At 68.7% G+C, this 230,686-nt stretch carries 186 protein-coding genes, 4 tRNA genes, 1 other RNA gene, 1 pseudogene and 7 riboswitches (2 of these 199 only partly in view); of the genes and pseudogenes, 100 read left to right on the top strand and 92 right to left on the bottom strand.

Annotation, left to right across the window (positions count from 1 at the left end):
• Positions 1-269 carry the start of a phenylacetic acid degradation bifunctional protein PaaZ gene (gene paaZ, locus ACEXHE_RS08300; protein WP_374785441.1) on the bottom strand. It extends 1,870 nt beyond the left edge of the window, so the window shows 269 of its 2,139 coding nt (coding positions 1-269); it begins with the start codon at positions 267-269; the stop codon falls past the left edge of the window.
• A gap of 139 nt (positions 270-408) precedes the next feature.
• On the opposite strand from paaZ, the gene panD reads away from it, so the two are divergent.
• Positions 409-846, top strand: a complete 438-nt coding sequence (gene panD / locus ACEXHE_RS08295; RefSeq protein ID WP_374785440.1) for an aspartate 1-decarboxylase — start codon at positions 409-411, stop codon at positions 844-846.
• 125 nt (positions 847-971) lie between these two features.
• Here panD and ACEXHE_RS08290 read toward each other — a convergent pair whose 3' ends face one another.
• The 4 genes from ACEXHE_RS08290 to ACEXHE_RS08275 all read right to left on the bottom strand — a co-directional run bounded on the left by ACEXHE_RS08290 (position 972) and on the right by ACEXHE_RS08275 (position 6,025).
• Positions 972-1,877 carry a 3-hydroxyacyl-CoA dehydrogenase family protein gene (locus tag ACEXHE_RS08290; RefSeq protein ID WP_374785439.1) on the bottom strand — a complete coding sequence of 302 codons (906 nt, stop codon included), beginning with the start codon at positions 1,875-1,877 and terminating at the stop codon, positions 972-974.
• 29 nt (positions 1,878-1,906) lie between these two features.
• Entirely contained in the window at positions 1,907-2,749 is an 843-nt protein-coding gene (locus ACEXHE_RS08285) for an enoyl-CoA hydratase/isomerase family protein (protein ID WP_374785438.1), read from the bottom strand.
• A gap of 2 nt (positions 2,750-2,751) precedes the next feature.
• The gene (locus ACEXHE_RS08280) at positions 2,752-3,969 is read right to left on the bottom strand and encodes a thiolase family protein (protein WP_374785437.1); all 1,218 of its coding nucleotides are present in this window, start codon (positions 3,967-3,969) and stop codon (positions 2,752-2,754) included.
• Between the two features lie 271 nt (positions 3,970-4,240).
• Positions 4,241-6,025: a thiamine pyrophosphate-binding protein gene (locus ACEXHE_RS08275; RefSeq protein ID WP_374785436.1), complete on the bottom strand. Its 1,785-nt coding sequence runs from the start codon at positions 6,023-6,025 to the stop codon at positions 4,241-4,243.
• A gap of 100 nt (positions 6,026-6,125) precedes the next feature.
• Between ACEXHE_RS08275 and ACEXHE_RS08270 the strand changes: the two genes are divergently transcribed.
• Positions 6,126-6,611: an Lrp/AsnC family transcriptional regulator gene (locus ACEXHE_RS08270; protein WP_374785435.1), complete on the top strand. Its 486-nt coding sequence runs from the start codon at positions 6,126-6,128 to the stop codon at positions 6,609-6,611.
• 169 nt (positions 6,612-6,780) lie between these two features.
• On the opposite strand, the gene ACEXHE_RS08265 is transcribed toward ACEXHE_RS08270, so the two are convergent.
• The 7 genes from ACEXHE_RS08265 to ACEXHE_RS08235 all read right to left on the bottom strand — a co-directional run bounded on the left by ACEXHE_RS08265 (position 6,781) and on the right by ACEXHE_RS08235 (position 16,008).
• The gene (locus ACEXHE_RS08265) at positions 6,781-8,139 is read right to left on the bottom strand and encodes an MFS transporter (RefSeq protein ID WP_374785434.1); all 1,359 of its coding nucleotides are present in this window, start codon (positions 8,137-8,139) and stop codon (positions 6,781-6,783) included.
• A gap of 245 nt (positions 8,140-8,384) precedes the next feature.
• On the bottom strand, positions 8,385-10,565 hold the full coding sequence (gene acs, locus ACEXHE_RS08260; RefSeq protein WP_374785433.1) for an acetate--CoA ligase: 2,181 nt from the start codon (positions 10,563-10,565) through the stop codon (positions 8,385-8,387).
• 3 nt (positions 10,566-10,568) lie between these two features.
• Positions 10,569-12,278, bottom strand: a complete 1,710-nt coding sequence (locus tag ACEXHE_RS08255) for a sodium:solute symporter (RefSeq protein WP_374785432.1) — start codon at positions 12,276-12,278, stop codon at positions 10,569-10,571.
• Positions 12,275-12,928 carry an OsmC family protein gene (locus ACEXHE_RS08250; protein ID WP_374785431.1) on the bottom strand — a complete coding sequence of 218 codons (654 nt, stop codon included), beginning with the start codon at positions 12,926-12,928 and terminating at the stop codon, positions 12,275-12,277. The genes ACEXHE_RS08255 and ACEXHE_RS08250 overlap by 4 nt, the downstream gene beginning before the upstream one ends.
• Positions 12,929-12,980: 52 nt before the next feature.
• Positions 12,981-13,748 (bottom strand): ABC transporter permease, encoded by a 768-nt coding sequence (locus ACEXHE_RS08245; RefSeq protein WP_374785453.1) that lies wholly within the window; start codon positions 13,746-13,748, stop codon positions 12,981-12,983.
• 113 nt (positions 13,749-13,861) lie between these two features.
• Positions 13,862-14,932: an aliphatic sulfonate ABC transporter substrate-binding protein gene (locus ACEXHE_RS08240; RefSeq protein WP_356969469.1), complete on the bottom strand. Its 1,071-nt coding sequence runs from the start codon at positions 14,930-14,932 to the stop codon at positions 13,862-13,864.
• A 188-nt stretch (positions 14,933-15,120) separates the two neighbouring features.
• Positions 15,121-16,008: an ABC transporter ATP-binding protein gene (locus ACEXHE_RS08235; RefSeq protein ID WP_374785430.1), complete on the bottom strand. Its 888-nt coding sequence runs from the start codon at positions 16,006-16,008 to the stop codon at positions 15,121-15,123.
• A 10-nt stretch (positions 16,009-16,018) separates the two neighbouring features.
• Positions 16,019-16,116, bottom strand: a riboswitch (SAM riboswitch).
• Between the two features lie 243 nt (positions 16,117-16,359).
• A riboswitch (SAM riboswitch) is annotated at positions 16,360-16,452 on the top strand.
• A gap of 104 nt (positions 16,453-16,556) precedes the next feature.
• Here ACEXHE_RS08235 and ACEXHE_RS08230 point away from each other — a divergent pair.
• The 6 genes from ACEXHE_RS08230 (at position 16,557) to ACEXHE_RS08205 (ending at position 24,877) form a co-directional block, all read left to right on the top strand.
• Positions 16,557-18,215 carry an ABC transporter substrate-binding protein gene (locus ACEXHE_RS08230; protein WP_374785429.1) on the top strand — a complete coding sequence of 553 codons (1,659 nt, stop codon included), beginning with the start codon at positions 16,557-16,559 and terminating at the stop codon, positions 18,213-18,215.
• Between the two features lie 4 nt (positions 18,216-18,219).
• Positions 18,220-19,173: an ABC transporter permease gene (locus ACEXHE_RS08225; RefSeq protein ID WP_374785428.1), complete on the top strand. Its 954-nt coding sequence runs from the start codon at positions 18,220-18,222 to the stop codon at positions 19,171-19,173.
• 119 nt (positions 19,174-19,292) lie between these two features.
• On the top strand, positions 19,293-20,084 hold the full coding sequence (locus ACEXHE_RS08220) for an ABC transporter permease (RefSeq protein ID WP_374785427.1): 792 nt from the start codon (positions 19,293-19,295) through the stop codon (positions 20,082-20,084).
• Positions 20,085-20,093: 9 nt separating this feature from the next.
• Positions 20,094-21,791 carry a dipeptide ABC transporter ATP-binding protein gene (locus ACEXHE_RS08215; protein WP_374785426.1) on the top strand — a complete coding sequence of 566 codons (1,698 nt, stop codon included), beginning with the start codon at positions 20,094-20,096 and terminating at the stop codon, positions 21,789-21,791.
• Positions 21,792-21,879: 88 nt separating this feature from the next.
• On the top strand, positions 21,880-23,274 hold the full coding sequence (locus tag ACEXHE_RS08210; RefSeq protein ID WP_245760719.1) for an LLM class flavin-dependent oxidoreductase: 1,395 nt from the start codon (positions 21,880-21,882) through the stop codon (positions 23,272-23,274).
• A 79-nt stretch (positions 23,275-23,353) separates the two neighbouring features.
• Positions 23,354-23,445, top strand: a riboswitch (SAM riboswitch).
• Positions 23,446-23,455: 10 nt separating this feature from the next.
• A complete protein-coding gene (locus ACEXHE_RS08205; RefSeq protein ID WP_374785425.1) occupies positions 23,456-24,877 on the top strand; it encodes an LLM class flavin-dependent oxidoreductase in 1,422 nt (473 codons plus the stop codon).
• A gap of 147 nt (positions 24,878-25,024) precedes the next feature.
• Here the strand turns inward: ACEXHE_RS08205 and ACEXHE_RS08200 are convergent, their stop codons facing one another.
• From ACEXHE_RS08200 to ACEXHE_RS08190, 3 genes are all read right to left on the bottom strand, one after another.
• Complete coding sequence (locus tag ACEXHE_RS08200; RefSeq protein ID WP_374785424.1) at positions 25,025-25,417, bottom strand: YtxH domain-containing protein; 393 nt, start codon at positions 25,415-25,417, stop codon at positions 25,025-25,027.
• A 125-nt stretch (positions 25,418-25,542) separates the two neighbouring features.
• On the bottom strand, positions 25,543-25,602 hold the full coding sequence (locus ACEXHE_RS08195; protein ID WP_374785452.1) for a hypothetical protein: 60 nt from the start codon (positions 25,600-25,602) through the stop codon (positions 25,543-25,545).
• Positions 25,593-25,994, bottom strand: a complete 402-nt coding sequence (locus ACEXHE_RS08190; protein ID WP_374785454.1) for a hypothetical protein — start codon at positions 25,992-25,994, stop codon at positions 25,593-25,595. Before ACEXHE_RS08190 ends, ACEXHE_RS08195 begins: the two co-directional genes overlap by 10 nt.
• Before the next feature lie 242 nt (positions 25,995-26,236).
• Here ACEXHE_RS08190 and ACEXHE_RS08185 point away from each other — a divergent pair, with 242 nt between their 5' ends.
• On the top strand, positions 26,237-26,527 hold the full coding sequence (locus ACEXHE_RS08185; protein ID WP_374785423.1) for an MmcQ/YjbR family DNA-binding protein: 291 nt from the start codon (positions 26,237-26,239) through the stop codon (positions 26,525-26,527).
• Between the two features lie 47 nt (positions 26,528-26,574).
• On the opposite strand, the gene ACEXHE_RS08180 is transcribed toward ACEXHE_RS08185, so the two are convergent.
• Positions 26,575-29,376: an HAD-IC family P-type ATPase gene (locus ACEXHE_RS08180; protein WP_374785422.1), complete on the bottom strand. Its 2,802-nt coding sequence runs from the start codon at positions 29,374-29,376 to the stop codon at positions 26,575-26,577.
• Between the two features lie 286 nt (positions 29,377-29,662).
• Here ACEXHE_RS08180 and ACEXHE_RS08175 point away from each other — a divergent pair, with 286 nt between their 5' ends.
• The 8 genes from ACEXHE_RS08175 (at position 29,663) to ACEXHE_RS08140 (ending at position 36,301) form a co-directional block, all read left to right on the top strand.
• The gene (locus ACEXHE_RS08175) at positions 29,663-30,343 is read left to right on the top strand and encodes an OsmC family protein (RefSeq protein ID WP_277246307.1); all 681 of its coding nucleotides are present in this window, start codon (positions 29,663-29,665) and stop codon (positions 30,341-30,343) included.
• Positions 30,340-31,272 (top strand): methionine ABC transporter ATP-binding protein, encoded by a 933-nt coding sequence (locus tag ACEXHE_RS08170; protein WP_374785421.1) that lies wholly within the window; start codon positions 30,340-30,342, stop codon positions 31,270-31,272. The genes ACEXHE_RS08175 and ACEXHE_RS08170 overlap by 4 nt, the downstream gene beginning before the upstream one ends.
• Positions 31,272-31,961: a methionine ABC transporter permease gene (locus tag ACEXHE_RS08165; RefSeq protein ID WP_091697779.1), complete on the top strand. Its 690-nt coding sequence runs from the start codon at positions 31,272-31,274 to the stop codon at positions 31,959-31,961. The genes ACEXHE_RS08170 and ACEXHE_RS08165 overlap by 1 nt, the downstream gene beginning before the upstream one ends.
• A 57-nt stretch (positions 31,962-32,018) precedes the next feature.
• Positions 32,019-32,930, top strand: a complete 912-nt coding sequence (locus ACEXHE_RS08160; protein WP_374785420.1) for a MetQ/NlpA family ABC transporter substrate-binding protein — start codon at positions 32,019-32,021, stop codon at positions 32,928-32,930.
• Positions 32,931-32,953: 23 nt separating this feature from the next.
• A complete protein-coding gene (locus ACEXHE_RS08155) occupies positions 32,954-33,865 on the top strand; it encodes a DUF1963 domain-containing protein (protein WP_374785419.1) in 912 nt (303 codons plus the stop codon).
• Positions 33,866-33,911: 46 nt separating this feature from the next.
• Positions 33,912-34,868 carry an oxygenase MpaB family protein gene (locus ACEXHE_RS08150; protein ID WP_374785418.1) on the top strand — a complete coding sequence of 319 codons (957 nt, stop codon included), beginning with the start codon at positions 33,912-33,914 and terminating at the stop codon, positions 34,866-34,868.
• A gap of 93 nt (positions 34,869-34,961) precedes the next feature.
• Positions 34,962-35,825, top strand: a complete 864-nt coding sequence (locus tag ACEXHE_RS08145; RefSeq protein ID WP_374785417.1) for a hypothetical protein — start codon at positions 34,962-34,964, stop codon at positions 35,823-35,825.
• A 38-nt stretch (positions 35,826-35,863) separates the two neighbouring features.
• Positions 35,864-36,301: a CoA-binding protein gene (locus ACEXHE_RS08140; RefSeq protein ID WP_374785416.1), complete on the top strand. Its 438-nt coding sequence runs from the start codon at positions 35,864-35,866 to the stop codon at positions 36,299-36,301.
• A 6-nt stretch (positions 36,302-36,307) separates the two neighbouring features.
• On the opposite strand, the gene ACEXHE_RS08135 is transcribed toward ACEXHE_RS08140, so the two are convergent.
• The 4 genes from ACEXHE_RS08135 to purS all read right to left on the bottom strand — a co-directional run bounded on the left by ACEXHE_RS08135 (position 36,308) and on the right by purS (position 40,569).
• Positions 36,308-37,021 (bottom strand): hypothetical protein, encoded by a 714-nt coding sequence (locus ACEXHE_RS08135; protein ID WP_374785415.1) that lies wholly within the window; start codon positions 37,019-37,021, stop codon positions 36,308-36,310.
• 178 nt (positions 37,022-37,199) lie between these two features.
• The gene (purL, locus tag ACEXHE_RS08130) at positions 37,200-39,503 is read right to left on the bottom strand and encodes a phosphoribosylformylglycinamidine synthase subunit PurL (RefSeq protein WP_374785414.1); all 2,304 of its coding nucleotides are present in this window, start codon (positions 39,501-39,503) and stop codon (positions 37,200-37,202) included.
• A complete protein-coding gene (purQ, locus tag ACEXHE_RS08125) occupies positions 39,500-40,321 on the bottom strand; it encodes a phosphoribosylformylglycinamidine synthase subunit PurQ (RefSeq protein WP_374785413.1) in 822 nt (273 codons plus the stop codon). The genes purL and purQ overlap by 4 nt, the downstream gene beginning before the upstream one ends.
• Positions 40,321-40,569, bottom strand: coding sequence for a phosphoribosylformylglycinamidine synthase subunit PurS (gene purS, locus ACEXHE_RS08120; protein ID WP_091697748.1), 249 nt, complete (start codon positions 40,567-40,569; stop codon positions 40,321-40,323). Before purS ends, purQ begins: the two co-directional genes overlap by 1 nt.
• A 221-nt stretch (positions 40,570-40,790) precedes the next feature.
• On the opposite strand from purS, the gene ACEXHE_RS08115 reads away from it, so the two are divergent.
• The 8 genes from ACEXHE_RS08115 (at position 40,791) to ACEXHE_RS08080 (ending at position 48,487) form a co-directional block, all read left to right on the top strand.
• The gene (locus tag ACEXHE_RS08115) at positions 40,791-41,045 is read left to right on the top strand and encodes a hypothetical protein (RefSeq protein ID WP_374785412.1); all 255 of its coding nucleotides are present in this window, start codon (positions 40,791-40,793) and stop codon (positions 41,043-41,045) included.
• Positions 41,042-41,491 carry a YchJ family protein gene (locus tag ACEXHE_RS08110; protein ID WP_374785411.1) on the top strand — a complete coding sequence of 150 codons (450 nt, stop codon included), beginning with the start codon at positions 41,042-41,044 and terminating at the stop codon, positions 41,489-41,491. Before ACEXHE_RS08115 ends, ACEXHE_RS08110 begins: the two co-directional genes overlap by 4 nt.
• A gap of 122 nt (positions 41,492-41,613) precedes the next feature.
• On the top strand, positions 41,614-43,203 hold the full coding sequence (locus tag ACEXHE_RS08105) for a fumarylacetoacetate hydrolase family protein (protein WP_374785410.1): 1,590 nt from the start codon (positions 41,614-41,616) through the stop codon (positions 43,201-43,203).
• A gap of 10 nt (positions 43,204-43,213) precedes the next feature.
• Positions 43,214-43,924, top strand: coding sequence for a GntR family transcriptional regulator (locus ACEXHE_RS08100; protein ID WP_374785451.1), 711 nt, complete (start codon positions 43,214-43,216; stop codon positions 43,922-43,924).
• 57 nt (positions 43,925-43,981) lie between these two features.
• The gene (gene hpaE, locus ACEXHE_RS08095; RefSeq protein ID WP_277245319.1) at positions 43,982-45,523 is read left to right on the top strand and encodes a 5-carboxymethyl-2-hydroxymuconate semialdehyde dehydrogenase; all 1,542 of its coding nucleotides are present in this window, start codon (positions 43,982-43,984) and stop codon (positions 45,521-45,523) included.
• A gap of 62 nt (positions 45,524-45,585) precedes the next feature.
• Positions 45,586-46,752, top strand: a complete 1,167-nt coding sequence (hpaD, locus tag ACEXHE_RS08090; RefSeq protein ID WP_374785409.1) for a 3,4-dihydroxyphenylacetate 2,3-dioxygenase — start codon at positions 45,586-45,588, stop codon at positions 46,750-46,752.
• 119 nt (positions 46,753-46,871) lie between these two features.
• On the top strand, positions 46,872-47,657 hold the full coding sequence (locus tag ACEXHE_RS08085; protein ID WP_374785408.1) for a 2-keto-4-pentenoate hydratase: 786 nt from the start codon (positions 46,872-46,874) through the stop codon (positions 47,655-47,657).
• On the top strand, positions 47,642-48,487 hold the full coding sequence (locus ACEXHE_RS08080) for an HpcH/HpaI aldolase/citrate lyase family protein (RefSeq protein ID WP_374785407.1): 846 nt from the start codon (positions 47,642-47,644) through the stop codon (positions 48,485-48,487). The genes ACEXHE_RS08085 and ACEXHE_RS08080 overlap by 16 nt, the downstream gene beginning before the upstream one ends.
• Here ACEXHE_RS08080 and ACEXHE_RS08075 read toward each other — a convergent pair.
• Positions 48,481-49,236 (bottom strand): IclR family transcriptional regulator, encoded by a 756-nt coding sequence (locus ACEXHE_RS08075; RefSeq protein ID WP_374785406.1) that lies wholly within the window; start codon positions 49,234-49,236, stop codon positions 48,481-48,483. The genes ACEXHE_RS08080 and ACEXHE_RS08075 overlap by 7 nt on opposite strands.
• A gap of 216 nt (positions 49,237-49,452) precedes the next feature.
• On the opposite strand from ACEXHE_RS08075, the gene ACEXHE_RS08070 reads away from it, so the two are divergent.
• From ACEXHE_RS08070 to ACEXHE_RS08055, 4 genes are all read left to right on the top strand, one after another.
• Positions 49,453-51,348, top strand: a complete 1,896-nt coding sequence (locus tag ACEXHE_RS08070) for an FAD-dependent monooxygenase (protein ID WP_374785405.1) — start codon at positions 49,453-49,455, stop codon at positions 51,346-51,348.
• A gap of 246 nt (positions 51,349-51,594) precedes the next feature.
• Complete coding sequence (locus tag ACEXHE_RS08065) at positions 51,595-52,569, top strand: Bug family tripartite tricarboxylate transporter substrate binding protein (protein WP_374785404.1); 975 nt, start codon at positions 51,595-51,597, stop codon at positions 52,567-52,569.
• A gap of 19 nt (positions 52,570-52,588) precedes the next feature.
• Positions 52,589-53,110, top strand: coding sequence for a tripartite tricarboxylate transporter TctB family protein (locus ACEXHE_RS08060; protein ID WP_374785403.1), 522 nt, complete (start codon positions 52,589-52,591; stop codon positions 53,108-53,110).
• A gap of 26 nt (positions 53,111-53,136) precedes the next feature.
• Positions 53,137-54,768: a tripartite tricarboxylate transporter permease gene (locus ACEXHE_RS08055; RefSeq protein WP_374785402.1), complete on the top strand. Its 1,632-nt coding sequence runs from the start codon at positions 53,137-53,139 to the stop codon at positions 54,766-54,768.
• A 46-nt stretch (positions 54,769-54,814) separates the two neighbouring features.
• Here the strand turns inward: ACEXHE_RS08055 and ACEXHE_RS08050 are convergent, their stop codons facing one another.
• Entirely contained in the window at positions 54,815-55,723 is a 909-nt protein-coding gene (locus ACEXHE_RS08050; protein WP_374785401.1) for a LysR family transcriptional regulator, read from the bottom strand.
• A gap of 135 nt (positions 55,724-55,858) precedes the next feature.
• On the opposite strand from ACEXHE_RS08050, the gene ACEXHE_RS08045 reads away from it, so the two are divergent.
• The gene (locus ACEXHE_RS08045) at positions 55,859-56,872 is read left to right on the top strand and encodes an MBL fold metallo-hydrolase (protein ID WP_374785400.1); all 1,014 of its coding nucleotides are present in this window, start codon (positions 55,859-55,861) and stop codon (positions 56,870-56,872) included.
• A 49-nt stretch (positions 56,873-56,921) separates the two neighbouring features.
• Here the strand turns inward: ACEXHE_RS08045 and ACEXHE_RS08040 are convergent, their stop codons facing one another.
• The 3 genes from ACEXHE_RS08040 to ACEXHE_RS08030 all read right to left on the bottom strand — a co-directional run bounded on the left by ACEXHE_RS08040 (position 56,922) and on the right by ACEXHE_RS08030 (position 58,719).
• Positions 56,922-57,125: a helix-turn-helix transcriptional regulator gene (locus ACEXHE_RS08040; protein ID WP_374785399.1), complete on the bottom strand. Its 204-nt coding sequence runs from the start codon at positions 57,123-57,125 to the stop codon at positions 56,922-56,924.
• Positions 57,125-57,646 (bottom strand): hypothetical protein, encoded by a 522-nt coding sequence (locus ACEXHE_RS08035; protein ID WP_260062019.1) that lies wholly within the window; start codon positions 57,644-57,646, stop codon positions 57,125-57,127. Before ACEXHE_RS08035 ends, ACEXHE_RS08040 begins: the two co-directional genes overlap by 1 nt.
• Before the next feature lie 83 nt (positions 57,647-57,729).
• Entirely contained in the window at positions 57,730-58,719 is a 990-nt protein-coding gene (locus ACEXHE_RS08030) for a 3-methyladenine DNA glycosylase (protein ID WP_374785398.1), read from the bottom strand.
• Positions 58,720-58,991: 272 nt separating this feature from the next.
• On the opposite strand from ACEXHE_RS08030, the gene ACEXHE_RS08025 reads away from it, so the two are divergent.
• Positions 58,992-62,087, top strand: a complete 3,096-nt coding sequence (locus ACEXHE_RS08025; RefSeq protein ID WP_374785397.1) for a S8 family serine peptidase — start codon at positions 58,992-58,994, stop codon at positions 62,085-62,087.
• A gap of 84 nt (positions 62,088-62,171) precedes the next feature.
• Here ACEXHE_RS08025 and ACEXHE_RS08020 read toward each other — a convergent pair whose 3' ends face one another.
• The 4 genes from ACEXHE_RS08020 to ACEXHE_RS08005 form a co-directional block, all read right to left on the bottom strand.
• Positions 62,172-63,458, bottom strand: a complete 1,287-nt coding sequence (locus ACEXHE_RS08020; protein WP_277245310.1) for an aspartate kinase — start codon at positions 63,456-63,458, stop codon at positions 62,172-62,174.
• Positions 63,459-63,586: 128 nt separating this feature from the next.
• Positions 63,587-64,804 (bottom strand): MFS transporter, encoded by a 1,218-nt coding sequence (locus ACEXHE_RS08015; protein ID WP_374785396.1) that lies wholly within the window; start codon positions 64,802-64,804, stop codon positions 63,587-63,589.
• Positions 64,791-65,390, bottom strand: a complete 600-nt coding sequence (gene recR, locus ACEXHE_RS08010; RefSeq protein WP_374785395.1) for a recombination mediator RecR — start codon at positions 65,388-65,390, stop codon at positions 64,791-64,793. The genes ACEXHE_RS08015 and recR overlap by 14 nt, the downstream gene beginning before the upstream one ends.
• A gap of 34 nt (positions 65,391-65,424) precedes the next feature.
• Positions 65,425-68,769, bottom strand: coding sequence for a DNA polymerase III subunit gamma and tau (locus ACEXHE_RS08005; protein ID WP_374785394.1), 3,345 nt, complete (start codon positions 68,767-68,769; stop codon positions 65,425-65,427).
• Between the two features lie 146 nt (positions 68,770-68,915).
• On the opposite strand from ACEXHE_RS08005, the gene ACEXHE_RS08000 reads away from it, so the two are divergent.
• Positions 68,916-69,548, top strand: a complete 633-nt coding sequence (locus tag ACEXHE_RS08000; RefSeq protein WP_374785393.1) for a malonic semialdehyde reductase — start codon at positions 68,916-68,918, stop codon at positions 69,546-69,548.
• A 13-nt stretch (positions 69,549-69,561) separates the two neighbouring features.
• On the opposite strand, the gene gluQRS is transcribed toward ACEXHE_RS08000, so the two are convergent.
• The gene (gene gluQRS, locus ACEXHE_RS07995) at positions 69,562-70,611 is read right to left on the bottom strand and encodes a tRNA glutamyl-Q(34) synthetase GluQRS (RefSeq protein WP_374785392.1); all 1,050 of its coding nucleotides are present in this window, start codon (positions 70,609-70,611) and stop codon (positions 69,562-69,564) included.
• 23 nt (positions 70,612-70,634) lie between these two features.
• Positions 70,635-70,731, bottom strand: an RNA gene (ffs, locus tag ACEXHE_RS07990) — signal recognition particle sRNA small type.
• A gap of 127 nt (positions 70,732-70,858) precedes the next feature.
• Between ffs and ACEXHE_RS07985 the strand changes: the two genes are divergently transcribed.
• Together ACEXHE_RS07985 and mmsB are read left to right on the top strand one after the other, a co-directional pair.
• Positions 70,859-70,943, top strand: a tRNA-Ser gene (locus ACEXHE_RS07985).
• A 178-nt stretch (positions 70,944-71,121) separates the two neighbouring features.
• A complete protein-coding gene (gene mmsB, locus ACEXHE_RS07980) occupies positions 71,122-72,042 on the top strand; it encodes a 3-hydroxyisobutyrate dehydrogenase (protein ID WP_374785391.1) in 921 nt (306 codons plus the stop codon).
• Between the two features lie 110 nt (positions 72,043-72,152).
• On the opposite strand, the gene ACEXHE_RS07975 is transcribed toward mmsB, so the two are convergent.
• From ACEXHE_RS07975 to ACEXHE_RS07965, 3 genes are all read right to left on the bottom strand, one after another.
• Positions 72,153-73,307, bottom strand: a complete 1,155-nt coding sequence (locus tag ACEXHE_RS07975) for a hypothetical protein (RefSeq protein WP_374785390.1) — start codon at positions 73,305-73,307, stop codon at positions 72,153-72,155.
• Positions 73,308-73,501: 194 nt separating this feature from the next.
• The gene (locus tag ACEXHE_RS07970; RefSeq protein ID WP_374785389.1) at positions 73,502-74,563 is read right to left on the bottom strand and encodes an isopenicillin N synthase family dioxygenase; all 1,062 of its coding nucleotides are present in this window, start codon (positions 74,561-74,563) and stop codon (positions 73,502-73,504) included.
• A 74-nt stretch (positions 74,564-74,637) separates the two neighbouring features.
• Positions 74,638-75,546 (bottom strand): haloacid dehalogenase, encoded by a 909-nt coding sequence (locus ACEXHE_RS07965; protein WP_374785388.1) that lies wholly within the window; start codon positions 75,544-75,546, stop codon positions 74,638-74,640.
• A gap of 126 nt (positions 75,547-75,672) precedes the next feature.
• Here ACEXHE_RS07965 and ACEXHE_RS07960 point away from each other — a divergent pair, with 126 nt between their 5' ends.
• Complete coding sequence (locus tag ACEXHE_RS07960; RefSeq protein ID WP_374785387.1) at positions 75,673-76,365, top strand: LytR C-terminal domain-containing protein; 693 nt, start codon at positions 75,673-75,675, stop codon at positions 76,363-76,365.
• A gap of 72 nt (positions 76,366-76,437) precedes the next feature.
• Here the strand turns inward: ACEXHE_RS07960 and ACEXHE_RS07955 are convergent, their stop codons facing one another.
• Complete coding sequence (locus ACEXHE_RS07955) at positions 76,438-78,054, bottom strand: SLC13 family permease (protein WP_374785386.1); 1,617 nt, start codon at positions 78,052-78,054, stop codon at positions 76,438-76,440.
• A 233-nt stretch (positions 78,055-78,287) separates the two neighbouring features.
• Here ACEXHE_RS07955 and ACEXHE_RS07950 point away from each other — a divergent pair, with 233 nt between their 5' ends.
• The 3 genes from ACEXHE_RS07950 (at position 78,288) to catA (ending at position 81,471) form a co-directional block, all read left to right on the top strand.
• Complete coding sequence (locus ACEXHE_RS07950) at positions 78,288-79,280, top strand: LysR substrate-binding domain-containing protein (protein WP_374785385.1); 993 nt, start codon at positions 78,288-78,290, stop codon at positions 79,278-79,280.
• A 42-nt stretch (positions 79,281-79,322) separates the two neighbouring features.
• Positions 79,323-80,426 carry an enolase C-terminal domain-like protein gene (locus ACEXHE_RS07945; RefSeq protein ID WP_374785384.1) on the top strand — a complete coding sequence of 368 codons (1,104 nt, stop codon included), beginning with the start codon at positions 79,323-79,325 and terminating at the stop codon, positions 80,424-80,426.
• 160 nt (positions 80,427-80,586) lie between these two features.
• Positions 80,587-81,471, top strand: coding sequence for a catechol 1,2-dioxygenase (gene catA / locus ACEXHE_RS07940; protein ID WP_336704589.1), 885 nt, complete (start codon positions 80,587-80,589; stop codon positions 81,469-81,471).
• 71 nt (positions 81,472-81,542) lie between these two features.
• On the opposite strand, the gene ACEXHE_RS07935 is transcribed toward catA, so the two are convergent.
• The 4 genes from ACEXHE_RS07935 to ACEXHE_RS07920 form a co-directional block, all read right to left on the bottom strand.
• A complete protein-coding gene (locus tag ACEXHE_RS07935; protein ID WP_374785383.1) occupies positions 81,543-82,067 on the bottom strand; it encodes a hypothetical protein in 525 nt (174 codons plus the stop codon).
• Positions 82,068-82,185: 118 nt separating this feature from the next.
• Positions 82,186-84,144: an alpha/beta hydrolase gene (locus ACEXHE_RS07930; RefSeq protein WP_374785382.1), complete on the bottom strand. Its 1,959-nt coding sequence runs from the start codon at positions 84,142-84,144 to the stop codon at positions 82,186-82,188.
• The gene (locus ACEXHE_RS07925; RefSeq protein WP_374785381.1) at positions 84,141-84,467 is read right to left on the bottom strand and encodes a hypothetical protein; all 327 of its coding nucleotides are present in this window, start codon (positions 84,465-84,467) and stop codon (positions 84,141-84,143) included. Before ACEXHE_RS07925 ends, ACEXHE_RS07930 begins: the two co-directional genes overlap by 4 nt.
• Before the next feature lie 75 nt (positions 84,468-84,542).
• Positions 84,543-84,914, bottom strand: coding sequence for a hypothetical protein (locus tag ACEXHE_RS07920; RefSeq protein ID WP_091697672.1), 372 nt, complete (start codon positions 84,912-84,914; stop codon positions 84,543-84,545).
• A gap of 82 nt (positions 84,915-84,996) precedes the next feature.
• Between ACEXHE_RS07920 and ACEXHE_RS07915 the strand changes: the two genes are divergently transcribed.
• Together ACEXHE_RS07915 and ACEXHE_RS07910 are read left to right on the top strand one after the other, a co-directional pair.
• Complete coding sequence (locus ACEXHE_RS07915) at positions 84,997-85,707, top strand: YoaK family protein (protein WP_277245071.1); 711 nt, start codon at positions 84,997-84,999, stop codon at positions 85,705-85,707.
• A 125-nt stretch (positions 85,708-85,832) separates the two neighbouring features.
• Entirely contained in the window at positions 85,833-87,254 is a 1,422-nt protein-coding gene (locus ACEXHE_RS07910) for a thermonuclease family protein (protein WP_374785380.1), read from the top strand.
• Between the two features lie 100 nt (positions 87,255-87,354).
• Here the strand turns inward: ACEXHE_RS07910 and ACEXHE_RS07905 are convergent, their stop codons facing one another.
• Positions 87,355-88,563 carry a YihY/virulence factor BrkB family protein gene (locus tag ACEXHE_RS07905; protein WP_374785379.1) on the bottom strand — a complete coding sequence of 403 codons (1,209 nt, stop codon included), beginning with the start codon at positions 88,561-88,563 and terminating at the stop codon, positions 87,355-87,357.
• 102 nt (positions 88,564-88,665) lie between these two features.
• Between ACEXHE_RS07905 and ACEXHE_RS07900 the strand changes: the two genes are divergently transcribed.
• Together ACEXHE_RS07900 and ACEXHE_RS07895 are read left to right on the top strand one after the other, a co-directional pair.
• Positions 88,666-89,139 (top strand): acyl-CoA thioesterase, encoded by a 474-nt coding sequence (locus tag ACEXHE_RS07900; protein WP_374785378.1) that lies wholly within the window; start codon positions 88,666-88,668, stop codon positions 89,137-89,139.
• A 79-nt stretch (positions 89,140-89,218) separates the two neighbouring features.
• A complete protein-coding gene (locus ACEXHE_RS07895) occupies positions 89,219-90,136 on the top strand; it encodes a TspO/MBR family protein (RefSeq protein WP_374785377.1) in 918 nt (305 codons plus the stop codon).
• Positions 90,137-90,152: 16 nt separating this feature from the next.
• Here the strand turns inward: ACEXHE_RS07895 and ACEXHE_RS07890 are convergent, their stop codons facing one another.
• The 4 genes from ACEXHE_RS07890 to ACEXHE_RS07875 all read right to left on the bottom strand — a co-directional run bounded on the left by ACEXHE_RS07890 (position 90,153) and on the right by ACEXHE_RS07875 (position 94,848).
• The gene (locus ACEXHE_RS07890; RefSeq protein ID WP_091697660.1) at positions 90,153-90,389 is read right to left on the bottom strand and encodes a hypothetical protein; all 237 of its coding nucleotides are present in this window, start codon (positions 90,387-90,389) and stop codon (positions 90,153-90,155) included.
• Between the two features lie 109 nt (positions 90,390-90,498).
• Positions 90,499-92,175, bottom strand: a complete 1,677-nt coding sequence (aceB, locus tag ACEXHE_RS07885) for a malate synthase A (RefSeq protein WP_374785376.1) — start codon at positions 92,173-92,175, stop codon at positions 90,499-90,501.
• Between the two features lie 274 nt (positions 92,176-92,449).
• The gene (gene aceA / locus ACEXHE_RS07880) at positions 92,450-93,754 is read right to left on the bottom strand and encodes an isocitrate lyase (RefSeq protein ID WP_091697652.1); all 1,305 of its coding nucleotides are present in this window, start codon (positions 93,752-93,754) and stop codon (positions 92,450-92,452) included.
• Between the two features lie 317 nt (positions 93,755-94,071).
• On the bottom strand, positions 94,072-94,848 hold the full coding sequence (locus tag ACEXHE_RS07875) for an NUDIX domain-containing protein (RefSeq protein WP_374785375.1): 777 nt from the start codon (positions 94,846-94,848) through the stop codon (positions 94,072-94,074).
• A gap of 159 nt (positions 94,849-95,007) precedes the next feature.
• Here ACEXHE_RS07875 and ACEXHE_RS07870 point away from each other — a divergent pair, with 159 nt between their 5' ends.
• The 5 genes from ACEXHE_RS07870 to ACEXHE_RS07850 all read left to right on the top strand — a co-directional run bounded on the left by ACEXHE_RS07870 (position 95,008) and on the right by ACEXHE_RS07850 (position 100,723).
• Positions 95,008-95,787 carry an electron transfer flavoprotein subunit beta/FixA family protein gene (locus ACEXHE_RS07870; protein WP_091697650.1) on the top strand — a complete coding sequence of 260 codons (780 nt, stop codon included), beginning with the start codon at positions 95,008-95,010 and terminating at the stop codon, positions 95,785-95,787.
• 53 nt (positions 95,788-95,840) lie between these two features.
• Positions 95,841-96,863, top strand: coding sequence for an electron transfer flavoprotein subunit alpha/FixB family protein (locus ACEXHE_RS07865; protein ID WP_374785374.1), 1,023 nt, complete (start codon positions 95,841-95,843; stop codon positions 96,861-96,863).
• Between the two features lie 53 nt (positions 96,864-96,916).
• On the top strand, positions 96,917-98,737 hold the full coding sequence (locus tag ACEXHE_RS07860) for a cytochrome b/b6 domain-containing protein (RefSeq protein WP_374785373.1): 1,821 nt from the start codon (positions 96,917-96,919) through the stop codon (positions 98,735-98,737).
• 59 nt (positions 98,738-98,796) lie between these two features.
• Complete coding sequence (locus tag ACEXHE_RS07855; RefSeq protein WP_285179005.1) at positions 98,797-99,837, top strand: enoyl-CoA hydratase/isomerase family protein; 1,041 nt, start codon at positions 98,797-98,799, stop codon at positions 99,835-99,837.
• Positions 99,838-99,910: 73 nt separating this feature from the next.
• On the top strand, positions 99,911-100,723 hold the full coding sequence (locus ACEXHE_RS07850) for an enoyl-CoA hydratase (protein WP_374785372.1): 813 nt from the start codon (positions 99,911-99,913) through the stop codon (positions 100,721-100,723).
• An 18-nt stretch (positions 100,724-100,741) separates the two neighbouring features.
• Here the strand turns inward: ACEXHE_RS07850 and ACEXHE_RS07845 are convergent, their stop codons facing one another.
• The gene (locus tag ACEXHE_RS07845) at positions 100,742-101,641 is read right to left on the bottom strand and encodes an acyl-CoA thioesterase domain-containing protein (protein WP_374785371.1); all 900 of its coding nucleotides are present in this window, start codon (positions 101,639-101,641) and stop codon (positions 100,742-100,744) included.
• A gap of 88 nt (positions 101,642-101,729) precedes the next feature.
• On the opposite strand from ACEXHE_RS07845, the gene ACEXHE_RS07840 reads away from it, so the two are divergent.
• Entirely contained in the window at positions 101,730-103,220 is a 1,491-nt protein-coding gene (locus ACEXHE_RS07840; RefSeq protein WP_374785370.1) for a helix-turn-helix domain-containing protein, read from the top strand.
• Between the two features lie 301 nt (positions 103,221-103,521).
• Positions 103,522-104,058: a CarD family transcriptional regulator gene (locus ACEXHE_RS07835; protein WP_374785369.1), complete on the top strand. Its 537-nt coding sequence runs from the start codon at positions 103,522-103,524 to the stop codon at positions 104,056-104,058.
• Between the two features lie 97 nt (positions 104,059-104,155).
• Here ACEXHE_RS07835 and ACEXHE_RS07830 read toward each other — a convergent pair whose 3' ends face one another.
• Both ACEXHE_RS07830 and ACEXHE_RS07825 read right to left on the bottom strand, forming a co-directional pair.
• Positions 104,156-104,653: a pyrimidine dimer DNA glycosylase/endonuclease V gene (locus ACEXHE_RS07830; RefSeq protein ID WP_374785368.1), complete on the bottom strand. Its 498-nt coding sequence runs from the start codon at positions 104,651-104,653 to the stop codon at positions 104,156-104,158.
• A 54-nt stretch (positions 104,654-104,707) separates the two neighbouring features.
• A complete protein-coding gene (locus ACEXHE_RS07825) occupies positions 104,708-105,781 on the bottom strand; it encodes a YeiH family protein (RefSeq protein ID WP_374785367.1) in 1,074 nt (357 codons plus the stop codon).
• Between the two features lie 70 nt (positions 105,782-105,851).
• Between ACEXHE_RS07825 and ACEXHE_RS07820 the strand changes: the two genes are divergently transcribed.
• A complete protein-coding gene (locus ACEXHE_RS07820) occupies positions 105,852-106,817 on the top strand; it encodes a LysR family transcriptional regulator (RefSeq protein WP_374785366.1) in 966 nt (321 codons plus the stop codon).
• A 127-nt stretch (positions 106,818-106,944) separates the two neighbouring features.
• Positions 106,945-107,850, top strand: coding sequence for an SDR family oxidoreductase (locus tag ACEXHE_RS07815; RefSeq protein ID WP_285178998.1), 906 nt, complete (start codon positions 106,945-106,947; stop codon positions 107,848-107,850).
• A 157-nt stretch (positions 107,851-108,007) separates the two neighbouring features.
• Here ACEXHE_RS07815 and ACEXHE_RS07810 read toward each other — a convergent pair whose 3' ends face one another.
• Positions 108,008-108,382, bottom strand: coding sequence for an ectoine synthase (locus tag ACEXHE_RS07810; protein WP_091697624.1), 375 nt, complete (start codon positions 108,380-108,382; stop codon positions 108,008-108,010).
• Between the two features lie 150 nt (positions 108,383-108,532).
• Positions 108,533-110,503, bottom strand: coding sequence for a metallophosphoesterase (locus ACEXHE_RS07805; RefSeq protein WP_374785365.1), 1,971 nt, complete (start codon positions 110,501-110,503; stop codon positions 108,533-108,535).
• Positions 110,504-110,670: 167 nt separating this feature from the next.
• Positions 110,671-110,778, top strand: a riboswitch (glycine riboswitch).
• 3 nt (positions 110,779-110,781) lie between these two features.
• Positions 110,782-110,896: riboswitch (glycine riboswitch) on the top strand.
• Positions 110,897-110,948: 52 nt separating this feature from the next.
• Between ACEXHE_RS07805 and gcvP the strand changes: the two genes are divergently transcribed.
• The 5 genes from gcvP to ACEXHE_RS07780 all read left to right on the top strand — a co-directional run bounded on the left by gcvP (position 110,949) and on the right by ACEXHE_RS07780 (position 118,190).
• The gene (gene gcvP, locus ACEXHE_RS07800) at positions 110,949-113,897 is read left to right on the top strand and encodes an aminomethyl-transferring glycine dehydrogenase (RefSeq protein ID WP_374785364.1); all 2,949 of its coding nucleotides are present in this window, start codon (positions 110,949-110,951) and stop codon (positions 113,895-113,897) included.
• 37 nt (positions 113,898-113,934) lie between these two features.
• Entirely contained in the window at positions 113,935-115,164 is a 1,230-nt protein-coding gene (gene gcvT, locus ACEXHE_RS07795) for a glycine cleavage system aminomethyltransferase GcvT (RefSeq protein WP_374785363.1), read from the top strand.
• 92 nt (positions 115,165-115,256) lie between these two features.
• Positions 115,257-116,465: a thermonuclease family protein gene (locus ACEXHE_RS07790; RefSeq protein ID WP_374785362.1), complete on the top strand. Its 1,209-nt coding sequence runs from the start codon at positions 115,257-115,259 to the stop codon at positions 116,463-116,465.
• 7 nt (positions 116,466-116,472) lie between these two features.
• Positions 116,473-116,874, top strand: coding sequence for a LexA family transcriptional regulator (locus ACEXHE_RS07785; protein WP_245760709.1), 402 nt, complete (start codon positions 116,473-116,475; stop codon positions 116,872-116,874).
• Between the two features lie 5 nt (positions 116,875-116,879).
• Entirely contained in the window at positions 116,880-118,190 is a 1,311-nt protein-coding gene (locus ACEXHE_RS07780; RefSeq protein ID WP_091697865.1) for a Y-family DNA polymerase, read from the top strand.
• Between the two features lie 10 nt (positions 118,191-118,200).
• On the opposite strand, the gene ACEXHE_RS07775 is transcribed toward ACEXHE_RS07780, so the two are convergent.
• Positions 118,201-118,923 carry a response regulator transcription factor gene (locus tag ACEXHE_RS07775; protein WP_245760708.1) on the bottom strand — a complete coding sequence of 241 codons (723 nt, stop codon included), beginning with the start codon at positions 118,921-118,923 and terminating at the stop codon, positions 118,201-118,203.
• Positions 118,924-119,020: 97 nt separating this feature from the next.
• On the opposite strand from ACEXHE_RS07775, the gene ACEXHE_RS07770 reads away from it, so the two are divergent.
• The 3 genes from ACEXHE_RS07770 (at position 119,021) to ACEXHE_RS07760 (ending at position 121,964) form a co-directional block, all read left to right on the top strand.
• Entirely contained in the window at positions 119,021-119,233 is a 213-nt protein-coding gene (locus tag ACEXHE_RS07770) for a hypothetical protein (protein WP_260061693.1), read from the top strand.
• A gap of 93 nt (positions 119,234-119,326) precedes the next feature.
• Complete coding sequence (locus tag ACEXHE_RS07765; RefSeq protein WP_374785361.1) at positions 119,327-120,475, top strand: sensor histidine kinase; 1,149 nt, start codon at positions 119,327-119,329, stop codon at positions 120,473-120,475.
• Positions 120,476-120,722: 247 nt separating this feature from the next.
• Positions 120,723-121,964 carry a CynX/NimT family MFS transporter gene (locus ACEXHE_RS07760; protein WP_374785360.1) on the top strand — a complete coding sequence of 414 codons (1,242 nt, stop codon included), beginning with the start codon at positions 120,723-120,725 and terminating at the stop codon, positions 121,962-121,964.
• A gap of 42 nt (positions 121,965-122,006) precedes the next feature.
• Here ACEXHE_RS07760 and ACEXHE_RS07755 read toward each other — a convergent pair whose 3' ends face one another.
• Genes ACEXHE_RS07755 through ACEXHE_RS07745 form a run of 3 tightly spaced genes read right to left on the bottom strand, consistent with a single transcriptional unit; the run spans position 122,007 to position 124,184 of the window.
• Positions 122,007-122,753 carry a DsbA family protein gene (locus ACEXHE_RS07755; protein WP_277244955.1) on the bottom strand — a complete coding sequence of 249 codons (747 nt, stop codon included), beginning with the start codon at positions 122,751-122,753 and terminating at the stop codon, positions 122,007-122,009.
• Positions 122,750-123,607 carry a bifunctional hydroxymethylpyrimidine kinase/phosphomethylpyrimidine kinase gene (thiD, locus tag ACEXHE_RS07750; protein WP_374785359.1) on the bottom strand — a complete coding sequence of 286 codons (858 nt, stop codon included), beginning with the start codon at positions 123,605-123,607 and terminating at the stop codon, positions 122,750-122,752. The genes ACEXHE_RS07755 and thiD overlap by 4 nt, the downstream gene beginning before the upstream one ends.
• Before the next feature lie 58 nt (positions 123,608-123,665).
• Positions 123,666-124,184 (bottom strand): hypothetical protein, encoded by a 519-nt coding sequence (locus tag ACEXHE_RS07745; RefSeq protein WP_374785358.1) that lies wholly within the window; start codon positions 124,182-124,184, stop codon positions 123,666-123,668.
• Between the two features lie 182 nt (positions 124,185-124,366).
• Here ACEXHE_RS07745 and ACEXHE_RS07740 point away from each other — a divergent pair, with 182 nt between their 5' ends.
• Entirely contained in the window at positions 124,367-124,990 is a 624-nt protein-coding gene (locus ACEXHE_RS07740) for a DUF4126 domain-containing protein (protein ID WP_374785357.1), read from the top strand.
• A 74-nt stretch (positions 124,991-125,064) separates the two neighbouring features.
• Here the strand turns inward: ACEXHE_RS07740 and ACEXHE_RS07735 are convergent, their stop codons facing one another.
• Complete coding sequence (locus ACEXHE_RS07735) at positions 125,065-126,009, bottom strand: hypothetical protein (protein WP_374785356.1); 945 nt, start codon at positions 126,007-126,009, stop codon at positions 125,065-125,067.
• A gap of 257 nt (positions 126,010-126,266) precedes the next feature.
• Between ACEXHE_RS07735 and ACEXHE_RS07730 the strand changes: the two genes are divergently transcribed.
• Complete coding sequence (locus ACEXHE_RS07730) at positions 126,267-126,959, top strand: queuosine precursor transporter (protein ID WP_374785355.1); 693 nt, start codon at positions 126,267-126,269, stop codon at positions 126,957-126,959.
• Between the two features lie 107 nt (positions 126,960-127,066).
• On the opposite strand, the gene ACEXHE_RS07725 is transcribed toward ACEXHE_RS07730, so the two are convergent.
• The 3 genes and pseudogenes from ACEXHE_RS07725 to arsB form a co-directional block, all read right to left on the bottom strand.
• Complete coding sequence (locus tag ACEXHE_RS07725) at positions 127,067-127,531, bottom strand: arsenate reductase ArsC (RefSeq protein ID WP_374785450.1); 465 nt, start codon at positions 127,529-127,531, stop codon at positions 127,067-127,069.
• 84 nt (positions 127,532-127,615) lie between these two features.
• Positions 127,616-127,906: pseudogene (locus tag ACEXHE_RS07720) on the bottom strand (low molecular weight phosphatase family protein); the annotation flags it as partial.
• Complete coding sequence (arsB, locus tag ACEXHE_RS07715; RefSeq protein WP_374785354.1) at positions 127,903-129,054, bottom strand: ACR3 family arsenite efflux transporter; 1,152 nt, start codon at positions 129,052-129,054, stop codon at positions 127,903-127,905. The gene arsB and the pseudogene ACEXHE_RS07720, both read right to left, overlap by 4 nt.
• Positions 129,055-129,134: 80 nt before the next feature.
• Between arsB and ACEXHE_RS07710 the strand changes: the two genes are divergently transcribed.
• The 11 genes from ACEXHE_RS07710 to ACEXHE_RS07660 all read left to right on the top strand — a co-directional run bounded on the left by ACEXHE_RS07710 (position 129,135) and on the right by ACEXHE_RS07660 (position 143,003).
• A complete protein-coding gene (locus ACEXHE_RS07710; RefSeq protein WP_260061703.1) occupies positions 129,135-129,536 on the top strand; it encodes a helix-turn-helix transcriptional regulator in 402 nt (133 codons plus the stop codon).
• Positions 129,537-129,627: 91 nt separating this feature from the next.
• Positions 129,628-129,740, top strand: a riboswitch (SAM riboswitch).
• A 92-nt stretch (positions 129,741-129,832) separates the two neighbouring features.
• Entirely contained in the window at positions 129,833-131,221 is a 1,389-nt protein-coding gene (locus ACEXHE_RS07705; RefSeq protein ID WP_374785353.1) for an acyl-CoA dehydrogenase, read from the top strand.
• A complete protein-coding gene (locus ACEXHE_RS07700; protein ID WP_374785352.1) occupies positions 131,221-132,486 on the top strand; it encodes an acyl-CoA dehydrogenase family protein in 1,266 nt (421 codons plus the stop codon). The genes ACEXHE_RS07705 and ACEXHE_RS07700 overlap by 1 nt, the downstream gene beginning before the upstream one ends.
• Before the next feature lie 103 nt (positions 132,487-132,589).
• Positions 132,590-133,012 carry a hypothetical protein gene (locus ACEXHE_RS07695; protein WP_374785351.1) on the top strand — a complete coding sequence of 141 codons (423 nt, stop codon included), beginning with the start codon at positions 132,590-132,592 and terminating at the stop codon, positions 133,010-133,012.
• Positions 133,013-133,071: 59 nt separating this feature from the next.
• Positions 133,072-133,184: riboswitch (SAM riboswitch) on the top strand.
• 89 nt (positions 133,185-133,273) lie between these two features.
• Positions 133,274-134,728, top strand: coding sequence for an LLM class flavin-dependent oxidoreductase (locus ACEXHE_RS07690; RefSeq protein ID WP_374785350.1), 1,455 nt, complete (start codon positions 133,274-133,276; stop codon positions 134,726-134,728).
• 143 nt (positions 134,729-134,871) lie between these two features.
• Complete coding sequence (locus ACEXHE_RS07685) at positions 134,872-136,590, top strand: ABC transporter substrate-binding protein (RefSeq protein WP_374785349.1); 1,719 nt, start codon at positions 134,872-134,874, stop codon at positions 136,588-136,590.
• On the top strand, positions 136,587-137,618 hold the full coding sequence (locus ACEXHE_RS07680; RefSeq protein ID WP_374785348.1) for an ABC transporter permease: 1,032 nt from the start codon (positions 136,587-136,589) through the stop codon (positions 137,616-137,618). Before ACEXHE_RS07685 ends, ACEXHE_RS07680 begins: the two co-directional genes overlap by 4 nt.
• Positions 137,615-138,499 (top strand): ABC transporter permease, encoded by an 885-nt coding sequence (locus ACEXHE_RS07675; RefSeq protein ID WP_356968927.1) that lies wholly within the window; start codon positions 137,615-137,617, stop codon positions 138,497-138,499. The genes ACEXHE_RS07680 and ACEXHE_RS07675 overlap by 4 nt, the downstream gene beginning before the upstream one ends.
• Positions 138,496-140,358, top strand: a complete 1,863-nt coding sequence (locus tag ACEXHE_RS07670; RefSeq protein ID WP_374785347.1) for a dipeptide ABC transporter ATP-binding protein — start codon at positions 138,496-138,498, stop codon at positions 140,356-140,358. Before ACEXHE_RS07675 ends, ACEXHE_RS07670 begins: the two co-directional genes overlap by 4 nt.
• Before the next feature lie 12 nt (positions 140,359-140,370).
• Entirely contained in the window at positions 140,371-141,744 is a 1,374-nt protein-coding gene (locus tag ACEXHE_RS07665; RefSeq protein WP_374785346.1) for an acyl-CoA dehydrogenase, read from the top strand.
• Positions 141,741-143,003, top strand: coding sequence for an acyl-CoA dehydrogenase family protein (locus tag ACEXHE_RS07660; RefSeq protein ID WP_374785345.1), 1,263 nt, complete (start codon positions 141,741-141,743; stop codon positions 143,001-143,003). Before ACEXHE_RS07665 ends, ACEXHE_RS07660 begins: the two co-directional genes overlap by 4 nt.
• Positions 143,004-143,101: 98 nt before the next feature.
• Here the strand turns inward: ACEXHE_RS07660 and ACEXHE_RS07655 are convergent, their stop codons facing one another.
• Complete coding sequence (locus ACEXHE_RS07655) at positions 143,102-144,313, bottom strand: acyl-CoA dehydrogenase family protein (RefSeq protein ID WP_374785344.1); 1,212 nt, start codon at positions 144,311-144,313, stop codon at positions 143,102-143,104.
• Between the two features lie 133 nt (positions 144,314-144,446).
• Here ACEXHE_RS07655 and ACEXHE_RS07650 point away from each other — a divergent pair, with 133 nt between their 5' ends.
• Together ACEXHE_RS07650 and ACEXHE_RS07645 are read left to right on the top strand one after the other, a co-directional pair.
• Positions 144,447-145,196: a TetR family transcriptional regulator gene (locus ACEXHE_RS07650; protein ID WP_374785343.1), complete on the top strand. Its 750-nt coding sequence runs from the start codon at positions 144,447-144,449 to the stop codon at positions 145,194-145,196.
• A 68-nt stretch (positions 145,197-145,264) separates the two neighbouring features.
• On the top strand, positions 145,265-145,588 hold the full coding sequence (locus tag ACEXHE_RS07645; protein ID WP_374785342.1) for a putative quinol monooxygenase: 324 nt from the start codon (positions 145,265-145,267) through the stop codon (positions 145,586-145,588).
• 1 nt (position 145,589) lies between these two features.
• Here the strand turns inward: ACEXHE_RS07645 and tgt are convergent, their stop codons facing one another.
• Positions 145,590-146,927 (bottom strand): tRNA guanosine(34) transglycosylase Tgt, encoded by a 1,338-nt coding sequence (tgt, locus tag ACEXHE_RS07640; RefSeq protein ID WP_374785341.1) that lies wholly within the window; start codon positions 146,925-146,927, stop codon positions 145,590-145,592.
• 254 nt (positions 146,928-147,181) lie between these two features.
• Here tgt and ACEXHE_RS07635 point away from each other — a divergent pair, with 254 nt between their 5' ends.
• Positions 147,182-148,021, top strand: coding sequence for an FUSC family protein (locus ACEXHE_RS07635; protein WP_374785340.1), 840 nt, complete (start codon positions 147,182-147,184; stop codon positions 148,019-148,021).
• An 86-nt stretch (positions 148,022-148,107) separates the two neighbouring features.
• Entirely contained in the window at positions 148,108-148,644 is a 537-nt protein-coding gene (locus ACEXHE_RS07630; RefSeq protein WP_374785339.1) for a lipopolysaccharide assembly LapA domain-containing protein, read from the top strand.
• A gap of 136 nt (positions 148,645-148,780) precedes the next feature.
• Here ACEXHE_RS07630 and ACEXHE_RS07625 read toward each other — a convergent pair whose 3' ends face one another.
• The 5 genes from ACEXHE_RS07625 to ACEXHE_RS07605 form a co-directional block, all read right to left on the bottom strand.
• The gene (locus ACEXHE_RS07625; RefSeq protein ID WP_374785338.1) at positions 148,781-149,704 is read right to left on the bottom strand and encodes a DUF6707 family protein; all 924 of its coding nucleotides are present in this window, start codon (positions 149,702-149,704) and stop codon (positions 148,781-148,783) included.
• Between the two features lie 3 nt (positions 149,705-149,707).
• Positions 149,708-150,247, bottom strand: a complete 540-nt coding sequence (locus tag ACEXHE_RS07620) for an NUDIX hydrolase family protein (RefSeq protein WP_091697571.1) — start codon at positions 150,245-150,247, stop codon at positions 149,708-149,710.
• A gap of 79 nt (positions 150,248-150,326) precedes the next feature.
• Positions 150,327-151,103, bottom strand: a complete 777-nt coding sequence (locus tag ACEXHE_RS07615) for a glutamine amidotransferase (RefSeq protein WP_374785337.1) — start codon at positions 151,101-151,103, stop codon at positions 150,327-150,329.
• 88 nt (positions 151,104-151,191) lie between these two features.
• Entirely contained in the window at positions 151,192-152,343 is a 1,152-nt protein-coding gene (locus ACEXHE_RS07610) for an NADH:flavin oxidoreductase/NADH oxidase (protein WP_374785336.1), read from the bottom strand.
• A gap of 120 nt (positions 152,344-152,463) precedes the next feature.
• On the bottom strand, positions 152,464-153,327 hold the full coding sequence (locus ACEXHE_RS07605) for a DUF1684 domain-containing protein (protein ID WP_374785335.1): 864 nt from the start codon (positions 153,325-153,327) through the stop codon (positions 152,464-152,466).
• Positions 153,328-153,361: 34 nt separating this feature from the next.
• On the opposite strand from ACEXHE_RS07605, the gene ACEXHE_RS07600 reads away from it, so the two are divergent.
• Positions 153,362-153,670 carry a hypothetical protein gene (locus ACEXHE_RS07600; protein WP_091697561.1) on the top strand — a complete coding sequence of 103 codons (309 nt, stop codon included), beginning with the start codon at positions 153,362-153,364 and terminating at the stop codon, positions 153,668-153,670.
• Positions 153,671-153,729: 59 nt separating this feature from the next.
• Here the strand turns inward: ACEXHE_RS07600 and ACEXHE_RS07595 are convergent, their stop codons facing one another.
• Genes ACEXHE_RS07595 through ACEXHE_RS07585 form a run of 3 tightly spaced genes read right to left on the bottom strand, consistent with a single transcriptional unit; the run spans position 153,730 to position 157,178 of the window.
• Positions 153,730-155,526 carry a hypothetical protein gene (locus tag ACEXHE_RS07595; protein WP_374785334.1) on the bottom strand — a complete coding sequence of 599 codons (1,797 nt, stop codon included), beginning with the start codon at positions 155,524-155,526 and terminating at the stop codon, positions 153,730-153,732.
• Positions 155,527-156,135 carry a DedA family protein gene (locus tag ACEXHE_RS07590; protein WP_374785333.1) on the bottom strand — a complete coding sequence of 203 codons (609 nt, stop codon included), beginning with the start codon at positions 156,133-156,135 and terminating at the stop codon, positions 155,527-155,529. It lies immediately after the preceding gene.
• Positions 156,132-157,178, bottom strand: a complete 1,047-nt coding sequence (locus ACEXHE_RS07585; protein WP_374785449.1) for a pseudouridine synthase — start codon at positions 157,176-157,178, stop codon at positions 156,132-156,134. Before ACEXHE_RS07585 ends, ACEXHE_RS07590 begins: the two co-directional genes overlap by 4 nt.
• Positions 157,179-157,451: 273 nt before the next feature.
• On the opposite strand from ACEXHE_RS07585, the gene ACEXHE_RS07580 reads away from it, so the two are divergent.
• From ACEXHE_RS07580 to ACEXHE_RS07550, 7 genes are read left to right on the top strand one after another with little or no spacing between them, the layout of a single operon-like run.
• Complete coding sequence (locus ACEXHE_RS07580; protein ID WP_374785332.1) at positions 157,452-159,413, top strand: N-6 DNA methylase; 1,962 nt, start codon at positions 157,452-157,454, stop codon at positions 159,411-159,413.
• Complete coding sequence (locus ACEXHE_RS07575; RefSeq protein WP_374785448.1) at positions 159,413-160,591, top strand: restriction endonuclease subunit S; 1,179 nt, start codon at positions 159,413-159,415, stop codon at positions 160,589-160,591. Before ACEXHE_RS07580 ends, ACEXHE_RS07575 begins: the two co-directional genes overlap by 1 nt.
• A 14-nt stretch (positions 160,592-160,605) precedes the next feature.
• Positions 160,606-163,872, top strand: a complete 3,267-nt coding sequence (locus ACEXHE_RS07570) for a type I restriction endonuclease subunit R (RefSeq protein WP_374785331.1) — start codon at positions 160,606-160,608, stop codon at positions 163,870-163,872.
• Between the two features lies 1 nt (position 163,873).
• On the top strand, positions 163,874-164,800 hold the full coding sequence (locus tag ACEXHE_RS07565; protein WP_374785330.1) for a GIY-YIG nuclease family protein: 927 nt from the start codon (positions 163,874-163,876) through the stop codon (positions 164,798-164,800).
• Positions 164,800-166,341 carry a DUF262 domain-containing protein gene (locus ACEXHE_RS07560; RefSeq protein WP_374785329.1) on the top strand — a complete coding sequence of 514 codons (1,542 nt, stop codon included), beginning with the start codon at positions 164,800-164,802 and terminating at the stop codon, positions 166,339-166,341. The genes ACEXHE_RS07565 and ACEXHE_RS07560 overlap by 1 nt, the downstream gene beginning before the upstream one ends.
• On the top strand, positions 166,331-168,388 hold the full coding sequence (locus tag ACEXHE_RS07555) for a DUF262 domain-containing protein (protein ID WP_374785328.1): 2,058 nt from the start codon (positions 166,331-166,333) through the stop codon (positions 168,386-168,388). Before ACEXHE_RS07560 ends, ACEXHE_RS07555 begins: the two co-directional genes overlap by 11 nt.
• A 47-nt stretch (positions 168,389-168,435) precedes the next feature.
• Positions 168,436-170,562: a DUF262 domain-containing protein gene (locus tag ACEXHE_RS07550; protein ID WP_374785327.1), complete on the top strand. Its 2,127-nt coding sequence runs from the start codon at positions 168,436-168,438 to the stop codon at positions 170,560-170,562.
• Positions 170,563-171,037: 475 nt separating this feature from the next.
• Here ACEXHE_RS07550 and ACEXHE_RS07545 read toward each other — a convergent pair whose 3' ends face one another.
• From ACEXHE_RS07545 to ACEXHE_RS07525, 5 genes are all read right to left on the bottom strand, one after another.
• Complete coding sequence (locus tag ACEXHE_RS07545; RefSeq protein ID WP_374785326.1) at positions 171,038-172,258, bottom strand: glucose-1-phosphate adenylyltransferase family protein; 1,221 nt, start codon at positions 172,256-172,258, stop codon at positions 171,038-171,040.
• Between the two features lie 126 nt (positions 172,259-172,384).
• Entirely contained in the window at positions 172,385-173,314 is a 930-nt protein-coding gene (locus tag ACEXHE_RS07540) for a DNA-formamidopyrimidine glycosylase family protein (protein WP_374785325.1), read from the bottom strand.
• 24 nt (positions 173,315-173,338) lie between these two features.
• On the bottom strand, positions 173,339-173,812 hold the full coding sequence (locus ACEXHE_RS07535) for a VOC family protein (RefSeq protein ID WP_374785324.1): 474 nt from the start codon (positions 173,810-173,812) through the stop codon (positions 173,339-173,341).
• A gap of 58 nt (positions 173,813-173,870) precedes the next feature.
• A complete protein-coding gene (locus tag ACEXHE_RS07530; protein ID WP_374785323.1) occupies positions 173,871-179,108 on the bottom strand; it encodes a DEAD/DEAH box helicase in 5,238 nt (1,745 codons plus the stop codon).
• 82 nt (positions 179,109-179,190) lie between these two features.
• The gene (locus ACEXHE_RS07525; RefSeq protein ID WP_277246419.1) at positions 179,191-179,649 is read right to left on the bottom strand and encodes a 23S rRNA (pseudouridine(1915)-N(3))-methyltransferase RlmH; all 459 of its coding nucleotides are present in this window, start codon (positions 179,647-179,649) and stop codon (positions 179,191-179,193) included.
• Between the two features lie 274 nt (positions 179,650-179,923).
• On the opposite strand from ACEXHE_RS07525, the gene ACEXHE_RS07520 reads away from it, so the two are divergent.
• The gene (locus ACEXHE_RS07520; RefSeq protein ID WP_374785322.1) at positions 179,924-181,069 is read left to right on the top strand and encodes an alpha/beta hydrolase fold domain-containing protein; all 1,146 of its coding nucleotides are present in this window, start codon (positions 179,924-179,926) and stop codon (positions 181,067-181,069) included.
• A 35-nt stretch (positions 181,070-181,104) separates the two neighbouring features.
• Here ACEXHE_RS07520 and ACEXHE_RS07515 read toward each other — a convergent pair whose 3' ends face one another.
• From ACEXHE_RS07515 to tadA, 4 genes are all read right to left on the bottom strand, one after another.
• Positions 181,105-181,491, bottom strand: coding sequence for a hypothetical protein (locus ACEXHE_RS07515; protein ID WP_374785321.1), 387 nt, complete (start codon positions 181,489-181,491; stop codon positions 181,105-181,107).
• On the bottom strand, positions 181,484-181,900 hold the full coding sequence (locus ACEXHE_RS07510) for a TetR/AcrR family transcriptional regulator (protein ID WP_374785320.1): 417 nt from the start codon (positions 181,898-181,900) through the stop codon (positions 181,484-181,486). The genes ACEXHE_RS07515 and ACEXHE_RS07510 overlap by 8 nt, the downstream gene beginning before the upstream one ends.
• Positions 181,901-182,036: 136 nt before the next feature.
• Positions 182,037-182,127, bottom strand: a tRNA-Ser gene (locus ACEXHE_RS07505).
• Between the two features lie 43 nt (positions 182,128-182,170).
• Complete coding sequence (tadA, locus tag ACEXHE_RS07500; protein ID WP_374785447.1) at positions 182,171-182,662, bottom strand: tRNA adenosine(34) deaminase TadA; 492 nt, start codon at positions 182,660-182,662, stop codon at positions 182,171-182,173.
• A 189-nt stretch (positions 182,663-182,851) separates the two neighbouring features.
• Between tadA and upp the strand changes: the two genes are divergently transcribed.
• The gene (gene upp / locus ACEXHE_RS07495) at positions 182,852-183,487 is read left to right on the top strand and encodes a uracil phosphoribosyltransferase (RefSeq protein WP_091699171.1); all 636 of its coding nucleotides are present in this window, start codon (positions 182,852-182,854) and stop codon (positions 183,485-183,487) included.
• Between the two features lie 508 nt (positions 183,488-183,995).
• On the top strand, positions 183,996-184,838 hold the full coding sequence (locus tag ACEXHE_RS07490; RefSeq protein WP_374785319.1) for a winged helix-turn-helix domain-containing protein: 843 nt from the start codon (positions 183,996-183,998) through the stop codon (positions 184,836-184,838).
• A gap of 94 nt (positions 184,839-184,932) precedes the next feature.
• On the opposite strand, the gene ACEXHE_RS07485 is transcribed toward ACEXHE_RS07490, so the two are convergent.
• The 10 genes from ACEXHE_RS07485 to ACEXHE_RS07440 are packed head-to-tail and all read right to left on the bottom strand — an operon-like array spanning position 184,933 to position 195,318.
• Positions 184,933-186,462 (bottom strand): long-chain fatty acid--CoA ligase, encoded by a 1,530-nt coding sequence (locus ACEXHE_RS07485; RefSeq protein ID WP_374785318.1) that lies wholly within the window; start codon positions 186,460-186,462, stop codon positions 184,933-184,935.
• Positions 186,462-186,944, bottom strand: a complete 483-nt coding sequence (locus tag ACEXHE_RS07480) for a MaoC family dehydratase (RefSeq protein WP_374785317.1) — start codon at positions 186,942-186,944, stop codon at positions 186,462-186,464. The genes ACEXHE_RS07485 and ACEXHE_RS07480 overlap by 1 nt, the downstream gene beginning before the upstream one ends.
• A 56-nt stretch (positions 186,945-187,000) precedes the next feature.
• Entirely contained in the window at positions 187,001-187,774 is a 774-nt protein-coding gene (gene fabG / locus ACEXHE_RS07475; RefSeq protein ID WP_374785316.1) for a 3-oxoacyl-ACP reductase FabG, read from the bottom strand.
• A gap of 44 nt (positions 187,775-187,818) precedes the next feature.
• Positions 187,819-189,033 (bottom strand): acetyl-CoA C-acetyltransferase, encoded by a 1,215-nt coding sequence (locus ACEXHE_RS07470; RefSeq protein WP_374785315.1) that lies wholly within the window; start codon positions 189,031-189,033, stop codon positions 187,819-187,821.
• Positions 189,034-189,082: 49 nt separating this feature from the next.
• Positions 189,083-190,288 (bottom strand): acyl-CoA dehydrogenase family protein, encoded by a 1,206-nt coding sequence (locus tag ACEXHE_RS07465; RefSeq protein ID WP_374785314.1) that lies wholly within the window; start codon positions 190,286-190,288, stop codon positions 189,083-189,085.
• Positions 190,289-190,336: 48 nt separating this feature from the next.
• Positions 190,337-191,671, bottom strand: coding sequence for an ABC transporter substrate-binding protein (locus tag ACEXHE_RS07460; RefSeq protein ID WP_374785313.1), 1,335 nt, complete (start codon positions 191,669-191,671; stop codon positions 190,337-190,339).
• A gap of 56 nt (positions 191,672-191,727) precedes the next feature.
• Complete coding sequence (locus ACEXHE_RS07455; RefSeq protein WP_374785312.1) at positions 191,728-192,867, bottom strand: branched-chain amino acid ABC transporter permease; 1,140 nt, start codon at positions 192,865-192,867, stop codon at positions 191,728-191,730.
• A gap of 1 nt (position 192,868) precedes the next feature.
• Complete coding sequence (locus ACEXHE_RS07450) at positions 192,869-193,744, bottom strand: branched-chain amino acid ABC transporter permease (protein ID WP_374785311.1); 876 nt, start codon at positions 193,742-193,744, stop codon at positions 192,869-192,871.
• A gap of 37 nt (positions 193,745-193,781) precedes the next feature.
• Entirely contained in the window at positions 193,782-194,486 is a 705-nt protein-coding gene (locus ACEXHE_RS07445) for an ABC transporter ATP-binding protein (protein ID WP_374785310.1), read from the bottom strand.
• Positions 194,473-195,318, bottom strand: coding sequence for an ABC transporter ATP-binding protein (locus ACEXHE_RS07440; RefSeq protein WP_374785309.1), 846 nt, complete (start codon positions 195,316-195,318; stop codon positions 194,473-194,475). The genes ACEXHE_RS07445 and ACEXHE_RS07440 overlap by 14 nt, the downstream gene beginning before the upstream one ends.
• Positions 195,319-195,476: 158 nt before the next feature.
• On the opposite strand from ACEXHE_RS07440, the gene ACEXHE_RS07435 reads away from it, so the two are divergent.
• Together ACEXHE_RS07435 and ACEXHE_RS07430 are read left to right on the top strand one after the other, a co-directional pair.
• Positions 195,477-196,712, top strand: a complete 1,236-nt coding sequence (locus tag ACEXHE_RS07435; RefSeq protein WP_374785308.1) for a PucR family transcriptional regulator — start codon at positions 195,477-195,479, stop codon at positions 196,710-196,712.
• Positions 196,713-196,743: 31 nt separating this feature from the next.
• Positions 196,744-197,307 (top strand): histidine phosphatase family protein, encoded by a 564-nt coding sequence (locus ACEXHE_RS07430; RefSeq protein WP_374785307.1) that lies wholly within the window; start codon positions 196,744-196,746, stop codon positions 197,305-197,307.
• Positions 197,308-197,383: 76 nt separating this feature from the next.
• Here the strand turns inward: ACEXHE_RS07430 and ACEXHE_RS07425 are convergent.
• Positions 197,384-197,460 (bottom strand) — tRNA-Arg (locus ACEXHE_RS07425).
• Positions 197,461-197,708: 248 nt separating this feature from the next.
• Between ACEXHE_RS07425 and ACEXHE_RS07420 the strand changes: the two genes are divergently transcribed.
• The 3 genes from ACEXHE_RS07420 (at position 197,709) to ACEXHE_RS07410 (ending at position 203,019) form a co-directional block, all read left to right on the top strand.
• Positions 197,709-199,556, top strand: a complete 1,848-nt coding sequence (locus ACEXHE_RS07420) for a phosphoenolpyruvate carboxykinase (GTP) (RefSeq protein WP_356968983.1) — start codon at positions 197,709-197,711, stop codon at positions 199,554-199,556.
• A 161-nt stretch (positions 199,557-199,717) separates the two neighbouring features.
• Positions 199,718-200,725: a phosphotransferase gene (locus ACEXHE_RS07415; RefSeq protein WP_374785306.1), complete on the top strand. Its 1,008-nt coding sequence runs from the start codon at positions 199,718-199,720 to the stop codon at positions 200,723-200,725.
• A 104-nt stretch (positions 200,726-200,829) separates the two neighbouring features.
• Positions 200,830-203,019 (top strand): RecQ family ATP-dependent DNA helicase, encoded by a 2,190-nt coding sequence (locus ACEXHE_RS07410; RefSeq protein ID WP_374785305.1) that lies wholly within the window; start codon positions 200,830-200,832, stop codon positions 203,017-203,019.
• 7 nt (positions 203,020-203,026) lie between these two features.
• Here the strand turns inward: ACEXHE_RS07410 and ACEXHE_RS07405 are convergent, their stop codons facing one another.
• Entirely contained in the window at positions 203,027-204,451 is a 1,425-nt protein-coding gene (locus ACEXHE_RS07405; RefSeq protein WP_374785304.1) for a phosphomannomutase/phosphoglucomutase, read from the bottom strand.
• Positions 204,452-204,549: 98 nt separating this feature from the next.
• Here ACEXHE_RS07405 and ACEXHE_RS07400 point away from each other — a divergent pair, with 98 nt between their 5' ends.
• The 5 genes from ACEXHE_RS07400 to ACEXHE_RS07380 all read left to right on the top strand — a co-directional run bounded on the left by ACEXHE_RS07400 (position 204,550) and on the right by ACEXHE_RS07380 (position 212,392).
• Positions 204,550-205,788, top strand: coding sequence for an MFS transporter (locus ACEXHE_RS07400; RefSeq protein ID WP_374785303.1), 1,239 nt, complete (start codon positions 204,550-204,552; stop codon positions 205,786-205,788).
• A gap of 244 nt (positions 205,789-206,032) precedes the next feature.
• Positions 206,033-207,178, top strand: coding sequence for a DUF1611 domain-containing protein (locus tag ACEXHE_RS07395; RefSeq protein WP_285179851.1), 1,146 nt, complete (start codon positions 206,033-206,035; stop codon positions 207,176-207,178).
• Positions 207,179-207,198: 20 nt separating this feature from the next.
• On the top strand, positions 207,199-209,151 hold the full coding sequence (locus tag ACEXHE_RS07390; RefSeq protein ID WP_374785302.1) for an ABC transporter ATP-binding protein: 1,953 nt from the start codon (positions 207,199-207,201) through the stop codon (positions 209,149-209,151).
• A 23-nt stretch (positions 209,152-209,174) separates the two neighbouring features.
• Positions 209,175-209,936, top strand: coding sequence for a hypothetical protein (locus tag ACEXHE_RS07385; RefSeq protein ID WP_374785301.1), 762 nt, complete (start codon positions 209,175-209,177; stop codon positions 209,934-209,936).
• Between the two features lie 74 nt (positions 209,937-210,010).
• The gene (locus tag ACEXHE_RS07380; protein WP_374785300.1) at positions 210,011-212,392 is read left to right on the top strand and encodes an ATP-binding cassette domain-containing protein; all 2,382 of its coding nucleotides are present in this window, start codon (positions 210,011-210,013) and stop codon (positions 212,390-212,392) included.
• Between the two features lie 98 nt (positions 212,393-212,490).
• Here the strand turns inward: ACEXHE_RS07380 and ACEXHE_RS07375 are convergent, their stop codons facing one another.
• From ACEXHE_RS07375 to ACEXHE_RS07365, 3 genes are all read right to left on the bottom strand, one after another.
• Positions 212,491-213,444, bottom strand: coding sequence for a DUF2382 domain-containing protein (locus ACEXHE_RS07375; protein WP_374785299.1), 954 nt, complete (start codon positions 213,442-213,444; stop codon positions 212,491-212,493).
• Between the two features lie 331 nt (positions 213,445-213,775).
• Positions 213,776-213,864: transfer RNA gene (locus ACEXHE_RS07370), tRNA-Ser, on the bottom strand.
• Positions 213,865-213,899: 35 nt separating this feature from the next.
• Positions 213,900-216,185, bottom strand: a complete 2,286-nt coding sequence (locus ACEXHE_RS07365) for a prolyl oligopeptidase family protein (RefSeq protein WP_374785298.1) — start codon at positions 216,183-216,185, stop codon at positions 213,900-213,902.
• Between the two features lie 74 nt (positions 216,186-216,259).
• Between ACEXHE_RS07365 and ACEXHE_RS07360 the strand changes: the two genes are divergently transcribed.
• Positions 216,260-218,227, top strand: coding sequence for an FAD/NAD(P)-binding protein (locus ACEXHE_RS07360; RefSeq protein WP_374785297.1), 1,968 nt, complete (start codon positions 216,260-216,262; stop codon positions 218,225-218,227).
• 127 nt (positions 218,228-218,354) lie between these two features.
• Here ACEXHE_RS07360 and ACEXHE_RS07355 read toward each other — a convergent pair whose 3' ends face one another.
• Positions 218,355-222,329 (bottom strand): ExeM/NucH family extracellular endonuclease, encoded by a 3,975-nt coding sequence (locus ACEXHE_RS07355; RefSeq protein WP_374785296.1) that lies wholly within the window; start codon positions 222,327-222,329, stop codon positions 218,355-218,357.
• Between the two features lie 1,015 nt (positions 222,330-223,344).
• Here ACEXHE_RS07355 and ACEXHE_RS07350 point away from each other — a divergent pair.
• Positions 223,345-226,236, top strand: coding sequence for a helicase-related protein (locus ACEXHE_RS07350; protein WP_374785295.1), 2,892 nt, complete (start codon positions 223,345-223,347; stop codon positions 226,234-226,236).
• On the top strand, positions 226,233-230,686 hold the 5' portion of the coding sequence (locus ACEXHE_RS07345) for a DNA methyltransferase (protein ID WP_374785294.1). Its footprint extends 262 nt past the window's final position; 4,454 of the gene's 4,716 nt are visible here — the first part of the coding sequence; its start codon is at positions 226,233-226,235; the stop codon falls past the right edge of the window. The genes ACEXHE_RS07350 and ACEXHE_RS07345 overlap by 4 nt, the downstream gene beginning before the upstream one ends.

Genomic DNA, 230,686 nt, shown 5'->3' with positions numbered 1-230,686 from the left:
AGGTAGGTGGCCAGCTCCTTGAGCTTGAGCGCGCGCTGATGGATGGTCAGCTCGCCCAGCGCCTTCTGGCCGACGGTGCGGGCGTGCTCCACGGCGGCGGCGATGTCGATCCCGTCCGTGCTGACCCGGGCCACGACCTCGCCCGTGGAGGCGTCGGTGACCTCGGTGACCTTCTGGGGGTCCTGGGGCGTCCACCACTGCCCGGCGATGAAGCTGGGCAGAATCTGGACTGAGGCGGTCTGCGCCGGGGCGGATGCGCTGGTGGTCACGGGTGCTCCTTCGATCCACAGCTGCGTGGAGAGACGACGTGTCTGAGATGCCTGACCGATCGGTCAGTATTTGTGGTCCACCATAACGCAGATCACAGCCCCCTGTCAGTGCTCCGGGCACAGTGACTACCCGGGGGGCATGCTCCGGACCATGTTCCACGCCATGATCCACCGCGCTACCGTCACCCAGGCCGATCTGCACTACGTGGGGTCGGTGACGGTGGACCAGGACCTGCTCGACGCCGCCGGGATCCTGCCGGGCGAACTGGTGAGCATCGTGGACGTCACCAACGGGGCACGACTGGAGACCTACACGATCGCGGGGGAGCGCGGCACCGGGGTGCTCGGCATCAACGGGGCCGCCGCCCGGCTGATCCAGCCCGGGGACATCGTCATCCTGATCGCCTACGCCCAGATGGAGGACGCCGAGGCGCGCACCTTTCAGCCCTCCGTGGTGCACGTGGACGCCCAGAACCGGATCGTGGAGCTGGGCTCTGATCCGGCCGAGGGGCTGCTGGACGGCGTGGCCCGCCCGCCGCAGTCCCGCCGACTGGACGAGGCCCAGGCCGACCTCTGAGTCCGGACCCCGGACCCCGAACCCCGGATGCAACTGGCGGTCGGTCATCACTCTCATTCCCTCAGATTCGAGGGGATGCCGGTGATAACTGACCGCCAGATCTAGGGGAGGTTCAGGGGAGTGGTTCAGCCCTGGTCGCTGTAGTCGTAGAAGCCCTTGCCGGTCTTGCGGCCCAGCTCCCCGCGCGCCACCATGTCACGCATCAGCTGCGGCGGGTCGAAGCGCTCGCCCAGCTCGGAGGCCAGGTACTCGGCGATCCCCAGGCGCACGTCCAGGCCCACGATGTCGTTCAACGCCAGCGGACCCACCGGGTGCTTGTAGCCCAGGACCATGGCGTTGTCGATGTCCTCCGGCGCGGCCACGCCCTCCTCGACCATGCGGATGGCCTCCAGTCCCAGGGCCACCCCCAGGCGCGATGAGGCGAAGCCCGGGGCGTCGTTGACCGAGACGGGGGTCTTGGAGATGCCCGCCACCCACTGCACGGCCAGGTCCCGCAGCTCCTGCCCGGTCTTCTCGCCGTTGACGATCTCCACCAGCTTGGAGGCCGGCACCGGGTTGAAGAAGTGCAGACCGCAGAACCGCTCCGGGCGGGAGAGCTTCTCGGCGATCCGGTCGATCGACAGGGACGAGGTGTTCGAGGCCAGCCAGGCGTCCTCGCGCAGGTGCGACTCCACCGAGGTCAGCGAGGAGACCTTCAGGTCGAAGTCCTCCGGCACCGCCTCGATCACCAGGTCGCACTGGGCGAAGTCGGCCTGGTCCAGCGAGAGCGTGAGGTTCTGCGCCCACACGTCCAGGCTGCCGTCGATCGCCCCGCGCTCCAGGGACTTGGCCAGGTCGCGCTCGATCCGCTCCTTGGCGGACTCGGCGGCCTGCGGATCGCGCTCCACCACGGTGACGCGCGAGCCGGAGATCAGGAAGGCGTGGGCGATGCCCGCCCCCATGCGGCCGCCTCCCAGGACCCCGACGACGGCCGGGACGGTCCCTGGCTTCGGTGCAGGTGAGGCGGTGGTCGAGGTCGAATCGGTGCTCATCGGTTCTCCTGGGGTCACGGGGTCGGGGGTCACTTCTTGGCGCTGCGGTCGAGGAAGGCCTGCATGCGATCGAACTTGGCCTCGGACTCGAACAGGATCGCCTGGGCCAGCTCATCCACGTGGGGGTGGGCCTCGCGGGGCATGTGGAACACCCGCTTGGTGATCCGCACGGCCAGCGGGTCCTGCGCGCCGATCCGGTCAGCCAGGGCGTGCGCGCCGTCCAGCAGCTCGGCGGACTCGTGCAGCTCGGTGACCAGGTGCAGGTCCAGGGCCTCTTGGGCGGAGAGGATCCGTCCGGTCATCAGCAGCTCCAGGGCCACCGGCTCGCCGATCAGCTCCTTCAGCCGCCACATGGCACCGGCGGCCGCGGTGATGCCCAGTCCGGCCTCGGGCTGTCCCATCTTCAGGGTGGGGGTGGCCAGGCGGAAGTCCGCGGCGTAGGCCAGCTCGGCACCGCCGCCCAGGGCGTAGCCGTCGATCGCTGCGATCACCGGCAGCGGCAGGCGGTGGATGCGGTCGAAGATCTGGGAGTTCACGCCGCGCAGCGCATCGTCCCGGCGGCGCTCGCGCAGCTGGCCGATGTCCGCGCCGGAGGCGAAGATGCCCTGCATCGTCCCGCTCTTCCTGTTCTCCACCTCGGTGCCGGTGATGACCAGCACGCGCGGGTTGCGCTCCAGCCATCCGCACAGGGCATGGAACTCATCGACCATGGTCTGGTCGATCGCATTGCGCACGCCCGGGCGGTCCATGAACGCGACCACACGGTCCGGGCGGTCGGCCGTGGCCTCGATCCGCAGGGCGGTGAAGCCCTGGGTCAGTTCGGCCAGGCCGGGGAAGTGCTGGTCAGGGGTCTGCTCTGGCTGGTCGGACATGCTCAGACCTTCTCCACCAGCATCGCGGCACCCTGGCCCACGCCGATGCACATGGTCGCCAGGCCCTTGTCCGCGCCCTCGGCCTCCATGCGGCGCAGCAGGGTGACCAGGAGGCGAGAACCGGAGGAGCCGAGCGGATGGCCCAAGGCGATGGCGCCGCCGTCGTTGTTCACGATGCTCGGGTCCAGGCCGAGGCGACGCATGCTGCCCAGCGACTGGGTGGCGAAGGCCTCGTTGAGCTCCACCGCACCGAGCTGGTCTGCGGTCCATCCACTGCGGGCGAAGGCCTTCTCCGTGGCCGGGACCGGGCCCAGGCCCATGATCTCCGGGGCCAGGCCGGCGCTGGTGGCCTCGACCACGCGGGCGCGGGCCTTCAGGCCGTACTTCTCCGCGGCGCGCTCGGAGACCACCAGGATCGCGGAGGCACCGTCGTTCAGGGAGGAGGAGTTGCCGGCGGTGACCACGGAGCCGCCCTTGACCACGGGGCGCAGCTTGGCCAGCACCTCGGGGGTGGTGCCCTCGCGCGGGCCCTCATCGGTGTCCACCACGGAGGTGGCGCCCTTCTTGCCGGTCACGGTCACCGGGGTGATCTCCTGCGCCAGACGGCCTTCGGCGATCGCGGCCAGGGCCTTGGCATGCGAGCCCACGGCGAACTCGTCGGCATCCTCGCGGGAGATGCTGTCCACACGGGCCACCTCCTCGGCGGTCTCCGGCATGGAGAAGGTGAACTTGTCCCCGAACTCCTCGCTGGTGAAGCGCGGGTTCACGAAGCGCCAGCCGATGGAGGTGTCGAAGGTCTCCCCGGGCTTGGCGAAGGCGGTGGTGGGCTTGGCCGTCACCCAGGGGGCGCGGGACATGGACTCCACGCCGCCGGCGACCACGATGTCCGCCGCGCCAGCCTTGATCATGAAGGTGGCCATGGCGATGGCGCTCATGCCCGAGGCGCACAGTCGGTTCACGGTGATGCCCGGGACGGTGTCCGGGAAGCCGGCCAGCAGCCAGGCCATGCGCGCCACGTTGCGGTTCTCCTCACCGGCACCGTTCGCGTTGCCCAGGATCACCTCGTCGACGTCGGCCGGATCGATCCCGGCATCGGTCACCACCTGCTTCACCACCAGGGCGGCCAGATCATCCGGGCGGACGGAGGACAGGGCACCGCCGTAGCGTCCGACGGGGGTGCGAGTTCCTCCGACGAGGAAGGCTTGGGGCTGAGAGGACATGAGGTGACTCCTTAAGTGCGGCAGCAGGGGAGACCGCACGATTTACTGACCGAGTGTTCAGGAATCAGTATTCCGCGCGGATGTGATCTGGGTCAATCCATGGCAGGGCCGCGTCATCATCTGACCGGACCGCAGGCAGGGCCCGGTGCGCTTCTGGAGTCCATCCTCCGTCGAGACCCTCGCCGAGTCCAGTACCAATGAGTCATCACTGATGACTGGTTCGGTATGAATCAGGGGTGGTCCGAGCTGGTCGACTGGTGCGGTGCGCCCCTCAGAGGCTCTTGCCCTGATTCACCATCCCCTGCATGAACTCGGCCACGACCTTCTGGGAGATCGCCACGTCCAGCACGAACACGCCGTCCTGGTCGGTGGCCAGCCAGTCGGTCAGGTGCTGCAGCTCCGCCAGGGTGGTGGCCTTCACTCCCTCGGCGCCGAGGGCCCGGCCGAGTGCGGAGAAGTCGACCTCGTCGATCAGCATGGCCGCATCATGCAGGCCCTTGGAGGCGTACTGGTGCAGCTCGGCGCCGTAGGCGGAGTCGTTCAGGGCCACCATCACGCCCCGGCGGGTGGTGCGGATGAAGGTCTCCAGGTCCGCCAGGCCCATCAGTCCGCCGCCGTCTCCGGTGATGTGCACGGTCAGCCGGTCCGGGCGAGCCACGGAGACCCCGGCCGCCGAGCCCAGCCCCAGGCCGATGGACTGGAACGCGGTGCCCACCATGACCAGGGCGTGCGGATCCGGGACGGAGAGGTACATCGGCGCCCAGCCCAGGAAGTGACCCCCGTCCATCACCACGGACCGGTCCTGAGGCAGGATCTGCTCCAGGGCGGCCACCACGGCGCGGGGGTTGAGCCGTCCGTCTGGACCGAACTCGGTGGGATCCTCCACCGGCTCCGCCCCGCGGAAGTCCGCCGAGGCGACCTCCGGGACCTGCTCACGCCAGGTGAGGGAGCCGGCGTCGGGACGGTCTGTCTTCTCCTGCACTGTCTGCACAGACTGCTCCACTGCCTCCAGCAGCGCCTCCAGGAAGGTGCCCAGGTCAGCGTTGACGTGCTCATCCACGCGCTCGTGGTGCAGGCCGGGCTCGTTGTCCACGCGGATCACGTGGGCGTCCGGGCCGAACAGGGTGCCGTGGCGCATCTGGAACGGGTTCAGCGAGGCGCCGGCCACCAGGACCACGTCCGCCGTGTGCGCCACCTCCCAGCGGTGGGTGCGCATGAAGCCGCCGGCGATCCCCAGGTTCCAGGGGGAGTCCACGGTGTTCGAGGCCATCACGGTGGTGACGAACAGTCCGCCCAGCAGGTCGCCGATGCGCTGGACGGTCTCTCCCGTACCGGACATGGGCACGCCGCGGCCGACCATCAGCAGCGGGCGTTCGGCGGCGAGGAGTCGCTCCGCCACAGCTTGCACCTGCGGCGGGACCGGCGGGTGCTGCGGCTTGGGGGCGAGCGGCTCGAGGGGGACGGGGTCGGTCAGGGGTGCGGTGGAGTGGTCATAGGGGAGGGAGAGCACCACCGGCTGGACGGTCTGCGCAGCGAGGTCGAAGGCGCGGTGGGCCATCGCCTCGGCGTTCTGCGGGGTGGCGGTCAGCGTGGTGACGCCCACGGCCGAGACTGCCTGGACCTGGTCGATGTCGAAGAACCGGGGCCCGGTGGACGGGGCGTCGCCGACCACCAGGACCAGCGGGATGCGCGCCAGCCGGGCCTCGGCCAGGGCGGTGTAGGTGTTGGTGAATCCGGCGCCGTACGTGGTGGTGGCCACGCCCACGCCGCCACCGGCACGGTGGAACGCGTCCGCCATGGTCACGGTGGCCGACTCGTGCCGGGCCGAGGTGAAGGGGAAGCCCCGCTCGGTCAGGGAGCTCACCAGGTGGGCGTTGCCGTTGCCCATCAGCCCGAACAGGTGGTCGGCGCGCTCGGCGATCACATCCGCCACGGCCGTGGAGACGGTGCGCGGCGCGTGGTCCGGGGTGGGAGTGGGGGCCATGCCGTCCACGGGGGCGGTGGCGGTGACGGCGGTGTCCGGAGTGGTCTCGGGCGCTGCGGGGGATTCAAGCATGCTCCGATGGTGGTGGTCAGTGGTGCAGGAGGGCAAGTGAACTCGTGGTGGGTGCGCAGAATGCTGTGCGATGAGCCATGAGGGTGTCAAGATGTCACCTATGAGCACTCCTGACGCCCGGATCGATGCCCTCGACGCGCGCCTGCTGCTCGCCCTGGACGCCGACCCCTTCGCCACGGTGGTGGCCCTGGCTCAACGGCTGGGCGTGGCCCGCAACACCGTGCAGACCCGGCTGCGCCGCCTCGAGGCCAGTGGGGCGCTTGCCGAGGTCACCCGCCGCGTCACCCCGGAGGCGCTGGGCTTCAGTCTGACCGCCTTCCTCACCGTCTCCATCCGGCAGGGCCAGCACGACGACGCTCTGGCCGGCTTGCGTGCGATCCCGCAGATCATCGAGATCCACGCCACCACCGGCGACGCCGATCTGCGCGTGCGGGTGGTCGCCCGGGACACCACGGACCTCTACCAGGTGACCAATCGGATCGTGGACGCACCGGGCGTGCTGCGCACCAGCACCAGCATCTCGCTGCAGGAGATCATGCCGCTGCGCCTGGCCGGCCTGCTGGAGGAGGCTGCGGCCCGCGGATGAGGCACTTCCCCGCCCCGGGCCCGCAGCAGCACAGCACAGAGTGACACGTCCCGGTCACTGTGGCGGGGGTCTGGTCACTCCGTGCCGGGAGGGGAGGGGCGGGACGACGACGGCCAGGTGGCCTTCCGGGGGAAGGCGACCTGGCCGTCGTCGTGGAGTGACCGGACGATCAGTGGGCGTGCTCCTCGAGGGGGGCGTCGTCGTGCTCGCGGTCATGGGTGTGCAGGTCGCGGTCCTGGATGGACTTGGGGACCATGGACACGGCGATCAGGGAGATCAGGGCCAGCACGGCGATGTAGATGCCGATGCTCCAGGACACGCCTGTGTTGTCCAGCAGCAGCTGGGCGATCATCGGGGCGAAGGCGCCGCCGATGATGGAGCCCAGGGCGTAGCCGATGGAGACGCCGGAGAAGCGGACCTTGGCGGGGAACATCTCGGCGTAGAGGGCCGACTGCGGTCCGTAGGACGGGCCCAGACCGATGGTCAGGACCACGATCGCCAGGGTGAACAGGATCAGGTTCGCGGTGTCCAGCAGGAACCACATGGGGATGGCCCACAGGACGATGATGCCGTAGCCGATCTGGAAGGTCAGCACGCGGCCGATCTTGTCCGAGATCCATCCGCCGAACATGGTGAAGATCAGCCAGCCCAGTCCACCGACCAGAGCGGCGATCAGGGTCTCGGTGCGCTCCATGTCCAGGTTCTTGGTGCCGTAGGAGCTGAAGAATGCGATCACCAGGTAACCGGCGGCGTTGTTGGCGGCGAAGATCAGGGCGGCGAGGATGACCTCCTTGGTGTGGCCGCGGAACAGCTCGCCCAGCGGAGCGGAGGCCTCAGCCTTGAGGTTCTGCATCTCCTTGAAGACCGGGGACTCCTCCACCGAGCGGCGGATCAGGTAGCCCACCAGGATCAGCACCACGGAGAACAGGAACGGGATGCGCCAGCCCCAGTCCTGGAACTGCTGGTCCGTCATGAAGGTGGACAGGCCGAACATGAACAGGGTGGCCATGATCATGCCCAGGGGGACGCCGATCTGCGGGTAGGCGCCGAACAGGCCGCGCTTGCCACGGGGAGCGTGCTCCACGGACATCAGGGCGGCGCCGCCCCACTCGCCACCGGCGGAGAAGCCCTGCATCAGGCGCAGGAGGATCAGCAGGATGGGGGCCCAGACGCCGATCTGAGCGTAGGTGGGCAGCAGGCCGATCAGTGCGGTGGCCGCGCCCATGCCGACCAGGGTCATCACCAGCACGACCTTGCGACCGAACCTGTCGCCGATGTGTCCGGCGATGATGGCGCCCAGCGGACGGACCAGGAAGGAGATGCCCAGGGAGGCCCAGGAGGCGATCTGTGCGCCGGTCTCACCCATGGGGGCGAAGAACAGCGGGGCGAGCACCAGGGCTGCGGCCTGGGCGTAGATGAAGAAGTCGTACCACTCGATGGTGGTGCCCACGAGCGTGCCCGCGAGGACCTTCTTCTCCTCGCGAGTGCGACGTGCCGGGGGCATCGCGGTGGTGGATGGGTGGGCCATGGAGCCTCCAGGATGATTCAGCTCGTCAACGAATGACGGGCGGACAGCGGGGATGACGGTGCGGTGTCCGGGCCGAGGCCTGGGCGAATGATGACGCGGTCGGTGCGGGGTGCGACGGTCGAATTAGTGACCGACCGATCGGTCATGTAGAGACACTATGCACGAAAGTGACCCGTTTCACAACCATTCGGACCTGACGATCCCGAATCGAGATCCTTTCCTCAGGCTGTCCCTCCTCCTGCTCCTCAGCGCCGGCCCGTCATGACCTCGGCGATCTGTGCCACGCACGGCTCGTTCTGCAGGCTGGTGGTGTCGCCCAGCGTGCTGCCCTCGTAGAGCTGGGTGAGCAGACGCCGCATGATCTTCCCGGAGCGCGTCTTGGGCACATCAGGGACCACGACGACGTCACGCGGCTTGGCCACGGGCCCGATCACCCTGCCGACGTGGCCGCGCAGGGCCTCGGTGAGCTCCGTGGGGTCGGCGCCCTGGGGCAGGGCGTCCTCGCGGACCACCACGAACGCGACGGCGGCATGGCCCGTCTTGGCATCCGGCACCGGGCAGACCCCGGCCTCCACGACGGCCGGGTGAGCCACCAGGGCCGACTCGATCTCGATGGTGGAGAGGCGGTGCCCGGAGATGTTGATGACATCGTCGATCCGGCCCAGGATCCAGATGTCCCCGTCCTCATCGGTCTTCGCGCCGTCTCCCGCCAGGAACCAGCCGCGGTCCGCGTACTTCTCCCAATAGGAGGTGTAGTACCGCTCCGGATCGCCCCACACGGTCCGGGCCATGGCCGGGCCGGTCCGGGTGACCACGATGTACCCCTGCTGTCCCTGCGGAACCGGCCGGCCGTCGTCGTCCACCACCGCCGTCTCCACCCCGGGAAGGGGACGTGACCCGCACCCCGGCTTGAAGCGGGTGTCCGTGGGGCGGGGGGAGAGGACGGTGGCGCCGGTCTCGGACTGCCACCAGGTGTCCACGATGGGCACGCCGGCGCCGCCGCAGGTCAGGGCGTCCCGGCCGATCTGGGTGCGCGCCCAGGTCCACGCCTCTGGGTTGACGGCCTCGCCCACGGTCCCGATCAGACGGATGCTGGACAGGTCCCAGCCGCCCTGCTCCGGGGTGGGGATGCCGTCCGGGAACCAGCCCATCAGTGAGCGGATCAGCGTGGGTGCGGTGTAGTACGTGGTGACGCCGTAGCGCTCGATCACCTCGAAGTGCCGGCCGGGGTGCGGCGCGTTCGGCACCCCCTCGTAGATGACCTGGGTGACGCCGTTGGAGAGCGGCCCGTAGATCTCATAGGTGTGCGCGGTGACCCAGGCCAGATCCGCGGTGCACCAGTGGACGTCCTGCTCGCGCTGCGCCGGGTCCGGGTGGGAGAAGAGCAGGTCGTAGGACCAGCTGGCCTGCGTGAGGTAGCCGCCGGAGGTGTGGACCAGTCCCTTGGGCTTCCCCGTGGTGCCGGAGGTGTACATGATGAACAGCGGCGTCTCGGCGGGGAAGGCGCGCGCGGTGTGGGTCTGCGGCTGGCGGTCCACCACGTCGTGCCACCAGAGGTCGCGTCCGGGGGTCCAGGGGATCTGCTCGGCTTCGGGCGTGGTGGGGGCGCTGTGGCCGGTGCGGTCGATCACCAGGACGTGCTCGACGCCGTTCTGACCGGACACCGCCTCGTCCGCGTTGGCTTTGACCGGAACGGCCTTGCCGCGGCGGAACTGGCCGTCCGTGGTGACCAGGAGCTTGGCGCCGGTGTCCTCCACGCGGAACTTCAGCGCCTCCGCCGAGAACCCGCCGAACACCAGCGAGTGCACCGCCCCGATCCGGGCGCAGGCCAGAGTGATGACGATCGTCTCCACCAGCACGGGCAGGTAGGCCACCACGCGGTCGCCCTGGGTGATGCCGAGCTCCTCGAGCGCGTTCGCGGCCTGGGCCACGCGGCGCTGCAGGTCGGCGTAGGTCACGGTGATGCGGTCGCCGGGCTCGCCCTCGAAGTGCAGGGCCACCTTGTCCCCGCGTCCGGCGGCGACGTGCCGGTCCACGCAGTTCTCCGCCACGTTCAGCTCGCCGCCCTCGAACCAGCGGATGTCCGGACCGCGCCGGGTCTGCGGGTCCGGTGCGGTGCGGGAGTGGGCGGTGTGCCACGGGGTGCGCCAGTCCAGCCGCCGGGCGGCCGCCTCCCAGAACGCGATCCGGTCGGCCTCCTCGACGGGCTGGCCGTCACCACGCCCGCCGTGGAGCAGGTGGGCGGGGCGGCCCGGGTGGACGTCCGGGTCGGCGGCGTGGACGACGGCGGCCGGCAGGGGACCGGGGGCAGGCTCCGGCGCGCGGGGGGCGGGGGAGGGCTCCGGGGTGCTGGGTGCGGAGGAGGGGGCAAACGCTGCCTCGGGTGCGGCGGGGAGTGCCGCCTCAGGTGCGTGCTCAGGGGACATGGCTCAGACCTCGATTCCATCGGTCCTGGCGGCGCCGTCCCGGTGGCCTCCGGCGGCCGGGGTGAGGCCGTGGTGGTCTCGGTGCGCCAGGTCCTCCGTTTGCTCGGGAGGGGTTCCGGCGGGGTGCGGGGACGTGACCTGACGGGTCAGGGCGGCCGCACCCACGAAGAGCGCGAACACCACCAGGAACAGGCTGAGGCCGGTCAGTCCGAATCCGGCCAGCCAGGGCCAGAGGGTCACGGTTGCCGCGAGCAGCGCGCCCGCGACGATCAGGGCGGTCACGCCCCGCTGCCGACGGCGTCCGGCTCCCACCACCGTCCACCGTCGCTGCACGAGGGTGACCACCACCAGTCCCGCGAGGTTGGCGATCATCCCGACCCACACCGGGTGCACGCCCAGGAAGAACTGCTGGGGGCTGAAACCGGAGGCGGTGTACCAGCCCAGGCCGGCGCCGAATCCGGCCAGCAGGGCCGTGATAGCGGCGGACCGGGTGGCCAGCGGCCAGAAGAACGCGGCCATCACGGGGGCGAAGGTGGCCCCGTTGCGCAGGGTCCAGGCCATCACGTTCCACCATGCCGACTGTTCGGTGCGCAGCAGGGCGAAGAGGACCATGACCACGGTCAGGCCCACCAGGGCCCACCGCGTGTAGCGGACCAGCTGCGCCTCGGTTGCCCGGGGGTTCACGGCCGAGCCGAGGTCGCGCCCCAGGGACGTGGCCCCGGAGAACTGGCATGGCCCGGCCCAGCCCAGGGCGCAGGCCCACAGGCCCACGAAGAACACCCCGGCGGCCCAGGCGGGCAACACACCGGTGATGTACTCCGGGATCGCCACGAGCGGCAGGGGCGCACCGGGGACCACCATGGCCGCGGCCACGCCGATGAACACGCCCAGCAGGATCAGGGGGATGCCCATGACCGCGGCTCGGTACAGCCCTCGCTGGCCGTCCTCCGGCGTCCGGGCGGACATGGACATCTGGAAGGCCGCCTGTGCCAGGGGGACGTTGACGATGAAGGTGCCGAACCAGGCCACGATCAGCGAGACCCCCGCATTGGACAGCTGGAACATCTCCGGGCGCGTGCCGCTGAAGGCGGCGATCCCCCCGGCTCCGGGTGAGACCGCCAGCGCCCACACGCCGACCACGAACATCAGCCCGATCATCAGGACGTTCATGGTCTGGCTGAAGGCCACCGACCGCATGCCGCCGGTGGTCAGGAAGGCCAGCAGCACCACGGCGGTGGCGGCCACGGCCAGCGGCAGGGACAGTCCGGTGACCACGTGCAGCGCCGAGGCGAAGGCGATGGTGGTGGCCACGGAGTACATGGGGAACGTCAGGCCGGTGATGATCGAGCCGATGGCCTTGGCGCCGCGGCCGAACCGATCGCCGATGATCCCGGTCACCGTGACCACGAGCTTCTCGCGCAGCGGCTTCACCAGCAGCAGCGCGATCAGCAGCACCTGGACGGTCTCGGCCACCCCGTACCAGACAGCGGACACCCCGGTGCGGTAGCTCAGCTCCAGGATCGCGATGTAGGAGGATCCGGAGAACAGTCCGGTGATGCAGAACGCCACCGTCCACGGGCTGAAGGTGCGTCCGCCCACGAAGAACCCGCCCTGGCCGGTCTCCTGCCGGCGCACGGCGATCCGTCCCCCGACCACCAGCCAGGCGGTGTAGACCACGGCCAGGCCGATCGTCCACAGTCCCACGGCGGTCATGCGCGCGCTCCGATCGTGACGGTCGGCCCGGTGGATCCGGTGGAGGGTGCATCGGCGTTGACCAGGGTCAGGACCGGCTCCGGCGCGTCCTGGGGGAGCCGCTGCGGCTCGTATCCGCAGGCGGAATTGCAGGCGGCCTCGGCGTCGTGCTCCACGGTGCGCTCCGCGAAGGACCATGCGACCTCCAGGTCCACGTGCGCGTCGCGGAGCAGGTTGACGGCCGGACAGGAGTGCTCGACGTCCGCGGCGAACTGCCGCAGGACGGCCGGATCGGTCTGCGGAGTGCCGATGCAGACCTGGAGCCGGAAGGTGTGGAAGTAGGGCTGGACGTCGGCGGTTCCGGCCAGTCCGCGCTGGTCCTGGCGGGCGAGGGCGTAGGTGTGCACCCCGGTGAGCTCCAGGCCGTGCCGCTGCGCGAGCTGGTCGATCACCACGGTAATGCACGCCCCCACCGAGCCGGCGAGGTACTCCATGGGCGTGGGCCCCTCATCGCGGCCGCCGATCCGCTCCGGCTCGTCCACGGTGAAGGTGAAGTCTCGGACCGCCACCCGGGTCTGCTGGCGCCCGGTCCAGGTGCCGGCGGCCCGCAGCGTCTTCGACGCGTCCTCCCGAGGGGCCTGGGGGAAGCGGTCATGGGAAGTGGAGAGCATGGGTGGTTCCTCCCGGTGATGGGTGACGGGGATCGATGGTGGGGGTCGTGGGTCAGGCCCAGCGGCGCACGGCCCACCGCTCCACCACGCCCAGCAGGGCGTCCGAGAGCTTGCCGAGCACGGCGAGCAGGATGATCGCCAGGATGAGCCGGTCGGTGCGGCCGTTGTTCTGCGAGTCCGTGAGCAGGAAGCCCAGTCCCATGGAGGAGGCGATCAGCTCAGCGGCCACCAGGAACAGCCAGGCCTGGGCCAGGGCCAGCCGCAGGCCGGAGAACACCGCCGGGATGACCGCAGGGAGCTGGACCGTGCGGAGCAGATGCAGCCCGTGGTATCCGAAGGCTCGGCCCGCCTCCACCAGATGGGGGTCCACATGCTTCAGGGCGTAGTAGACCGTGGTGAACACCGGGAAGAACGCGCCGATGGCGATCAGGGTGATCTTGGACTCCTCGCCGATCTTCATCCACAGGATCAACAGGGGGACCCAGGCCAGCGACGGCACCGCTCTGACTGCCCCCACCAGCGGAGAGAACAGGGCATCGGCCCAGCGGGAGAGGCCGAGCAGGGAGCCCACCGCCAAGCCGAGCAGGCCGCCGGCCAGGAAGCCCAGGATCACCCGCTGCGTGGAGATCGCGATGTGATGCAGCAGCTCACCGCGGGTGGCCAGATCCGTCCCGGCTTCGAAGACCGAGGCGGGCGAGGGCAACTGGACAGGGGAGAAGAGCCCCGCTGCGGTCGCGGCCCACCACGCCACCACGAGGATCGCCGGGACGATCAGCCCGATCGCCGCGCGGACCACCGGGCGCGCGGACCCCAGGCGCACAGAGGTGCTGGACGCGGAACCGGAGGATGCGGTGGCCGCACCGGTGACCGTCTCGGGGGAGGCCCTGCGTGGCGCCCGGGTCGACGTCGGGGTGGAGGTGGGGGTGGAGGCGGTCACTGGAGGGCCTTCTGTGCGTAGGTGGGCTCAAGCAGTTCGGCCAGAGCTTGGTCGACGGCGGCCTGGTCGCGGACATCGCCGGTCTCCACGAAGATCGGGCCGACCTTCTCCAGCACGTCCAGCTGCGCCTGGCCGGGCACTGGGTCCACGTCGAGGTTCGAGCGTTCCTCGATCACGGTGGTGGCCACCTCGAGGTCCAGTCCGGCCACATCGGCAAGGATCTGGGCGGTCTCCTCGGGGTTCTCCAGGGCCCAGGTGCGGGCCTGCTCGTACACGTCCACCACGGTCTGAGCCAGCTCGGGGGACTCCTCCAGGAACGACTCGGTGGCGTTGAGGAACCCGTAGGTGTTGAAGTCCACGTTGCGGTAGAACAGCGTGGCCCCGGCCTGCTCGGCGCCGGCCATGATCGGATCCAGACCGGACCAGGCGTCCACGGAGCCGTTCTCCAGCGCGGAGCGGCCGTCGGCATGCTGCAGGTTCTGCACCGTCACGTCGGCGGGATCCACACCGGCCTCTTCCAGCGCCTGGATGAGGAAGAAGTAGGGGTCAGTGCCTTTGGTGGCCGCCACGTTCTTGCCCTCGAGCTGGGACACCTCGGTGATCTCCGAGTCGGCGGGCACCACCAGGGCGGACCACTCGGGCTGGGAGTACAGGCTGATCGTCTTGATGGGCGAGCCGTTGGCGCGGGCCAGCAGCGCGGCCGAACCAGCGGTGGAGCCGATGTCGATCGCCTCCGCGCGCAGGGCCTCATTGGCCTTGTTCGAACCGGCTGACTGGACCCATTCCACCTCGACGCCCTCGTCCGTCAGTTCCTCCTCCAGCCACCCCTTCTCCTTGATGACGAGGGAGAGCGGGTTGTAGGTGGCGAAGTCGATGGACAGCGTGTCCGCGGAGGAGCCGCCCCCGGCGTCCCCTCCGGCGCCGGTGCCGCCGGACGCGGAGTTCTCACCGGCCACGCAGCCGGTCAGGGCCAGGGCGGACACGGCGACGACGGCCAGCCCGGTCAGGGCGCGGGCGCGGCGGGGCCGACCGGCTCGTCGGGTGGGGACAGAGGGGGCGATGCGCATGAGTGGCCTTTCGAGACGAAGCGTTCAGGTGAGTCGAGTCAGACGGTCGATGACCGCGAGATGGTGCCACGTGTCAGTGCTGTCAGAACTGACGAGCATGACAGGGTGATGAGGTGAGGCCGCAGTCGGGACCAGGTCCACCGGGGGTGGACCGGCTCCTGGCCCGCAGGCGGGCCGAGGTCAGTGGGTCAGTGTCGGTGGGAGTCCACGCCGAGCCCCTCGAGCAGGGAGGAGCGCAGGGCGGCCAGTTCGGCCGAGCCCCGGTCGCGCGGGCGGCTGCCCGGGACGGTGAGCACCTGCCGCGTGGTGGCCCCTGGACGGTCAGGGTCGGACGGATCCGCGCCCAGCAGCAGGATGCGGTCGGCCAGCTGCAGGGCCTCGTCCACGTCGTGGGTGACCAGCAGGACCGTGGTTCCGGTCTGGGCGTGGATGTCCAGCAGCAGGTCCTGCATCTTCAGCCGCGTCAGGGCATCCAGCGCACCGAACGGCTCGTCCAGCAGCAGCACCCCAGGACGCCGGGCCAGTGCTCGGGCCAGGGATGCGCGCTGGGCCATGCCGCCGGAGACCTCTCGGGGACGGCGTCCGGCTGCGGCCGAGAGTCCCACCAGCTCCAGCAGACGGTCCACCTGCTCTGCACCGGCACTGCGGCTGGTCCGGGAGGGCAGCCCCAGGGCGACGTTCTGGTGGATGGTGCGCCACGGCATCAGGCGCGGCTCCTGAAAGCCCATGGCCGTGCGGTGGTCATGCGGACGGACCGGCTCCTCGCCGATCAGCACGCTGCCGGAGAACCCCTGGTCCAGTCCTGCCGCCGCACGCAGCAGCGTGGACTTGCCGCAGCCGGAGGCGCCGACGATCGCCAGGATCTCGCCGGGGGCGACCGTCAGGCCCACGTCACGCAGGACGGTCCGCGTCCCACCGTCCACGGGGAAGGACCGGCCCACTCCACGGAAGGTGACCGGAAGGCTGCTGGACGCACCCGCTGAGGTGCGGGCGCCGTCGTCGTGAGCGGTGGACTGTCCGGGAGCGGCGGAGGAGGCCGGGCTGGACAGGGAGGGGGCAGTGGTGACTGCGGTCATGGTGAATCACACTCCATCGGTCCTGGCGGTAGCACCCTCGCCCACGGGGTGAGTGGGGGGTTGCTGCGGCGTCACGGAGCCAGATCTCTCAGCCGCTCTGGATGGTTCGTCTTTCCAGTAGGCCTGATTTTGCGCGGAACTGTCAATTTCTGCGGGCCTGTTGGCGTCATGCGCGGTCACGGGAGATGTCGCGGAAAGTCTGGACGAATTGTCGGTCGAGACGGGGACGAAATCGTCAGCCCATGTGAGCAGGCGGTGAGGGGGCGGTGGTGGGCGGATTCATGACGATGTGTGACTTGAGCGACGTTTCGGAGCTGGCGCGACCCGGGCATCAGGGTGCTAAGTTGTGACCACCCATCCAGAGCGGCCGAGAGATCTGGCTCGATGACGCCGCAGCAACCCGCCCATTACGGGGCCAGGGTGCTACCGCCAGGACCGATGGAGCAGTCACGCGACGATCCCACGGAAGAGCCCTGACGGGACGCGCTCGCGGGCTCTTCGCCAAGACGTTGTGTGGGCTTCCGAGGTCATGAACCGAGGAGCATCACATGAGCAAGATCATCACTCGCAGCCCGGGATCTCGCCAGCGCGGAGCCTTCACCGTCGGCCTGGTCGCCATCGCCCTGACCCTCTCCGCCTGCGGAAACGGTGCCCAAGCACAGAACCCCACCACTGGCCCTGAGTCCGCTGCCGCCTCGGGTGAGCCGGTCGAAGGCGGCCACCTGGTATTTGCCGACGTCGTGCCCGCACCGCGCTGGCAGACCCAGTCGGCTACCGACTACCGCCAGGCGAACGTGCTGAATTCGGTGCTGGACCGCCTGACCTACTACGACGCCGAGACCGAGACACTGGTGCCGTGGATCGCCACGGATTGGTCGCCCAATGACGACCTGACCGAGTGGACCTTCACCATTCGCGAGGGCGTGACCTTCTCTGACGGCACTCCTCTGGACGCAGAGGCCGTGGCACGGAATCTCCAGGTCTTTGGCGAGGGCATCACTGACGCGCAGATCCAGCCCAACCAGGACTACAAGAACTTCGTCTCGGCAGAGGTTACCGGCGACGATCAGGTCACCGTGACCCTCTCCGAGCCCAACGCGAACTTCGTCCGCGCCACCTCCTCGGTGACCAGCGGCTTGGTTGCACCCTCGGTCTTCGAACTCGACAATGCCGGTCAGAACGACATTGCCCAGGTCATCGGGTCCGGTCCTTTCACCTTCGAATCGCAGGTGCCCGATCAGGAGATCGTCTTCACCGCCCGTGAGGACTACGCCTGGGCTCCCGAGACCGCGGAGAACCAGGGTGCGCCCTATCTGGACGGCTTCACGCTGCGCTACCTGCCCGAGGTCGGCCACCGTGCCGGCTCCGTCTCGACGGGTCAGGCGGACCTGGTGCGCGGCATCCAGCCGGTGGACGAAGCCACCCTGGAAGCCGCTGGCCACAGCGTCTATGCAGCACCCGGGACGGACCTGTCCTCCAACCACATGGCCGTCCGCTTCGAGAATGAGGAAGTCTCCGACGCACGCGTGCGTCAGGCCCTGCAGATCGGTACCAACCGCGAAGCCATCAAGCAGACCGTGCTCTCGGACAGCTACCAGCTCTCCGGATCGATCTTGAACCACGGTGCCCCGGGCTTCGTGGACCTCTCGGAGGACTTCGCCTACGACCCAGAGCGGGCCAAGGAACTGCTTGATGAAGCCGGGTGGACTGTCGGCTCGGACGGTATCCGTGAGAAGGACGGCCAGCGACTGGAGCTGACGGTTTCCGCCAGCTCGAACTCGGTGGTCATCAAGCCAGTGTTCGACCTGATGGTCCAGCAGTGGGCGGAGCTCGGTGTGAAGTTGACCAGCCGCGCCGGTGACAACACCTTCTTCTTGCAGGCCCAGACCGACGAGACGGTGCCGCTCTATGGCACCCGCGCCTTCAGCTACGGCGGGCTCGGTCCGCTCTACGGCTCCGGTGGAACCCTGACCTTGGCCGACGATCCCGAGTTCGACGAGCTGGTGGACCGCGCTAACGCCGAGGCCGACGAGGACGCCCGCAACGAGATCCTTGCCGAGCAGCAGGACTACATCGTCAACGAGCAGGCCCACGCCATCGTGCTGTGGGACGAAGTTCAGGTCTATGGCGCTCACTCGGGCACGCATGTGGAGTTCACCACCGGTGCGGCTCCGATCTTCCAGGGTGCCTGGAAGGAAGGAGAGTAAGCAGATGGCACGGTATGCCCTCGGTCGTGTCGGCCAGGCGCTGATCGTGATCTGGCTGGCCTACACCGTCGTGTTCCTGTCGGTGCAGCTGCTGCCCAGCGACCCGGTGACGATTTTCCTCTCAGCTGACGCTGCCCCGGATCCGGCGGTGGTGGCCGCGATGCAAGCGCAGTACGGCTACGACCAGCCACTGATCGTGCAGTACCTTGGCCAGCTGGCCGGACTGTTCGTCGGTGACTTCGGCTATGCCTTGAGCGCCGGGCAAACGGTGGTCGAACGCATTGGCGGCGTCATCGGTTCCACCCTGGAATTGGCGGGCTGGGCGTTCGTCTTCGCCGTCGTCCTCTCCTTTGTCTTGGTGAGTGTGGCGAGCTTGGTGAAGGTGCGCTGGGTGCGTGCCGTGCTGGAGGCTTTGCCGCCGTTGTTCTCCTCGGTCCCGGTGTTCTGGGTCGGTCTGATCGCGTTGCAGGTCCTCTCGTTCCAGCTGGGCGTGATGTCGATATTCCCTGATGGATCGTTCCTCTCGCTGACGGTTCCGGTGGTGCTGTTGGGTGCTTACGTCTCCGCACCGATCGCGCAGGTGCTGTTCAAGGCGATCGAGCAGACCTACGCCCAGCCCTTCGTCGACGTGCTGCGAGCCAAGGGTGCCTCAGAAACGCGGATCTTCTTCGCGCACATCCTCAAGAACTCGGTCGCGCCAGCCTTCACCGTCATGGCGATGGCCGTCGGTGCGCTGCTGGCCGGATCGGTCATTACCGAGACGGTGTTCTCCCGCTCCGGGCTGGGCCAGATCGTCCTCCAGGGCGTCACCGCCCAGGACATCCCCCTGGTCCAAGGGCTGGTCCTGATCACGGCCACAGCGTTCGTGGTCTTCAGCCTCATTGTCGATCTGCTGCACCCGCTACTGGACCCCCGGGTCTTGAAGGCTCATCCGGCTGCTGCGGGAAGGACACGGTAATGGCACTGGCAATCGTAGAAGATGTGGTCGCTCACCAGCCCGGCCCAACCGCTGGGCCCGCTGCTGGACCCCATGATGCCAACGATCTGGCACCGGCCCGCGCTCGCCGTCGGCGCCGCGTGGACTGGCCACTGCTGTTGTCCGGTCTGCCGCTGCTGCTGATTCTGGGCTTTGCGTTCTTTCCGGGGGTCTTCACCTCGCAGGATCCGTTGAACGGCATCGCCACGCAGGTGATGCAGGGCCCCTCGGGTGAGCATTGGTTTGGCACCGACCACCTGGGCCGAGATGTCTTCGCTCGAGTGGTCTACGGGACCTCGCAGACTTTCTTGACCGCCGGGTTGGCTGTCTTGGTCGGGCTCGTGGTCGGCAGTGCGCTCGGATTGGCATCGGCAACGCTGGGCCGCTGGGTGGACCCGGTCATCATGCGCCTGATCGACGTGCTGTTGGCCATCCCGTCCTTCCTCATCGCGCTGATCATCGTCACCGCCAGCGAGCCTGGACCGATCTCCTTGGGCATCGGCGTCGGTATCGGGTCGATCGCGACCTTTGCCCGGCTGACCCGCACCGAGGTCATGCGCATCCGTGCCTTGGACTACGTCGAAGCGGCACACCTCAACGGCGGCAACGCCTGGTCTGTGGCGCGTCGACATGTCGTGCCGAACGCGGCCGGGCAGATCCTGTCCCTGCTGGTCGTCGACTTCGGCGTCGCCATCCTGGCGATCTCCAGCCTCGGATTCCTGGGCTTCGGCGCCCCGCCACCCACCCCGGAATGGGGACTGATCATCGCCGAGGGGCGCCAATACTTGGGTGCCGCCTGGTGGATGACCACACTGCCCGGTCTTGTCATTGTCCTCACCGTCGTCCTGCTGGGCATCTTCGGACGACGCGTACAGAAGCTGCTGCGGTTCTAGGAGACTCTCATGACCATCCACACAAACAGTCCCGCACACACGACGGCGGATTCCGCCCCAGTTCTTGTCGATATCCAAAACCTTCAGGTCACCTACGGGGACAGCTCGCCCGCCCTGGACGGAGTCGACCTAACGATCCGCCCCGGCGAGGTCGTCGCCTTGGTCGGCGAGTCTGGGTCCGGAAAGTCCACCCTGACCAAGGCCATCATTGGGCTGCTCTCGGGTAGCGGTCGTGTCACCGGCGGCACTCTGACCTTCGACGGTCAAGACCTGGTGAACGCCTCCACTGCGGAGTTCCGCAGGGTCCGGGGAACCAGGATCGGGTTGGTGCCTCAGGACCCTGGGGCCTCGCTCGACCCGGTCCGCACCATCGGATATCAACTCACCGAGGTGTTTCGCATTCACCCGCAGAAGGAGCTGCGATCCAAGGAATCCCAGCTTGCCGAAGCTGCACGCCTGCTGGACTTGGTGGGCATCGACCGTCCTGAGCAGCGCCTGCGTCAGTTCCCCCACGAGCTGTCGGGCGGACTGAAGCAGCGTGTGCTGATCGCCATGGCCTTCGCGCTCAAGCCCGATCTGCTGATTGCCGATGAGCCGACCTCGGCCCTCGACGTCACCGTGCAGAAGCGTGTGCTGGAGGTCTTTGACCGGTTGGCCAAACAGACCGGTACAGCGGTGCTGTTCGTGACTCATGATCTGGCGCTGGCCACGGACCATGCCAGCCGAATTGTGGTGTTGCAAAACGGTCGCATTGTGGAGGACCGTGATGTCCGGGCCATCGCGACCGACCCGCAGCATGAGTACACCAAGCTGCTCGTTGATGCTGCAGGGCAGCGCACACCGGCCGATGATCTCCTGGAGCGCGCTCTGGCCGCCGCCGGGATCAAGGATCCGGTGCCGGATCTGGAGGCTCAGCTGTTGCCCGCTGTGGAAGTCCACGGACTGACCAAGGTCTTCGGCACGGGCGAGGCGGCACGGCGCGCCGTCGACGATGTGTCCTTCTCGGTGCCCGCGGGAACGACTTTCTCTTTGGTGGGAGAGTCCGGCTCGGGCAAGTCCACCACGGCACGACTGATCTTGCGACTGCTGCACCAGGACGCGGGAACCGTGCACGTCCACGGTCAGGACGTCAGCGACCTGACAGGTCGGCAGCGGCGTGACCTCTGGAAAGACCTGCAGTTGGTCTACCAGAACCCCGATTCTGCGCTCGACCCTCGGATGAGCATCGAGAAGATCGTCTCCGAACCCCTGGACAACCATCGGATCGGCACCCGCGCGGAACGCAAGGCGAAGGTCGCCGAACTCCTGGAGCAGGTCAACCTGCCTCCTCGGGTGGCAGCCGCTCGGCCGGCTGAACTCTCCGGAGGGCAGCGTCAACGCGTCGCAATCGCTCGAGCCCTGGTTCTGGGTGCCCGCACCATCGTGTTGGATGAAGCGCTCTCGGCTCTGGACGTACTCACCCAAGCGCAGGTCCTGGACCTACTTGATGCGCTGCAGCGTGATTTGGGCTTGACGTACATCTTCATCTCCCACGACCTGCACATCGTGGAGCAGATCTCCGACCGCGTCGGTGTCATGCAGGCCGGCCGCCTTGTGGAGAGCGGAACCGTGCGCGAGATCTTTGACTCTCCTCGCGAGCACTACACCCAGGCGCTGCTAGCAGCGAACCCCGGGAACCTGCTGCGCGAGCTCACCCCGGTCCACTAGGAGGACACAGCTCATGACGAACCACTCCACTACCGCCACAGGCGGTGCACAGGGGACTCGCCCGCGACTGATCATCAACGCTTTCCTCATGAATACTGGCAGCCACATCCAGGGCGGCCAGTGGCGACGCCCGGAAGCCCAACAGCACCGATTCAATGAGCTGAGCATGTGGCAGGAGCTGGCGCGGGAACTTGAAGACGCCAAGTTTGACGCAATGTTCTTCGCCGACGTCGTCGGCCTCTATGGGAATCACGACGGCGGATGGGCTGAGCACCTGCGCCATGGACTGCAGATTCCCTCGAACGACCCGGTCGTGCTGCTCTCTGCGCTGGCGGCGACGACGGAGAACATCGGCCTGGCCGCCACCAGCTCGATCATCCAGTCCCACCCCTTCCAGTTCGCCCGTCAGATGTCGACCTTGGACCATCTTTCCGGCGGCCGGGTGGGATGGAACATTGTGACGTCGGCCCTGGAAAACTCCCATCGGAACTTCGGTGCAGCTGGTCTGGAGAAGCACGATGACCGCTACGCCTGGGCTGATGAATACATGGACGTGGTCTACAAGCTCTGGGAAGGATCCTGGGACGACGGGGCACTGCTGCAGGACAAGGCCGGAAGTGTCTTCTCCGACCCAGAGCGGGTTGCCAAGATCCACCACCAGGGTGTTCGCTACTCTGTCGAAGGGCCGCACCTGTCCAGCCCTTCCCCGCAGCGGACCCCTCTACTGTTTCAGGCTGGAGCCTCCCCGCGAGGCCAGGAGTTCTGTGCCACACACGCCGAAGCCACGTTCACGGCGCTGGTGGATCCTTCCCATGCGGCCGAGTACACCGCCAAGGTGCGGGACCGTGCCGAATCCTTAGGCCGCGCGCGCGACAGCATCAAGTTCCTCCAAGGCTTCCACATCATCGTGGGGTCCACGGAGGCAGAAGTGCAGCGCAAGAGTGATGACCTGGAGCAGACTCTGGACATGGACTCCCTGTTGAGCCACATAGGAGGAAACCTCGGAGTGGACTTCGGCGGGCTCCCCTTGGACACCAAAATGAAGGACCTCACCACCGAGGGCGGCCAAGGACACTTGGCGGCTGTCCGCCGTGCGGCGAATACCGAGGACCCCACACTGGAGGACTTCGTGCGCTACCGGTCCATCAACAACCGACTGGCCGGAACACCCGAGCAGATCGCCGATGTCTTGGAACAGTGGCAAGACGCAGGCATCGATGGCATCAACATCATCAATTCCACTCTGCCCGGCACATATACCGACATCATCCAGGGGCTACTGCCCGAACTGAGACGCCGGGGGCTTGCGCAAGTTGAGTACGCGCCGGGCACACTGCGCCAGAAGCTCACCGGACAAGGCGACCGTTTGCCCGAGGGCCACCCCGGAGCAACATACCGCGGCGCGTTCGTTGAGTACTCCGCAGCAGCCACTGAACGCCCCCGGGAGCAGACTGAAGTGGAACCACTTCCCGTCGGCTCATGAAGGGAGTTCACCTGAGGCACCTGTCATGGGACGACACTTGGTTCGACCCGGTGCCCGCGGTGTGCTCGAATGAACCACGTACCCATCACGAGCGGCCGAGAGACCTGGATCGTTGACGCCGCAGCAACCCCCGCATGGACGGATCGGTGCTACTGCCAGGACCGATGGAAGGAGCATCATCGTGCCTGAATCCACTTTCCCCACCACCGCCTCCGGTCAGCGGGAGATCCTCTTCAACGCCTTCGACATGAACTGCGTGGCCCACCAGTCACCGGGTCTGTGGCGTCACCCGGAGGACAAGTCGCGCACCTACAACACCCTGGGCTACTGGACCAACCTGGCCCAGACCCTGGAGCGTGGCCTATTCGATGGACTGTTCATCGCCGACGTGCTCGGTCCCTATGACGTCTACGGCAACTCGGACGAGGCGACTCTAAAGGCCGGCACCCAGGTGCCCACCAATGACCCGATCCTCGTGGTGCCACCGATGGCCGCCGTCACCGAGAACCTCACCTTCGGCGTCACCGCCGGAACCGCCTACGAGCACCCTTACTCCTTCGCCCGCCGTCTGGCCACGCTGGACCACCTCACCGAGGGCCGCGTGGGCTGGAACGTGGTGACCGGCTACCTGCCCTCGGCAGCCCGCAACTTCGGTCACGACGACCAGATGGAGCACGACGAGCGCTACAACCACGCCGACGAGTACCTCGATGTGGTCTATAAGCTGCTCGAGGGCTCCTGGGAGGACGACGCCGTCGTCGAGGACCGTGAGAACGGTGTCTTCATTGACCCGACCAAGGTCCACCGCATCGAGCACGAGGGCAAGTACTTCAAGACCCCCGGCATTGCCTTCACCGAGCCCAGCAAGCAGCGCACCCCGGTGATCTACCAGGCCGGTGCCTCCACCCGTGGCCGCGCCTTCGCCGGCAAGCACGCTGAGGCCGTGTTCATCAACCCGCCGACCCCGGACCTGATCAAGGCCACCACCACCAAGCTGCGCCAGGCTGCGGTGGAGGCAGGTCGCGACCCGTACGACATCCGGATCATGTCCATGCAGACCATCGTCACCGGTGCCACCGACGAGGAGGCGCAGGCCAAGTACGAAGAGCTGGCCAGCTACACCGACGTCGAGGGCGGCCTGGTGCTGATGAGCGGCTGGATGGGCATCGACCTGTCTCAGTTCGACCTGGATGAGCCGCTGGGCGACGTGGAGTCCAACGCGATCCAGTCGACCATCGAGACCTTCAAGAAGGCATCCGGCGACGACGAGAACCCCTGGACCGTGCGTCGCATCGCCGAGTGGTGCGGTGTGGGCGGCTTCGGCCCGGTGATCATCGGCTCCGGTGAAACTGTGGCTCGCCGCCTGGCCGAGATCCAGGACGAGACCGACATCGACGGCTTCAACCTGGCCTACCACATCACCCCGGGCACCTTTGAGGACATCGTGGAGTACGTGGTGCCGGAGCTGCAGAAGCTCGGCCGCTACAAGACCGAGTACCGCGAGGGCACCATGCGCAACAAGCTCTTCGGCAAGGGTGACCACTTGCCGGAGAACCACTACGGCGCCCGGTTCGCCCTGAGGAACCGCAGGCCGGTGGGCTGAGCGGACACGGCCCGTTCCGGAGGGGCTCCGGAAGGGCCCCCGACGACGGCACCCCAGGTTCCCTGCGCAGGGAACCTGGGGTGCCGTCATCGTGAGAGGTGAGCGGGGGCTCACCGGGCGGGCGCGTGGCCCACGGGGAGCCGTGGCTCAGTAGCGGGTGAGTCCGCCGCCCTCGTTCTCGAGGGACTGCGAGGGGTCGGACACAGCGTCCTTGCCTGCGGTGGTCTTCTCTGAGCCGGCCGTGACGTTGCCCTTGGTCGGATCTGCGTCGCCGGCGTCCTTCTCGGAGCCGTCCTTGACCTCGTTGACCTTGTCCGTCACTTTGTCCGTCACATCCTTCGCGGTGGTGGAGACCTTGTCCGCCACCAAGGGGGCCTTGGTCTTCATGGTCTCTGTGGCCTCATGGACCTTCTGCTGCGTCTTGGGGTCCTGCCAGAAGCTCTTGGCGTTGTTGCTCATCTTCTCCAGGTTGCGGCGGCCTTCCTGGCTGCCCAGCAGGTAGCCGAGCGCGGCGCCGATGCCGAGGGTGATCAGTCGCATGGTGTGTCTCCTAATCGTGGCGGGGACTCAGGGGGACTCCGCCTGTGGGGTGTCCTCTGTTGAGTCTTCTCCGGATGCCGCCGCCGGTCAACTTGTTCCCAGCGAACGCCCAGGGAACTCGTGCTTCACATCACGTCGTAGCGGCTGCGCACGATCTGGTAAGCGCCATAGCGCATCAGGCCGATCCCCAGCGCCCCGAGGGCGATCTCGCCGAACGGCTGTGCCTGGGACAGGGCACGACGACGCCCAGCGAGTGGGCCATCAGGGTGGCGGTCAGCGACTGGGTGGACTCGGTGGAGTAGCTGCTGCCGCCGAACCCATAGGTGCCGAAGACTACGGTGAGCGCGGAGAACACGACTGCTTGGCCCAGGGCCTTGCCGCGGGCCTTCCAACGGTCGGCGCGGTCTGAACCCCTGCCGGATCCGGTGGAGGACCCGTTCGGGACCAGGGCCTGCAGGAGGTTCCACAGGACCAGCGCCGCGCAGCCCAGCAGGCAGAACCAGATGAGCACCATCCCCCAGGGCACCCCGGCCACGGTCTGGGCGGCGGGGGCCGTGGTGGTGGCTCCGTCCTTCACCGCTTCCGTGGTGCGGCGGCCTTGTCGGAGAGGCTGTGGTCCAGGGGATCAGAGTGCCAGACTGTCGGGGTGAACGGTGCAGACAGAGCGGACAGTGCAGGCGGGGAGCAGCTGGCGTGGGCCCGAGGGTCGGACTGGGCTTGGCAGGTCTGCGCAGACCAGACAGGGGCCTGGTTGGACTGGCCCTTCGACCCCCGCACTCCGGTGTTAAGGTGCGAGGGCGGCCGCAGGGGCCGGCCCGGATGTTCGCGTTGATCTCCGAGCACCGTCTGCACCTCAAGTGTGACCCGGAGCTGGCTGTCCGCCTGCGGGCAGCGCACGAGTTCGTCGAGCCCGGCTGGCACATGTCCAAGAAGCACTGGAACACCGTCCGCCTGGACCTGCTCGGCGAGATGGACGGGGCCGCGCGGGACGCCGCCCTGGACCTGGTCCGGGAGATGATCGAGGACTCGTGGGACCTGGTGGTGGAGCAGCTGCCGCGCGCCGACGCAGAACGACTGCGGCTTGCCGAGGCGTTCACCCCGGACCCGTAGTCGTCCGGCCATCCGACGGGGACTCGCCCCGGGACTCCCACCGGGACTCACGCTGCGGGCCGCGGGTCCTCCGGGGCCAGGCTCAGCCGGGCGTGGTGCCAGCGGTGGATGCCCTCCAGCAGCAGGCAGGCCACGGCACCGATCGCCACGGCGGCCAGCCCCAGGTCCAGCGGCGGCAGCTCGAACTGGTGGAACTGCTGGGAGATCGGCACGGTCAGCACCAGGAACAGCAGCACGTGCATGGACCCGATCAACAGCAGCTTCCACCGGTTGAGCGGACGCGAGATCAGGTTCAGCACCCACAGGCCCATCAGGGTCAGCGTCATCACCGAGGAGGTCTGGATCTGCTGCACGGACACCGCCGCCGGATCCTCCACGAACCACCGCGCGAAGGCGTTCACCGCGAGCATGCCCAGCAGGATCACCACACCGGAGGGGATGGCGAACGTCAGGGCCCGGCCCAGGAACCCGGGCACATACCGCCGCGGGTTGGGCATCAGGGCCAGGAAGAACGTGGGCAGCCCGATCATCAGGAAGTCCACGGTGGAGGCCTGCCTCGGCAGCAGCGGGAACTGCCAGGCGAACAGGGAGAACACCACGCCGAACAGCACGGCGTAGGAGGTCTTGGTCAGGAACATGTGCGCCAGCCGCTCCATGTTCGCGATCACCTTGCGCCCCTCGGCCAGCACGGAGGGCAGCCGCGCGAACTTCCCGTCCAGCAGCACGATCCGGGACACCGCCTTGGTGGCCGGCGCTCCGTTGCCCATGGCGATCCCCAGGTCCGCGGTCTTCAGCGCCAGGGCGTCGTTGATGCCGTCGCCGGTCATCGCCACCACGTGCCCGCGGGACTGCAGCGCCTGCACCATCGACTTCTTCTGGTCCGGGGAGACTCGCCCGAACACCGAGTGCTCCTCCAGCACCCGGGCCAGCTCCTCGGGGTCCTCGGGCAGTCGCCGCGCGTCATAGCCGTCGCCCACCAGCTCCATCCCGACCTCGCGGGCCACGGCGGCCACGGTGCGCGGGTTGTCCCCGGAGATGACCTTCAGCGCCACGCCCTGTTCGCGGAAGAACTCCAGGGTCTCGTGCGCGTCACTGCGCACGTTCTCCCGGAAGGTCAGCACGGCCTCCGGCATCAGCGCTGCGGGCAGGTCCTCACCCTCGCCGAACCACAGGGACGGCCCCTGCACAGCGCGCTCTGCCTCCTCCGTGGCCCCTGCAGCCCCTGCAGCCACAGCATTCCCGACGGCGGCGGGAGAGAGGGAGCGGGCCAGCACCATGGTGCGCAGTCCCTGGGACGCGCTGGACTGGCACTGCCGCTCGAGCCGCTGCAGGTGGTCCGGATCCAGGTGATCGCCTGCGGCGTCCAACACCACTTCGGGTGCGGCGAGCACCCAGGCGCCTCGGAGACTGTCCGCTGGGGCTGACGCAGGAGCGGAGGGGACGGCGGAACCGGACGTGGCAGCGGAAGGTGACGGGCCGTCGTCGGGAAGGCCTGGAGAGGTGGGGGTGCCGAAGGCGACCGCGCTCCACCGACGGGCGGAGGAGAAGGCCACCTGCGCCTTGGAGCGCTCAGCGGGACGCTGGGTGAAGGCCTCACGCAGGGCCAGCGTGGTGGGGTTGGCATTGGGGTCCGCGCCGAACCAGGCGAGCACCTGCCGCCAGGGCTGGGGCTCGGCGGGCTCGGCGGCGTCGGAACCGGCGGCCATGACCACGCCGGGCCGGGCCGGGGTGACGGTGTCGAAGACGATCCCGCCCTCGGTCAGCGTGCCGGTCTTGTCCAGGCAGACGGTGTCCACGCGGGCCAGGATCTCCACGGCGGGCTGCTCCTGGATCAGCACCTTCTCCTGCGCCAGCTTCAGGGCCGCCACCGCGAAGGAGATGGTGGTCATCAGGGCCAGTCCCTGCGGGATCATCGAGGTGATGGAGGCGACGGCGGCGACCACGGCGGGCTCGAAGGCGTCGTTCTCCAGCACGTACGCCCAGCCGCCCACGGCCTGGACCTGACCGTGCACGATGATCGCCACGATCGGCACCAGGGCGATGGTCAGCCACTTGGCCACGGTGTCCAGGGCGCCGCGCAGCTCGGAGTGGATCTTGGAGAACTTGCGCGCCTCGATCGCCAGCTGGGAGGCATGGGAGTCCGCGCCCACGGCGGTCACCCGGAAGATGCCGTAGCCGGAGAGGACCGCCGAGCCGGAGAGCACGCCGTCCCCCACGGACTTGGCCACCGGATCGGACTCGCCGGTGAGCAGGGACTCGTCGATGTCCAGTCCGTCGCTGGTCAGCACGATCCCGTCCGCCGGGACCTGGTCGCCGCGGCGCAGCACCACGGCGTCGTCCAGCAGGATCTCCTCCAGGCGCACGTCCGTCTCGGCGCCGTCCCGCAGCACGTGTGCGGCGTCCTGGTGCAGCAGCGCGATCCGGTCCAGCTTCCGCTTGGCCGAGTGCTCCTGGATCACGCCGATCACCACATTGGCCACGGCGGCCAGGCAGAACACGAGATCGAACCAGCGCCCCAGCACGATGATCGCCACCGCGCAGGCACCGATCGCCAGGTTGAACAGGGTCAGCACGTGCACCCGCAGGATCTTCCAGATCGAGCGGGAGGTGTCCTTGGGCTGACGGTTGGTCAGTCCGGCCTCTTCACGGACCACGACGTCGGCCCCGTCCAGTCCGCGTCCGGCCAGGACGTGGTCCTCGGGCCGGGTCAGGCCGTGCACTCCGCGCCGACCCAGGTGGTGGCGGCGCTTCTGTTCGTGGGGGTGCAGGTCGGCGCCGTCCTCGTGTTCGGCGTGGGCGCCGAGGGGGGAGGCGTCAGCGGTGCGCAGGTCCGTCACTCCGGGGGGCACGTCACGGTCCGGCTCGCTGTCCTGTCGGCGCCTCACGTGCGATGTCCCCCTGGTGCTGCTGTCGGTCGTCAGTGGTGCCGGTGCAACCCGGTGCGGGTGCCGTGCCGGCGGGTGGATGCGATGCGGGCACAGCGCGGTGCGGCCCACCCTCGAGAGTAGTGGCCAGGGAAGCGCCGCGCCCTCCCTCTCCGGGGCGAATCCGGGGCACGCCCGGGTCATCCCTGAGGATGACGCACGGGGACCTGGGTGGACGCCGGCTCCGCGCGGGACGGAGTAGCCTGGCCGGATGGCCCAGCGGATCTACAGCACCACCGTGACCAACGACGGCGGCACCGCCGGGTGGGTACGGGTCAGTGACGGTCCGCAGGTGCAGACCGGTCCGCCGAGCGATCCCTCGCAGGGGGTGAATCCGGAGCAGTTCCTGGGCATGGCGTGGAGCACCTGCCTGAATGCGACCGTGGAGGCCGTGCTGCGTGACCGCGGCGTGCTGGGGGCGGACGGTGCTCCGGTGCGCAGCCGGGTGAGCGTGCAGGTCAGCCTGATCCGCGAGCCCGGTGGGGAGTACGCGTTCGTGCCGGAGGCGACCGTGTCCGTGGAGGAGTCGGCCGGCCTGTCCGAAGGCGAGCTGCAGGACGTGGCGCAGGCGGCGCATGCGCGGTGCCCGGTGTCCAAGCTGCTGACCGGACGCGGGGATCCGGTGGTGGTCCGGGCGGCTGCCTGGGACGAGGGCGCCGAGGGCGCCGAGGACGCCGAGGGAGGAGCTCACCGCGTGGCCGACCCTGTTCGTGTGACCGGAGAGGGCCCGGAGAGTACTGAAACGGTCACAGGAACGGTGACGGACACGCGCGCTCAGGTCGATGACCCCCTTCCCGGGACAGGGCGGACCTCGGGGACGGGCGGATCTGTCCCGGGAAGGGGGTCGGAGCAGTCCGGCCCCGCATCCGATGGCGCAGGGGAGGCTCGGTGAGCGCGCAGCCCGCATCTGCCGACCAGCCCGACACCGCAGCCCCGCAGCCCGCCGCAGCGCCGAACACCACCCCGTTCATCGAGTTCCGCGGGGTCTCCAAGACCTACCCCGCACGGCGCCGGGCCGGGACCGTGCACGCGCTGCAGGGCATCGACCTGCAGATCACTCCGGGCGAGGTCTTCGGGGTGGTGGGCGAATCAGGCTCCGGCAAGTCGACCCTGCTGCGCCTGGTCAACCGCCTGGAGACCCCCACGCAGGGCAGCGTCCTGGTGGACGGCACCGACCTCGCCACGCTCTCTGCTGCCGCCACCCGGGCTCGCCGCCGCCGGATCGGCATGGTCTTCCAGCAGTTCAACCTCCTGGCCAACCAGACCGTGTACGCCAATGCCGCCATGCCCCTGCGCCTGGCGACGCGAGGCAGTGAGGTGAGCGGCCGTCGTCGGGAGACAGCGCCACAGGCGCTGAGCGCACCCTCGCGCCGGGAGGCCGAGCGAGCGCGCGTCATGGAGCTGCTGGACTTCGTGCGGATGTCCTCGCATGCGGACAAGCATCCGAGTCAGCTCTCCGGTGGGGAGCGGCAGCGGGTGGCGATCGCCCGGGCGCTGGTGACCGAACCGGACGTGCTGCTGTGTGATGAGCCCACGTCCGCGCTGGACGGGCATCACACGGAGGAGGTCATGGGGATCCTCAGCCGGGTGCGGACCGAGCTGGGCACCACCATCCTGCTGGTCAGCCACGAGCTGGACGTGATCAAGGGGATCTGTGACCGGGCCGCGGTGCTGGAGGGCGGGCGGCTCACCGCGCTGGTGGACGTGGCCCCGCCGGACGCCCGCGAGGCCTTCGACTCCTACGCCGAGCGCGCCCAGCGGTTCCTCGGCCCGCACACCCCGGCCGCCGAGGCCCCAGGCGCCCCGGAAGGTGAGGGCTGATGGAACAGATCCTGCAGAACCTGCGCGACCAGCTGGACCGCTACCAGTCGGAGATGCTCGGATCCATCCTGGAGACCGGGGTGATGCTGGGCAACGCGCTGCTGGCCGCGGTGCTGATCGGGCTGCCGCTGGGCACGCTGATGTACCTGACCCGCCCGGACGGGCCGCAGCCGCGCCGCACCGTGTACGCGGTGGCCAACGGGTTCGTGAACGTGGTGCGCTCGGTCCCGTTCCTGCTGTTCGTGGTGGCACTGATCCCGTTCACCCGGTGGCTGGTGGGGACCTCGTTCGGGACCACGGCGGCCTCGGTCCCGCTGGCGTTCATTGCGGTGGCGCTCTACGCCCGGTGGGTGGAGCAGACCCTGCTGGACGTGCCCGAGCAGACGGTGGAGCTGGCCGACTCGCTGGGCGCCACCACCGGCCAGCTCGTCACGCGCTTCCTCTACCCTGAAGCGAGGTCCGGTCTGGTGCTGAGCCTGACCACGGTGACCATCTCCCTGATCTCCTACTCGACCATCATGGGCGTGGTGGGCGGCGGCGGTGTGGGCGACTTCGCCATCCGCTACGGCTACCAGACCTATGAGGAGGAGATCATGTACCTGACCATCCTCATCATGATCGTGCTGGTGATGCTGGTGCAGCTGCTGGGCAGCACGATCGCCCGCGGACTGGACCGGCGCCGCCGCTGACCGTTTCCCCTGAATCACTCGACCGCATCATTCACATCCCTGAAAGAGGTAACCCCCGTGCTGTTCTCCCGTTCTGACCGCTCCTCCGGATCTGCCGGCTCGTACTCCCGCCGCGCCCCGCTGCGCGCCCGAGCTCTGGCCGCCACGGTGCTGGCCGGTTCGCTGCTGGCCGTGACCGCCTGCGGCGGTGGAGCCAACGACGACGGCACCGCGGGTTCCGCAGGCGAGGGCGGCTCCGGCGGTGGCCAGGACACGGTCATCAAGGTGGCCTCGCACCTGCCCCCGATGACCGATGTGGTCAAGAAGGCCGGCGAGGTCGCCGCCGAGGAGGGCTACACGGTGGAGCTGGTCCAGGTCAGCGACAATGTCCAGTACAACCGCCTGGTGGCCGACGGTGAGGCCGATGCCTCCTTCGCCCAGCACAAGCCGTTCATGGAGAAGTACAACCAGGAGAATGACGCGGACCTGGTGCACGTGGCCCCGATCTACGACGCCAAGGTCGGCTACTACTCGAAGGACTACACCTCTCTGGAGGAGATCCCGCAGGGCGCCAAGGTGGCCATCCCCAACGACGTCTCCAACGAGGGCCGCGCCCTGGCGATCCTGGACGACCACGGGCTGATCACCCTGAAGGAGGGCGTGGGCTTCGAGGGCCGCGTGGGCGATGTGGAGGAGAACCCCAAGGACCTGGAGTGGGTCCAGGTGGACCTGCTGAACCTGCCCAGCGCCTACGAGGAGGACGGAGTCGCCCTGGTGTACTCCTACCCCAGCTACATCGCCAAGGTGGGGTTGACCCCGGATGACGCCGTGGTGCTGGAGGAGAACGTGGACCAGCGCTTCTCCATCTCCCTGGTGGCCCGTGAGGACAATGTGGACTCGGAGAAGATCCAGGTGCTCAAGGACGCCTTCACCTCGGACGAGGTCAAGGAGTTCCTCGAGGCCAACAACACCCTGGTCCCCTCCTTCTGATCCAGAGCACGAGGTCCAGCGCGGTGAGTTCATCGATTCCTGCCCCGATCCACTCGATGTTCCCTGAGGTGGCCGCCTGGCTGGTTCAGCGTGGGGCCGAGGGGCTGGCACCGGACCTGCGGTACAGCGCGGTCTTCTCCGAGCAGAGCCTGGCACCGGGCACCCAGGAGTTGGACGAGCTCTGGGAGACCGGAGGGTGGATCAGCTGGCTCGGCGGCCCGGCGGTGGACCCTGGCCTCTGGCCATGCAACGCCGAGGGGCGGCCACTGGCCCATGTGGCCACGTTCCATCTGGGCGGCGTGGACGCCCTGCATGTGGAGAGCCGCCGCGCCTGGCCGCAGGAGCAGATCCAGGAGGGCCTGCCCACGGAGGGGGTGCTCCAGGTGTTCCACGATCTGCAGACCTACGGGTACGAGCTCGAGGACAGCCAGGCCCGCGGCTGGCTCGTCCAGTGGCTGCCCGGTCCCGAGCAGGATGCCTCTCGCCGGCCGCTGGTCCGTCCGCCGGAGGATGTGCAGGTTCCCAGCGAGGTGTGCCAGCCCGGGCTGTTCATGCCCGGGTTCACCCTGCCCTCGTCCTTGGAGCACCGCGACGATCAGGCGCATTCCTTCGAACAGCATGACGAGCTGGTCGAGGAACTGGCCGGCAGCTGGCAGGTCCAGCGCGGACTGGAGCCCACCCCGGGGTGGACGATCCCGTTCACGCACGTCTACGGGCACAGCTCCTCCGGGTCCGCCGCGCCCCTGGACGAGGTTCTGCCGGAGGCACTGCCCCTGGAGGGGGAGGACGAACACCGGCTGGTGTTGGAGATCGAGTCGTGGACCACGCTGAACGGGTGGTTCGGGGACGCGTCCAGCCTGGAGGTGTGGATGCGCGCCTCGGACCTGGCCCAGCGCCGCTTCGACCACGCCTGGTGCATGATCCGCACCGACTGAGACAGCTGGTCCTGTTCGAGCAGCGGGCGGCCGGTACCCTCGAGACATGCGGCTGACCACCGGACTGTTCTCGGCACCACTGGAGCGGCTCCGCGGCAGCCTGCTCTACACCTTCTCCGGGGACCGGTCTGGTCAGGTGCCCGCCTGGCAGCTGGAGCTCGCCCAGGGAGGGGATCCCGGGCACTTCGGACCGGACTCGGCGGTGTGGACGGTGCACGGCGGGATGTCCACCATCCCGGCGGGCATCCGGGCGCTGCTGGTCCAGGCGCTGCACCCCGGGGCGCTCGCCGGCGTGGCCGAGCACTCGGACTACCGGGCCGATCCCTTCGCCCGGCTGGCCGGGACCATCCGCTGGATCTTCACCGTCACCTACGGCTCCCGCGAGCAGGCGCGTCAGGCCTGCGAGCACGTGCGGCGGCTGCACGTGCCGGTCCGGGGCGAGTACACCGCCGGCGACGGCAGCCGGCGGCGGTACTCCGCCAACGATCCGGGGCTCTCGGAGTGGGTGCACCTGGCGTTCACGGACGCGTTCCTGTCCAGCTACGAGCACTTCGTGGGGCCGGTCCCTGCCCCGCCGGGAACGCCGGAGGGCGTCTCCGGTGCGGACGCCTATGTGGCCGAGTGGGCGGTGGCCGGCGAGCTGATGGGGGTGCAGGATCCGCCGCGTACCCGGGCGGCGCTGAGGCAGCGCCTGCAGGACCACGACGACGACCGGCAGCTGGCCGGGGGCGCGCGGGTGCAGAAGGTGGTCGGGTTCCTGAAGGACCCGCCGTTGGAGGCGAACCTGAGGCCCGGGTACCGGGCACTGTTCCTGGCAGTCGTCGACTCCCTCCCGGCACGGCACCGGGAGCTGACCGGACTGCGCGGGACCCCGGCCCCGGCATTCACCCGGCTGATGGGCAGGGTGACCCTGCGGGTGATCGGGCGGGTGCTGCCCCGGCCGGGCCCGGCCGAGCAGGCCGCGCGCCGCCGCCAGGACAGGCTGGGGACTCCCGGGCGGTGATCTGATCCCTCTGGCAGAGTGGGAGCGGATGCAGGTGGACGGGAGGGACCGGCGGAGCGGCCGCCGGGACGTCGCCTGGAGTGGAGGGACGTCATGGAGCAGACCGTGTGGACTCGACCGATCGGATGGGGTGCGGCCGCCGTGCTGGCCCTGGGGCTGACGGCCTGCGGGGCCGGCGGCGACGGCGGTCAGGATGCTGGCGGGGGTGCCTCGCCGTCCGGCACGGACAGCTCGGCCGCGGCAGCTCCCACGCCGTCCCCGGAGTCGGAGTCGGACGCTGACCAGGCGCCCCGGCTGTCCGAGGTCTGGCCGGAGGCGCGGCAGCAGCTGGATGAGGCCACCAGCGTGCGGATCACCGGGAGGATGCCCTCCGGGCGGGACCACGCGGACATCGACTACCGGGGCCAGCTGGACGGCAGCAACTACCACACCGTGGTGGAGACCGACGGTGGAGACGTGGTGGACGTGATCAGCGACGGGGATATCGCCCATGCCCATCTGCCGGACGCCGCCCTGGACCGGATGGGTCCTCCCGGGAAGGTCAAGGACCTGCTGGACGGCCAGCGCGTGCAGCAGCCGGAGTCCAGCCTGGGCGTGGGCGTGGAGATCCTGTTCCAGGACATCACCCAGAACCTGCCCGAGGGCGAGACCTGGGACGGAGAGGACACCGAGGCCACCGTGGTGGAGGAGGACGGGCGCACGCTCTACAGCTATCCGGACACCGAGCGGCGCGGCGTGATCCTCTTCGATGCGCAGGACCGGTCCCTGGCCGGGCTGCGGCAGGGGGAGTCCGCCGTGGGCTCTGAGGGGGCGGGCAGCGCGCGGCCGGACGCCGACACCCTGGACGCCTGGTTCGCCTTCTCCGAGTGGAACGCCGTGGAGCCGGTCCCCATGCCGGACGAGAACGAGACCGTCACCGAGGACGAGCTGGTGGCCCTGATCATCACCGGGGACTGACCCCTGACGCTGTCTGGGCCGCGCGCTACCGTGGTCCCATGGACGACTCGACCGGCACCGCCGGAGCACCGCACACCAACGATCCGGCGACCATCCGCCGACTGATGGACGCCCGCGGAAGCCGCTGGGCCGTCGTCGGGCTGACCCCCAATCCGCGGCGTGCCGCGGTGGGCGTCTCCCTGTTCGTGCGGGACACCCTGGGGATGGAGATCATCCCGGTAAATCTGGGCGCTCAGGAGGTGCACGGGGAGACCGGCTACCGGAGGCTGGCGGACGTGCCCGGGGAGATCGACGTGGTGGACTGCTTCGTGAACTCCCAGAAGGTGGGGGCGATCGTCGATCAGGCGATCGAGGTGGGGGCGAAGGCCGTGTGGCTGCAGGTGGGCGTGGTGGACGAGGCCGCCGCGCAACGCGCCCGGGACGCCGGGCTGGACGTGGTGATGGACACCTGCCCCGTGATCGAGGCGAGGCGCTGAAAGGAGCTAGTCTTGCACATCTTTCGATTCCCGATTGATGCTGGTGAGTGAACCATGGTGAGTTGTCTCCCAGTACTGACCCCGGGCATCTCTAAATGCCACTACTGTTTGATTCTGTAGTGTTAATAAGTCTGTGAGGCGAATTTTTAAGTTGTGCGTGTAGGTCGAGCCCGGTCTAATCAGTGGGAGTGATGCAGGGACTAGTTTTGACCATGATCCATCTCCCATTTGGTACTCGTAAGGATCAAACTTAGGAATCGATGTCTTCACGTCGAATACCGGAGTTGTGCCATAATTGGTTATGAGTACTGAACACTTGAACTGCGTTTCGGAAACGACCTCGGCAGTCTCAGGAGTGTCGACTAGCGGCACCGTATCATTGAGTCCTACATTTACAGTTACATACTGAGCGAACTCGCGTTTTCGGATGAAAGAAATCTCATCCTGTTCAGCCCGAAGTCGACGGCGATCTTCCGCAGACTCAGCTCTTTCAATGGCGGCTGCCTCTCGATCTCGCTTTGCGTCTCTTCGCTCGTCATCTAGCCGGCGGGCGTCTCGATGGGAAACGAGAAGTGCAGTAGCAACCGCTCCGATTGTGCCGAAAGCAGCGAACCATTCTGGAACAGTGCCCCAGTCAATTTGTTCCCAGTCGATCGAGTGAAGAATCATGACCAGTTCCAACCAGGAGCGAATGCAGATAATCACTATTCCGTCTTCCATCGCGATTGTGATCGCGTATCAGGCGTCACGTTGACGAAAATCGAGCGCTGCCAGTGGGCGTGGTCAGCTCGGTGGAGGCGCTGCGCCGAGACTGAGCGACTGGAGCAGAGGGCTGGGTCGAGATGACAGGTCCTGGCGAAGTCGCAGCCGCCAGGACCTGTCACATCGACCGTGAGACTCAGCCGAAGTGCGTCGGCAGGGTCGACTCCCATGACTCACGCAGCTCGGCGATCGGCAGGCTGAACGCGCCCTGGACTTCGAGCGCCTCGGACGCCCGGTCCACCACGCCGATCCGGGCCACCGGGAAGTTCCGCGCGGAGGTCATGTCCTTGAACCGGACCTCCTCGGTGCGCGGCACAGCCACCACGGCGCGGGCCTGGGACTCGGAGAACAGGGCCGTGAACAGGTCCACGCCGTCCCGCTCGAGCACCTCGTCCAGCGAGACCCGGGCGCCCACGCCGAAGCGCAGCACCATCTCGGACAGGGTCGCGGCCAGGCCGCCCTCGGAGAGGTCGTGCGCGGCGTCGATCATCCCGTCCCGGGAGGCGTTGATCAGCAGGTCGCCGAGCAGCTTCTCCGCGGCCAGGTCCACCTTCGGGGGAACTCCCCCCAGGTGCCCGCGCAGGTGGGCGAACTCAGAGCCGTCCAGCTCATCACGCGTGACACCCATCAGGTAGACGGCCTGCCCGTCCGCGTCCGCGGTGAAGCCGGAGGGGGTGCGGCGGGAGACATCGTCGAATCGGCCCAGGGTGGCCACCACCGGGGTGGGGTGGATGGCGGTGGACCCGGTGGAGTTGTACAGGGAGACGTTGCCGCCGGTGACGGGCACGCCCAGCTCCATGCAGGCGTCGGAGAGCCCGCGGATGCCCTCGGCCAGCTGCCACATGACCTCCGGGTCCTCGGGCGAGCCGTAGTTCAGGCAGTCGGAGACGGCCATCGGCACGGCGCCGGTGGTCGCCACATTGCGGTAGGACTCGGCCAGGGCCAACTGGGCGCCGGCGTAGGGGTCCAGGTAGGCGTAGCGGCCGTTGGCGTCGGTGGCCAGGCCCACGCCCATCCCGGTCTCCTCGTCCACGCGGATCACGCCGGCGTCGTCCGGTGCGGCCAGGGCGGTGTTGCCGCCCACGTACCGGTCGTACTGGCGGGTGATCCAGGACTTGTCGCACATATTGGGTGCGGCCATCAGCTCCAGCACCGCGGCGCGCAGGTCCTCTCCCGACGACGGCAGGTCGGCTCCCGCGGCAGAGTCACGGAAGCGATCGGCCACCAGAGCGTCCTGGTAGGAGGGGCGATGGTACGGGCGGTCGTAGACGGGGCCGTCGTGGGCGACGGTCTTGGGGTCCACGTCCACGATCACCTCGCCCTTCCAGGTGATGATCAGCCGGTTGGTGTCGGTGACCTCGCCCAGCCAGGAGTACTCCACGCCCCAGTGGGCCATGACCGCTTCGAACGCCTCGACGTTGTCCGGGCGGACCACGGCCATCATGCGCTCCTGGGACTCGGACATCAGGATCTCGCCCGGGGTCAGGGTGGGGTCACGCAGCAGCACGTCGGTCAGCTCCACCTGCATGCCGCCCTCGCCGTTGGAGGCCAGTTCGGAGGTGGCGCAGGAGATGCCGGCGGCGCCCAGGTCCTGGATGCCCTCCACCAGGGAGTTCTTGAACAGCTCCAGGCAGCACTCGATGAGCACCTTCTCGGCGAAGGGGTCACCGACCTGAACAGCCGGACGCTTGGAGGGCTTGGTGTCGTCGAAGGACTCGGAGGCCAGCACGGAGGCACCGCCGATCCCGTCCCCACCGGTGCGTGCGCCGAAGAGCACGATCCGGTTGCCCACACCCGAGGCGTTGGCCAGGCGCAGGTCCTCATGGCGCAGCACACCCACGGCCAGCGCGTTCACCAGCGGGTTGCCCTGGTACACGGGGTCGAAGATCGTCTCGCCGCCGATGTTCGGCAGGCCCAGGGAGTTGCCGTAGGAGCCGATCCCGGAGACCACGCCGTGCACCACGCGCTGGGAGTCGGGGTGGTCGATCGCCCCGAAGCGCAACGGGTCCATCACGGCCACGGGGCGGGCGCCCATGGAGATGATGTCCCGGACGATCCCGCCGATCCCGGTGGCCGCGCCCTGGTGGGGCTCCACGAAGGAGGGGGAGTTGTGGGACTCGATCTTGAAGGTCACGGCCCAGCCGTCGCCGAGGTCGGTGACGCCGGCGTTCTCGCCGATGCCCACGAGCATGTCCTTCTTCATCTCCTCGGTCAGCTTCTGCCCGAACTGGCGCAGGTGGACCTTGGTGGACTTGTAGGAGCAGTGCTCGGACCACATGACCGAGTACATGGCCAGCTCGGCCGCGGTGGGGCGGCGGCCGAGGATCGTCAGGATCTCCTCGTACTCGTTCTGCTTCAGGCCCAGTTCGGCCCAGGGCAGCTCGACGTCCGGGGTGGCGGCGGCGTTCTCCACGGTGTCGATGTTGAACTGCTCGCTCACTTGCTCACTCCTGCGTTCGCTCCTGCTTCTGCTCCGGCCAGTCCTGCCAGCACGGAGGTGAACACGCCCAGCCCGTCGGTGCCCAGGCGCATGCCCTCGGCCGAGTCGGGACCGAATCCGGCCTCCACGGCGTGCTCGGGGTGCGGCATCAGGCCGACCACGTTGCCGGCTGCGTTGGAGATCCCGGCGATGTTCCGCCGTGAGCCGTTGGGGTTCCAGCCCACGTAGCGGAACACCACGCGGCCCTCGCCCTCGAGCTCGTCCAGGGTCTTCTCATCGGCCACGTACTGGCCGTCCTGGTTCTTGAGCACCACGGTGATCTCCTCGCCGGCGGCGTAGTCCCGGGTCCAGGCGGTGGTGGTGTTCTCCACGCGCAGCACCTGGTCGCGGCAGAGGAACTTGAGGTGGTCGTTCTTGATCATCGAGCCGGGCAGCAGGTGGGCCTCGGTGAGGATCTGGAAGCCGTTGCAGATGCCCAGCACGGGCAGTCCTGCACCGGAGCCGTCGCGGCCGCCGGCGGCCTGGACGATCTCGTCCATCACGGGGGCGAAGCGGGCGATCGCCCCGGCGCGCAGGTAGTCGCCGTAGGAGAAGCCACCGGGGATCACGACGGCGTCCAGCGCTCCCAGCGCAGCGGCGGCGTCGGGCTCGGCATGCCAGAGGGAGACGGGCTGACCGCCGGCCAGGCGCACGGCGCGGGCGGCGTCACGGTCGTCCAGGGTGCCGGGGAAGGTGACCACGCCGATGCGGGCACCGGACAGCGGGGTTTCGGGCGAGGAGTAGTCCCCGATCAGGGGCAGGTCGGAACGAGCGGTCATCAGGACTGGACCTCGACGTTCACCACGTCCTCGATCACGGGGTTGGAGAGCATCTGCTCGGCGGCCTCCCGGGCCTGGCGCAGCACGTCCTCGGTGACCTCGCCCTCCACGGTGAGCTCGAAGCGCTTGCCCTGGCGCACTCCAGAGAAGGCGGAGAAGCCGAGTCGGGGCAGTGCTCCGGCGATCGCCTTGCCCTGCGGGTCAAGGATCTCGGGCTTGGGCATGACGTCGACGACGATCGTGGGCATCCAGCGCTCCTGGTGTGGAAGAACAGTCTCTGGCAGACCGATGTATGGGTGGTGTGCAGCCCGTGGAGGAGGGGGGAGGGGCATCCGGTGCCCGGTGCCGTCTCACGCCGAACGCACACCGTTCCCGGTCTGTTCGGACGCTCCGCGAGCTTGCCCGTCCAGTCTACCGGCGGCGCCGGACACCCCGTGCCCTGTGAGCCGGCGGCACTTAGGCTGGGTCCATGTCAGCCAAGAACTCCTCTCGCCCCACCGGTGCCACCGGTTTCTCCGTCCTGCTGCCCCTGATGGCCGGGGCCGTGCTGGCCGGCGTGGTGGCCATCAGCCGCTCCGTCCGCAAGGACCGCGCAGTCGGCATCCGCCGTCCCGGCAACGGGCGCGATGTCGCCCGGATCTCGGCCGAGAAGCTGCCCCAGGACACCCAGACCTCGCAGCTGAGCGCTGTCCCGCCCGCGAAGGGCACCGGGGCCTCCTCATGAGCGCACCCCAGGACGAGCGTTGTCCCTGCGGCACCGGTGAGGTCTACAGCTCGTGCTGCGGTCGCTTCCACGGCACCTTCGCTCAGTCCCAGGAGCTGACCGCTCCCACCGCGGAGGCGCTGATGCGCTCGCGGTACACCGCCTTCGCGCTCGCCTCGCACGGCACGTTCGCCCAGGCGGAGCAGTATCTGCTGGCCACCTGGACCCCGGAGACCCGGCCGCGGGAGCTGGCCCTGGACGCGCCCGGCCAGGGGCCGGACGAGGCGCTGGACTGGGTCCGTCTGGACATCGAGCAGGTCGAGGGCGGCGGTCCCTTCCACGACGACGGCTCCGTCACCTTCACGGCCCACTTCCGGACCCCGGGCGGCACCCGCCAGCAGCGGGAGCGCTCCCAGTTCGTCAAGCGAGGGGGCGTCTGGCTCTACCGCGACGGCGATGTCGACTGAGGCTCTGACCTTGCCTGCACCTCACCCCTAGGCAAGCGAGTCAGGATCGTATACGATCGTCGGTGAGCGGTGTCACAGCCGCAGGTCCGCACTCCGCCATCAGGGAAGCAGGCACACCAGACATGACCTCCGCGTCAGAGCAGATCGTCCCCCAGCCCGTCGACTTCACCGAGCGCGCCAACCGCCCCGGCAAGGTCGTGGCACTCCACCTGAACTACCCCTCCCGGATCGAGCAGCGCGGCCGCTCGCCGAAGTTCCCCGGCTACTTCATCAAGGCCGGCACCTCCATCGCCAACACCGGCGACTCCATCGAGCGCCCCGCCGGCACTGAGCTGCTGGCCTACGAGGGCGAGATCGCCCTGATCATCGGTGAGACCTGCCGCCGGGTCTCCGCGGAGGAGGGCTGGTCCAAGGTCTCCGGCATCACCGCCGCCAATGACTGGGGCCTGTACGACCTCCGCCACGCGGACAAGGGCTCGAACGTGAAGAACAAGTCCGGTGACGGCTACACCCCGCTCGGCCCGGCCGTGCTGCCGGCCGCGGGCCTGGACCCGAAGGCCCTGCGCGTGCGCACCTGGGTCAACGGCGAGCTCGTCCAGGACGACACCACCGAGGGCCTGGTCTTCCCCTTCGGCCAGCTCGTCGCCGACCTCTCGCAGCTGATGACCCTCGAAGAGGGCGATGTCATCCTGACCGGCACCCCCGCCGGATCCTCCGTGGCCCAGCCGGGCGACGTCGTCGAGGTGGAGGTGGACGCCCCCACCGCTCCCGGCGCCCCCAGCACCGGCCGACTGGTCACCCGCGTGGTGGCCGGCGAGCACGAGATGGCCCCCTATGGCGCCCAGCCGCAGGTGGACGACACCCAGCGCGAGGAGGCCTGGGGCTCGCGTGAGGCCGCTGGCCTGTCGGCCGCTCCGGAGAAGGCCAACGACGACGGCCCCGCACTTGAGCAGGTCAGCGACCATTACGTCCCCTCGGCTCCCGTGGCGGACCGCTCCCTGCTGACCGAGGAGCTCAAGGCCAAGATCAACGAGACCGCGGTGGCCACCATCACCGCCCAGCTGCGCAAACAGGGGATCGACAACGCGACCATCGACGGCGTGCGCCCCACCCACCCGGGCCGCCGGATCCTCGGCTACGCCAAGACCCTGCGCTACGTGCCCAACCGTGAGGACCTGTTCAAGGCCTTCGGCGGCGGGTTCAACGCCCAGAAGCGTGCCATGGACTCCGTCCAGCAGGACGACGTGGTGGTCATGGAGGCCCGCGGGGAGAAGGGCACCGGCACCCTCGGGGACGTCCTGGCCCTGCGCGCCCAGGTCAACGGCGCCAACGCGGTCATCACCGACGGCGGCGTCCGGGACTCGGAGGCCGTGGCCGGCGTCGGGATCCAGGTCTACTCCAACGGTGCCCACCCGGCGGTCCTCGGCCGTCGCCACGTGCCCTGGGAGGTCGGCGGGACCATCGCCTGCGGCGGCACCACCGTCCAGCCCGGCGACATCATCATCGGCGACGACGACGGCGTGGTCGTGGTCCCCCCGGCCCTGCTGCACGAGGTGGTCGACGCCGCCTACGAGCAGGAGCAGCAGGACGCCTGGGTCTACGACCGCGTGGCCGAGGGGCACCCGGTGGACGGGCTGTTCCCGCCCAACGCCGAGTGGAAGGCCAAGTACGCCGAGTACCGGGCCCAGCAGGACGGCCAGGGGACGGCCTGATCCCATGACCATGACCCAGCAGGACCGGCGGGCGGAGGAGGTGGGCCCGGTGACCTCCAAGGCGGATCTGGCCTACCAGACCATCCTCAGCGGCATCCAGCAGGGCCGTTTCGCCCCGGGCAGTCGCCTGGTGCTGGCCCAGCTGGCCGAGGAGCTGGGGATGTCCGTGGTCCCGGTGCGCGAGGCCGTGCGCCGGCTCCAGCAGGACAACCTGGTGGCGTACGAACGCAACGTGGGGGCCACCGTGGTGGGGATCGACCCCATCGAGTACCTGCACACCATGGAGACCCTCGCCCTGGTGGAGGGCTTCTCCACCGCCCAGTGCGCCCCGCTGGTCACCGCCGAGGACCTGGAACGGGCCCGGCAGATCAACGAGCGCATGCGTGAGCTGCTCGAGGACTTCGACCCGGTGGAGTTCACTGCGTTGAACAAGCAGTTCCACTCGGTGCTGTTCGAACACCATCAGAACCCGCATGTGCTGGACCTGGTGCACCGAGGCTGGAACCGCCTGGCCGCCCTGCGCTCCTCCACCTTCGCCTACGTCCCCGGACGGGCCGCGGCCTCGGTGGACGAGCACGATCACTTGCTCGAGCTGATCCGGGACCGCGCCCCCTTCGAGGTGATCGAGTCTGCGGCTCGCCAGCACCGCGCCAATACCCTGACCGCCTACCTCGACTCCGTGGAGTCCGGACCGGAGCACGCCTCCGGCACCGGACACTGACCCACTGACCCTTCCTGACCTACCCGTACTGACCAGTCTCCACCGAAAGGACACACTGTGAGCGAGCAGAAGACCGAGAGCTTCCGTCCCAAGAACCTGCCGGAGAAGATCCAGCACTACATCAACGGTGAGCACGTCGACTCGATCGACGGCGACACCTTCGACGTCCTGAACCCCGTCACCAACGAGGCCTACATCCAGGCCGCCTCCGGCAAGGTCGCGGACATCGACGCCGCTGTGGCCGCCGCCAAGGACGCCTTCGAAAATGGCCCGTGGCCGAAGATGCTGCCGCGCGAGCGCTCCCGCATCCTGCACAAGATCGCCGACATCGTGGAGTCCCGCGGTGACGACCTGGCCGAGATGGAGTGCTTCGACACCGGCCTGCCGATCAAGCAGGCCCTGGGCCAGGCCCGCCGCGCCGCCGAGAACTTCCGCTTCTTCGCGGACCTGATCGTCGCCCAGCATGACGACGCCTTCAAGGTTCCGGGTCGCCAGGCCAACTACGTCAACCGCAAGCCGATCGGCGTGGCCGGGCTCATCACCCCGTGGAACACCCCGTTCATGCTGGAGTCCTGGAAGCTGGGCCCGGCCCTGGCCACCGGCAACACCGTGGTGCTCAAGCCGGCCGAGTTCACCCCGCTCTCGGCCTCGCTGTGGCCGGAGATCTTCGAGGAGGCCGGGCTGCCGAAGGGCGTGTTCAACATCGTCCACGGCTATGGCGAGGAGGGCTTCGCCGGGGACTCCCTGGTCAAGCACCCGGACGTCCCGCTGATCTCCTTCACCGGTGAGTCCCGCACCGGCCAGATCATCTTCGGCAACGCCGCCCCGTACCTGAAGGGCCTGTCCATGGAGCTGGGCGGCAAGTCCCCGGCCGTGGTCTTCGCCGACGCCGACCTGGACGCCGCCATCGACGCCACCATCTTCGGCGTCTTCTCCCTCAACGGCGAGCGCTGCACCGCCGGCTCGCGCATCCTGGTCCAGCGGGACATCTACGACGAGTTCGTGGAGCGCTACTCCGCTCAGGCCAAGCGCGTGAAGGTGGGCCTGCCGCAGGACGAGACCACCGAGGTGGGCGCCCTGGTGCACCCGGAGCACTTCGAGAAGGTCATGTCCTACGTGGAGATCGGCAAGTCCGAGGCTCGTCTGACCGCCGGCGGCGGCCGTCCGGAGGAGTTCCCGGAGGGCAACTTCGTCCAGCCGACCGTCTTCGCCGACGTCTCCCCGGACGCCCGAATCTTCCAGGAGGAGATCTTCGGTCCGGTCGTGGCCATCACCCCGTTCGACACGGACGAGGAGGCCCTGGAGCTGGCCAACAACACCAAGTACGGCCTGGCCGCCTACATCTGGACCAACGACCTCAAGCGTGCGCACAACTTCGCCCAGGACGTGGAGGCCGGCATGGTGTGGCTGAACTCCAACAACGTGCGTGACCTGCGCACTCCGTTCGGCGGCGTGAAGGCCTCCGGCCTGGGCCACGAGGGCGGCTACCGCTCGATCGACTTCTACACCGATCAGCAGGCCGTGCACATCAACCTCGGCGAGGTCCACAACCCGGTCTTCGGCAAGCAGGAAGACGCCGCCGCCAAGATGGACGCCTGAGCCACTGGCTCCAGCCGCCCCCATCACCCCGTACCCACCCCCTCGTTGAGAAGGACATCATCATGACGAACCCCGCTGACCGGACGAAGACGTCCTCGGGCTTCTATGTCTCCCAGGAGGCGCCCATCGAGACGGGCAACCCCATCCAGACCCCGTCGGCACCGGCGCCGGACATCCTGCGCTGTGCCTACATGGAGCTGGTGGTCACCGATCTGGCCAAGTCCCGTGAGTTCTATGTGGACGTGCTCGGCCTGACCGTGACCGAGGAGGACGAGAACACCGTCTACCTGCGCTCCATCGAGGAGTTCATCCACCACAACCTGGTGCTGCGCCAGGGCAATGTGGCCGCTGTCGCCGCGTTCTCCTACCGCGTGCGCAGCCCCGAGGACCTGGACAAGGCCGTGGCCTTCTACGAGGAGCTCGGCTGCCGCGTGGAGCGCAAGGCCGAGGGCTTCACCAAGGGCATCGGCGACTCCGTGCGTGTGGAGGACCCGCTGGGCTTCCCCTACGAGTTCTTCTACGACGTGGAGCACGTGGAGCGTCTGGCCTGGCGCTACGACCTCTACACCCCCGGGGCCCTGGTCCGCCTGGACCACTTCAACCAGGTGACCCCGGACGTGCCGCGCGCCACCAAGTTCATGCAGGACCTGGGCTTCCGCGTCACCGAGGACATCCAGGACGACGAGGGCACCGTCTACGCCGCCTGGATGCGCCGCAAGCCCACCGTGCATGACACCGCCATGACCGGTGGCGACGGCCCCCGCATGCACCACGTGGCCTTCTCCACCCATGAGAAGCACAACATCCTGGCCATCTGCGACAAGCTCGGTGCCCTGCGCCGCTCGGACATGATCGAGCGCGGCCCCGGCCGTCACGGTGTGTCCAACGCGTTCTACCTCTACCTGCGTGACCCGGACGGGCACCGCGTGGAGATCTACACGCAGGACTACTACACCGGAGACCCGGACAACCCCGTGGTCACCTGGGACGTGCATGACAACCAGCGCCGCGACTGGTGGGGCACCCCGGTGGTCCCGTCCTGGTACACCGAGGCCTCCCTGGTCCTGGACCTGGACGGCAACCCGCAGGAGGTCGTGGCCCGCACGGACGACTCCGAGATGGCCGTGACCATCGGTGCCGACGGCTTCTCCTACACTCGCGCCGACGAGGGCGAGGAGTCCATGCCGGACTGGAAGAAGGGCGAGTACAAGCTGGGCCACCAGCTCTGAGCTCACCGTCTTCCACCTCCTGATGAGGTTCCCGACGACGGCCGTCACCTTCCCGCCGGAAGGTGCCGGCCGTCGTCGGGCATCCTTGTCTTCAGCCACCCCCAAGGAGCGCAGAACGCATGCTGGACCATCAGACACACGTGAAGATCGCCGATGAGCTGCATCAGGCCGGACAGGACCGCAAGCCCGTGCCGCTGCTGACCGCGCGGTACCCGGAGATGGAGATCGAGGACTCCTACGCCGTGCAGGGCATCTGGGCTCAGCGTCAGCAGGAGTCCGGGCGGAAGAAGGTGGGCCACAAGATCGGGCTGACCTCCAAGGCCATGCAGGACGCCACCGGCATCACCGAGCCGGACTACGGGGTGATCTTCGATGACATGGTCATGGAGTCCGGCCACGTCTACGAGTGGGCCCGCTACACCCACCCTCGCGTGGAGATGGAGCTGGCGTTCGTGCTCAAGGACCCCCTCTCCGGTCCCGGTGTGAACCTGTTCGACGTCCTGCGGGCCACCGAGTACGTGGTGCCGGCGCTGGAGATCCTGGACTCGCGGATCGAGATGGAGGGCCGAACCATCACCGACACCATCTCGGACAACGCCGCCATGGGGGCCATGGTGATCGGCGGAAACCCGGTCAAGCCGGACGCCGTGGACCTGCGCTGGGTCTCCGGGATGCTCTCCCGGAACGAGGAGATCGTGGAGACCGGGGTGGCCGCCGGCGTGCTGAACCACCCGGGCAACGGCGTGCACTGGCTGGCCAACCGGATCGCCGGCCACGGAGACGTGCTCGAGGCCGGAGAGATCATCCTGGCCGGATCCTTCACCCGGCCCATGTGGGTCTACGCAGGGGACACCGTGTACGCCGACTACGGACCGTTGGGGACTGTGACATGCCGATTCGAGTGACCACGGAGCCGAGCCTGAAGGACCTGTTCACCCCCGAGGCCGTGCAGGCCCGCGGTGGACGTCCGGTGGCCGGCATGTTCCTCTCCTCCGGTGACGTCACCGCAGCTGAGATCTGCGCCGGTGCCGGACTGGACTACCTGCTGATCGACGGGGAGCACGCGCCGCTGTCCCTGGAGGGCATCTTGGCGCAGCTGCGGGTGATCGCCGGGACCGGGACGCTGTCCCTGGTGCGGGTGCCCGCCCTGGACGAGGTGATCATCAAGCAGGTGCTGGATCTGGGCGCCCAGAATGTGTTGGTGCCCATGGTGCACACCGCCCAGGATGCTGAGGCCGCCGTGCGGGCCATGCACTACCCGCCGAAGGGCGTGCGCGGGGTCGGTTCGGCCCTGGCCCGCTCCGGCCGGTGGAACCGCACCTCCGGGTACCTGCAGGACGCGGGGGAGCAGGTGACCCTGTTCGTGCAGATCGAGTCCGCCGCGGGCGTGGAGAACGCCGCTGCGATCGCCGCCGTGGACGGGGTGGACGGGATCTTCATCGGCCCCTCCGATCTCTCGGCCACCATGGACCTGATCGGCCAGCAGGCCCACCCGGACGTGGTGGCCGCGGTCAAGAAGGTCATCGCCGAGGTCAAGGCCGCCGGGAAGATCGTGGGCGTGAACGCCTTCGTGCAGGCCCACGCCCAGGAGTATGTGGAGGCCGGGGCGGACTTCGTCAACGTGGGTGCCGATGTCGCCCTGCTGGCCCGCGGGTCGGAGGCGCTGGCGGACACCTGGTGCCCGGCTCCGGGCGCCGAGGACTCTGACGGGCAGGCGCCGCGCGGCTCCTACTGAGCCAGGCGCTGACCCAGCCGGGCGGCGATCTGAGCCGCGCTGGACGTGAGCCGTGCACCCACGGCGGCCACGTCCAGCTGGCGGGTCGCGTACACCACCGCCACGGCGGCGGGCAGATGCCCGTCCACACGCAGTGGCACCGCCACGGAGGAGACCCCGTCCAGCACCTCATCGTTGCTCACGGCGAAGCCGCGCTGGCGAGTCTGCTCCACCTCGTCGCGCGGTCGGACGCCGCCGGTGAGCTCATCCAGCTCCTCCAGGCCCATGCCCGCCTGCACGGCCAGCCCGGGAGCACCGCGGTCCAGGGGGTGCCGCGTACCGGGCCGCTGCGTCACCGCGTGGCCGTGGGAGGGCTCCACCGTCACCAGGGTGATGCACTCGCCTTGGCCCCACACCGCCACGAATGCGCTCATCTGCAGCTCGTTGGCCAGTGTGGTCAGCTCCGGCAGGGCGGCTGACTGCAGATCCTGCTGCACCCCGCGAGCCAGCACCGCCAGACCGGGCGCGCCGATCAGCCGCCCCGAGGTGTCCCGGGTGAGGAGGCCGTGGTCCTCGAGGGTGCGCAGGATCCGGTAGGCGATGGAGCGGTGCACCCCCAGCTGCGCGGCGACCTCGGCGATGGTCGGCGGCTCTGGAGCCGAGACCACCAGCTCCAGCATCTGCAGTCCGCGGGAGAGCGTCTGGGAGTGCGCGCCCGAGGTGGGACGGGGAGCGCCGGCAGGGCCGGCAGCGCTGACAGGGGTGACCATGAGGTGGCCTCGTCTCGGGAGTCGCAGGCGGAGAGGTCCAGTCGTCTGGACCTGGGCAGGAGGTGGACGGTGGGGGAGGATGACCCAGCCGACAGGGTCTTGTGACCACAGTCACCTAACGTATATGATCTGAGTCACGTGTTCGGTATATGAACGACTCGTTCGATTATAGAACACAGCTCAGACCCTCGCATCCTCTCATCACCAGGAGCCCCCATGCTGTTCCATCACCACGGATATGTCTCCACCGATCCCCGCGTGCTGCCCGCATCCGGCGTCGGCGTGGACCGCTCGCCCGAACTGCCGGACACCATGGACGTCCTCGTGGTCGGCGCCGGCCCGGCTGGCATGACCGCCACCGCCCAGCTGGCCATGTTCCCCGAGGTCATGACCTGCCTGATCGACCGCCGCGACGGCCGTCTGGAGATCGGCCAGGCGGACGGCATCCAGGCCCGTTCCGTGGAGACCTTCCAGGCGTTCGGCTTCGCCGAGGAGATCATCGCCGAGGCCTTCGACCTGACCGAGATGAACTTCTGGAAGCCGGACCCGCAGAACCCGGAGCACATCATCCGCACCGCCCGTACCGTGGATGATCCCGCCGGCGTCTCCGAGTTCCCGCACCTGATCGTCAACCAGGCCCGCGTGCTGGACTACTTCGCCCGCTACGCCAAGAACGCACCCTCCCGCACCGAGCCCTACTGGGGCTGGGAGTTCGTCTCCCTGGAGGTCGGCGAGGGCGAGTACCCCGTCACGGTGACCCTCAAGCGCTCCGGCGAGGCCCCGAACGGCGGCACGGCGCAGGGCGAGGAGCGCATCGTGCGCGCCAAGTACGTCCTGGGCGGTGACGGCGCGCACTCACGCGTCCGCAAGGCCATCGGCGCGCAGCACGTCGGTGCCGTGTCCTACCACGCCTGGGGTGTGATGGACGTGATCGCCGAGACCGACTTCCCGGACATCCGCACCAAGTGCGCCATCCAGTCCAAGCACGGCTCCATCCTGCACATCCCCCGTGAGGGCGGGTTCCTGTTCCGCATGTACGTGGATCTGGGTGAGGTGGATGAGAACGACAACGGTGCCGTCCGCAAGACCCCGCTGGAGACCATCATCCGCAAGGCCAACCAGATCGTCTCGCCGTACTCGGTGGACGTGAAGGACGTGGGCTGGTGGAGCGTCTACGAGGTCGGACACCGCGTCACCGACCGGTTCGACGACGTCCCCACCGAGGAGGCCGGCACCCGCACCCCGCGCGTGTTCATCGCCGGCGACGCCTGCCACACCCACTCGGCCAAGGCCGGCCAGGGCATGAACGTGTCCATCCAGGACGGCTTCAACATCGCCTGGAAGCTGGGTCACGTGCTCACCGGCCTGGCCCCGGAGTCGCTGCTGGCCACCTACACCGCCGAGCGCCAGGAGATCGCCCAGAACCTGATCGACTTCGACCGCGAGTGGTCCTCGATGATGGCCGCCAAGCCCGAGGAGCTGGAGAGCGCCTCGGCCCTGGAGGACTTCTACACCAAGACCGCCGAGTTCCCGGCCGGTTTCATGACCGAGTACAAGCCGGGACTGCTGGTGGGGGAGAACACCCACCAGGAGCTGGCCGGCGGCTTCACGCTGGGCAAGCGCTTCAAGGCCCACCCGGTGCACCGGGTCTCGGACACCAACCGCAAGTACCTGGGTCACCAGCACACCGCTGACGGCCGCTGGCGGGTGTACGTCTTCGCCGACGCCGCCCCCTCCGGCTCCCAGGACTCGGCGGTGCGCACTTGGGCCGAATGGATGGGCGGGGAGAACGGTCCCGTTCGCGCCTTCACCCCGGAGGGCTGGGATCCCGACTCGGTGTTCGACGTCTCGGTGATCTACCAGCAGCCGCATCAGGAGGTCGAGCTGATGGAGGCCCCGCGTGTCTTCCGTCCGCAGGTCGGCCCGTTCCAGGTCTCGAACCTGAACAAGGTCTACGGGATCGACCCCGAGGATGACATCTTCGTGGCCCGCGAACTCAGCCGCGAAGGCGTGGTCGTCGTCGTGCGCCCGGACCAGTACGTGGCCAACGTGCTGCCGCTGAGCTCCACCGACGAGCTGATGGAGTTCTTCCGCCCCATCTTCACCCGGTGACCCACGGTTCGGTCCTGGTCTGAACCGGGCCTGAGTTCCCGACGACGGCGCGCCTCCTTCCTGACGGAGGCGCGCCGTTCGCGTCCGTGGGGCCCGGAAGAGATGCGATGTAGGTGGTTCCAGTTATAGGCATAGACGATGGCCTCTATAAATAACTTCCGGTTTCCTAATGGATGTCACTGATGAACACTGGGATCTACGTCACACCCGGCTACCCCGCCGGGACACCGGGAAAGGAAAAGGCGCATGAATCGTCGAACATTCACAGTGGGTCTCGCCGTGGTCGCCGCTCTGGGAGTCACAGCTTGTGGACCTCAGGGTGGATCGGGAGGTTCCGCGGAGGAGTATCCGACGAAGAACGTCGAACTGATTGTGGGATTCGCCGCTGGCGGACACAACGATGCGACTGCGCGCAAGTTCGCGGAGGGGCTCGAGCGAGAGCTTGGACGGAAGGTGCTTGTCGTGAACCGGGAGGGCGGTGGCGGAGCCATTGCGTCGACAGAGGCTGCGAATGCCTCAGCCGATGGGTACAGCCTTCTCTTCGCTCCGACGGGTGCATTCACCTCCAGCATGCTGCAACAGGATGTCTCTTATGAGATCGATGACTTTAGGTCGATCCAGCCTGTTGCTGAGAACACCTTTGTCGTTGCTGTGCCAGCAAACTCACCGCTGGAGAAGTTCGAGGATCTGCAGTCTGCAGACGGCCGCCTGACGTACTCCGCATTCGGCAAGGGGCATCCGACCCACCTGATTGGCGCAGGGATCTTGAAGGACTATGGCCTCGACGGAGAGGTTGTCGCCTACAACGGCTCGCCTCCAGCGCTTCAGGCCATTGTCAATGGCGATGTCGACTTCGGAATCCAGGACATCACCAGCGCGTTGCCGCGCATCAAATCCGGCGAGATCCGAGCGCTTGCGGTGACGACTGATTACGTTCCCGAGGTTCTGGGCGACGTTCCCTCTATTAAGGAGTACGGGATGAGCGATTATCTATTCGCCGGATCTCAGGCACTGGTGGTCCAGAAGGACGCTCCTCAGGAAGTCGTGGACGCCCTCACCGAGGCATCGACTGCGGCTGTGGAATCCGACGACTTCATCAAGTTCGTCGAAGATTCGGGAGGCATCATCCCCGACGTCGGCGGTGAAGCGTGGTTCGGTGACTATATGCCCAAGGAGCTGGAGCGTTTCCGGACGCTGTACTCCGAACTGGGAATCCAGTAGGTCCAGGGCGGTGAATGCCATGGCATCGTCCTCGAACTCTCGCCCAGCGGATCATCCGTCGCCCGCTTGGGGCGCGGAGCAGCTCGACGACTATGAAGGTCACCCGCAGCGGGACGAACCAGGGCCAGTGGATTGGTACTCGGCCGTCGTTCTGGCCGTTGTCGGAGTCATTTTTCTGATCCCGTCACTGCAGCTTGGAATCGGATCCTTCGATCAGCCGGGAGCGGGTCTCTGGCCATTCCTGAACTGCCTGGTCGTGTTGCTGCTGGCGCCGGTCATCCTGTTGTCGCGTCATCGGTTCCATCCGCCCAGCAGGAAGGGGCTGCTGCGTGTTGCGGGCGTTGCAATACCCTTGTTGATCTTCGTGCCTCTGTACGACTGGGCCGGGCTGATTGGCGCAGGAGCTCCGGCGCTTCTCATTGTCACTCGTTTTGTTGGGGGTATGCGCTGGGTACCCGCCGTCATCGTCTCGATCCTGACCCCTGTCGTCGTCTATATCCTGTTCGCGTTGCTTCTCGGCGTGAATCTACGGGCATTCTGACCGGCGTCTGAGAAAGGCCACTTTCCATGAACGACATGCTCAACGGGCTAGGTCACGGATTCGGTGTCGCCCTCCAGCCGGAGAACCTCCTCTTTGTGCTCATTGGCGTTACAGTGGGAACACTGATCGGACTGATCCCTGGGCTGGGGCCAGTCGCCACGATCGCTCTGCTCCTCCCACTGACTTTCAACCTTGAACCCGCTGGTGCCATCATGATGTTGGCTGGCATCTACTACGGATCGATGTACGGCGGTCGTATCCCAGCGATCCTGCTCCGCCTTCCCGGGGATGCATCGGCGGTGGTAACGACCTTCGATGGGTATCCTCTAGCGCAACAGGGCAAAGCTGGGTCTGCTCTCGGAATCACAGCTATCGGATCCTTCATTGGAGGAACTATCGCGATTCTGGGACTGACGTTCCTGGCACCCTCCCTCGCGAGAGTCGCCGGGTCGGTCAGCAGTCCTGACATGTTCGTGCTGGCTGCCATGGGCCTGCTCATGATCGCGTTCATCGGGTCCGGATCTAAGGTGAAAGCCTTGGTGGCTGTTGCATTGGGGATCATCGTGGCAGTCATCGGATTGGATCCGAATACGGCGGAACCCCGTTTGACGTTCGGAAACTTCGAACTGACTGCAGGCATCCACATTGTCGCGGTCGCTGTGGGGCTGTTCGGCATCGGCGAGATCATGTTCAACGCCGAGAAGGGCTTCTACGGGGGGCTTGGGAAGACCAAGCTGGCTCGTATTCTGCCTACGAAGGCCGAGTGGGTCAAAAGCCGACTGGCGATTCTGCGGGCATCGGTCATTGGATTCTTCATCGGCATCATCCCTGGAGGCGGAGGAACGATCTCCTCGGTGGTGGCGTATGGAACTGAGCGGCGGTTCTCGAAGGAACCAGAGAAGTTCGGCAAGGGAGCGATTGACGGCCTGGCCGCCACAGAGACCGCGGACAACGCTTCCTCCAACTCGTCATTCCTTCCGCTGCTGACCCTCGGCGTCCCGCCGAACCCTGTGTTGGCCTTGATCTTCGGTGCCCTGCTTCTGCAGAACATCACACCAGGGCCCCAGCTGGTGAATGAACATCCAGACGTCTTCTGGGGCGTCATTGCATCGATGTACGTCGGCAATGTTCTCCTGCTTCTTCTCAACCTGCCGTTGATCGGCTTGTTCGTGAAGATGCTGCGGATTCCTGGCAATGTCATGGCGCCGATTATCCTTATCGTGGCGGTTGCGGGCGTGTACTCGGTGCGCAACTCCATGTTCGACGTACTGATGTGCATCGTCTTCGGAGTGGTGGGCTACTTCCTCCGGACGTTCAACTTCGACTTAGGTCCGTTCATTCTCGGATTCATCCTGGGACCGATCCTCGAGGACCACTTCCGGCGTTCGATGGTCCTGTCCGACGGATCGTTCTCCATCTTCTTCACGAGACCGATACCCCTGGTGCTGATGGGACTGTTGCTGCTCGTCGTCATCTGGGTCGTCATTGACACGCGTCGGAAGTCCCGCCGTCCTACTTTCGATCAGTTCGCCGAAGCGGCTCGGACAGTGGGAGATGAGGACCAAGGAGGGGAAACTATGCGTCGTGATTCCGGCTCTGATGTAGGCCAGTCGTCGCACCCGCGCCATTCGACAGGCTCTCCTCGCAGAATCGACTGACTGCGTCGTTTCGAAACCCGCAGTCCTGACGGGTCCTCCTGCCGCATTAGCCGCGCAGGAGGGCCCGTCGCTCCGTGAAGAACTTCAGAGCTGCGCGAACTCGCGCCACGTGATGCGCGTTTGGCAAGGTCATGGCGACAATCGGGTTGGCTGGGATGTCGTCTGCGATCGGGACGTAGGCGACTTCTTGTCCGTTGTAGGTGGTCGTACTCGCGGGAATCACGTTGACGAAAGACCATCCCAGGCCGTGTGCAACGAGGGATCGGACTGTCTCGAAGTTCTGCGACTTCCATGCCAGGCGAGGCGAGACACCTAGGTCCAACATCAGCTGAGTGATGCGTTCCACGCTGGGAGGAATGTCCACCATGATGAAGGGGTCCTCCTCCAATTCCTTCAAATGAACCGAGGCTCGAGCGGCCAAGCGATGACCTGCAGGAATCATCACGTGTTGGCGCACATCATCGACGAGTGTTTCCTTGAAGTCCGAGCTGGATTGGCGCTGATACCCCAATCCGAGGTCAGCTTGCCCTGTCCTGATCGACTCATGGATGTCTGCTGGGCTGGCCTCGGAAATTCGCACCATGACGTCCGGGAACTGTCGTTTGAAATGTTCGAGCATGGGCGGCAGCACGTGCGGAGACACATTGACAGTGCTGATCACGCGAAGGGTTCCTCGGAGCTCCGTCCTGTCATCCTGTACCGACTCAGCTGCGTCAGCCAACGCAGCCACCACGCGTCGAGCGTGGGGGAGGAGTGCCTGTCCCGCCGGAGTCGGCAGAGCCCGCCGTGCCGGTGCGCGGCTGAGAAGATCTGCGTTCAATTGCCGTTCCAACTGCTGAATCGCTACGGAAACGGCAGCCTGACTGATGTGAAGATGGCGGGCTGACGCGCTGATCGACCCGTGGTCGACCACGGCAAGAAAGTACTCCAACTGCCGCACAGTGATGTCTGCCATGGATGCCTCCCAGATACCCAGCGTCGTGGGCATAAATAAAACCGATGGTGTACCCCACCAGATCGATCTTTTCACGATATGTCTGAATCGGCAGACTCATTGGAGACCTGATCATTTCTCCTGAAGGGCAACCTCATGACTTCAACGTCCACAGCGCCGCATCATGTGATCACTTTGGGAACTGCTGGTGGTCCTCGTTTCTGGCGGGGAGCAAGCCGAACTGGGATCGCGACTGCTGTCGTTGTAGACGACGGCTTCTACTTGGTGGACTGCGGCCACGGGGTGGGTCGCCAGATAGAACGAGCAGGTTTAGCCCTTGGAGATCTCAAGGGGGTCTTCATCACTCACCTGCACTCCGATCACACGGTCGACCTGAACACGCTCGGGCTGTTCGGTCTCTACGAACTTCAGCACCGGCTGGACGATCCGGTGCCGATCTACGGGCCCGGCGACCGAGGGGTCCTGCCCCCGGTGTCGGCGTTGGCTCAGACTCCACCCCAGCCTGTCGCCCCGCATAGTCCGACTCCCGGCACCGCGGAGATGTTCCTGAAGTTGATGGAAGCCCACGCCACAGACTTGAACGACAGGGTCATCGATTCGCTGCGTCCGTCGCCGCTCGACCTCTTCGACGCGCGTGACATCGAGATTCCTTCGCACGCACAGTTCCACGCCAATGACAACCCTGTGCCGACGATTGAGCCGTTCGAGGTGTTCAGAGATGATCAGGTGGTGGTGAGTGCAACTTTGGTGCAGCATCCACCCATTGCACCCGCCTTTGCCTTCCGTTTCGACACGGATCTGGGGTCAGTCTGCATCTCGGGTGACACGACCTACACGCCGAACATGGTTCGATTGTCCCAAGGTGCCGGGCTGGTCCTGCACGAGGCTCTGGACTTCGAGTTCATCGAGAAGATGTATGAAGGGAAGGCAGACGAAACGTCTCGTGCCTCGCTGGAGCATCACCACAAATCTCACACCTCCCTCCGTGACGCTGTTCGGGTGGGAGAAGAAGCGGGTGCCCGTCGACTCGCACTCCATCATTTGGTGCCGGGTGTAGACCAGACTGCGGCCTGGGACGCAGGCCGGGAACATTTCTCCGGAGAGTTCTTAGTGCCGGATGATCTTGATGTCATCCCCTTCACTCACTAGCACAGTCGCCATACGTAGTCAGGCCCCGCGAGCGAGGGGGAAGGGGGGCTCAGGTGTCACCGTCGCCGGGGGTGAAGAGGTCCTCGATCCGGCAGCCGAACGCCGAGGCCAGGCGGAAGGCCAGGGGCAGGGAGGGGTCGTAGCGTCCCTTCTCAATCGAGATCACAGTCTGCCGGGAGACCCCCAGCTCATCGGCCAGGCGCTGCTGGGACCAGCCCGCCCGTTCTCGGGCCTCCTTGAGGCTGTTCTCCATCAGGAGTCCACCCGCTTGGCCCACAGGTAGGAGCCGGCGAAGACCAGGATCATCAGCACGGCGATAGCCATCAGCAGCAGCCCGGTGTCGGCCTGCCAGCGGGTGATGGAGGCCAGTCCGGCGCCCACCCCCACCACAGGCAGGACCACATGGAAGGTGGCCTGGGCTGCGCGGTCGTACCACCGGTTCTCGATCGAGTCCTCGGGGTTGCTCGTGGCGCCTCGGACCGTGCTTCGGTCCACGAGCAGTGCCCAAGCCGCCATGCAGGCGACCGGCGCCGCGAGGCAGAAGAAGATGACCGGGAACAGCCACGTCCAGGCCTCGGGCATCTCGGGGCTGGCCGCACGTCCGAGAGCGGTGGCTCCCGCTGCCAGGGCGAACGCGCTGGCCAGGCCCAGGGAGAGGCTGACGGCGATCAGCCGCCCCGAACCGCCACCGAGCCGCGCGGAGCGTCCCCAGAATGAGCTGTGCCGGTGGATCTCGGTCGACTGACTGCTCTGTGCACCCGTACTGCGGTCCATGGTGTCCCTCCTGCTGACTGAGCCGATCGCATCGTCGAGGCTCGGCTGTGTACAGCAAGCTTGACAGTCAAGTCTGCTTGACGTCAAGGTAGCTTTATAGGATCGCCGCTGAGCGCCTCCAGGTGGTCCAGGGCTGCCAGCAGACGCCCGCGCAGCTCCTGTGCCCGCTCAGCGAAGGCGCGCTGATGCCGGACGTACTCCGCCCGACCCTCGGCCGTCTCGATCCGGATGGGCTCGTAGCCCCAGTCGGCCAGGTCATAGGGTGAGGCCTGCATGTCCACGCCGCGGATGTCCCATGCCAGCTCGAAGCAGTCCGCCACCAGGTCCGAGCTGATGGCCGGCAGCAGCTTGTACGCCCACTTGTACAGGTCCATGTTCGCGTGGAGGCAGCCGGGCTGCTCCAGCTCCACCTGCCGCGCCCGCGTGGGCTGCAGCTCGTTGAGCTCCACCGCCTCCGGCGCGAAGAATCGGAAGGCGTCGATGTGCGAGCAGGTGATGCGGCTGCCCTCCACCACCGCATTCGTCCCCTCCGCGCCCAGCCGCAGGGGAACCGTGGAGTGCCGCACGCCGTGCACCTCCGCACGGTAGGCCATCGCCCATTCGTGCAGGCCGAAGCACGCCAGCCGTGCTGGTCGTGAGGCAGTGGCGGAGAGGATCCGCCGACCGAACTCCACCATGGATGCCCGCCGCTCGCAGAACTCCTCCACATCCACCTCCCAGCCGCCCTGCGGCGCCTGGTCTGAGGGTGCCACCTCGCGGTAGAAGCGCCAGGTGGCGGGGCCGTCGTCGGGAATCTCCTGGTCTGGGTGGGTGCCCTCACCAGCGCTGCGTGCCAGCACGACGCCGGCCCCCGGGTGCCAGCGCTGCAGCGCACCAGGGGTGAGCGAATAGTAGGAGAAGAGGAAGTCGTGCACCGGGTGCTTCTCACCACGGTGATGCAGTTCCACGATGGGGTCGGTGAAGGCTGCGATACGTGCCCGGTGACCCTCGGCCAGGGTCTGCCACTGATCCGGCGCCAGGACCAGCGGGGTCCGAGCGGCCGCGAGGGCGGGGAGCGGCTGTGAGGTGGGCATGACCCCCAGCGTAGTGAGATCTGACCTGTACGCGACCTCTGCTGTGACCTGCCCGACTGTGAACAGATCGCGTCATCCATGTTGAAGATTCGTTTCAGGTCTACCCACTCAGGAAATGCTCAGGTACTGTTTCGAACATCCCAACGTGTCCGTGGTCACATGTGCCGTCACTCACTCGTGCGACTCCGATCCGGGCCGCGTGGAGTTCGTAACACCCCTTGGTCGGCACAGCTGTGTCCGTCCAGCACTTTTGGTGAGGAAAGGCGAGGTTCATGTCTCAGAACCCGAAACCAGCTCGGCGTCGCCGGGCTATCACAGCGGCCCTGGCCGGGCTGCCCCTGATCGCAGGGACATTCCTGGCTCCGGCCGTGGCAGCGCCGGACGGCGCTGGCGGCGCCAGCTCAGTGGACTCGGTCCTGCAGAGCGGCGTGGAGAACTACAAGGACGGCAAGTACTTCGTGGTCCTGAAGGACGCCCCGGCGGTCACCTACACCGGCGGCACCCAGGGCTACGCGCCCACGGCGGCGCCGAAGGGCAAGTTCAACCCGAACTCGGCACACGTGCGCAAGTACGAGAAGTTCCTGGAGAAGAAGCAGCGTGATGTCGCCGCGACCGAGGGCGTGCAGGTGGACCGCAGCTTCTCCGTGGCCTTGAACGCCTTTACCGCGGACCTGACCGCTGAGCAGGCGCTGGACCTCTCCCGCAACCCCAACGTGCTGGGCGTGGCCGAGAACACCCAGGCCGCTCCGGACTACTCCTCCACCGAGTTCCTGGGCCTGCCGGGCAACAAGGGCGCCTGGAAGCAGACGTACAAGGGCATCGAGAACGCCGGCAAGGGCACTGTCGTGGGTGTCATCGACACCGGCTACTACCCGGAGCAGGACATGCTCACCGGTGAGCCGGTCCGCCCGCTCAAGGGCAAGCCCAAGGTCGGCGAACCGTACCTGACCGCTGACGGCAAGATCGCCATGCTCAAGGCTGACGGCACCACCTTCATGGGTGAGTGCGAGCCGGGCGAGGACTTCACCGGCGACGAGTGCAACTCCAAGGTGCTCTCGGCCCGCTACTACTCCGAGGACTTCGAGGCCTACGTGCCTCCGGCACAGCGTGATCCGGATGAGCGCCTGTCCCCGATCGACGTCTCCTCCCACGGCACCCACACCGCCACCACGGCCGCGGGCAACCACGGCGTGGACCAGGTGCGCGACGACGGCGACTTCGGTGAGGGATCCGGAGTGGCCCCGGCCGCCAAGGTCTCCGTGTACAAGATCTGCTGGGAGGACACCGATCCTAACACCGGCGGCTGCTACACCTCCGCCTCCGTGGCCGCCATCGAGGACGCCATCATCGACAACGTCGATGTGCTGAACTACTCGATCTCCGGCAACAACAACTCCGTGGTCGACCCCGTCGCCCTCGCGTTCAAGTCGGCTGCCTCCGCAGGGATCTTCGTCTCCGCCTCGGCCGGCAACTCCGGTCCCACGGCCAACACCGTGAACCACTCCTCCCCGTGGCTGACCTCGGTCGCAGCGTCCACCTTCTCCAATGAGATGAGCGGCACCGTCGAGTTCGCTGACGGCACCAAGGTCCGCGGCGTCTCCTCCATGGGCGAGGGAGTCGGCCCCGCCGACATCGTCCTCTCCTCGGAGGTCGCCAAGGCTGACGCGAACCCCGCTGACGCGGCCCTGTGCTTCCTGGACACCCTGGACCCGGCAGCCGTCGACGGCAAGATCGTGGTCTGCGACCGCGGTGGCAACGCCCGCGTCGAGAAGTCCGAAGAGGTCGCCAACGCCGGCGGCGTCGGCATGGTCCTGGTGAACATCGGCGGCGGCTCCGAGGATGCCGACCACCACTCGGTGCCCACCGTCCACACCTCTGACGAGAGCGTGAAGGCCCACGTGGCCTCCACCGACGTGCAGGCCACCCTGGTCCGCGGCGACACCACCGGCCTTCCTGAGCCGGCTGTCCCGCAGATCGCTGGCTTCTCCTCGCGCGGCCCGTCCAACGCGGTCAGCTCCGACCTGCTCAAGCCTGACATCGCCGCACCCGGCGTCAACGTCATGGCAGGTGTCTCCCCGCTGGATCCGAACTACGGCGGCAACCAGTACGGCCTGATGTCCGGAACCTCCATGGCTGCGCCGAACCTGGCCGGCATGGCGGCTCTGATGGCCGGCAAGCACCCCAGCTGGTCCCCGATGGCCATCAAGTCGGCCATGATGACCACCACTGAGGACGTCTACAACGCCGACGGCTCGGTCAACCTGGACAACTTCGCCACCGGCGCCGGCTCTGCCGACCCGGCTGCGATGGCTGCCCCGGGACTGGTGTACGACGCCGATGAGGAGCACTGGAACGCGTTCCTGGCCGGTGAGATCGCCGCCCGCGACGTCAACGTGCCCTCCTACGCCGTGTCCAACGTGGCCGGCTCGGCCACCGTCACCCGTACGGTGACCGCCCTGGAGAACGGCCGCTGGTCCCTCGAGGCCAACGTCCCCGGCTTCACGGTGACGGCATCGCCCTCCACCCTGAACCTCAAGCGCGGACAGTCCGCCGAGGTCGAGGTCACCTTCACCCGCGACGGTGCCGAGGCCAACACCTGGAAGCACGGCTCGCTCACCTGGGCCGGCGGCAAGAAGAACTCTGCCGATGTCACCTCCGCCGTCACCCTGCGTGCCGTCGATGTGGCTGCACCGTCCTCCGTCACCGGTTCCGGTGCCTCCGGTTCCACCGAGATCGAGCTGACCGGTGGCGTCACCGGCACCGTGAGCCCCTCGATCGTCGGCCTGACCAAGGCTGTCGAAGAGAACTTCAGCAAGGTCCCGGGTGCGCTCTACGGCGGGAACAACGCCTCGAACCACCTGGCGTTCACCACCGTGGAGGCCGGCACCACCTCGGTGACCTGGTCCCTGCTGGCTGCTGACGATGCGTCCGACTGGGACATGTTCGTCATCACCCCGGCCGGCCGCACCGTGCAGGTGGCCACGGCCTCTGCCTCGGAGCGTCTGACCCTGACCAACCCGGCACCGGGCACCTACGCAGTGGTGTCCAACCTGTACGACTCGCCGAACCAGGCCTCCACCGATGCCACGCTGCAGACGGTGAAGCTGACCGGCGATGAGGGCAACCTCACCGTCACGCCGAACCCGATCTCCCTGACCCAGGGTGAGAAGGCCACGGCGACTGCCAGCTGGTCCGGTCTGACCGAGGGCTCCTGGCACGGTGTCATCACCTGGACCGAGGGCATCTCCACCGCCGTCACCGTCGAGGTCGGCGCCGACGGCACCACCACCGTGACCGACGTCAACGGCCGCGTGCTCACCCCGGAGCAGGTCGAGGCAGCCCCGCTGTCCGATCTGGTCAAGCAGTGACCCACGGCTGACGCCTGACACAGACAGACGTGCCCCGGACCAACAGGTCCGGGGCACGTCTGTCTGTTCGGAGTGGCCGCAGAGTCAGCGGCCGGTGCCGCCGTAGACGGTGGCCTCCTCCTCGGCATCCAGACCGAAGGCCTCGTGGACAGCGCGCACGGCAGTGTCCAGCAGGTCCTCGCGGGTGACCACGGAGATACGGATCTCCGAGGTGGAGATCAGATCGATGTTCACCCCGGCCTGGTGCAGCGCCTCGAAGAACCGTGCGGAGACGCCGGGGTTGGAGCGCATGCCGGCCCCGATCAGGGAGAGCTTGCCGATGTTGCGGTCATGCACCACGTCCTCGAACCCGATGTGCTCCTGAGCGTCACGCAGGGCCTGCATGGCCGCCTTGCCCTCCACGATCGGCACCGTGAAGGAGATGTCTGTCCGGCCGGAGCCGGCCCGGGAGACGTTCTGCACGATCATGTCGATGTTGGAGTTGGCGGAGGCGATCACGTTGAAGATCTCCGCGGCCTTACCCGGGATGTCCGGGACGCCGACGATGGTGACCTTGGCCTCGGACCGGTCGTGTGCCACGCCGGAGACGATCGGCTGTTCCATGGGTTCGCCTTCCTCAAAGGTGATGATGTCGTCGGGGTTGGGCCGCACCCAGGTGCCCTCGTTCTGGGAGAAGGAGGAGCGCACGTGCAGCGGGACGCCGAAGCGGCGGGCGTACTCCACGCAGCGCAGGTGCAGGATCTTGGAGCCGGAGGCGGCCATCTCCAGCATCTCCTCGGAGCTGATCTCCTCGATCTTGCGCGCGGAGGAGACCACACGCGGATCCGCGGTGTAGATCCCGTCCACATCCGTGTAGATCTCGCACACCTCGGCGTCCAGGGCGGCCGCCAGGGCCACTGCCGTGGTGTCGGAGCCGCCGCGGCCCATGGTGGTGATGTCGTTGGACTCCCGGCTCATGCCCTGGAACCCGGCCACGATCGCGATCTCCCCGCGCTCCACGGCGGTCTTGACCCGGTGCGGAGAGACATCGATGATCCGGGCCTGGCCGTGCAGCGAGTCGGTGAACATGCCCGCCTGGGACCCGGTGAAGGACTGCGCCGAGGATCCCTCGGCGTGGATGGCCATGGCCAGCAGCGCCATCGAGATGCGTTCGCCGGCCGAGAGCAGGATGTCCATCTCGCGCGCCGGAGCGTCCTCGGTCAGCTGAGCGGCCAGGTCCAGCAGCTCATCGGTGGTGTCACCCATGGCGGAGACCACCACGACCACCTCGTGGCCGGCCCGCTGGGTCTGGACGATCCGGCGCGCCACCCGCTGGATGCCGGCGGCATCCGAGACGGAGGAACCGCCGTACTTCTGGACTATCAGGCTCATGCAGACCTCGCTGCGTCTGGGCCGCGCCGCGGCCCGATGGGTGGGGAACTGGGGGCAAGTCTAGATCCCGAGACCTGCGCCCTCCTGAAGGTGACCACGACGACGTCACGCACGTGACGTCGTCGGGATCAGGAGGGACGGTGGCCGGGTGAGGCGGCCCGCCCGTGGACCAGCCAGTAGAGGACCACGGCGAGCGCGCCGGTGACGGCCAGGGCCAGGTACATCCCGGTGTAGCCGACCAGGGGGATGAGCAGGCCGAACACCACGGGTCCGATCGCCACGCCCAGGTCCAGCATCATGTAGTGGGTGGAGGTGGCGATGCCCAGTCGTTCGGGACGGGCGCGGGTGACGCCGATGACCTGCAGGGCCGGGGTGATGCCCCCGAACCCGATCCCGCCCAGCACACCGGCGGCCAGCACCACCCAGGTGTGCTCGGCGACCGCCAGCATGACCAGGGAGAGGATGAACAGGGCGAACAGAGGCAGCATCACGGTGTTGTCCCCGCGGGTGTCCTGGATGCGCCCGGCGAACAGTCTGACCAGGAGCATGCCGGCGGCGTAGGCCACGAAGAACAGGGACGCGGCGGTGACCATGCCCCGTTCCAACAGGGCGGTGTTCAGGAACGTGACCACTCCGGCGTAGCCCGAGGCCGCCAGGAACAGCACGAGCGCCGGGGGCAGGGCATCCGGGTCCAGCACATCCGAGAGGCTCAGACGGAAGCGGCGGGCGTGCTCCTCCGGGGTGGGGGTCCGCTCGGGGAAGCGTCCCAGCAGGACCGCACCGAGGGCCACCAGGGAGGCGCCGGAGATGAACCAGAACACGGCGTCCGCGCCGAACATGCCGGAGAGCTGGACGGCGGCGAGCGGTCCGAGGGCGGTGGAGATGGTGGAGGCCGCGCCGAAGTACCCCACGCCCTCGCTGCGCCGGGCCCGCGGGACCAGGTCCACCACGGAGGCGGTCAGGGCGGTGCCGGCACCGCCGAACGCCATGCCGTGCAGCAGACGCAGCCCCACCAGACTCGTGAAGTCCCACGTCAACGGATAGACCAGGCAGCAGGCCAGGAACACGATCAGGGCGATCAGCAGCAGCCGCTTGCGCCCGATGAAGTCCAGGTACTTCCCGGAGACGATCCGCACCAGCGCTGCGCCGAGGATGAACGAGCTGGCCGCGAATCCGGCCACGGCGTCCTGCACCCCGAACCGCTCCACGGCGTAGAGGGCCATGTAGGTCATCGTGGTGATGAACACCATGGACACGCCGAACATGGCGACCACTGCGGCCCAGAAGCTGGGCGTCCAGAGGCGAGGGGCGTCGTCGGGACGCTGGCGGTCCTCAGCCGGTGACATTGCGGCGGCCCTCGAAGGCTCGGCCGAGCGTCACCTCGTCCGCGTATTCCAGGTCTCCGCCCACCGGCAGGCCGGAGGCCAGACGGGTCACGGTGATGCCGGTGGAGCCGAGCATGCGTGAGAGGTAGGTGGCCGTGGCCTCGCCCTCCAGGTTGGGGTCGGTGGCGAGGATGACCTCCTGGATGGTGTCGTCCTGCAGACGGGTGAGCAGCTCACGGATGTGCAGCTGGTCCGGGCCGATCCCGCCGATCGGGTTGATGGCACCGCCGAGCACGTGGTACCGGCCACGGAAGGTGCGCGTGCGCTCGATGGCCATCACGTCCTTGGACTCCTCGACGACGCAGATCGCGGTCCCGTCACGCCGCTCGTCCCGGCAGATCCCGCAGGTCTCCTGTTCGGAGACGTTGAAGCAGATCCGGCACAGCTTGACCTTGTCCTTGACCGTGCGGATGGAGTCGGCCAGGCGGATCATGTCCTCGGTGTCGGCCTCCAGGATGTGGAAGGCGATCCGCTGGGCGGACTTGGGACCGACCCCGGGGAGGCGTCCGAGCTCGTCGATCAGGTCCTGGACGGCGCCCTCGTACACGGTGCCCCTTTCGGTGGGTGGGTCTGACGGGGCCTCAGCCCAGCGGTCCGCCGTCGAGGCTGCGTTCCTCGATCAGGCGTGCCCCGAGGATGCGCTCCACCACGGGGCGTCCGGCCAGGCCGGAGTCCTCGATGGTCTCATCGTCATCACTGGGGGTCTCGTCCGACCAGTCTACGGAGCCGTTCCCGCCCGGGGCGTTCACCCCGCCGGTGGAGTGGGCCGCGCCGGTGGCGCTTCCGGCTCCGCCAAGGCGTCCCGACGGCGGCTCCTCACCTGAGGCGTTCGCCTGCGGTGAGGAGGCGGACGGCTCTGAGGCGCCGGGTTCGTCTGCTGGGGATGACGCTGTGGGCGCGCCGGCCGGGGTGCCAGCGGACATCGAGGAGGCCTGCGGGCTGGTCCCGGGGTGAGGCGCCGCGGCCCCGGCCTGGGTCCTGTTGTACTGCTCCATCATCTGCTGGAACCTGCTGGCCCGGCGGCCGTGCGGCGTGCCGGAGCTGTCCGGGGCGGTCTGATCGGACGTCGTGGCGGAGGACTCGCCTGCGGTGGATGCGGCGGTGAATCCCGCGCCACCGGCACGTTCGGCACGCATCTCGGCCTCGGGCCGGGCGAACACCGGGATGCCCCAGCCGGGTTCGGGCCGGGAGACCTTCGGCTCCTCGGGGGCCGACTCCTCGAGCGTCGGTTCTGCTGGTGCCGGAGCGGCGGGTGCTGGAGCGGCGGGAGAGTCGGACGCAGGGGTGGCAGCGGCGTCGGACACCGGGATGCCCTCGGCGTCCAGGGCGCCACGGTCCGGATCCTGGTCCGAGGATGAGGCAGAGGTGTCCAGGGGAGCGTAGGGATCGTCCTCGGGGGCGTACTGCTCCTCGTAGGGATCGAACGGATCCTCGTCCGGCTCCGGGGGCAGGGCCCAGGGGTTCTCGTCAGCAGGCGGGGGTCCCTGAGGCTCGGCGGGGCGGCCACCGGTGGGACCGGCCGGACGGTCTGGCTGCGGAGCCGGGGCCGCTGGCTGATGCTCACGTTCCGGGGCTGGGGCCGGTGCGGCTGGCTGCCGGCCTGCTGCGGGTGCCGGGGCAGGGGACTGCTGCGGCTGGGGGGCCGCCGGGGTGGGGCGGCCCTCAGCTTTTGGGCCAGGACCACCTGCCGGAGCAGCCCCTCCCGTGATGAGGTCGATCTGCGGCTGCATGCCCAGGACCTGGTTCACCGCACGGGCGATGTCCTGATCGCCCCCGCGCTGCTTCACGCGATCGCGGGCGCCGTCATTGGCGAAGCCGATGGTCAGCAGCTGGCCGTCGAACCCGGCCACGGAGGCGTTCTGGCTGACCACGATCCAGATGAACCGGGCGTTCTCCTGCAGCACGTCCAGGACCTCGGGCCAGGCACGGCGGATCATCTCCACCGAGTTGCCGCCACCGGAGGGCTGCTGCGGTGGGCCCGCAGGGGACTCGGGCTGCTGGCCGGGAGCCTGCTGGCGCTGCGGTGCCCCACGATCGGCAGCCGAGGCCGACGGGCCATCCGGGGCCGGCGGTGCGGGGCGCAGCTGCTCGCGCTGGTTCGGCGGGGTCTGCCGCGCCTGCGGTTCCTGCTGGGCCGGTGCGGGATGCTGTGCCTGAGACTGCGCCGGCCGGTCCTGGCGGGCGGGCTCCTCCGGCGGCACGGCCCAGGTGCCGCCCCAGTCGGCGGACGGTGCAGGGGCAGCGGGACGCTGAGTCTGCGGTGATGACTGGGAGGGCGCCGGGGCCTGATCGGTCTGCACCGGCTCGTCCTGCTGGCGCGGTGCGGACTGATCATGCTCGGGCACGCCGGGCTGGTGGTCCGGGCCGGCCGCGGGCTCGTCGGAACGCTGGCTCTGCGGCACGGGCGTTGCGGCGGCGGGGTGCTGTTCGGCCTGTTCCTCGCGCTCCTGCTCTGCCTCGCCGGACACAGCGGCCGGAGGGATGGTGGGGGTGTTCGGCGCGGACGGCGGGACGGGGGAGTCCTGAGCGGGCTGGACCGCCGGTGGGCGCGCGGCCGACTGCGGGGTCTGCGGCGCCTGGTCGGGTCGCTCGGCTGGCGCTTCGCCCTGCTGGTCCCGGCGCATCGCCGCGCGGGCCAGCGCGGCACCGGAGAGGCCCTGCTGACCCGGAGCACCCTGATCCATCCCCTGGCCACCCTGCTGAGGTGAGGCGCCAGGAGAGGGTGCGGGGCCGGCGTCGGGAAGCCCTGCCTCTGCCTGTCCTCCGTAGGAGAGGCGGCGCTCGATCCGATCCAGCCGCGCGGCCAGGCCACGTTCGGTCTGATCGGTGGAGGGCAGCATCAGCCGGGCCATGAGCAGCTCGAGGTGCAGCCGCGGACTCGTGGCGCCGACCATCTCGGTCAGGGCGTGGTTGGTGATGTCCGCCGCGCGGGATAGCTCGCCGCCGCCCAGCTGGGCAGCCTGGGTCTCGAGCCGACGCAGCTGGTCCTCGGGCATGCCGTGCAGGACGGAGGAGGCGGCATCCGGCATGGCCTTGACGATCACCAGGTCGCGGAACCGCTCCAACAGGTCTTCCACGAACCGGCGCGGGTCCTGACCGGACTGCACCACCCGGTCCACCACACGGAACACGGTCTGCGAATCGGAGGCGGCCACAGCGTCCACCACATCGTCGAGCAGGGCATCCGGGGTGTACCCGAGCAGGTTGACGGTGAGGTCATAGGCCAGCCCGTCCTCGGTGGCGCCGGCCATCAGCTGGTCCAGCACCGAGAGGGTGTCACGCACGGACCCACCGCCCGAGCGCACCACCAGCGAGAGCACACCGGGCGCCACGGCCACGTTCTCCTGGGCACAGAGCCGCTCCAGGTACTCCATCAGCGGCTCCGGCGGCACCAGCCGGAAGGGATAGTGGTGCGTGCGGGAACGGATGGTCCCGATCACCTTGTCCGGCTCGGTGGTGGCGAAGATGAACTTGATGTGCTCCGGTGGCTCCTCCACGATCTTCAGCAGCGCGTTGAAGCCCGCCGAGGTGACCATGTGGGCCTCGTCGATGATGAAGATCTTGTAGCGGTCGCGCACCGGGGCGAAGGTGGCCCGCTCGCGCAGATCTCGGGCGTCGTCCACACCGCCGTGGGAGGCGGCGTCGATCTCGATCACGTCCAGGGCGCCCGAGCCACCGGTGGCCAGCTCCTGGCAGGAGTCGCACTGACCGCACGGGGTGGGGGTGGGGCCCTGGGCACAGTTCAGACAGCGCGCCAGAATGCGGGCCGAGGTGGTCTTGCCGCAGCCGCGGGGGCCGGAGAAGAGGTAGGCGTGGTTGACCCGGTCCTTGGACAGCGCCTGCATGAGGGGTCCGGTGACGTGCTCCTGCCCGATCACGTCCTCGAAGGAGTCGGGGCGGTAGCGGCGATACAGGGCGGTGGTCACCCACAGCACCCTAGTCGCTGCAGGGCGGTGCTGCACGGTCGGTCCACAGGAACGGAGGGCACGCGCAAGGGGACCGGGAAGAACCGTGCCGCAGGGTGGGTTGACCACTGGTGGACCCTGACCCCGACTCCCCGAGGAGCCCGCCCGTGACGACCTCTGCCGCCACCCTGACCGACCTCCCCGCCCTGACCCAGGAGCAGCTCGCCGTGCTGTTCGAGGGCGCGCACACCACCAACACCTTCACCGACGAGCCGGTGGACGTGGCCCTGGTCCAGAAGGTGTACGAGGACCTGCGGTGGGCGCCGACCGCCATGAACATCCAGCCGCTGCGTCTGACCGTGGTGGACTCGGCTGAGGCGCGCGAGCGTCTGATCGCCCACATGGCCCCGGGGAACCAGGACAAGACCGCGGCCGCACCGCTGGCCCTGGTGGCCGCCTATGACCCCCGCTGGCACGAGCACATGCCGCACCTGGCGCCGCACCGCGAGGGCGCGCGCGAGGAGTTCGAGAGCAAGGCTGAGGTCCGCGAAGGCATGGCACGCACCAACGCCCTGATCCAGACCGGCTACCTGATGCTGGCCCTGCGCGCCCACGGCCTGCAGGTCGGCCCCATGGGTGGCCTGGACACCTCCGGTGTGGACGCCGAGTTCCATGCGGAGAACGGCTGGAAGACCCTGCTGGTGATCAATGTGGGTCACGCCCCGAACCCCGAGGATGAGGACGCGCAGCGCCCGCGTGCCGGCCGGCTGGAGTTCGAGCAGGCCGCTCAGGTGCTCTGAGCCTGCACCGAGCTCAGTCGAGGCCGGTGAAGATCCAGGGGGTGCGGGGGAGACGGTCCGGGGCGAACGCGTCCAGGGCGGCGTCCAGACTCTCCCCGGGCAGTCCGACGGACTCCAGCAGCACCGTGCGCACCCGGTCGGCCGTCCACGGTGCGGGCTCGGTGTCCGGGCCGTCCAGGCCGTCCAGCACGCCCAGGTCCTCCAGGGTCACCGCACCGTCCCGCTTGGCCAGCCGCTTCCCCTCGGCGTTGAGCACCAGAGGCACATGGGCGTACTCCGTGACGGGCCTGTCCTGTGCTTCACCGGGCACCTCGATCGCCCCGGCCTCCCACAGGACCCCGGCCAGCCAGGCCTGACGCGGAGCCGAGCTGAGCAGGTCGTCGCCGCGCACCACCTGGCCCACGCCCTGCGTGAGATCGTCCACCACCACAGCCAGGTTGTAGGCGAACGCGCCGTCATTGCGCCGCAGCACGAAGTCGTCCACCGCCGCCCGCACCGTCCCGTGCAGCACATCGGTCACCTGGTGGGCCGGTGCCCCGTCGGTTCCCGCGGCGCGCGCAGCGTCGATCCGCAGGGCTGCAGGGCGGTCCCGACGACGGCGCTCGCGTTCTGATTCCGATAGGTTCCGGCAGGTGCCCGGATAGGAGCCGGGCGGAAGCAGCAGGCGACCCGCGCTGTGAGTCGAGGGGCCGTCGTCGGGAAGCTGTGCAGAGGAGGCGGGGGACTGCGTGGGATGAGGGGCGCTGGTGGCCTCGGCGATGTCCTTGCGCGAGCAGAAGCACTCGTAGACCAGGCCGCGCTCGCGAAGGACGTCCAGGGCGTGCTCATAGAGGTCGATGCGCTCGGACTGGCGGACGGGCTCGGCGTCCCAGTTCAGGCCGATCGCCTCGAGCTCGCGCAGCTGCTGGGCCTCGGCGCCGGCGCGAACCCGGTCCAGGTCCTCGATCCGCAGCAGGAAGGTGCGCTCGGTGTGCCGGGCGAAGAGCCAGGCGAGCAGGGCCGTGCGCAGATTGCCCAGGTGCAGCTGACCGGTGGGGCTGGGGGCGTACCGTCCTGCGCGCATGGGTGGGAGACCTTTCCGAGAACGTCAAAGACCCCCCACGCACCTGCCAGAGCCCACCTACCCTTGCTACCTTCCGGTCCTGGGGGAGTTCAGCGAGATGACACCACGTGAGGGGCCGCCGACCATACTACCAGCGTTGGGACGGTGGCGGCCTCCCGGGGCCGATTGGTCCCCGAGGGGCGGCGTCCGTTATGATGGACTCTGCTCGTGCGACGGTCACCCCGGTGATCGGCGTGTGAGTGCATGAGGAGGATTCGCCTAGCGGCCTATGGCGCACGCCTGGAACGCGTGTTGGGTTCACGCCCTCGGGGGTTCAAATCCCCCATCCTCCGCAGTGGAACAGCCCCGGTGACTCGGTTGAGTCGCCGGGGCTGTTCGCATTTCCGGGTCTGGTCCGACCCCGTCCGTGCGCGTGGTGGCTCCATCTCCCGACCCGCCATCAGGCAGGCTGGACGGTGAGCACACGAGCGCAGGGATGCACAGAAGTACGGGAGAGGAACGGGAGCTGCGATGACGCACTACGCATGGATCGGACTGGGGAACATGGGCGGACCGATGGCCGCCAACCTCGTCAAGGCAGGGCACCAGGTGTCCGGAGTGGACCTGAACGAGTCCGCCTGCGCCGCCGCGAAGGACGCCGGCGTGCGGATCGCCGACTCCGTGGCCGATGCCGTCAAGGATGCCGATGCCGTCTTCGCCATGCTCCCCAAGGGGGACCATGTCCGTTCGGTGTTCGACGGACCGGACGGGATCTGGGCCCACGCCCGCCAGGACGCACTGCTCTGCGACTCCTCCACCGTGGACGTGGAGACGAGTCGCTGGTGCCACGAGCAGTCTGCCGAACGTGGCTTCGTCTTCGCGGACACCCCGGTCTCGGGCGGGATCTCCGGCGCGGCCGAGGCCACCCTCTGTTTCATGATCGGCGGGGAGCCGTCCGCCGTGGAGCGGGCGAGCGCCCTGGTGGAGCCGATGTCCGGCAGTGTCATCGCCGCCGGCGGCCCCACCTCCGGCATCGCGGCCAAGATCTGCAACAACATGATGCTGTTCATCCACCTGATGGCCAACGCCGAGGGCAGCCAGCTCGCCGAGCAGCTCGGACTGGACCCCCAGGTCTTCTGGGAGATCGTCTCGGTCTCCTCCGGCCGGTCCTGGTCCCAGCAGACCTGGTATCCGGTCTCGGACATCATCCCGACGGCGGCCGCGAACCAGAACTTCACGGCCACCTTCTCCGCGGAGCTGGCCGCGAAGGATGTGGGGCTGGCGCTGGCGGCAGGGGAGCAGACCGGCGTGCATCTGCCCGCAGCGCGGATGGTGTTCGAGCAGCTGCAGGAGCTGATGGCCCAGGGCCTGGGTGACCGTGACTGCTCGCTCGTGGCCAAGCTGGCCACCCCGGACGGTCAGCTGCGCGGGTTCGGCCCGGACGCGGCCTGACCGGACGCAAGCCCACCCTCGGGCCGCAGCTGACGGAAACACACCCCCGCACCGGAAACTCCTCTCCCTGCGTGGCGGGGAGTTTCCGGTGCGGGGGTGTGGAACGGCGCTCAGGGCTGCCGGCGGGGGACTCCGGCGTCCGCCAGCCACTGCGGCACCCGGCCGGGCACCTTGAGGTCGGCCCAGGTCCAACGGACGACGCGGCGACCTGAGCGGTTCAACGCCTCCTCGCGCCGCTTCTCCTGGACGACCACCTGGTCGGCGGACTGCCCGGACAGCGCCGCCGCCCGGCTGTACTTGATGATCCCGTCGAACTCGCCGATCACCCCGACATCCCGCCACTCCATGTCCGGGCGGACGATCCTGCCGTCCTCTAGGCGGTGCTCGGTCTGCAGCTGCGGCAGCTGGAGCCCGGCCTCCCAGATCTGAGCGCGTGAGGCGGACTCGCCCGGTGATTCGGCACCTGCATCACCGAGCTCCAGGGCCAGCTGGGCCCGCTCACGCTTGCGGCGGACCGGAATCAGGTCCACCCAGTGGTGGATCTCGGCCACGGTCAGCCGCCGACCGCCTGCGGTGCGGCCGCTGAGCACGCTGTCCACCACGGCCAGGGCCTGCTCCAGCGGGACACGGCAGATCACATCGGCGACCGCCAGGGCCAGGGGGTCGGTCTTCACCTGGTGATCCAGACGGTGGAGAGGTCCGCCACCGGATGCGCGGACGAGCGCAGGCCAGCCCTCACCCAGTCGCGCGGCGTCGGTCGACTCTGGGGATCCGCCGGACCACGCGGAGTACGCCAGGACGTACTCCAGCAGAGGCACCGCGGGCAGGGAGGTGAGGGGCCGACCCGCCCTGGCTGGCTGACGATTCTGGAGCTGGCGTAGATGCTCCTGCATCACGGCCGAGCTCGGCCAGGCACTCAGCCGCTGTCGGCGCCCTGCACGGCCACGGGTGCCAGTGCGCACCTGGACGCGGTCGGCAGCCCAGATCTGCTGAACGCCGTGGAGGTGGAGCGCGGTCTCGCGGCAGAAGACGGATGGCGGGTGCGCCGCCGCACGGGCCGCCACGGCAGCCGCATGACGCACCCACGGTGGAGCGTCGATCCAGGACTCGGCGTGCGCATAGACGCCGCGATGGAGACGGACCAGTTCTCCGCGACGCCAGCGAACGCGGATGGCTTCAGCGGGTCGTTCGTCCCCCGTGACGGACTGGGTGAGCAGTAGCGAAGGAGCAGCGGTGGTGGCTGCGGCCGGGTGCGTGAGGGTCATGACTCATGGTGATCACGGTGGCCGCGCCCCGGGCTGATCCGGCGGCAGGTTGTGGGCGTTGGGATGCACGCGGTCCCCTGTGGAGGAGTTGGGCGCAGGGCTCTCACTCGATCAGCACCCCTGCCCCGGAAGCCCACCCTCCCATAGGGGGCGGCGTTTCCGGGGCGGGGGTGCAGAACGGCGGCAGGGGCCGCTCAGCGAGCCAGCAGCTGCGGGTGGAACTTCTCGGTGACCTTCGGGTGAGCCCGGGCGAAGCCCTTGAGCATGTTCGCCCCGAACGAGGAGAGCATGGGGTTCTCCGGGTCGTCCGAGGCCCCGCGTGCGGCAGCGGCCAGCTCGGCCGGCAGCTCCACGGGCTCGATCACGGCGTCCAGGCGCGGGGAGTAGAAGAACGGCACCGCGTACCGGTCCACATCCTGGTCCGGGGCGATCACCCGGTGGATGGTGGCCATCAGGTAGCCGTTCGTGGCGACCTCGAGCATCTCGCCCAGGTTCACCACCAGCGCCCCGTGGATCGGCTCCACCGGCAGCCACTCGTCCTGGCCGTACGGGCGCACCTCCAACCCGCCGACCTGGTCCTGCAGCAGCAGGGTGATGAACCCGTAGTCGGCGTGCAGCCCCACGCCCTGCGTGCCGGCCTCCTTCACCCCGCCCACATAGTGCGCCAGCTTGGCCATCCAGGCACGGTCGCCGGTGAACGCCTCGGCGAAGTGGTCCTCGTCCAGCCCGATCGCCACGGACAGCGCCTTCAGCAGGTCCTCGCCCACGCGGTCCATCAGTGCGGTCCACTCCATGGCGGTGCGCTCCAGCTGGGGCAGGTCCGCCGGCCACTGGTTGGGGCCCTGCAGCACCCAGTAGTGCTCACCGGGCTGGATCTGCTCGGCCGGCACCGGCGCGCGCTCGGGGGAGAAGTCGATTTGCTCCCGTGAGTCCGGACGGCCCTGGGTCCGCTCGGCGCCCACGCTGGAGTACCCGCGGTAGTGCGGTGAGTTCTGGTTGTGCAGCGCCAGCTTCTCCTGCTCCGGCCGGGCGAAGAAGTCCGCACTGACCTGGAACAGCTCATCGACCTGGCCCTCGGCGGCCCCGTAGTCCACGATCTGGAAGAACCCCACGTGGTGTGCCGCGTGGCGCAGCTCATCCAGGAACTCCGGGTCGAAGGACCCATCCTCACGGCGCATCCGGGCCAGCGAGAGCACAGGGATCTCCAGCTCGGCGGTGTCCGCTGGGGCAGTGAGGGTTGCGGTGTCAGAGGTCATGGACACCAGTGAACGACGACGGCACCCCCTCCCAGCGCGGGTTGCCTCGCGCGACGCCCCGTGACGTCACGTCGTCATCTTCTGGTCATCGAGCCGGTGATCCGGGAGAATGTCTGCTCCAGCAGCGCCTGACCGGCCTCCTCATGGATCGCGTCCTCACGGCCGAACCCCTCGGTCGCCAGGTCCGCCGGCGTGAGCACCGGGTAGGCGGTCTCCGGCACACCGTCCCCGGGCCGGACGTCCACATGGGTCACGGAGGCACCTCTCGCGTGCAGCCACTCGGCCATGGCATAGTCCGTGCGCGAGTCCCCGCAGGTGATCCAGCGGACCGGCATTTCCCCGTCGGCCGAGAGCAGCTCCCAGGCCCGCTCGGCGCCCAGGTCCTTGCCGCTGCGGACGTGTTCGATGTCCGAGGAGATGATCGTGGAGTCCACCTGGAACGCGGTGGACAGCCCGGTCTGCGCCAGCGCCGCCTGGGCGAACTCCTCGAACTCGGCCTGCGCCGGACGGTAGTCCTCCAGCGCCAGTCCCACGGTCATCTCTGCGCTGACCATGGCCAGCTTGGTGTCGTCGAAGAACATGCTCTCGCCGTGCGTCTCGCGGATCTGCTGAGCCAAGCGCTCGGCGAGGTCGGCTGGGGCTCGCATGCCGTCGTCGGGACGGATCCACTCCGGGACCGGCCCCGCCGGGGTGACCTCTGGAAGCGGGCCGTCCGGAAGATGCGCCGCGGAGAACCAGACGGCTCCCTTCTCGCAGACGGCGTGCACGCGGGCGGTGGGGGACAGGCCTGCCTCGCGCAGGGGAGCCAGGAGCTGGTGGAGCACGAACTGGGCGGAACGGCCGGTGTTGAACACCACGGGGATGCCGCGGTCGGTCAGCTCCACCAGGGTGTGCAGGATGCCGTCCGGGACGGTGCGGGTCTGCGGGGAGGCGAGGGGGCCGTCCACATCCAGCAGGAGGCCGACCGGGGGAAGAGTGCGCATGGCACCAGCCTGCCACCCGCAGCCAGGTGAGGCTCCGGGCGCCGAAATCTGCAGATGAGACGTGACTCATAGTCGGGATAGTCTGTGCGGGTAGGCTCCCGACCGCATCCGAAGGAGAATCAGCCGGTGTCCACCCCACCCATGCCGTCCTCCGGCGCGCCGGAGGATCCGGACCCGCACAAGGAGTGGCACGGACAGCGGATCTTCACCGAAGAGGACCTGGGCCGCTACTTCGAGCAGGAGGATCCACGTGCGGCCGTCCAGCTGCGCCGCCGGCGCCGGCGGCGGCACACGGCGGTGATCGTGGTCCTGGTGCTGCTGCTGGTGGGCGTGCTGCTGGCCGCCTGGCAGGTGCTGCGGGGGAACTGGGAGATCCCCGGCTGGGAGGCGGCGCCCCCGCCGGCCCCGCTGTCCTGCCCCGTGGATCCGGTCTCCTTCAGCCAGGCCTCCACGGTGCACGTGTACAACGGCACCTCGATCGGCGGGCTCGCCGGTGAGGTGGCCAACGACCTCGAGGCCAGGGGGTTCACCATCGGCACCGTGGGCAACAAGCGCCTGGGGAACCAGCAGCGCGTGGGGGTGGTCACGGCCGGCCCCGAGGGACAGGACACCGCCTTGGCCGTGCAGCGAATGATCGAGGGCACCCAGTTCCAGCCCGATGACCGTGAGGATGACTCCGTGGACCTCGTGCTGGGCGTGCGCTACCAGCAGCTGGTGGCCGAGGACGCCGTGGACACCACCGCCGGGCCGCTGCTCTGCCCCGAGCCGGACACCGAGGGGCAGACCTCGTCTGCCTCCACCACGACGACGGCCCCCTGAGTCACCCGGTCAGGGCGAGTCAGAGGCCGCTCGGCAGGGTCGCCGGGAAGGTGAGGCGGCGAGGTGCCGTCCTTACAGGCTCACGCCGAACACCAGCGGCACCAGCGTGTACATGACCAGCATGACCAGGCCCAGTGAGATCACGTTCAGCCAGACGCCGGCGCGGACCATCTGCTTGATCGAGACCTCACCGGAGCCGAACGCCACGGCGTTGGACGGCGTGGCCACCGGCAACATGTAGGCCGAGCAGACGGCCAGCGTGACGGCGATGGTCATCAGCAGCGGGCTGATGCCCAGGCCCACGGCCACGGCACCGAAGATCGGGAAGAACGCGGCGGCGGTGGCGGTGTTGGAGGTCAGCTCGGTCAGGCCCAGACCCACGATGATGACCACCAGGATGATGACCCAGCTGGGCACGCCGGACAGCCCGCCCACCTGCTCGCCGATCCACTGGGACAGGCCCGTGGCGGAGAACATCGCCGAGAGGGACAGGCCGCCACCGAAGAGCAGCAGCAGGCCCCACGGGATCTCCTTGGAGGCGGACCAGCGCAGCAGCGGGGTGCCGTTGGCGTCCACCGAGCGCTTCTGGGCCGGGACCAGGAAGCAGGCGATCGCAGCGGCCATGGCCACCTGGGTGTCGGAGATCGAGCCCAGCCACGGCATGGCCGCGGCCACGGCGGGGATGTCGGCGATGAACGGCACGAACACCCAGAAGAAGATGGCCACCAGGAAGATCAGGCCCACCCGGCGCTCCGGGGTGGTCATCCGGCCCATCTGGGCCAGCTCGTCACGGATCATCTCAGCGCCGCCGGGGATCACCTTGGCCTCGGGGCGGAACACCAGCTTGGTCAGCACCAGCCAGGCCACGAACAGCATCACCACAGCCCACGGCACGCCCACCAGCATCCACTGGCCGAACTCCATGTCGAAGCCCTGGGACTCACCCAGGTAGGCCTTCATCAGGGCCATCGGCGGCTGGCCGATCAGGGTGGCGGTGGAGCCGATGGTCACGCCGTAGGCCACGCCCAGCAGCATGGAGGCGGCGAACTTGGGGCCGGCCGCGGCAGGGTGCACGCGGCGGACCAGGGTCAGGATGGACACGGCGATCGGCACCATGATCACGGCGGTGGCGGTGTTGGAGACCCACGCGGAGATGAACGCCGAGGCCACCATCAGGCCCAGCACGATCTGCGCCGGCTTGGTGCCGATCGTGCGGATGGTCAGCAGCGCCACGCGCAGGTGCAGGTTGGACTTCTCGGTGGCCAGGCCCAGGATCACGCCGCCCATCACCAGGAACACCACGGAGTCGGCGTACGGTGCGGCCACCTCCTTCATCGGCGCCATGCCGAACAGCGGGAACAGCACCAGCGGCAGCAGGGAGGTGACCGGGATCGGCGCGGCCTCGGTCATCCACCAGATCGCCATCCACAGGGCACAGCCGGCCACGGCCCGGCCCTCGAAGGACAACGACGCCGGCAACACCAGTGCCAGCACCAGGCCGGCCACCGGCCCCAGGGCCAGCAGCCACCAGTTGCGCTTGCCGCCGGCGTCCAGGGAGTCGGCCTGGGCGGCGGTGGCGGCCGCATCGTCAGCGACTGCCTGCCGGGCATCCGGGGCGTGCGCGGCAGGGGCAGTGTCGCGTGGGCTGCGTTCAGCGGCCGCCGCGGAGGGGTTCTGTGGTGCGGACATGAGGACCTCGGTGTGTAGAAGCGATGGGACCCGGCGTGTGGGGCGGCACAGCGTTCGTCATGCGGGCAAGCGTTGCGTGTGGACCACCTCACGCGTCCAGGTGATGGGATTCACCGTAGGATGCCTGGTCAAGATTCAGAAGTACACATTCACCACGCATTGAGAGGTCGAGCGTCTCAAACCGGCCTGGATGGGTCTTTCACCCCGCCCGGTGTGCGGACCTACGCTCTGACGTGAGGTCCAGCACACGCCGGGCCACCGGATCGGACGCCGAAGGAGGAGCCATGGACCTGCGTCAGCTGCGCTACTTCGTGGCCGTGGCCGAGGAGCGTCACTTCGGCCGCGCCGCTGAGCGCCTTCACATGGCCCAGCCCCCGCTGTCCCAGCAGATCAAGCAGATCGAGGCCGAGCTGGGCGTCCAGCTGTTGGAGCGCACCACCCGCAAGGTGGATCTCACCGACGCCGGGCGTCTGCTGCTGGACCGGGCCCGGCAGCTGCTGGCCGATGCCGAGGACCTGGTCGCCGATGTCCGCGAGGTCGGCCAGGGCGCCGCGGGCGTGCTCCGCGTAGGATTCGCCGGCTCAGCCACCTACCGCCTGATGCCCTCGATCGTCCGTCTGGCCCGCACCGAGCTGCCCGGCGTGCGCCTGCACGTGATCGGCGAGCTGCTCACCCCCAAGATGGAGCAGGCGCTGCTGGAGAACCGCTTGGACGTGGCCGTGCTGCGTCCTCCCGTGGAGTCCACCGAGCTGGCCTTGGACGAGGTGGCCGAGGACCGGCTGCTGGTGGCCATCCCCAACGCGCACCCGTTGGCCGCCGAGTCCGGGCCCGTGGAGCTGGAGCGCCTAGCCGGTGAGGACCTGGTCGGCTACCCGCGCCAGTCCGCAGTCTCCTCCATCGTCTGGGAGGCCTGCCGCCGGGCCGGGTTCCGTCCCCGGATCGTGCAGGAGGCCACGGAGACCTCCACGCTGCTGGCCTTCGTCGCCTCGGGCATGGGAGTGGCCCTGGTTCCCGACGGCGCCCGGCCGGCCACCGCGGCCCGGGTCACCTATCGAGCGCTCGCCGATGCTCCCGCCGTCGGGCTCTCGCTGGCCTGGAAGGCCGGCGCCACCTCGCCCCTGATCCCTGCCTTCCAGGCGATCGCCCACCGAGCCGCCGACCAGGTCCGGCAGGACCTGCTCGCCTCACCGCTGGCCCCCGTGGAGGGCGCGCCGGCGGCCCCCTGACCTGTCCGATCCATCCGATCCATCCAGCCAACCGGAGACACCGTGAAGATCCAGCGCATCGAGGCCATCCCCTACGCCATCCCGTACCACCACCCGCTGAAGTTCGCCTCGGGCGAGGTGCACACCGCCGACCACGTGCTCATCCGGGTCCACACGGACGAGGGTGTGGTGGGCGAGGCCGACGCCCCGCCACGTCCCTACACCTACGGTGAGACCCAGACCTCGATCAAGACCATCGTCGAGGAGGTCTTCGCTCCGCAGATCGTGGGTCTGGACGTGTTCGACCGGGAGAAGGTCCATGCCGTGATGCACCGGACCATCCACAACCAGGTGGCCAAGGGCGCCGTGGACATCGCCCTGTGGGACGCCGCCGGCAAGGCGCTGGGCACCCCGGTGCACAAGATGCTCGGCGGTTGGACGGACAGCATGCGGGTCAGCCACATGCTCGGGTTCAAGCCCGCCCAGGAGCTGCTGGACGAGGCCCTGCGCTTCGGCCAGGAGTACGGGATCACCACCTTCAAGCTCAAGGTCGGACGCTGTCCGTTGAGCCTGGACATCGAGGCCTGCCACGTGCTGCGCGAGGGCCTGGGGGAGGACGTGGAGCTCTACCTGGATGCCAATCGCGGCTGGACCGCCAATGAGGCCATGGAGGTGCTGCGCCGCACCGAGGGGCTGGGGCTGAGCCTGCTCGAGGAGCCCTGCGACGCCAAGGAGGCCATGAGCCGGCGCCGCCTGGTGGAGCACTCACCCATTCCCGTGGTGGGCGACGAATCCGTGCCCACGGCCGGAGACGTCTCCCGCGAGCTGCTCTCCGGTGGCTGCAACGCCATCTGCATCAAGACCGCACGGTCCGGGTTCACCGAGGCCACTGAGATCCTGGGACTGTGCACCGGCCTCGGTGTGGACGTGACCATGGGCAACCAGATCGACACCCAGGTCGGCTCCCTGGCCACCGTCACCTTCGGCGCGGCGCACCAGGCCACCTCGCGCCGGGCGGGAGAGCTCTCCAACTTCCTGGACATGTCCGATGACCTGCTGGCCGAGCCGATCACCATCCAGGACGGCCGGATCTCCGTCCGGCACGAGCCCGGCGTGGGTGCCGGGATCAACGAGGCCAAGCTGGAGCGGTACCGCACCGATCGCTGAGGTGCGGGGCCGTCGTCGGGCCATCCAGACGCTGGTCGTCTCAATGGCCGCGCAACTCGACCTACCCACTCTTGACCCGTGACCCTAGGCTCACAGCGCAGGGTGTGACCGGGATCTCACCGGAACCCGCACCCAGACACCGACCCCAGGAAGGTTGACCATGACCCCCAACGAGCACGAGGCCTCAGCCGCCGCTTCCGGCGCAGCCGCCACCGACCGCTTCCGCCAGTCCGGCAAGACCGGGCATGCCGTGGCCGATCAGGCCCGCGTCAACGAGCTGGCCTCGGCCCTGATCCAGGCCGCCAATGACATCGTCCTGGAGAAGAAGGTCACCTACGACGAGTACAACGCGCTGAAGTCCTGGCTGATCCAGGTCGGCGAGGACGGCGAATGGCCGCTGTTCCTGGACGTGTGGCTGGAGCACTCCGTGGAGGAGGTGGCCACCAGCCACCGCGAGGGCAACAAGGGCTCGATCGAGGGACCGTACTACGTGCCGGACGCCCCGCAGCCGCAGGACAACCGCACCATCCCCATGCGTGAGGACGAGTCGGGCACCCCGCTGCTGTTCAAGGGCCAGATCACCTCGACGGACGGCACCCCGCTGCCGAACGCCAAGATCGAGCTGTGGCACGCCGACGCCGAGGGCTTCTACTCCCAGTTCGCCCCGGACCTGCCCGAGTGGAACCTGCGCGGCACCTTCCACGCGGATGATCAGGGCAACTTCGAGATCGACACCGTCCAGCCCGCTCCGTACCAGATCCCCACGGACGGCGCCTGCGGCAAGCTGATCGCCGCCGCCGGCTGGCACGCCTGGCGTCCGGCCCACCTGCACCTGAAGTTCTCGGCCGAGGGCCATGAGCTGCTCACCGCCCAGCTGTACTTCCCGGGTGACGAGCACAACGACGACGACATCGCCACCGCGGTCAAGCCTGAGCTGATGCTGGACATCCAGCCGGCCGAGTCCGGCACTGGCGTGCAGACCACCTATGACGTGCGTCTGGACCCCGTCTCGGCACAGACCCCGGACACCGTCCCGGGCGAGTGACCCGCCTCAGGGCAGCGTCGCCCTGACCATCAGGACCCCCGGAGCCGCATGCTCCGGGGGTCCTGTGCATCTCACCGTCCGTCGGGGTAGAGGCTGCTGGACAGGCCGTACTCGGGATCCAGCTCCGAGCGCAGCATCTGATGGTCCTCAGGGTGTGGCTGGCACGGGGACTTCGCCAGCAGCTCGACCTGGTCCGTGCCGCCGCTGAGCGAGTGGGTGACCACGGCGGAGAGCTCACCGCGGCGGGTGTAGGTGGTGGTGAGGTCCCCGTTCTGTCCGGATCCGCCGTCGGTGGGGCCCGCCACGGTGTTGCGGACCTCGAATCCGGCCTCCTCGAGCTGCTGCACGAGCTGGGACTGGTAGCCGGCCGCACCGGACGGGACGGCACCGGAAACCACCCCCACCCAGGAGGTCTCGGTCTGCGGCGCCTCGTCTTCAGGACGCAGGCATGTGGTCTCACGCAACTGGGTGATCTGGACCTGCGAGCCCTCTGGTGCCAGATCCGGCAGGGGCGAGAGCAGCTCCTCGAGTGCGTGCTGGTGGTCCGAGGCCGTGGAGACCGCGTCCGGGGTGGTCTCTCCGGTGGTGGAATCCATGGAGCAGCCTCCGATCAGAGTGGTGGTCAACAGGGCTGCGATCGCGACGCCGAGGGTGCGCGGTCGGCATTGAGGTCGGGTGGTCATGGGTTCAGCCCCTCGATGGCAGGTGCAGTCCTCATTCCAGGGTATCCGTGGGCACAGTCGGCAGCTGTCCGTCGGTGTAGTCCTCGGGACGGGTCTCCAGGGGTGATTCCAGGTAGCTGTAGCCGAAGCCATAGTGGTGTTCGTAGGGCACGAACTCGGAGACCTGGGTCCCTTCGATGACGCCCTGGATGTTCTGCGCCGAGGTCGAGCCAGGGATGAAGTAGTCGGTGTGGCCGCCCATGACGCTGGCCGGATCGGTGGGGTCCTTGAATCCGGTCTCCAGCCGCGTGGCACCCATCTGGTGGACCGGGTTCGACCCCTCGAGGAAGGATCCGCCGTGGTAGCCGCCGCCGAAGCCTTGGGCGTAGGCGATCGGATCGTCACGGGTCTGCAGCAGGTATCGGTGGGCGTCGGGATTGGCGGTGTCACCAGGGCTGGAGACGTTGTGCCCCGTTCCTGCAGGTGCCACGTACAGGATATTGGTCGAGTCCAAGCCCTCCCGTTCGGCCGTACCCAGCAGTGAGCCGCCGGCGCTGTACCCGATGTAGGTCGAGCGCACGTCCGGGGACAGTTCCAGGTCCAGTGCGCGGTCGAAGGCTGCCAGGTGAGGCGCACCCTGCTCGTTGTAGCTGCTGGTGAGGTTGTCCGGAATCTCGTCGGGCAGATCGGTGCCCTGCCAGTAGATCGAGATACGGTCATCTCCCTCAGCTCCGTCTACGGCGTCGAGCTTGTCGGTGTAGGACTCGAGGCTGCCCAGATCAGCGCCAGTTCCGGGCACCATGACCGAGGCGATCTGGGTGTCCGCCGAGGGAGTGCCCACCATCGTGGCGATCCGGCCATCGCCTTCCAGCGAGACGTAGAGCACCTGAGTGTCATGGTCCAGGGCATAGTCCAGGCCTTGGGCCAGGGCGGTCAGTCGTTGATCCTCAGCGCTCCAGGCTGCGTGGGCCGCTCGCCATGCGTTGTAGGCCTGGTGGTAGTCCGCCCGATGGGTGCCGCTGGCTTCGTCCAAGAAGTCCTGCAGAGTCGGTTCGGATCCAAGCTCCTGTCGCGCCTGCGCGACAGTTTCCCGGTGGCCGGCCACGCTGATGGTGTTGGCGGTGACCCGCTGGGAGAAGGGGATGCCGTTGAGATTGCCGAAGACGCCGGGGTAGAGCAGCAGCAGCCGTTCCTGCTCGTGGTCCGGGAGGCCTGCAAAAGCTGTCCGGATGCCCGCGATGCCCTCTTCGGTGAGAGCAGCGTCTCCAGACATGGCCTTGTTCATGATGTCTTCGGCGGAACCGGGGTCGAACGGCCCCATCAGCACGTTGTTCGCGAACAGCTGGGCCGCCTCGGGGTTGGCGTCGGCCCAGGCGCGCAGTTCATCGTCGCTCAGTCCGCGCAGTGACGCCAACAGCTGGGCTGGGGTGACGGTGCCGAAGCGCTCATTGAGGCCCGAGGTGAAGGTGGCCCAGCCGGACTGGGCGAGGCTGTCCAGGGCCGCCGTGCTGGGCAGGTCGGCACCGTCTCCGCCGGTGATGGACTGCAGGGCGGCTGCGGTCTCGGCCACACAGTTGTCCCACGAGGTGGTGAGGGCCGTGGCACGACCGTTGAACGCGGCCGCGGCGGCTTCGGCCGCTGCGATGACGGAGGGGTCGTCCGACCCCGTGGCTGCCGCCAACTGAGCCTCCACAGACGGTTTGAGCTGGGTGAGGGCCTCGGACTCGTTCTGCAACGAGGGGCCTGTGAAGGCGAAGTCCACCAGCGCGTCTCGGGCGGCCACCAGGGCTGCGGACCACTCTGCGGCAGGGGTACTGAGGTCGTCCAGACCGGCGTAGACCTGCGCCTGAGTCTGGGCCTCTTGATACCCCGACCGCAGCCGGGACCATGCGATCTGTGCATCGCCGAGATACTCGTCGGCCTTCTCGGCGTGGCTGGCCATGTCGTGGGCAGCCTCGTCCAGATCCGTCCACGGGACCTCGATGTGAGGGAAAGATGCCAGCGTCGTCACGATCCACTCACAGCCGGCAGATTGGACAGTGCGGTGGATGCGGCGTCGGTCATCTCGCCGTCTGCATCGATGAAGGCTTCCGCTGCGGTGGCGACACAGCCAGCCTTGCGGAGCACGAGGGCGGCGATCCTCGTGCCGACGTCATTGCGGGACGCCCAGAACGCTGAGAAGGCGGAGGAGACCTCTGCAGCTGTGCCGAACTGGCCGCTGACATTGTCGCCGGCGGTCGAGGCCATCTCGGCGCTACCGCGCAGGCTCTCGCCGTCAGCGGCGACGTCGACCAGGACTGCGTGGATGATTCCGGGTGTGACCTCGTAGGACATGTGGCCCCCTTCCCGATCCCATCGTTGCGGTTCGGGCACCTGGACACGATGGGGAGAACTCCCCATCGAAGGGGCTCAGCCGGTCTTGACGCGGACCGAGGACCACTCCTCGGACAGGGAGATGTTGGCGTTGAGCGTCCCTCCGCGCGACTCCAGATCCTTCCAGATCGAGTCCCGGTTGAGGTCCGAACGTCCGCCCTTGGGGTAGCCGATCCAGAACACCCGTGCTCCGGCCCCGGAATCCAGCCAGTCGTCCAGCAGGCCATCCAGCGTGGTCTGGTCCTGGGCGAAGAGCACGACGGCGGAGGCCTGGTCGATCTGTCCGGTCACCTCGGTGCCCTCTGGCAGGGGGTCCAGCAGCGCGTGCAGGCCCTGGTTGCCGCCGGCCAGGAAGAGGGTGTCGCCGGGCTTGATGAACAGCTTCTGCGCTGTGGTCTTCGTGCTCATGCGTCCATTCTGACCTGACGGCGACCGTAAGGTGAGGGGCGAGATCTGCTGATCCGCACGTCGCGATGCCCGAGGAGGACCTGTGGCCCATGGACTGTCCCGCCGTCAGGCGCTGCTGGCCGCCGGCCTGACCGCCACCGCCGGGTTCGTGGACGGGCTGGCCTTCATCCACTTGGGCGGCTACTTCGTCTCCTTCATGTCCGGCAACTCCACGCGGGCCGGCTCCGACCTGGTGCAGGGTGATCCCTGGGGCTGGGCCAAGGCCATGGGCTTGGTGGCGTTCTTCGTGGTCGGCGTGGTCATCTCCTCGTTGGCGCTGCAGCTGCAGGACCGTCGGATCGGGTTGAGCCGAGAGAACTCGCCTCGGACCCTGGCGGTCTGGACCTCGTGGGCGCTTCTGGTGCTCTCAGCCGTGCTGGCGATGGTCCCGGGAACCCAGGCCGCCGTCCCGCCGGCCGTGGCCGCAGCCATGGGCGCGGTGAACAGCACCTTCACCCGTGGGGGAGAAGTCACCGTCGGGCTGACCTACATGACCGGGACCCTGGTGAAGACCGGCCAGCACCTGGCCATGGCCCTGACCGGCGGTCACCCCACCGCCTGGCTGAGGTTCCTGGTGCTGTGGGGCGCCATCGCTCTGGGGGCGCTCGCCGGATCCTGGACCTACACGCAGATCGGACTGCATTCGCTCTGGGTGGCCGTGGGTCTGCTGACTGTTCCGGCGGTGCTGCTGACCTGGCGCTCACGTGCGCTCGGCGCCACCTCTCCTCAGCGGTCCGCCGTCACCAGTTCGTAGTGTCACCTCGGGACAACGGTGACATCTGACCTCGGAAGAGCGGAAGGGCAACGCTGCTCGGCGAGAATGGGAGTGCCCGGTCGCAATGGGGCATCGGGCGTCACAACTGAAGACATGAGGAACACGTGAACAGCAGCGCATCCGGTGAGGATTCGATCCTGAGTCCTGCGGGAGAGGTGGCGGCAGAGGCCGTCAAGAAGACATCGTGGTGGAAGGTCGGCACCGGAACGGTCCTGGTGGTCGGTGTGCTGGGTGCCGGTGGCGCCTTCGCCGTCAACCAGAGCCAGCGGGCGAAGGACGACACCTGGGCCACCGTGGTCCGGGTGGTGGACGGTGACACGTTCGAAGGGGTGATCGCCGGTGAGCAGAAGACGGTGCGTCTGCTCAATGTGGACACCCCGGAGACCAAGCACCCGCAGGAGCCGGTGCAGTGCATGGGCCCCGAGGCCACGGAGATGCTCAAGGACCTGCTCGAGCCCGGAGACCGGGTGAAGCTGGAGTATGACATCGAGCGGACCGACCGCTACGGGCGCACCCTGGCCGGAGTGTTCGAGGACGATTCACTGGTCAACGCCGACCTGGCGCGCGCGGGTCTGGGCGTGGCGGTGCTGTATGAGCCGAACCGCAAGTTCTACGACGAGGTCTGGCAGGCGCAGCAGGAGGCCGAGGCCGCCGGCCACGGGCTGTTCGATCCCCAGATCGACTGCACCCTGCCAGCCGACGAGCCGGCCCTGGCACCGCTCGAGGCGCTCCCGCTGGATGAGATCCCCACCGATCCGGCGGCCATCGCTTCGGCGTTGGCGGCTGTGGCACCGGTGATCGCCGCGGGCGAGGGGCTGGACGCGATGCTCGGTCTGGTCGGCAGTGCGGGCATGCCGCATCTGCACGCCGCCTACGGCAAGCGCGCCGAACAGCTCCAGCCCCGTGTGACGGCGGCGCTGATGTCCGCCCGCGACTACCAGAGCGAGCTGCAGCAGGCTCAGAAGGCGGCCGAGAAGAGGGCCGCCGAGGAGCGCGCTCGGGCCGAGGCGGAGGCGAAGGCCGCGGCCGAACGGGCCGCCGCGGCGAAGAGGGCGGAGGCTGAGCGGAAGGCCCAGGCCGAAGCTCAGGCCGAGGCCGCACGGCGCGCCGAGGAAGCCCAGGCGGAGGAACGTCGTCGTCAGGCAGCTCTCGAGGATGAACGGCAGGCGGCTGCCCAGCGGGAGGCTGAGCGGCGTGCCGCGGAGCGCGAGGAGGCCCGTCAGCGGCAGCAGCAGGCTCCTGCGCCGAAGCCGGCACCCCTCCGGCAGCAGGCCCCGGCGCCCGCCCCCCAGCCCGCCCCCACTCGGACTGCGGCGCCGCAGCTGGCCCCGGCCCCCGCGCCCGCCGGTGGATCGGTGCGGGGGAGTGGTGGACAGTGCCCGGCCTCTCACCCGATCAAGGGCAATGACAATTCGGGCATCTATCACGTGCCCGGTCAGCGTCACTACCACCAGACCAACGCGAGGAACTGCTTCCCATCGGAGGCGGCGGCCAGAGCCGCCGGATTCCGCAAGTCCAAGGTCTGACCCGGACAGGACAGCGGCGGGGCACCCTCCTGGACCATGGTCCGGGAAGGTGCCCCGCCGTCGTCGGGAAGCTGATGCTCCGGTGAGCTCAGCGGGCCCCTCAGCTGTCCGCGGCGCTGGACCCGCGGCCGGTGCTGCCCAGGTTCGGCCCCACCGCGCCGGGGCGGTCGCCGCCAGGCTCACCCAGGCTGGGCTGCGAGTCTGCGGAGGACTGCTCGCCGTGGGTCATGCGCAGGATCCGTCCCTCGGTCTCGAGCTGATCGCGGGTCTCCTTCATCTTCTCCACCTTGGCGGTGTCCCGCGGCGGCAGCTGGATGGACTCCTCGGCGGGGATACCGGCCTGCAGCTCGCGGGCCCGCTCCACCTCGGCATCCACCTCGGCGCCCAGCAGCAGCACGATGTTGAACACCCAGAGTGCGAACAGCAGGGCCATCACGGAGCCGATCGCCCCGTAGGAGCTGTACCCGGCGAACTGGGCGAAGTAGATGGACAGGGCCACCGCGGCGATCGCGATGCCGATGATCGCCACCACGGCGCCCATGCTGATCCAGGTGAACTTGGGCTGCTTGACGTTGGGGGTGGTGTAGTACAGCAGGGCGATCATGCCGATCACCAGTGCCAGGATGAACGGCCACTTGGCCCAGGCCCAGATCGGCAGGAAGGACTGGGTCAGGAAGGTCAGCATCCCGCCCAGGCCCAGCGGCTCGGCGATCGGGCCCAGCACTGCGGTCACCACGGTCTCGTTCAGGGCGATGGAGACCAGGATCAACACGATCCCCAGCAGCATGGCCAGGGTGGTCAGCAGCATGGTGCCGGTCTGCTTGATCAGGGTGCGGCCCTCGGTGCGGCCATAGATGGTGTTCATGCAGCGGGAGAATGCCTTGACGTACGCCGAGGAGGACCACAGTGCGGTGGCGATACCGATGATCAGCGCGATCACGCCGCCGGTGGCCGAACTGGTCATGGTCTCCACCAGGTTGGTGACCAGACCCTGATAGTCGGCGGGGACGTACTGCGTGACCACGTCGTCCACGAGTCCGGTCACGGTGTCCGCGTTGTTGGCCAGCACCAGGGAGACGATCGAGAAGATCGCCAACAGCGCCGGGGCCAGCGAGAGCACCGTGTAGTAGGTCAGCATGGCCGCGAGGTCGGTGCCGCCATCCGCGGTGAACTCCTTGACGGCGCGCTTGAACGCGTACTTCCAGCTGGTGCCCTTGAGCTTGACGGGCGTCTGCGGCTTCTTCGTGCTGTCCGCCGCGGGCGCGTCTGAGGTGTCCAAGGTCTCATCGATGTGGTTCTGGGTCGACACGGGGTGTCCTCTCCGGATGTGTGGTGGCGATCTGTCCTGCAGTCTGAACATCTGCTTGACTCCTATCTCAGCACATCCCGCGCGTCAGACCTGAGGAGATCGATGGACCAGCATCCCCGTGAGCAGTCGGACCAGCCCGCCGAGGCCCCCGTCTACACCTTCCCGCTGGAGCTGCGGTGGTCGGATCAGGACCTCTACGGGCACGTGAACAACGCCCGGATCGTGACCCTGGCCGAGGAGGCGCGCGTGCGCTTCGCGTTGGAGACCGCCGGGCGGGAGGATGACGGCAGACGCGAGGCTCGAGTGGTGGCCCGGCAGACCGTGGACTACCACGCGCCGGTGCACTACGGCCCGGAGCTGACCATGCACGTGGGCGTGCTGCGGGTCGGCACCTCCTCCTACACCCTGCGCCAGCAAGGGCACCAGGACGGCCGCGCGGTGTTCACCGTGGACACGGTGATGGTGGTGCTGGGCGAAGACCATCGTGCCCGTCCGCTGACCGATGCCGAACGCGCGCATCTGCAGGAGTGGACCTGGCCCGAGGGCGGCACGGACGCCGAGGCCGCGCGCTCCTGACCGGTTCCACCCGTTCGCGACTACGCTGGGCCTGACCAACCGTGTCGGCCCGGCCGGCGTCCCAGCAGGAGGCAGCACCATGAGCTCCACCCCCGCCAGCACCGCAGACCGCCCCGCCGCCTCCGGCTCCGGCGGACGTGGCGGCTTCCTGTCCACTCTCCCCGGGAAGGTCACGACGGCGGCCCTGACCGTCATCGCGATCGTCACCGCGGCCTTCGGCGCCGGCGCGTTCGGAGGGACCCCCATCCAGGATGCGGCGGGTGGCTGGTTGGGCCCGGACGGCACCTGGATCGCACCGGCCTCCACGGCGTTCTCGATCTGGAGCGTGATCTACCTCGGTCTGATCGCCTACACCGTCTGGCAGTTCCTGCCCTCATCCGACAGCGCTCGGCATGATCGCCTGCGCCCCTGGATCCTGGCCGGCATCCTGCTGAACTCGCTGTGGATCTGGACCGTGCAGGCCGGCTGGCTGGCCATCAGTGTCCTGGTGATCGCCGTGCTGCTGGCGGTGCTGTGCCGGATCCTGGTGATCAAGGAGAACCTGCGCGTCAACGGCTGGGGCGAGCGGATCCTGGTGGACGGCGTGCAGGGCCTGTACCTGGGCTGGGTCTCGATCGCCACCGTCGCCAACGTGGCCGCCTGGCTGGCCTCGATGGGCTGGACCGGTTCGCCCCTGGGACCGATCGTCTGGACCAACATCATGATCGTGGTGGCCACCCTGGTGGGTGCCTTCACCGCCGTGTACAGCGGCGGTCGGCTCATGCCCGCCGTGGGTCTGGCCTGGGGTCTGGTCTGGGTGGCAGTGGGCCGCTCGGACGGGACCGGACTGAACTCGGCCTCGGTGGCGATCACCGCCGCCGGTGCCGCGGTGATCGTGATGATCGCCTGGGCGGTCTCCCTGTGGCTCTCCCGCCGCTCGGCCACCGGAGAGGCTCGCGACCTGATCCTGGACGCCCTCGGCGGGGACGGCGACCCCGTGGACGGCCGCCGCGCCTGACGGTCGGCGCCGCTGCTCAGTAGTTCGAGGGCGGATCCGAGGCCGGGAACGACTCCCGGTCCCACTCATCCACGATGTCCATCCCGCCGGCGGCGTCGCTGTCCGGGAAGGTGAAGGGCTCGCGCTGATCGTCTTCTGCCGGGGCCCGAGTGGGCTCCAGACCCTCGCCGGGCAGGGGCGAGGTCGGCGCAGAGGCCACGGTGAGGTCCTCGGTGCCCGATCCCTCCGGGATCTCTGGGTGCAGGGTGGTCATGGGGTCCTCCTGACGTCGATTGGCTCACGGTCCGACCTGCCTCCCAGTGTCCACCGACACAGCTGTGGGCGACCAGAGATGGTCGCCCACAGCTGACGGAACGCCTGCGTCAGGCGGCCGCTCCGGAGAGCTCACGGCGCAGCGGGGCCTCGGCGGAGAGGAACTGACGGTAGGCCGGCAGGGTCAGGAAGTCCGGGAACTCCTCGGCCAGGGCGGAGGCGGCGAACACCTCGCGGGCGTCGTCGAACCGATCACCCTCCTGGCGCCCGATCCGGGCGAACTCCTCCTCCATCAGCGTCTCCACCCAGTCGCGGGTGACCCGCCGGGTGCCTTCACCGGAGGCCAGCTGGGCCTGCGACCCGGCGTTGATCCACTGCCAGATCTGCGAGCGGGAGATCTCCGCGGTGGCGGCGTCCTCCATCAGGTTGTGGATGGCGGCGGCGCCGTTGCCGCGCAGCCAGGACTCCACGTAGCGGATGCCGACCTCGATGTTCATCCGCACACCGGCCTCGGTGATCGCTCCCGGGGTCTGGGACACGGCCAGCAGCGCCTGGGCATCCGGCTGGACATCGTCCCGGCGGCGCGCCCGGATCTGGTTGGGCAGCTCGCCCAAGACCTCGTCGAACACCTCGCGGGCCACCGGCACCAGGTCCGGGTGGGCCACCCAGGAGCCGTCGAAGCCGTCTGCGGCCTCACGGGTCTTGTCCTCACGGACCTTCCGCAGCGCGGCCTCATTGGCCTCCGGGTCGCGGCGGTTGGGGATGAAGGCCGCCATGCCGCCGATCGCCGAGGCACCGCGGCGGTGGCAGGCCCGCACCAGCTGCTCGGTGTACGCCCGCATCATCGGGGCGGTCATGGTCACGTCTGCGCGGTCCGGGAGCACGAAGTCCTCGCCGCGATCCCGGAAGTTCTTGATGATCGAGAAGATGTAGTCCCAGCGCCCGGCATTCAGACCGGCGGCGTGGTTGCGCAGCTGGTAGAGGATCTCCTCCATCTCGAATGCGGCGGTGATGGTCTCGATAAGCACGGTGGCGCGCACGGTGCCCTGCGGGATGCCCAGGGCGTCCTGGGCCACCACGAAGATGCAGTTCCACAGCCGGGCCTCGAGGTGGTTCTCGGTCTTGGGCAGGTAGAAGTACGGTCCGCGGCCGCGGCGCAGCAGCTCCTTGGCGTTGTGGAAGAAGTAGAGCCCGAAGTCCACCAGTGCGCCGGCCATCGGCTGACCGTCCACCAGCAGGTGGTCCTCCTCCAGGTGCCAGCCGCGGGGACGCACGATGATCGTGGGGCGGTCCACCAGCTGCACGCCGCCGAGCCGGTACTCCTTGCCCTCGGGGGTGGTGAAGTCGATCTGCCGGCGGATGGCGTCCTTGAGGTTCACCTGTCCGGCGAGCATGTTCTCCCAGGACGGGGTGGAGGAGTCCTCGAAGTCGGCCAGCCAGCACTTGGCCCCGGAGTTCAGCGCGTTGATCGTCATCTTCCGGTCCACGGGGCCGGTGATCTCCACGCGGCGGTCCTTCAGCCCGGGGGCCAGCGGGGCCACGCGCCAGGAGTCGTCCTCGCGGATGGTGCGGGTCTCCGGCAGGAACCCGGGGGTCCACCCCTCGGCGATCCGACGGCGGACCTCGCCGCGCGCCTGCAGCAGCTCACGGCGTCGGGAGTCGAAGCGGCGGTGCAGCATGGCCAGGAAGTCCAGTGCCTCGGGCGTGAGGATCTCCTCCTGGCGGGGCAGATGCGGACCCTGCAGGGTCACGCCGTTGATGGTGATGGGCTGATCGGTGGGGTACATGGTGCTCTCCTGTGGAGTGGGGCCCACACCGCGCGGTGCGCGGGGGCCGGGGGAGTGGTGTCAGGTGCCCCGTGGCGGGTGGTGAGGGGAGGATGTCCCGACGACGTCGCCACAGGTGAGGCGGCCGGCGTCGGGAAGGTGGGGTGAAGGCGGGTGACGCGGGAGGTGAGGTGACAGGTGGGGAGAACCAGGTGGCGGCCAGGCCGGGGCCCGGCCGCCACCGGTGCTCAGCGGGTCAGGGTCCGATGGGACCCCTCGCCGATCCAGGTGCGGCTCAGTGGAACTGCCCGGCCTCGGTGGAGCCGGTCAGTGCGGTGGTGGAGCTCTCCGGGTTGATGGCGGTGGAGATGGCGTCGAAGTAGCCGGTGCCGACTTCGCGCTGGTGCTTGGTGGCGGTGTAGCCGCGGGCCTCGTCGGCGAACTCGCGCTCCTGCAGCTCCACGTAGGCGGACATCTGGCGCTCGTTGTAGCCCTTGGCCAGATCGAACATGGAGTGGTTCAGGGCGTGGAATCCGGCCAGGGTGATGAACTGGAAGGTGTAGCCCATGGCGCCCAGCTCGCGCTGGAACTTGGCGATGGTGTCATCGTCCAGGTTCTTCTTCCAGTTGAAGGACGGCGAGCAGTTGTAGGAGAGCATCTGGTCCGGGAACTCGGACTTGACGGCCTCGGCGAACTGCTTGGCCAGCTCCAGGTCCGGGGTGCCGGTCTCCATCCAGATCAGGTCCGAATGCGGGGCGTAGGCCTTGGCGCGGGCGATGCAGGGCTCGATCCCGTTGCGGACCTTGTAGAAGCCCTCGGCGGTGCGCTCGCCGGTGATGAACTCGGCGTCGCGCTCGTCCACATCCGAGGTGATCAGGGTGGCGGCCTCGGCGTCGGTGCGGGCGATGATGACCGAGTTGACGCCGGAGACGTCAGCGGCCAGGCGGGCGGCGTTCAGGGTGCGGATGTGCTGACCGGTGGGGATCAGCACCTTGCCGCCCAGGTGGCCGCACTTCTTCTCGGAGGCCAGCTGGTCCTCCCAGTGCACACCGGAGGCACCGGCGGCGATCATGGCCTTCATCAGCTCGTAGGCGTTGAGCGGGCCGCCGAAGCCGGCCTCGGCGTCGGCCACGATCGGCACCAGGTAGTCCTCAACGGACTGGATGCCCTCGGAGAACTCGATCTGGTCGGCACGCAGCAGGGCGTTGTTGATCCGGCGGACCACGGCAGGGACCGAGTTGGCCGGGTAGAGGGACTGGTCCGGGTAGGTGTGGCCGGAGAGGTTGGCGTCCGCAGCGACCTGCCAGCCGGAGAGGTAGATGGCGCGCAGGCCGGCCTTGACCTGCTGGACGGCCATGTTGCCGGTCAGGGCGCCCAGGGCGTTGGTGAACGCGCCCTCGGCGTGCTCGGAGCTCAGCTGGTTCCAGAGCTTCTCAGCTCCGCGCTTGGCCAGGGTGTGCTCCTCCTGGACCCGGCCGCGCAGCTTGACGACGTCCTCGGCGGTGTAGGTGCGCTCGATGCCGGCCCAGCGCGGGTTGTGGTCCCAGTCGTGCTGGAGCTGCTCGGCGGAAGCGGGAGTGTGCGTGGTCTGCTCGGTCATGATCGACTCCTTGCTGATGGTGTGACCCGGAGTGGTCCGGGGCGGCCCGGCAAGGTGCCGGGGTCCGCAGGTCTGAGGGGCGGGTGGAGCGGTGGTGCTGCTCCGTTGCCCTCAAGTCTTCACTCGTCCGGCGTCGCGCAGGCCGGTTTCAGTGGAAAAGATCACCCAGAGATGACAGCAGTCAAGAAACGTCGTCTAGTGCCAAGCGTTCGCACATGCGCCCGTCAGATGGCGCCCTCTGGTTGTAAAAAATGGTGAACATGACAATTCAGGGTGAGGTCGTCGGTGGCGTGATGGTGACGGCGGCGGGATCGGCCTCAGGCGGAGCGAGGGCGATGCGCGTGGAACTGCTCCAGGTCCAGTGCATAGACCTCATGGTCCGGGAAGTCCACGATCCGCCGCGGCGTCCCACCCTCGGAGCGCGGCGTCACGGGTACTTCCTGACCGGGCAGGTGCAGGGCCTGCTGCACCGTGGCGGCCTGGGCGAGCAGCCGCAGCTGGGCCCAGGTGGGGGGCATCAGGAACCGCTCGCCCGCCCGGAAATCGCTCAGCGCCTGTTCGGGGGTGAGCCACTGCCAGGAGACGGACTCGAAGCTGAGCTGGCGCGGCTCCTGCCCGGCAGGGACGGCGGCCACATAGAACCGGGTGTCATAGCGCCGCGGCTGATCCTCCGGGGTGACCCACCGGGAGATCAGATGCATGCTCCCCACATCGGCCTGGACGCCCAGATCTGTCAAGAACGGGCTGAAGCGCGCCGCGTCCTCCTCGATCTGGCCCTGCGTCTGCGCGGGGAGCGCCGCCAGGTCCACGTCCGCGGGGGAGCCGTCCGGGCGCACGGCCAGCAGCACGCCGGTCTCCTCGAACGTCTCCCGCACCGCCGCATACTCCGGTGAGGGGTCGGTGTCCTCGATCCGTCCGCCGGGGAACGCTGTGGCTCCGGCACTGAACACCAGCTGCGTGGACCGGGTGAGGGTCAGCACCTCCAGCCCGGGGCGCTCGGGTGTCTCCACCGGCCGGACCAGAAGGATGGTGGCGGCCGGACGCACCGGTGGGGGGCCGTCGTCGTGGTGGTGGTCCTGTCCGGAACGGCTCACTGCTGTCTCCTTGATCGCTGGCCTCCCCTGAGGATAGCCAGCCACGGCACAGCCGCACCCACGCGTCCCCTGACGCCGGAGCCGACCCGCGGGTAACGTGGACTGGCAGAGACATGCAGTGACGCACTGACCCCATGCCGCCCACGGAAGGACCCCCGAGTGAAGATCGTCGTGTTGGCCAAGCAGGTTCCGGACACCTGGTCGGACCGGAAGCTGGATCTGGAGACGGGCATGTTGGATCGTGCTGTCTCGGAGCCGGTGCCGGATGAGATCAGTGAGCGGACCATGGAGGTGGCTCTGCAGTTCAAGGATGCCCACGCTGACACTGAGGTGGTGGCGGTGAGCATGGGGCCGGAGGATGCGACCAAGACGTTGCGGAAGATGCTCTCGATGGGGGCGGATTCGGCGGTGCTGGTGACTGATCCGGTGTTGGCTGGTTCGGATGTGGTCCAGACCGCGCAGGTGCTGGCCGCGGCGGTGGAGCGGATCGGTGCGGACCTGGTGCTGGCCGGAGATCAGGCCACGGATGGCCGTGGTGGTGTGGTGCCGGCGATGATCGCGGAGCTGCGGGGGATCCCGGTGCTGCCCTCGGTGGATCACGTGGAGATCAGCGCCTCTGAGGTGAGTGGTGTGGTGCAGGCCGAGTCCGGTGCGCTGAGCGTGGCGGCCCCGCTGCCGGCGGTGGCGTGCGTGACGGAGAAGGCCGCTGAGCCGCGGTTCCCGAACTTCAAGAACATCATGGCCGCGAAGAAGAAGCCGTTGGAGTCCTGGTCGTTGTCGGATCTGGGCATTCAGGCCGGTCCGGAGCAGGCCAGTGTGCGTTCGGTGATGGTCTCGGCCCAGGCCCGCCCGGAGAAGCAGGCCGGGCCGAAGGTGACTGATGACGGCACGGCCGCAGCTCAGCTGGTGGAGTTCCTGGCCGCCCAGCGTCTGGTCTGAGCCGACTGCCGCGCCCCTGTATCTGAGCGACCTGAGAAGACTGGAGTAGGACGATGACTGAACAGAACGAGCAGAACCCGCAGAGCACCGCCAGCGCCGCACCGATCCTGGTGTTGGTGGAGGCGGTGGCTGATGGCCGCCCGTCCAGCACGGCCGCTGAACTGCTGGGTGCGGCATCCCTGGTGGGAGTGCCGGTGGCGGTGGTGACGGCCGCTCCGGGTGCTGGTCAGGGTGTGGCTGAGCAGCTCGGTGCTCTGGGTGCCACCCAGGTGCTGGTGGCTGAGTCCGAGCAGGCCGGTGCGCAGCTGGGCTCGGTGCAGGTGGCCGCGCTGGCCGCGGGCGTGGGGCAGTTCTCTCCGGAGGCGGTGCTGGTGCCCAACACTCCGGAGTCCCGCGCGGTGGCCGGCCGTCTGGCGGTGCGGGTGAACGGTGCGGTCTGCGCCGATGCGGTGGGACTGCGCTGGGCCGATGAGGAGGTGATTGCCCAGCATTCGGTGTTCGGCGGTGACTTCACCTCTGAGTCCACCGTGGAGGGCGGGCCCCGGATCATCACCGTGCGCCCGGGGTCGATCTCCCAGCGTGCCCAGTCGGTGCAGGCCCCGCAGATCCACACCGCCACGCTGGAGTTGTCCCAGGGTGCCGCCGGTGCCCAGATCCGTGAGGTCTCCGAGCACGCTCCGGCTGGGGATCGTCCGGCGCTGCGTGGTGCCAAGACCGTGGTCTCCGGTGGTCGCGGCCTGGGTTCGGCCGAGGGGTTCGGCTTGGCTGAGCAGTTGGCCGATGTCCTCGGTGCCGCCGTGGGTGCCTCCCGTGCCGCGGTGGATGCCGGGTATGCCGCCCCGGAGCTGCAGGTGGGTCAGACCGGTGTCTCGGTGACCCCGGACCTGTACGTGGCCCTGGGGATCTCCGGTGCCATCCAGCACCGGGCGGGCATGCAGACCGCCAAGACGATCGTGGCGATCGACAAGGACCCGGACGCCCCGATCTTCGAGATCGCCGACTTCGGGGTGGTCGGGGACGCGTTCGAGGTGGTCCCGGCTGTGATCGAGCAGATCCAGGCCCGCCGCACCCAGTGAACCGGTCCGGTCCGGGCCCAGCCATCCGCTGAACGAGCACCAGGAGACAACACATGGCCAAGCAGCGCATGGCCGGCTACACGCCGTTGCGGGGCGCGCCCCAGGCCCCTGAACAGGAGTCGGACGCCCTGGCCCACCAGGCCCCCGTCCAGCAGGGCCCGACGACGGCCACCCCACTTCCGCATCAGGGTGCGGCGCAGGCGTCAGCACCAGTGGAGTCCATGGCGCCCGTGGAGACCCCGGCGCCGGCGGTGAGCCAGCCTGCCGAGCCGGCACCGGCCCCGGCTGTGGCACCAGCCGCTGCGGCTGCGGTGCAGAAGCAGCGCATGGCCGGGTACACCCCACTGCGCGGCGGCACGAACACCCCGGGCACAGCGGCGTCAGTGTCGGCACCGGCCGCAGAACAGCCGACCACCACGGCCCCTGCGGCACAGGCCGCCACCGAGGGCACAGCAGCCAGGCAGGAGGTGTCCTCGGACGGTGCTGACATCGCCGCGCAGACCGCACCGGCACCTGCCCAGGCAGCACCGTCCGCTCCTGCGGCGCAGAAACAGCGCATGGCCGGGTACACGCCCCTGCGCACACAGTCGACCTCCACGCCCACGGCCGAGGTGCCCGCAGCTCAGTCCGCGCCGCCCATCGCTGGTGCGGCCCCGGCCGCCGAGCAGTCCAGCCCCGCTGCGGCCCCGGCCAGCGACCAGGCTGCCCCGGCGCCGGCGAAGCAGCGGATGGGCGGACAGCCCCGGCGGATGGGGGCACCTGCTGCCCCCTCAGCCGCGCAGGCCTCCGCCCCGGCCGCTGCTGCGGGCTCGGCCGACACCGCCTCATCGGCCCCGGCTGCTGTGCCGGGCCCCTCGGAGCAGGAACAGGAGCAGGCCCCGGCCGCGCCGAAGCCGGCCGCTGCCGCCGTCCAGAAGCCGGTTGCCGCCGCTGGTGGCGCCGAGACCGAGCCCGCGCAGAAGGCGCCGTGGCCGCTGTGGAAGCGGGCCGTCGTCGGGGTGGGTGTTGCGGTGCTGGCCGCTCTGGTGATGGTGCTGTTGGCCCGGTGGGCCAGGACCATGCCGGGGGTGCAGGAGTTCATCGCCACCTATGACGGGCATGCCCCGCAGCCGCAGGGCACGCCGGAGGGGATCCCGGCCTGGTTGGGCTGGCAGCACTTCTTGAACATGTTCTTCATCGTGCTGATCGTCCGGACGGGTTTGCAGGTGCGGATGGAGAAGCGTCCTCCGGGGTACTGGAAGCCCAAGCAGGGCGGGTTCTTCTCCCCGAAGGGCAACACGGTCAAGAAGGTCTCGCTCTCCCAGTGGCTGCACCAGGTGCTGGATGTGGCCTGGGTGGCCAATGGTGCGGTGTTCATCGTGCTGCTGGCGATCACCGGGCATTGGGCGCGGATCGTGCCCACCAGTTGGGAGATCTTCCCGCACATGGGTTCGGTGGCCATCCAGTACGCCTCCCTGGACTGGCCCACCGAGAACGGGTGGATCCACTACAACGCCCTGCAGGTGATGGCCTACTTCATCACCGTGTACATCGCCGCCCCGCTGGCCATCCTCACTGGGCTGCGGATGTCCACGTGGTGGCCGCAGAAGGCCACCGGGCTGAACCGGGTCTTCCCCATTGAGGCCGCCCGGGCCCTGCACTTCCCGGTGATGCTCTACTTCGTGGCGTTCACCCTGGTGCACGTGTTCCTGGTCTTCTTCACCGGTGCCCTGCGCAACCTGAACCACATGTACACCTCCCGGGACGTCACCGACTGGTGGGGACTGATCATCTTCCTGGGCTCAGTGGCCGTGATCGCCGCCGCCTGGTTCCTCACCCGCCCGGTCTTCACCACACCCCTGGCACAGAAGACCGGTACTGTGACCAAGAACTGAGACGCGCACCACACCCCGTCTCGCCATCCCTGTCCCGAACCCGGTGAAGGAGTCATGCCGTGACCGAGGAGATCATCGTCCGTCAGCAGGGCCGTCTGGGCCACCTGATCCTGAACCGGCCCCGCGCCCTGAACGCGCTGACCCGGCAGATGGTCGGAGAGATCAAGGACCGGCTCGAGGCCTGGAAGGACGACGACTCCGTCCAGACCGTGCTGGTCAGCGGTGCGGGGGAGCGTGGCCTGTGCGCCGGGGGCGATGTCCTCTCGGTGCGCACCTCGGCTCTGGAGGGCCGCCCGGAGGAGGCTGACGAGTTCTTCGGCACGGAGTACACCATGAACTCGCTGATCTCGCAGTTCCCCAAGCCCTACGTGGCGTTCATGGACGGACTGGTGCTCGGCGGCGGCGTGGGCGTCTCGGCGCACGGCTCCCACCGGATCGTCACCGAGCGGACCCGGATGGGCATGCCGGAGACCGGGATCGGGTTCTTCCCGGATGTGGGCGGCACCTGGCTGCTCTCTCACACGCCCTCGCAGTTCGGCCTGCACCTGGGCCTGACCGGCGAGCACATCTCCGGGGCGGACGCCTGCGCGCTGGGCCTGGCCGACCACTACGTCCCCTCGGACCGCCTGGACGAGCTGGCTCAGGCGCTGGAGACCACCCCGGCGGACGAGGCGATCGCCGCCGTGGCTGAGCAGGCACCGCCCTCAGAGCTGTGGGAGCACCGCCCCTGGATCGACTCCGCCTATGCGCAGGACACGGCCGAGAAGATCGTCGCAGCCCTGCAGGACCACGAGGATCCCGCCGCCCAGAAGGCCGCCGAGACCATCCTGTCCAAGTCCCCCACCTCGGTGAAGGTCACCCTGGCCGCCATCCGTCGCGCCCGGGGCCTGCGCTCACTGCAGGAGGCGCTGAACGTGGAGTACCGCCTCACCCACCACATGATGCGCGGGCAGGACATGCCCGAGGGCATTCGCGCCCAGCTGGTGGACAAGGACCGGAACCCGCAGTGGAGCCCCGCCACCTTGGAGGAGGTCTCCGCCGAGACGGTGGACTCCTACTTCGCCGAGCCTGCCGGGGGAGACCTCGGGCTACGTGCCTGAACGGCGCCCTGACCAGCACCAGCAAGACCGGACCACACAGACACACCACGACGACGACGCAGGAGCCTTCCGCATGACCGATCAGCAGACGCACGGCGAGACCAGCAGCGACACCGGCTACGAGACCATCCAGGTCCGCACCGAGGGCCGGGTGGGCATCATCCAGCTGGACCGTCCGAAGGCGCTGAACGCCCTGAACAGCCAGCTCTGCCGCGAGGTGGTCCAGGCTGCGGCCGCCTTCGACGCCGACGAGAACATCGGGGCGATCATCCTCACCGGTTCGGACAAGGCCTTCGCCGCCGGAGCGGACATCAAGGAGATGGCCTCCAAGGACTTCGCCCAGGTCTACGCAGAGGACCTGTTCGGCCTCTGGGACCGCTTCGCCGCCACGCGCATCCCGGTGATCGCCGCGGTGTCCGGGCACGCCCTGGGCGGCGGCTGCGAGCTGGCGATGATGTGCGACATCATCCTCGCCGCGGACAACGCCTCCTTCGGCCAGCCCGAGATCAAGCTGGGCCTGATCCCCGGCATGGGCGGCTCCCAGCGCCTGACCCGCGCCATCGGCAAGTCCAAGGCCATGGAGATGGTGCTGACCGGCCGGACCATGAAGGCTCAGGAGGCCGAGCGCAGCGGACTGGTGGCACGCGTGGTGCCCCTGGCCGAGCTGCAGCAGACGGCCCTGGAGATGGCCACCGCCATCGCCTCCATGTCCCGGCCGGTCGCCATGCTCGCCAAGGAGGTCGTGGACGCCGCTTACGAGTCTTCCCTGGCCGAGGGTGTCCGCCTGGAGCGCCGCCTGAACTTCGCCTGCTTCGCCCTGGAGGACCGTCGGGAGGGCATGGCGGCCTTCGTGGAGAAGCGCGAGGCGGACTTCACCCACCGCTGAGCCGTCGGGGGCGCCCCGTCAGCGGGTGGTGCGGAAGACCGATTCGGTGTGGATGAACGGCTTGCCGGCCACTCCGATCAGTTCGACCTCCACCACGCGCAGCGACCGGCCCGCGTGCCGGACGCGAGTCCGGGCCGTGATGGGGCCACCGGCGGGGCGCAGGAACACCACCCGCAGGGACTGCAGGTCGAAGTCCAGCCGGTCCGGCATGGCCTGTTGCGCCGCCAGGGCGGCCATGGCGGTCATCGCCCCGCCGTGCACCGCCCCGTGGGGATTGCGCAGCTGCGGCAGCTCCTGGAACCGCAGTCCGTCCTGGAACTGATCGGCGACAGTGGGGCGGTCCGCGCCCGGGGGAGTCAGAGAGTCGGAGTCCAGGCCGAGCAGGGTCCCGAGCGGTGACTCGGTCTCCGGTCCCAGCGGCAACTGAGCCGCCTGCTCGAAGTCGCGCAGGGCCTGTGCCGGGCTCTCACCGACCGACTGGAACCAGCCCGAGGCCTGGACGTACTCGGTGCCGTCCGTGCCCATCAGGGTCCCGGTGGCCAGCCCGCCGCCGTGGTCGGCCACCCGCGTGCGGGTCCAAGCTTCGAGTTGGGCACCGTCCTGGGGGAGCGGACGCAGGACGTTCAGCTGCAGCTCGGTGGTGACCAGCCACTGCAGGGCCGGTTCTGCGGCGTGCAGGGACGTGGCCAGGGTGTTGTCCATGATGACCGAGGCAGCGGCACCGGTGGGACGTCCGTCCGGGTCCAGCACCCAAGGCCCGGTGGTCATCAGGCCGGTGCGTGCGCCTTGGACGCCGTCGAGCGGATCGCGGAACAGCCGGACCCGCAGGAGCCGTTCCGTTCGGCCCAGAACGTGTCCGAGCGGACCGCGGGCGCCGGGTGCAGGGCGATCATGGAAGGCATCGTCAGCAGAGGTCACCGCAGCAATCTACCGCCCCTTCTGGCTGCCCGGAGAGCAGAACGGCAGTGCGGGCGAAAATCCCGACGTTCTTGACTAGCATGCGTGCATGGCAGATCGAACCTCGGCAGGCCCCGAGACCGTCCCCGCACTGGACCCCGTGGTGCTGGGCCGGCGGTTGAGGCATCTGCGCAAGCAGACCGGCCGGACCCTGGACCAACTGGCCGCAGCGGTGGAGGCCACCCCGTCCCACCTGTCCCTGATCGAGAACGGCAAGCGCGAGCCGCGCATCAGCCTGCTCAGCCGACTGGCGTCCGCCCTGGGAACCACGCTGGAGGACCTGCTCTCCGCGGAGGCGCCCAGCCGCCGAGCCGCCCTGGAGATCGCGGTGGAGAAGGCCCAACGCGGTGCCCACTACGCCACCCTGGGCCTGCCCCAGATCAAGATCACCCCGCGCACCCCCACCGAGGTGCTGCAGGTGATCGCAGGGCTGGAAGGGGAGCTGCGCCGTCGTCTGGAGGAGCAGGCGGCCACGCCGGAGGAGGCCCGCCGCGCCAACGCCGAGCTGCGTCAGGAGATGAAGGAGCGGGACAACCACTACCCGGAGCTCGAGCGCCGTGCGCAGGAGCTGCTGGACGCCGTGGGCCACTCCGGCGGACCGCTGAGCCACCGTGCGGCGGCCGGTCTGGCTGAGCATCTGGGCTTCAGCGTGCGCTTCGTCTCCGATCTGCCCCACTCCACCCGGTCAGTCACCGACCTGAAGAACCGCAGGTTCTTCCTGGCTCGGTCTCGGCACCCGGACCATGACGCCCGATCGGTCCTGCTGGGGGCCATCGGCTCCTATGTGCTGGGCCACGGCGAGCCCACGGACTACTCGGACTTCCTGCGCCAGCGGGTCTACACCAACTACTTCGCAGCAGCCCTGATGATGCCGCAGAAGGAGACCGTGAAGTTCCTCAAGAGCGCCAAGGCCGAGCGGGATCTGGCGATCGAGGACATCCGCGATGCGTTCGGGGTCTCCTATGAGTCAGCCGCGCACCGCTTCACCAACCTGGCCACCGAGCACCTGGGCATCACCTGCCACTTCCAGAAGGTGCACGAGTCCGGGATCATCCACAAGGCCTACGAGAACGACGGCGTCTCCTTCCCCGCCGACCACACCGGGGCGATCGAGGGGCAGCAGGTCTGCCGCTACTGGACCTCCCGTGAGGTCTTCGACGTCGGCGACGGCTTCCGCGCCTTCAACCAGTACACCGACACCCCCGCCGGGACGTTCTGGTGCACCGCCGTGGTGGAGGGGCACTCCTCCGGGTTCTACTCGCTCTCCATCGGCGTGCCCTTCGACTCCGCGCGCTGGTTCCGGGGCAAGGAGACCACCTCCCGCTCGATCTCCCGGTGCCCTGACCCCAGCTGCTGCCGTCAGCCCAACGCCGAACTGGAGGCCGCCTGGGGAGGCCATGCCTGGCCGGCCGCCCGCGCCAACGCCCACCTGCTGGCGGCCATGCCCTCCGGGGCCTTCCCCGGGGTGGACGAGGTGGAGGTCTTCGAGTTCCTGCAGGCCCAGGACCAGGCCGATCTGCAGGGTGACCTGCCCGGATGAGGGGGGTGGCGCCGTCGGGAGGGGTGTTCCCTCCGTTGTCAAGGGGGCGAAGCCTACATGCGAATCCACTCAGAGCGAACCATCTGAGCAACGTGTGAGAAAATGGTGTGAGCCAACTCGCTGAGATCGCATGGTCGCCACCGCCTCATGACGGGGCTGACCGGTCACAGCGTGCCTGAGACTGCTGACACGGGCAGCTGTCTCGGGATGACTGTCCCCGAACCAGTGTGGGAGTGCGCGAGCGCCCCGCCGGGCCCGGTGTCGTCGAGGGTGGTGCCCGTCGTCAGGAAGGTCCAGATACATGCAGTTCACTCCAGGCCAGCTCGTTGTCCACCCCCACCACGGTCCGGCGACCATCGCCGACCGCAAGGTGCGCAAGGTCAAGGGGGATGACGTGGCATACATCACGCTCCAGATCCATCATCAGGATCTGACGATCTCCATTCCGGAGTCCAAGGCGGAGGAGGTCGGCGTGCGCGAGGTCTGCGACCGCGTCCGACTGCGCCGCCTGCTGGAGATCATCCAGGAGCCCACCACCTCCGAGGAGCAGCAGTGGTCCCGCCGGATGAAGGCCAACCAGGAGAAGATCGCCACCGGTGAGCTGGAGCGCGTGGCCGAGGTGGTCCGTGACCTGGGCCGCCGCCGCGACTCCAAGGGCCTGTCCATGGCCGAGAAGGACCTGTTCCGCGACGCCCAGTCCCCGCTGGTCGCCGAGGTCGCCCTGGCCCTGGAGGTCGACCAGGACCGCGCCACCGAGATCCTTGAGCTGGTCGCCACCGGCACCCCGCTGACCGAGTTCGGCTTCACCGAGGAGAACGAGGACGCCGCAATGGTCTGACCGGCAGGCACGTCACTCAGGAACACTCAGGAACACCCAGCAGCACCGCACGGGGCGGGACGGACCATCACGGTCGGTCCCGCCCCGTGCTGTGTGCTCAGCCTTCGTTCCGCTCCCAGCTCTCCACGGGGCCGGGCGCCACGGTGAACAGCGGATGGGCGCGCAGGGTGCCTTCAGGGCCAGGCCTTCCCGACGACGTCGCACCGGCAGGTGCCTTCCTCAGGCGGGCATGGCGGTCTGGATCGCGGACTTCGAGCTTGGCCAGCAGGTGGCGGAACTCCAGGTCCAGCTGACCGGTGGTGACAGCGATCGGCGCGGGGCCGTCGTCGGGCCCTGACGTCTGCTGAGGCGGGCACACGATCAGGTCCCGATTGAAGCGGTACCCGCGGGCATCGGCCTCGTCGGCCACCCCGGAGAGGTAGGAGCCGATCGCTGCCAGCGGATCCGGATGCGCGCGGAACCGCTCCAGCTGGGGGTGGTTCCGGTACCCGGAGGTCCGGCCCTGCAGCACCTTCTGGGCCAGCAGGGTCTCCCGCCAGCACGCCACCAGACCCTTCTGGTCCAACAGGGACGGGTGCAGGCTCCAGATGCGCATGGAGTCAGCGTACGGCCTGGAGCTCAGTGGCCCACGGGTTCAGCAGGCTGGGGCTCAGCCCACCAGGACCGCGCCGAGCCCGCCGATGGTCAGGATCACGACCGTGGAGATCACGCCCAGCAGCACCGGGCGAGGGCCGACCTGGGCCAGGGTGCGCAGGTGCACGCCCAGCCCCAGGGCGAACATCGCGGCGGTCAGCAGCAGGCTCTGAAGGACGTCTGCCGGTCCCAGCAGGGCCTCCGGGACCAGCCCGAAGGTGCGCAGCAGCACCATCGCCAGGAAGCCCAGCACGAACCCAGGGACGATCGGGGGCAGCTTGGTCCTACCACCCTCGGCGTCAGACCTGTGGGTGGCGGTCTCCAGGGTGGCGGCGCGGCGCATCCACCACGCCATGCCGGCCATCACCGGGGCGAGCATCAGCACGCGGGCCAGCTTGACGGTGACGGCCACGGCGAGCGCGCTGCTGCCGATGATGCCGCCGGCGGCCACGGCCTGGGCGACCTCGTGCGCGGAGGCACCGGCCCAGAGCCCGCCGGCCTCCTCGTCCAGCCCGAACAGCGAGACCAGGAACGGGATGGTGGGGATCATCAGGGTGCCGAAGAGCACCACGAGCCCGATCGCCGCGGCCACATGCTCCTTCTTGGCCTTGAGCACGCCTTCGGCGCCGGCCACGGCGGCGGCACCGCAGATGGAGAAGCCGGAGGCCACCAGCAGGGTCAGCGGGGTGGGGATCTTCAGCCAGTGGCCCACCAGCACGGTCACGCCGAAGGTGATCCCGACGGCGGCCACCACCACCACGATCACGCCCACGCCCAGCTCGGCGATGGCACCCAGGGAGAGCTTCAGACCCAGCAGGATGATCCCGGCCCGCAGGATGTGCCGGGCCGAGAAGGCGGTGCCGGGCTTGAGCGCGGCGGGCACGGGGGCCAGGTTGCACCAGATCACACCGAGCAGGATCGCCACCAGCAGGGTGCTCAGCCCGGGAACCAGCTGCGCGATGCCCCAGGCGAGGCCGGCGCCGATGAAGGACACCACGATGCCCGGCAGCAGCTGGGGCGCCTTCTGCCACCAGTGGGTGCGGACGGCATCGGGCGTGCGGGCAGAGCCGGTGGCAGAGGGAGCGGACATGCTCCCAGTCCACCCTCCATCCTGCGGAGTGGGGAGACTCCCACAGCACATGGGGGGATATGCTGACGATATGACATCTGAGACACCCCGGGCGGCGCGTGGGGCATCACTGGCTCGCTGGGTGCAGATCCCCACCCTGCGGCTGCTGGTCTCGATCGCCGATGAGGGGAGCCTGGGAGCAGGAGCGCGGGCCCAGGGGGTGGCGCAGTCCAATGCGTCGCGGTCCATCGCGCTGATGGAGCGTCGGCTCGGGTACCCGCTGCTGGTGCGCTCGCCGCAGGGGTCGGCGCTGACCACCGAGGGCGCGCTCACGGTGGAGTGGGCGCGGACGGTGCTCTCCGCAGTGGATCAGATGGACGCTGCCGTGGCAGCGCTGACGGCGACGGCTCCGAGCGGCGGTGAGCTCTTCCGGGTCGGCGCCTCCATGACGGTGGCCGAGTACCTGGTGCCCGAGTGGATCAGCCAGCTCACCCACACCCACCCCGGTGTGCACCCCGTGCTGGAGATCTCCAACTCGAGGGACGTGATCGCCAAGGTCCGCCAGGGCGCCGTGCCGCTGGGGTTCGTGGAGACCCCGGAGATCCCCGGGGATGTGCGCAGCACCCTGGTGCGTCATGACCAGCTGGTGGTGGTGGTCGCCCCTGGGCACCCGTGGGCAGACCGCGGTGGTGCGCTCTCGCTGGACGAGCTGGCCCGGACCCCCTTGGTGGAGCGTGAGGCAGGGTCGGGCACGCGGGCCGCCTACGAGGCGGTGCTGGCGGCTCGACTTCCCGGGACGGTGCGCGCTGAACCGGTGGCCGAGTTGAACGGCAACGCCGCCATCCTGAACTCGGTGGCCGCTGGGCTGGGCCCAGCGGTCCTCAGCGAACTGGCCGTGCGTCAGGTCCTGCAGGACGGGCGTCTGCTGCGCGTCCCGGTGGCCGGGGGCGAGCTCGGCCGGGAGCTGCGGGCTGTCTGGTACGGGGTGCGCGAGCCGATCGGGCTGGCCGGAGACCTGCTGCGCATCGCCCGGGGTGAGGCTCCCTGGCCCCGATGAGCGTGCGTTCTGCCTCCGGCGTGGAGGCTGGCACGCCCCTGGTGCGGGCGAGCCCGGGTTCCTAGGGTGGAGTCAGCGTCAGCACGCGCCTCACACCCCGGCGCGGCGTCAGAGCAAGGAGAACGTCATGAACGACCAGCCTGAAGTGCAGCGGCACGCGGAGTCGATGACCGACGCGGACGGGACCATGCCCGCCCAGCAGCAGGAGCCGCCCGGACTGACCGCGCAGATGGACCCGGTGCCGGACCACGGTGAGTCCAGCTGGGTGGGACGTGGACGGCTTGAGGGCCTGAAGGCGCTGATCACCGGTGGTGACTCCGGGATCGGGCGGGCCGTGGCGATCGCCTTCGCCCGCGAAGGGGCCGACGTGGCGATCAACTACCTGGAGGAGGAGGCTGAGGACGCCCAGGACACCGCCGGGTGGATCGAGAAGGCCGGGCGGACCGCCGTGCTGATCCCGGGTGACCTGCGGGATGAGGACACCTGTGCGCGGATCGCGCAGGAGGCGGTGGACGGACTGGGCGGGCTGAACATCCTGGTCAACAACGCCGGCTACCACTGGGCGCGCGGCGAACCGGGGATCGAGGGGCTGCGCACCGAGGACCTGGACCGGGCGGTGCGGACCAACCTCTACGGGACGCTGTGGCTGACCCGGGCCTGCGTGCCGCACCTGTCTGCCGGGGACTGCATCATCAACACCACCTCGGTGCAGGCCTACGAGCCCTCGGAGACGATGGTGGACTACGCCGCCACGAAGGCCGCGCTGAACAACGTCACCGCGAACCTGGCCGGCGAGCTGGGGGAGAAGGGCATTCGGGTCAACGCTGTGGCCCCCGGGCCGGTGTGGACCCCGCTGCAGCCGGCCACCAAGGAGCCTGGAGCAGTGTCCCACATGGGCGCTGACACTCCACTGGGACGGATCGGCCAGCCAGCGGAGCTGGCCGGGGCCTACGTGTTCCTGGCCTGCCCCGCAGAGGCCAGCTACGTCAGCGGGTCAGTGCTCGGCGTGACCGGGGGCATGCCCGTGTTCTGAGGTCTGTCCTCGTTCGAGGACGCGGACTGTCCTCGAACGAGGACCGACCTCTGACGGACACCCTATGCGCCGGTGACCACAGCGCGACGGCCACCCTGGCAGATGCCGGGGTGGCCGTCGTCGGGAAAGTGCTGGTCCGGGGGAGCCGGACGCAGGATCAGTATCCGGAGTAGCCGTCCTCGGACAGGGTGTGCTTCTCGTTGCCGGTGATCGGCGGGTTGAAGATGGAGACCAGGACCAGGTCCTCGTCCTCGCCGCCGCGCAGGTCGTGGGCGTCGTGCTCGTCCAGGACGTAGATGGTGCCCGGGGTGATCTCGTGGACGGTGCCGTCCTCCTCGACCACGGAGCCGGAGCCGGCGATGCAGTAGCAGGCCTCCAGGTGGTTGGTGTACTGCAGCTTGGACGAGGTGCCCGCCTTCACCACAGTGTGGGCGACGGCGAAGCCCATGTTGTCGTCAGCGACCAGGAGTCGGTCACTCGTGCCGCTTCCCCAGTCGACGGTCTCGGACTGTTCGCGGGTACGGGTGAACATGCATTCCTCTCGGTGGGGATCAGATGGGATCGTGCTGTCCTTCGACCCTAGGAAGGTCTCCCCGCCCCTGTCACCCGGGTGTCGACCGGCTTCAGCCGTCCGCTGAAACGCTCGTGGGGACCGTCACGATCATGACGGTCCCCACAGGTCTCAGCCCTGCTGCTGGGGCAGGCCGTTGCGGTCCACGGAGAAGGTGATGACGTCGTCGTACTCCCGGCGCTCGGTGCGCACCAGCTCGTAGTCCTCATCCAGCACCGGGAACACGTAGACCGGGGTGAGAGTCAGCTCGGCGCCCTGCCCCTGACGGGTGATGTCGATCTGCAGGTGACCGTAGTGCAGGCCGCCGTCCACCAGCTGGCGCACCCCGTCGACGTCCTCCCAGTGCTCGGGCTCGTCCGCCGCGGCCATCCACTCGGAGTGGGAGTTGAAGCGGATCGGCTCGTAGACCCCGTCCTCGTTCCGGGCCAGCTGCTCGCCGCGCAGTCCGTCCGAGGCCACGCCCACGTCGTAGGAATGGAAGCCCCGTCCGTCCCCGTCGGTGTCCACCCAGGAACGCTCGAACATCTCGTCGTGCCCGGAGATCACCGCGGCCACGCCATACTCCTCGAACATCGGGGTGTAGGCGCGCATGGCCACACCGGACTGGTTGTCGGCGTGCTCGTGGTTCGGCGGAGTGCCGTGGACGCCGTTGGAGTAGGCCGCGTGGTGGAACTGCACCAGCACGATCTGCCCCTTCTCCCGGGCGTCGGCCAGCTGCTCCTGGGCCCACTCCCACTGGGCGGTGCCCTCGTTGACGTTGGGCAGATCCGAGTCTGCGGTGGTGGTGCCGGGGAAGACCTCGGTGAACGCACGGTCATAGTCCTCGCGGGTGAACTCGCCCTGGGTGTCCGTGGAGAGGCTGTCCTCGGTCAGGTTCGTGTCGTCCCCGGAGAACACCGGTCCGGACAGGGTTCCGGTCTTGGTGTTCTCATCCGGCAGGCCGTTGGTGGAGTCCAGGGTCAGCACGGTGACCGGCCCGTGGTCCGTGCGGTAGTAGGAGCCCCGGTACTGGGGGTTCGCCTGATCGGTGCCCTCCCCGGTGCGCTCGAAGTACTCGTGGTACTTGTTGCGGCTGATCACGGCCGGGGACTGGTCCTGCGGGGTCCCGTAGCCCCCGTTCAGCGCCGCATAGGTCTCCCAGTTGCCCAGCGCGGTCAGCAGGGGAGTGGTGGAGGCCAGGGTGCCGTGCTCCCCGGCGAAGTGCCGCCAGAACTCATCCCACGCCGGCTGGTACCCCGAGCCCTGGGAGAGGTCCCCGGCGATCATCATCAGGTCCGGGTCCGCGGCCTCGATGTGCTTCATGTTCTCCCGCATGGCCGTGTCCTGGCTCAGCGGGTAGCGCAGGGTGAACTGACCGTAGCGGGTGGTGTGGCCGAAGATCCGGTCCCATGCCGAGCCCTCGCCCGGGCGCGGCAGCGAGTCCTCGGTGTAGCCGTTAACGGGGGAGAGCTCCCATTCGCGGTGCTCCACCCGGCCGTAGGGCTCGGTCTCGGAGTCGGAGAAGGCGATGATCCGGATCTCGTCCCAGGAGTTGGCCTTCGGGGCGGTCTCGAAGCTGGCGGAGTGGGTCTGTCCGCCCTGGATGACGGTGTACCGGTAGGTCTTGCCCGGCTTCAGCCCGGTGATGGAGACCCGGTGCCGGTAGTTCGAGTCGGCCTTCAGCCAGGAGCCCTTCACCAGGCCGGTGATGGACTGGTCCAGCTCCTTGTCCGTGTACTCCAGCAACGGGCGGTACTGAGGATCCGAGGTGTAGCGGCCGGCGTCGTTGCCCTTGCCCTTCCCGCCGCCCAGGCCTGGGCCGGAGACCTGGACGGTGCCGGGCTGGTCTGTCTCGGAGAACCAGACCAGGTCCATCGAGTCTGCAGTGGGCTCCATCAGGTACGGCAGCACCCGGAACCCGTCCTGGGGTGCAGGAGCCGGGGAGGCGTCGGTCTGCGGGGCCGCAGGCAGCGTGACGGAGGGCCCGACGGCGGCCGCGGGCGTGGCCACGAGGGTTCCGGTGATGACGGCGGTCGCCAGCAGCGGCCGGAGGCCGCGGACAGGGCGGCGACGGCTGCGGGCAGTGGGGTGCGATGCGGTCATGGCTGAGTCCTTCATGGTCCGGGGGGTGGGGCAGAGCGAACACAGCATGCCCCGCCCGGGCGAATCCCCGGTGGTCTTCACGTGACGGAACCGGTGGTCCTGGGCTACGTCCAGGTGAACGCGGGTGACCGGGCACGTGCGGTGTGACACACTGGGAGGCACGCCACTGTCCCCGCACGGGAGAGTGCTGATCGGGTCGGACACCGGCCGGATCGGACGCCGAAGGAGCAACTCCTCCCCAGGAATCTCTCAGGCCCCAGAACCGTGCGGGAAGGCGTCTCTGGAAAGCGTCACGGCAGCCAGCCGCGACCACCGACGGTGCAACGACCTCCGGCCCCGGGCGCACGCCGCCACAGGACCTGACAGTCGAAATCTCTCAGGTCCATGACAGAGCGGGGAGGTTGAACGTTGCCGCACCGTTGTCCGCCTCAGCATGGGAGAAGCCATGACCGCCACCGCCTCCACCCCGTCGGCCAGCCCCGCCACTCCGGCCGGGCACCCTGCCGGCCATCAGCCCCGTGACACCGCCTCGGCTCCGTTCACCGCACGCCACATCGGTCCGCGCGCCGAGGACGCCCAGCACATGCTGCAGACCCTGGGCTATGACTCCCTGGACGCCCTGGTGGACGCCGCCGTGCCGCAGGACATCCGGCAGGAGCAGCCGCTGGACCTGCCCGCCCCGCTGACCGAGGCCGCCGTGATGGAGCAGCTGCGGGAGATCGCCGGCCGCAACATCATGAAGACCCAGATGATCGGCCAGGGGTTCTATGACACCGTCACCCCGCCGGTCATCCTGCGCAAGGTCCTGGAGAACCCGGCCTGGTACACCGCCTACACGCCCTATCAGCCGGAGATCTCCCAGGGGCGTCTCGAGGCACTGCTGAACTTCCAGACCATGGTCTCTGACCTGACCGGTCTGCCGATCGCCAACGCCTCCCTGCTGGACGAGGCCTCCGCCGCCGCCGAGGCCGTGCTGCTGATGCACCGTGCCAACCGCAAGAACTCGGACGGCATCACCCTGCTGGACGCCGACCTGTTCCCGCAGACCCGCTCCGTGGTGGAGGGGCGCGCACAGGCCCTGGGCCTGACCGTGCGGACCGTGGACCTGACCGCCGGGCTGGAGCACCTGCCGCAGGACGTGGCCGCGGAGCTGGAGGAGCGCGGACTGTGCGGCATCGTGCTGCAGCAGCCCGGTGACTCCGGCCGGATCGCCGACCACGCACCCGTGATCGCCGCCGCCAAGGAGCGCGGTGCCATGGTGACCGTCGCGGCGGACATCCTCTCCCTGGCGCTGCTGGTGCCCCCGGGCGAGCAGGGCGCGGACATCGCCGTGGGCAACACCCAGCGCTTCGGCGTCCCGCTGTTCTTCGGCGGCCCGCACGCCGCCTACATGGCTGTCACGGACGGACTGCAGCGCCAGCTGCCCGGTCGGCTGGTGGGCGTCTCCCAGGACTCCTCCGGCAAGCCCGCCTTCCGCCTGGCCCTGCAGACCCGTGAGCAGCACATCCGCCGGGAGAAGGCCACCTCCAACATCTGCACCGCCCAGGCGCTGCTGGCCATCGTGGCCTCCATGTTCGGCGTCTACCACGGCCCGGAGGGTGTGCGGGCGATCGCCGAGCATGCCCACCGGCAGGCCTCACGTCTGGCCACTGCGCTGAGCGGCGCCGGCCAGGAGCTGGTGCACGAGTCCTTCTTCGACACCGTTCAGGTGCGCACTGCCGGCCGGGCCGAGCAGATCGTGCGCACCGCCGAGGAAGCCGGAGTCAACCTGCGCCTGGTCGACGCGGACACCGTGGGCGTCTCCACGGATGAGACCACCACGGACGAGGACCTGGTGGCCGTGCTCTCCGCCTTCGGTGTGGACGCCTCCGGACTGGAGGGCGCCTCCGTGCCGGCGGACGGCCAGCACGACGACGCCGCCTCCTCCCAGCACCTGCCCGCCTCCCTGCGGCGCGAGTCCGAGTACATGACCCACGAGGTGTTCAACACCTACCGGTCCGAGACCCAGATGCTGCGCTACCTGCGTCGCCTCTCCGGATACGACCTCGCCCTGGACCGCACCATGATCCCGCTGGGCTCGTGCACCATGAAGCTCAACGCCACCGCGGAGATGGAGTCCATCTCCTGGCCGGAGTTCTGCTCCATCCACCCGTTCGCCCCGGACCACCAGACCGAGGGCTGGCGGCACCTGATCTCGGACCTGGAGGCCAAGCTGGCCACCATCACCGGGTACGCCGGTGTCTCCGTCCAGCCCAACGCCGGCTCGCAGGGCGAGTACGCCGGTCTGCTGGCCATCCGCCGCTACCACCTGGACCAGGGTCAGGGGGAGCGGGACGTCTGCCTGATCCCGGCCTCGGCCCACGGCACCAACGCCGCTTCGGCCGTGCTGGCGGGGCTGAAGGTCGTGGTGGTGGCCACCGCCGAGGACGGCACCATCAGCGCCGAGGACCTCGATGCGAAGATCGCGGCGAACGAGGGCAAGGTCGCGGCCATCATGATCACCTACCCCTCCACGCACGGTGTCTACGACGCCGACGTGCGCGAGGTCTGCCGCAAGGTCCACGAGGCCGGCGGCCAGGTGTACATCGACGGCGCCAACCTCAATGCCCTGGTCGGACTGGCCCAGCCCGGGCAGTTCGGCGGCGACGTCTCCCACCTGAACCTGCACAAGACCTTCTGCATCCCGCACGGCGGAGGCGGACCCGGCGTGGGCCCAGTGGCCGTGGCCGAGCATCTCACTCCGTACCTGCCGGACGCAGAGCACCCCATCACCGCCACTCCGTACGGTTCGGCCGGCGTGCTGCCGATCTCCTGGGCCTACATCCACCTGATGGGCGGCGACGGCCTGACCGAGGCCACCCGCCAGGCGCTGCTCTCGGCCAACTACCTGGCCCGGCGGCTCCAGGACCACTACCCGATCCTCTACACCGGCAACTCCGGGCTGATGGCCCACGAGTGCATCCTGGACCTGCGCGAGCTCACCGCCCGCACCGGTGTCACCGCCGAGGACGTGTGCAAGCGCCTGATCGACTACGGCTTCCACGCACCCACCCTGGCCTTCCCGGTGGCCGGCACCCTGATGGTGGAGCCGACCGAGTCCGAGGACCTGGCGGAGATCGAACGGTTCATCAACGCCATGGTCTCCATCCACGCCGAGATCGAGGCGACCACCAAGGAGACCCTGAACGAGTCCGTTCTGCGCAACGCCCCGCACACCGCCTCGGTGCTCACCGCCGACGACTGGGACCGGGCGTACCCGCGCTCGCAGGCCGGCTACCCGGTGGAGTCGCTGCGCCGGGACAAGTACTTCCCGCCGGTGGGACGGATCGACGGCGCTCACGGCGACCGCAACCTGATCTGCACCTGCCCGCCGCCCGAGGCGTTCGAAGACTGAGCCCCGGCGGAACCGATCGAGCACACAGGAGTCTGAGATGACCACCACCCCGTCCCAGCGGACCACCCCCCTGCACCAGGTCCACGAACAGGCCGGTGCCTCCTTCACCGACTTCGGTGGCTGGCTGATGCCCCTGAAGTACGGCTCGGAGCTGGCCGAGCACCAGGCCGTACGCAGCTCCGCCGGACTGTTCGACCTCTCCCACATGGGTGAGGTCAGGGTCAGCGGACCGGAGGCCGCCGCCGCCCTGGACTACGCCCTGGTCGGGAAGATCTCCGCCGTCAAGCCGGGCAAGGCCAAGTACTCCCTGGTCTGCACCGAGGCCGGGACCGTGCTGGACGATGTCATCGTCTACCGTCTGGACGCCGCCGAGCCGGACGCGGACGGTGTGGTGGACCCGGGGACGGAGTTCCTGGTGGTGCCCAACGCCGGCAACGCCTCAGCCGTGGCGGCCGCGCTCAGCGAGCGGGCCTCCCAGTTCGAGGCCACCGTGACGGACGAGTCCGCTCAGTCCGCCTTGGTGGCCGTCCAGGGTCCGGAGTCCGCCCGGATCCTCACCGCCGCCCTGGTGGAGTCCGCCGCGGCGGAGGTCGCCGAGATGAAGTACTACTCCGCCCTGGAGTCCACGGTCCGCACCGAGCAGGGCGAGGTGCCGGTCCTGGTGGCCCGCACCGGCTACACCGGGGAGGACGGCTTCGAGCTGATCATCGGGCCCGAGCCGGACGCCGATCAGCTCAGCGCCCAGGCCACCGCCGTCTGGACCGCTCTGGTCTCCGCCGCGGGGCAACTCGGAGTCGATCTGCTCCCGTGCGGGCTGGCCAGCCGTGACTCCCTGCGCCTGGAGGCCGGCATGCCGCTGTACGGCAACGAACTGGACCTGGAGCACCTGCCGGCAGAGTCCGGTGTCGGCCCGGTGGTCGCCTACAAGAAGGAGGGCGACTTCGTCGGCCGAGCCTCCCTGGAGGCCGCACGCGAACGCGCCGAGACGGAGGCCGCCGAAGGCACGGACACCCGTCAGGTCCTGGTCGGGCTGCAGGGCGAGGGCCGCCGTGCCGCCCGCTCCGGCTACCCGGTGCTGGACGGTGACGGAGCCGTCGTCGGGAAGGTCACCTCCGGGGCGCCCAGCCCCACCCTGGGGCACCCCGTGGCCCTGGCTCGCGTGGACGCCCGGCACAGCGCCGTGGGCACCGCTCTGCAGGTGGACCTGCGAGGACGCCCGGAGGCGTTCACCGTGGTGGAGCTGCCGTTCTATCAGCGCGAGCGCTGAGTCGGCCGAAGCGGCGTGCTTGATAGGATCGGGTGACCCCAGACCGGCCCGTCGGCCACCCGCCCTTCGGCACCCCTCACTCCAGGAATCAGATGTCCGAGTCCACCAGCCGCCGGTTCCCGCGCATCGGAACCATCGCCTTCCTGGCGCTCGCTGCGCTGCTGCTGACCCTTGCCGTGCTCAGCGCGCTCAAGGACATCCGGACGGTTGAGTCGGCCGGTCAGGTCATCTCCGTGCAGGACGGCCAGACGGTGGTGGTCAACTTCAACGGGAATGAGGAGACGGTGCGTCTGGCCGGGATCATGGCGCCCGTGCTCGCCGGGGAGGGCGAGGAGCCGGGGCCGGAGCAGTGCCTGGCCCAGAAGTCCGTCGACCAGCTGCGCGCGGTGCTCGAACCCGGCGACTCCGTCCGCCTGGAGTTCCCGGACCAGCGCACCGGACCCCACGGGACACTGCTGGCGCAGGCCCACCATGCCGGGCAGATCGTCAATGTCCAGCAGGTCGAGCAAGGACTGGCCGTCCCCGTCCGGGAGCAGCCGCTCGCCGAGCTGGGGGAGTCCGTGCGCGCTGCCCAGGCCGAGGCCCGGTCCGCCAAGAAGGGTCTGTACTCGGCGGGGTACGAGTGCACCCTGCCCGGGCAGGTGCTGCCCACGGTGCAGGAGCTGGAGGAACTGGAGAGCGTCCAGCCGGGCACATCAGCTGCCGCCAGTGAGGAGATCGCGGAGCTGGCGGCACTGCTCGAGCGGGGCACCGCAGCACAGAAGATGATCGCCGCCGTGCCGGACGAGGGCTCCACCCTCAGCTCGCTGGCCTGGGCCGCAGACAAGGAGGGACTGCAGGAGCGCCTGGGTACGGCACTCTCCCAGGCCCAAGCCCGCATGGTCTCCCTGGAGAACACCCAGGAGTCTCTGCTGGCTGCCGAGCAGCGTCAGCGCGAGGAGGAGGCCCGCCGAGCCGAAGAGGCTCGGCGGGCTGAGATCGCACGACAGCGCGAGATCGCCCGCCAACAGGAGATCGCGCGTCAGCAGGAGATCGCTCGCCAGCAGGAGGCCGCTCGGCAGCGGGCCGCTGAGGAGCAGCGCCGCCAGGAGGAGGCCCGCCGCCGAGACCAGGCCAGCGCCTCCGCCTCGCCCAGCCCCTCGCCCAGTGCCTCCGCCTCGCCCAGCGAGTCTCCGTCCGAGAGCCCTTCGCCCTCGCCGAGCGTCACAGAGTCTAGTGCGTCGCCCTCGCCGAGCCCCACCGAGTCGAGCTCGCCCTCCCCGTCGCCGTCCCCGGATGAAGACGAGGACGAGGACGAGTGAGGCGAGCATGACCGTCCAGCCCGCCGGAGCAGGACAGTCTCCTCGCGCCCACGGCTTTCCCTCCCCGGCCCGGGACTACCTGGACGGCGGGATCGATCTGAACCGAGAGCTGATCCGGGACCGCACCTCCACCTTCATCCTGCGCGTGGCCGGACAGGCCATGTCCGGGGCGGGGATCAGCGACGGCGACGAGCTGATCGTGGACCGGGCCGCCGTGCCCCAGGACGGCTCCGTGGTGGTGGCCGTGGTGGACGGGGAGCTGCTGGTGCGTCGGCTCCTGCTGGAGGTGCGCGGGGGCGAGCGCGCCGTCGCCCTGGCCACGGAGGACGGCGCTGCGCCGCTGGTCCTGGAGGATCCTGATCGGCTGCAGGTGTGGGGCGTGGCCACCTGCTGCCTGCACCGGCTGTGAGCGCGATGCCCGGCGTCGGGTCCCGTCCTGCCACGCTGGACCGGATCGCCCTGGTGGACGTGAACAACTTCTACGTCTCCTGTGAGCGGGCCTTCGACCCCTCCCTCGAAGGCCGTCCCGTGGTGGTGCTCTCCAACAACGACGGCTGCGTGGTCGCCCGCTCCCCGGAGGCCAAGGCCCTGGGACTGAAGACCGGCGTTCCCTGGTTCCAGATCGCCCGGCAAGCCGAACGCTGGGGCCTGGTGGCCCGTTCGTCCAACTACGAGCTCTACGGGGACATGTCCGCCCGGGTGATGGAGCTGCTGGGCCGGTTCGGCACCTGGCAGCAGGTGTACTCGATCGACGAGTCGTTCCTGGGACTGCAGGGCGATGCTGAGCGGCTGCAGGCCACCGGACGGCAGCTGCGGGAGGCCGTGGCCCGGCATGTGGGACTGCCGGTGTGTGTGGGCATCGCCCCGACCAAGACGCTGGCCAAGTTCGCCAACCATGTGGCCAAGCACAATCCCGACGACGGTCGGCTGGGTGGGGTGATGGCCTGGGACAGTGTGCCCCGCGGGTCGGTGGAGGCGCTGCTGCGCCGTCTTCCAGCGGGGGAGGTGTGGGGTGTGGGACGCAAGACCTCGGCCCGGCTGGAGCAGCTCGGGATCCACTCGATCGCTGACCTCCGCGATGCCGATCCGGGGTGGATCCGGTCTCGATTCTCCGTGGTGCTCGAGCGCACGGTCCTGGAGCTGAGGGGCACCCCCTGCGTGCCGGACGTGGATGAAAGCGCCGGTCCGGCCCAGGTCATCTTCTCCCGGTCCTTCTCCCGCCCGGTCACCACCCAGGCCGAGATGGCCGAGGTGATGAACGTCTACGCCCAGCGCGCTGCGGCCCGCATGGCCGCTCAGGGCCAGCGGGCACGCGTGCTGACCGTGACGGCGGGGACCTCGCGGTTCACCGGGGAGGACGGTTCCGTGGCCCGGACGGTCGCCCTGGACCGGGCCACGGCGGATCCGGTCGCCATCACCCGTGCCGCGGCCGCCGCCATGCGTTCGGTGATGAGTGAGGGCATCCCCTACAACCGTGCCGGGGTGATGCTCTCCGGCCTGGAGTCCGCCGCCCAGCAGAATCCCATGCTGGAGGTGTTCGAGTCGGCAGAACCAGATCGGCATGTGGAGGACGTGCTCGGGGCGGTCCGCGGCCGCTTCGGCGCGGGGGCGATCGGTCTGGGCCAGGGCGGGCTGGTGGAACAGGGCCAATGGAGCATGCGGCGGGAGTTCGCCTCCCCGCAGTACACCACCCGGTTCGCCGAGGTACCGGTGGTCCGGGCCTGATCCGCGGAGCTCAGTCGAGCGAGAGGGTCACCAGCCCCAGCTGGGCGGCGCGGATGATCACCTGGACGCGGTCGCGCACCTCGAGCTTGTCCATGATCCGCGTGAGGTTGGCCTTGACCGTGGACTCGGAGAGGGAGAGCGACTGGGCGATCTCCGGGTTGGACCGGCCCCGGGCCAGCAGCTGCAGGATCTCCCGTTCCCGCGGGGTCAGATCGGAACCGTCCGGATCCCCGGGCTTGAGCTGGGCCCGTCCCACCACGGGACGGTCATGCTCGATGGAGGCCAGCAGCTTGGCGGTGACCGCCGGGGCCAGCACGGACTCACCGCGGTGGACACCCCAGATCGCCCCGAGGATGACCGTGGGCTCGGCATCCTTGAGCAGGTAGCCGGCGGCACCGGCACGCAGGGCCGGGACCAGGTACTGCTCGGACGTGAAGGTGGTGATGGCCAGGACCCGGGTGTCCGGGCAGGCCTCGGTGATTCGGGCGGTGGCCTCCACGCCGCCCATGACCGGCATCTGCATGTCCATCAGGACCACGTCCGGCCGCACCGCGATGCAGGCTTCGACCGCCTCCTCGCCGTTGGCGGCCACCCCGACGCATTCCATGTGCGGTGCCGAACCGATCAGCGTCTTCAGAGCCCCGCTCATCAGGGGTTGATCGTCCACCACCAGCACCGTCAAGGGGCGGCTGTGCCCGGGAGCCGGAGTCATCGCGGGAGGAGTCTGCACCATGGCGTCAGCGTACCGGGCCGCAGTGCCGCACGGAGAGTGACCCAGACGGTGACCTGCACCTCTGGTCTGACTGGGTGTCATGCGGAATACTGGTGTCATGAAACGGACTGTCTACACCTCCCTGGCCGCTGTGGCCGCCTCTGTCGCCCTGATCGCCTCCCCGGCTGCGGCCGCGCCCGCGGGTTCGCCTGCCCCGGTGGCCCCTGGCCCCTCCGTGTCGGTCACTCTTCCGGAGACCGCCAGCCCCACTGGCGTGACCTCCGCTGGAGGCAAGTGGCTGTGCAAGGTCTTCGGCATCTTCTGCGGCTGAGTCAGGTCCTTCCATCGCATGACGGCACCGGCGTCGCCTGATCTCCTGGAGAGGTCAGGCGACTTCTGGCGTGCGCGGCCCCTGAACCGGGCCGTGCTCATCCTGATCACCGTGTTCATGGGCGCGTCCATGGTCTCGGACATGGTCCTGGGCGATTGGACTCAGGGTGACCGTGCCCCCAACGTGCTGTTGACCCTGCTGACGGGCATCCCCTTCTTCCTGCTGTGGATCCGCAGCACCGTGGCCTTCACCGCCTTGATCCCGGGGCTGATCGCCAGCCACGTCTTCGGGCTGCACGTCTCACCGTCACTGCTGCTGCCCGTGATCCTGGTGCTGGTGGCGGCGTCGGCGAATCTCCCGTTCAGCCTGTTCGCCCTGGCCGTCTCGATCTCCTGGGCGGCGTCCATCCCGATCACCACGCCCGAGGACTCCAGCAGCCTGTGGGTGGTGGTGCCTCTGCTGGCCGGGGGCTGGACCATCGGACATTTCATCCAGCAGAGCCTGGCTCGCCGTGAGCGGGACCTGCGCCGCGTCGCCGAGGCCACGCGCCGTGCCGCTGAGGTGGCCCAGGAGGAGCGGAGACTGCTGGCCCGGGACCTGCATGACATCGTGGCGCACAACCTGACCATCATCGCCATGCAGACCAGGACGGCACAGTTCGTGGGGACGGACGAGGCGGCTCGGATGGCGGTGCAGGTGGCCGGTGATTCTGCCAAGGAGGCGCTGGGCGACCTGCGCCGGATGCTGACGCTGCTGCAGGCCGAGGGCCTGGTGGCCGATCCCGCCAACGCCTCCGAGACCGACGCGCAGGACGGGGCCTCGGCTCTGGACCTCGAACATGGAGCGGTGAAGTTCGGGCGGGGCCTGGAATCGTTGGGGATCTCCACGGCCGTCAGGACGGAGGGCCTGTCCGAAGGCATCTCCCAGAGTGTCCAGACCGCCCTGTACCGGGTCATGCAGGAGGCGGTGACCAATGTGGCCAAGCATGCCGGAGGTGGCAGCGAAGCGGTGATCGAGCTCGACGCCGATGACCAGGAGGTGCGGTTGGCCGTGGGCAACAGTCTGGGCATGACACCGCGCGGACGAGGTGCCTGGATGTCCTCCGGTCATGGGCTGATCGGGATGAGGGACCGCGTGAGGGCCTTCGGAGGGACCTTCACCTCCGGTCGAGAGAAGGACTGGTGGTGGGTGCGTGCGGGGGTCCCGATCCTCTCGAACGGGCACTCCTCCCGCCGGATGTGATGTGGATCACACTCGGGACCGAAAGTCTGTCCAAAGGTCCACTACCTGCGCAGACTGTGCGCTGACTACTCTGAAAGAGCCCCATGAGACGGTGCGACGGAACAGATCAGATGGAATCAGCCCGGGGGGATGCGGGCTCCACTGATCCAGATCCGCTGAGAGGCGGCAGCCACGGCTGCCGCCTCTCAGGCCGTTAACGGGCCGGTGCGCACGCCACTGTCGTGTCGTGTCCCACTAGGGTGTCGACATGCCCCCTTCGTCCCCGCAACGCGCCACGGCCTCTGGCGGATCACGTGCCTGGATCATCGTCGTGGTCGCAGGAGTCGCCTCGGCCATGCACATCTGGAAGCTGCCCGGCGCCCTGGACTTCATCCGAGCCGATCTGGGCCTGTCCCTCGTGGACTCCGGTGTGCTGCTGGGCATCGTGCAGGTCGGCTCCATGCTGCTCGGGCTGGCCGCCTCCCTGTTCTCGGAGATCTGGGGGCTGCGCCGAACCCTGGTGGTCGGCATGGTCCTGCTCGCCGTGGGCTCTCTGGCCGGTGCCTTCGCCACGGAGACCTGGTTCCTGATGCTGACCCGCATGCTTGAGGGCGTGGGCTTCCTGATGGCCGGGGTGGTGGCACCGGCCCTCATCCGCCGGGTGGCGCACCCGGCCTCTGCGAACATCGCGATGGGCTGGTGGGCCGGCTTCCAGGGCATGGCCACGTTTCTGGCGGTGCTGGCCTCCACGCTGCTGCTGACCAGCGTCAGGTGGAACACCTGGTGGATCATCATGGCCGTGATCACCGCGATCACCGTCCCGCTCATCCTCGCCTGTGTCCCTGCGGATCCGGACACCGGGCCGCCCCAGGTGGGCGCCGCCGTCGTCCGCATCCGCCGTACCGTGGCCACCCTGACGCCGTGGATCGCCGGCATCGTCTTCGCCTGTTACACCCTGCAGTGGGGAGCGGTGATCGGCTTCCTGCCCACCATCTTCCGCGAAGCCGGTGTGGGTGGACTCTGGCCGGGGGTGGTCACCGCCGTGGTGGGCGGAATGAACGCGGTGGGCAACATCCTCTCCGGCCGACTCCACCAGCGGGGCGTCTCGGCCCTGCCGCTGCTGCTGATCGGACTGATCACCATGGCCGTCACCACGGTGGTCACCTTCGCCCCGGACTGGACGTCCGTGCCCGGTGGACTGGTGGTGCAGATCGTGGCCGTCACCCTCTTCTCCGGGGTGGGTGCCCTGATCCCGGCCACTCTGACGCGGATCGCGGTGGACGTGGCACCCGAGGACGGATCGCCGGCGGCCGTGATGGGGCTGATGCAGCAGATCTACAACGCGGCCAATCTGGTCGGGCCGATCATCCTCGCCGCGATCGCCACGGCGAGCGGAGGGTGGCGTCTGTCCTGGACCATGACGCTGGCCGCCTCACTGATCGGCATCGCGCTGGCGGTGCGCTTCCTCGGGGCCCGCCGACTGGGGCTGGACTTCCGGCACACTGACTGAGGCGCTGGGACCCCTGCTGCGGGGGCCCGGGAGTGACGGTGCTCAGTCGCATCCCTCGGGGCCGCAGACCTGACCGTCCAGACCAGCCTGGGGGCCGTCGTCGGGACCCTGGCCGGGACCGGCCGTGGGGGAGACCATCTGCAGGGGCTGGTGTTCAGCCCAGGCCTGCTCCAGTGCCTGGGCGAACAGCTCGGTGGGCTGCGCCCCGGAGATGCCGTACTTCCGGTCCAGGACGAAGAAGGGCACCCCGGTCACACCCAGGGCCCGGGCCTCCTGCAGGTCCGCGCGGACCCGGTCCTCCCAGCTGGAGTCCGAGAGCGCTTCCCCGACCTGCTCGGCAGTCAGCCCGGCCGCCTGGCCGAGCTCCGCGAGCACCTGCTCCGAGCCGATGTCCTCGCCGCGCTCGAAGTGGGCGGAGAACAGCTGCTCCTCCAGCTCCTCCGCTGCGGCCAGTGAGACCGCCTTGGCGCGCTGGATGAGACGGTGGGCCTTCCAGGAGTTGGCCACCACCAGGGAGTCGAAGTCGTAGTGCAGGTTCTCGTCCAGGGCCTGGGCGGTGACGTGACCGAGCATCTGGCGCACCTGGCCCTCCGGCATCCCTTTGGCCTGAGTCAGGTACTCGACCTCCGAGCGGGCATCATGTTCGGGCAGGGACGGATCCAGCTGATAGCTCTTCCACTCCACCTGCACCTGGTCTCGGTGGGGGAACTGGGCCAGCGCCCGTTCGAAACGCCGTTTGCCGATGAAGCACCATGGGCAGCCGACGTCCGAGAAGATCTCGATCCTCACCGCAGTCCGCCCTGCCAGAGGGCATCGAACGGGGTGTTGCCGGCCACCCGTTGATGGATGCCGGCGGTGACGAACTCCTTGGCGCGACGTGCCGCCTCCACGGGGGTGGCGCCCTTGGCCAGTTCGGCAGTCACGGCCGCGGCCAGGGAGCAGCCGGCGCCGGAGACCGCGTGCTCACCGATCTTGGGCACCGAGAGGATCTCCTCGGTGGTGCCGTCGTAGAACACGTCCACGGCATCCGGGCCGTCCAGACGGATGCCGCCCTTGGCCAGCACGGCGGCTCCGGAGACCTCATGGATGCGCCGGGCGGCCTGCAGCAGGTCCTCCACCGAGGAGATGCTCATGCCGGAGAGCTGCTCGGCCTCGAAGTGGTTGGGGGTGGTGAAGGTGGCCAGCGAGAGCAGCTCGGCCTTGAGGGCCTGATCGGTGTCCAGGGCGTGGCCGGGCTCCTGACCCTTGCAGATCAGCACCGGGTCCAGCACGATGTTCTGCCACTGCTGGTTCTTCAGCGCCGTCGCCACCGTGGAGATGGTGGCGGGGGAGCCCATCATGCCCAGTTTGGTGGTGGTCAGCTGGTCGGCATAGTCGCCCTGGATGGCCTCGAGCTGGTCGGCGATCACCTGGGCCTCCACGGGCACGAACCGGTGGCCCCAGTCGTTCTTCGGGTCGAAGGAGACGATGCAGGTCAGGGCGACCATGCCGAAGACTCCCAGCTCCTGGAAGGTCTTCAGATCGGCCTGGGCGCCGGCACCGCCGGTGGCCTCCGATCCGGCGATCGTCAGCGCCAGGGCGGGGGAGGAGAGATCGTAGGGCTGGCCGGGAGTGCGGGCATCAGTGCTGGACATGCCGACCATGGTACTCCTGCCCGCGAGGTGCTTCAGCTGTGCACGCGCACAGCCCCGTTCGGCTCAGTCAGTGCTGTTCGACGGGGAGGGGGCCCGGCTCGTCCAGGTCTGTCTCGATCGGCTCACCCTCAGCGTCCACGACGTGGGCCAGCGGGCGGGCCAGGGTGCGTCCCAGGGCCATCAGCACGGCAGCCGGGAAGCCGATCAGCGGGATGAGCATGGGCAGCAGGCCCGAGCCGCCATAGAGCAGCACGGCCAGACCGTAGAGCATGCCCACCAGGGCGTAGCCCATCACGTGCACCCACTGGTTGAGCTGGTGCCGGAATACCCAATTCACCAGCAGGCACAGCGGTAGGCCGATCACCAGGCCGGCCACCCCCACCACGGTCAGCAGCGGGGAGAGCGAGCCGTAGACCTGCAGGTCCGGGATCAGGCCCAGGACCATGACGACGACGGCCATCACCAGGTTGGGCAGCAACCACGCCACCAGGAAGCCCATCAGCCCCAGCCGCAGCCGTGGGCGCTCGGCATCCTGGACACGAGCCCGCTGGCGACGTGAGGGCTTCTCCGGGATGGGCGTGGTCATGAGGAGGACTCCAAGGGGTGGGGATCGGGCTGAGCCCGGCGTGCGGGACGGCACAGAACGGGCCGCCTCAGTCTATCCGGGAAGCGTTGCGGCCCCATGGGTGTTGAATGTGCAGTGCAGGGCGCCGAGAGGACGGATCCGAACCACGGGGCGTCGGTGGGCTGCAGAAGACCGGGTGCACCATGCTCGAATTCCTCACCGGCACCGGCCTGGCCAGTGCCGCTGGGCTGAACGCCTACATCCCCATGCTCGTGCTGGGCCTGATGGACCGGTTCACCTCCTTCGTGGAGCTCCCGTCCGCCTGGGCCTGGCTCTCGGCTGACGTCACCCTCTGGATCATCGGCGGTCTGCTGGTGCTGGAGGTGGTGGCGGACAAGATCCCTGTGCTGGACAGCGTCAACGACGCCGTGCAGACCGTCATTCGACCGGCGGCTGGCGGCATCACCTTTGCCTCAGGCATGGGATCGGAGACCGTGACGGTGCAGGACCCCGGGTCGTTGTTCGCCGGAGAGGCCTGGGTTCCGGTGGTGATCGGTGCCGGCATGGCCCTGCTGGTGCACCTGTTCAAGGCGACCACGCGTGCCGGTGCCAACACCGTGACGGCGGGCGCGGCTGCCCCGGTGCTCTCCACGGTCGAGGACGCCGCCTCCACGTCCCTGGCTCTGGCCGCCGTGTTCTTGCCGGTCCTGGTGGTGATCCTGCTGATCGGCGCCCTGGTGGGCTTGTGGCTCCTGGCCAAGAAGCTCTTCGGACGGCGCCGCCGGGACGGCTCGCTCAGCGCCGAGGACCGCTTCTATGCGGCCTGAGCGGCGTTCCCGCCCCCAGGGCAGACCGACGCCGGTCCCGCAGGTGCGGTGCCGGCGTCGTGGTCTATGATCTGTCAGTCTTGCCCGTCCATGACGAAGCGCATCTCGGCCACCTCCGGCCACTCGGTCATCTCCTCCAGGATGGTATGCGCACGCTCCTGCTCGGAACCTTCGGCGTAGTCAGTGTCCTCCTCGTCGCGGTCCGCACCCCAGGGCGCATCCGGGACCATCAGGGAGATCATCGACAGGCGGCCCTGGTGGATCTGAAGCTCAATGGCCAGTTCCTCCCCGTCCCGGGTGAAACGGCCCTGCACTGGCCAGACCTGGGTGTAGGGAACCGCGCGCGGTGCGTCCTCGTCCACCTCCAGTTCCAGGTCGGTGTCCGATGACAGCTCCGGGTGCAGCTGCAGGACGCTGTCCAGCTGCTGCCGCAGGGCAACAGCACCGGGCAGGTCATCACGCAGCAGGCGCTCCAGGATGGCGATCACCCTGCGGTCCAACGGTTGAGAGGGGCCCGGCTCCATCTCCTGAGCATCCAGGTCATGAGTCATCTGCAGGGTCTCGCGGCGGTCGGTGAACCACATCGCGCCCATCAGCGCCGCGCCCACGCCGGCCAGCAGTGCACGAGGGTGGGAGACACCGCGGTTGCCGATCCAGTCCACGAGCTTCCCGTCGATCGCTTCGTTCAGCTCGGCCAGCCCCAGGGTGGCCCCGGCGGCCAAGGGGCCGACCACGCTCGGACGGATGGACTCCGGGGGGAACGGCTCGTCCTCGATCAACAGTGCCTTGGCGGTGGACACGACGTTCTGCTGCTGCGTGATGGCTGCGCCGTAGACTCCGGCGCACCCGGCGTAGGCCAGGCGGTAGGCGGCCTTGGCCACGGGGCCCAGGTTCCGGTGCTCGACCAGGGTGAGCCCGGCCACGGCCGCGGCGGACAGTGCACCGAAGGCGGGGGTGGAGGCGATGGTCTCAGAGGTGGGGGACAGGTCGCGGTAGCGGGAAGGTATTCCAGGGATCATGCTCTGAGGCTACGGACCAGCGGGCCCGCAAGGGATCCGCCCGGAGACGGAGATCAGGACGCGCTCCGGCCATTCTGGGGGCAGCGGAGGAGCTTCAGGACCCCCGACTGTGGGAGAATCATCAGGTTCCACCGCCACCTGGGGCAGCAGGTGTGTGCGGGGCCGCCGAGGCCGTTCCACCGCAGCGGCAGGAGTTATTGGACGTGCTAATACAGCCGACCCCCGGGTCCGGCGAACCACCCCCAGAGGAACCCACCGTGACTGAATCTGTCTCCCGCGCGCCCGAGCGCGCCCACTTCGCCCCCACCGGCACCGGTCTCTACGCCATCTTCGTGGCCGTGATGGCCGCGGTGCTGCTGCTCTCCAACATCGGTGCCTCCAAGGGGGTGACCTTCGGACCGATCATCACCGACGGCGGCTTCTTCCTCTTCCCGCTGGCCTACATCGTGGGCGATGTGGTCTCCGAGGTCTACGGCCTCAAGGCCTCCCGCCGGGCCATCCTGACCACCTTTGCCCTCTCGGCTTTCGCCGCGCTCTGCTACTGGATCATCATCGCCCTGCCCGGCGCCGAGTGGTACGACGGACAGGAGGCGCTGGCCCGCACGCTGGGCCCGGTGCCGATGATCGTGCTCGCCTCGCTGCTGGGCTTCCTGGCCGGCCAGCTGACCAACGCCTGGTCCATGGTCCGCCTCAAGCGCCGCTCGGGCGAGAGGCTGCTGTTCGGCCGCATCGCCCTGTCCACCTTGGCCGGGGAGTTCGTGGACACCCTGGTGTTCTGCTCGATCGCCGCCGGGGTCATCGGGATCACCGGCCTGCCCGACTTCCTGAACTACGTCCTGGTCGGCTTCCTGTTCAAGTCCGCCGTGGAGATCATCCTCTCGCCCGTGACCATGTGGGTCATGGGCATGGTCAAGCGAGCCGAGCCCCACTATGGCGAGGCGCCCGCCTGAGCCGAGCGCCGTCGTCGGGAAACACCCTGCCCACCGGCCCAACGGTGATCACGTGCACGCCAACTGTGGCGACACGCCGGGCCGGAGCCGAGGTGGCGCGCACGTGATCATGGCTGTGGGGCGGTGGCGTCCAGCTCGGCGATGAGGCGCTGGATGCGGGACTTGATGTCGTCGCGGATGAGGCGGGTGGCCTCCACGCCCTGGCCGGCCGGGTCGTCCAGCTCCCAGTCCTCGTACCGCTTGCCCGGGAAGATCGGGCAGGTGTCCCCGCAGCCCATGGTGATGACCACGTCCGAGGCGCGCACCGAGTCCGTGGTGAGGACCTTGGGCTGCTCGGCGGAGATGTCGATCCCCTCCTCGGCCATCACCGCCACGGCCGAGGGGTTGACCGACGCGGCCGGGGCGGATCCGGCCGAGAGCACCTGGATGCGGTCGCCGGCCAGATGCTGCAGGTAGCCGGCGGCCATCTGCGAACGGCCCGCGTTGTGCACGCAGACGAACAGGACGGTGGGGCGGGTGTCGAACTCGTCCAGCAGTCCGGACACGCGACGGGAGATCTCGTCCCGGATCATCGTCATCCGTTCCTGGCCCTCGATCCCCCGCAGGCTCGGCTCGTCGGTGCCCCAGACCTCGATCTCGGCCCTCATCCCATCCACCGGCTCCACCTGGGCCGGACCGACCACGATCACACGGTCTGCGCAGCGCAGGATCTCCGGGTCGATGTGCTTGGGGTGCTCGCCGTCCAACGAGGCCCCGACCGCCTTGAGGGAGGCCGCCGCCTCGGTGTTCAGAGTGGTGCCGTCCGGATTGCCCGGAGAGATCCGGGCGCCGGCGGTGTGCACCTCCACGTCCATCCCCCGCTCGGCGGCCTGCTGCCGCATCAGGGCGCCGGCCATCTGGGACTTGCCGGCGTTGGAATTGCAGATGAACAGGACTAAGGGGTTCATCGGATGTCCTTTCCGGAGTCGGTGGTGGCGGTGGAGGCGGAGACTGCGGGCGCCCGGTCCGGCATGCTCGGGTCGCCGGGGAACAGCTTCGGTGCCAGCCAGATCGCCACGTAGACCAGCCCAATCAAGATCGGCACCTCGATCAGGGGACCGACCACGCCGGCCAGCGCCTGGCCCGAGGTCACGCCGAACGTGGCGATGGAGACCGCGATGGCCAGCTCGAAGTTGTTGCCCGAGGCGGTGAAGGCCACCGTGGTGGAGCGGGCGTAGTCCAGACCGACGGCGCGGGAGAGCAGCAGCGAACCCAGGAACATCACCACGAAGTAGACCACCAGCGGGATGGCGATCCGGGCGACGTCCAGCGGCTGGGAGAGGATCGCGTCCCCCTGCAGGGCGAAGAGGGTGACGATGGTGAACAGCAGTCCGTACAGCGCCCACGGGCCGATCCGCGGCAGGAACCGCTCCTCGTACCAGGTCCGTCCCTTCGCGCGCTCACCGACCGTGCGGGTGAGGAACCCGGCCAGCAGCGGGATGCCCAGGAACACCAGCACCGAGAGGAAGATCGCCCAGACGCTGAAGTCCACGCCGGTGGTGGGCAGTCCCAGCCAGCCCGGCAGCACCTGCAGGTAGAACCAGCCCAGCCCGGAGAACGCGATCACCTGGAACACCGAGTTGATGAACACCAGCACGGCCGCGGCCTCCCGGTCCCCGCAGGCGAGGTCGTTCCAGATCAGCACCATGGCGATGCACCGGGCCAGCCCCACGATGATCAGCCCGGTCCGGTACTCCGGGTGGTCCGGCAGGAACGCCCAGGCCAGGGCGAACATCAGTGCCGGGCCGATGATCCAGTTCAGCACCAGGGACAGGGCCAGCAGTCGCCTGTCCCCGGTCACGCGGTGGGTCTGGTCGTACCTCACCTTGGCCAGCACGGGGTACATCATCACCAGCAGACCGACGGCGATCGGCAGGGACATCCCCATCACCTGGACCGACTCCAGCGCCTGGTCCAGACCGGGGATCAGGGCGCCCAGCGCCAGTCCGGCGCCCATGGCGAGCAGGATCCAGACCGCCAGGTAACGGTCGAGGAAGGACATCCGTGCGGCCACCGGGGTGTCCGTGGGCGCAGGCTGCGGTGGTGCGGTGGTCATCTGGTGGGCCTTCGGTCGGCGGGAGCGGGGCAGGTTCAGGATGCCTGACATATTGATGGTCGTCAATGTATGGTGAGGTGATGACCACCACGACGACGGCCACGCATCTTCCGCTGAAGGGTCCGCCTCCGTGCTGCGCAGGTGACGAAGCAGCTGACGAGAGGTCCTCGGAGGGCGGCTGTTGCCTGGGCAGGACGCCGCTGGGGCGGCCCGATGCCGAACGGCTCAGCGTCAAGCTCAAGGCGCTGGCGGATCCGTCCCGGCTCCAGCTGCTCTCGCATCTGGCGAGCCGAGGCTGTGGCGAGGTCTGCTCCTGTGACCTGGGGGCCGACGTCGGGCTCTCCCAGCCCACTGTCTCTCACCACCTGAAGAAGCTCGTGGAAGCTGGGCTGCTCACCCGGGAGCAGCGCGGGCGCTGGGCGCACTACTCGGTGGTGCCGGGGTCGCTGGACGAGCTGCGGGACCTGTTCGACCTGCGCTGAGCGCGTCCCCGCGGAGGACGCGGCGAACATGACGGCCCGTGACGGGGCCCACTGGACACCCCTCGCCGGGCGCGCCTAGGGTCAGGCACAGAATCACGAGTTCCGGTGCGAAGCCCTGGCTGGCCGGACAGCAACCCTCTCGCTGTAGCGGGGTGCTCCAGGTGATGATTCGGTCGGCACGAACGTGACCGGCAAGTACGGCGCTCCCGTGGGCACCCGACTGACTCGTCTTCCGGCCTGCTCGTGAACTGTCCCGCTGGTCCTGCGGTGCGCTGATCCACCGGAAGGTCAGCTCCGTGACTTTACTGCATCAACCCGACGCGTCCACCGATGCCGCTACCGTCAGCGCGGCGTCCGCCACCTTCGAGCAGCTGCGCCAGGCCGTGGGGGAGAACGCTCCCACCGACGAGCAGCTCACCGCCCACTTCGCCCCGGTCTTCGCCGCGATCGCTGCAGGTTCCGACCAGCGCGAACAGGACCACACCTTGGCGTTCGACGCCATCGAGCTGCTGCGCCAGAGCGGCTTCACCCGGGTCCGCCTCTCCCACGAGCGTGGTGGCATCGGGGCGAGCCTGCCTCAGCTGGCCCTGCTGTTGGTGGATCTAGCTGCCGCCGACTCCAACCTGCCTCAGGCCCTGCACGGGCACTACATGTTCACCGAGCAGCACGAGGCCGAGTCGCAGGGCGAGGTCTCGGACTGGTGGATCGGCCAGGTCGCCGAGGGCAAGATCTTCGGCAATGCCCTGGTCGAGCTTCCCCCGTCTGCTGGCAAGCGACCGGTCATCTGGACCCCCGTCGACCCGGCGGCAGCTCCCGCCGCCGAGGGACCGACCCCGCTGGCCCACATCACCGGGGACAAGTTCTACTCCACTGGGGCACTGTTCGCCGACTACCTGCTGGTGACCGCCACCCAGCCGGGCCAGAACGGCGACGACGACGCCGTCTACTTCACCATCGTCGACGCCACCGACCCCGGTGTGCGCCGGATCGATGACTGGTCCGGATTTGGTCAGCGCCTAACCGCCTCAGGCACCACCACCTTCGACGACGTGCCGGTCTACCCCCACCGGCTCCAGGAGTTCGACACCCCTACGGGAGTGCTGGCCTACACCGTGCTGTGGATCGTCCTGGCCGCCACCCAGACCGGGATCGGTCAGAACGCGTTGCACCAGATCACCCAGTTCGTGCGCGAGCGCCGACGGACGTACAACCACGCCGCCGCCGAGACCCCCGCTCAGGACCCCCTGGTGCACGAGGTCATCGGCGCGGTATCGGCCAAGGTCTCGGTGGCCCGGTTCGCCGTGGCCGGGGCGGCCGCCGTGGCGGAGAAGTCCTTCCGCGCCGTCGGCGGCCACACCGACCTGGAGGACCCGGTGGTCATCCAGGCCCACACCGAGGCGAACATTGCCCTGTCGGAGACCACCGCGGTGGTCTCCGAGCTGATCCTTCAGGCGACCAACCAGATTTTCGAGTCCGGCGGTGCCTCCACAGTCGACACCGGAAAGCACCTGCACCGCCACTGGCTCAACGCCCGCACGATCGCCAGCCACACCCCGCTGATCTACCGCGTCCAGGCGGTGGGAAACTACCGGATCAACGGCATCACCCCGCCGTTCCACTCCACCGCCCGCAACTCCGACCCGAACGCCGCAGCCGCCGCCGCTCAGACCACTCAGGGAGCATGATGACCGCTCAGACCGAGACCACCCAGACCATCAAGACCGCGAACGCCGGCTCTGAGAAGCTGGCCGCACTCCGCGAACGCCTGGCCCCGGAGTTCGCCGGCATCGCCGCCACCGCGGTGGAGCGCGAAGCCGACCACGTGATCGACCCGGAGGTCGTGCGCCGACTGGCCGCGGCCGGCTTCACCTCCCTGCGCGTGCCGACCGAGTACGGCGGGGCAGGACTGTCCTTCGCCGAACAGGCCGAGCTGATCGTGGAGCTGGCCCGTGCCGACTCCAGCATCGTCCAGGCACTGCGTGCACACCTGATCAACCAGGAGTCCGTGCTGGGCCACCCGAACCCGGCCTACCGCGAGCGCTGGCTGCGCCGGATTGCGGAGGGCGCCGTCGTCGGGAATGCCATCACCGAGATCAACAACGCGGTGGGGGAGGGCACCACTACGCTGACCCGCGATGCGGAGGGCACCTGGCGGCTGAACGGCACGAAGTACTACTCGACCGGCACGCTGTACGCCGACTGGATCATCGTCGCGGCGGTGGACGCTGAGGGCGAGGAGACCGCCGCGATCGTGGCGGCTGACGCGCCGGGCGTGACCCTGCTGGACGACTGGGACGGCTTCGGCCAGCAGCTCACCGCCTCCGGCACCACCGTCTTCGAGAGCACGCCCGTCGCGGAGGAAGAGGTCTTCGACGGCGGGCTCGACGACGGAACCCGCGTGGCCACCGGTCAGGCGGCTTGGCAGTTCCTGCACCTGGCCGCCCTGACCGGGATTGGGGAAGCCATCGTGCGCGACGCCGCCGAGTACGTCCGCGGGCGCCGTCGCAGCTTCTCCCACGGTGCCGCCGAGCTGCCCCGCGACGACGCCCAGGTGCTGCAGGTCGTGGGCGAGCTGTCTTCGGCCGCGTTCGCCGCCAGGGCGGCCTTCGACTCCGTGGTCGCCGCCCTCGGCGGTGTGCTGGAACGCGAGGGCTCGCTGGGCGCCGTGGGCCTGCAGCTGCCCGAGGACGTGGTCGACGCCCTGTACGTCCGCGTCTACCAGGCCCAGCAGGTCATCGCCAAGACCGTGCTGGGCGCGGCCACCGCCCTGTTCGAGGTCGGCGGCGCCTCCGCGGTCAGCGGCAGCCGCGGTCTGGACCGGCACTGGCGCAACGCCCGCGTGCTGGCCCAGCACAACCCGCTGATCTATCGCGCCCGACTGTTGGGCGACTGGGAGGTCAACGGCACCGCCCCGGGACGTTCATACCGCCTGGGCTCGGTCCAGAACTGATCTGGCCCTGACCCGGCCCTGACCCGGCCCTGACGGCCGAACCCCGGCCCCATCGCTGACGGACTGTTCACGGTCCGCCGGCGGTGGGGCCACACTGGTGCCCATGGCTCACCCGGTGATGTACGACGACGCGGACCCGCACTTCCAGCGAGTGAGCACCCTGGCCCTGGCTCTGCCGCAGGCCCAGATGAAGGTCTCCCACGGCCGTCCGGCATTCTTCACCCAGAAGGTCTTCGCCTACTGCGGCGCCTCGGTGAAGGTCGAGGGGGCCGACGTCGACGTCTTGGCGCAGGACGCTCGAGCGTTCCGGCCGGCGTATCTGGCCAGCTCCGGCTGGTGGGCCCTGGACCTGTCCGGCCCCAACCCGGACGCCCCTGCTGACAACGACGCTGGACGGAAGATGCCGAGTGGATCGAGATCAGCTACCGCTCGACGGCTCCGACCCGCCTGGTGCGCCAGCTCGAGCCCTGAATGTGACGCAGATTGGCTGCTGACAAGTCACACAACGTCGTTGTGTTCAACATGACGCCGGGTGACCACGCTCACTGGACACGTCCCCGCCGATCCCCCTAGGGTTATTACCAGAATCACGAGTTCCGGTGCGAAGCCCTGGCTGGCCGGACGGCAACCCTCTCGCTGTAGCGGGGTGCTCCAGGTGATGATTCGGCCGGCACGCACGTGACCGGCAAGTACAGCGCTCCCGTGGGCACCAGATGCGAATGTCACCGATCTGCTGTGTCCTGCCCCGCTGGTCCTGCGGCGCGCTGCGATCGAAAGGTTCGCCTCCATGGCCCAGCCTCACCAGTCCTCGCCCACGCCGCTGCACTTCAACGCGTTCGTCATGAACACCACTAGCCACATCCATCACGGACAGTGGCGACGTCCTGACGCTGGCCAGACCGAGTTCGCCGATGTGAACACGTGGATCAACTTGGCCAAGACGCTGGAAGAGGCGAAGTTCGACGCGATGTTCTTCGCCGACGTCGTGGGTCACTATGGCGACGCCGACGCTGACTGGTCGGTCTACGTCGAGCAGGGACTGCAGATTCCTTCCAACGACCCGACCGTGCTGCTGGGTGCCCTGGCCGTGGTGACCGAGAACATCGGCCTGGCCACCACCTCCAACGTCTTCCAGTCCCACCCGTACCAGTTCGCCCGCCAGCTCTCCACGCTGGACCACATCTCCAACGGCCGTATCGCCTGGAACATCGTCACCGGCACCCAGGACAACGGCTCGCGCAACTTCGGTCTGCCGCGGCTGACCGACCACACCGAGCGCTACCGCTGGGCTCAGGAGTATGTGGACGTGACCTACAAGCTTTGGGAAGGCTCCTGGGATGAGGGCGCGGTGCTCAAGGACCGCGAGGGCTCCCGCTACTCTGATCCGGCCAAGGTGCACAAGATCCACCATGTGGGTGAGCGCTACTCGGTGGAGGGCCCGCACCTGCCTTCGCCCTCCCCGCAGCGCACGCCGTTGCTGTTCCAAGCTGGCGCCTCGGCTTCCGGCAGGGACTTCGCCGCCCGCAATGCCGAGGCCGTCTTCATCATCTCCGCCACCCCGGATGTGGCCCGCCAGCAGATCGAGGACACCCGCCGCCGTGCGGTGGAGGCCGGCCGAGCGCCGGAGGACATCAAGTTCTTCCAGGGGCTCAGCTTCATCATCGGGGACACCGAGGGGGAGGCGCAGGCCAAGCTGGCGGAGGCCGAGCAGTTCGCCTCGGTGGACGGCTACCTGGCCCACGCCGCGCTGGTGGACCCCGACGGCCGCGTCTACCCGCCGGACACCCCGCTCTCCGCAGTGGACACCAACACGCAGAAGGGCTTCACCGAGTGGGTCTCCAAGGCCATCACCGACCGTGAGCCCGTGGTGGCGGATGTGGCCTGGCGCAGTCACCGCAACAACCGCCTGGTGGGCACACCGGAGCAGATCGCCGATCAGCTGCAGCTCTGGCAGGACGCCGGGGTGGACGGGATCAACGTCGTCAACTGGGTGATCCCGGGCTCTTTCGAGGAGTTCGCCGAGAAGGTCCTGCCGGTGCTGCGCGAGCGCGGACTGGCCCCGAGCGAGTACCGGCCGGGCACGCTGCGGCAGAAGCTCTTCGGCCGCGACCGCCTGCCGGACACCCACCCGGCCGCCCAGTACCGGGGCGCCTTCGCCGAGACCGATCAGGTCCTCCGATCCGGTGAGCCCCGGGATGCGGCAGCCGACCACGAGCCGGCAGCGGCCGGCGTCGGGAACTGACCGGCACCTCCATTTGCCCGGGTGACGGGCGAGCGGTTGGCCCCAGACCGTCCGTCACCCAGTGCCTCTCCTTGAGTGACCGGCCCCTGAGCACCTCGCCGTGCACGTCGCCGGTCGCCTCCCACTCTCGCCGAAAGGGCATCATGAGCACCCCACCTTCACCGAACGCGCCCGGGAACGGGCACTTTCACCCACCACGAGGCGCCGATCGCGCCCGCAATGCGCGCCGCATCTCCCTGGCTGCCGGGGCGGCTGTCTCCGCGCTCACCCTGGCCGGCTGCGTGGCCGGTTCCGGAACCATCGAGCGGACCTCGGCCACCGAGAAAGACGGCGGCATCATCCGCTACGCCCACTTGCAAGAAGTCCCCTGCGTCTACGGTGGCTGGGTTCAGCAGGCCTTCACCTCACGCCAAGTCCTGGACGCCCTGGTGTCTGCCGAACCCGACGGATCGGTGGTCCCCTGGATCGCCACCGACTGGTCCGTGTCCGATGACCGACTGACCTGGACCTTCACCCTGCGCGAGGACGTCACCTTCACCGACGGCACAGCGCTGGACGCCGAGGCCGTGGCCTACAACTTCGACTACTGGATGAACGGCGGCAATGGCACCGCGGCCGCACATCTGGGCGGGTTCTACGAGTCGGCGGAGGCCACCGGGCCCTACGAGGTCGCGGTGCACCTGTCCAAGCCGTACAGTCCCTTCCTCTCCAGCGTCAGCCAGCCCTACTTCGGCCTGCAGTCACCGACCGCACTGCGCGAGCGAACGGCCGAAGAGAACTGCGAGCAGCCGATCGGGTCGGGTCCGTTCGTGGTGGAGGAATGGCGGCGTGGTGAGTACCTGCAGTTCACGCGCAACGAGGACTACAACTGGGCCCCGGCCAACGCGGATCATCAAGGACCGGCCCACGTGGCCGGGATCCGGTGGAGCTTCGTTCAGGACAACACCTCTCGTTACGGATCTCTGCTCAGCGGGGAGTCCGACGCCATCGGCGAGATCCCCGCGGTGAACATGGCCGATGCTCGGTCCCGGTACCAGGTCGATCAGTACATCACCCCGGGCCGGCCAGTGACGCTCTCGCTGAACACCCAGCGAGGACTGTTCCAGGACGAACGCCTGCGCAAGGCGCTGGCCTACTCCCTGGATCGGGAGGCCATCGTCGACTCGGCCTTCCTGGGCACCGTTCCCTTTGAAGGCAACGGTTCGCTGAGCCAGAGCACCCCGGCCTACAACGCCGACGTCGCCCAGGACTACCCGTTCGACCTCGACCAGGCCAACGCCCTGCTCGATGAGGCCGGGTGGACCGCACGCGATGCCGACGGGACCCGACTCCAAGACGGGCAGCCCCTGGAGGTCACCTTCGTGTTCGGCCTCAATTCGATCGTCACCCAAGAAGGAGCCACGGCCATGCAGTCTCTGCAGGAACAGGCACGGGCCACCGGCTTCCGCGTGGTGCTGCGCCCCTTGACCCAGTCCGAGCAGTTCTCCGGGGCCTTCTCGACCCCGGACAGCTACGACGGCTACCTGGGCTACTGGACCAGTCCGCACGCGGGCATCCTGAACATCAACTACCGCCCGAGCACGCCGGCGAAGCCCAACGGGGCCAATTCGACCTTCCTGGCTGATGAGCAGGTCTACCAGACAGTGCAGGACGGGCTGTCAGCGGCCACCACGGAAGACGCCAACGAGCACTTCCTGGACGCCCAGCAGCAGCTCAGCGACCAACTGCCCGCCATCGGGCTCTACACCCAGACCTCAACCCTGGCGGTGGACTCGGTCTTGCAGGACGTTCACACCGAAGCCTCCCAGGGCGGGCCGCTGTTCTACGACGCCAGCTTTGTGAACGGTGGTGAGCAGCAGTGAAGATCATCCTCCGCCTCGCCCAGGCACTCTTCGTCGTCTGGGCCGCTGCCACCGTGACGTTCCTGATCCAGGCCCTGCTGCCTGGCGACCGGGCCACCCTCCTGCTGAACCAGCGCACCGGTCAGGTCCAGGAACGCTCACCGGAAGAACTGGCACCGATCAATGAGATGTTCGGGTTCAACGACCCGCTCATCGTGCAGTACCTGAACTATCTGGGTGGGCTGTTGCGCGGTGACCTGGGCACCTCCTACCAGTTGTTCACCCCCGTGGTCGACGTGATCGGTGACCAGCTGTGGCCCACCGTCCTGCTGAGCTTCAGCGCTCTGGTGGTGGCCTGGGTCGTGGCCATCGCCATGCTGGTTGCCACCGCAGGCCGAGCCCCCTGGGCCACCCGACTGTTCGAAGGGATCGAGGCCGCCGCCGCGGCACTGCCGCAGTACTGGCTGGGCATCATCCTGCTGGTGGTCTTCGCACTGGGCCTGGGGTGGTTCCCCGTGGTGGGCGGCGCCGGCCCGATCAGCCTCATCCTGCCCGCACTCACCCTGGGCATCCCGCTGGCCGGGTTCCTCGGCCAGGTGATGCGCACCGAGTTCGAGAGCGCTCTGGAACAGCCCTTCGTGTTGACTGCCCGCGCTCGCGGAATGGGCGACACTGCGGTCCGTCTTCAGCATGCTCTGCGGCACGCCCTGCTGCCGGGGCTGTCCCTGACCGGCTGGGCCGTGGGATCGCTCTTCTCAGCGGCCGTGATCGCCGAGTCTGTGTTCAGTCGCCCGGGCATCGGACGAGTGTTGGTCACCGCCGTCAACGGTCGCGACCTGCCGGTGGTCTGCGGGATCGTCATGCTGATCGCGGCGATCTATGTCGTCGTCAACCTTCTGGTGGACGCGGCCTACCTCGTCGTCGATCCCCGCCTGCGTCCGAGCAGCTCGGCCCCCTCAGCGTCGAGCACTGACACCACCGAGCCCGAGGCGCCCAGCGTGCCCGGACTGCGTACCCCTGTCCCTGCAACCACCGGGAGCCCGGCATGAGCGCCACCACTCTGATCGACACAGTGACTACGCGTCCGGCCGTCAGCACCGGACCCACCCGGGCCGGCCGTCTGGCACGGCTGCCCTGGGGGACCGCGGTGGCCGGGATCATCGCCGTCGTGATCCTGGTGGCGGCGTTGGCTCCCGGGCTGCTGGCCACGCACGATCCGCGGGCCATCGATCTGGCCAATCCCTTGACCGGGCCCAGCCCCGAGCACTGGTTCGGCACCGACGCCAACGGCCGTGACCTCTACTCCCGCATCATCCACGGCACCGCCCCGGCACTGCTGATCGGGCTGGGCGCCACCACTGTGGGCGTCGGCGCCGGGGTCATCTTGGGTGTCACCGCAGCCTTGGGTGGACGATGGGCTGACTCGTTGATCAGCCGCGGGATGGAAGTGCTCATTGCCTTCCCGACCCTGCTGCTGGCCATGGTGTTCATCGCCGTCTATGGGCCCAGTGTCCAGACTCTGATCCTGGCCGTCGGGCTGGGAACGTGCGCCGGGTACGGGCGTATGGTCCGCGGACAGGTCCTGGCCGTCCGCTCCTCCGGATACGTCCACGCTGCACACACCCTGGGACACTCCCGCTGGCGAGTGCTGACGCAGCACATCTTGCCCAACGCCGTCCGCCCCCTGCTGGCCGTGCTGACCCTGGGAATCGGACAGTCGATCGTCTGGGCCTCCGGCCTGGCATTCCTCGGCTTCGGCGTGGCACCGCCCTCTCCCGAATGGGGTGCCTTGCTGGAAGCCGGGCGCCCCTACATCACCGAGGCCTGGTGGCTGGAGATTCTCCCGGGCCTGGCCGTTCTCATCACCGCCCTGTGCGCCACCGTGCTGGGCAGGTTCGTGGAATCCACCGTGGAAGGACAGAACCGATGATCACCCCGACTTCTGTAGCCGAACTGACCCTTGCCCATCCGACCACTCCGGGGCTGGACCACTCCGCGCCCGCCGAAGCGAGCCTGCCGACACACGCGACGGCGGACACTGCTCTGGCCCGCATCGATCACCTGGACGTCTCCTTCACCGACCGTCGCGGGCACACCCGCCAGGTCGTGTTCGACGTCAGCCTGCACGTGGAGCCGGGGGAGTGCCTGGCGGTGATCGGCGAGTCCGGATCCGGCAAGTCCGTCAGCGCTCGCACCTTGATCGGGCTGACCGGGCGCGGGGCGACGGTCACAGCCGACCGGCTTGAACTGCACGGTCGCGACGTCTCTGGGCTCTCCGACCGGCAATGGCAGCGCGTGCGCGGAGCGGAGGTGGGGTTCATCCTCCAGGACGCTCTGGTCGCACTGGATCCGCTGCGCACCGTAGGTCAGGAGATCGAAGAGTCTCTGCGACTGCACGGTGTGCGCGGCCGGGCGGAACGCCGTCGTCGTGCCATTGCCTTGTTGGACCAGGTGGGCGTGCCTGACCCTGCGCTGCGGGCCGGTCAGCGCCCCGATGAGCTCTCCGGTGGTCTGCGTCAGCGAGCCCTGATTGCCTCGGCCATTGCCCTGAACCCGCCCCTGGTGGTGGCCGATGAGCCCACGACGGCACTGGATGTCTCCGTTCAAGCCCAGGTGCTGGACCTGCTGGCCCAGCGCAAGGCCGAGGGCACCGGCATCATCCTCATCAGCCACGACTTCTCCGTGGTGGGCCGCCTGGCGGATCGGGTGGCCGTCATGCAGGGTGGTCGGATTGTTGAACAAGGCACGACGGAGGAGATCCTCTCGCGTCCGCGTCACGAGTACACCCGCCGACTGCTGGACGCCCTGCCGTCGGGCTCGACGCGGGGCAGCTACTTGACCCCGGAGGCCCGGCTGCGGGCTGTGGAGCGGGCCGAGGCGGCGCGGGAGGCACACGCCCGTGAGGTGGCGGCGCTTGCCTCCGCCGATGAGGCCAAGTCGAAGGAGCCGGCGACCGGCATCTCGGTGGCGCAGGCGGTCGAACCGCTGCTGGTGGCCAACAATCTGGTGCGCTCCTTCCGGGGACCGGACGGCACGCACCGGACCGTGGTCCGCGATGTCTCCTTCGAGATCCTGCCCGGCCAGACGGTCGGCATCGTGGGCGAGTCGGGATCCGGCAAGAGCACGACGGCGTCGATCGCGCTGGGTCTGCTGGCACCGGACAGTGGTGTGGTCACCTTCCAGGGACAGCCCTGGAGTGAGCTGTCGGTCCAGCAGCGCCGTCCGCGACGCCGACGGATGACGGTGGTCTATCAGGATCCGCTGAGCTCCTTCGACCCGCGGTGGAACGGTGAGCGCATCCTCGCCGATGCGATCGACCGTCAGGGGCGCAGCGCGGCCGAATTGCGGGCACGGGCCGCTGAGCTGGCCGAACTGGTGGGACTGCATCCGGCCCACCTGGCCAAGAACCCGCTGCAGCTCTCGGGCGGTCAGCGTCAGCGTCTGGCCATTGCTCGGGCCCTGGCGCCGGAACCGGACCTGGTGGTGCTGGATGAAGCGGTCTCGGCTCTGGATGTCTCGGTGCAGGCCCAGGTGCTGGACCTTCTCACCGAGCTGCAGGAGCGATTGGGCACGGCCTACCTGTTCATCTCCCACGACCTCGGGGTGATTCACCACATGAGCGACTCGATCCTGGTCATGAAGGACGGTCAGGTCGTGGAGCACGGCGACGCCGAACAGGTGTTCACCGCGCCCCAGCACCCCTACACCCAGTCCCTGGTGGCCTCACTGGACGTGCTGTCAGCCGGGCAGCCGACGGCCACCAACACCCTGATCCCCACGTCCCACTAGGAGGAACATGTCATGACCGCCACCGGGCAGGACGCGCCAGCGTCCACCACCGAGCCCGGGCCGGATGCTGCTGCGGCAGCCACGCTGGCTCCGAGCACCGCCGAGCTCAAGGAGCGCTTCGCTCCGGTGTTCGCCAAGATCGCCGCTGGTGCCCGCGATCGGGAACGCGACCGCCGCCTGGGCCACGAGGCCATCCGGCTACTCAGCGAAGCGAGCTTCACCCGGGTTCGACTGCCGGTCGAGCGTGGCGGGCTCGGTGCGAGCATCGAGCAGCTGATCGACCTGCTGGTGGACCTGGGGGCGGCGGACTCCAACCTGCCGCAGGCCCTGCACGGGCACTTCCTGTTCACCGAGGTGCACCAGCATCAGCACCAGGGTGCCGTGAGCGACTGGTGGTTCAAGGAGGTGGCTGCCGGGAAGGTGTTCGGCAACGCGATCGTGGAGAAGCCGGCCAGTGCGGGAACGCGCCCGGCAGTGATTGAGGCACTGGAGGACGGCCGCTACCGGGTCACCGGGGACAAGTTCTACTCCACGGGCACCCTGCTCTCGGACTACGTCCTGGTCGAGGGCGAGCTGGCCGGCACCGGTTCGGGGACGGAGAAGCCGCAGCGCGGTGCGCTGATTCTGGGCACTCTCGATCAGGGGGTGGAACTGGTCGATGACTGGAACGGGATTGGCCAGCGCCTGACGGCATCGGGCACCACGCGTCTGCACGGGGCGGCCGCCCCGGCCGGGCGTCTGATGGCCATGGGAGTGCCCGCGAACCCGCTCGGGTTCACCCTGGTCTGGCTGATCCTGGCGGCCACCGGGGCGGGGATCGCCCGAGCCGCCGCTGATGAGGCCGCAGCCTATGCCCGGGGCCGTGAGCGCACCTACGAACACGCCTCGGCGGCGACCACTGCGGGGGATCCGCTGATGCAGCACGCCGTCGGACAGATCTCTGCCCGGGCCAGCGCCGCACGGTCGATCGTGGTCGACACCGCCTCCACGGTCGCCCACGCCTTCGAGTCCACGCGGGGGATCACCGACATGGCCGACCCGGTATTCAGGGAGACATATGCCCAGGCCTATGTGGCGGTCAGCGAGGCCTACTCGGTCGTCTCCGAGCTCTCCGTGGCGGCGGCCAACGAGGTGTTCGAGGTCGGCGGAGCCTCCGTGCTGGACGCTGCCCGCCAGTTGGACCGGCACTGGCGCAATGCCCGCACCGTCGCCTCCCATTCGCCCGGGGCGTACCGGCTGCGCGCGGTGGGCGATTACCGCATCAACGGCACCGTGCCGCCGTTGAGCGCGCGCAGCACCGGTCCGGCACCGGCGCAGCATGCAGCAACGACCGCCGACGCGGCAGCGGCGGAAGCAGACCAGGCAGCACAGAAGGAGCAGTCATGACCACAACCGACACCACACCGACCGCGACGGTGACCTCAAGCCAGGGCTCCAGCCAGGAACGGTTCGAGCAGTTGCAGCAGCGACTGGCACCGGTCTTCGAGCAGATCGCCGCCGAAGCAGCCCAGCGGGAGGCGGACCGACAGGTGGATCGACGGGGCGTGGACGCGCTGGTCGACGCCGGCTACACCACCGCCCGGGTTCCGGTGGAGTTCGGTGGCTCGGGGCTGAGCTTCGAGCAGTTCTCCGCGCTGCTGGTGGAGTTGGGTGCCGCCGACTCCAACCTCGCCCAGGCCTTGCGTGCGCACGTGCTGCACCTGGAAGGTGTGCTCGTCAGCCCCGCTTCACCGCAGCGTGATACCTGGCTGCAGCGGATCGGCGGTGGCGTCGTCGTCGGGAATGCCATCACTGAGGTGGGCAACGCGGTGGGGACCCTGGGCACGACGCTGCGCCGAGATGGTGAGGGAGTGCTGCGGCTGAACGGGACGAAGTTCTACTCGACCGGGACGCTGTATGCGGACTGGATCATGGTCTCGGCGGTGGACGACGACGGCGAGGAAGTGACCGTCACGGTGCCCGTGGATGCGCCGGGGGTGCAGCTGCTGGATGACTGGGATGGCTTCGGGCAGCGGCTGTCGGCTTCGGGGACCACGGTCTTTGAGGATGTGGCGGTGGATCCGGAGAACGTCTCGGACCGCAAGCCGGACAACGGGGCGAGCGTGGTCGGCGGGCAGGCGGTGGCCCAATGGGTGCACCTGGGCACGCTAGCCGGGATCGGGCAGGCCGTGGTGCGCGATGCCGCCGGATACGTGGGCGGGCGGAGTAGGTCCTTCAGCCACGGGGTCGGAGAGCTGCCGCGCGAGGATCCGCAGGTGCTCCAGGTGGTCGGGGAGATCTCCGCCGGGGCGTTCGGTGCCCGGGCAGCGTTCGACGCCGTGCTGCCGCTGCTCGCAGGTCTGCTTCAGCGAGAGGCTGCTGGCGATCGGGTGGGCATCGAGATCCCCGAGGATGAGCTGAATCTGGCCTACGTGCGGGTCTACCAGGCCCAGCAGGTCATTGCGAAGAGTGTCTCGCGGATCGCCACCGAGTGGTTCGAGGTCGGCGGTGCCTCGGCGGTCAGCGGTGGTCGGGGGCTGGACCGGCATTGGCGCAACGCTCGGGTGCTGGCCAACCACAACCCGTTGATCTATCGGGCCCGGATTCTGGGGGACTGGGAGGTCAATGCGGTCCCGCCGAGCCGGCACTACCGCGTCGGCGGATAAGGGGAGAGGGGACCGCGCGGTCCTCGCCGGTGACTGGATGAATGAACGAGCCCTGGGCCGCCGTGGTGGCGGCTCAGGGCTCGTTGGTGTGGCGAGGATCAGGCGAAGGCAGAGTGCCCAGTCAGATCGCGACCGATGATCAGAGCCTGCACAGTCTCGGTGCCCTCGTAGGTGTGGAGGGCCTCGATGTCGGCAAAGTGACGAGCCACGCGGTGCTCAAGCAGGATGCCGTTGCCGCCCATCAGGTCACGGGCGTTCTGCACGATCGAACGGGCGGCCCGGGTGGCCGTGTACTTGGCCAGCGATGCGTGCGGTCCGGCCAAGGTTCCCGCCTCTTCCAGCTGAGCGGCGCGCAGCACCAGCAGCTGGACCTGCGTCAGCTCCGAGAGCATGCGGGCCAGGCGCTCCTGAACGATCTGGGAGGCCGCCAGTGGGCGACCGAACTGGATCCGCTGCTGGGCGTACTGCAGGGCCGACTCGAACGATCCCAGCGCGATACCCAGGGCGGCCCATGCCACACCCACACGAGTGGAGAACAGCACTCGCGAGGTGTCCTTGAAGGAGTTGGCCTCCGGCATGACGTTCTCGTCCGGGACAAACACATTGGTGAAGGTGATGTGTGCCTGATGAATGGCGCGCAGGGACATCTTGCCGGCGATCGGGGTTGCGCTGTAGCCCTCGGACTCCTGCGGGACGATGAAACCGCGCACCTTCTGGTCCTCGTTGGAACGTGCCCAGACCACGGTGACGCCGCCGGCGGCACCGTTGCCGATCCACTTCTTGTGGCCGTTGATGACCCAACCACCTTCGGTGCGCGTGGCGGTGGTCTCCAAGGACACCGAGTCCGAGCCGTGGGTCGGCTCGGTCAGGGCAAAGGAGCCCAGCAGCTCGCCGCGGGCCATCGCGGGAAGGTACTTCGCCTTCTGCTCCTCGGACCCGCAGAGCTGGATGGAGCGCATGGCCAGGCCGCCCTGCACGGCGACCACGGTGGACAGTGATCCGTCGGCCTTGGCGATCTCCATGGTGGCCAGGCCAGCGGCAACCCGGGACACCTCGGGCATCCCCTCGACGGGGACGCCGTCGCGCAACAGATCGACCTGGCCCATAGCCTGCACCACCGACAGGGGGTACTCGGCCTTGTCCCAAGCCTCGCGCATCTGCTCAGTGACCTCAGGAGTCATGAAAGCACGGGCCCGCTCGGCCAGAGCGCGCTCTTCCTGGGGCAATTCGGCGAAAATGCCGTAGACGTCGGTGTCCAGGGACTCGGTGACGTTGTAGTCCGGTTCGGTGGTGGGGTGCTGATCGGTCATGGGGGCTCCCTTGCAGAGGGCGGCAAACAGCCGGGTGGTGAGGGTCTCTACTCCACTGTCGGTGAAACGCCGTCTCATGTCAAGACATTCCGTATCACATGATGCCAGCTCCCCATAAGGGAAGATGGCATGCATGGATGCATCCGCACAGTTCGAGGCCACGCGTACCCGCCAGCGGACCCTGGTCGAGGAGCACCTCACGGACCTGCTGCACCTGCTGGAGTCACAGGGCTGGGAGAACACCACCGTCGATGAACTGGCACGGGCAGCCGGGATGAGTCGGGCCACCTTCTTCCGCATCTTCGGTGGCAAAGAGGATGTCGTGTTCCTGGACCACGAGTCCATGCTTGAACAGCTCGAGACCTTCCTGTCCACCACCACGCACGACACAGCCTCGGCTCTGCGTCAGGGGCTGCTGCTGGTCTTCCGACATCACCTGGATGACCGGGAACGCACCACCGTGCGGCATCGACTGCTTCAGCAGTCGCAGGGTCTGCGTAATCGGGAGCTGTTGACCTCGCACCGGTATCAGCGCATCTTCCGTCGGTGGATTCGCGAACGGCTGAGCCAGGATGCGGCCTTCAGCGGTGTGGCCGAGGAACACGTCGATGCGCTGGCGGTGTCGCTGGCCGGGGCCGGCGTGGCCCTGCACAACTCCTCGCTGCGTCGATGGTTGAGCGCGCCGAGCGAGGAGGTGGCCGAAGAGCTCTCCGAACAGCTCCAACACCTGATCCGGGTGATGCTGGACGGCTACGCCGCCACGGGCCAGGATGGCACCGCCGAAGGGGTGGCGGGCCAACGGCCGGTCGCCGTCGTGACCTTGATGGGAGAGCACGCCGACAGGGAGCAGATTGTCGAGGCCGTGCGGCAGGCGCTGGCCTGAGAGGTTCCAGGCCGACTGCGAGAGCAGTCACATTGCTCCGGGGCCGGGGTGACTGACAGGCTGGGGGCATGATCCTGATCAACGTCAAGTACACCGTCAAGCCCGAGGCCGTCAGCCAGTTCCTGGATGCCGTCGCCGATTTCACCCAGGGCACCCGCGCCGAAGAGGGCAACCTCTGGTTCGACTGGTACCGCTCTCCGGAGGACCCCCAGGAGTTCGTTCTGCTGGAGGCCTTCAAGGACGGTGCCGGTGAGGCCCACGTGAACAGCGAGCACTTCCAGGCTGGCCTGGACGCCATGCGCCCGCTGCTGGCGAAGACCCCGCAGATCGTCTCCCGTCAGGTGGACGGCGAGGGGTGGGACCAGATGGGCGAGCTGCAGATCGACGGGTGAGCTACTTTGCGGCGTAGTAGCGGCGGAGGACCTCGTCCTTGAGCTCGTAGAACGAGCCGTCCTGGATGGCGGCGCGCACACGGTCCACCAGATTCACGGTGAAGCGCTCATTGTGGATCGAGAGCAGTGTGTGCGCCACCATCTCCTTGGCCTTGATGAGGTGGTGGATGTAGGCCCGGGTATAGTGCGCGCAGGCGTAGCAGTCGCAACCCTCCATGAGCGGGGTGAAGTCGCGCTTGTACTTGGCGCCGGGCAGATTGAACCGTCCGTCGTGCGTGTAGAACGCCCCGGTCCGGGCGACCCGGGTCGGCGAGACGCAGTCGAAGGTGTCGGCCCCGTTCTCCACCGCGGTGAAGATGTCGTCCGGCTCGGAGATGCCCAGCAGGTGTTTGGGCTTGTCCTCCGGCAGTTCCTCACAGCACCATCCGACGATCGTCCCCAAGTTCGCCTTCTCCAGGGCACCGCCGATGCCGTAGCCATCGAAGCCATGCAGGATGGTGTTGTCGTTGCGGTCGGCGAACGTAGTCTCCATCCCGGAGAGATCCTGGCAGGCCTTGCGGCGCAGATCCTCGTACTGGGCGCCCTGGATGACCCCGAACAGGGCCTGGTACGGCTTGGTGGCGCGGTCCCCGGTGAGCGTGGCGTGTTCGTCCAGGCAGCGTTGGGCCCACCGTCGGGTCCGCTCCAGGGCTTCCTCCTGATACCCGCGGGAGTTGTGCAGGGTGGTCAGCTCGTCAAAGGCGAACATGATGTCGGCACCGAGCTGATGCTGGATGCCCACCGAGATCTCCGGGGTGAACCGGTGCTTGTCACCATTCAGGTGCGACTTGAACCAGACCCCGTCCTCATCGACGTTGGCCAGCCGCTCCTTGCCGGGGGCGACGGCATCGTCCGCACCCTGCCCCTCGGGGGCCGAGGGCCCGGCCATGTCGATCACCTTTTTGAAACCCGAGCCCAGGCTCATCACCTGGAAGCCACCGGAATCGGTAAAGGTCGGGCCCGACCAGTTCATAAATGCGCCCAAACCGCCGGCCTCATCCAGCAGGTCCGCCCCGGGCTGCAGGTACAGGTGGTAGGCATTGGCCAGCAGCGCCTGGGCGCCCAGCTCGGACATGGCCTCGGGCAGTACCGCCTTGACCGTGGCCTGCGTGGCGACCGGGATGAAGGCCGGGGTCTGGATCTGCCCGTGCGGGGTCGTGATGGTTCCGGTCCGGCCCAGGCGAGGGCTCCCGTCGGGCCCAGTCAGGCGAGTCCCGACGGCGAAGCTGAAGTCGCGCGGGGAGGCGGCGGTGTCCTGGGCGGCGGGGGAGGCAGAGTCAGTCGAGGGGTGTGCGGGCATGAGGTCCATGCTAGGCGGCAGCCCGCCAGGGCGTGGCCGCCGTCGTGCTGGATGGATTCTGGACACAGCAGGCGGTCACTTTCATCACACCAGCCTGGCGGGAGGCCGGGAGCTTCCTGTCTTTCGTGATAGGTAACTCCCAGAAGCATTGTTCGGAAGACACAGTGTGAACGCATCGCGAGAAAAAGTACGACGATGAGCACTGCCCGCTCGCGCCTGGCCGAGATCAACCCCTTCCCCTCGATGTTCACACCATGGGCCCGGCCAACCACGACCACGAGGCTGCCTCCCGTTGTGCCGTCAGCGTGTTCGTCCCGTTGATGGTCGTGCTGCTGATGGACCGGATCGATCTGGCGATCTTCGTTTCCTTCGGCGCCTTCACCTCGATCTACGGTCGCAACCTGCTCCACGCCGACCGACTGCGCATGCAGCTGCGGGCCGGGGGAATGATGCTGGTCGTGCTGACCCTGGGGACCCTGGGCGGGCGGGCCGGATTCACTGAGGCGGAGATGCCGCGTGCGCTGGTGGCCGCCACCGCCCTGGTCGCGGGGATCTGCTCGGTGCTGGCTGGACTGTGGCAGATGCGCCCGGCCGGTTCGCTGTTCCAGATCTTCGGTTTCGCCGCGGTGGCCTCGGTCCCGACCCAGCCGCCGCTGCTGGATGCCCTGGTCGCCACGGTGCTCAGCATCGGCTTCTCCCTGGCCGTGGGACTGAGCTCCCGGATGTTCTCGGCCAAGGCCCGCACCCCGCTGAGCCGGCCGACGCTGGCCCCGCTGACCCGGTTACAGAAGCAGGTCGTCTGGGTGGAGGGCAGCTGGTACGTCATCGCGGCCGGGCTCGCCGGGTCCCTGGCCACCCTGCTCGGACCGGCGCTGGGCATGCAGCACAGCCAGTGGGCGATGGCGCTGCTCTCCACGGTGCTGGCCACCAGCGCCGGCGCCACCCACGTCGACTACGGCCAGCTGCTCTACGACCGCGCCCTGGAGACCATCATCGGCGCGCTGGTCGGCATGGCCTGCGTGATGACCCCGTGGGCCTGGCGGAAGTGGGCGAAGAAATCTGCCGACCCCGCGGTCGTACAGCGCGAGCCGTAACCGTGAGACCATCAACTCAGCAGGGGCGCGGTCTCCACCGGGACTGCCCGCCCCAGATCATCGTTCCACTGTGAGGGAGAACCGAGATGGACAAGCGTCCAGGCCCATCCGAGGGACAGCACGGCTTCGACGAGGAGCTGGAGCTGAACTACATCACCGACGACGACGACGCCGCCACCGCTGCGCCGTCCACCGCAGCTGGCACTGACCGTCCGGCGGCAGCCCCGGTCCGGACCTCCGAGAGCGCTCGCGGCGAAGTCACCCCGACCACTCGTCCGACCTCCTCGTCCAGCTCCTCGAAGCGCGAGCCGGAGCCGCACCTGGACGAGACCTTGGACACCCCTGTGCGCAGCGGCCTGAGCGGTGCCACCTGGGTGGCGCTGATCGCCGGGGCGATCGTGCTGATCCTGCTGCTGATCTTCATCCTGCAGAACAATGTTCCGGCGACCTTCAACTACTTCAACCTGACCTTCACCCTGCCCTTGGGCGTGGCCATGCTGTTCGCCGCGATCGGCGGCATGCTCATCATGGGTCTGTTCGGCTCCATCCGCCTGTTCCAGCTGGGCCACCGGGTGCGCAAGCTGGAGAAGGAACGTGAGTCGATCAAGAAGACCCTGAAGTAAGGCGGAGCAATCGCTCGTCGCCCGCCACCTGCTGGCGACCGACTGCTGACACAGACGAGCCCGGGTCCCTCACAGGGACCCGGGCTCTGTCGTCGTTGCGTGTGGTGCGCCGCAGTACGGGGCAGTCGGCTGCGGTTCAGCTCTGGCTCTGCGCGATGCGCTGGGCGAGCTCGCGCACGGCGGTGACCTCGCGGTTCACCCGGCGGTCCAGCTCCTCGTCGCTCAGCGTCTCCGAGCCGCCGCGGGCCCTCAGGTACATCAGGGTGGCCAGGCGCTGGTCACGCCAGCTGCGCTCGGCCTCGAGATCGTCCATGGCGTGGGCCCGGGCGATCTCCCGGTCGTACAGGTTCGGCTCGTTGAGCTGGCGCTGCCGGAACTCGGCGGTGAGCTTGGCCTTGAGGTGGTCCGTCTCCGCCTCATCCGGTTCGGCCAGGCGGGAGCCGAACGCACGGGCCTTCTCATCCTCGCCGCGGTGGTGGTGGATGTTCGCGGCCAGGGCCAGCGCGGACTCGATCGACTTCCAGCGGCCCATGGCACCGTCGAACGGCAGGTCCGTGAGCAGCTCGGTGGCCTGCAGAGCACCGTCGGAGTCGTCCAGGTCGGTGAACAGGTACTTGGCCAGGGTGTCGATGTCCTCCAGCTGGGACCCCGAGCGCATGTTGATCCCGCGGGAGAGCTTGGCGGCCAGTCCCAGCACCCGCTGCTCATCCGGATGCCGCTGGGCGATCTGCACGATCACGGCCTCCGGCGATCCCTCTTCCACCTCGGCCAGGTCGGTGGCGGCATCCAGCGCGGCGGCCGGCCGGGCGGTGCGCACACGGATGGTGGAGCCGTAGGCGATCCGGACCTCGCGTCCGTCCGAGAGCGTGGCCACCACCAAAGCGGGGGTGCCGAAGTCATCCCGGGTGGTCCGCACGGACTCCACCGGGGCCGAGGGATCACCCTGCCGGGTGAGGAAGCGATCGCCTGCCTGGACCTGCGCGGCCCGGACTGACCTCAGGTAGTCTCCGCCGCCGTCGGGACGGCGCGAAGCGGACTGACGGGAAGGTGACTCTGCCATGTCTCAGCGCCCCCAGCCCACGTGCGCCAGGGCCTGGCGCACCAGGTTCCCGCGGCCGCCGATGAACTCGGACTGGATCTCCGGGCTGAGAGCCTCCTCCGGGGTCAGCCAGGTCAGCTCGAGGGCGTCCTGGCGGGGGCTGCACTCACCGGCCACCGGGACCAGGTAGGCCAGAGAGACGGCGTGCTGACGGTCATCGGTCAGTCCGGTCTCGGACGGTGCCGGGAAGTACTCGGCCACAGTGAAGGGGGTGATCGAGGGCGGCAGCTGGGGGAGGGCGAACGGGCCGAGGTCCTTCTCCAGGTGGCGCATCAGGGCGGCGCGGATGGTCTCGCGGTACATCACGCGACCGGAGACGAAGGTGCGGCAGAAGTGGCCGTCCGTGTCCGCCACGTACAGCAGGCCGATCTCCGAGACGTACCCGAGGGCGTCCAGCCGCACGGGCAGCGCCTCCACGTAGACCATGGGCAGGCGGCGTCGGGCCTCATAGAGATCCTCTTCGGACAGCCACCCGGGGTTCGGGTCAGGGGTGCGCACGCTCATGTCCTCTGTTCTACCCGAGTCCGCGGACACGGTCACGCCGCCGGACCGTGGGGACGCAGAACTGGCCGGGGCAGAGCCTCTACCGGGCGTAGCGGCGCACGAAGTTGGACAGCACACGCTGGGGCTGGGTCACCACGGAGGCGCGGATGGAGGCGAACAGCTGATCGGCCTCGGCGGGGTCGAAGTACCCGCGGTCCGCGTAGACCTCCAGCCGGTGCAGCAGTCCCGCCTGGTCCAGCTCTGGGTGGAACTGGGTGGCGTACATGTTCTGCCCGATCCGGAACATCTGCACCGGGCAGGACTCCCCGCGCACCAGCACCACGGCGTGCTCGGGCAGCCGACTCACCGCCTCCTTGTGGCCCACGTAGGCATCGAACACGGGGTCCACGCCCTCCAGCAGCGGGTCTGCAGACCCGGCCTCGGTCACGCTCACGGACACCACGCCCGCCGGTTCCCCGTAGGTGCCGTCCACGGTGGCGCCCTGATGCAGCCCCAGCGTCCCCACGCCGTAGCAGGCCCCCATGAACGGCACGTCCTGCTCCACCACCACGTCCAGCATCCGCCGCAGCTCCGCCTCCACGGCCAGCTGCAGGTCGGACTTCAGCTCGTCCGGGTCCGAGGAGTTGTAGGGGCTGCCGCACAGGATCACCCCGGAATGCTCGGCCAGCAGGGCGGACCAGTCGTACCCGGGCCGCTGGTCCGTGCCGGGATCACCCACATGCGGGGCCATCTCCTGGTCCAGCCGCAGCGCCGCCAGCTGCCCCTCCGCGAACCCGCCCAGCTCGGTGGTGGAACGCAGCTCATCGGCCGCGGCGGAGTCGTCGGAGCGGGTCTGGATCAGCAGGAAGGGGAGCACGGATCCAGCCTAATCCGGGCAGGACATGCGCAGTTCCCGACGACGGCCCCCACCTGAGCATGACGGTGCACCAGGGGTGCCCCGCAGGTCAGCGGGAGGCCAGGGCCTCCGCAGGGCGGTCCAGCCGGCCCCACACACCGCGGTGGTACTCCGGGGCCATCTGCTCGCGGTAGCGCTCGTCCTCCAGTGCCTGAGCGGCCTCCACGGGCCAGTTCGGGCGCACCAGGGCCGCCCGTCCGATCCCCACGGCGTCCGCGCGGCCCTCCTCCACCACGTCGGCGGCCATCTGCGGATCGGTGATGGATCCCACGGCGGAGACCAGCAGGGGCTGTCCGGCCACGGTGCGCAGATCGGCGGTCTCGCGCTTGACCTGCTCGGCCAGCGGCACCTGGTAGCCCGGCCCCTTCGGACCCTGATAGGTGTCCCCGATCCCGCCGGAGGACAGGTCCACCCACTGCACCCCGGCCGGCACCAGCTCGCGCACCAGGGCCACCGTGTCCTCGATGCCCCAGCTGTCCTGCAGCCAGTCCGAGCCGGAGAAGCGGATGCCCACGGCGACCTCGTCCGGGACGGCGGCCACCACGGCGTCCACGATCCGCCTCAGGAACCGGGTTCGGTTCTCCCAGGAGCCACCCCATCGGTCGGCGCGCTGGTTGGTCACGGGGGAGAGGAACTGGTGGATCAGGTAGCCGTGCGCGGCGTGGATCTGCACCACCTGGAACCCGGCCTCGGCGGCGCCGCGTGCGGCCTCACCCCAGGCGCGGATGAGCTCCTCCACGCCCTCGTCGGTCAGCGCGCGCGTGGGTCCCAGCCCGGAGACCGGGTGGATTCCCGACGGCGACACCGTCTCCCAGCCTCCCTCACCCACGGGCAGGGGCTGGCGGGAGTTGCCCGGATGGTCTGCCGGTGTGGAGGCCTTGGCGCCGGCGTGGGCGATCTGGACGGCGGCCACGGCACCCTGTGAGCGGATGAACTCGGTGACGGGCTTCCAGGCGTCGCGCTGGGCGTCGTTCCACAGGCCGGTGTCCTGATCGGAGATCCGTCCCTCCGGGCTCACCGAGGTCGCCTCGGCCACCACCATCCCGAACCCGCCGGCGGCACGCGCACCGAGGTGGGCCAAATGCCACGGCACCGGCACGCCGTCCTTGGCGGCCACGGTGTACTGGCACATGGGCGGCAGGATCAGACGGTTGCGCAGGGTCAGGGCGCCGAGGGACACGGGATCGAAGAGCTTGGTCATGCCCGGCACAACCCCGCAGGCCCCGGGCACTATTCCGAGCGCAGGCAGCACCGTCCGTCTCAACTCCTGCGACTCATCAGGTCGGCATCCGCCCTGATGAGTCGCAGAGGGTCTGACGGATCAGCGGCGGACGGCCTGCTCACCGGCTGACACCTCGAAGGGCAGCCGGTTCTCCGGCACGGGCGCTGGGCAGGTGGCGTGCGGGCTGAACGCCATGGGGTAGTTCAGGCTCCGGTTGAAGTCGGCCACGGCGCTCACCGCCGGACCGCCCGGCTGTGCGCGTTCGTCCAGCTCCACGGTCAGGAACCGCCATGCCGCGGAGCTCACCCCGTTCGTGCGGTCGTGGAAGGTCACGGTGACCCGGTCATACGTCCCGTCCGCCTCCACGCCGCCAGCACTGCCGGCCAGTCGGTGCTCCACACCGTCCACCTGAAGCACCAGCTCCCCGTCCAGGACCGCCCAGCCACCGGTGTCCGGGCGGATGGTCCCGATCCGCCGGGTCTGCTGCCGCTCCCACGGCTCCCACCGCCCCGGCAGCCGCCACGGACCCTCGGCCGGCCACACCGGAAGGGGAGCGAACCGCTGAAGATCGGCGCCGCCGTCGCGCACGCGAAGCATCCACCGGCCATCCCGCAGACCGGCCTCCACCAGCAGGGCGCCCCGCTCCACCCACATCACCGAGCCGTTCTCCTGGGCACCCACCCGCACCTGGCCGTCCACGGGCTCACCGCTCTCGCGCAGCACCCAGCCGTCAGCGGCAGCGGCCTCCAGCACCGCCTGACCGTCCTGGGTCCACCAGCGGCCCGGCAGGTCCTCACCGTCCACCGTCAGGGCAGCAGGCTGCTCGGCCAGCCACTGGAACCCGGTCAGGGACAGCCACCCGTGGCGCACGGCCAGACCCTCCCACCGCTGCCGCCGGAAGTCCTCCCAGGCGGCGGTCTCCTCGGCGGTGTACGGTCCGGTGCGCGGTGCGGTCTCAGGCATGCCCCCAGTCTGCCCCGATTCCTAGACTGGACCCATGCCCTCCTTCCGCGCCCGACTCCAGATCGGCGACCTGCTGCCCGGCCACACCCCTCCCGAGGTGATGGAACAGGCCGAGCTCGCCGTCGCCGCCACGCACACCGTGGAGGCCAAGGACATCGAGGTGGTGGCCCGGGTGCCGCGGATCGTGCTGCGGTTCACGGTGCCGGAGTCCACCTGGCAGGGCGAGGCCCGGGACGCGATCGGCGCCGCGCACCGGATGCGGGAGGCCGTGCAGGAGGTCGCCACCACGGGCCGGCTGGAGATCCTGCGCCGCAGCAGGGGCCGCTGGGAACCGGTCAGCTGAGCCGCTGACCCAGACCGGACACCCTCAGATTCCCGACGACGGCCGGTCACCTCAGGCGATCAGAAGTCCTCGACCTCGTGGCCCAGGGCGGCCCGGTGCTCGGCGTGGTTGATCCGGTACCGCCGGCTCTCGGTGGCCAGCAGGACGATGAACGCGCCCATGGCCGCCACGATCGCCACCCACACCGACTGCATGGGGCCGATCAGGCGCGTGCCCAGGATGGCGGCCAGACCCCAGGCCAGGCCCAGGGCTATGGTGATGCGGCCGCGCTCGGTCATGGTCAGCATGGCGGTGCCCCAGATGACCACCACCAGGGTCAGCACGGCCCAGAGGGACCCGGGGATCCAGAGGATGTCCACCCCGGCGCGCTGGAGCCAGGTGGAGACCACCGAGGCGGTGAAGACGATCGCCCAGCCGGTGAACAGCCCGATCATGCCGTCGGTGATGACGCGCTCGGTGCGTGTCCGCGCGGTGTAGAGGTTCAGCTGATGGACGGTGTCCACCAGCAGGTACCCGATCGCCAGCCACACGAAGACGTCGAACCAGGCCAGGCCCAGCCGGGTCAGCAGCAGCCAGAGGCCCACTCCGGCCATCGCGGCGGTGAGCCTCCAGCCGGTGGTGCGCTGCCGGTCCGCCGAGATCTGGGAGGGCATCCACTGGTGGATCACATGGACACCCAGGGCCAGCCACAGGATGGGCCAGATCGCCAGATGCCAGCTGGCCATGGACAGCATGGAGACGTCGGAGCCGTAGCGGCCGTCGGCGAGCTGGTGCAGCATCGGGCGTTCGCCCAGCATGCCCAGGCTCCACATGCCGGCCACCACGAACCCGGCCCAGGCCAGGGTCACCGCGATCCGCCGGAGCAGGTCACCGCTGGTGGGCTCCGGGTCCGGATCGGTGGAGGGCAGGTTGTACGGGGGGATGTAGGCCCGGGGCGCAGGCTCGTGCATCGGCTCGGAGACGGGGGCTGCCAGGGCACTCTGATGCCGTTGAGTGGCGGCCTCGATCGCCTGGGCCTTCTCCACGATCCGGTCACGTCGGCGCCATTCGGGCAGGGACTCGCGGGCACGTGCCAGCAGCTCGGCGTCGGTCAGGTCCTCACCGGGCTGCTGCAGCATGGGGCGACGGTGGGCCGGGGGGACGTGGTCGGACCCGTCCTCCTCGCGAGCGGCCTGGCGCAGGGCGGCAGTCTCGCGCTCCTGCTGACGGACCAGGGCGGCCGCCGCCTCCTCGCGCTCCATCTCCTCACGCAGGGCCTGCTCTTCGGCGCGCTGCTGCTCCAGGATCGCCTCGGCCTCACGGCGCAGCTCCTCTTCACGCGCATGTTCGGCCGCCAGGCGTTCAGCCTCACGGCGCTCCGCTTCAGCTTGGGCGCGGGCGCGGGCCTCACGCTCGGCCTGCTCCTCTTCCGCGCGCGCGCGTTCGGCGGCCAGACGTTCCTTCTCCTCAGCCCGGCGGCGCTGGTTCTCCACTCGGCGTTCGCGGGCCTGTCTCAGGGCCTCGCGGGTGCGTGCCGGCGACTCATAGATCGCGTCCGAGACCTCGTCCCAGTCCGGTCCGCCCAGGGAGTCCAGCCACCGGTTCACCTGGGTGCGGGTGTCCTGCTGCTCCTCGAGCCGGGCGTGGCGCAGTCTCGTGCCGGAGCTGGGCGAGCGCGTGGGCTGAGAGGCCGGGGGTGCGGGCCGGGTGGTCTGCGGGGCTGGTTCACCGGTCGGGGCTGATTCAACGGGGGCAGAGCTGCCGGAGGGCGCGCTCGTCCGGGGCTCCGCCACCGGGTTCGCCGGTGCGGACCGTGCCTCGGCCGCCGCCTTCATGCGTTCCAGCGCGGCAGAGGAGGTGGACTGCTCGTCCGTCACTCAGGCCTCCCGTGAGCGTCGTCGTACCGCGATGATCCCCGCGATCATCAACCCTGCAAGAGTACCCAAACCCATCCCGATCAGTGCGCTGACCCAGAACGGCAGGCCTGTCGCCGAGCCCGTCAACCATCCCAGGCCCACCATGTACACCGCCCACACCAGGGAACCCACGCCGGAGAGCAACAGGAACGGCCGCCAGGGGATCCCGGCGATCCCGGCCGCGGCCATGGACGCCGTCCGACCCCCGGAGACGAAGCGCAGCACGAACAGCAGGGCGTAGCTCGGGGCGGGTCCGGCCTTGTCCAGCAGGCGCAGGATCCCGCGGTGGATCCGCTGGCCCCAGGAGGCGCGGTCCAGCAGTCCGGTCAGCCGGTGCCGGAACAGGGCGTAGAGACCCACATCCCCGGCCCAGCAGCCCAGCCAGGCCGCCAGCACCGACGGCACCAGCCCGAGGGACCCGTTCAGCGCCAGCGCCCCGGAGCCGATCACGAACAGCTCGCTGGGCACCGGCGGGATGGGCGCATCCAGGGCCACCAGCAGGGCGGTCAGGGTGTGGAACCACCAGCCCAGGGACTCGACCCACGCCGGGTCCAGTGACTGACCGCTCACCGAGGCCGCTCCTGCAGCTCCAGTCCAGAGGTGAACTCCCGCTCCTGACCGCTCAGCGGGTCCGTGAACCCGATCGAGCGGGCCAGCAGCTGCAGCGGCCGGGAGTGGTCATCCGGCGCCACATCCTGCAGGACGGGATAGAACGGATCGCCCAGGATCCCCAGTCCCAGCGCGGCCAGGTGGACGCGCAGCTGGTGGGTCTTGCCGGTGCGGGGGAAGAGCCTGACATGCCCGACGGCGGCCCCCTCCCAGGTGCCCGCGGAGACACCCGCTCGGATCAGTTCCATCCGGGTCTCGGCGTTCGCCCCCACCGGCGGCCGGTTCGTCTTCCGTCCGGAACGGGCCGCTCCGCCGGGGGAGCGGCCGGAGTCCTGCGCGGAGTACTCCATGACCTGGGCGGTCAGCACGCCCTTGGTCTTCTCCATCCTGTTGCGGAAGACCAGGGGGAACCGTGCCAGCGCCGGGTGCGTGGCGTCGTCGGGACGCTCCTGACCGTGGGGGGACGGGGCCTGCGGGACCGCGCAGACCGCCTCATAGACCTTGTGGATGTGGCGGCGTTCGAACATCACCTGGTAGGCCCCGCGGGTCTCGGTGTTGGTGGAGAAGAGCAGCACGCCGGCGGTGGCACGGTCCAGGCGGTGGATCGGCACCAGGTGGTCCAGGCCGAGCTCGTTGCGCAGCCGGACCAGGGCGGACTGCTGGATGAACCGGCCGCCGGGGGTGGTGGGCAGGAAGTGCGGCTTGTCCACGGCCAGCAGGTGCTCGTCCTGGTGCAGGATGCTCAGCTCACCCGGGATGGGGTCCTCGTGGGGGACCTCGCGGTAGTACCAGAGGAACTCGTGCTCGCCCAGGGGGGTGGTCTCGGTGATCACAGTGCCGTCCACGGCCTGGACCTCCCCGGTGCGGAACCGGCGGCGGATCCCCTCCGGGTCCACGTGGCCGAAGCGGTGCAGCACGTAGTCCAGGACGGTGTCCCAGCCGGTCTCCGGCAGGCGCAGCCGGGTGGCATTGACCCCGTTGCGCACGGGCAGCGGGGACGTCAGGGGCACGGCCCCCATTGTGGCAGACCGGAATGGCGGACAGGGCGGGCAAGGGATGTCCCAGCGTCCGGAGGCGCTCTGCAGGACGGATGCGTTCTTCGCGTGAAGATCGCCTCTGCCGGTCAGCGATGCGTACAAGAACTGTAGGTAGAGGTTCCGCGCCGCGGTGAGGCGCCGCGGGACTCAACTCAGTCCAAGACACCGGGGTGGACGGCCTGTCAGTGTAAGAATGGCCGGAACAGACCACCCCGCCGTGCTCCGAAAGGCCCCGCCGCCATGCCCTCTCCCCAGAACCTCTCGAACTTCGTGTGGGGGATCGCGGATCAGCTGCGTGGCGTGTTCAAGCCGAACCAATACGGCACCCTCGTCCTGCCCATGACGATCCTGCGCCGCATGGAGGCGGTCATGGCCCCGCACCGGGAGTTCTTCGCGGAGCTGGCGGCCAAGGGGCATCCGGACTTCGTCCTGGACAACCTGGTGCAGTCCCGCACGGGCTTGACGTTCTACAACCTCAGCCCCTTCACCCTGGACCGCATCCTGCAGGAGCCGGACCTGCTCCGCACGAACCTGCTGGCCTACGTGGACGGGTTCTCCCAGAACGTGGCGGACCTGTTCACCTACTACGAGTTCGACAAGACGGTCGCCAAGCTGGACGAGCATGACCGCCTCTTCCTGGTCCTGCAGCAGTTCGCCTCCATCGATCTTTCCCCGGACACCGTCTCCAACGCGGAGATGGGGACCCTCTTCGAGGACCTGATCCGCCGCTTCGCCGCCGCCTCCAACGAGACCGCCGGTGAGCACTTCACCCCGCGCGACGCGGTGAAGCTCCTGGTGGACCTGCTCACTGCCAACGACGACGACGTCCTCACTGGCTACCCGGTCCGCACGGTCTATGACCCCACGGCCGGCACCGGCGGCATGCTGTCCCTGCTGGACGAGCGCCTGCGCCGCATGAACCCGAACGCGGAAGTCCGCCTGTTCGGGCAGGAGCTCAACGACCAGTCCTACGCGATCTGCAAGTCCGAGCTGATCGGCAAGGGCCAGGACGCGGACGGCATCGCCCGCGGGGACACCCTCAAGAACGACGCCCACCTGACCGAACGCTTCGACTACGTCCTCTCCAACCCGCCCTACGGCGGCGACTGGAAGGCCTCCCGGGCCGCAGTGGAGAAGGAGATCGCTGCCGGCGGCGCCACGAACCGCTTCCCGGGCGGCACCCCCGCCATCAGCGACGGCCAGATGCTGTTCCTCCAGCTCGTGGCCTCGAAGCTCCGCCCGGTCTCGGAGGGTGGCGGTCGGGCCGGCATCGTCTTGAACGGCTCCCCGCTGTTCACGGGCGGGGCGGGCTCGGGCCCGTCCGAGATCCGCCGCTGGCTGCTGGAGTCGGACCTGGTGGACGCGATCGTCGCCCTGCCCACGGACATGTTCTACAACACCGGCATCGCCACCTACGTGTGGGTGCTGGACAACAACAAGCCGGCAGACCGCCGCGGCACGGTGCAGCTGATCGACGCCCGCACGTTCTTCACCAAGCTACGCCGCAACGTGGGCTCGAAGAACAAGGAGCTGTCCAAGGCGGACCGCCAGCGTGTGCTGGACATCTACCGGGACTTCGACGCCCAGTCCGAGGCCAACGCCGAATTCTCCAAGGTCCTCACCGCGCAGGACTTCGGCTACCGGGAGATCACCGTGGAGCGCCCGCTGCAGCTGCGCTTCGAGGTGGAGGACGCCACCATCGCGGCGGCGCTCGCCACCAAGCCGGTGGACAAGCTTCCCGACGACGGCCGCTCGGCTCTCGAAACCGCCCTCGCCTCCCTGCGTGGCCGGGACTGGAACCACCAGCCCACCTTCGTGATCGACCTGAAGAAGGCGCTGAAGGAGCACGGCGTGACCGCCGGCGCCCCGCTGGTGAAGGCCCTGACCGGGGCGATCGGCGTGCACGACCCCGAGGCGGAGGTCGTGAAGAACGGGAAGGGCGAGCCGGAGCCGGACACCTCGCTGCGCGACACCGAACTCGTGCCCTTCGGCCGGGACATCCACGAGTACTTCGAGGCCGAGGTCGTCCCCCACGTGCCCGGGGCCTGGATCGACGAGTCCAAGACGAAGATCGGCTACGAGATCCCCTTCACCCGACTGTTCTATAAGTACGTGCCGCCACGCCCGCTCGAAGAGATCGATGCCGAGCTGAAGCAGCTCACCGCCGAGATCATCGAACTCCTGCAGGAGGTCGAGCGGTGATGGGGACGACGGCTCTGCGGCACCTGGTCAGATTCGGCAACGGTTCTGACTGCAAGTCTGTCGAAGCTGCTGACGGTCCTTACCCGGTGTATGGCTCAGGTGGAGAATTCGCCCGCTCGACGGCATATCTGCACGACGGGGAGTCAGTTTTGTTTGGCCGCAAGGGGACGGTCGATCGTCCGCTCTACGTTAACGGCCGGTTCTGGACTGTGGACACCATGTACTACACAGTGCCGGGGCCTCGGGTTGAACCGCGATTTCTTTACTACTGGGCAACGACGATCCCATTCGACCTGTACTCAACCAACACCGCTCTGCCGAGTATGACCAGTGGAACTCTCGGAAGCCTGCAGTTCCCGTTGATCGGCCGCGAGCAGCAGCGACGAATCGCGGACTACCTCGACCGTGAGACCGCCACGATCGACGCCCTGATCGAGAAGCAGAGGGCACTTCTTACACTCCTTATCGACCGCCGCGCGTCTGTGCGCAAGCACCTCGCATTGCGAGGACCGGAGAGCAGAACGAGCATGGTGCAAGCCCCGGAGGAATGGGCTGGTCAGATTCCGTCGCATTGGCGCTTCGTGCCGCTGCTGTCAGTAGCCCGATTGGGCTCAGGCCATACGCCTTCGAAGTCGCGGCCGGAGCTTTGGGCGGATACGACTATCCCGTGGATCAGCCTGAGAGATGTCGGCTCGATGCGGGCGACCACGTATCTGTACGAAACCCACACCTCGATCAGTGAGCTTGGGTTGGCATCCAGTTCGGCCAGGATTCTTCCCGCAGAAACTGTCGTCCTGTCGCGGGATGCCACTATTGGCCGCACCGCCATCATGGGGCGGGACATGGCAACCTCGCAGCACTTTGCCGCGTGGACGTGCGGGCCCCAACTCCTGCCCCAATATCTGCATCTGGTTCTGGCTGATGCAATGCAAGATCACCTGGAATCTCTTACCGACGGGTCAACTCTCAGAACGGTCGGCATGGGTGACATCCGTGCACTCCGAGTTCCACTGCCTCCCGTTCACGAGCAGAGGCGGATCATTGACGCGAGCGAAACCGAGACCGCCAAGATTGACGCGCTCATCGCCAAGGCGGAGCGGTTCATCGAGCTCGCCCAGGAACGTCGGGCCGCGCTCATCACCGCCGCCGTCACCGGCCAGATCGAGATCCCCACGTAAGGACTGAGGACCCCATGGCCATTCACAACGAGAGCGAGCTCGAGACCTACATCTGCGAGTACCTGGAGCAGCACGGCTGGCTCTACTCGGCCAACGATGACGGTTACGACCGCAAGAACGCGATCTTCCCCGAGGACGTCCACGCCTGGCTGGCCGAGAACCAGCCGGAGGACTACGGGCGCATCGTGAAGGCGGATGCCCCGGCCTCCGCGCAGCAGGCGCAGCGGGACCAGGTCACCACCCGCCTGATCGACGTGCTGAACAAGCCGCAGGACACCGGCGTCGGCGGCACCCTCAACGTGCTCCGCAAGGGCTTCAAGGTCGGCACCTCCGCCACCCTTCGCATGGCAGAGCCGCGGCCGGCCACGAACCTGAACCCAGCCGCCGTCGCCTCCTACGAGCGCATGCGGCTGCGCGTGATGCGTCAGGTGCACTTCAACCCGGCCACCAACCAGTCCGTGGACCTGGTGCTGTTCGTCAACGGCCTGCCCGTGGCGACCGTCGAGCTGAAGACCGACTCCACCCAGTCCATCGGCCACGCGAAGAAGCAGTACCGCGAGCGCAACCCCAAAGCCACGCCGCTGTTCGGGTTCGGCACCCGCGCCGTGGTCCACTTCGCCGTCTCCAACCGGGAGGTCTGGATGACCACCAAGCTGGCCGGGAAGGACACCTTCTTCCTGCCGTTCAACCAGGGCGACGACGGCCACGCCGGCAACCCGCTCAACCCGGACGGCGGTTCCTCCACGGCCTACCTGTGGGAGCGGATTCTCCAGCGGGACACCTGGCTCGAGATCCTCCAGAAGTTCGTCTTCCTCAAGAAGGAGGCCGTGGAGGACGAGCACGGCCGCTCGCGCCGGAAGTCCACGCTGATCTTCCCGCGCTTCCACCAGTGGGAGGCCGTCACCACGATGCTCGCCGCCGTCCGTGAGGAGGGCGCCGGCAAGTCCTACCTGATTGAGCACTCCGCGGGCTCCGGCAAGACCAACACCATCGCCTGGACCGCCCACCGCCTGCTCTCCACCTACGGAGTGGACGAGCAGCGGGTGTTCGACTCGGTCATCGTGGTCACCGACCGCACCGTTCTGGATGACCAGCTTCAGGAGGCCGTCCGGCAGATCGAGCGGACCTCCGGCACCGTGGTGGCCGTGGACCGCAAGAACCTCGGGGGAGAGGCCACCAGCAAGTCCGCCCTGGTGAAGCAGACGCTACTGCAGGGCAACCGGATCATCGTGGTAACGCTGCAGACCTTCCCCGCCGTGCTCGAGCTCCTCAAAGGCGACTCGACGCTCGCCGGCCGCACCTACGCGGTGATCGCGGACGAGGCGCACTCCTCCCAGACCGGCTCCGCCGCAGCCAAGCTCAAGCGCGTGCTCACCCCGGACGAGCAGGCCGACCTCGAAGACGGGGGAGAGGCGGACACCGAGTCCATCCTCGCCGCCGAGGTCGCCGCCACGGGACGGCCGGAGAACATCAGCTTCTTCGCCTTCACCGCCACTCCGAAGGACAAGACCCTGCAGATGTTCGGCCGCCCCTCCGGCGAGTACGACGAGAAGGGCCAGGAGATCCCGGCCTCCTTCCACCGGTACACCATGCAGCAGGCCATCGAGGAGGAGTTCATCCTCGACGTGCTGAAGAACTTCACCAACTACGGCACCGCCTTCAAGCTGGCCCTGGCCGGACAGCAGGGCGAGTTCCGTCCGGAAGGCGACCGGGCCGCCTGCGGGAAGCCGACCACCGAAGTGGACCAGACCGAGGCGAGCAAGAAGCTCATGCGGTGGGTCAAGCTGCACCCGACGAACATCGCCCAGAAGGTCAAGATCATCGTGGAGCACTTCCGCGCCAACGTGGCCGGACTGCTCGACGGGCAGGCCAAGGCCATGGTGGTCACCGACTCCCGCGCCGCCGCCGTCCGCTACAAGCGCCAGATGGACCAGTACATCCAGGACATGGGGTACACGGACGTGGGCACCCTGGTGGCCGTCTCCGGCGAGATCACCGACGACGAGTTCGGGCTCGAGAAGGTCACCGAACGGTCCATGAACCCGTCCGTGACCGGCGACCTGGCGAAGGCGTTCGACGGGGACGGCTACCAGGTGATGATCGTGGCCAACAAGTACCAGACCGGCTTCGACCAGCCCAAGCTGTGCGCGTTGTACGTGGACAAGAAGCTCTCCGGCGTGCTCGCCGTGCAGACGCTGTCCCGGCTGAACCGTGCGGCGCCCGGCAAGGACACCACCTACGTGCTGGACTTCGTGAACTCCGAAGATGACATCCAGGCCGCCTTCGAGCCGTACTACGTCGGCGCGAAGCTGGAGACGGTGACGGACCCGAACCTGATCCACGACCTGGGGACGAAGCTCGACGCCGCGGGCGTGTACGACTGGGACGAGGTGGACGCCTTCGCCGACGTGTGGGTGGCGTGGAAGCCGGGGAGCGGGCAGGAGGGCCTGCAGGCTGCGCTGGAGCCCGTGGCATACCGGTTCCGTAAGGAGCTGGCGCATGCGCGGATGAACCAGGACGAGACGCGTGTGAACGAACTCGTGCTGGTGCGCAAGGACATGCGGTCCTTCGTCAGCCTCTACGACTTCCTCTCCCAGATCTACGAATTCGGGGACACCGAGCACTACAAGCGGGCGCTGTTCCTGCGGCACCTGGTGCAGCTCGTGGGTGATCAGCCCGGTGGGGAGGAGCTGATCGACCTGAGCGATGTGCAGCTAGTGAGCATCCGGCAGAAGAAGACGTCCTCGGGGGACATCGGGTTGACCGGCGGGGCCACACTGAAGGGGACGACCGCTGTGGGAGGCGGGCAGGCGCGCGAGAAGCAGCGCGGACCGCTCGAGGAGGTCATCGAAAAGATCAACGAGATCTTCGCCGGCGAAGGCGTGGATGCCTCCCCGTCCCAGCAGGAGGCGTGGGTCAGTGCCCTCGTGGCGCCGCTCATGGAGGACGAGAAGCTGCTGGGGCAGGCTGGAGCGAACTCGCTGGAGCAGTTCCTGGCCAGCCCCAACCTGGAACGGTCCGCCATGGGCGCCGTGTACGCGAACGAGGACGCCTTCGTGAAGATGACCGACATCCTGGGGCGCGGCGGGGACCCGTCCAAGATGATCGTCGCGGCGATCGGCGAGTACCTGTACTGGAAGGTGAGGGGCGAGGGGCCCGGGCCGGTGGACGTTGTCCATGGACGGTCCGCCGTTTTCGCTGACGGAACGGCCCCTTCGCAGGGTACTTCCGTCGATGAGAGGGCGAGCGCGACGCCGGCGCTCGTCCGGAAGGGCAACTGAGATGGCACATCCCAAGACACTGCAGGTCTTCCTGATGGACGGGGCACCCACCGGCCGGCTGAAGTGCACCCTCGACAACTGGACGGGCCTCGTCTACGTGGTGCCACGCACCAGTCTCAACGCGGACGGGCACCCCGAGGCGTTCGAAGGCACCGGTGTGTACCTCCTGCTGGGGCAGGACGCCGATTCCGGCGATGACGTCGTCTACGTCGGGCAGGCTGTCGGGCGGGCCAACGGCAACGGCCTGGTGGGCAGGATCCGGGAGCACGTCCGGAGGGAGGCGCACGACTTCTGGAACCGGGCCATCCTCCTCTCCACCCTCGGGGACACCTTCGGCCCCACGGAGGTGACCTACCTGGAGCACTACTTCCACCAGGCGGCCACCACGGCCGGGCGCTTCACCGTGGACAATGCGGTGGCGCCCTCCCAGGGCAACGTCACTGAGGAGAAGAAGGCGGAGCTGGAGGAGTACGCCGACAAGGCCAAGATCCTGATCAGTGCCCTGGGGCATCGCGTCTTCGAGAGCGCTGACGGCTCACATGCCGTGGTTGCGGCGGGCCGGACCACCCAGACGCCCGAGGCGGTGCCGGAGCGCACCCTGTTCACCATGACGGTCAACGGCGTGGGTGCGCAGGGGCACCCGACGCCGGACGGGTTCGTCGTCCTGCGGGGCAGTGGTCTCATGGAGGGGCTGCGGCCCAGCGCGCCCGCGGGTGTCCGGGCGGGCCGGGAGCGCTTCGCCGACCACATCGGTGCCGATGGGGTGCTGACCGAGGACGTCTCCTTCACCAGCTCCTCGGCCGCGGCCGGATTCGTAGCCGGCGGGAGTATGAGCGGACCGTCCTCATGGCGGGCGCCGGACGGGCGCACCCTCGGCGAGGTCGAGGCCGCCTCGGCCAAGACGGGACCCATCGAGGACGACGCCTGATGGAGATGCACTCGACCGCCGCGGATGCCGCCGTCAGCCATCCGCGGGGCGGGCAGAGCGACGCCCAAGGACCGGGGACGGGGCGCCCCGGGTCGTTGACCGCGAACGTCATGACCGTTGCGGACGCACTGCGCGACCCTCGTCTCCGTATCCCCGAGTACCAGCGGCCCTATACGTGGTCCACGACGAACACGGGGCAGCTCGTCGAGGACATCCGTCGCTTCCGTGCGGCCGCGTCCTACCGGATCGGCACCATGATCGTGCACGTCGAGGACGGCTGGCTGGACATCGTCGACGGCCAGCAGCGGTACATGACCTTCGCCCTGATCGCGCTCGCACTGCAGGAGATCCTGGGCGACACCGCTGAGCGCGCCGAGCACCAGCGTGCGGCCCTGGACAGCGCGGCGGCCATCGAGCTGCCGCCGGGCCGGCGGGACGTGTCGGAGCGCCACGTTGTCGAGAACCACCGCCTCATCCTGCAGACATTCCGGTCCTGGGACAGCACCGAGGTCGAGGACTTCGCGGACTACTTCTTGGACCACTGCACGTTGGTGCGTCTGGTCGTCAACGACCTCGACGCGGCCTTCCAGATGTTCGACTCGCAGAACACCCGTGGCCGGGCGCTCCTGCCCACCGACCTGTTGAAGGCCTATCATCTCCGCGCCTATGGTGAGGCCACATCGGACCGGGCGGCGATCCTCACGGCCGTGCGGGAGTGGGAAGCTACCCCGCCGTTCGAGATCCACCATCTCTTCTCGCGTCTGCTCTATCCGATCCTCCGCTGGAGCGCCGGTGAGTCCCTGCCGCGCGACGGCTTCACCGCGTCCCGGATCGGAGCGTTCAAGGGGATCTCCGCGGGGCCGACGGGCCTCGGCCGACTGCCCTGGGCGCACGGGCTTCTCATGGCCAAGGCCCACGTGGACGACTACAACGGGCGAAACGCCACGCTGATCGCGCACGGTGCCCTTCCTCCGCTGGAATTCCCGTTCCAGCTGACCCAGCCCGTCATCGACGGCGAGATGTTCTTCCGCCTCGTGCGCCACTACACCCGGCTCGCGAGGGCCCTCGGCGTCTCCGCGACGGACGCGGAGCAGACCGCCGGGGACGACGCCCGTCGTGGGAGGGAGAACAGGCAGTTTCAGACGATCACCCGGCTCGTCCGAGCGAGCGGTACCGGCGCTGGCTACCGCTACACACAGGAGCTCTACGGAGCGCTGCTGCTGGCCTACGCGGACCGGTTCGGCGACCACGACATCGAGCGCGCCGCTCTCGTGCTCGCACGGCATGCCTTCGCATTGAGAACGCGGTTGACGCGGGTCTACCCGCGCTCCGTGGAACTTCACGCGCTGGGCCAGCACGTGGCGCCGGGCCTGGAGGACCGGGTCAACCTGTTCCGCCTGATGAGGAACGGCCTGGACCCCGCCGCCGTCACCGGGCGCGTGGCGGCCCTCCCCGGGCCGTACGTGGACGAGGCCTCCCCGGTGGAGCGTCTCTACTCGGACACGCCCTGGGACACGGAGGAAGCCCACGATGCAGACTGAGAAGCACGCGCCTGAGGCGCTGACGATCGAGGAGGTCTTCACCGCCGCCCGGCACTACCGGGTGCCGGTCTACCAACGGGCCTACGCCTGGACGCAGGTCGAGATCGCGACACTCCTCGCGGACGTGCGCCGCGCTCGCCTCCGCTCGGAAAAGCCGGATACGCAGGGAGCCTCGTCCGACTACTACCTCGGCTCGCTGGTGGTGAACCGAGCCACGACTCCTGAGGGCGTGCCGATCGACGAGGTGGTCGACGGGCAGCAGCGCCTGACCACGCTGACGGTGCTGGCGGCCGTCGCGGAGCGTGTCATCCGTGCCGGTGTCCTCGCCCCCCAGGCGTTGGCCGTCCTGGATTACGAAGGGCGCCCCGAGGCCGGGGAGGACCTCGCGACCCTCCGCCGTCGGGGCGCCCCCGCCGGAACGTCGTTCCAGGTGGACGCCATCGGGGTGGCCGTCGAGACGATCGCTGCGGCCTGCCGGCGGGCCATGGAGCGGCAAACCCCGGCAGACGATCAGGAGGTGATGTTCGACGGCGACGACCTCGCGTACCTCTGGAAGCATGTCCGGTTGCTGCGCACCGAACTTCCGAAGGGCACGGACCTCAACCACTATTTCGAGGTGATGAACACCCGCGGTGAGCAGCTCGCCAAGCACGAGATCCTCAAGGCCACATTGATGCGGCCTCTCCAGGACGCCACGGACCGGAAGGTGTTCGCGCACGTCTGGGACGCTTGCGCCGTTCTGGACCGCCACGTCCAGCTCCAGTTCTTAACCGAGCGGCCGAAGGATGGGGGTGAGGCGGCAAGAGACGCCGTCTTCGGAGCGTCCTGGTCGTCCCTCCTCACACGGGATTTCGCGTCGCTGCGGGCAGCTCTCGCGCCGAGCCTGACCGCGACGGTGTCGGGCGCCCGCACCATCATTGGGGCTCTGCGGGCCGCCGGGCAGACCGCCGTGGAGTCCTGGCCCTCGTCCGACCAGCGCCAGGACGACGCCGATACCGGCGCCTACGGGACCATCGTCGACTTCCCGAACTTGCTGCTACATGTGCTGCGCGTGATGCAGGAGAACGGTGAGGGGGCCGAGCCCGGCCTGCCGCGGTGGGGCCAGGACTCAACGGGGGCCGTGCGGCTCGAGGACGGCTCCCTGCTGGAGCAGTTCGCCCAGCACGGCCATGTCGACGCGGCTTGGTCTCAGCGCTTCCTCGTGACGCTGCTCCGCATGCGCCTTCTGCTGGACACCTATGTGATCAGGACTCTGGCGACGACGGGAACACAGGCGGACGAGGAGAACTGGGTGCTCAGCCGAGCTCAGAAGCTCGAGACGGAAGCCGGCGAGCGCTCGCCGCGCCGACGGCTGGGTGTGAAGAACACCTTCCAGGATCCGCAGGTCCAGGACGCCGTCCGGAACCTTCAGGCCATGTTCCAGGTCACCGACACGCGCCGCACGTCCAAGTACTTCCTGTACCGCATCCTGCGATGGCTGGATGCGCAGCCGGTGGACCGCGTGGACGGCGAGGCCTTCCAGCGCATGCTGGAGGACCTGGCCCGCGAGCGGCTTCGCGTCTACGACGCGGACGAGGGATTGGACCTCGGGGTCAAGGTCCCGAATTTCGTGTTCAACGTGCTGGATTACATCCTCTGGGATCTCGGACGTAATCCGTCCGCCGAAGCGGGGCCGCTCTGGACTGCACTCGGCGACGTTGAACGGAGTGTCCTGTCCCAACGTGCAGGCTCATTCCGCTTCCGGTACCGGACTTCGGTGGAGCACTTCTATCCCGTGGTTCCTGGCGAAGGACAGAAGGTCCTGACATCAACGGAGGTGGACCGTTTCGGGAACCTGTGCATCATGAGCCGACGCGAAAACTCCCAGCGGAACAACCTGATGCCAGTCTCCAAGGTGAAGCAGTACTCCTCGGACGAGCAGAGCCTCAAATTCCAGCTCATGGCAGGCATCCTTCACGCCGAGGGCGACTGGGACGTCCCCCAGATCAAGGAGCACGGGAACAGCATGCGGCGGGTGATCCAAGAGTGGCAGGGCAAACGGCCCTGACACCTCGGAACGATCTGGCCTCCGGAGCCCCCCGTTAAGCTCGTCACATGGTCACCGCGCGTGAAGTCACCCTTCAGGAACTCCTCGGGGGCTCCTACCAGTACACGGTCCCGCTCTACCAGCGGACGTACTCCTGGGGCCGCCCGCAGTGGCAGCGCCTGTGGGAGGACGTCGTGGACGTCGCCGACCATCGGCGGGGCAACCCTTCGGCGACCCACTTCCTCGGCTCCCTCGTTCTCGCCGGCTTCCGGGACAACGGGCCCGGTGGCGTCCAGCGGTGGCTCGTGGTGGACGGGCAGCAGCGGCTGACGACGCTGACGCTCCTCCTCGCCGCTGTCCGAGACCACCGGGCTGAGCACGAAGGCCCCATGCACGCCGATCGGGTCAACGAGAAGTACCTGGTCAACAAGTGGGAGGACGGCGATCTCCGCTACAAGGTACTGCCCACCCAGGCCGATCGTGGCGCCTATCGCGGACGGATCGAGCACGCCCCGGATGCTGCCGAAGGCTCCAGGATCAGCGAAGCCCACCAGTTCTTCCTGACGAAGCTGCTCGGGTTGAGTCAACCGCCCGCCGACGGTGAAGAGGAGCCGCTGACCTTGGCGGAGGTCGAGTCCGCCGTCGTCGCCGGCCTGTCGATCGTGTCCGTGACCACCGGGGAGAACGACAACGCCCACCGCATCTTCGAGTCGTTGAACAACACCGGTCTCAAGCTCACCCAGGGCGACCTGCTCAGGAACTACCTGTTCATGCAGCTGCCCACACGGGCGGATGAGGTCTACACCACCCTGTGGCTCCCGTTGCAGAACCTGCTCTCCAATGAGGAACTGGAGACCCTGTTCTGGCTTGACCTGGTGCAACAGGATCCCAAGGTCCGCCAGACGGAGATCTACGCGGGGCAGCAGCGTCGCATGCGTGACCTGCAGGACGAGGCGCAGGTCAGGGCGGAAGTCGAGCGGTTCCTGGCGTTGGGGCGTCTCTACGACGTGATGCTCCGCCCGGAGAAGGAGAAGGACGACGCAGTGCGCTTCCGCTTGGCACGCCTGCGCGCCTGGCGCACGACGACGACGTTCCCGATCACACTGCACCTGATGGAGCGCCGGTCATTGGGGGACATCGACTCGGACGAACTGGCCCGTGCGCTCCTCTACCTCGAGTCGTACCTGGTCCGACGCCTCGTCTTCGGCCGCTATTCCGACGGTCTCAACAGCACTCTGCTCGCGGCGACGGCGGACATCCAGGGTCAGGACGACCCCGCGGACGCCCTGCAGCGCTTCCTCTCCAGCGGACGGAAGCACTTCGCCTCCGACGACCAGGTCCGCCAGGCCGTGATGACGGCACCCTTCTACACGACGGGCCGGGCGGCCCACCGGAAGCTGATCCTGCGGTGGATCGAGGAGTCCTACGGCAGCAAGGAGCCGGTGGACCTCGACAGTGCGACCATCGAGCACGTCATGCCGCAGACCCTCACGGAGGAGTGGGAGCGCGCTCTGGCCGACCAGCTCGAGGCTCACCAGGACCTTCGAGAGGTGCACACCGAACTCCTCCACACCTTGGGCAACCTCACCCTCACCGGGTACAACAGCGAGCTGAGCAACGGGCCCTTCGAGGTCAAGCGTGCGGAGCTGGCCAAGAGCGGCATCCGCATGAACCAGGAGATCTCCGCTGAGCCGGTTTGGGGTCCCGCGCAGATCCGTGCTCGCGCCGAGCGGCTGGCGGACCGGATCGTCGGTATCTGGCCGGGGCCCTCAGCCGAGGCCGCCTCCGGAGTCGCCCACACGGCCTGGCAGACGCTGACGGATGCCGTCGAGGCCATTCCCGCCGGGTTCTGGACCTCCTACGGCGAACTCGCACGCCTGATCGGAAGCCATCCGGTCCCCGTGGGGACCTACCTCGCACGGACGGCCCTGCCGCACGCTCATCGTGTGCTCCAGGCGGGAGGCACCGTCTCTCCGTCCTTCCGGTGGACCGACGTCCACCGGAGGGACGATCCGCACGACGTCCTCGCAGCCGAAGGCGTGCGCTTCTCCGAGGACGGACGGGCCGACGGCGGCCAGCGGCTGCTGGCGGAGCAACTCGCCGAGCTCATCGACATCGACGTCGACCTGACCGATCCCCGGTCGCTCGCCGCCCCGGGCAACGACCCTGCGCTGCGGGACCGCTGGGTCGACTGACTTCACGACCACAACGATCCCGAATCGGCCCGCGCACTGATCGAGGTCCAACGAGGCTGGGTTGAGCGCGGTGGCCGGGCGGAATTCGCGGACAATGCCGCCGGCGGTTGTTTCCTGGTCGTCCCGCGCACGTCAGCACGCGCCATCTGGCCGGTGATCCTGTACCCGACGTACGGCGTCGAGGTCGTCTTCTATCATCTGGCGAAGTGGGCTCCCTTCACGGACGAGACGCTTCTCGACGAATTCCGGGGACGTCTGAATCTCATCCCCGGGGTGGAATTCGGTCCTGAGTCTCTCCGCCGGCGCCCGAGCATTAAGCCGCGGACCCTTCGGCCGGCTGCGGCGCAGGAGGCGTTCCTCGACGCGCTGGAGTGGTTCCTGCGCACCGTCCAGGAGGCAAGTCAAGAGAACCCTCCACGTGCTGCAGATCGACGAGGACTTCTTCGACTGAAAGCTCGGCGGACAGGGTGAGGCCTCAGTGCCCGGTGGTCTCGTCCGCGCTGTCCGGGCTGCGGTCCTGGGGGACCAGCACGGTGATGTTGCCCGGACCCGGCTTCGTCTGCCCGGTGGCTCCGGCGGGGACCTCCGCGCCCACGTCCGCGATCACCGCGTCCAGCACCGCGCCGGAGGGGACCGTGGTCTCCCCGAGCAGGACGGACCGGTGCACCCGGGCGCCGGCCTCCACCACCACGCCCGGGCCGATCACGCTCTGGGTGACCTCGCCGTCCACGGTGGCGCCGTTGCACACCAGGGACCCGGACACCGTGGCCTGGGGCCCGAACAGGGCCGGCGGGACGGGCTTGTGGTTGGTCAGCAGCGGCCAGCCGGGGCTGCCGAGCTCCAGCCCCTGGCCCTCGAGCAGCTCCATGTGGGCGCGGTAGAAGGCGTCGATGGTGCCCACATCCCGCCAGTACCCCTCGTGCCGGTACTCGTGGGTGCGTCCGCGCTCCACGAAGTGCGGGACGATCGTCTCGCCGTAGTCGCCCAGGGAGGTGCCCTCACGGTCGGCGCCCTCGTCCGCGTCGTCGTCGTTCTGCTCCACCAGGTGTTCGGTGGCGGTGGCCAGGGCGTCCACGTTGTAGATGAAGACCTCGGTGGCCACCAGGTTCCCCTCGGGGGAGTCCGGCTTGTAGTCGTACCGGGTGACGCGGCGCTCGCCGTCAGCATCCTTGACCTGCACCACGCCGTAGCGGCTGGGGTCCTCCATCACCTCGGTGGTGACGATGGTCAGCTCCGAGCCCTGCCGGTGGTGCTGTTCCAGGGCCGGGCGCAGGTCCAGCTGGTAGAGGTGATCGGCGCTGCATACCACCACGGTGTCCGCGCCGAAGGCCTGCAGGATGGGGATCTGCTGGTGCAGGGCATGGCCGTTGCCGGCGGCGAAGCCCTCCTCGGAGCGTCCCTCCGCGGGGGGCAGGATGCGCAGGCCGTGGCGGGTGCCGTCCAGGTCCCAGGGCCGGCCCATGGCCAGGTGCTGGTTCAGCGTGAAGGGGCGGTACTGCTCCACCACCCACACGTCCCGCAGGCCAGAGTTGGCCAGGTTGGACATCACCACATCGATCAGCCGGTACTGCCCCGCGAAGGGGACGGCGGGCTTGGAGCGGGCATCCGTCAGCGGGGCCAGGCGGCTGCCCTTGCCTCCCGCCAGGACCAGCGCCACCGTGCGCTGGGTGCGATCGTCGGGGAACGGGTCTGCCATGACGCCCTCCATCTGGACCGATGCTCGTCGCGTCCCGCCCGTGCGGGACTCTCCCACGCTAGACCTGGGCCGGTCCCCACACCAGCGGATCGGGCGGGTGTCTGCCGTGTTCGCTCTGCGCGTGTCTCAGCGCTGACAGCGCGGGCACCACCACAGCTGCCGTGCCTCGGTGTCCTCGGCGCCGGCGTCCCCGAACTCCTCCAGGCGCACCGGGCCTCGGCACCGCAGGCAGCCCTCGCGCTCCCGGCGGTAGACGAAGTACGACGGCGTCCGGCGGCGGGGCAGCGCACGGCCAGCGGGTGCCTGGCTGGCTGGGGCAGAGGGCACGACGACGCGGATCCCGTACGGGGCGCTCGGATCCGGACGGACACCGGTGGTGGTGCGCTGGGCCCCGCGCGCCGGTGCGGCCGGCGGGACGTTGGAGCGCAGCAGGTCCCGGGCAATCAGCACCAGCCCGGGCAGGTCCGGGACGGAGGAGACGGGGCGGTGCGGGTCCAGTCCGGCCAGCAGCAGCGTCTCGCAGCGGTAGATGTTCCCGATTCCGGAGACCAGTCGCTGGTCCAGCAGGGCCGTGCCGATCATCCGGTCCGGGTCCTGCTCCAGCCGGCGGACGGACTCGGCCAGCAGCCCGTTGGCCTGGGCGGGGTCCTCCCACCCGGGGGCCAGCAGGTCCGGGCCCAGGAATCCCAGCCGGTCCTCCACCTGCGCGGTGGGGACCACCTCGAGCAGGCCCAGCTGGAAGCCGACCACCTGATGCTCGGCGGTCTGCAGCACGCACCGGGCCTGCCACTCCGGCCGTGCCCACCGCGGAGGTCTCCCGCCGTCGTCGGGATAGATGTCCCAGCGGCCCTCCATCTTCAGGTGGGAGAGGACCGTGAGGTCCCCGGCCTGGATCAGCAGGTACTTGGCGCGCGGCAGGACCGCGTCCACGGTGCGGCCGGAGAGGTCCAGGGTGGCCCACTGGGGCACGCGGAAGTCCGTGCGCAGCAGGGTGCGGCCGCTCAGCACGGGGTCCAGGCGGTGGGCCAGGCGGACCAGGGAGTCGCCCTCAGGCATGGTGGATCACGGGGGAGGGGGCTGTCAGGCCAGGTTGAGCTGCCAGGTGACGCCCCAGCGGTCGGCGACCCAGGCGAAGCGTCGGGAGAAGCCGTAGTCGCCCGGCGGCATCAGCGGGTGGCCGCCGGCGGAGAGGGAGTCAGCCAGCTCGTCCAGCTCCTCCGGGGTGCATGTGCTCGGCAGGTCCACGAACAGGGAGATGGACGGGGTGAAGCTGAACGCGTGGCCGGGCGGAGAGTCGATGATGCGCAGGTGCTGTCCGGCCAGGGAGATCTCACCGTGGAGCACGGTGCCGATCAGGTCTGGGCTGTCCTTCGTCTCCGGGTGGGACTCGTCCCGCAGGTCCCGGCGTGTGACACCGGCGGGCAGGTGCGGGGAGAACGCCTGGACGTAGAAGTCCATGGCGGCTCCACCTTCACCCTCGAACATGAGGAAGGGCGTGACGGAGGCGGCGGTGGCACCTGCTGCGGGGGCGCTGGGGGTGGGCTGCTCGGTCATGCTCGGAACTCTACGCCGGGACCTGGACGGGAATGGCTGTCTGCCGGCTTCGCGCAGTTCAGCTGCGGAAGCGCAGGCCGGAGGGGGAGGCGTAGAACCCGGCGGCCAGCAGCGCCTCGGCCAGGGATGTGCCCAGCAGGGGCAGCCCGTTGACCTTCTCCAGGGACATCTTCTCCACCCGTGCGGTGCGCAGTGCCCAGCCCAGTGCCTGCGCGGTGGGACGGAGCACCCGGGCGTCCGTGAGGTCCTCGGCGAAACACAGCAGGGTGCGGCCCCCGCGTTCCACGTAGAGCGTCAGCACCCCGTCCACCATCACGACGACGGCCCCCGCCTTCCTGCCCGGGCGGTGGCCTGTGGGGCGCACGCCATCCGGCCCCGCGGGGACCTCCGGCCACGGCAGGGCCGCCCCGTAGGGGTTGGCCGGGTCCGTGGCGGCCAGGGCCAGCGCGGGCAGGTCCGGCTCGACCTCGGGTGTGCGCCAGGGCGCGGGATCGTTCGGGAAGTCGTGCCGGCCGTCCCGGTCGAGGGAGCCCCCGGGGGCGGGGGAAGCCGCATCCACGTCCTGCCGGGCGAAGCCGCGCAGCCGGTCCACCGTGGCGCCGGTGGAGAACTGGGCGGCGCCGAGGTGCTCGATGTAGTAGCCGCGGCGGACCTGTCCGGCCTCCTCCATGCGGGTGAGCAGGCGGTACTGTCCGGCGAACCCGCCGGGGGTCTCCTCGGTCACCACGGACCCGCGGGTGATCACTCCGTAGCGGTCCAGCAGGATCTCCGCGGTGGCGTGGGCCCGGATGGTGGGGTCAGCCAGAGGCTCGGGCAGCAGGGACCACCGTCCGGCGGACCGGGCGGCGTCCGTGGGGATCAGGGCCAGACCGCCGCTCAGGGAGCCGTCCGCACTCTCGGTGGTCATCCCCTCTCCGGTCAGTCCGCGCAGCCGGGCCAGGCGCCCGGAGCGACCGGTCCCGCTGAGCCGGGCGGTGCGGGCCCGGGGTGGCCGGGAGCGCTGCCGGTGGGCGGTGCGGCCCTGGCCCAGCAGACCGCGCACGGGGGAGTAGGTGTCATTGCCCACCCGTCCGGCCCAGATCAGGTCCCAGAGGGCGGACACCCAGTCGCTGGAGGTGGCGGACACGGGCTGGTCCGAGCCCTCCTGCAGATGTTGCCGGGCACGCTCCACCAGGGGCCCGATGAACCATGCGCCGCCTCCGGACAGCGCCTCCACCAGTGCCTGATGCAGCGGGCCGGGCTCGACGTCCTCGGCGTGGACCAGAGTGAGGTCGGCGGTCTCGGCGGGGTGGAAGGCGATCCAGCCGTCGTTGCCCGGGGCCTCGGCGGTGCCGGACCACAGGAACTCTCCGCCGGCCAGCAGCTCGTCCAGCAGGGCGGGGGAATAGTCGCGCACGCGGGCGGGCAGAACGTGGGTCTCCCAGGCGCTCGCTGGGACGGGCACCCCGGCCAGCTGCTCGAGCACCGTGGCCACACCGTCCACGCCGCTGAGCACGGCGGGGGAGCCGCCGCCGGGACGGGTCTCCAGGTGGTGCCAGTCGGCCAGGAACCGTGCGTAGGCCGGCTGCTCCACGGGCTCGACCTCAGCGCGCAGAGCGGCCAGGGACCGGCGACGGATCCGGCGCAGCACCTCGACGTCGCACCATTCGGTGTCCAGCGGCCCGCGAGGACGCCGGACCTCCTCGCCGCCGGGCCGGAACTCGCCCTCGGTGACCCGGTGGTCCGCGGAGAGCCGCTGCAGGACCTGATGGACCACGGCGGCACCCAGTCCGAGCGCCGCACTGGCCTCGGCCGGGGTGAACGGGCCGTGGGTGCGGGCGTACCGTCCCACCACATCGGCCAGCGGGTCGGCCACCGGCTCGATGAACGCCACCGGGATGCCCATGGGCAGGGCCACGCCGAGGGCATCCCGCAGCCGGGCGGCGTCCTCCACGGCGGCGTACTTCTCCTGCCCGCCGATCCGCACCTTCAGGGCACGGCGGTCGGCCACGAGCCGGTCCAGGTGGCCCTGGGCCACCTCCACCGAGGCGTGAGGCCGAGCCTGCGGTGAGGTGTCTGCGGAGGGTGCGGTGCCGTCGTCGGGAACCTCTGCCGGGGCAGCCTGGTCACCCTCCTCGCCCTGCAGACGCGCAGCCGTCTCCTGGACACTCAGGGGTCCGAGCAGGCGCAGCAGATCGGCCGCACCTTCGAGACCGCGCGCCCGGCGTCCCGGGGAGAGCCGCTGCAGGTCCGCCTCCACGGAGGCGATCACGGTGGGGTCCAGCAGGTCCCGCAGCTCGGCCCGGCCCAACAGTTCGCCCAGCAGTCCGGGGTCCAGGGACAGCGCGGCGGCGCGGCGTTCGGCCAACGGGGAGTCGCCCTCGTAGAGGAATTGGGCCACGTACCCGAACAGCAGGGACTGCGCGAAGGGGCTCGGGGCCTGTGTGGTGGTCTCCACCAGGCGCACGGACCGGCCCTCGATCCGGGTGGCCAGGTCCTTGAGCGCGGGGAGATCGTAGACGTCCTGAAGGACCTCGCGCACGGTCTCCAGGATCACCGGGAACTGGGGGTACTTCCGCGCGACCTCCAGCAGCTGGGCGGAGCGCTGACGCTGCTGCCACAGGGGCGAGCGCTTGCCGGGGTCCCGCCGGGGCAGCAGCAGGGCGCGAGCGGCGTTCTCCCGGAACCGGGCCGCGAACAGGGCCGATCCTCCGACCTCCCGGGTGACGATCTCGTCCAGTTCGTCGGCGGCGAAGAGGAACAGCTCGGCGCCGGGTGGCTCGTCGTCCATCATCGGCACGCGCAGCACGATCCCGTCGTCGGCGGCCATGGCCTGCCCGTCCATCCCGTACCGGGCGTGCAGTCGCGCCCCCACGGCCAGCGCCCACGGGGCGTGCACGGGCATCCCGAAGGGGGAGTGCAGCACCGCGCGCCAGTCGCCCAGCTCGTCCCGGAACCGCTCCACCACCAGGGTCTTCTCGGTGGGCAGGACCCCCGTGGACTCCTGCTGCTCGGCGAGGTACGCGGTCAGATTGTCCTGCGCCCAGGTGTCCAGTCCGGCGGCGGCGAGCCGTTCGGATCCGGCAGTCCCACTCGCACCCGCGCCGGCTCCCATGCTGGCCGCGATCTCCCGCCGAAACGCTCCCACGGCCTGGCCCAGCTCCACGGGCCGGCCCTCGGCGTCTCCGCGCCAGAACGGCAGGCGTCCGGGCTGTCCGAACGCGGGGACCACCAGGACACGGTCGTGCGTGATGTCCTGGATCTGCCAGCTCGTGGCGCCGAGCACGATCACGTCCCCCACGCGCGACTCGTAGACCATCTCCTCGTCCAGCTCGCCCACCCGGCGGCCGCCCGTGCGCGCGGTGCCTGCGCCGGCTCCGGCCTCGTCCTCGGTGCCGGCCAGGAACACCCCGAACAGCCCGCGGTCCGGGATGGTGCCGCCGGAGGTGACGGCCAGCCGCTGAGCGCCGGGACGGCCCTCCAGGGTCCCGGCCTCCCGGTCCCACACCACGCGGGGCCGCAGCTCGGCGAACTCGTCCGAGGGGTACCGCCCGGAGAGCAGGTCCAGCACGGACTCATAGGCCGAGTGCGGCAGCGCGGAGAACGGGGCCGAACGGCGCACCAGGTCGAACCACTCCTCGGCGTCGATCTCGCCCAGGGCGCTGGCGGCCACGGTCTGCTGGGCCAGGATGTCCAGCGGGTTGGCCGGGACCGAGAGCGACTCGATCCTCCCCGCCAGCATCCGCTCCACCACCACGGCCGTGTCCACCAGGTCCCCCCGGTGCTTGGGGAAGAAGAAGCCCCTCGAGGTCTCGCCGACCTGGTGCCCGGCACGGCCCACGCGCTGCAGCCCCGAGGCCACCGAGGGCGGGGACTCCACCTGGATGACCTGCTCCACGGCGCCCATGTCGATGCCCAGCTCCAGCGAGCTCGTGGCCACCACGCACCGCAGTCGCCCGGACTTCAGGTCCTCCTCCACCAGGGCCCGCTGCTCCTTGGAGACCGAGCCGTGATGGGCCCGCGCGAACTCCTGCCCGGACCCCTCGGCGCTCGTTCCGGCCGACTGCCCTGAGCCGCCGATCAGCTGAGCCGGGCCGAATCGCGGCTGTCCTCCCGCCCCGCTCCGTTCCCTGCTTCCCGACGACGGCTCCTCGCCTCCCGCAGGCGGGTTCGCCTCTGCGGGGGACCAGGGCGAGTCCTGCAGAATCTCGCCCAGCGCGACCGGATCCTGCAGCGCTCCTGGCGGGGCGTCGTCGGGAACGTCTGTGCTGGCTTCGGGACCTGCCTGCCGTTCCTCCCAGATCTCGTTGAGCCGGCCGGTGAGGCGTTCAGCCAGGCGCCGGGAGTTGGCGAAGACGATGGTGGAGCGGTGCGCGGCGACCAGGTCCACGATCCGCTCCTCCACATGCGGCCAGATCGAGGCCTGCGGCTGAAGACCGGACCCTGGACCCATGTCGTGCGCGGCGGAGGCCTGGGGCAGCTCGGTCATGTCCGGGACGGGCACGGTGACGGTGATGTCCCAGGACTTGTTCGCCGCCGGAGCCACCACCTGGACCGGCTGGATGCCGCCGAGGAACCGGGCCACCTCGGACCGCGGCTCCACCGTGGCCGAGAGCCCGATCCGCTGGGCGGGCTTGGCCAACAGGGCGTCGAGCCGTTCGAGGCTGACCGCCAGGTGTGCGCCGCGCTTGGTGCCGGCCACGGCGTGCACCTCGTCCACGATCACCGTCTCCACACCCGTCAGGGTGGACCGGGCCTGGGAGGTGAGCATCAGGTACAGCGACTCGGGCGTGGTGATCAGGATGTCCGGCGGATCGGTGAGCAGCTGGCGGCGCTCGCGGGCAGGGGTGTCGCCGGAGCGGACGCCCACACGCACATCCGGGGCATCCTCACCCCGGCGCCGGGCGGTCTGGGTGATCCCGATCAGCGGGGCGCGCAGGTTCCGTTCCACGTCCACGCCGAGCGCCTTGAGCGGGGAGATGTAGAGGACCCGGGTGGCGGCACGGGGAGCCTCGGCACCAACCCCGTCGCTGTCCTCCGTCTTCTTCGCGCGCTTCCCGGCCGGCTTCCACGGCTTGTCCTGCCGTACGGGCGGCTGCCGCAGGAAACCGTCCAGCGCCCACAGGAACGCGGCGAGCGTCTTGCCTGAACCCGTCGGTGCGATCACCAGCGCGTGCTGACCGCTGGAGACCGCGTCCCAGGCCCCGATCTGTGCCTGCGTGGGCGCCGCGAAGGCCCCGCCGAACCACTCTGCGGTGGCGGGGGTGAAGCGGGAGAGCACCGTCTCCGGGTGGGGTGTGGGACCGTCGGTGGGCATCGCCGTCATGCTACGGGAGCCCCCGGACGGGCTAGGGCTGACAGCGGGGTCCCCGGCCGAGCCAGGCACCGCCCGCCCACTCTCACGCGTGGTGGTAGGGCCGCCCGCCGGAGATCTCCTGGGCCCGGTAGAGCTGCTCGGCCAGGATCAGGCGCACCAGCTGATGCGGGAACACCAGATTGGACAGGGACCAGGTCAGGTCCGCCCGTGCATGCACGGAGGCGTCCACGCCGTAGGCTCCGCCGATCACCACGGTGACCGGCCGGCCCAGGTCGAACTGGCCCTGCAGATGCCGTGCCAGCCCGGGGGAGTCCAGGTTCTTGCCGCGCTCGTCCAGCAGCACCAGGTGGTCCTGGGCCCCGACCTTGGACAGGATCCGTCCGGACTCCTCTTCCCGGGCTGCATCGCCCTCGCGCGAGGAGTGCGGCAGCAGCTGCCAGGAGAGGTCGTAGGGCTTCTTCAGGCGCTTCTCATACCGCCCGATCCCCTCGCTCACCCAGGACTCGTGCTTCTTGCCCACCGCCAACACCTTCACCGCCATGCCCCCATCCTCCCAGGCCCCACCGTTCCACACCGCCGCACCGGAAACGCACCCCCTCACAGGGCAGTGCGGATCCGGGCCGGAGGTGAGGAATGCGCGGGGTCGCACCGCTGCCGAGCACCGTGGCCGAAACGTGTCCTGACATGGACCCCGCCGGGCACTAGCGTCAGGGATCACCCGACGACGGCCGGCGCCTCCCAGCACCCGGCACGGCCGGCGGGGTGAGGGAGATCAGTGCGGTGGACGGGCCGCAGCAGGACCAGAGGGGAACCGGATGACGGCAGAGGTGGGAGCACCGCCGGCGGCGGAAGCGCCTGCACCGGCCGAACCGACCCAAGCGGCCGAGGCCGCCGAGGAGGAGCACGCACGGCGTCAGCATCGGCGCAGACGGTGGATCCTGGTGGTGACCACCGTGTTGGTGATGGCGCTCGCGGGGGTGCTGGCCGTCGTCGTGATGTTCAACCGGGCCGAGGCCAATCCGCGCGTGATGCCCGGCGAGGCCTGGATCATCCTGGACCAGCGCTACGCGAACCTGCCCGGCAACGCCGGCACGGCGGACGTGTTCCTGCCGACGAAGGGGACCGGCCCGTTCCCCGTGGTGATGTGGACGTCCGGTTCGGGGTGGAGCAGCGACCAGGGCAATGTGGGCGGGGAGCAGGTGGCCGCGTACCTGGTGGCCCAGGGGTACGCGGTGGTGTCCTACTCGGTGCGCAACTCGGACCAGGCGGTGTTCCCGGCACAGCTGCATGACGCCAAGGCCGCAGTGCGGTGGGTGCGTGCGAACGCCGAGCGGCTGAACCTGGACCCGGACCGGATCGCCGCCGCCGGCAACTCCTCGGGCGGGTGGATCGCCACCATGCTGGGGGTGACCGGTGGAAGGCCAACGCTGGAGGGGGACGTGGGCGTGCGGGGTGAGTCCTCGGAGGTGGGGGCCGTGGTGAACTTCTTCGCCCCCACCGACTTCCTGCAGATCAACCGGCACATGATCCCCGGGGCCTGCGAGGAGTTCAACCGCGCGCACCGGCTGGTGGACTGTCACGACGACCCCCGCGCGTACGAGTCCCGGCTGATCGGCGCTTCGATCCTCACGCACCCGCACCTGGTGGCCGCCGCGAGCCCGCTGACCTATGTGGACGCGGGGGATCCGCCCACGCTGATCGCGCACGGGACCAAGGACATGGTGGTGCCGGACCATCAGAGCACGCTGCTCTACTCCCGGATGGCGTCGGCGGGGACCCCGGTGGCGTACTACGAGGTGCATGGGGCCGGGCATGACCACGGCTTCGCCCGGGCCACCCGCGAGATGACCACCGTGGTCCGTTCGGCCCACCTGGACCCGGTGCCGCCGCAGGACGAGCAGCTCTCCTGGAAGGTCATCGCCCGGTTCCTGGACGAGCAGCTGGGCGTCGAGTCACGCTGACCCTCAACCCGTGTGCGGACGGGGAGCGCTGCCGGTCACGCCTGCGGAGTCAGTGCGGTCTCGATGGACCGCACCACGGCCTCCGGATCGTCGACGTCCGCGATCAGCCGCCGGTACTCGTGGTCCTGGAGGGAGATGACGATGGCGTGCGCCGGGTCGGCCACGTCCCAGAAGACCCGCTCGCCGTCCTGACGGAACGTGCCCCCGAGGTAGTGACCGTAGGCATCCGTCCCCAGGACCTTGGTCCCCGACCACTCGCCGGCCGCCTTCAAGCCGGGCCACGAGGTGGAGATCTCCGGGTCCACCGTGGCCCCCCGGACCTGAGAGAGCGGAATGTTCAGTTCCTTCTTGAATGTCCCCAGCCTGCGGATGCCTCGAATGGAGACCACGAGGGTGTCGTTGATGATGTGGATGTCAGCCATGGGCGTTCTCCTCCGGTGCAGAGGTGGGAATGGACATGCCGGCTCGCTGGATCAGCCGTTGGAAGATGTGCTCACCGGCGGTGACCTCGCCACCGTCCAGCCGGGTGATGACACGGTGAGCCAGGCGGGCGACCTCCCGGTCCGCTTGTGCGCGTTCGCGCAGCGCCACCGTCAACAGGTCGATGACCCGGTCCAGGTCCTCGCCCACCGCTGTTCCGTCGGCCGCATGGGCGAATGCCGTCCGGAACAGTTCGGCCTTGCTGCCGAAGGCCCCGTACAGGCTGCCGCGCAGCAGACCAGTCGCAGCGACGAGCTGACTGACTGAGGTTCCCTCGTATCCTCGGGCTGCGAAGACATCGGCGGCCTGGAGGAGCACGTGATTGCGGTCGAACTTCGGGACACCTGCCATGCTCCCATTGAACCATGATTGAACGTTCGATCAAGAATGAGTGGGGGTCTGGGTTCTGACGAGTCATGCACCACCCGGACATGCGAACAGCCCCTGGTCGAACCGGAGTGAACCGGTGGACCAGGGGCTGTGCGAATGGCGGTGACGGTGGGATTTGAACCCACGGTACGGGGTTACCGTACACAACATTTCGAGTGTTGCACCTTCGGCCGCTCGGACACGTCACCACGGCCTGTCGAGCATATCCGACTCTGCCAAGCTCGCCCAAACTCAGCCGCGGTGCGCACGGAAGAACTCGCGCAGCAGCTCCGCGCATTCGTCCTCCCGCACGCCCGGATGGACCTCCACCCAGTGGTTCAGCCGCGGCTCGCGCACCACGTCGAACACCGACCCGCAGGCTCCGGCCTTGGGATCCCAGGCCCCGAACACCAGCTGCGGCACCCGCGCCAGCACCATCGCCCCGGCGCACATGGCACAGGGCTCCAGGGTGACCACCAGCGTGCAGTCCGAGAGCCGCCAGCCGTCGCCCTTCCCGCTCACCGCGCGGGCCTGCGCCGCCCGGCGCAGCGCCAGCACCTCGGCGTGCGCGGTCGGATCACCACCGGCCTCCCGCTCGTTGAACCCGGCGCCCAGCATCTGCCCGTCCGGCCCGATCACCACCGCCCCGATCGGCACGTCCCCTGCCGCCTCGGTCTTCGCGGCCTCAGCCAGCGCCAGCCCCATCCAGCGCTCCCTCTCCTCGCGCCCCGAAGTCGCAGTCACACCCTTCCCGACGACGGCCGGCACGGCACGCTCAGAGGTCGCCTCGCGCGGGGCGCAGGGGTGAGGGGGCGGGGGCTGGGAGGTCACCTGACCAGCGTAGGGGAGGGGCCGTCGTCGGGAGGTGTCTGTGCGGGTTCCGGCACTGCCCGGGCCGACGGGCCGGGCGAGTGCGGCCGGTAGGCTGGCACCATGCGCGTACAGGTCGTCGAACATCCGCTGGTCGCCCACAAGCTCACGGTGCTGAGGAAGAAGGAGACCCCCTCCATCACCTTCCGTCAGCTCACCGAGGAGCTGGTCATGCTCCTGGCCTACGAGGCCACGCGTGATGTGGCCATGGAGGACGTGGACATCCAGACTCCCGTCACCTCCACCACCGGCCGCCGCCTGGCCCGCCCCACCCCGCTGGTGGTGCCGATCCTGCGTGCCGGACTGGGCATGCTCGAGGGCATGGTGCGCATGGCGCCCACCGCGGAGGTCGGGTTCCTGGGCATGGCCCGCAACGAGGAGACGCTGGACATCGTCACCTACGCCGAGCGGCTGCCCGCCGACCTGACGGGGCGGCACGTGTTCGTGCTGGATCCCATGCTGGCCACCGGCGGCACCCTGGTGGAGTCCATCCGCTTCCTGTACGAGCGCAACGCCTCCCGGGTGACCTGCATCTGCCTGCTGGCCGCGCCGGAGGGGATCGAGCGCCTGGAGCGGGAGCTGGAGGGTGTGGAGGTGGACCTGTTCGTGGCTGCCATCGATGAGCGGCTGGACGAGAACGCCTACATCGTCCCCGGGCTCGGCGACGCCGGCGACCGCCTGTACGGCCTGGCCGAGTAGTCGGGCAGCCGGTCGAGGGCCTGCCCGCGCACACTGTCCAGAATGTGGACGTACGAGGGCCGCGCGCGCTCCGCTTGACGAGGGGGGTGCCCGGTCGGCATACTCCCCTCTCGCTGATCGAAGGGCTCTCAGGCGTCGGTATCCAGGACTCGAGGTCCCTGCTCGCCGCTGAAAGTGCCGTGGACCGCGTAGTGTGAAACATTCAAGACCTCTTTCACACCGTTTTCCCAGGTTCCGCAGGTGTGATCTTGCCCACAAAAGAGACGGTTTGTCTCGCATGGTGAGACGAATGGTCCAGTGTTACTTGCGAGAACTGTTTGTGACGACACACAGTGGTCACATGACCATCCGCCCCCTACTCCACGCCCGTCAGGCAGTTGCGGTGACCCCGCTTGCCAGACGCAGTGGGTAGGAGGTTCGCTGAGCCACCGGCTGTGGATGTGAGGCCGTGATCCGGCGTCGACATCCCCGTTGCGCGGCCCAGCCCGAAAGACGCAAGGGAACGTCCATGACCACAGCACCGCAGGGTTACGTCCACATCTCCGTCCGCAATGCGCAGCGCCGAGCCGCCATGGCCGAGCATTACCGCGCCCATGGCGGGACCTATGCGGGGATGCCGGGCGGACGTGCACTGCATTCGGTCCCGGAGCCCACACCTCAGCAGGGCGAATCTGCTGCCTCTGCCGCTCCCCAGACCAGCCCCATGCCGGTCCTGGCCCCCAACGGCATCCCCGGCCCGCAGGCCGTGGCCCAGGAGAACGAGGCCCGTGGCTTCGTGCTCTACGTGGGCATGGACGAGTCCGCCGCCTCGGCTGCCGGGACCTCGCTGACCCGCCTGGCCAACGAGCTGCGCCACTACGTGGAGTCCCTCGTGGCGGGCTCTGCCTCTCACGCGGCCGTAGCCATCGCCCCGGCTGGCGCCCCTGGCTCTGACCTGGAGGTCGTCCGCCAGGTGCTGGGCGATCCCACCATCCAGGGCGGCCCTCGCCCGGACCTGCAGCAGGCCCCCGCCCCGGTCTCCACCCGCCAGCCCGGTGTGCTGATCGATCTGGCCCGCCGCGAGGTCATGCTGGACGGCGAGGGTCTGAACCTGACCTACAAGGAGTTCGAGCTGCTGAACTACCTGGTGGAGAACGGCGGCCGCACCGTCGGGCGTGAAGAGCTGCTTGACTCGCTCTGGAAGAACTCGGACGAGGTGCCCAACGAGCGCACCATCGACGTCCACATCCGCCGCCTGCGCGCCAAGCTCGGCCGCCTCTCCGCCACTGTCCGCACCGTCCGCGGCCAGGGCTACCGCTTCTACGAGCACCCCGAGGTCGTCGTCTGGGCCGCTCCGGAGTACAGCATCTGATCTGACCAGGTGCGGGTCCATCCGACCCGCACACACTGAGGCCCCAGACCGTCGAACGGTCTGGGGCCTCAGTGTCTGAGCGCGGCCGCCAGGACTACGAGCTGATCTGCTCAGCCAGCTCGCGCTTGAGGATCTTGCCCGTGGCGGTGGTCGGCATCGTCTCCACGATCCGCACATCCCGGGGGTACTTGTACGCCGCCAGGGAGGCCTTGGCGTACTCGATGATCTCCTCGGGCGTCACCTGGGTTCCGGGGCGGGTGCTGACCACAGCCACCACCTCCTGGCCCAGAGCGGGATCAGGCTTCCCGACGACGGCCACTTCAGACACGCTGGGATGTCCGGCGATGACCTCCTCCACCTCGCGCGGGTAGACGTTGTAGCCGCCGCGGATGATCAGCTCCTTCTTGCGGTCCACCACGAAGATGAACCCCTCCTCATCCCGGTAGCCCATGTCACCGGTATGCAGCCAGCCGTCCACCAGGGCGGCACGGGTGGACTCCGGGTCGTTGTAATAGCCCTTCATGATGGTCGGCCCGCTGAAGAGCAGCTCGCCGATGTGCTCGCTGCCGCGGGGCAGGTCCTGACCTTCGGCATCCACCACCCGGCACCGGGTGCCCCAGAGCGGCTGGCCGATTGAGAGCACCTTGCGCTCCTCACGGGAGACATTCACGCACACGGAGCTGGTGGACTCGGACAGCCCATAGCCCTCCAACACGGTGGCCCGGGGGAACTCGGACTCGAAACGCCGCAGGACCTCTCCGGGCAGGGCCGATCCACCGGACACCACCCGGTCCACGGAGGACAGGTCTCGTCCTTCAGTGCCGGCCTCCAACATGCCGACCATCATCGTGGGGACGGCCGAGAACCGGGTGACGCGGTGCTTCTCGATCAGGTCCAGGGCCGCCGTGGCATCGAACCGGGGGAGCAGCACCATGGTGGACCCGGCGCGCACGCAGATGTTCAGCACACTGGTCAGGCCGTACACGTGGAAGAAGGGGAGCACCGCCAGCGTGACATCGGCCGGATAGATCGGGATCCGGTCGGTGGAGACCGTCGAGTTCATGTAGATCCCGAAATGTGTGAGCTCGGCACCCTTGGGCGTGCCCGTGGTGCCACTGGTGAAGAGGATGACGGCGGTGTCGTCTGCCTGGGTCGGTGCCATCGGCACGGGACGACGCGGCTGCATCAGCTCGGTGAAGTCACGGGTTCCCTCGGGGATCTCGCCTGCTCCGGTCGAGACCACGAACACGGTCAAATCACCGGCGTCACGAGCCCCCTTGAGGGCTTCCTTCGCCACCATGTCCACGGTGATGAGCACCTCAGCGTCGGAGCTGCGCAGCTGGTGGGTCATCTCCCGAGCCCGCAGCAGAGGGTTCATCGGCACCATCACGTACCCGGCGCGGGTCAGGCCGTAGTAGGCGAACAGGAACTGGGGGATGTTGGGAAGCTGGACGGCGATCTTGGCGCCCTGCTGCAGTCCGAGGTCCTGGAGGTGGGCGGCCACGATGTCCGCGGCGGCGTCGACCTGGGCGTAGGTCCAGCTGCGGTCACCCAGGACCAGGCAGTCGTGGTCCGGTCGAGCGGCGGCACTCTCTCGGAGCAGGACGGAGATGTTGAAGCTCATCAGCTGGCCTCCTTCGGGTTCGGATTCGGGTTCGGAACGAGCAGCGAGAGGATCTCGGCCACGCAGGCGGGCTTCTCCTGCCCCTCGATCTCCACCACCATGCGCGTGGTGGCCATGGCACCCTGAGCGGTGCGTTCCAGGTTCAGCAGTTCGGCTCCGGCCCGGACCCGGCTACCCACTGGGACAGGCTGGGGGAACCGGACCTTGTTCGAGCCGTAGTTCACGCCCATGGCCAGTCCGTCCACGCGGTAGATCTCCCGGGTCAACGCCGGCAGCAGGGCAGTGGTCAGGTATCCGTGGGCCACGGTGGCTCCGAAGGGTCCCTTCGCCGCGCGCTCGGCGTCCAGGTGGATCCACTGGTGGTCGTCGGTTGCATCGGCGAAGATGTTCACCTGCTCCTGCGTAATGGTGCGCCAGTCGCTGTAGCCGAGATGGGTGCCCACGGCTTGGGCGTAGTCGTCGAGTCCGGAGAAGGTCTGCATGAGTGCTCCTGGGGGTGGAAGAGTCTGGAACGGGGAGGCGTCGAGGTGGAGCCCGATCAGGCCTTGGGGCCACCGGCCACGTAGATGACCTGGCCGGAGACGAAGGAGGCCTCCTCGCGGACGAAGAAGGACGCGGTGCTGGCGATGTCCTCCGGCGTGCCGGTGCGGGCCACGGGGATCTGGGCCGCTGCCTTCTCCACGAAGTTCTCGTAGGGGACTCCCATCCGTTCGGCGGTGGCCCGGGTCATGTCGGTCTCGATCAGGCCAGGGGCGATCGCGTTGACGGTGACGCCGAACTTGCCCAGCTCGATGGCCAGGGTCTTGGTGAAGCCCTGGATGCCGGCCTTGGCCGCGGCGTAGTTAGCCTGCCCGCGGTTGCCCAGCGCCGAGGTGGAGGAGATGTTCACGATCCGCCCCCAGCCCTGCTCGGTCATGTGCTTCTGGACCGCGCGAGACATCAGGAAGTGACCACGCAGGTGCACGTTCATCACGATGTCCCAGTCGTCCGCGGTCATCTTGAACAGCAGGTTGTCACGCAGGACGCCGGCGTTGTTGATCAGCACGGTGGGCGGTCCCATCTCCGTGGCCACCGAATCCACCAGGGCGGTGACGGAGTCCTCCTGGGACACATCGGCCGCGAAGGCGCGGGCGGTGCCGCCTGCCGAGGTGATGGCCTCGACGACGTCAGCGCAGGCCTCGGCCTTCAGGTCGACGGCCGCGACGGCGAAGCCGTCCTGGGCCATGCGGCGGGCCAGGGCGGCGCCGATTCCGCGGGCTGCTCCGGTGACGATGGCCACTCGGGTGGTGTTGGGGGTGGTCGAATTGCTCATGGTGTCCTCCTGGGAAGTCGGGTGGTGTGTGCGGATGCCGTGGGTCAGGACAGGCGTTCGATGACCATGGCCATGCCCTGGCCGCCGCCGACGCACATGGTCTCCAGGCCGAACTGTCCGTCGTGCTCACGCAGGGAGTTCAGCAGGGTGGCGGTGATCCGGGCCCCGGTCATGCCCCAGGGGTGGCCGAGGGCGATGGCGCCGCCGTTGACGTTCAGCTTGTCCAGGGGGATGCCGAGGTCCTCTGCCGAGGGGAGCACCTGGGCGGCGAAGGCCTCATTGATCTCCACCTGGTCGATGTCGCCGATGCTCATGCCGGCGCGGGCCAGTGCCTGGCGGGACGCCTCCACCGGGCCCAGGCCCATGATCTCGGGGGAGAGGGCGGACAGTCCGGTGGAGACGATCCGGGCCAGAGGGGTCAGCCCGAGCTGTGCGGCCTTGGTGTCGCTCATGATCACCAGGGCGGCCGCTCCGTCGTTCAGGGGGCAGGCATTGCCGGCGGTGACGGTTCCGTCCGGTCGGAAGACCGGATCCAGGGCGGAGACCGCCTCCATCGTGGTGCCGGCGCGGGGGCTGTCGTCCTGGGCGACCGTCGTGCCGTCCGGCAGGGTTACCGGGGTAATCTCCCGTGACCAGAACCCGGACTCCTGGGACTTCTCTGCCAGGTTCTGAGACCTGACCGCATATTCGTCCTGGGCCTGCCGGGAGATGCCGCGGATCTGTGCGACGTTCTCTGCCGTCTGACCCATGGCGATGTAGATGTCCGGGAGGTGGCCGTCGTCGCGGGGATCCGTCCAGGTGGGTGCCCCGCCCTCTGCTCGGCGTGCCGAGCGCTCCCAGGCCTCGCGGAACGCCGGATTCCGGGTGTCCTCCTCAGACCGGCCATGGCCCAACCGGCTGGCTGACTCCACGCCCGCAGAGATGAACACGTCGCCTTCGCTGGCCCGGATGGCATGCAGGGCCATGCGCGTGGTCTGGAGGCTGGAGGAACAGAACCGGGTGATGGTGGTGCCCGGCACAGCATCCAGACCTGCGCGGATGGCCACGATCCTTCCCATGTTCTGGCCCTGCTCGCCCTCCGGGATGCCGCAGCCCAGGATCAGGTCGTCGATCTCGGCTGGGTCCAGACCGGGGACGGCCTCCAAAGCTGCGGTGACCATTTGCGCGGCCATGTCATCGGCACGCAGATCCCGCAGGGAGCCCTTCCGGGCCCGGCCGATCGGTGAGCGGACCGCGGAGACGATCACGGCTTCTGGCATGGTGGTGCTCCTTCGTGAGGGGTTGCAGATCGGGGGTGGGCAGTGGGGATCAGGCGAACGCGGAGTGGCCGGTGATGGCTCGTCCGACGATCAGGGACTGCATGGAGTCGGTGCCCTCGTAGGTGAACACCACCTCCATGTCGGTCAGATGCCGGGCCACGTTGTTCTCCAGCAGCAGGCCGTTGCCGCCCAGGATGTCTCGGGCGGTGGAGACCACCCACCGGGCCTTCTGTGCGGCGGAGAGCTTGACCAGGGAAGCCATCGGTCCGGTGAGCAGCCCCTCGTCCTGCAGCTCGAGCAGACGGAAGCACATCAGCTTGATGTTGGTGACCTCGGCGAGCATGTTCGCCAGCTTGTTCTGCACCAGCTGGTGGGCACCGATCGGCTTGCCGAACTGGACACGCTCCTCGGCGTAGCGGACCGCATCTTCATAGGCGGAGATCGCATGGCCGAGGGACTCCCAGGCGACACCGCCGCGGGTCGCATTCAGGACCCGGTTGACGTCCTTGAAGGACGCGCAGCCAGGCAACCGGTTCGCCTCAGGGATGCGCAGGTCCTTGATGACGATGTCCGGCTGCAGGATGGCCCGCTTGCCGACCTTCCCGGTGATGACGGTGGGCTGGAACCCCTCGGGGAATTCCGCATCCGGCTCACGCTCCAGCACGAAGGCCTTGACCTTCTGGTCTGCCTCATCCCGCGCGTAGATGATGATGATGTTGCCGTAGGAGGCGTTGCCGATCCAGCGCTTGGCGCCGTTGAGGACCCAGGTGTCACCCTCACGGCGGGCGCTGGTCTCCAGGGCCACGGAGTCCGAGCCATGAGCCGGTTCGGTCAAGGCGAAGGCGCCGATCATCTCGAGACGCGCCATGCGGGGCAGCCACCGTTCCTTCTGCTCCGGCGAGGCGAACTCGTTGATGGAGCCCATGGCCAATCCGGAGTGCACCCCGAAGAAGGTGTTGATGGATCCGTCTCCGCGTGCCAGTTCCACCGAGACCATGGCCGAGGCCAGGCGGCTCATGCCGGGGCAGCCGTAGCCCTCGATCACGGTGCCGACGATGTTCAGCTCAGCCATCTTGGGGACGAGTTCGAAGGGGAACTCCGCCCGCTCCCAGTAGTCGTTGATGATGGGCATGACGTCGGCGTCCACGAAGGCGCGGACTCGGTCACGGATCTCTCGTTGCTCGTCGGTCAGCCGGTCGTCGAGCCGGTAGATGTCATGGTCAGGCAGGATACCGTTGGTCGTGGGTGCAGTCATGGTCAGGTCCTCTCAGGGTGGAAGCGGGGTCGTGGAGCTGCCCGCAGGTCAGTCGGTCTCGTCCGGGATGCCGTCGGCAGGGGGAGTGGACGGCTCGCGGCCCAGCTCCTCGATGGGGGCATCTCCGATGTCGGAGACGTAGACGGGGGTGATGGTCTTGGAGACGCCGTCCTGGATCTGGGCCACGCTGAGTCCGGACATGCCCAGGTGGGAGTCCTCGGAGTAACGGAACGGCGCCATCTGTGGACCCTCGAACTCAGAACCGCGCTCCTCCAGCACCTGGACGATCCCGTCGCGGGTGGGCTCGGGCCCGGCGGCCTGCAGTGCCTGGACGAACGCGTACGCGAACGACATGCCGTAGATATGGTACGAGGTCAGCTCTCCACTGCCGCCGTGCTCGTCCCAGACGCGCTGCCAGAGCTGGACCCACTCGTTGGTGGGGTCGTCAGCAGAAGGGACGTAGTCCGAGGTGTAGATGCCTTCCAGTGCCGAGGCGCCGTCCTTGACGGCCCCCTCAGAGAACCGGGACAGCAGCTGGCCGACCAACTGCGTGTCCGCGCCCACGGAGACGTAGAACCACTCGGGGTTGAAGTTCAGGCGGCGTGCAGCCAGCTGGCTCAGGGCAGTGTACGAGGGGACGGTGAAGGCCAGGACGAAGTCCACATCAGCGGCTTGCAGGTTGGTCAGCTGCGGGACGATGTCCGTGTTGCCGGAGGTGTACTTCTCCACCGCGACGACCTGGTCGTCGATGATCCGGCGCACTCCTGCCTCACCGTCTCGACCCATGTCGTCGTCCTGCACGAACAGGCCGACCTTGGCGTCAGGATGGTTCTCCTTGATCCAGGTCGCCATGATCTTGGCCTCGACCTCGTAGTCCGGCTGCCAGCCGAAGGAATAGGGGCGCGACTCAGGGTCATTGCCCCACATCAGCGAGCCAGAGGAGATGAACAGGTCCGGCACCTTCTCAGTGTTGAGGAACTCGATCACCGCACCGTGGGTGGGGGTGCCGACGCCGCCGACCATGGCGAAGACCTCGTCCTGGAGCACCAGTTCGTTCACCACAGAGCTGGTGTTGGTCGGGTTGTACGCGTCATCGCGGTAGAGGTACTCGATGTCGCGACCGTGCACGCCTCCGGTGGCATTGACGAAGTCGAAGTAGGCAGTCGCGCCCAGGGGGATCTCGCTGTAACCGGGCGCGGCCACACCGGTGAGCGGGAAGTGCCCGCCGATCTTGACCGAGGAGTCGGTGATGCCGACCTCGGAGTACTCACCGTCGGCGTTCTGGCCGTCGGCCGGGCGGCCTCCGGCACCGCAGGCGGTGATCATGCTGGCAGTGAGCACCAGGCTGGTGGCTACGGTGGCGAAGCGTGCGGTTCTCTTCATTGAGGATCTGCTCCTGTGTGAGGGGATGGATGAGGAGGATGGAGGGACGGGGGGAATCAGGCCGTGGCCTTGACGAGTTTGCGTTCCTGACGCTCGCGCCGTTTCGCGCGCAGTGTCCCGACGATGCCTCGAGGTGCCACCACGATGACGATCATCAGGGTGAGTCCGTAGGCGAGGGTCGCCAGTTCTGCTGCTTGAAGGGAGCTCAGGCCGAGTGAGAGGCCCGCGTTCGTGGCCATCTGCGGCAGGAAGGTCAGGATGGCGGCGCCGACCAATGCACCAGGAAGGGTGCCCAGACCGCCGATCACCACTCCGGCCAATAGGGCCAGAGAGAGGGTGAGGTTGAAGCCGGCTGGCGCGGTCAGTCGGACCACCAGGGCCATCACGCCTCCGGCGAGCCCGGCACAGGCCACCGAGACCACGAAGGCGACCACCCGATCACGACCCACATTGATCCCTGCCAGGGACGCGGCGACAGCGTCGTCACGCCCTGCCCGCCAGCGGCGACCCGTGCGGCTGGCCGAGAGATTGGCCAAGAGGAAGAAGATGGCGATGACACCGAACCAGCCGACGTAGGCGACATAGGACGAGGAGGACACCTCATTGCCGGTGATGAAGAACATCAGGTTGTCGAACCAGACCGGCACGGGAGGGACCCGTACGGAGAGGCCCTGGTCGCCGCCGAGGGTGTCGGTGAAGAACAGCGCGATCCCGGGGATCGCCACGGCCAAGGCCAGGGTGGCACCGGCGACGTACGGTCCGTGGAGTCGGGCGGCTGCCACTCCGATGATGGCCCCGACCACCAGGGTCACGAGCATGGCGATGAGCAGCACCACCGGCAGAGGCAGGGCACCGTCCGAGGCCTGGAGCAGCAGTGCTGTGGTGTAGGCGCCGATCGCCATGAAGGCTCCGTGCCCGAGGGAGAGCTGGCCGGACAGGCCGAGCAACAGGCTCAGACCACCGGCCGCGATGGCGGTGTAGGCCATGGTGGCCAGCTGAATCTGACGGAAGGGTTCGACCGACTCGATGGCGATGACCACCAGCAGCAGACCCACCAGGCCGAGCAGGAGGTGACGCAGCAGGGGGGACCGTTGCAGGCGAGCGCGGAACCGACCCAGGAATGAGCCGGAGGGCTGATCCGGGCGCTGCGTCGCTGTCGACTCAGGTGCGGGGGCGGTGAGTGAGGTGCTCGACATGTCAGACGCTCCTTGTGGCGGTGCGGGAGAACAGTCCATCGGGCTTGACCAGCAGGACGACCATCAGGACCACGAAGGCGACCAGGGGAAGCAGCTGGGCGCCTCCGAACCCGGCGACCAGGCTGAACAGGACGCCCAGGGTGAGGCCTCCGACCACGGAGCCGACGGGGCTGTCCAGTCCGCCGATGACGGCTGCGGCGAACCCATAGACGACCACCGCGTCCATGTAGGCGGGGTGTACGAAGTTGCCGCCGGCGATCAGCACGCCGGAGAGGGCGCCCACCAGACCGGCCAGGGCCCATCCCAGCGTGAGCATGCGACCCACGCGGACCCCCAGGAGTCGTGCGACTTCTTGGTTGAAGGCCGAGGCGCGCATACGCAGGCCGATGGTGGTCTTCTGGAAGAGGAGCAGCAGCAGGAACATCACCACCAGGACGGCGACGATGGTGAAGATGCCGAACCCGGTGAGTGCGAAGGTCTGCTCGCCGACGCGGATCCCGTCAAGGCCGAACGGAGCTGGGAAGGATTGGAACGATGAGCCGAAGATAATGGCTGCCACGGCGTGCAGCACAGTGAACAGCCCCAGCGTGAGGATCACCGCATTGATCGGGGACTTGCCTTCCACCGGGCGGATGATCACGCGCTCGACCACGGCCCCCAGGAGGAATCCGGAGATCAGGGCGACAGCAAAGGCCAGCCAGTAGTTGCCGCCGGCCTCGATGACCGTGAGCGCGATGAAGGTGGAGACCATGGCCATGGGGGCCTGGGCGAAGTTGACGATGCGCGTGGCGCGGTAGATCAAGACCAACGCGAGGGCGAATGCCGCGTAGATCATCCCGAGGGACAATCCGTTCAGGACGTAGTTGACGATCTGCAAGGGTCTGCTCTCCTTCCTGAGAGTTCAGCTGCAGTGATCAGAAGCCGAGGTAGGCGTGACGGAGGTTGCTGTCGGCGGCGAGCACCTGGGCGTCGTCCTGGGCGACGACCTTCCCCAGGTTCAGCACCACACCGTGGTCGGCGATCGAGAGCGCCGAGCGCGCATTCTGCTCCACGAGCAGCACCGCCAGCCCCTCGTCCACGGCCAGGCGACGCAGCGTGGAGAAGATCTGAGTGACGATGCGCGGCGCCAGGCCCAGGGACGGTTCGTCCAGGACGAGCACCTTGGGTGTGGCCATCAGTGCTCGCCCGACGACCAGCATCTGCCGCTCGCCACCGGAGAGGACGAGCGCGGCTGAATCTCGTCGTTCTCCCAGGACCGGGAACATGTCATAGATCCGGTCGAGGTCTGCTGGTTTGGACTTGTCGGCACGGGAGAGGCCACCCAGCTTGAGGTTCTCCTCGATGCTCAGTTCTGTGATGACACCTCGTCCCTCGGGGACCTGGGACAGGCCAAGACCAGGCTTGGCCTCGGCCGGCACCCGAGTGATGTCCTGGCCGTCCAGGACGATCCGCCCGGACGTGGAGGGAACCAGGCCGGAGATCGTGCGCAGAAGCGTCGTCTTGCCGGCGCCGTTGGCCCCGAGGACAGCCGTGATGCGTCCACTCTCGGCCGAGAGGGACACTCCGCGCAGAGCATGGACTGGCCCGTAGTGGACGGAAAGGTCCTCAATGCTGAGCATGCTGTGCCTCCTCGGCGCTGTCCGCGACGTCGTCGCCCAGGTAGGCGGAGATCACGGCGGGATCGTCCTTGATCTGATCCGGGGTGCCACGGGCAATCCGTCGGCCGAAGTCGAGCACCATGATGTCGTCGCAGACACTCATCACCAGGTCCATGTGGTGCTCCACGAGCATGACCGCCATATGTCCGCTGAGGCTGCGGATCAGTTCACCGAGTTCGTCCATCTCAGCGTTAGACAGACCTGAGGCCGGCTCGTCGAGCATCAGCAGTTCAGGCTCCACTGCCACGGCACGGGCCAGGGCGACCCGCTTGTTGATCGGGTAAGGCAGCGACGTGGGCAGGCGCTGGGCGTGATGGGCGATCCCGAAGTCCTCCAGGATGGTCATGGCCCGCTCCCGGAGCTCCCGTTCCTCGTGATGGCTGCGACCGACGCCCAGAAGTCCTGTGAAGAACCCTGAGCGGGCGTGACGGTCCAGGCCGACCATGACGTTCTCCACCACGCTCAGGGCCTCGAACAGGCCCAGGCCCTGGAGGGTGCGGGCGATTCCCAGGTCAGCGAGCTGGTGCGAACGCAGTCGGTTCAGTCGCTGTCCCTTCCAGGTGAGGGTCCCCTCCTGGGGCTGGATGAATCCGCAGGCGACGTTGAACAGGGTGGTCTTCCCGGCACCGTTGGGTCCGATCACACCCTGGACCGTCCCCGGGCGGACATCCAGGTCCACGGCGTTCAGGGCGCGAAGGCCGCCGAAGCGCACATCGATGCCCTCCATGGTCAGGATCGGATCGGGCTGAGCTGATGGGGCGGCCGAGGACTCTTCCGTGGTCGTGACGCTCATCCTTGCCTCCTGTGTCTGCTGAATGTCTCAGGCATTGCCTCAGGCTATGACCTGGGTCACAGTGACAATATGGGCACCGTGCACAATCCTTGTTGTGCACAGTCGACGTGACCAGGCCGCGGTTCGGTCACGGTGGATGAGAGTGAGGGCTGACCCCGGTGGCACAGGAGAGCGTGGATGCGGAGGATCGGCTGCGTGCGGCCTGGTCGGATCTGCTCGACGATTCAGACCACATCGCTGACGAGATCTCGGACAGCATGCTCGCCACGGAACAGGGGGCGGCGTGGTCCACGCCAGAGCTCAGGGCAGTCCTGCGACGCAGTGTGCGTGAGCATGTGCGGCGCGGTCTGCGCCGGCTCTCCGGGGCCACCGGTCGGGAAGGTGTGGGAGCTCGGCTGGTCGATGCCTGGCGTGCCACCGGTATTGAACGTGCCCGCCAGGGCGTTCCTCTCGAGTCATTGATCTCGGTCTACACCTCTGGGAATCGGCTTCTCTGGGAAGCCCTGGCGGAACGGTTCCAAGAAGGGCGCCTGGACATCACCGCGGAGGAACTCGTCGCGGCTGGTCGGCAGCTCTGGCATGACCTGGGGCTGACGGGGGAGGTGCTCAGCGCGGCCTACCGCCGGGAGACCTCGCGGATGACCCTTCGAGATCTCCGCCGACAGGAGAACTACCTCGCTGGCTTGTTCGAGGGCAGAGGCGCTGACCCGGCGTATGCGGACCAGGCCGAGGAGATCCTGGGTATCCGTCCGGACGTGCCGGTCGCCTGCGTTGTGGCGATCCTGGAGGACCCGCAGAGCGATCCACTCAGGCATCCGGAGGACCGGATCGACCGGATGGGTGCCATGTCTCGGTGGGGTGTGCGCGAAGGAGCCCTGTACGGGCTGGTGGCCATCCCCTCGGAGGACGAGGCCTGGCTGACAGAGGCGCTGAGTCCGGTGATGGAAGGGCGGGTTGGCGTCGCGCTCGCACGCCATGGGATTCCTGAGTCTGCAGCGGCATTCAGGCTGGCATCCCGTGCCGCGAATACACTCCCGCCAGGGGACCGTCGCCTGGTCTGGGCCTCGGCAAGATTGCCGGAACTGCTGGTCGAATCAAGCCCCGAGGTCACCGGGCTGCTGATGGACCACGTCCTGGGGACCCTGCTGGCCCTGCCGACGCATCAGCGGACGACGCTGCTGGAGACGCTCAGGGCATTGCTGCGTCACGGCGGGTCTGCGACCGCCGCGGCGGACGAGCTGTTCTGCCATCGCAACACGGTGATCTACCGCAGCCGGCGTCTGGTGGAGCTCACCGGATCCAGTCTGCAGGACCCCCGCGGCAGGCTGCTGCTTCAGCTGGCGCTCCTGGCCCACGACATGGCCGAAGCCTCGCGTGGTGCCCTGCCCTCCTGACCCTCGCGATGACGAGACGTACGCTGGGACCATGCCTGCCGACGTCGTGAACCCAGGACCGGACCAGCCCGTGGACCGCACCGGTGAGAAGACCTTGATCATCCTGCGCCATGCCAAGGCCGACTGGCCGGTGGGCGTCCCGGACCACGACCGGCCCCTGGCCGGGAGGGGCGAGCGTGAGGCCCCGCTGGCCGGACGCTGGCTGATGGAGCAGGGGCTGGTGCCGGAGTCGATCGTCTGCTCCAGCGCCGTCCGGACCCGCCAGACCTGCATGTGGGTCTGCTCGGAGCTGGGGGAGAAGGCCCCCACCCCGTATCTGGACTCCCGCCTCTACGAGGCCTCTGCGTCGCAGGCGCTGGCGGTGATCAACGAGACCGAGGAGCAGGTGCGGTCTCTGATGGTGGTCGGACACATGCCATGGGTCCAGGAGCTCGGGATGCGCCTGGCCTCGGTGGACTCAGACGAAGAGGCGGTGATGTCCATGGCAGAGCGGTGCCCGACCCTGGGTCTGCAGGTCTTCCGCGTCCCGGGACCATGGGCCACGCTGGACGGACGCGATGCGCGGATGACGCACTTCACGGTGCCTCGCCCCTGACCGGCCTCGGGATCTGATGGTCTCGAGAGACGAGTCAGGCCCGGACGTGGTGTCCGGGCCTGACTCGGTGGTGCTGTGGTGCGCCCTAAGGGATTCGAACCCCTGACCTTCTGTTCCGTAGACAGACGCTCTATCCAGCTGAGCTAAGGGCGCATGGCCTCTGACGGGCCTCGAAGAACTATACATGCGGTTGGGCGGTGCGCCAAATCGTCGACTGTCCGAAGTGGCAAAGCCGCGCGAGAGGCCCTTTCCACGGTGCGTCATCCCGCCCAGGGCGGTGCTGCGCGCCGGGTAGGATGGCAGGGACACGGTGGACGCACAAGGGAGTGCAGACCGCGCACGCGCGGTGGCGCCCTGGGTGGCCCCGGATATCTCGCAGCGACCCGACGGAGGGATTCCTCATGGCAGACAGCACCGCGCCCACGCTCGCAGAACGAGTGGTGGCGGATGCGCCGACCAGCTATGCCAAGCTGCTGGACTGGGTGAAGGAGGTTGTGGAGCTCACCGAGCCCGACTCCGTGGTGTGGGTGGACGGATCGCAGGAGGAGTACGACCGCCTGGCCGGCGAGCTCGTCGAGGCCGGGACCTTCACCAAGCTGGCCGAGGACAAGTTCCCCAACTCCTACGCGGCGTTCTCCGACCCTGCCGATGTGGCCCGCGTCGAGGACCGCACCTTCATCTGCTCTGAGAAGGAGGAGGACGCCGGCTTCACCAACAACTGGATGGACCCGGCTGAGATGAAGTCCATCCTCAACGACGCCTTCCGTGGCTCGATGCGCGGTCGGACCATGTACGTGATCCCGTTCGTCATGGGACATCTGGATGCCGATGACCCCAAGTTCGGCGTGGAGATCACCGACTCCGCCTACGTGGTCACCTCCATGCGCATCATGGCGCGCATCGGCGCGGACGTGCTGAAGAAGATGGAGGAGACCGAGGCGTTCTTCGTCCCGGCCCTGCACTCCGTGGGTGCTCCGCTGGAGCCCGGACAGCAGGATGTGGCCTGGCCCTGCAACGAGACCAAGTGGATCGTGCACTTCCCCGAGGAGCGCTCCATCTGGTCCTACGGCTCCGGCTACGGCGGCAACGCCCTGCTGGGCAAGAAGTGCTACGCACTGCGCATCGCCTCCGTGATGGCCCGGGATGAGGGCTGGCTCGCCGAGCACATGCTGATCCTGAAGCTGACCAGCCCGGAGGGCAAGTCCTACACCATCTCCGGCGCCTTCCCCTCGGCCTGCGGCAAGACCAACCTGGCCCTGATCGACCCCACGGTGGAGGGCTGGAAGGCCGAGACCCTGGGCGACGACATCACCTGGATCCGCGCCGGCAAGGACGGCGAGTTCCGTGTGGTCAATCCGGAGGCTGGCTACTTCGGTGTGGCTCCGGGAACCGGCTGGTCCACCAACCCCAACGCCATGCGTGCCATCGCCAAGGGCAACTCGATCTTCACCAACGTCGCCCTCACCGACGACGGCGGCGTCTGGTGGGAGGGCATGACCGATGAGGTCCCCGAGCACCTGACCGACTGGCGCGGCAACGACTGGACCCCGGAGTCTGAGACCCCGGCAGCCCACCCGAACTCCCGCTTCTGCACCCCGATCGACCAGACGGACATGTTGGCTCCGGAATACTCCGAGCCCAACGGGGTGAAGCTGGACGCCATCCTGTTCGGCGGTCGTCGCAAGACCACCATTCCGCTGGTGACCGAGTCCTTCGACTGGGAGGACGGCATCTTCAAGGGCGCCACGCTCTCCTCGGAGACCACCGCCGCCGCCGTCGGTGCCGTGGGCGTGGTGCGCCGCGACCCCATGGCCATGCTCCCCTTCATCGGCTACGACGCCGGCGACTACCTCAAGCACTGGGTCAACGTCTCCGGCAAGGTGGACGCTGAGAAGCTGCCCCGGATCTACCTGGTCAACTGGTTCCGCCGCAACCGCGATGGCGGCTTCGCCTGGCCCGGCTTCGGCGAGAACTCCCGCGTGCTCAAGTGGGTCGTGGAGCGCCTGGAGGGTCGCGCCGACGCCCAGGAGACCCCCATCGGCTTCGTGCCGACCCCGGAGTCCCTGGACCTGAACGGCGTGGAGGTCTCTGACAGCGATCTCGAGGACGCCCTGAAGGTGGACCGTGAGGAGTGGACCGCAGAGGTGCAGTCCATCCAGGAGTGGTTCGACCGCTTCGGCGACTCCCTCCCGGACTCGATCTCCTCACAGTTGGAGGGCCTGAAGCAGCGTCTGGGAGCCACCTCCTGAGAGGCCAGGCGCGCCTCCGGCGTGTCCGACGGCGCCTGGACCGTCTAGCCCTCCAGGCAGCTGAGGCCACCGACCGCGCCCGTGCCGATGTTCGTCATCGGCACGGGTCGGATCCGGCTGTCGTCTCCCGCCTGGTCGCCGGGCTGACAGCTGTGGTGCGCGTGGAGCGTGCCGACCGGCAGCTGCCGGCCTCGTTCCGATCCGCCACGTACTGGGTGCGTGATCGCGTGGTGCGCCGACCGCAGATCCCCACGAACGCCGAACGGCTGATCCCGGCGCCACAGCGGTCCGGGTGGGGTCCCGGTGCAGACGGTGTACAGGAGTTGACCGCGCGTCTGCGTGCTGACGTCCTGGTGATGGCCAAGTTCGAAATCCAGACCGCAGTCAAGCTGCGCGCCGCATACACCCACGACGGCCTCACGCTGGCCATCCAGCCCCCAGCTGCCACTGGGCTCAACGGCATCCACAGGGCTGTCCAGGCCCACAGCATCGTCGAGCGCCATGCTCCGGGTCTCATGCCCGCCCTGGTGTCCCACGGCGAGCTCTCCCGCGGCCTGCCGTATCTGGTGGAGAGGTGGCTGGATGGCCGATCCCTCACCTCGGCCGCTCAACTGGACGAAGCCGCGCCGGAGATCCTTGCCGGCCTGTCCGCGGTCCATGCTGGACATGGCGTCAGACGCATCCCTCTGTCAGCTCACCACCAGTCGTCCCGGGTCGCCCGGTGGGCCGAGGTGCTGCAGACCGGGATCATCCCCTCCGAGCTGGGATCGTGGGTGTCCCATCTCCTCGAACGGAACCACGGGCTGCGCTGGTCCTGGTCCCACGGGGACATGGTCGCCTCGAATGTGCTCCGCACCCCCATCGGGATCGCGCTGGTCGACTGGGAGCACTCCGGTGAGTGGCCGATCACGCGCGACGCCGCCAAGCTCCACCTCTACGCCGGTGACCCGGAACGCACGCTGGGACTGGTGCTGTCCACCTTCCACGACTCCGCGAGCAAGAGCTCCTACACGCCTGCCGAGGAACTGGCCTTGAGCCATATGGAGATGCTCCTGCGCTATCCGGTGCGCAGCCGGAAGCTGGCTGGCCATGCCCGCTCTGCGATCTACGAGCGTCAGGTGGCGCGGCAGGTGGAACGCCTGGCCCAGGTCAGGGACGCCGCGGTCTGAACCGTCCCCGCTCGTGCTCCTGCACAGCGGTCCAGGACCGCTGAGCGATCCACACGCCGCACGGCAGAACACAGCTCGTCCGTGCCGACTGCAAGACTGAACCCATGGAGCACCTGAACACGCGCGACGCAGCGACCCCAGACCCTGCCCCGGACCTTCACGAGGAGGCGCTGCAGGTGCTGCGCCGGCTGGTCGGACGCGAGGACGCCGTCTTCCATGAGGGGCAGTTCGAGGCGATCGAGGCACTGGTCTCCGGTCGCCGCAGGGCTCTGGTGGTCCAGCGGACCGGCTGGGGCAAGTCTGCGGTGTACTTCGTGGCCTCCCTGCTGCTGCGGGCCCGCGGTGCTGGACCCACGTTGATCGTCTCGCCTCTGCTGGCGTTGATGAGGGACCAGGTCTCGGCGGCGGCCCGCGCGGGAGTCCGCGCCGAGTCCATCAACTCCGCCAACGCCACCGACTGGGACAACGTGCGCCAGCGACTCGATGAGGACACCGTGGATGTCCTGCTGGTTTCGCCGGAACGACTGAACAACCCCCGGTTCCGAGACGAGCAGCTGCCGGAGCTGACTCGGCGCATGGGCCTGCTGGTGATCGACGAGGCCCACTGCATCTCCGACTGGGGGCACGACTTCCGTCCGGACTACCGGCGCATCCGCGACCTGATCGCCCGTCTTCCCGGCCGCGGTGAGGCCCGTGTCCCGGTCTTGGCGACGACGGCCACCGCCAACCAGCGCGTGGTCACCGACGTGGTGGAACAGCTGGGAGTGGACTCCGATGACGACGTCTTCGTCCTGCGCGGACCCCTGGCGCGCGCCTCGCTGCGCCTGGGCGTGCTGAGGATGCCCAGCCCCGCCAGCAGGCTGGCCTGGCTGCTCAGCCACCTGAACGAGCTGCCGGGTTCCGGGATCGTCTATGCACTGACCGTGTCTGCGGCGGAGGACACCGCCCAGGCGCTCAAGGACGCCGGATACGCGGTGGCCGCGTACACCGGACGCACCGACCCTGAGCAGCGCGCCGAGCTGGAGCAGGCGCTGAAGGACAACCAGGTCAAGGCGCTCGTGGCCACCTCCGCCCTGGGCATGGGGTTCGACAAGCCGGACCTGGGATTCGTGGTCCACCTGGGCGCCCCGAGCTCGCCGGTCTCCTACTACCAGCAGGTCGGACGTGCCGGCCGCGGCGTGGACCACGCCGACGTGCTGCTGCTCCCGGGCACAGAGGACCGGGAGATCTGGCAGTACTTCGCCACCACCTCCATGCCGGACGAACACCGCGCGCGGGCCGTGCTGGAGGAGCTGGAGCGGGCGGGAGGAGCGTTGAGCGTGCCGGCCCTGGAGACCCGCGTGGACCTACGCCGCACGCCGTTGGAGCTGCTGCTGAAGGTGCTGGCCGTGGACGGTGCGGTGGAGCGCGTCGGCGGTGGATGGCGCCGGACGGACCAGCCGTGGAGTTACGACGGCGAGCGGTATGGGCGCGTGGCCCAGGCCCGGGTCCACGAACAGAACCTGATGCTCGACTACGAGAACACCACCGGATGCCGGATGGAATTCCTGGCGCGCGTCCTCGACGACCCGCAGGCGGCCCCCTGCGGACGGTGCGACACCTGCGCAGGGCCCTGGTACCCCACGGGAGTGGGTGAGCAGGCCCGTGCAGCGGCGGACAGTTCACTGCGGCGAGTCGGAGTGGCGGTGGAGCCCCGCACCATGTGGCCCAGCGGCATGGACCGGCTCGGGGTCCAGGTCAAGGGACGCATTCCGGCAGAGGAGCAGTGCGGCGAGGGGCGAGCGGTGGCCCGACTGACCGACCTGGGCTGGGGCGGACGGCTGCGCGAGCTGTTCTCCGACCGGGAAGACAGTGCCGCTGACGGACCCATCGACTCCGATCTGCTGCAGGCCGCGGTCCAGGTGCTCGCCCAATGGGGCTGGACTGAACGTCCGATCGCCGTGGTCTCCGTGCCGTCACGCCGCCGGCCGCAGCTGGTGCGCTCCTTCGCCGAGGGCATCGCCCAGATCGGTCAGCTGCCCTACCTGGGGGAGCTCTCGGTACGCGGCCACGGACCGCTCACCGCTCCCGGCGGCAACAGCGCGTACCGCTTGGCCTCGGTGTGGGACCAGTTCGCCGTCCCGGAGACCATGGCCGAACAGCTGCAGTCGGCACCGGGATCGGGTCGTCAGGGTCCGGTGCTGCTGGTGGACGAGATGGCCGACAGCCGATGGACGCTCACCGTCACCGGACGCGCATTGCGCCAGGCCGGGGCGGACGGCGTGCTGCCCCTGGTGCTCGCCCTGGCCGGATGATCGGGGCTCAGCCCTCGCGGACGATCTCCAGCACAGCATCACGCACAGACGCCATGGTCTGCTCATCCTGGGCCTCACCGTTGTAGCGAAGGAACGGCTCCGTGTTGGACGGACGCAGATTGAACCACCAGGAGCCGTCTGCCGCGCTCACGGTGGTGCCGTCCATGGTGCTCACGGTGACGTCTCGGTCGGCGAACCGCTCCAGCACGCGGTCCACGGCGCCCTGCTTGTCCTCCACCGTGGAGTTGATCTCACCGGAAGCCACGTAGGGGTCGTACTCCTCGGCCAGCTCGGAGAGCGGTCCGTCCTGCTCGCCCAGGGCCGCCAGCACGTGCATCGCCGCCAGTATGCCGGTGTCCGCGTTGAAGAAGTCGCGGAAGTAGTAGTGGGCCGAATGCTCGCCGCCGAACACGGCGCGCTCCTGGGCCATGACCGCCTTGATGAAGGAGTGGCCCACCCGGGTCTCCACGGGCCGACCGCCGGAGGCCAGAACCAGTTCGGGAACTGCGCGCGAGGTGATCAGGTTGTGGATGACCACCGGCTCGGTCTCGGCGGCGTGCACCTCGCTGCCAGCCTGGGCCCGGGCGATCTCCCGGCGTGCCACCAGTCCGGTCACCGCCGACGGAGAGACCGGTTGCCCCTTCTCATCGATCACGAAGCACCGGTCGGCGTCACCGTCGAAGGCCAGGCCGATGTCCGCGCCGTGCTCCAGCACGGCGGCCTGTAGATCCCGCAGGTTCTCCGGCTCCAGGGGATTGGCGGGGTGGTTGGGGAAGGTGCCGTCCAGCTCGAAGTACAACGGGACGATCTCCAGCGGCAGCCCCTCGAGCACGGCGTCACTCAGGACCGCCGGAGTGGTCTTGCCAGCCATGCCGTTGCCGGCGTCGACCACGACCTTCAGCTGCCGTCCACCGGAGAGGTCCACCAGCGAGCGCAGGTAGGTGGCGTACCCGGAGACCAGGTCCATCTCGGTGACCGTTCCCGTGGAGTCGGCCGGGGGGATCTCGCCGCTGTCCAGGTACCCCTGGGCGACGTCACGGATCTCGTAGAGCCCGGTGTCCGATGAGACCGGAACGGCCCCGGCCTGGGACATCTTCATGCCGTTGTACTCGGCTGGGTTGTGGGATGCGGTGAACATCACACCGGCCGCGTCCTCCACGCCGCAGGCGTAGTACAGCATGTCGGTGGAGATCAGACCCACCTGCACCACATCGGCACCGCGAGCGGTGGCGCCCTGCGTGAAGGCCTGCATGAACTCCGGGGTCGACGGACGCATGTCACCGCCCACCAGCACGCGCTTCCCGGTCAGTTCCAGCACGTCCACGAAGGCCGCGCCCACAGCGCGCACCGACTCGGGTGTGATGGTCTCGCCGACGATGCCGCGCACGTCGTAGGCTTTGAAGGACTGGGTCAGATCCACAGAAGTCGTCACGAGAGTCCATCGTAGAGGACCGGACTGACAGCCCAGGTCAGCGCGGAGACGGGCGTCGTGTGCCGCGGCAGAGGGGCAGATCGTCCTACAGTCGTGGGGTGCAGAACTCCAGAACGGAATGGGCCGGACACGAGCCGGGTCAGGGCGGATACCGGCGACTGCTGTGGGCCCTGTTCCTGGCCGGTGTGGCCACCTTCTCCCAGCTGTACTCACCGCAAGGGCTGCTGCCGTTGATCAGCGGTGACCTGGGCATCAGCGCCTCGTCTGCGGCGCTGTCCATCTCTGCGGCCACCCTCGGCCTGGCGCTGGGCGTGATCCCCTGGTCCTACGCCGGGGACCGCTGGGGGCGGCTGCGCTCCATGGGATGGGCCGTGCTCATCGCCTGCCTGTGCTCCCTGGCGGCCACCCTGGCACCGCAGTTCGACCTGCTGCTGGCCCTGAGGTTCCTGGAGGGCGCGGCCCTGGGTGGGGTCCCCGCCCTGGCCATCGCCTATCTGAGCGAAGAGGTCCATGCGCGCTGGTCGGCCGTGGCCGCTGGCACCTACATCGCCGGCACCACGCTGGGCGGACTGGCCGGGCGGCTGGTGGCCGCACCCATCGGCGAGCTCACGCACTGGCGGATCGGGATGCTCTCGGTGACACTCATGGCGGTGGCGTGCGCGGTCGGGTTCCTGCTGCTGGCTCCGCCGTCACGCCGGTTCACCCCGGGGCGGTCCTCATTCTCCGAGGCCATCTCGGCGCTGACCGGGAACCTGAGGTCGCCGCGGCTGCTGGCCCTCTACGCCCAGGGCATGCTGCTGATGGGCGGCTTCGTGGCGATGTACAACTTCCTGGGCTTCCATCTCACGGAGGAGCCCTTCCTGCTGCCGCTCTCCGTGATCTCCCTGGTGTTCGTGGCCTACCTCGCCGGGACGTGGTCCTCCCCGGTGGCGGGGCGGCTGGCGGTCCGGCACGGTCGGGGAACAGTGCTGCTGGCCAGCATCGCACTGATGATCATCGGTGTCCTGATCACCCTGCTCCCGCATCTGGTGGCGATCCTGGCCGGCACCGTCCTGTTCACCGGTGCATTCTTCGGAGCGCACTCCGTGGCCTCGGGGTGGGCTGGAACGGCGGCGCGGGCCGGCCGAGCCCAGTCCAGCTCCCTGTACAACCTGGGCTACTACGGGGGATCGAGCCTGTTCGGCTGGCTGGGCGGTGTCTTCCTGGCTGAGCACGGGTGGACCGGCACCGTCCTGATGACCGTCGGGCTGGCGGTGATCGCCGGAGTGCTGGCGCTGGTGCTGCTGCGCGGAACAGGCATGGAGCAGCCTTCCCAGACTCCAGATCGATCTGCGTGATCAGCATCACCCACCCCTGATCGCCCCGGATCTGACCTGGAAGGACGGGCCTTCCGCCGCCGCGCCGTCGAAGATGAGAGCGCTCTCATCCGTGGTTCATCCACTGCTCATCCAGCGCTGGTCTGATGGTCTCAACGCCGAGGAGGAACCTCGACGCCGAACGAACTCCAGACTTCGAACCAGGACAGTCACTCCGTCAGCCACGCAGGTGGTCACCGACGGACTTCCGGGAAAGGCGTACGCCATGACCAGCACCTTCGAGATGCAGAGCCAGACCTCCTCCCTGCCGATCATCGCCGCCCACACGGCTCAGGGCCATCAGCGAGCCGAGCTGCCTGCCCGGATCCAGTCCTCCTACACCACCCGGTTCGCCGCTCAGGCCCTGGAGTCCGATCCGTCCCGCTTCCACCTGGCCACCGGTGCGACCGTGGTCCCGCAGGCCGGAGACGTGGTCATCGCCCGGGTCACCGAGATCCTGAACCACAAGCGGGTGGAGACCCCGGAGTCCCGCAAGGCCATCCTGTTCGAGGGCGCGATCATCATGCTGGCCTACGGCAACCGCTACGCCGCCGACCAGTTCTTGGCGCACGTCCCGGACTCCCTGGAGCCCTGCCACCTGGTGGCCGCCGGCGGTGTGGCCGGGATGGTCACCGAGCAGCACGTGAACATGGATGACCCCACGCGGATCGAGCCCCTGGGCCTGCTGGCGGACGAGCACGGTGTGGTCAACCTGACCCGCTTCTCCCCGTACCAGCTGCGCCCGCTGCCCGCCACGGTGGGCGCCGAGGTCGCACCCCTGCCGGGCCGTCCGCGGGTGATCGGCGTGCTGGGCACCTCGATGAACTCCGGCAAGTCCACGGCCATGGCCTGCCTGGTCAACGGGCTGACCAACGCCGGCCTGAAGGTCTCCGCCGGCAAGTCCACCGGCACCGGTGCCGGCAATGACCCGATGATCTACCACGACGGCGGTGCCGCCAAGGTCCTGGACTTCACCGACTTCGGCTTCCCCACCACCTTCAAGCTCGAGTACGAACAGGTCCGCTCCCTGACCGTGAACCTGATCGACGCCCTCTCCGAGACGGACACGGACGTGGTGGTCGTGGAGATCGCCGACGGCGTCTACCAGGGCGAGACTGCCCGCCTGCTGCGTGATCCGCTCTTCCAGTCCGTGGTGGACACCGTGGTCTTCGCCGCCTCGGACGCCCTGGGCGCCGTGGCCGGTGTGCGGGAGCTGCAGGAGGCCGGACTCGAGGTGGCCGCCGTCTCGGGCGTGCTGACCTCCTCGCCGCTGGCCACCGCCGAGGCCCGCCAGGTGCTGGACGTCCCGGTCCTGGACACCTTCGGGATGACCGCCGCTGACACCGCACGGGACCTGCTCCCGCGGCGCTGAGCCCACGGAGCCCCCTGAGGATGCCAGCCACCCCCCGCCCCTCCGCCCTGCAGCAGACCCCTGCGCGGACCCCCGTCCAGCACACGCTCGAGGACATCATGGCCACCCGTTCAGCAGATCCCGACGACGCCCGGCAGCGCCCACGGGTCTTCCGCCTCAGTGCCCAGTCACCTGAGCCGGAGGATCCCGCGGAGCTGGCCGTGGCGCAGGACGGATCTGCCCCGGGCCCGGCCGAGTCCGACGACGAGGGCACTGAGGCGTGGGGCCGGGACGAGCGGATGCCCACCGTCTGGCGGGGCCGTCGTCGTTGGCTGCTGGTGCTGCTCCTGCTGCTGGGCGTGTTCCAGGCAGCCATGGCCCTGGTGATGGCCTTCACCGTGGACGCCCTGCTGGGCGGACCGGCCCAGCTGAACCAGGCCCTGCGTTCGGGCGTCGGCCCGGACGGGCAGGCGTTGGACCCGGCAGCCCTGGCGCAGATGGGGACCTACATCCCCTGGCCTCAGCTGGCCCTGCTGGCCGGGGCGGTGCTCTCCTTGGGAGCGGCACGGTGGGCCGAGCGCGTGGTGGCCGAGGATCTGGGGCAGGACTACGTGTTCGAGCAGCGCCGCCGGCTGATCGGCTCGGCGCTGGCCGGGGCAGGCAACCCCTCGCTGGGGGTGACCATCACCCGTGCCTCGAACGATCTGACCGCCGTGCGGAACTGGATCTCGCAAGGGCTGGTTCCCCTGGTCACCGCGGTGCCGTTGATCGCCGTGGTGGTCGCCGTGCTGACCCTGTCCACGCCGCTGGTGGGTGCGGCTGTCGGGGCGCCCATCCTGCTGCTGGTGGTCCTGCTGCCGCCCCTGGCCAAGGCGACCTTCGAACGCGCCAGGCACCTGCGCCGTCGTCGGGGGCGGATGTCTGCGCGGATCGCGGACACTGTCCAGGCGGGGGAGTCCATCCAGGCCGCCGGAGGGGTCAAGCGTGAGCTGAACGCGCTGGACCGTGACTCCGGCAAGGTGGTGGGCGCCGCCGTCGCGCGGGCGAAGGTGACCGGGCTGGTGCGTGCCCTGGCCATCACCGCCGCCGCCCTGTCCACCGCAGCGGTGGTCACCCTGGGCGCCTTGGGGTTGGTGGACGCCGCCGGTGTGGCCTCGGCACTGACCCTGGTGGGCGTGATGGCCGCCCCGCTGGGCGAGCTGGGCCGGGTGGTGGAGTACCGCCAGAACTACAAGGCCGCCCGCAGGATCCAGGCGCCGCTGCTGAGTCAGGCGGACCGTCTGCAGGAGGATGAGCGGCTGCGCGAGCAGACCTGGAAGGAGGTGCCGCGTCAGCGTGAGGTGACCGGCCGCCACGGACTGCGGATCTCCCGGATGTGCGTGGACGGCCAGCGCGCCCCGCTGCTCGCGGCCCGTGCGGGGGAGCGGATCCTGGTGCACTCCCATGACCCAGGACGGATCCAGCCGTTCCTGGCCGCCCTGCTCGCCGGGCAGAACACCCCGGGGCCGGAGGGCCACGAGGTGCCGGAGCTGGTGATGATGGTGGACGGCTACGACTACACGCGGGCCCCGGGCCGTCAGCGCCGGCGGCTGCTGGGCCACGCCTCCGCACGGATCCCGCTCGAGCGCGGTTCCGTCTCCCGCTCCATCACCTATCGGCACCCCTCGGCGGACGAGGAGCAGATGCTGCGGGCCCTGGACCGGGTCGGCCTGGTGGAGACCGTCGAGGCCCTGCCCAACGGCACCGGGACCCGGCTGAAGAACGGCGGGCAGCCGCTGAGCGCGTCCCAGCGGGCACGGCTCAAGCTCGGCCGCGCGCTGATGGACGATCCGCCGCTGCTGGTGCTGGACGGGATCGACGCGGACCTGGATGCGGCCGGCATCGACCTGCTGCGCGAGGAGCTCGCCGACTACCCGGGCGTGGTGCTGTTCACCTCCTCCGCACCGGAGGCGATCACCCCGGGGCACCGCGTCTGGACCATCGACGCCCCCTGAGCCATCCCCCCTACACTGAGAGCATGGAGTACCTCGTCCCCCTGCTGATCATGGCCGCCGTCGCGCTGATCGTCGTCGTGCTCGTGCGCTGGCTGGGCCGCGGGTCCACAAGCCCCCGTCCAGCGCGCGAACCGCGCTCGCAGGAGCATCAGGCCCCGCGCGGGGGCATCGAGGCGGCGCGCGCTGCCGCCGGTCGGCTGGATCAGCAGACCCACCGTGAGGTGTACCGCCTGATCGCCCAGGGCAAGCCCGCCGAGGCCATCGCCGCCTACCGCCGCCACACCGACCGGGGGCCGCTGGAGTCGGTGTGGGACGTGCAGGCCCTGGCCGCGCACCCGCAGCCGTGGCAGGCCCCGGGCGCCGAGGAGTCCGGTCAGGTGCAGGCCGATGAGCAGGCCCCCGGCCGTCCCGACGACGTCCCCCATCCGAGTGCCTCGCCTGCGGCGGGTGCCCCGTCGGCAGGGTCGGATGATGCTGTGGAGGCACCCACCCTGAACGTCCCTGCTGACCTGACCGATCTGCGGGTTCCGGACGAGTGGGCCGAGCAGGGCCCGGCAGTGGACCCGGCGTTCGAGCTGGAGGTGGTCCGGGAGGACACCACCGTGCGGGTCTCCAGCGCTGACCTGCCGCCGTGGCTGCGGGACCAGCTGACCGCCATGGTGCGGGACGGGCAGCTGGAGCCGGCCGCCGAAGAGCTGGCCAACCACAGCGTGCTGACCACGGATGAGGCACTGCAGTTCCTGCAGATCATGGGCCGCGACCGCCGGGGGGAGCTGGGCGGCTGATCCGCTCCAGGGGCTGAGACTCCACTCGAGGGAGTATCCTGACCGTCGCCATCCCCGCGACCCAGGAGTGCCCTGTGACCGAGTCCTCGACCACCCATCCGGCTGACACGCACCACCTGATCCGGGTGCAGGGCGCCCGGGAGAACAACCTGCAGGGGATCGACGTGGAGATCCCCAAGCGCCGGCTCACGGTCTTCACCGGCGTCTCCGGGTCCGGCAAGAGCTCGCTGGTGTTCGCCACCATCGCCGCCGAGTCCCAGCGGATGATCAATGAGACCTACAGCTCCTTCGTCCAGGGGTTCATGCCCTCCCTGCCGCGCCCGGACGTGGACGTGCTGGAGGGGCTGACCACGGCGATCATCGTGGACCAGGAGCGGATGGGTGCCAACTCCCGCTCCACGCTGGGCACGGTGACAGACGTCAACGCCCTGCTGCGGATCCTGTTCAGCCGTCTGGGCACCCCGCACATCGGCTCCCCGCAGGCGTTCAGCTTCAATGTGGCCACGGTCAGCGGCAAGGGCGCCCTGACCGTGGAGAAGTCCGGTGCCAAGGGCGGAGGCAAGAGCGTGGAGCGCAAGAGCTTCCACGTCCAGGGCGGACAGTGTCCGCACTGCGAGGGCATGGGCGTGGTCTCGGACTTCGACCTGACCGCCCTGTTCGACTCCTCCAAGTCCCTGAACGAGGGGGCGCTCACCGTCCCCGGGTACAGCATGGACGGCTGGTACGGGCGGATCTTCGCCGGCAGCGGCTACTTCGACATGGACAAGCCCCTGGGGAAGTACACGCAGCGGGAACTGGACGATCTGCTCTACAAGGAGCCGGTCAAGCTCAAGATCGAGGGCATCAACCTGACCTACCAGGGGGTGATCCCGCAGATCCAGAAGTCCATGCTCTCCAAGGACCGTGAGGCCATGCAGCCCCACATCCGGGCGTTCGTGGACCGTGTCATCACCTTCCAGGACTGCCCCGAGTGCGGTGGGACCCGGCTGAACGAGATCGCCCGGTCCTCCCTGATCGAGGGCAGGAGCATCGCCGATGCCTGTGCCATGCAGGTCAGCGACCTGGCCGAGTGGGTCCGCGGACTGACGGCGCCGGGGCTGGAGCCGCTGCTGGAGAACCTGCAGCAGACTCTGGACGCATTCGTCCAGATCGGCCTGGGCTACCTGTCCCTGGACCGTCCCTCGGGCACGCTCTCCGGTGGTGAGGCGCAGCGGACCAAGATGATCCGGCACCTGAGTTCGGCCCTGACCGACGTCACCTACATCTTCGATGAGCCCACCATCGGACTGCACCCGCATGACATCCAGAACATGAACGCCCTGCTGCTGCAGCTGCGGGACAAGGGCAACACCGTGCTGGTGGTGGAGCACAAGCCGGAGACCATCGAGATCGCCGACCATGTGGTGGACCTGGGGCCGCGCGCGGGCTCCGGGGGCGGCACCGTCTGCTTCGAGGGGACCGTGGAGGGGCTGCGCTCCAGCGGGACCCTGACCGGGCAGCATCTGGATGACCGCGCCCACCTGAAAGAGACCGTCCGGGAGGCCACCGGGGCGCTGGAGATCCGCGGGGCATCGCGGAACAACCTGAAGAAGGTGGACGTGGACATCCCCCTGGGCGTGCTGGTGGCCATCACCGGTGTGGCCGGTTCGGGCAAGAGCAGCCTGATCCACGGGTCACTGCCCACTGAGCAGGAGGTCGTGGCGATCGACCAGGGCGCCATCCGAGGCTCCCGGCGCAGCAACCCGGCCACCTACACCGGGCTGCTGGAGCCGATCCGCAAGGCGTTCGCCAAGGCCAACGGCGTCAAGCCCGCTCTGTTCAGCCCCAACTCGGAGGGGGCCTGCCCCACCTGCAACGGTGCCGGGGTGATCTACACGGACCTGGCGATGATGGCCGGTGTCTCCACTCCCTGCGAGGTGTGTGAGGGAAAGCGGTTCCAGGCCGAGGTGCTGGAGTACACCCTCGGGGGACAGGACATCAGCCAGGTGCTGACCATGTCGGTGGAGCGGGCCCTGGAGTTCTTCAGTGAAGGCGAGTCCCGGATCCCTGCCGCCCAGAAGATCCTGACCCGACTGGCCGACGTCGGGCTGGGATACCTCACGCTGGGGCAGCCGCTGACCACGCTCTCCGGCGGCGAGCGGCAACGGCTGAAGCTGGCCACCCAGATGTCCGAGTCCGGGGGGATCTACGTCCTGGACGAGCCGACCACCGGGCTGCACCTGGCCGACGTGGAGCAGCTGCTGGGGCTGCTGGACCGGCTGGTCGACTCGGGCAAGTCGGTGATCGTGATCGAACACCACCAGGCCGTGATGGCGCATGCGGACTGGATCGTGGATCTGGGGCCCGGCGCCGGGCATGAGGGCGGCACCGTGGTCTTCCAGGGCACCCCGGCGCAGATGGTGCAGGATCGCTCCACCCTGACCGGCCAGCACCTGGCCGAGTATGTCGGAGCCTGACAGGCATCACACGACGACGAACCCCCCTCCCAGCGCGGGAGGGGGGTTCGTTCGGTGTCAGTCAGCCGAGCCGAAGGGGCTCAACGGCGACCGGTCGATCAGACGCGGCGGCCGTCGCGGCCGTCCAGGTCGCCATCCAGACCGTCACGCTTGACGTCGCGGTCGATGTCGACGTCCTCGTGCTGCACGGTCTCGGTCACGGTCTCGGTGTCCTGCACGGCGGTCTTGCCCAGGGAGACCTTCTCAGCGGTGACGTTCTTGTCCACCACCGGCACGTCCTCGTGAGTGGTCACGGAGACCTCCTCGTCACCACGGCCAGCGGTGCGGGCCTCAGCGGAGTTCGGGTCGACCGGGGTGCGCTCCACCACGACCTCCTCGCGCTCCACGGGGACCTCGATGGTCTCGGTGTCCTGGTAGGTGTGCTTGCGCAGGCGGTACTCGCCGGTGGCCTGGCGCTCGGTGTGCACGTCCAGCTGCTCATCGCGGACCACCACGGAGGCGTCGTCGTCCACGCGTCCGGCACCGTGGTCGTTGACGTCGCGGCCAGCCACGGCGCGGTCGTCCACACCGCGGGTGCCGGTCACATCGCCCTCGGGGTAGTCGCCGCTCTCGCCGACACCGGCACCGCCGGCGATACCGGCAGCGTGGCCGGTCTGCACGGAGGCGTCGCGGCGCTGCTGATCGTGCTCGCGGCCAGCGTCCACGCCGTCGCGGTCACGACGGTCACCGCGGGCGGCGGTGTACTCCATGGAGTAGTACTCGTAGATGCGCTGCTCCTCCTCGGGGGTGAGGGAGCCGTCGGCGTCCACGTTCGGGGCGTCCTTGATGAAGTCCTTGTCGAACGGCACGGTCAGGCCGTCCTGGGCCTGGGAGGCCTGGTTCAGCGGGACGAAGGTCTCCTTCATGCCGAACAGGCCGGTCTTGACGGTCACGAACGTGGGCTCATTGGTGGCGTCGTCCAGGTAGACCTGGCCCACGGAGCCGACCTTGTCACCGTTGGTGTCGTAGACGTTGGCATCCTGAAGGCGATCGATGGAGGTGAAGTCCTGCATGGGGTGAACTCCTGTCTTGGGGTGTGTGACGGGGGTATCCCGCCACGGAGTTGCTCAATCGATTCGGTCCGGGGGGCCATGGTGCGGCCCGCCTCCGTACCGGTCGATCTGTCTCCACCGTAGGCAGACGCGAGGGGGGCTTGTCATCCTCAGACAGCGGACTCCCAGTTGACTCTCAGGTAGCAATGGGGATGTTCGAAGCTGAGCAGGGTGTCAGCTCTTGCGCCGAGACGGGGTGCTGGATACGGGTCGGCGCGATGACAGCAGAGTGACTGTCTGGGGGTACGCAGAAGCCCCGGGACCAGTCCTGGTTCCCGGGGCTTCCATCGCGCGGAGACGGGGGGATTTGAACCCCCGGTCCAACTTTCGCCGGACCCTTCATTAGCAGTGAAGTCCATTCGGCCGCTCTGGCACGTCTCCAACCCGTCCAGGTTATCCGGTCGGTGACCTCCAGATCAAAGCGTGTGCCCGGACCCCGCCACCGAGCGCCAGAGGAAGTGCAGAGAACGGGCGTTCATCGAGGCTGCCTGACGGTTGTCGCTGGCACCGGCATGACCTCCGTCCAGATCCTCATGGAACCAGGTCTGCGGCACGCCCAGGCGCTGGAGCCGAGCCGCATACTTGCGGGCCTGCACCGGACCCACGCGGTCGTCCGAGGTGGCGGTCCACACCAGCTGGTGCGGGTACCCGGTGCTCGGTCCCTCCGCGTCCCGGCCGGCCTGAGCACCCGCCACCGGGCGGTCCACCAGCAGGTGGTACGGGGAGAAGGTCCGGATGAACGCCCAGTCCTCGGGCACGTCCGGGTCACCGTACTCGGCGATCCAGCTGTGCCCGGCCGAGAGCACTGTGTACCGCCGCATGTCCAGCAGGGGGACTCCGCAGCTCAGCGCCCCGAAGAGCTCCGGGTACTGGGTGGCCATGTTGCCCATCAGCAGGCCACCGTTGGACCGGCCCGTGGCAGCGAGCCGTTCCCGGGAGGTCACGCCGCGGGCCACCAGATCCCGCGCCACCGCGGCGAAGTCCTGGTAGGCACGGTGCCGGTTCTCCCTCAGGGCCGCTCGGTGCCACCCGGGGCCGAACTCCCCGCCGCCGCGGATGTTGGCGATCACCCAGATCCCCGTCCGGCCGTCCTCGCTTCGGCGCGACAGCCAGCCCAGACCCTGGATCGCTGAGTAGCCGGGCAGCTTCGAGGCCTGGAACCCGCCGTATCCGTCCATCACCACGGGGGAGCGGCCGTCCAGAGGCGCGTCCTGCGGGCCGATCTGGAAGTACGGGACCTGGGTGCCGTCGTCGGAGGTCACCCAATGCTGGGTGACGGCCAGTCCGGACGCGTCGAAGCGCTCCGGGGCGGAGGCCACCACCTCACGGCGGAGCACGACGTCGGCCTCCACCGCGCCGCTCCCCGCGGCGGTCTGGGGTCCGGCAGGCAGGTCTGCCGCGGCGTCCAAGGTCAGCCGCAGCAGGGTGGTGGGCGTCAGAGCCCCGGTGGCGGTGACCCAGAGGTCGTCCCCGCAGTCCGGATCCTCATCATCCACCGCCGCCGCGGAGAGGGTGAGGAAGGGATCGTGCGGGTTCGGCGGGTCCAGGGGCACGGGGCGGGCCGAGGCGGCGGCGTCGGCCTCGGTCAGTCGACCCTGAGGCACCGCCTGCAGCACGGAGGCCACGTCCTGCAGCAGCACCAGCACCAGATGGGAGGCGGTCCACGTCCAGGAGGAGAGCACCGTGCGGGCATCCGGCAGGGACACCGGGTTCAGCTCGGCGGTGCCGTCCAGCCACTGCTGTGCCGGGGCCACCAGCAGGGATCCGGCACGGTGGTCGGTGCCGCGGATCTGCGCATCCGTCTTGAGGTACACAGTGATCCACTGCCGGTGGAAGGAGACCTCGGCATCCTCCGGCACCTCGATCCGGCGCCACCCGGGACGCTCCTCCCCGGTGCCCGCCGAGGCGTCGTCGGTGCGCAGCCAGGTCACCGAGCGGTGGAAGTCCACGGCGTCCACCGCCACCGTCCGCTCCCAACCAGGCGTGGAGTCATGGTGTCCGAACGCGGCCACATGCTCGCGGTCCACCGTGAAGACCTGGTCCGCGGCGGTGAGCTCCTCTCCGCGACGCAGCACCCGCTGGGCGCGCGGGTAGGAGGACCGGGTGACGTCACCGGTCTGCGGGTCAGGGTCCACCACGGTGCCCACCAGCAGCCGGTCCCGGTCCAGCCAGGAGACATGGGTCTTGGCCACCGGCAGGTCGAACCCGCCCTGGTCCACGGGGACGAACTCCCGGGCGGTCAGGTCGAACTCGCGCACGCGGACCGCGTCACCGCCGTCCGGGGAGAGCCGCAGCAGGGCCCGGTCCCGGTCCGGACGCAGCAGCTGGGCACCGGCGAACACCCAGGGCGTCTGCTCCTCCTCCGCCAGTCGGTCCACATCCAGCAGCACCTCCCACTGCGGGGTCCCGGCCCGGTAGGACTCCCAGTCGGTGCGCCGCCACAGTCCCCGCGGGTGCTCGGCGTCCCGCCAGAAGTTGTAGTACAGCGGTCCGCGCTTGGAGACCATCGCGATCCGGTCCGGAGCATCCAGGGCCTTCAGCATGGCCGACTCCAGCGCGTCCAGCTCCGGACCGTCCAACAGCTGCTCGGTGCGGGCGTTCTGCTCCCGGACCCAGTCCAGGGCCCGCTCTCCATGGATCTGCTCCAACCAGAGGAACTCGTCGGACTCGGTGCTGTCAGGGGTGGGATGCGGGGAACTCATCCGCCCATCTCAGCACATCTGCCCACCGCCTACCCTGGAGAGGTCCGCAACCACTCTCGGAAGGACCCGACTCCATGCCCGGCTCGGCCACTGCCGTCCCCGCCCGCCCCGTGACCGTCGCCGTGGTGGGCGCCGGGCCTCGCGGCACCTCGTTCCTGGAACGACTCCTGGCCCATCTGGAACACGGGTCACCGGAGCCGGCCGGGATCGAGCTGAGGATCGTGGTCCTGGACCCGGACGAGCCGGGGCCCGGTCACGTCTGGCGCACCGATCAGTCACCGCTGCTGCTGATGAACACCCCCTCCTTCTTCCCGACGGCGGCCCCCACCGGTGACGAAGGCCTGGTCACCTCCTCGGTGGGCGGCTCCTTCGAGGAGTGGCGGCAGACCCACCCGCGGGACAGCGCCGGTCTGGGGCGCAACGACTACCCGCCGCGCGCCATGTACGGCCGTTACCTGGCCGAGCTGTACGCGAAGGTGACGCAGGCGCTGGAGGCGTGTGACGTCGTCGGGAAGGTGGAGTGGATCCGTGCCGAGGTGACCGGACTGGAGGAGGCGCAGGACGGCCGATGGAGGCTGGACTGGGCAGGCGGAGAGCTCACCGCCGACTCCGTGGTGCTGGCCGTGGGGCACGTGCCGGCCCGCCCCACACGGGAGCAGGACCGGCTGGCCACCGTGGGCGGACAGCTGGGACTGCACTACCGCGCGCCGAACATCCCCTGCGATCTGGACGACGACTCCGTGCCCGCCGGGGCTGACGTCCTGGTGCGCGGCATGGGCCTGAACTTCTTCGACGCGCTCGCCCAGTTCACCCTCGGGCGCGGGGGAACGTTCGAGCACAGTGGCGAGGGGCCCGGGCGTGCGCTGCGGTATCTGCCCTCCGGAGAGGAACCGGTGCTGCACCCGTGTTCGCGCCGGGGGACGCCGTACTTCCCCAAGGCCGAACTGGACAGCTTCGTGCCGCACGGGGTCTCGCTGAAGTACTTCGTGGCGCCGGTGGTGCAGGAGCTGGAGCGGGCCCACGGGCCGCTGGACTTCGGGGTCCACCTGTGGCCGCTGATCCACCGGGACGTGATCCGGGCGTACTACCACCACCTGGTACGGACCCGGCCGGAGGCATTGGGCGGGGTGGAGCGGGCGGCGGAGTTCTTCTCCGGGCTGGTGGGGCTGCTGGAGGCGGCCGGGCGAGGTGAGCCCGTGACCGCGCGGCAGGCCCAGGAGCTGCTGCACCGGTACGCGCCGGGCATGCCGTTCTTCGACATCCGCGCCCTGGGCCGTCCCTTCGCCGAGCGGGTGTTCACCAGCGGCGAGGAGTACCAGGATGCGGTGCAGGACCTGTTGGAGGGCATCTGCGGGGAGGCCGCCCAGGGCGAGGACTCTCCGCTGATGGTGGCGGTGGGGACCCTGCATGCGGCGCGGCTGCTGGTCAAGCGGCTCGTGGCCGAGGGGCGGATCACCGATGCCTCCCGGCTGCGCGATGTCATGGGCTGGTTCGAGACCCTGGTCGAGGGCCTGGCCTCCGGCCCGCCCCTGCTGCGCGTGGAGCAGCTGCTGGCGGTGGCCCGGGCCGGACTGGTCCGGTTCGCCGGGCCGGACCCGCAGGTCGAGGTGGACCAGGAACGAGGGCAGTTCACCGTGTCCAGTCCCCAGGTGGGCGGTGGCGAGGAGCCGCAGGACGTGCAGCGGGGCAGCTGGCTGATCGAGGCGATGATGCCGGCCAACCGCGTGCAGCGTTCGGCCAGTGCGCTGGTGGCGGGAATGCTCTCTTCCGGACTGGCCACTCCGTACCTCGCCGAGGACGAGGAGGGCGGGCAGATCCCCGGACGGGGCTTCGCCGTGACCCAGCGCCCGTATCAGCTCCTCTCTGCGGAGGGACAGGTCCGCACCGGGGTCTACGTGCTGGGGCTGCAGCTGGCCTCGGTCCAGTGGGGCACGGCGATCGCCGCCGAGACCGGACAGGACCCGGACGGCCGGGCGATGACGCTGGGTGACGCCGACGCCGCCGCCCGAGATGTCCTGCGCCGCGCGGCCGCCCCACGCTGACCCCCTCAGACGCAACTGGAGGTCAGTTCTCCACGTCAAACCCCCCGAATCCGGGTGGATGAGGTGGAGAACTGACCTCCAGTCGTGTTCAGTGGGGTGGGCCCGCCGTCAGGACCTGATCAGCAGGTCATCGGTTGCCCCTGCCCTTCCCCTTTCCGGGGTTCGGGCCACCGTGGCCGGGGGTGAGATCCAGCTGCAGTCCGACCTTGACCGGGTCATGGTCGGAGGAGCGCCACTGGTCCGGACGGTAGAGGTCCTCCGCGGTGTAGTTGTACCGCGAGTACTCGAAGGCGATCTGCTCATCGGCGTTGATGTTCCAGATGTCCACACCGGTCACCTTCTGGTCTGCCGCCTGGTTGGCGAAGACCCCGTCCAACGAGCCCACGGCCGCGTCGTAGGTGTAGGTGTAGTCGCCGGTCTTGGCGCCCTGGGAGACGTACCCGGCGGCCTCCAGCACCTTGATGGGGTCCTCCTGCTCGTAGGAGTTGAAGTCGCCCATCAGGATGACCTTCTCGGTCCCGGTGTCCTTCTTCAGACGCTCAGCGAAGGCGACCAGGGCCTGCGCCTGTCCCACCCGGTCGGCGTTGTACGCGCCCTGCCCGTCACCGGAGTCCCGGTTCTCGCCCGTGGCCCCGGAGGAGCCCTTGGACTTGAAGTGGTTGGTGATGGCGATGAACTGCGTGGAGGCATTGCCGCCCACGGCCATGAACCGCTGGGCCAGCGGCTCACGAGCGTTGTCGAAGTTCACCGGGTCGTCCAGCAGCACCGACTCGCCCAGCGGGCGGACGGTCCGGGGCTGGTAGATGAACGCGTTGCGGATCACGTCCTGAGACTCGATCGAGGGCTGGTTCTTCGGGGACGGGATGTAGGCCCACTTCGTGGTGCCGGCATCGGCATTGAGGGCCTCCACCAGCGTGGCGAGGGCACGGTCACGATCGTGGCCGAACTTCGCCGAGTTCTCGATCTCCTCCAGTCCCACCACCGAGGCGTCCAGCCCGTTGATGGCGGACACGAGCTTGTCCTGCTGACGCTTCAGGTTCTCCGCGTCATAGGCGCCGCGCGGCTCGCAGTAGTTGGTGGTGATCGGGTTGCCCTCACGGTCGGTGTAGGCCCGGCAGTCCGGGTACTGATCGCCCAGGGTGGTGAAGTAGTTCAGCACATTGAACGTGGCCACGGAGACGTTGCCGCCCACCGCGTCCGGGGTCTCCTCGCCGATCCGGGTGTTCTCGAACTGAGCCGGCTGCAGCTGCGCCGGGGTCTGGTCGGTCACGTGCACCAGCGGCTGGAAGGACCAGGCGTCGTACCGGTAGTCCAGGATCACCGGGGTGGTGAACTCGACCGCCGAGCCGACGCGGACCGGGTCATTCAGGTCCAGGTAGGGCAGGGTGTTCCGGTTGCCCGGTGACCGCATGAAGTTGATGGAGGCTCCGTCGTCGAGCACGATCAGCTTCTGGGCGTTCTCCTCTGCCACCGCCTGCGCGGGGGCACCGGGGGCGGCCACGGTCGTCGGGTTCTTCAGCGGCTCGGTGCCCGGGGTCAGACCCAGGGTGCCGTACTGGTTCAGGGTGTAGTTGTCCGTGATGGTCCAGTCGCCGGCCGGAGCGATCTGCATGCCCTCGTGGGCCTCGCGCTCCTGCTCGGTCAGCGGGAAGGTCAGCTCAGTGGGCTGCACCGGCTCCGGTTCGCGGTCCAGGACGGTGAGCTCATCGCGCACGCTGATCTGGGTCAGACCGTAGTACTCGGTGGCTTCACCGGTCACCTGCACCAGCTGGCCCAGCTCCGCGTTCTCCACGGTGCGAGGGGAGTAGACGAAGATGCCGTCCGAGGCGCCCGGAGTGGCGTCGTCGGCGCCGCCGGAGCCCTCGGTCTGGATGTAGTAGCCGCGGAATCCGCCGGTGGAGTACACCGCGGTCACCACGCCTTCCGTGGTCACGGTCTGGCCCTCGAACGGAGTGGTGTCCCCGGTGCCCTGGATCTCAGCGATGCTGGGCAGGCCCGGCTCCTCGGTGGCGGCTCCGACGGTCAGCGGGGCGCGCACCACGGTGGTGGTGGCGTACTGGTCGTCGTAGGTCACGGTCATGACCAGCTCGCCGGCCCCTTCGGTCTGCGGTGCAGTGAGGGAGGTCAGGTCCGCGGTCTCGCCTTCGGCGGGGACCTGGACGGTGCCCAGCTCGGTCACGGTGCCGGTCTCGGACTCGAAGGAGACGTCCACGCGAACGGCGTCACCGGCGCCGTCGGAGTCCATCTCCAGACTGCCCAGGGAGAGGGTGAGCGGTGCGCCGGCGGCGAGCTCCTCGGTGTGGTCCTTGACCTCGACGCCGAGCGTGGAGAAGTCGGGCTTGATGCTGCCCTCCGCGGCGGTCTGGGCCTCGACGTACTCCTGGAAGGCCTGGTTGTCCGCGATGCCCAGGTCCACGAAGTTCTCACGACCCTGCGCGAATCCGGCGTAGCCGTCCGGGGCGGAGGAGCCCGACTCCAGATAGGCGGTGTCCGCCAGGAAGGAGAGGGTGCCCACCGTGTACATCTCGTCCATCTGCACCGGCTCGCCGTCGATCCAGATGCCGGTGACGTGGTCGCCCTGCGCACGGGTGTCGTCGTAGGTCCAGGTCAGGTCCTCAGACCAACCCAGGGTGAAGGTGCGACGGTCGTCCTGCCAGTTCTCCTCCAGGACCTGCTTGATGGAGGAACCGGGGATGTCGAAGTACACCAGGGTGTTGCCGAACGGGGCGAAGTCCAGGATCTCTCCCAGAGTCACCTTGCCGTGCAGATCGGCGGGCTTGTCCGAGAACTGTCCACTGGCGGTGAACTTGTCGTAGAGCAGCTCCGCGCGCAGTCCACCGGCGTTGGTGACGCCGAGGTCGACCTCCGGGTTGGTCAGGCTCACGCGGTCCTTGATGGCGGTGGCGGCCCAGTTGCCCAGGGTGGTCTCAGCACGGCGGGTGCCGCCGGCTCGCCAGGCGCCGTTCTCGGCGATGCGGGTCTGGTAGTCGGTGGTGATCGAGGCGTCGATCTCACCGATCACGGTGGACTGCAGCTCCTCGAACTCGGCCACGGCGGCCTGCTCCAGGGCGTAGACCTCTGCGGTCACCGGGGACTCGGCGGCGGCCTCGGCCGGCGCCTGGGTGGAGCGGTCGATCAGCTCGGAGCTGTAGGCGACGACCTCCTGGGTGGCGGTGTCGATCTGCAGCTCCACAGCGGCCAGCTTGGTCCCGGACTGGCCGGCCTGGACCACAGGGCGCTCAGTGCCGCCGACCGTGGTCTCGTAGTTGTAGGTCTGGTGGGTGTGACCGTTGAAGATCACGTCCACGGCCGGGTCGGTGTCCTGCACGATGCTCTGGAAGACCTCGGAGGAGGCCATCTCATCGGCCAGAGCGCCGTTGCCGGATGCGCCGTCATGGTAGGAGGCGACGATGATGTCTGCGGCACCGGAGGACTCCAGCTCCGCGGCCACGGTGTTCACTCCCTCGACGAGGTCGATCACCTCGTTGCCCTCCAGCCCGGCGCCGGTGGTGGTGGCATACAGGTTGTTCGGCACCGCACCGATCACGGCCACGGTGACTCCGCCGACCTCGAACAGGTCATGCGAGGGAAGGACCGGCTCGCGGGTGGTGGGGTCTACGAAGTTCGCTGCGACGATCTCGAAGTCCGCCAGCGGCAGGACCCGGTCCCGCAGGTCGTCCAGACCCTTGTCGAACTCGTGGTTGCCGGCGGCGCTGACGGCCAGCCCCAGGGCGTTCATGATCTCGATGGTCGGCTCGTCCTCCTGGACGTTGGACACCGAGGCGGAGGCGCCGATCAGGTCACCGGCGCTGGTCAGCAGCACCCTGTCCTCACCGTGGACGGCTGCGAAAGCGGTGCGGTAGTCCTCCACGGTGTCAGCGAACTGAGTCCCGGAGTACTCGTCCGAGAGTGCCCCATGGAAGTCGTTGAAGCTGAGGATGGAGATGGTCTCGGTGCCGGGTGCGGCCGGCAGGACCTCAGGTGTGGCGCCGGACCCGGTGTCCGTGGTGGTGGCCGTGGCCGGCAGTGCTGCCAGGGGGCTGGCCAGCAGCCCCGCGGACAGCACACCGGCGAGCACGGCCTTGGAAGGCTGCTTCGACATGTGTGTTTCCCTCGTGTGTCCCAATGATGTGGTGCGAGCGGTCAGGGGGCTGACGCCCGTGGACCACCAGAGCCGACCAGTGTGATCGGCGCAACGGTGTCCTGATGAAGTCCACCACACCTGGGTGAAGTCTGGGTAACGTCCCTGAAAACCACAAGAGCCAGGATGCAGCAGGAGCCGGAACCCTGTGCGGGCTCCGGCTCCTGGACGCGGATGGTAAGGGATTTGAACCCTTGAGACGGGGTCACCGCCTACTGGTCTTCAAGTTTGGGCGACCCTGGAATGGCGGGTTTCGGGCAGCCTCGGCGTGTCCCAACTTCCCCGGAATCACGCGCATTTGCTTCTGTTCTGTGCCTGCTCGTGATGCGACGTTACTGCGCCTGTGGCCACAGAATGGCCACAGTCGGCACCGCCTTTCTCCTCAGAGTGACGGCGCGTTGGACTGGTGAGAGCGTGTCACAGCACTCAGCATGGGGACGATGGAAGGTTTGGCGGAAGTCCGCCATGAGGGACACATGGTCTCCGAAACCTGCCGAGAACCGGGCCATGGATCGAAAACCGCGGATTCTCGCGAAAGGTCATACCCGTGCGTCACGCAAAGTTAGGCGTGTTGACGGCTAGATGTTGTTACGGCGTTACCACGGATAAGTCACGGGTTGCGCTGCAGTGCCCGAGTGGACCGAACGTGGGTCATGGGCCCCGCGCGGCGTCGAGATATTTTCAGGCGCAGGGGCCTTGAACGGTCCAGGTGGCGTCATCCGGATGGGAGCAGAAGGCTATGGAACCGGGAATCTTCAAACGCCGCTGGAGCTATCGAGCCTCACTGACACCAACTTCAAGACCTTTGGGGACGTTGGGAGAGCGAGGGAAGAGCTAAGTCCGTCGAGTAGGGCGAGGCGCACACCGAAGTGACCACCACGGTTACCTCTATGCGTCGAAGTCACCGGCTGGTGTCGTATCTTGAGTATAGGTATTTCACATCCCCGTGAATCCACGCGCGAAGGAGCCGTGAACCGTGACCGTTGGCTTACCCACCTCCGTGGATCTGAACGTCTCACCCGGCTCGGTGGTCCGCGTCCGGAATGAGGACTGGGTCATCACCTCCGCCTCCGCCACCACCTCCGGCACCCTCATCAAGGTCCAGGGCCTCAGCGAGCTGGTCCGGGACACCGAGGCCGCCTTCTACTCCGACTTGGACCGCATCGACGTCGTGGATCCCCGCAACGCGAAGATCGTCGCGGACCCCACCGCCCACTACCGACTCACCCGGCTATTCCTCGAGACCACCCTGCGCAAGACCCCGGTGCCGTCCATCAGTCCGGAACTCACCGTCAGCACCCGCATGCTCGCAGACGCCCTGGGCTACCAGCGGACCGCCGTCGCCAAGGCCCTGGATCCCTCCAACATCCGGCCGCGCATCCTCATCGCGGACGCCGTCGGCCTCGGCAAGACGCTGGAGATCGGGATGATCCTCTCCGAGCTGGTCGTCCGCGGCCGCGGTGAGAACATCCTCATCGTCACCCCGCGCCACGTGTTGGAGCAGATGCAGCACGAGATGTGGACCCGCTTCGCCCTGCCGTTCGTTCGGCTGGACTCGGTCGGCATCCAGCGGGTCCGCCAGACCATCCCCGCCTCGCGCAACCCGTTCACCTACTTCAAGCGCGCCATCATCTCCATCGACACCCTGAAGACCCCGCGCTACCGGGCCCACCTTGAGAAGCGCCGCTGGGACGCCGTCGTCATCGACGAGTCCCACAACCTGACCAACACCGGCACCCTGAACAACGAGCTGGCACGCTTGCTCGCTCCGCGCACCGACGCCCTCATCCTCGCCAGCGCCACGCCGCACAACGGCAAGAAGGAGTCCTTCGCTGAGCTGGTGCGCCTGCTCGACCCCACCGCCGTGCACCCCAACGGGGACATCGACCGGGACGCCGTTAAAAAGCTCGTGATCCGCCGCCACCGGTACTCCCCGGAGGTCGCCCGCGAGGTGGGCGCAGACTGGGCCGAACGCGCCGAGCCGCAGAACAGGCTCATCCCGGCCAGCACCGCCGAGGATGCCATCGCCACGGAACTCTCCGAGACCTGGCTCCACAACCCGCACGGCTCCCCGGGTACCAACGGACTCTTCGGCTGGACGCTGGCCAAGGCCTTCCTGTCGAGCCCCGCCGCCCTCGCCGAGACCATCCGCGAACGTCTGCAGCCCGCCAAGAACGCCGGCCCGGCCGAGGTCGAGGCCCTGCGCCGTCTCCAACTACTCGCGGAGGAAGCCCAGCAGAATCCCTCCGCCAAGTTCACCGCCCTGGTGAACCACCTCAAGGACATCGGCGTCGGCAAGGGCAACTCCACCCGCGCCGTCGTCTTCGCCGAGCGCGTGGCCACGCTGAAGTTCCTCCACGCCGCCCTGCCCGAGGCGCTGGGTCTGAAGCCTGCCAACATCGGCCTGCTCCACGGCGGCCTCTCGGACGTCGAGCAGCAGGACACCGTGGAGGACTTCAAGCGCGGCAACTCCGAGCTGCGCGTCCTCGTCACCGGCGACGTCGCTTCCGAGGGCGTCAACCTGCATGCCCAGTGCCACCACCTGGTCCACTACGACATCCCGTGGTCGCTGATCCGCATCGAGCAGCGCAACGGCCGCATCGACCGTTACGGGCAGAAGCACACCCCGCAGATCACCACCCTGCTGCTCGAACCCACCGACGAGCGCTTCTCCGGGGACGTCCGCGTCTTCACCCGGCTGGTCGAGAAGGAGCACGAGGCGCACCGTGCCCTGGACGACGTCGCCGTCCTGATGGGCCGGCACTCCGTGGAAGCCGAGGAGAAAGCCATCCGGGACATGCTCGCCTACGGCCAGGACCTCGAGGAGGTCGTCCCGGACGAGCCCCAGTGGGCGCCGGATTCGCTGGAGGCGCTGCTGGCCGGGCTGGAGGGGGACGAACCGAAGTCGCCCCCCGACGACGGCGGCCCCGGTTCCGCGCCCCGGTCCGGCTCCCAGCCGGTACACGAAGCAGGGGGTGACGGCACGACGTCGGCCGTCCGCGTCGCCGACTCGTGGGGCCTCTATGATTCACAGTTGGACTACCTGGACGACGCGCTACAGGAGGCGTTCGGGGACCCGGAGCGCACGGTGAAGTGGTCCGTGGACAGCACCTACCACGTGGCCTCCCTGGAACCGCCGAAGGACCTGCGCAAGCGGCTGCGGTTCCTGCCCCAGGACTACCTGAGCGAGCGCAAGGTCACGGAGCAGCTGTTGCTGGCCACCTCCCGCGCGGTCGGTCAGCAGTCTTTAGACCATGCCCGTGCCTCCGAGGACACGAACTGGCCGGCCGCCCACTACCTGGGACCGCTCCACCCGGTGCTCGACTGGGCCGGGGACCGGGCCCTGGCCTCGATGTCCCGCAACGAGGTCCCGGCGATCCGCGGTGACGTGGATGAGTCGACCTTCCTGCTGCTGGGCACCATCACCAACCGACGCGGGCAGGTCCTCAACCGCACGTTCATGTCCGTCTCCGCGGGCTTCGCCACCCCGATCTCCAGCGTCGCGGAGTTCTTCGAGGAGATCGGCCTGGACGGGAAGGCACCGAACCCGGGACCGGTCCCGGTGGCGGGGCTGCAGGACCGGCTGCCCGCCGCCGTCGACACCGCCACGGCACACCTGTCCATGGTCCGCTCTGCTCTGACCGAACGGGCCAGCGACCAGCTGGAGGAGTGGATGGCCCGCGCCGAGCAGTGGACCCACGAATCGGACGCCCTCATCCAGCGCGCCGAGGTCCGCCAGCGCACCGACCGCGTCAAGGAGGAACGGCGCCTGGCCCAGGACCTCTCCCCGGACCAGGAACTCGTGCGGCCACTGCTGGCCGTCGTACCCCGCACCACCCGCACCGCCGACCAGAAGGAGAACCGGTGACCAGCTACGAATCGATCGTCGTCGTCGAGGACTGGATCAGCGAGCACTACTTCACCGACGACGGCCGGGGCGTCACGTTCCAGAACGAGGTCAAGAAGCTTCGCACCCAGTGGGACGCCGACGCCAAGGACGGCCACTCCACTCCCGTCACCCGGTTCTCCCACGACCGCCTGGCGCTGCAGACCGCCATGGCCGAGATCAGCGCCGATGCCCAGGCCGGGCAGGACGTTGCCGCTCGCGCCGCCGAGGCCTACGCGCACCTGCGGACCGTCCTCGGACTCCACGGGACCATGCAGGAGATTACCCTGGAGCGGGGTCAGCAGGACCTCACGGTCAGTGCGGTCCCGCTCGGCGGCAGCGCGGAGGTGCTTTGGCTGGACGCCGCGCCCGTCACCGGCACCGACGCCGGCCTGGACCAGACCGTCCTCTACGGCACCAACACCGTGGACGGCACACCGCGGCCGGACCAGCCGGTCAGCAAGCTGCTGTCAGAGCTGTACCTGGCCGAGCCGAAGCCGCGGTATGTCGTCGTCGCGGCCGGCGGCATCCTCTACCTCACCGAGCGCGAGCGGTGGCCCGAGGGCCGCTACCTGGCCGTGGATGCCCAGCTGATCGCTGAGCGGAACGAGACCCGCAAGGGCGGAGAAGTTGACCGGTTGCTGGCGATGGTCGGCCGCAACTCCCTGGTACCCACCGAAGACGGCACCCTGTGGTGGGACGAGCGCCTGGCCGAGTCCCACGAGCACGCCGTCGGCGTCTCCCGGGACCTGCGCGACGGGATCCGGGAGTCCATCGAGATCATCGCCAACGACGTCCTGCGCCGCCGCACCGCGCGGGGACTGTCCAACTCGGACGTCGACGGGCAGGCCCTGGCCCGGCAGTCCCTGCGGTTTCTCTACCGAATCCTCTTCCTGCTCTACGCCGAGGCCTCGCCCGAGCTGGGGGTGCTCCCGAAGGGGGCGGGGGAGTACGACGCCGGGTACGGCCTGGACCGGCTTCGCGAGCTCCTCCAGGTGGACCTCACTAGTTCGGCGGCAGAACGTGGAACTCACCTGTACGAGTCCCTCGCCCTGCTCTTCCAGCTGGTCAACGGTGACCACGCCAGCCAGCAGTCCCCGGCCGACCAACCGACCGGGGAAGCAGCTGGTGCAGAAGACGAGCAGCTCCTCGAAGCCGACTCGGGCCTGCACTTCGAGTCGCTGGAGGCCGACCTGTTCCACCCCTCCCGGACCGCACTCATCGACGAGGTCGGCCTGGGGAACGGCGAACTGCAGCGCGTCCTGGAACGCCTGCTGCTCAGCAAGCCCGGCTCCTCCGGGCAGCGCGGCTTCATCTCCTACGCCAACCTCGGCATCAACCAGCTCGGCGCGGTCTACGAGGGACTGATGTCCTACACCGGTTTCATCGCCGAGACCGACCTGCGCGAGGTCGCCAAGAACGGCGACGGGTCCAAGGGCTCCTGGGTGGTCCCCGTCGAGCGCGCCCAGGACATCGACCCCAGGCACTTCGTGACCCGGATCGACGAGGAGACTGGACTGCCCGAGCCGGTCATCCATCCCAAGGGCGGGTTCGTGTTCCGGCTGGCCGGCCGCGAACGCCAGCAGTCGGCCTCCTACTACACCCCCGAGGTGCTCACCCGCTTCGTCGTGTCCCAGGCGCTCGAGGAACTGCTGGACGAGGACACCCCGGCGGACCGGGTCCTCGAGCTCTCGGTGTGCGAGCCGGCCCTCGGGTCCGGCGCCTTCGCCATCGAAGCCGTCCGCCAGCTGGCTGACGAGTACCTGACGCGCAAGCAGACGGAATTGGACCGTCAGATTCCCGCCGAGGAGTATGCCCAGGAGCTGCAGCGGGTCAAGGCACAGATCGCCCTGCACCAGGTGCACGGAGTGGACCTCAACGCGACCGCCGTGGAACTGGCCGAGGTGTCGCTCTGGTTGGACACCATGCAGCCGGGCCTGCATGCCCCGTGGTTCGGGCTGCGCCTGAAGCGCGGCAACTCCCTCGTCGGCGCCCGTCGCGCCACGTACTCCACCTACGCGGTGGACAAGAAGAAGTACCTCTCCGAGGAACCGGAGGCCCACCCCCTCACCGGCCTCGCTGAGGCCATAGAGCACGACGGCGACGACCCGGCTCCCGCGGGACGGATCCACCACTTTCTGCTGCCCGGTGAGGGCTGGGGTGCCGCCGCCGACGCAAAGGAGGTCAAGGACCTCGCCGCCGACGAACAGAAGAAGCTCAAGTCCTGGGCCAAGTCCACGCGTAATGCCCTGAATAACAGGCAGAAGACCCGACTGCTGGCGCTCTCCCAACGAGTGGAAACCCTGTGGAAGATCGTGCTCCGGCGTCTCCAGATCGCCGAGCAGCAGGCGAAGCGGTTCGTGGACTACTTCCCCCACGAACGGCAACCGGAGTCGACGGTGGTGACCCGCAGCGAGATCGAGGCGTCCCTCGCCGATCCGGATGGTGCCTACCGTCGGCTCAAGCGCGTTATGGATGCCTGGACAGCACTCTGGTACTGGCCGCTCACCGAACGGGAGACCAACCCGCCGACCGTGGACGAGTGGATCGACGGCCTGGAGGCCATGCTCGGCAAGCCCGGTAAGTCATCACGGACGGCCGGGCAGCAGAGCCTGTTGTCCACGGCAAACTGGCAGGATCTGAACGCCGCCGAGGAGCTGGACCTGGACTTCGCCGGCGCGCTTCGGCACGACGCGATCGCCAACGAGGTCGATTTCGCGTGGCTCGGGGTCTGCGACGACGTGGCCGCCGAGCAGGGCTTCTTCCACTGGGAATTGGAGTTCGCCCCGGTCTTTGCCCGGGGTGGCTTTGACCTGCAGGTGGGAAACCCGCCGTGGGTGCGACCCGACTGGGACGAGCGCGCAGTGTACGCAGAGTTCGATCCGTGGTGGCAAGTCCACGAACGGACAACGCAATTAGCTCAACAAGATCGGCGCAAAAAGGCCCTAGCCAGCCCAGAGCATCGAGAATTCATGAATACCACAGCCGCAGAAATCACGGCATTTCGAGCTATCCTGACCTCACGACCCGTGTACCCGGTCGTGTCTTCGCTTAGACCGGACCTATACCGAGGATTCATGGAAAGGACATGGAAGAACAGCGCTCCTCGCGGGATCGTTTCGCTTATTCATCCAGAGTCCCACTTCACGGAACCCAGCGCCAAGCAACTGCGGGCCGCAACATACAGACGCCTCCGGCGTCATTGGCAATTCATAAATTCTTTGATGCTGTTCGAGATTAGCGATAAGCATACTTATGGGGTCAACATATATGGCGACGTCGCTGATTCGCCGAGCTTTCTTATGGCGGCTTCACTATACCACCCAGAGACTGTAGAGAGATCCTTCGATCATGATGGTGGCGGGCTGCCGCCCGGACTCAAAGATGACGAGGGCAATTGGGACGCTCGACCGCATGCTGCACGCATTATTCACGTGGACGGCGAATCCTTATCGACTTGGCGCGACATCCTCGAGCCTCCCGGATCCTCTTCTCTTGAGACGCGGATGGTATACGCAATCAGTCAGCCGATCATGAGTGTTCTTGAGAAAATGGCGGCAATGCCCCGACTTCGACGGTTCCCGCTTCAGACTTCGTCTGGTTGGAATGAGACGAATGACAGGAAGAAGGGCTACTTCGACGTTGGCTCGACGATCAATAGGTCATGGAACGATGTCATCCTGCAAGGTCCGCATTTCTCTGTCGCTAACCCCTTCTCTAAGCAACCAAATGAATCGATGTTGCATAACCAAGACACCGTTGCGATAGACCTTGAAGAGCTGCCTGAGAACTTTATTCCTCGTACCAGTTATCAACCAGCTGTCGATCGAGACGTATATGACGCTGGTGACGTCATATGGGAGATTAAAGGAAAGCGAGTAAGATCGCGGTCTGTTTATAGAGTATTCGTGCGAAACATGCTCCCACTCAGGAATGAGAGGACTCTATTTGCCGCCTTACAACCCCCGGGGGCCGCGCATGTTCACGCGGTGAATAGTCTACGCATTAAAGATTTTGGCTCGATCTCTAAAACAGAAGATAGTGATGAGTTCGGATTGGTATTGCTCGGAGGATATTTGTCTTCTATTCTGCTTGACTTCTGGATAAGGCTATCTGCAGCGTCTACGTTTAGTTCGGACCTGAAGGCTGCATTGCCGTTCGCACCGGGGAAAGATGTGCGGATAGATTCAGCTATTGTGCAGCGAACAATGAGGCTCCAAGCTTTGTCTAACGCTTATGGAGATCTATGTGCTTCCGTATTGAATCGAAATTGGGATTGGAATTTTCCGGCTCGTCGAGATCGGGAGCGACTTCAAACGCAGATTGAAATCGATGTGTTAGTTGCGATGTCACTTGGCCTGAGCGCAGAAGACCTTTGCCAGATCTATCGCACTCAGTTCTCCGTGATGTTTGGCTACGATCGCAGAGACTT

This window comes from Micrococcus sp. IITD107, from assembly GCF_041927415.1.
GTDB classification, from domain to species: Bacteria; Actinomycetota; Actinomycetes; order Actinomycetales; family Micrococcaceae; genus Citricoccus; species Citricoccus terreus.
Note: the sequence above shows the minus strand (reverse complement) of the source record. Positions and strands in the feature narration are given on the sequence as shown.

Bases quoted from the DNA above. Each gene is read 5' to 3' on its own strand.
- panD (WP_374785440.1), top strand. From the start codon at position 409: ATGCTCCGGACCATGTTCCACGCCATGATCCACCGCGCTACCGTCACC.
- ACEXHE_RS08290 (WP_374785439.1), bottom strand. From the start codon at position 1,877: ATGAGCACCGATTCGACCTCGACCACCGCCTCACCTGCACCGAAGCCA.
- ACEXHE_RS08285 (WP_374785438.1), bottom strand. From the start codon at position 2,749: ATGTCCGACCAGCCAGAGCAGACCCCTGACCAGCACTTCCCCGGCCTG.
- ACEXHE_RS08280 (WP_374785437.1), bottom strand. From the start codon at position 3,969: ATGTCCTCTCAGCCCCAAGCCTTCCTCGTCGGAGGAACTCGCACCCCC.
- ACEXHE_RS08275 (WP_374785436.1), bottom strand. From the start codon at position 6,025: ATGCTTGAATCCCCCGCAGCGCCCGAGACCACTCCGGACACCGCCGTC.
- ACEXHE_RS08270 (WP_374785435.1), top strand. From the start codon at position 6,126: ATGAGCACTCCTGACGCCCGGATCGATGCCCTCGACGCGCGCCTGCTG.
- ACEXHE_RS08265 (WP_374785434.1), bottom strand. From the start codon at position 8,139: ATGGCCCACCCATCCACCACCGCGATGCCCCCGGCACGTCGCACTCGC.
- acs (WP_374785433.1), bottom strand. From the start codon at position 10,565: ATGTCCCCTGAGCACGCACCTGAGGCGGCACTCCCCGCCGCACCCGAG.
- ACEXHE_RS08255 (WP_374785432.1), bottom strand. From the start codon at position 12,278: ATGACCGCCGTGGGACTGTGGACGATCGGCCTGGCCGTGGTCTACACC.
- ACEXHE_RS08250 (WP_374785431.1), bottom strand. From the start codon at position 12,928: ATGCTCTCCACTTCCCATGACCGCTTCCCCCAGGCCCCTCGGGAGGAC.
- ACEXHE_RS08240 (WP_356969469.1), bottom strand. From the start codon at position 14,932: ATGCGCATCGCCCCCTCTGTCCCCACCCGACGAGCCGGTCGGCCCCGC.
- ACEXHE_RS08235 (WP_374785430.1), bottom strand. From the start codon at position 16,008: ATGACCGCAGTCACCACTGCCCCCTCCCTGTCCAGCCCGGCCTCCTCC.
- ACEXHE_RS08230 (WP_374785429.1), top strand. From the start codon at position 16,557: ATGAGCAAGATCATCACTCGCAGCCCGGGATCTCGCCAGCGCGGAGCC.
- ACEXHE_RS08225 (WP_374785428.1), top strand. From the start codon at position 18,220: ATGGCACGGTATGCCCTCGGTCGTGTCGGCCAGGCGCTGATCGTGATC.
- ACEXHE_RS08215 (WP_374785426.1), top strand. From the start codon at position 20,094: ATGACCATCCACACAAACAGTCCCGCACACACGACGGCGGATTCCGCC.
- ACEXHE_RS08210 (WP_245760719.1), top strand. From the start codon at position 21,880: ATGAATACTGGCAGCCACATCCAGGGCGGCCAGTGGCGACGCCCGGAA.
- ACEXHE_RS08200 (WP_374785424.1), bottom strand. From the start codon at position 25,417: ATGCGACTGATCACCCTCGGCATCGGCGCCGCGCTCGGCTACCTGCTG.
- ACEXHE_RS08185 (WP_374785423.1), top strand. From the start codon at position 26,237: ATGTTCGCGTTGATCTCCGAGCACCGTCTGCACCTCAAGTGTGACCCG.
- ACEXHE_RS08175 (WP_277246307.1), top strand. From the start codon at position 29,663: ATGGCCCAGCGGATCTACAGCACCACCGTGACCAACGACGGCGGCACC.
- ACEXHE_RS08165 (WP_091697779.1), top strand. From the start codon at position 31,272: ATGGAACAGATCCTGCAGAACCTGCGCGACCAGCTGGACCGCTACCAG.
- ACEXHE_RS08150 (WP_374785418.1), top strand. From the start codon at position 33,912: ATGCGGCTGACCACCGGACTGTTCTCGGCACCACTGGAGCGGCTCCGC.
- ACEXHE_RS08145 (WP_374785417.1), top strand. From the start codon at position 34,962: ATGGAGCAGACCGTGTGGACTCGACCGATCGGATGGGGTGCGGCCGCC.
- ACEXHE_RS08140 (WP_374785416.1), top strand. From the start codon at position 35,864: ATGGACGACTCGACCGGCACCGCCGGAGCACCGCACACCAACGATCCG.
- ACEXHE_RS08135 (WP_374785415.1), bottom strand. From the start codon at position 37,021: ATGGAAGACGGAATAGTGATTATCTGCATTCGCTCCTGGTTGGAACTG.
- purQ (WP_374785413.1), bottom strand. From the start codon at position 40,321: ATGACCGCTCGTTCCGACCTGCCCCTGATCGGGGACTACTCCTCGCCC.
- purS (WP_091697748.1), bottom strand. From the start codon at position 40,569: ATGCCCACGATCGTCGTCGACGTCATGCCCAAGCCCGAGATCCTTGAC.
- ACEXHE_RS08115 (WP_374785412.1), top strand. From the start codon at position 40,791: ATGTCAGCCAAGAACTCCTCTCGCCCCACCGGTGCCACCGGTTTCTCC.
- ACEXHE_RS08110 (WP_374785411.1), top strand. From the start codon at position 41,042: ATGAGCGCACCCCAGGACGAGCGTTGTCCCTGCGGCACCGGTGAGGTC.
- ACEXHE_RS08105 (WP_374785410.1), top strand. From the start codon at position 41,614: ATGACCTCCGCGTCAGAGCAGATCGTCCCCCAGCCCGTCGACTTCACC.
- ACEXHE_RS08100 (WP_374785451.1), top strand. From the start codon at position 43,214: ATGACCCAGCAGGACCGGCGGGCGGAGGAGGTGGGCCCGGTGACCTCC.
- hpaD (WP_374785409.1), top strand. From the start codon at position 45,586: ATGACGAACCCCGCTGACCGGACGAAGACGTCCTCGGGCTTCTATGTC.
- ACEXHE_RS08085 (WP_374785408.1), top strand. From the start codon at position 46,872: ATGCTGGACCATCAGACACACGTGAAGATCGCCGATGAGCTGCATCAG.
- ACEXHE_RS08080 (WP_374785407.1), top strand. From the start codon at position 47,642: ATGCCGATTCGAGTGACCACGGAGCCGAGCCTGAAGGACCTGTTCACC.
- ACEXHE_RS08075 (WP_374785406.1), bottom strand. From the start codon at position 49,236: ATGGTCACCCCTGTCAGCGCTGCCGGCCCTGCCGGCGCTCCCCGTCCC.
- ACEXHE_RS08070 (WP_374785405.1), top strand. From the start codon at position 49,453: ATGCTGTTCCATCACCACGGATATGTCTCCACCGATCCCCGCGTGCTG.
- ACEXHE_RS08065 (WP_374785404.1), top strand. From the start codon at position 51,595: ATGAATCGTCGAACATTCACAGTGGGTCTCGCCGTGGTCGCCGCTCTG.
- ACEXHE_RS08060 (WP_374785403.1), top strand. From the start codon at position 52,589: ATGGCATCGTCCTCGAACTCTCGCCCAGCGGATCATCCGTCGCCCGCT.
- ACEXHE_RS08055 (WP_374785402.1), top strand. From the start codon at position 53,137: ATGAACGACATGCTCAACGGGCTAGGTCACGGATTCGGTGTCGCCCTC.
- ACEXHE_RS08050 (WP_374785401.1), bottom strand. From the start codon at position 55,723: ATGGCAGACATCACTGTGCGGCAGTTGGAGTACTTTCTTGCCGTGGTC.
- ACEXHE_RS08045 (WP_374785400.1), top strand. From the start codon at position 55,859: ATGACTTCAACGTCCACAGCGCCGCATCATGTGATCACTTTGGGAACT.
- ACEXHE_RS08040 (WP_374785399.1), bottom strand. From the start codon at position 57,125: ATGGAGAACAGCCTCAAGGAGGCCCGAGAACGGGCGGGCTGGTCCCAG.
- ACEXHE_RS08035 (WP_260062019.1), bottom strand. From the start codon at position 57,646: ATGGACCGCAGTACGGGTGCACAGAGCAGTCAGTCGACCGAGATCCAC.
- ACEXHE_RS08030 (WP_374785398.1), bottom strand. From the start codon at position 58,719: ATGCCCACCTCACAGCCGCTCCCCGCCCTCGCGGCCGCTCGGACCCCG.
- ACEXHE_RS08025 (WP_374785397.1), top strand. From the start codon at position 58,992: ATGTCTCAGAACCCGAAACCAGCTCGGCGTCGCCGGGCTATCACAGCG.
- ACEXHE_RS08020 (WP_277245310.1), bottom strand. From the start codon at position 63,458: ATGAGCCTGATAGTCCAGAAGTACGGCGGTTCCTCCGTCTCGGATGCC.
- ACEXHE_RS08015 (WP_374785396.1), bottom strand. From the start codon at position 64,804: ATGTCACCGGCTGAGGACCGCCAGCGTCCCGACGACGCCCCTCGCCTC.
- gluQRS (WP_374785392.1), bottom strand. From the start codon at position 70,611: ATGCGCGCAGGACGGTACGCCCCCAGCCCCACCGGTCAGCTGCACCTG.
- mmsB (WP_374785391.1), top strand. From the start codon at position 71,122: ATGACGCACTACGCATGGATCGGACTGGGGAACATGGGCGGACCGATG.
- ACEXHE_RS07975 (WP_374785390.1), bottom strand. From the start codon at position 73,307: ATGACCCTCACGCACCCGGCCGCAGCCACCACCGCTGCTCCTTCGCTA.
- ACEXHE_RS07970 (WP_374785389.1), bottom strand. From the start codon at position 74,563: ATGACCTCTGACACCGCAACCCTCACTGCCCCAGCGGACACCGCCGAG.
- ACEXHE_RS07965 (WP_374785388.1), bottom strand. From the start codon at position 75,546: ATGCGCACTCTTCCCCCGGTCGGCCTCCTGCTGGATGTGGACGGCCCC.
- ACEXHE_RS07955 (WP_374785386.1), bottom strand. From the start codon at position 78,054: ATGTCCGCACCACAGAACCCCTCCGCGGCGGCCGCTGAACGCAGCCCA.
- catA (WP_336704589.1), top strand. From the start codon at position 80,587: ATGACCCCCAACGAGCACGAGGCCTCAGCCGCCGCTTCCGGCGCAGCC.
- ACEXHE_RS07935 (WP_374785383.1), bottom strand. From the start codon at position 82,067: ATGGATTCCACCACCGGAGAGACCACCCCGGACGCGGTCTCCACGGCC.
- ACEXHE_RS07925 (WP_374785381.1), bottom strand. From the start codon at position 84,467: ATGTCCTACGAGGTCACACCCGGAATCATCCACGCAGTCCTGGTCGAC.
- ACEXHE_RS07920 (WP_091697672.1), bottom strand. From the start codon at position 84,914: ATGAGCACGAAGACCACAGCGCAGAAGCTGTTCATCAAGCCCGGCGAC.
- ACEXHE_RS07900 (WP_374785378.1), top strand. From the start codon at position 88,666: ATGGACCAGCATCCCCGTGAGCAGTCGGACCAGCCCGCCGAGGCCCCC.
- ACEXHE_RS07895 (WP_374785377.1), top strand. From the start codon at position 89,219: ATGAGCTCCACCCCCGCCAGCACCGCAGACCGCCCCGCCGCCTCCGGC.
- ACEXHE_RS07890 (WP_091697660.1), bottom strand. From the start codon at position 90,389: ATGACCACCCTGCACCCAGAGATCCCGGAGGGATCGGGCACCGAGGAC.
- aceB (WP_374785376.1), bottom strand. From the start codon at position 92,175: ATGTACCCCACCGATCAGCCCATCACCATCAACGGCGTGACCCTGCAG.
- aceA (WP_091697652.1), bottom strand. From the start codon at position 93,754: ATGACCGAGCAGACCACGCACACTCCCGCTTCCGCCGAGCAGCTCCAG.
- ACEXHE_RS07865 (WP_374785374.1), top strand. From the start codon at position 95,841: ATGACTGAACAGAACGAGCAGAACCCGCAGAGCACCGCCAGCGCCGCA.
- ACEXHE_RS07860 (WP_374785373.1), top strand. From the start codon at position 96,917: ATGGCCAAGCAGCGCATGGCCGGCTACACGCCGTTGCGGGGCGCGCCC.
- ACEXHE_RS07850 (WP_374785372.1), top strand. From the start codon at position 99,911: ATGACCGATCAGCAGACGCACGGCGAGACCAGCAGCGACACCGGCTAC.
- ACEXHE_RS07840 (WP_374785370.1), top strand. From the start codon at position 101,730: ATGGCAGATCGAACCTCGGCAGGCCCCGAGACCGTCCCCGCACTGGAC.
- ACEXHE_RS07835 (WP_374785369.1), top strand. From the start codon at position 103,522: ATGCAGTTCACTCCAGGCCAGCTCGTTGTCCACCCCCACCACGGTCCG.
- ACEXHE_RS07830 (WP_374785368.1), bottom strand. From the start codon at position 104,653: ATGCGCATCTGGAGCCTGCACCCGTCCCTGTTGGACCAGAAGGGTCTG.
- ACEXHE_RS07825 (WP_374785367.1), bottom strand. From the start codon at position 105,781: ATGTCCGCTCCCTCTGCCACCGGCTCTGCCCGCACGCCCGATGCCGTC.
- ACEXHE_RS07820 (WP_374785366.1), top strand. From the start codon at position 105,852: ATGACATCTGAGACACCCCGGGCGGCGCGTGGGGCATCACTGGCTCGC.
- ACEXHE_RS07815 (WP_285178998.1), top strand. From the start codon at position 106,945: ATGAACGACCAGCCTGAAGTGCAGCGGCACGCGGAGTCGATGACCGAC.
- ACEXHE_RS07810 (WP_091697624.1), bottom strand. From the start codon at position 108,382: ATGTTCACCCGTACCCGCGAACAGTCCGAGACCGTCGACTGGGGAAGC.
- ACEXHE_RS07805 (WP_374785365.1), bottom strand. From the start codon at position 110,503: ATGACCGCATCGCACCCCACTGCCCGCAGCCGTCGCCGCCCTGTCCGC.
- gcvP (WP_374785364.1), top strand. From the start codon at position 110,949: ATGACCGCCACCGCCTCCACCCCGTCGGCCAGCCCCGCCACTCCGGCC.
- gcvT (WP_374785363.1), top strand. From the start codon at position 113,935: ATGACCACCACCCCGTCCCAGCGGACCACCCCCCTGCACCAGGTCCAC.
- ACEXHE_RS07790 (WP_374785362.1), top strand. From the start codon at position 115,257: ATGTCCGAGTCCACCAGCCGCCGGTTCCCGCGCATCGGAACCATCGCC.
- ACEXHE_RS07785 (WP_245760709.1), top strand. From the start codon at position 116,473: ATGACCGTCCAGCCCGCCGGAGCAGGACAGTCTCCTCGCGCCCACGGC.
- ACEXHE_RS07780 (WP_091697865.1), top strand. From the start codon at position 116,880: ATGCCCGGCGTCGGGTCCCGTCCTGCCACGCTGGACCGGATCGCCCTG.
- ACEXHE_RS07775 (WP_245760708.1), bottom strand. From the start codon at position 118,923: ATGGTGCAGACTCCTCCCGCGATGACTCCGGCTCCCGGGCACAGCCGC.
- ACEXHE_RS07770 (WP_260061693.1), top strand. From the start codon at position 119,021: ATGAAACGGACTGTCTACACCTCCCTGGCCGCTGTGGCCGCCTCTGTC.
- ACEXHE_RS07760 (WP_374785360.1), top strand. From the start codon at position 120,723: ATGCCCCCTTCGTCCCCGCAACGCGCCACGGCCTCTGGCGGATCACGT.
- thiD (WP_374785359.1), bottom strand. From the start codon at position 123,607: ATGGTCGGCATGTCCAGCACTGATGCCCGCACTCCCGGCCAGCCCTAC.
- ACEXHE_RS07745 (WP_374785358.1), bottom strand. From the start codon at position 124,184: ATGACCACGCCCATCCCGGAGAAGCCCTCACGTCGCCAGCGGGCTCGT.
- ACEXHE_RS07740 (WP_374785357.1), top strand. From the start codon at position 124,367: ATGCTCGAATTCCTCACCGGCACCGGCCTGGCCAGTGCCGCTGGGCTG.
- ACEXHE_RS07735 (WP_374785356.1), bottom strand. From the start codon at position 126,009: ATGATCCCTGGAATACCTTCCCGCTACCGCGACCTGTCCCCCACCTCT.
- ACEXHE_RS07725 (WP_374785450.1), bottom strand. From the start codon at position 127,531: ATGATCCGGGACGAGATCTCCCGTCGCGTGTCCGGACTGCTGGACGAG.
- arsB (WP_374785354.1), bottom strand. From the start codon at position 129,054: ATGACCACCGCACCACCGCAGCCTGCGCCCACGGACACCCCGGTGGCC.
- ACEXHE_RS07710 (WP_260061703.1), top strand. From the start codon at position 129,135: ATGACCACCACGACGACGGCCACGCATCTTCCGCTGAAGGGTCCGCCT.
- ACEXHE_RS07700 (WP_374785352.1), top strand. From the start codon at position 131,221: ATGACCGCTCAGACCGAGACCACCCAGACCATCAAGACCGCGAACGCC.
- ACEXHE_RS07695 (WP_374785351.1), top strand. From the start codon at position 132,590: ATGGCTCACCCGGTGATGTACGACGACGCGGACCCGCACTTCCAGCGA.
- ACEXHE_RS07690 (WP_374785350.1), top strand. From the start codon at position 133,274: ATGGCCCAGCCTCACCAGTCCTCGCCCACGCCGCTGCACTTCAACGCG.
- ACEXHE_RS07685 (WP_374785349.1), top strand. From the start codon at position 134,872: ATGAGCACCCCACCTTCACCGAACGCGCCCGGGAACGGGCACTTTCAC.
- ACEXHE_RS07675 (WP_356968927.1), top strand. From the start codon at position 137,615: ATGAGCGCCACCACTCTGATCGACACAGTGACTACGCGTCCGGCCGTC.
- ACEXHE_RS07670 (WP_374785347.1), top strand. From the start codon at position 138,496: ATGATCACCCCGACTTCTGTAGCCGAACTGACCCTTGCCCATCCGACC.
- ACEXHE_RS07665 (WP_374785346.1), top strand. From the start codon at position 140,371: ATGACCGCCACCGGGCAGGACGCGCCAGCGTCCACCACCGAGCCCGGG.
- ACEXHE_RS07660 (WP_374785345.1), top strand. From the start codon at position 141,741: ATGACCACAACCGACACCACACCGACCGCGACGGTGACCTCAAGCCAG.
- ACEXHE_RS07655 (WP_374785344.1), bottom strand. From the start codon at position 144,313: ATGACCGATCAGCACCCCACCACCGAACCGGACTACAACGTCACCGAG.
- ACEXHE_RS07650 (WP_374785343.1), top strand. From the start codon at position 144,447: ATGGATGCATCCGCACAGTTCGAGGCCACGCGTACCCGCCAGCGGACC.
- ACEXHE_RS07645 (WP_374785342.1), top strand. From the start codon at position 145,265: ATGATCCTGATCAACGTCAAGTACACCGTCAAGCCCGAGGCCGTCAGC.
- tgt (WP_374785341.1), bottom strand. From the start codon at position 146,927: ATGCCCGCACACCCCTCGACTGACTCTGCCTCCCCCGCCGCCCAGGAC.
- ACEXHE_RS07635 (WP_374785340.1), top strand. From the start codon at position 147,182: ATGGGCCCGGCCAACCACGACCACGAGGCTGCCTCCCGTTGTGCCGTC.
- ACEXHE_RS07630 (WP_374785339.1), top strand. From the start codon at position 148,108: ATGGACAAGCGTCCAGGCCCATCCGAGGGACAGCACGGCTTCGACGAG.
- ACEXHE_RS07625 (WP_374785338.1), bottom strand. From the start codon at position 149,704: ATGGCAGAGTCACCTTCCCGTCAGTCCGCTTCGCGCCGTCCCGACGGC.
- ACEXHE_RS07620 (WP_091697571.1), bottom strand. From the start codon at position 150,247: ATGAGCGTGCGCACCCCTGACCCGAACCCCGGGTGGCTGTCCGAAGAG.
- ACEXHE_RS07610 (WP_374785336.1), bottom strand. From the start codon at position 152,343: ATGACCAAGCTCTTCGATCCCGTGTCCCTCGGCGCCCTGACCCTGCGC.
- ACEXHE_RS07605 (WP_374785335.1), bottom strand. From the start codon at position 153,327: ATGCCTGAGACCGCACCGCGCACCGGACCGTACACCGCCGAGGAGACC.
- ACEXHE_RS07600 (WP_091697561.1), top strand. From the start codon at position 153,362: ATGCCCTCCTTCCGCGCCCGACTCCAGATCGGCGACCTGCTGCCCGGC.
- ACEXHE_RS07580 (WP_374785332.1), top strand. From the start codon at position 157,452: ATGCCCTCTCCCCAGAACCTCTCGAACTTCGTGTGGGGGATCGCGGAT.
- ACEXHE_RS07575 (WP_374785448.1), top strand. From the start codon at position 159,413: ATGGGGACGACGGCTCTGCGGCACCTGGTCAGATTCGGCAACGGTTCT.
- ACEXHE_RS07570 (WP_374785331.1), top strand. From the start codon at position 160,606: ATGGCCATTCACAACGAGAGCGAGCTCGAGACCTACATCTGCGAGTAC.
- ACEXHE_RS07565 (WP_374785330.1), top strand. From the start codon at position 163,874: ATGGCACATCCCAAGACACTGCAGGTCTTCCTGATGGACGGGGCACCC.
- ACEXHE_RS07560 (WP_374785329.1), top strand. From the start codon at position 164,800: ATGGAGATGCACTCGACCGCCGCGGATGCCGCCGTCAGCCATCCGCGG.
- ACEXHE_RS07555 (WP_374785328.1), top strand. From the start codon at position 166,331: ATGCAGACTGAGAAGCACGCGCCTGAGGCGCTGACGATCGAGGAGGTC.
- ACEXHE_RS07550 (WP_374785327.1), top strand. From the start codon at position 168,436: ATGGTCACCGCGCGTGAAGTCACCCTTCAGGAACTCCTCGGGGGCTCC.
- ACEXHE_RS07545 (WP_374785326.1), bottom strand. From the start codon at position 172,258: ATGGCAGACCCGTTCCCCGACGATCGCACCCAGCGCACGGTGGCGCTG.
- ACEXHE_RS07540 (WP_374785325.1), bottom strand. From the start codon at position 173,314: ATGCCTGAGGGCGACTCCCTGGTCCGCCTGGCCCACCGCCTGGACCCC.
- ACEXHE_RS07535 (WP_374785324.1), bottom strand. From the start codon at position 173,812: ATGACCGAGCAGCCCACCCCCAGCGCCCCCGCAGCAGGTGCCACCGCC.
- ACEXHE_RS07530 (WP_374785323.1), bottom strand. From the start codon at position 179,108: ATGCCCACCGACGGTCCCACACCCCACCCGGAGACGGTGCTCTCCCGC.
- ACEXHE_RS07525 (WP_277246419.1), bottom strand. From the start codon at position 179,649: ATGGCGGTGAAGGTGTTGGCGGTGGGCAAGAAGCACGAGTCCTGGGTG.
- ACEXHE_RS07520 (WP_374785322.1), top strand. From the start codon at position 179,924: ATGACGGCAGAGGTGGGAGCACCGCCGGCGGCGGAAGCGCCTGCACCG.
- ACEXHE_RS07515 (WP_374785321.1), bottom strand. From the start codon at position 181,491: ATGGCTGACATCCACATCATCAACGACACCCTCGTGGTCTCCATTCGA.
- ACEXHE_RS07510 (WP_374785320.1), bottom strand. From the start codon at position 181,900: ATGGCAGGTGTCCCGAAGTTCGACCGCAATCACGTGCTCCTCCAGGCC.
- upp (WP_091699171.1), top strand. From the start codon at position 182,852: ATGCGCGTACAGGTCGTCGAACATCCGCTGGTCGCCCACAAGCTCACG.
- ACEXHE_RS07490 (WP_374785319.1), top strand. From the start codon at position 183,996: ATGACCACAGCACCGCAGGGTTACGTCCACATCTCCGTCCGCAATGCG.
- ACEXHE_RS07485 (WP_374785318.1), bottom strand. From the start codon at position 186,462: ATGAGCTTCAACATCTCCGTCCTGCTCCGAGAGAGTGCCGCCGCTCGA.
- ACEXHE_RS07480 (WP_374785317.1), bottom strand. From the start codon at position 186,944: ATGCAGACCTTCTCCGGACTCGACGACTACGCCCAAGCCGTGGGCACC.
- fabG (WP_374785316.1), bottom strand. From the start codon at position 187,774: ATGAGCAATTCGACCACCCCCAACACCACCCGAGTGGCCATCGTCACC.
- ACEXHE_RS07470 (WP_374785315.1), bottom strand. From the start codon at position 189,033: ATGCCAGAAGCCGTGATCGTCTCCGCGGTCCGCTCACCGATCGGCCGG.
- ACEXHE_RS07465 (WP_374785314.1), bottom strand. From the start codon at position 190,288: ATGACTGCACCCACGACCAACGGTATCCTGCCTGACCATGACATCTAC.
- ACEXHE_RS07460 (WP_374785313.1), bottom strand. From the start codon at position 191,671: ATGAAGAGAACCGCACGCTTCGCCACCGTAGCCACCAGCCTGGTGCTC.
- ACEXHE_RS07455 (WP_374785312.1), bottom strand. From the start codon at position 192,867: ATGTCGAGCACCTCACTCACCGCCCCCGCACCTGAGTCGACAGCGACG.
- ACEXHE_RS07445 (WP_374785310.1), bottom strand. From the start codon at position 194,486: ATGCTCAGCATTGAGGACCTTTCCGTCCACTACGGGCCAGTCCATGCT.
- ACEXHE_RS07440 (WP_374785309.1), bottom strand. From the start codon at position 195,318: ATGAGCGTCACGACCACGGAAGAGTCCTCGGCCGCCCCATCAGCTCAG.
- ACEXHE_RS07430 (WP_374785307.1), top strand. From the start codon at position 196,744: ATGCCTGCCGACGTCGTGAACCCAGGACCGGACCAGCCCGTGGACCGC.
- ACEXHE_RS07420 (WP_356968983.1), top strand. From the start codon at position 197,709: ATGGCAGACAGCACCGCGCCCACGCTCGCAGAACGAGTGGTGGCGGAT.
- ACEXHE_RS07410 (WP_374785305.1), top strand. From the start codon at position 200,830: ATGGAGCACCTGAACACGCGCGACGCAGCGACCCCAGACCCTGCCCCG.
- ACEXHE_RS07395 (WP_285179851.1), top strand. From the start codon at position 206,033: ATGACCAGCACCTTCGAGATGCAGAGCCAGACCTCCTCCCTGCCGATC.
- ACEXHE_RS07390 (WP_374785302.1), top strand. From the start codon at position 207,199: ATGCCAGCCACCCCCCGCCCCTCCGCCCTGCAGCAGACCCCTGCGCGG.
- ACEXHE_RS07385 (WP_374785301.1), top strand. From the start codon at position 209,175: ATGGAGTACCTCGTCCCCCTGCTGATCATGGCCGCCGTCGCGCTGATC.
- ACEXHE_RS07375 (WP_374785299.1), bottom strand. From the start codon at position 213,444: ATGCAGGACTTCACCTCCATCGATCGCCTTCAGGATGCCAACGTCTAC.
- ACEXHE_RS07365 (WP_374785298.1), bottom strand. From the start codon at position 216,185: ATGAGTTCCCCGCATCCCACCCCTGACAGCACCGAGTCCGACGAGTTC.
- ACEXHE_RS07360 (WP_374785297.1), top strand. From the start codon at position 216,260: ATGCCCGGCTCGGCCACTGCCGTCCCCGCCCGCCCCGTGACCGTCGCC.
- ACEXHE_RS07355 (WP_374785296.1), bottom strand. From the start codon at position 222,329: ATGTCGAAGCAGCCTTCCAAGGCCGTGCTCGCCGGTGTGCTGTCCGCG.